Consider the following 168,800-nt stretch of genomic DNA (forward strand, 5'->3'; position numbering starts at 1 on the left):
AGCGCCTCCGCCGTGCAGGGCAGATACGGGGAACGACTGGGCAGCCGGCGGATGGTGATCGTCAGCACGGCGCTCATGCTGGCCGCGTTCCTCGGTCTCATCGCGGTCGCGACGACGAGGTCCCTGCCGTGGGCCGTGGTCGTGCTGTGGGGGCTGGCCGGCGGCGCGATGGGGCTGCTCTACCCGCGCCTCACGGTGCTCACGCTGGCCTACTCCACGCCGGCCGACGAGGGCTTCAACTCGTCCGGGCTGTCGATCTCCGATTCGTCGGGATCGGCCGTCACGGTCGCGATCGCCGGGCTGCTGTTCGTGAGCCGGCCGGTCGGCGGATCCGGTTTCGCCGCGGTGTTCGGGCTCGCGGTCGCGGTGCTGCTGATCGCCGCGATCCCCGGCTTCCGGATCGGCGACGGCCCCGGGTCCTCCGGCTCCGGGCAGGTCAGCGCGGAGTCAGCGCCACCCCGCGACTGAGCAGCGCGATCCCGGCCTCGAAGACCGCCGAGTCGTCGGCGGCGCCGAGCGAACCGGTCGTGCTCGCCGCCCCGTGGCTCTCGCCGTGCATGCGCTGCTGCACCAGCGACGTGTGCCCGAGGATGAACTGCAGCACCGCGGCGGCGGCGAGATCGGCATCGGCGAGACCCGCGGGAAGCGCGAGCCGGAGCGCGTCCTGCGCGCGCGAGGGGCCAGGACGGAGCGCGGCGGAGCTCATCACGACCTCGGCCCCGTCGCGGTGCGCGAGCAGGGCGTCGCGCACCGCCCGCGCCGCGCCGGGCAGCTCCGTGCCGGGGGAGAGGTCGGGGATGCGCGCGAGGATGCGATCCGAGACCGCGGCCAGGAGATCCTGCTTGCTGTCGAAGTGCCAGTACAGCGCGCTCGCCTGCACGTCGAGCTCCGTGGCCAGGCGCCGCATGGTGAGGTCGGGCAGGCCGTAGCGGTCCAGCAGCTCGAGAGCCACGCCGATGATGTGGGCGCGGTCGTGCCGTCCGGTGCGAGCGGGAGTCATGCCCTGAGTATACTGAACGACGTTCAGGTGAACAGTGTTCAGGGGCGGCAGCGCGTGCGCCGCGCCCTCCCGCATCCCGAGAGGAACCTCCATGACGACGACATCCCGCCCCTGGGGCGCCGACGCCGCCCGCATCGCCGTGTTCGCGGCCCTGATCATCGCGCTGGGGCTCGTGATCGTGCCGCTGCCCGGCGGGGTGCCCATCACCGGGCAGACCCTCGGCGTGATGCTCGCGGGGCTGATCCTCGGGCCCCGCCTCGCGTCCCTGTCGGTGCTGACCGTGCTCGGCCTCGCCGCGGTCGGGCTTCCCGTGCTCGCCGGCGGGAGGGGCGGCATCGGCGTCTTCTTCGGGCCCAGCGCGGGGTATCTGCTGGGCTGGCTCGCGGGCGTCGTGGTGATCGGGCTGATCGCCGGAACGCGGCGGATCGCCTGGTGGCGCGCGGCGACGGCTGCGCTGCTCGGCGGGATCGGGGTCGTGTACCTCTTCGGGATCCCCGTGCAGGCCCTGGTCACGGGCGTCCCGCTCGGCCCGACCGCGTTGTCCAGCCTGGCGTTCCTGCCGGGTGACCTCCTCAAGGCGGCGGCCGCGACCGCGCTCTGCGTCGCGCTGCAGCGCGCCTACCCGCGCGCGTTCCGACGGGCGGCCGTGCGTGTCGCCTGAGATCGAGCTGCAGTCGGTCACGCTGCGCGCCGAGGGCCGGACGATCCTCGAGGACGTCTCGCTGCGGCTGACCGCCCGGCGCACCGCGGTGATCGGCGCGAACGGATCCGGGAAGTCGAGCTTCGCGCGCCTGCTGAACGGCCTGCACGTCGCGACGACCGGTTCGGTCCGGGTCGCGGGCCTGGATCCGGCCCGGGACGTCAGGGTGGTGCGACGCAGGGTCGGGTTCGTGTTCGCGGATCCCGAGGCGCAGATCCTCATGCCGACGCCGGCCGAGGATCTCGCGCTGTCCCTGCGGGGCGTCGCGAAGGACGAGCGCGACGCCCGGGTGGATGCGGCCCTCGCGCTGTGCGGGTTCGAGGCGCTGCGCGACGCACCGGCGTCCGAACTCTCGGGCGGGCAGAAGCAGCTGCTGGCCCTCGCGTCGGTGCTGATCGGGCGTCCCGAACTGGTGGTCGCCGACGAACCCACCACGCGACTGGACCTGCGCAACAGCCGGCGCATCGGCGACGCCCTGCTGGACGACCTGGAGGTTCCGCTCGTGCTCGTCACCCACGATCTCGACCTGGCGAGGCGCTGCGACGAGGCGGTGCTCATCGAGCACGGCCGGGTGCGTGCGCACGGCGCGCCCGACGACGTGATCGCCGACTATCTGCAGCTGTGCGGCTGAGGGCGTCTCGATGATCTCGCTGTACCGACCGGGCACGGGCCTGTCGCATCGTGCTTCCGCCGGCGCCAAGCTCGCGCTGCTGGCGCTGATCGCGCTCATGCTCTCGATCGTCCCGGCGGTCGTCGCCGCAGAGGCGCCCGTGCTCGCCGCCGTCGTGGGGGTGAGCCTGCTGTTCCCGCTGGCCGGGCTGGGGCTCGCCGCGCTGGGCGCGGCCTGGTGGCGCCTGCGCTGGCTGGTGCTCATCCTCGGCACGGCGCTGGTCGTCTTCGTGAGCGTGCCGGCGGCGATCGTGAACACCGGCCGGCTCGTGGTGCTCCTGCTGCTCGCAGAGCTGTTCACGCGCACCACGTCGATGAGCGCCCTGATGTCGGTGATCGGTCGGCTGCTGCGCCCGTTCCGGCGCCTCGGAGTCGATCCGGACGCGGTGGCGCTCGTGCTCTCGCTGACGCTCACCATGGTCCCGGTCGTCGGCGGTTTCGTGCGGGCGATCCGCGAGGCGCAGGACGCGCGCGGCGTGCGCCTCGGTCTGCGCTCCGCGCTCCCGCTCCTGGTGCGCACGATGCGCCACGCCGATGCGGTGGGAGAGTCGCTGGCCGCACGCGGTCTCGCGCCCTGACCGCATCGGCGCCGTCAGGGCGCTCCCGGGCGTGCCGCCTATACTGGGAGGCTGGCCATCCGGCCGCTCACCCCCTTTCTGAAGAACGGACGTCCGCTGTGCTCGCCGTGCACGACCTCGAGATCCGCGTGGGAGCGCGCCTCCTCATGGAGAACGTCTCCTTCCGCGTCGCCGATGGCGACAAGATCGGTCTCGTCGGCCGCAACGGCGCCGGCAAGACCACACTGACGAAGGTGCTCGCGGGAGACCTGATCTCCGCCGGCGGCAAGGTCGAGCGCAGCGGCGAGCTGGGCTACCTGCCGCAGGATCCGCGCTCCGGCGACCCGGAGATGCTCGCGCGCACCCGGATCCTGGACGCCCGCGGCCTCGGCTCCCTCACCCTGCGGATCCGCGAGGCCTCCGAGGCGATGGGCTCGGACGATCCCGCCGTCGCGGAGAAGGCCATGCGTCAGTTCGGCAACCTCACGGAGCGCTTCGAGGCGCTGGGCGGGTACGCCGCGGAGGCCGAAGCGGCGTCGATCGCGAACAACCTGTCGCTTCCGGACCGGATCCTCGACCAGCCTCTGAAGACGCTCTCCGGCGGTCAGCGCCGTCGCATCGAGCTCGCCCGGATCCTCTTCTCCGACGCCGAGACCATGATCCTCGACGAGCCCACCAACCACCTCGACGCGGACAGCGTGGTGTGGCTGCGCGAGTTCCTGAAGGGGTACAAGGGCGGGCTGATCGTGATCAGCCACGACGTCGAGCTGGTCGGCGAGACCGTGAACCGGGTGTTCTACCTGGACGCGAACCGCCAGGTCATCGACATCTACAACATGAACTGGAAGAACTACCTGCGCCAGCGCGTGGCGGACGAGGAGCGCCGCAAGAAGGAGCGCGCGAACGCGGAGAAGAAGGCGACCACGCTGCAGCAGCAGGCCGCCCGCTTCGGTGCCAAGGCCAGCAAGGCCGCGGCGGCGCACCAGATGGTGGCCCGCGCCGAGAAGCTGCTCTCCGGCCTCGAGGAGGTCCGTCAGGTCGAGCGGGTCGCGAAGCTGCGGTTCCCGAAGCCCGCGCCCTGCGGCAAGACGCCGCTGATGGCCTCCGGGCTGTCGAAGTCGTACGGCTCGCTGGAGATCTTCACCGACGTCGACCTCGCGATCGATCGCGGCTCCAAGGTGGTCGTGCTCGGGCTGAACGGTGCCGGGAAGACGACCCTCCTGCGCATCCTCGCGGGCGTGGACCAGCCCGACACCGGCCAGCTGGAGCCGGGACACGGCCTGAAGGTCGGCTACTACGCGCAGGAGCACGAGAACCTCGACGTCTCGCGCTCGGTGCTCGAGAACATGATGTCGTCGGCACCCGATCTGAACGAGACCGAGGCCCGCAAGGTGCTCGGATCCTTCCTGTTCACCGGCGAGGACGTGCACAAGCCTGCCGGCGTGCTCTCCGGCGGTGAGAAGACCCGTCTCTCGCTCGCGACGCTGGTCGTCTCCGCGGCGAACATGCTGCTGCTCGACGAGCCGACGAACAACCTCGATCCGGCCTCCCGCGAGGAGATCCTGGGGGCGCTGGCGCATTACGAGGGCGCCGTCGTGCTCGTCTCGCACGATCCCGGTGCGGTCGCCTCGCTCAATCCCGAGCGGGTGCTGATCCTGCCCGACGGCGTCGAGGACATCTGGTCGAAGGACTACCAGGACCTCATCGAGCTGGCCTGACCGCACTCGGCCTGGCGTCCTCTGCGACGGGGACGGCCTCGGTCAGCGGCTCTCGACGGCGTCGAGCAGCGCGTCCTCGTCGTCCATGTCGCGATCGCGTCGGCGGCGCGGGCCGCGCGGGGGCCGGCCGGCCGCCTCATCGCGGTGCTTGAGGATCTCGGTGCGGATCACGTAGCCGATGAAGATGAAGCCCATGATCGCGAACAGGATCCACTGGATCGCGTACGACAGGAACGGTCCCGGGTCGTCCGACGGGGCATCGAAGGCGGCCGGACGGGAGGGGGGTGCGGGCGACTCGGAGACCAGCTCGCCGTACGCACCGGTGTCGACCGGGACGGATCCTCCGATGTCGTCCGCGACCAGAGGCAGGTTGATGCTCGGCACCTGTCCTTCCGGCGCGCCTCGACCGGACGGGGGGAGAGGCTCGCCCGGGCGCAGCCGTGCGGTCACGGTCACCTCGCCCTTCGGCGGAGCAGGCACGGAGGAGGGAACATCCTTCTCTCCCGGCACCACCCATCCCCGGTTGACGATCAACACGCGTCCGTCATCCGTGCGGAGCGGCACGAGCACCTCGAAGGCGCTGGTGCCGCCGTGCGGGCGGTTGCGCACGAGCAGCTGGTCACCGGTCTCGTACCGACCGCGCGCCGTGACCGGATGCCACTCGTCGGACGCGCGCATCTTCGCGCCGGGAGCGAGGAGCCGGTCGAGCGGGACCGGCTTGGCGTCGTAGTTCTGCTGCACGAGCTCGAGCTGGGTCTGGCGACCGTCATTCCGGGAGAACTGCCAGTGGGAGAGGTAGGCGCACACGAGCGCGAACACGATCGCCACCGCGAGGTAGGCGCTCCAGCGGAGCAGACGCTGTCGCATCATCCGATCTCGCCCTCGCCGATGCGCGTGTCGACGCGCACGGGGAAGTCCCTGGCACGGAGGTAGTCGCGCAGGAACGCGAGGTGCTCGTCGCAGGCCAGCCAGACCTTCTCGCGCTCCGGGCCGTGGATCCGTGGATTCCGCCACACGATGCGGTGCGTCGCCCGCGCCCGGCAGCCGGCGCGCGAGCACTTCGCCTCGGCCTTCTTCGCGTTCACGGCCGGGGCTCCGAGCCGCGCGCGGGCGTCGTCTCGGAGAGCGTGATCACGTCGGGGGAGGGACCCGCCGCCGGTGGCGCGCTCGGGGCAGCCCCGATCCCGATCTGCGGGGACTCCACGGACGTCTCGACCGAGTCGTCGCCGGCGTTCGCGAAAACGACGGCGATGTACGGCAGCACCGCCGCGGCGATCCCGAGGACCCAGGTCCACCACCCGAGCGGCTGCATCACGAGCATCAGCACGAAGCACGCCATCCGGATCGACATCGTGATGACGTACTGACGCACACGTCCGTGCGCCTCGTCGCGCGGTGCGCGCGGCAGGGAGGTCACGGCGGCGTCTGGAGTCCTTCTCACGATGACTCCAGCCTACGCCGCCGTGACCGGCGGGGGCGCTCAGTAGCCGGAGCCGCCCAGGGACGCCGCGTACGCGAGACCGATGAAGAACAGCGCCGCGATGATCAGGTTCAGGAGAACGCCGACGTAGCCCATCACGAGGCCGGCGATCGCCATGCCCTTGCCGCCGAGCTGGGGGTCGCGCTTGATCCTGCCGAGGGCCATGTGCCCCGTGATGATCGCCGCCACGGAGGCGAGGATCGGCAGGATCAGGTAGGCGATCCAGAAGAACACCAGGCCGGCGATGCCGCAGATGAGCGAGGTCAGGGCGAGGCCGTTGGACTTCTTCGGCGTCGCGTAGGGCTGGGCGTACGGCTGGGCGTAGGCGGGAGCGCCGGGCTGGGCGTAGCCGGGCGCAGTCGGTGCGGCCCCGGGGTAGCCGCCGGGTACGGCCTGCGGCGGGTGCGGTTGCTGCGGGGCGGTCTGCTGGGGAGCGGCCCCGGGGTACGCCGGAGCGGGCGGCACCGGCGCCTGCGGTGCGGGAGCGGCACCCGGGTAGGGCTGCTGCTGCTGCGGGGGCACTGGAGCGCCCGGGTAGGCGGGCGGCTGCTGCCCGGGGTTCTGCGGGTATCCGCCCTGGTCGTTGCTCATGGGAATGTCCTCCTGGTTCATGACAAAGATTTCCGTGCCGCTGGGGCCGTGTCAATTCCGGAGCGGGAATCCGCTCGATAGGCTGGCGTGCCGTACACCACACCCCTTGGGAGACCTGCATGAGCACTGACCGCGTCGTCCTCGTCACCGGCGGCAATCGGGGCATCGGCCGCGCGATCGCCGAGCGCTTCGTCCGGGACGGATACCGCGTCGCGGTCACCGCGCGCAGCGGCGAAGGCCCGGAGGGCACGCTGACCGTGCGCGCCGATGTGACCGACGCTGCGGCCGTCGACGCGGCGTTCACCGAGGTGGAGCAGAAGCTCGGCCCGGTCGAGATCGTGGTCGCGAACGCCGGCATCACGAAGGACACGCTGCTGCTGCGCATGTCGGAGGACGACTTCGACAGCGTCGTCTCGACGAACCTGGGCGGATCCTTCCGCGTCGTCAAGCGCGCGTCCAAGGGGATGCTGCGTGCCCGGTTCGGCCGCGTGATCCTGATCTCCAGCGTGGTCGGACTGTACGGCTCCGCCGGGCAGATCAACTACTCCGCGTCGAAGAGCGCGCTGGTCGGCTTCGCCCGTTCGCTCACCCGCGAGCTCGGAGCCCGCGGCATCACGGCGAACGTGGTGGCTCCCGGCTTCATCGAGACCGACATGACGGCCGAGCTCCCGGAGGAGACGCAGAAGCAGTACAAGGCGAGCATCCCGGCCGGGCGTTTCGCGTCCGCCGACGAGGTCGCCGGCGTCGTCACCTGGCTCGCCTCGGACGACTCGGCATACATCTCGGGCGCGGTCATCCCCGTCGACGGCGGCCTCGGCATGGGCCACTGAGCACGGAGCGCCGCCCCGGAGGCTTCGAGGCGACGCGCGGGCACCGGTCGCGAGCGGCGGGTGCCCGTGCGGCCCGTCAGCGCATGGATGCCACCAGAAGTTCGGCGAGCCGTTCGGGAACCGAGAACTGCGGCCAGTGCCCCGAGCCGATCGTGACGACTTCCGCGTCGCGGATCCGCCGGTATTCGTCCCGATAGGCGCCCCACTGCGCGAGCATGTCGTCGAAGTCCTCCGGCGACACGGCGCCCATCAGCAGGGTCACCGGCACGTCGTAGCGTCGCTCGTCTGTGAGCGTGATCGGATCCGTCGGCACCCGGGCGGGGACGCTCAGGGCCTTCTGCGCGGCTTCCGCGCGAGTCCGCTCGTCGAGGTCGTCCACCTCCTCGTCGGGGAAGTGCTCCCACCCCGGGAAGGGGATCACGCCGTCGACGATCTCGAACTCGCTGATCCCTGCGCCGTCCGGCGGCGGCGCGGAGTCCACGAAGACGGCGCGTGCGACGCGATCCGGGCGCGCGTCCACCGCGCCCCAGATGACGTTCCCGCCGCCGGAGTGGCCGACCACCACGACATCGCCGTCGGCGGCGTCGATCGCGGCGACCACGGCGCCGACCCAGTCGGTCAGGCGGATGCCCGAGGAGGCCGGCGCCGGGACGCCGACGCCCGGCATGGTCAAGGGACGCGGGGTGTGCCCAGCGTCGCGGAGGGGACCGATGATCGGACCCCAGGAGTCGGCGTCGAGCCAGAGCCCGGGTACGAGGATGATGTCCATGACCCGACGCTACGACGGGCCACCGACACCCCGCTACGGGAGCAGCGGGATGACCTCGGAGAGGTCCTGCGGCCCGATCACGAGCGCCGCCGCCGCGCGCACTGCGGGCTTGGCGTTGAAGGCGAGCCCGAGACCGGCGACCGACATCATGCGCAGATCGTTCGCCCCGTCTCCGATCGCGATCGTCCCGTGTGGCGGCACCCCGAGCTCTGCGGCCCAGGCCTGCAGCGAGGCGGCCTTGGCGTCCGCGTCGACGATCTCGCCGTCGACCCGCCCCGACAGCATGCCGTCAGCCACCTCGAGACGATTCGCCCTCCAGCGGTCGACGCCGAGATCGGCCGCGACCGTGTCGAGGATCTCGTGGAAGCCGCCCGAGACCACACCCACGACGCCGCCGCGGTCGTGCACGGCGGCGATCAGCTCGCGGACCCCTGGAGTCGGTTCGATGCGCGACAGCACCCGGCCGAACGCGTCCACGGGCACGCCCTCCAGCGCGGCGACGCGTGAGCGCAAGCTCGCCGCGAAGTCGATCTCGCCCCGCATCGCCGCCTCGGTCGCCGCCTGCACCTCGTCACGGCGGCCTGCCTCGTCGGCGAGCAGCTCGATCACTTCGTTGCGGATGAGGGTGGAGTCGGCGTCGAGCACGACGAGGAAGCGCGCGGAGGTCACCCGATGAGCGTAGCCGCCGCGCCGGGAGCCCTCGAACGCTGTGTCAGCGCTCGATCCTGACGCCCTTCCCGACCACGGTGAGGCCCGTCTCGGTGATGGTGAAACCGCGTTCCAGGTCGCGCTCGCGATCCACGCCGACGGTCGCGCCGTCGAGCAGGACCACGTTCTTGTCCAGGATCGCGCGATGCACGCGGGCGCCCTGGCCGACGCGCACCCCGTCGAACAGCACCGAGTCGGTGATCGTGGATCCGCCCGCGGCGAGCGTCCACGGACCCACGACGCTGCGCTCGAGATGGGTGCCGGAGAGCACCGATCCCAGCGACACGATCGAGTCGATCGCGTTGCCGATCCGGCCGACCGAGTCGCGCACGAACTTCGCCGGCGGCGAGTTCACCGCCTGGGAGTGGATCGGCCACTCCATGTTGTACAGGTTGAAGATCGGCAGCGTGGAGATCAGGTCCATGTGCGCGTCGAAGAACGACTCGATCGTGCCCACGTCCCGCCAGTACGAGCGGTCGCGCGGAGAGGATCCCGGCACGTCGTTCTGCTTCATGTCGTAGAACCCGGCCTCGCCGCGCTCCACGAAGTAGGGGATGATGTCGCCGCCCATGTCATGGTTGGACGTCGCGAGCTCGCCGTCCGCCTCGACCGCCTCGATCAGCGCGTCGGCGTCGAAGATGTAGTTGCCCATCGAGGCGAGCACCTCGTGCGGCGAGTCCGGCAGGCCGGACGGGTCGGACGGCTTCTCCAGGAACTGGTGGATCCGCCCCGATCCGTCCGCGGCCACGTCGATGACCCCGAACTGGGAGGCGAGGGCGAGCGGCTGCCGGATGCCGGCGACCGTGGCACGCGCGCCGGACGCGATGTGCGCCTGGATCATCTGCTCGAAGTCCATCCGGTACACGTGGTCGGCGCCGATCACGGCGACGATGTCCGGCTTCTCGTCCAGGATCAGGTTCAGGCTCTGCAGGATCGCGTCCGCGGACCCGGAGAACCAGCGCTTGCCCAGGCGCTGCTGGGCGGGCACCGAGGCGACGTACGAGTCGAGCAGAGCCGACATCCGCCACGTCTGCGAGATGTGCCGGTCCAGACTGTGGGACTTGTACTGGGTCAGCACCACGATCTGTCTCAGCCCGGAGTTGATCAGATTCGAGATCGCGAAGTCGATGAGACGATACTGCCCGCCGAACGGGACAGCGGGCTTGGCTCGATCCGCCGTGAGGGGCATGAGGCGCTTGCCCTCGCCCCCGGCGAGGATGATCCCGAAAACCTTCTTTGGTGCCGACATGCGTCCACCATAGAGCCACGTCGTTGCATGTACTAGCGTTCACGACATGCGCGTCGACATCATCACCAAGGAGTACCCGCCCGAGATCTACGGAGGGGCGGGGGTGCATGTCGAAGAGCTCGTGAAAGCCCTGCGATCCGGCACCGAGGTGCGGGTGAGGGCGTTCGGCGCGGACCGGGATGAACAGGGGACGACGTCTTATCGAACGCCCGCCGAACTGGCCGGGGCGAACGCGGCGCTGCAGACCCTGGGCACGGATCTGCTGATCGTCCCGGACGTCGCGGGTGCCGATGTGGTGCACAGCCACACCTGGTACGCGAACTTCGCCGGGCACATCGCCTCGCAGCTGCACGGGATCCCGCACGTGCTCACCGCGCACAGCCTCGAGCCGCTGCGACCGTGGAAGGCCGAGCAGCTCGGCGGCGGATACGCGGTCTCCAGCGGCATCGAGCGCCTGGCCTATGAGAACGCCGCCGCGATCATCGCGGTGAGCGCGGGCATGCGCACGGACATCCTGCGCAGCTACCCCCAGGTCGACCCGACCAAGGTGCGGGTGATCCACAACGGCATCGATGTCGAATCCTGGCACCCGGTCGACGACCCCGACTTCGTGCGCGCGCAGGGCATCGATCCGGATCGTCCCTCGGTCATCTTCGTGGGCAGGATCACGCGCCAGAAGGGGCTGCCGTACCTGCTCAGGGCCGCCGCTCAGCTGCCGCCAGAGGTGCAGCTCGTGCTGTGCGCGGGTGCGCCGGACACGCCGGAGATCATGGCGGAGGTGCAGGAACTCGTGCGCGGCCTGCAGAGCACGCGACAGGGGGTCGTCTGGATCGAGCGGATGCTGCCGCGCCACGAGCTCTCCGCGATCCTCACGGCCGCCACCACGTTCGTCTGCCCATCGGTCTACGAGCCGCTCGGGATCGTGAACCTCGAGGCGATGGCGTGCGGCGCCGCGGTCGTGGGCACGGCCACGGGCGGGATCCCCGAGGTCGTGGACGACGGCGTCACCGGCCGTCTCGTGCCGATCGAGCAGCTGCAGGACGGCACCGGCACGCCGGTCGACCCCGAGCGGTACGTCGCCGATCTGGCCGCTGTCCTGGCCGAGGTCGTCGCCGACCCTGCGCGCGCGAAGGCCTACGGCGAGGCCGGCCGGATCCGCGCGGCGCAGGAGTTCAGCTGGGCGGCGATCGCCGACACGACGCGGGCGCTCTACGCGGAGGTCACGGCCTGACCGATAGGCTGGGCGCATGCCTGCCGTCCTCGAATTCTCGGATGTCGTGGTCCGCCGCGACGGCCGCAACATCGTCGATCAGCTGACCTGGACCGTCGAGGACGATCAGCGCTGGGTGATCCTGGGGCCCAACGGCGCGGGCAAGACCACGCTGCTTCAGCTGGCCGACACGCTGATGCACCCGACGTCGGGTCGCGTCGAGATCCTGGGGGAGACCCTGGGCCGTGCGGACGTGTTCGAGATCCGACCGCGGATCGGCTTCGCCTCCTCGGCGATGGCCAGGCGGATCCCCGGCGACGAGACCGTGCTGAACACCGTGATGACGGCTGCGTACTCGGTCATGGGCCGCTGGAACGAGTCCTACGAGGCGATCGACGAGCGGCGCGCGATGCGCGTGCTGGAGCAGTGGCACCTCGAGCACCTCGCCGAACGCTACTTCGGCACCCTCAGCGACGGCGAGCAGAAGAGGGTTCAGATCGCCCGGGCGGTCATGACCGACCCTGAGCTGCTGCTGCTGGACGAGCCGTCGGCGAGCCTCGACCTCGGCTCCCGGGAAGAGCTGCTCGGGCTGCTCAGCGGCTTCGCGCAGTCGCCGACGACGCCGGCGATGATCATGGTGACGCACCACGTCGAGGAGATCCCGGTCGGCTTCACGCACGTGCTCCTGCTCCGCGAGGGCAAGGTCGTGGCCGCCGGCCCGATCGCCGAGACGCTCACCGCCGAGACGCTGGGCGAGGCCTTCGGCATGCCGATCGCGCTCGACCGTGCCGAGGGCCGCTACGCCGCCCGCGCCGCGTCCTGACCCGGCCATCCCTGAGCCTTCGCACCGGTTCCTGCGCCGCCGCCCCGGTTCCTGAGCCTGTCGAAGGACTGCTAAGATCGATCCTTGGTGTTCTCCGCACCGCAGACTTCCCTCGCCCCTGGCACAATCCAGGGCACCACGTAAGGAATCCCATGAAGACTGACATCCACCCCGAATACCAGGCCGTCGTGTTCCGCGACCTCGGCTCGGGAGACACGTTCCTCACCCGTTCGACCGTCACCAGCGACAAGACGATCGAGCTGGACGGCGTGGAGTACCCCGTCATCGACGTGGAGATCTCCTCCGCCTCGCACCCGTTCTACACGGGCAAGCAGCGCATCATGGACTCGGCCGGCCGCGTCGAGAAGTTCAACCAGCGCTTCAAGAACTTCGGCGGTTCCTCCAAGTAATCGCCTCGCGCGAAGGCTCCGCTTCGGCGGGGCCTTCGTCGTCTCCGGGATCGAGTCCGGGGCGCCCCTCTCCCCGGCGCCGACCCGCGGCCCGCGCACGGGCTCAGGCGTCGACTCGGCCTTCGCGCATGAGATCGACCTCGCGCACGGGATCGGCCTCTCGCACGGGCCAGCGGCCGTCGAGACGCGCCTCCGGTTCGATCCGGCCGATCCGGATGAAGTAGTCGGTGAGGCTCGCGGCCTGCGCGCGCGCCCAGCTGATCTGCCGGGTGTGCAGCTCGGCCGCGCTGGGCGGCAGCGGGAAGCGCTGGGCCAGGGCCTGGGCGACGCGACCTGCGGCGACCGCATCGGCGGATGCGTCGTGCGCTCCGGTCAGGTCGACTCCGTAGTGCGCGGCGACGATCTCCAGCGTCCGCTTGCCGGGACGATACCGGTCGTAGGTCTTGTCGATGACGAGCGGATCGATCACGGGCGACGGCGAGTCCAGCGGCGCGATGCCATGTCTGCGTGCCTCGTGCGCGAGCAGCGAGAAGTCGAACGCGGCGTTGTAGGCGACGATCGGGACGCCCTGGTCGAGCAGCGACCTCAGCGCGGCGACGACGCCTGCGACCACCTGCGGCGCGGGGGAGCCGTTGCGACGGGCCCGCTCGGACGTGATGCCGTGGATCGCCGTCGCGGCCTCGGGGATCGGTACGCCCGGATCCGCCAGCCAGGTGCGCGCCGCGATCTCGGCGCCGTGGTGGTCCAGCACGCCGACGTGAGCGGTGACGATCCGGTCGCGCGTGACGTCGACTCCGGTGGTCTCGAGATCGAACACTCCGACGCGGGTGAGCCACGACGGAAGGGCCGGGGAGGAGGTCATGCCGCCACGGTAGAGGGCTCCTCCGACATCCCGTCCTCGGCGCGCGGCGCAAGCGCAGAGTGGGCCAGCACCCCGCCCGTAGACTCGGGGGATGCCCGTGCCATCGCCCTATGCCGCACGCCTGGATCGCATTCCCGTGCAGAGGCACGAGGCGGAGATCCTGGGCGGTCGCACGGCATACTGGGTGTACGGGCCGGAGGACGCGGCCATCACGGTGCTCGCCGTGCACGGGTTCCGCGGCGAGCACCACGGGCTGGAGCCCGTCGTCGCGTACCTGCCAGGGGTGCGCTTCATCATGCCCGACCTGCCCGGCTTCGGGGAGACGGCGCCGCTGCCGGATCGCACGCACGACCTCGGCGCCTACGCCGAATGGCTCACGGCCTTCTCCGCCGCCGTGGCACCGGGTGCGGTCGTCCTCGGCCACTCGTTCGGGTCGATCGTCGCGTCCGCCGCGGTCGCCCGCGGCCTGCCGACCCCGCGGCTGATCCTGGTCAACCCCATCGGCGCCCCGGCGCTCGAGGGCCCGAAGGCCGTGCTCACCCGCCTCGCGATCCTCTACTACGGGCTGGGCGCCCGGCTGCCGGAGTCCGCCGGCACCGAGCTGCTGCGCAACCGGATCATCGTGCGGGCGATGAGCATCGCGATGGCCAAGACCGCCGATCCCGCGCTCCGCCGCTTCGTGCACGACCAGCACGACACCTACTTCTCACGCTTCGCCGACCGCGGGATGCTGCGGGAGGCGTTCGTGACCAGCGTGTCGCACGACGTCCGCGAGTTCGCCCCGGTCATCTCCGTGCCGACGCTGCTCGTCGCGGCCCAGCGCGACGACATCACGCCGATCGAGGCCGAGCGCGCGCTCGCGACGCTTTTCCCGGACGCGACCCTCGTCGAGATCGCGCACGTCGGCCACTTGATCCACTACGAGGCCCCCGCGGAGGCCGCCGCCGCGATCAGGCGCTTCCTCCAGCCTCTCGGCGCGCCAACCCCATGAGTCCGCCGACCCGGAACGGGATCACCTCGCCCATCGCGAGGGAGGTCTCGGTCCGTTCGACCCCTTCGATCGACAGGATCCGGGCGTCCGTGTCGAACAGGTGACGGGCATCGCGGCAGGCCACCCGCGCCAGGATGTCGATCGACCCGCTCAGGCCGTGCGCCTGCACCACCTCGGGCACCCGGGAGAGCTCGGTGATGATGCGGGGCAGCTCCGTCTGCCGCAGCTCGATGCTGATGAACGCCTGCAGCGGGAAGCCGAGCACGGCGGGGGAGAAGGACCGTTCGTACGCGAGGAACACCCCGGACTGATCGAGCCGGGCCATGCGCGCCTGGATCGTGTTCCGGGACAGCCGGAGCTTCTCCGCGAGGGCGACGACGGTGGTGCGCGGATCCGCGGACAGGATCTCGAGGATGTCGAGGTCGGTGCGGTCGAGAGCTGACATGTTGCCAAAGGCTAGCATCCGCCGAAGCGGTGAATCTTGGCAACATGCTCAAGCTGCCAGGGAATGCTTGAGCGAGGTGTTCAGCAGACGTACGCTCAGGCTCAAGCGAAGATGCCATGGATCCGCCCCACGAAGGCGGAACCCCTGAGGAGGACGACGATGTCTACCCACCTTGATCCGATCACGGTCCCGGCCGTCGGTCTCGACCAGCCGTTGAGCCTGATCGACCCGCGCGGCCGGCGGGTGCACGAGCCCCGGCTCGAGCCCTACGCCGCGGACGTCACCTCCGCGCAACTGCTCGACCTGCTGCGCGACATGATCGTGCTGCGGCGCATCGACGCCGAGGGCATCGCGCTGCAGCGCCAGGGCCAGGTCGGCCTCTGGGCGCCCTGCAACGGCCAGGAGGCGGCGCAGATCGGCTCCGCGCGCGCCTTCCGCGCCGACGACATCGTGTTCCCCAGCTACCGCGAGACCGGGGTCCTGCTGGTACGCGGCGCTCAGCCCGGCGACTACGTGCGCGCCTGGCGCGGCGAGGAGGGCGCGGCGTTCGACCCGTGGGTGATGCACATGGCGCCCCTGCAGATCATCATCGGCGCGCAGACGCTGCACGCCGTCGGCTACGCGCTCGGCATCATGCACGACCGCTCCGACCAGGTCGCGATCACCTACTTCGGCGACGGCGCGTCGAGCCAGGGCGATGTGAACGAGGCGATGGTGTTCGCCGCGTCGTACCACGCGCCCGTCGTGTTCATCTGCCAGAACAACCATTGGGCGATCTCCGAGCCCGTCGCCGTGCAGTCGCAGCACCCGATCGCCGGACGCGCGCCCGGCTTCGGCATCCCGAGCATGCGCGTGGACGGCAACGACGTGCTCGCCGTGCACGCCGCGACGCGCTGGGCCCTCGAGCAGGCGCGCAACGGCTCCCCGGTGTTCCTGGAGCTGGTGACGTACCGGATGGGACCGCACACCACGGCCGACGACCCCACCCGCTACCGCGATCCTGCCGAGCTGGAGTACTGGCGCGGCAAGGATCCGATCGCCCGGGTGGAGGCGCTGCTGCGCGCCGAGGGCGTGCTCAGCGACGAGATCTCGGCCGAGTTCGCCGCAGCCGCCGACGAGGCGGCGATGCAGCTGCGCGCGGCCTGCCTGGCCATGGTGACGCGGGAGCCGCTCGCCGTCTTCGACGGCGTGTACGCGGAGCCGCACACCGGACTCGCCGAGGAGCGCGCGGACTACGCGCGTTACCTCTCGACCTTCGCGGAGGCGTGAGATGGTGCAGCTGACGATGGGCAAGGCGCTCGGCGCCGCCCTGCAGCAGTCCCTGCGGGACGACGACAAGGTCGTGCTGCTCGGAGAGGACATCGGCCGGCTCGGCGGCGTCTTCCGGATCACGGACGGGCTGCTCGACGAATTCGGGGCGGAACGGGTGATCGACACCCCGCTCGCGGAGTCCGGGATCGTCGGCACCGCGGTGGGCCTCGCGATGCGCGGCTACCGCCCTGTCGTGGAGATCCAGTTCGACGGATTCGTCTATCCGGCGTTCGACCAGATCGTGTCGCAGGTCGCGAAGCTGCACTACCGCACGCAGGGCACCGTGCCGATGCCGATCACGATCCGGATCCCGTGGGGAGGCGGGATCGGCGCGGCCGAGCACCACTCCGAGTCGCCCGAGGCCTACTTCGTGCACACCGCGGGACTCCGTGTCGTCGCCGTGTCGAACCCGCAGGACGCGTACACCTGCCTGCGTCAGGCGATCGCCTGCGATGACCCGGTGATCTTCCTGGAGCCCAAGCGGCTGTACCACGCCAAGGGCGAGGTCGACTTGGAGACCCCTCTGGCCGACACGGCGCCGATGGGACTGGCGAAAGTGGTCCGCGAGGGGCGGGACGCCACGATCATCACGTACGGGGCAATGGTGCGCACCGCGCTGGACGCCGCCGAGGCCGCGGAGGCCGAGGGGCACGCACTCGAGGTGATCGATCTGCGCTCACTCTCGCCGGTCGACTACGGCACCGTCTGCGCCTCCGTGCGCCGCACCGGCCGCGTCGTCGTGGTGCACGAGGCCGCGCGCGAGGCCGGCGTGGCCGCGGAGGTCATCGCGAGCATCACCGAGAAGTGCTTCCCCTGGCTGGAGGCCGCTCCGTTGCGCGTGACCGGCCACGACATCCCCTACCCGCCGGCGAAGCTGGAGAAGTTCCACCTGCCGGATCTGGATCGGATCCTCGACGCCGTCGATCGCGTGCTCGACGACGAGCAGCTGCTCATCTCGCAGCCGATGGAAGGGGTGGACCGGTGACCCAGGAGTTCCGCCTTCCGGACCTCGGCGAGGGCCTCACCGAGGCGGAGATCGTGCAGTGGCTGGTCGCCGAGGGCGACACGGTCACCCTGAACCAGACCCTCGCCGAGGTCGAGACCGCCAAGGCGATCGTCGAGCTGCCGTCGCCGTACGCCGGCGTGATCACGTCGCTGCACGCGGCGGCGGGGGACGTGGTGGCCGTGGGCGCGCCGCTCGTGGGCTTCGAACTGGCGGGCGATGCCGCCGAGAAGAACACCGCGGAGAAGGGCGCAGCGGAGGCAGCCGCCCCCTCGAAAGCCGCCGTCGAGGAGGGTTCCGGACCCAACCTGGTCGGCTACGGGGCCGCGCCGAACTCAGGACGACCGATGCGCCGGGCCAGGCGCGCCGGTGCCGGATCCTCGATCGCCACTGCGGACCACGACGTCCGAGCCGCGGCTCCGCACGACGCGATCGACGAGGTGCCGCCGACCCGCGAGCAGCACGAACGCCCGCGCTCGACGCCCCCGGTGCGCGCCTACGCGAAGCAGCACGGCGTCGATCTGGTCCTGGTCGCGGCGGAGCTCGGCGACCGCGTGATCACGCGCTCCGACGTCGACGCGTACCGCGAGCGGATCGCGCAGCGCAGCGTCGGGACGAGGACGGCGCCGCAGCCGATGCCCGCCGGTGCGGCGGAGCCCGCCGCCTCCGAAGTGACGCGATCCGCACCCCCGCGCGCGCGGGCCGGGGAGCGGGGCACCACCCGGATCCCGATCCGCGGCGTCCGCAAGCACACCGCCGAGGCGATGGTGCAGAGCGCCTTCACGGCTCCGCACGTGACCACGTTCCACACCGTGGACGTCACGGCGACGAGCGAGCTGATCGCGTCGTTGCGCGCGACCGCGGCGCCGGACGCGCCTCGGATCGGGGTGCTCACGGTGGTCGCGAAGGCGGTCTGCCTGGCCCTCGCGCACTATCCGGGACTGAACTCGCGCTGGGACGGCGAGGCCGGTGAGATCGTGCAGCAGCACTTCGTCGACCTCGGCATCGCGGCGGCGACCGACCGCGGGCTGATCGTGCCGATCGTCCGGGACGCCGAGCGGATGACGCTCGGCGAGCTCGCGGGCGCGATCGCCGATCTCACCCGCACGGCGCGGAGCGGCAAGACGCCGCCCGCGGACCTCGCCGGCGGCACGTTCTCGCTGACCAACGTGGGCGTCTTCGGCGTCGACGCGGGAACCCCGATCCTGCCGCCGGGACAGACCGGGATCCTGGCGCTCGGCGCGGTGCGCCGCCTGCCCTGGGAGCACCGGGGCGAGATCGCGCTGCGCGACGTGATGACGCTCAGTCTGTCGTTCGACCACCGGGTCGTGGACGGCGCCGAGGGCTCGCAGTTCCTCAAGGCCGTCGCCGACGTGCTGCAGGAGCCCGGGCGGGCGATGCTGCTCGGCTGATCAGTCGTTCCGGGAGCGGCGATCCAGGCCCAGCACGCGGCGGGTCAGGCGCCGCTCCCGCACGATGAAGGCCGTGCCGATCAGCCAGAGCGGGACCTGCGTCAGGAACGCCCAGCGGAACGCGTCCAGCGTGTAGGTGTCGGGCGTGCCCGCGCCCTGCAGGTCGAGGGCGAGGCCGATCAGGAAGATCGCGATGAGCGCGGCGAGGAAACCGCCGCCGTTGACCACCCCGGTCGCGGTGCTCAGCCGGTGCTGGGGGTTGTGCGTGCGGGCGTGGTCGAACGCGACCATGGAGGCCGGGCCGCCGGTGGCCAGCGCGATCGCGAGCAGGATCAGCAGCCAGAGCGGTGCCGTGCCGGGCCAGACGATCACCGCGAGCCACACGATCACCTGCAGGACGATCGTCGGCAGCACGAGCATGAGCGACCGGCTGGTCGGGTGACGGGAGGAGAGGGTGCCCAGCACCGGGCCGAACAGGATCCCGAACAGCACGTAGATCGTGGTCACCAGCGACGCCGCGGCCACGGACTGGTGCTCGCCGTTGGTGAGGAACGGGATGCCCCACAGCATCATGAACGCGGTGCCGGCGAACGGCGTGGTGAAGTGGGTCCAGAAGCCGAGGCGGGTTCCCGGGTGCGCGAGCGCCTCGCGCAGCGAGACGCGCAGATCGACCTGCGAGGTGACGACCCGGATCGCGCCCGTGTCGGTGTTCACCGAGACGTCCTCGGTCACCTCCGGCGGGCGGTTGCGGATCAGCGCGAACACGAGCACGGAGAACAGCACACCGAGCCCGGCCAGGCTGCCGAACGCGACCGACCAGGCCGTGGAGTGCAGCAGCAGCGGAAGCGGGATCACTGCCACCAGCTGCCCGAGCTGCCCGACGATGCCGGTGAGCTGGGCCATCAGCGGCCCGCGCTGCGAGGGGAACCAGATCGCCACGAGACGCAGCACGCCGGGGAAGATCGCGGCGTCCCCGGCGCCCAGGATCATGCGTGCGACGATCGCGATGCCGACGTTCGGCGCGAACGCCATCACGATCTGTCCCACCGCCATGAGCAGCATGCCGGCGACCATGATCGGCCGGGATCCGAACCGGTCCAGCAGCAGCCCGACCGGGATCTGCATGAAGCCGTACACCGCGAGCTGCAGCACCGCGAAGAGCGACAGCGTGGAGGCGTCGGCGTGGAACAGGTGCGCGGCGTCGACTCCCACCGCGGACAGCGAGGTGCGGTTGGTGATCGACAGCACGTACGCCGTGACCCCCACCGTCCAGATCAGCCACATCCGCCAGGTCGGTGCGGGGGCGGGATTCACGGTTCTCCTCACGGTCGGCGGCCCTTCGATCCTACGCCCGGGCACTCCCGTGACCCGTCACGCGGTGACGGCGTCGAGCAGGCGGATCCCGCCGCCGTCCATCGCGAAACGGTGCACCGAGCCGTTGCCGAGCCGCTCGCCCGGAGCGGGCAGCGTCCCTCCCGACGCGTGCTCGAGCAGGGCGCGGATGACCCCGCCGTGCGTCGCGACGAGCACCGACTCGATGCGCGGCGCGGACCGGCGACGGGCCGCGACGTCGATCCGCTCGAGGGAGGCGAGGGCCCGCTCGGTGAGCTGCCCGATCGTCTCCGCGCCCGGGATCTCGTCGCGCCCCGTGCCGAACCGCCCGCGGTACTGCTCCCAGAGCAGTCCCTCCGCCGCCCCGAACTCGTGTTCGCGCATCCCGACGGTGACCACGGGTGCCGGCAGCCCGAGTTCTCCGGCGATGATCTCGGCCGTCTCCCGCGCCCGCGCCAGCGGGCTGGTGTACACGACATCGAAAGGCGTGCCGGCGAGACGGCGCGCGGCGTCCCGTGCCTGCGCACGGCCGGTGTCGTTCAGCGGGATGTCGGTGGTGCCCTGGATCCGGCCCTCCGCATTCCAGTCCGTCTGGCCGTGGCGGATGAGGGTGAGAAGGGTCATGCGAGCAGCTCCTGGAGGGTGGGCAGGACGACGCTCGTGGAGGCGGCGACCGTGGCCGACGCCCACGCGTCGGCGCGGGTGGGTTCGAGGTTGACGATGACGATGGGCAGGTCCCTGCGGCGCGCGCGCTCGATGATGCGGATGCCGGAGTTCACGACGAGCGAGGACCCCGCCACGACGAGCGCGTCCCCCGAGCGCAGCAGCGCCTCCGCGCTCGCGAAGCGCTCCGCGGGCACGTACTCGCCGAAGAACACCACGTCCGGCTTCAGCGCCCCGCCGCACACGGTGCAGACCGGGAGGACGAAGCCGTCCGTGGTCTCCGGCCGGACGTCGCCGTCCGGTCCGAGCAGCACCTCGTCCGGCACGTCCAGCCACGGATTCCCGGCGTCGATCTGTGCCGCGACCGCATCGCGGGAGAAGGTCTGGCCGCACCGCAGGCAGAAGACGGTGCGCATGGTCCCGTGCAGCTCGACGACCCGCTCGGATCCGGCCGCGAGATGCAGCCCGTCCACGTTCTGCGTGACGACACCCGCTGAGCGACCGGCGCGTTCGAGCTCCGCGATCGCCCGGTGACCGGCGTTCGGGGTCGCGGTGCCGAAGGACCGCCAGCCGAGATGCCCGCCGAGCCAGTAACGCCGCTGGGCCGCTGTCGAGCCGAGGAACGTCTGCACGGTCATCGGCGTCCGTCGCGGGGCGGATCCGGCGCCGCGGTACGCGGGGATCCCGGAGTCCGTGGACAGCCCGGCGCCGGTGAGGAAGACGATGCGCCGGCCGGCCAGCACGTCCGCCGCGGCCTCGATCTGGACGCGCAGCGGCGACGTGATGCTGTTCAAGGGACCTCCCCTCATCGAGTCTACGGGGCGCTCGGAGAACCGGCGCGGGCCGCGGCTGTGCACGCCGGAATGGCGGCAGGCGCCTCGACGAGTCGGCCTGGAAGAGTGGGGGCATGCACGAGTTCCGCATCCACGAGCCCGCCGATCCCCGTCTGGACGACTACCGCGGCCTGACCGATCTCGCGCTGCGCGCCCGCGCCGAGGCGAGGGGCGGGCTGTACATCGCCGAGTCGTTCAAGGTGATCGACCGGGCGATCGGGGCCGGCCATCGGCCGCGATCGGTGCTCACCCAGGAGCGCTGGCTGCCCGGCATCCGCACGCTCCTCGCCGGGACCGACACCCCGGTGTACGTCGCGGATGATGCCGTGGTCGAGGCGGTCGCGGGCTTCCGGGTGCACCGCGGCGCCCTGGCCGCGATGCACCGCCCGGCGCTGCCGGATCCCGCCGAGCTGCTCGCCGGGCTCCCCGCCCGCGCACGGGTCGCGGTCCTGGAGGACCTCGTCGAACACGCGAACGTGGGAGCGCTGATCCGCTCCGCCGCCGCGCTCGGCGTCGATGCGGTCCTCGTGACGCCGCGATGCGCCGATCCGCTGTACCGGCGGGCGATCAAAGTCTCGATGGGCACCGTCTTCCAGGTGCCGTGGACGCGGATCGACCCCTGGCCGGCGGGTGTCGAGCTGCTGCACCGGGCCGGCTTCGTCGTGGCGGGCATGTCGCTCGGGGAGGGCGCGATCCCGCTCGACGACCTGGTCGCCCGGGATCACGACCGGCTCGCGCTGGTCTTCGGCAGCGAGGGGCCGGGACTCGCCCCGGACACCGAGCGGCTCCTCGACGCGCGCGTCACGATCCCGATGGCGCCGGGGATCGATTCGCTCAACGTGGCGGCAGCCTCGGCCGTGGCCTTCTACGCCACGCGGTAGCGCAGCGACGCCTCAGTCCTGTCGGGCGCGGTCCTCCGCGCGCAGGAGCACCGGCAGCGGCTCGGGGCGCTTGGCCTCGACGTCGTCGCCGGAGGACTGATGCCGGAGCCTTCGCAGCACCCACGGCACGAGATGCGCGCGCGCCCACACCAGGTCCTCGCTGCGGGCCTCCCGCCAGCTGCGCCGCGGCAGCGTGTCGGGCTGCATCGGCTGCAGCTCGTTCGGCACGTTCAGGGCGCGCAGCACCATGCGGGCGACCTCGTGGTGTCCGAACGGGTTCATGTGCAGGCGGTCGTCGGCGAAGAAGCGCGCGTCCTGGATCGCCTTGAGGCCCCACTGGTCGGCGACGATGCAGTCATGCCGCTCCGCGATCGCCCTCACGTTCTCGTTGTAGATCGCCACCTTGCCGCGGAACGGGCGGAAGACGGGGGTGAAGTTCGTGTCGATTCCGGTGATCAGGACGATCGCCGCGCCGGTGCGGTCCAGGCGGGTGACCATGTCGTCGAGCAGCACCGCGATCTCGTCCGGATCCGTCCCGGGGCGGATGACGTCGTTGCCGCCCGCGCAGAGGGTGACCAGGTCGGGGTTCAGCGCGATGGCCGGGTCGACCTGGTCGTCGCTGATCTGCGCGATGAGCTTGCCGCGCACGGCCAGGTTCGCATAGGCGAAGTCCGTGCTCTGCGCGGCCAGCACCTCCGCGACGCGGTCCGCCCAGCCCCGATGCCCGCCGGGTGCGTTCGGCTCCGGATCGCCGATGCCCTCGGTGAACGAGTCGCCGAGCGCCACGTAGCGATGCCACGGATGCGGTGTGTCGTTGGGGACATACGGGGTGCGCGGTTCGTGACCGGACATAGTGCTCCTCCTTGCGACCGCGCGATCCGCGCGGCACCGGATCCGAGATTACCCGCGGAGCACCGCGTCAGCCGCTGGTGTCGCCGTTGCTGCAGGTCTGCTGGGCCGCCGTGCTGCCGCGCACGTTCTGCGCGAGCGGCACCGCCGTCGAGGTCGGCGCGGGCGTCGCCGAGGTCGCCGGGCCCGTGGACGGCGCGGGGGAGGCGGAGGGATCCGGCGTCGCCGGTGCAGCGGACGGCTCGACGGTCACGCCGTCGTCGATCGTGTTCTGGTGCGTGATCAGGACCGGCTGATTGGCGGCGACGGCCGCCCACAGCGTCTGCGCTGCGGAGTCGTCCTCGACTACGCGGTTCGGGTTGTCCGGATCGGTCACGGTCGGATACTGCACGAACGTGATGTCGGCGGGCTTCACGTCCTTCACCGCGAGTGCGAGCTGCACGATGGTCATCGGGTTGGTGAGCGTCGTGCTGGCCTCGATGTTGCTGAGCGCGATGTTCGCGATGTTCAGCACGGTCGGGACGTCGGAGAGCACCTTTCCGCTGGTCAGCTTCCGGGCGAGGCTGCCGAGGTACTGCTGCTGGTTGCCGATCCTGGCGAGGTCGCTGCCGCTCACCAGGCCGTGACGGGTGCGCAGGAACTGCAGCGCCTGCAGCCCCTGGACCGTGTGCTCGCCGGCGCTCAGGTTCAGGCCGGTGTAGGCGTCGTCCATGGGGGTCGCAAGGCACACCTGCACGCCGCCGATCGCGTTGGTGATGTCGATCACGGTGCCGAAGTTCACGGCGGCGGCGAAGTCGACCTGCTGCCCCGACAGGGCGGAGACGGTCTTCGCGACGCAGGACAGTCCGCCCTCCTCGTACGTGGTGTTGATCTGCGCGGCGCTCTGCGCCGACGTCTCGGTCCCGTCCTTCGCCGTGCACGACGGGACCGCCGTGATGAGATCCCGAGGGAAGCTCACGACGGTGATCCGCCGGGGCGTGTTCGAGACGTGCACGAGGACCGTCACGTCGTTGTTGACGCTGGACGCGTCCGGTCCGTCGCAGCGGCCGGGGAACAGGTCCGCGTACTTGGCCTCGCACGCGTCGATGCCGACGACGAGCAGGTTGAAGCCGCTCTTGTACGCGGCGATGTCCGGCGCGACCGCCGGGCCCCCCTCGAGTTGCACGCTGTTGTGCGCCACGGCGGCGGTGAGGTCGGTCAGCACGTACCCGGCCACGCCGATGCCGCTCACCAGGACGACGGCGAGACCGAGCCCGACCGTGCGGAGCAGGCGGCTCCACGCACGCGGTCCTCGTGCGGAGCTGTGCTGCGCGATCGGGCGCGCCGCAGAGGGTCGGGTCACGGGCTGTCCTTCGAGGCTGCATCCGGTGGTACTGGGCGCTCCGAGCGGATTGCCGTGCAGTCAAGATATCCAGGGCATCCTTGGATCCGCTGTGCCGATCCCTTGCGACGGCTGGGATCCCCGGGCACGCTGCCGAGCGCGGCCCTGGGCGCGCCAGGGAATGTCCGCCGCCTCGTCTATCGTGGATCCCGATGCTCTCCCCGTCCTTCCCCCAGCGCGCCCCGTGGGGTACCGCGGACCGGCTGAGGGCCTGGCAGCGCGAGGCCCTGGAGGAGTACTTCCGGGTCGAGCATCGCCGAGACTTCCTGGTCGCGGCGACGCCGGGCGCCGGCAAGACGACCTTCGCCCTCACGCTCGCGGTCGAGCTGCTGCGCACGAACGAGGTCGACCGCATCATCGTCGTCGCCCCCACCGAGCACCTAAAGACCCAGTGGGCCGACGCCGCGGCACGCGTGCACATCCGGCTCGACCCGCGGTTCCGCAACATCCACTGGGCGCCCTCGAAGCAGTATCACGGCGTGGTCGTGACGTACGCGCAGGTCGCGGCGAAGTCGTCGGTGCACCGCCACCTCACCGAGGGCGCCCGCACCCTCGTCGTCCTCGACGAGGTCCACCACGGCGGCGACGCGCTGAGCTGGGGCGACGCGATCCGCGACGCCTACGGTCCCGCGAAGCGACGCCTGCTCCTCAGCGGCACCCCGTTCCGCAGCGACACCGCGCCCATCCCGTTCGTCGAGTACATCCCCGACGAGAGCGGCGGGCGCGTGTCCAGCACGGACTACGCGTACGGCTACGGCCGGGCGCTGCAGGACGGCGTCGTGCGGCCGGTGCTGTTCCACATGTACGCCGGCAAGATGCGCTGGCGCACGAGCGCCGGCGACGAGCTCGAGGCCCACCTCGGCCAGGACAACACCAAGGACGTGACCTCGCAGGCGTGGCGCACGGCGCTGGATCCGGAGGGGGAGTGGATGCCGGCGGTGCTGTCCGCGGCCGACCGCCGGCTCACCGAGATCCGCCACCACGTGCCGGACGCCGGCGGCCTCGTGCTCGCGACCGACCAGACCGTCGCCCGCGCCTACGCCAAGATCCTGCACTCGCTGACCGGTCAGCGGCCGACCGTCGTGCTCTCGGACGATGCCACGGCCTCGGAGCGGATCGAGAAGTTCAGCGCCTCGAACGACCGCTGGATGGTCGCGGTGCGGATGGTGTCCGAGGGGGTGGACGTGCCGCGGCTCGCGGTGGGCGTCTACGCGACGTCGTCGTCGACGCCGCTGTTCTTCGCGCAGGCGATCGGCCGCTTCGTGCGCGCCCGCCGCCGGGGCGAGGCGGCCAGCGTTTTCCTGCCCAACGTGCCCGTGCTGATGAAGCTCGCGAACGAGCTGGAGCGGCAACGCGACCACGCGCTCGACCGGAAGTCCAAGGACGACGACGGCCTCGAGGACTCGCTGCTGGAGAGCGCGAACCGCGAGGACGAGGCGTCCGACGCCCTCACCCAGGAGTTCAGCTACCAGGCCATCTCGTCGCTCGCGCACTTCGATCGCGTCGTGTTCGACGGCAAGGAGTTCGGCCAGCTCGCCGAGCCGGGGACGCCCGAGGAGGAGGAGTTCATCGGGATCCCTGGCCTGCTCGAGCCCGAGCACGTGCACGAGCTGCTCATGCAGCGGCAGTCCCGGCAGTCCCGGCTCCGGGAGGCGCGCGAGGCCGCCGTGCCGGCGCAGACCACGACCCTGCCCGAGCCCCTGCACCGCACCCTGCGCGAGCAGCGGCAGCTGCTGAACAGCCTGGTCGGCGTGTACGCGCGGCAGACCGGCGAGCCGCACGGTGCGGTGCACGCCGAACTGCGGCGGGTGTGCGGAGGCCCGGCGGTGGCGCAGGCCACGGTCGCGCAGCTGCAGTCCCGCATCGACCTGCTGCGGCGGCGCGTGCGGTCCTGACCCGATGCGCCCGGAGGCGGACACCGCGCACGCCGACGGGTTCGGATCCCCGAAATGCTGTCAATCGCCGTCCGGGCAGCGGTTCCCGGCCGCCGGATCGATAGCGTGGAACGGATCCCCCGACAGTGAAGGACGCTGATGCACGCCCTCGGAGCACCCCCTTCCGAACCCACCCCGGCGGACCGTCGCCGATGGACCCGCTACCTGGTCGAGGAGCGGGCGGAGGCCCACGTCTACCAGCAGCTCGCGCAGCGCCGCGACGGCGAGGAGCGCGAGATCCTGCTCGAGCTGGCCGCCGCGGAGGGGCGCCACGAGGCGCACTGGCTGGAGCTCTTGGGCGGTGAACCGGCACGGCTTCCGCGGCCGGGCCTGCGCACGCGCATGCTCGGCTGGATGGCCGGGCGGTTCGGATCCATCTTCGTGCTGGCGCTCGCGCAGAGCGCCGAGGCGCGGTCGCCGTACGACGCCGAGGTGTACGCGACCCCGGCGATGCGCGCCGACGAGAAGGTGCACTTCGAGGTGGTCCGCGGTCTCGCCGCCCGGGGGCGTCGGCGCCTGTCCGGATCCTTCCGAGCCGCCGTCTTCGGCGCCAACGACGGTCTGGTGAGCAACCTCGCGCTGGTGCTCGGCATCGGCGCGACCGGCGTGAGCAGCGCGTTCGTGCTGTTCAGCGGCCTGGCCGGGCTGCTCGCCGGGGCGCTCTCGATGGGCGCGGGCGAGTTCGTCTCCGTGCGCTCCCAGCGCGAGCTGCTGGAGGCGACCAGGGAGAACGGGCACGGGGACGCGAGCGCGAGCGACCTCGACCTGGACGAGAACGAGCTGGCCCTCGTGTACCGCGCCAGGGGCATGGATCCGGACGAGTCGCTCGACCGGGCCCGGCGCGTCGTGGGCGCCGCGAAGGCGGGCATGGCGATGCACACCGGCCCGCTGCGGACACCGGTCGCCGACGGCGACGACCACGAGATCGTCGGGAGCGCCTGGTCGGCGGCGATCTCGAGCTTCCTGCTGTTCGGCTCCGGAGCGATCGTCCCCGTGCTGCCGTGGATCTTCGGCCTGCAGGGCACTCCGGCCATCCTGCTGGCGCTCGCCCTCGTCGGCATCGCGCTGCTCAGCACCGGCGCCACGGTGGGCGTGCTCTCCGGCGGGCCGCCGCTGCGGCGCGGCCTGCGCCAGCTCGGGATCGGATTCGGTGCGGCCGCCGTCACGTACGTGCTCGGCCTGCTGTTCCACGTCAGCGCGAGCTGAACGCGCCCCGCGGTCCCGGCCGGCACCCGGCCGGCGACCACGAAGCGCCGCTCCGATCCGTCGGCGGGTGCCGCGGCGGAGGGAACGACGAAGGCCCGGATTCTTTCGAATCCGGGCCTTCGACCAGCGTGCGCGAGGGGGGACTTGAACCCCCACGCCCTATTCGGGCACTAGCACCTCAAGCTAGCGCGTCTACCTATTCCGCCACCCGCGCTGGTGTTTTCGGCTGTTCCCAACCGAGGAATGACACTATCACGTTCCACGGGCGCCCTCGAACCGGGGTCCGGGTCGGGCGCGTCGCAGGGGGTTCGATAGCCTGGGGGCATGCCCGAGCAGGATGCCGAACTTCCCGAGGTCGCGCGCATCGCCGCCGAGCTCATCCGCTTCGACACGTCGAACTTCGGCGGGGGAGACGCCAAGGGGGAGCGCGAGGCGGCCGAGTACGTCGGCGCGTATCTGGAGTCGCTCGGGCTCGAGCCCGAGTACTACGAGCCGATCCCGCGTCGCACCAATGTGATGGCGCGCGTGCCCGGCCGCGACCGGGACCGGCCCGCGGTCGTGGTGCACGGGCATCTCGACGTCGTGCCGGCGATGGCGGGTGACTGGACGGTCGACCCGTTCGCGGGCGTCGTGCAGGACGGCATGCTCTGGGGCCGCGGCGCAGTGGACATGAAGAACATGGACGCGATGATCCTCACCTCGGTGGCCGAGATCCTGCGCGCGGGCGAGTTGCCGGAGCGCGACCTGATCCTGGCGTTCTTCGCCGACGAGGAGAACGGCGGCGTGGAGGGCTCCGGGCTCGTCGTGCAGAACCGCCCGGACTGGTTCGCGGGCGCGACCGAGGCGATCAGCGAGGTCGGCGGTTACTCCGTCCCGGTCGGCGATCAGCGCGCCTACCTGCTGCAGGTGGGGGAGAAGGCGCTGATGTGGATCCGCCTGGTCGCCCGTGGACGCGCCGGTCACGGCAGCCGGTTCCACCCCGACAACGCCGTCACGAAGCTCGCCGAGGTCGTCGCGAAGATCGGCCGCACCCGGTGGCCGATCCAGCTCACCGACACGACGCGCGAGTTCCTGGACCGGATGAGCGCGATCACCGGTCTCCCCGCCGACGACCCCGACACCCTCGTCGCGACCGCGGGACCTGCGGAGGCGTTCCTGCGTTCGACCCTGCGCACGACGACCAACCCGACGGTCCTCCAGGCCGGCTACAAGCACAACGTGATCCCGGAGCGCGCCGAGGCGCTCATCGACGTGCGCGTCATCCCCGGCCACGAGGACGAGGTGCTCGCGCAGCTGCGCGCCCTGGTCGGCGACGACGTGGAGATCGAGATGGTGGTGCAGGACATCGGCATGGAGGTGCCGTTCGCGGGGTCCCTGGTCGATGCGATGGTGGCCGCCCTGGGACGGCACGACCCCGGCGTGCCGGTGATCCCGTACCTGCTCGGGGCCGGCACGGACAACAAGGCGCTCGCATCCCTGGGCATCACCGGCTACGGCTTCGCGCCGCTGAAGCTGCCCGCGGATCTGGACTTCACCGGCATGTTCCACGGCGTGGACGAACGCGTTCCGGTGGAATCGCTGGTGTTCGGCCAGCGTGTGCTCACCGACCTGCTGCGCACCTGCTGACCGCTTCGAGACGACCGAGACCTCCGATCCGCGCGATCCGCGCACGACGCGAAAGCGACCCATGCACCTTCTCCAAGCGATCTTCCTGGGCATCGTGCAGGGACTCACCGAGTTCCTGCCCGTCTCGTCCAGCGCGCACCTGCGCATCGTCGGCGCGTTCCTGCCCGAGGTGAGGGACCCCGGAGCCGAGTTCACCGCGATCACCCAGATCGGCACCGAGGCCGCGGTGGTCGTGTTCTTCTGGCGCGACATCGTGCGCATCGTGCGGAGCTGGTGGCTGTCGCTCACCCGGCGGATCCCGCGGGACGCCCCGGACGCGAAGATGGGCTGGCTGATCATCATCGGCAGCATCCCGATCGTCGTGCTCGGGCTGGTGTTCAAGGACCAGATCGAGACGGTGTTCCGCTCGCTCTGGCTCGTCGCGATCATGCTGATCGTGTTCGGCGTGCTGCTCGGCGTCGCAGACGCGATCGGCGCACGGAGGCGCTCCCTCAAGGATCTGACGCTCGGCCACGGCGTGGTCTTCGGCCTGGCGCAGTCGCTCGCGCTGATCCCCGGGGTCTCCCGCTCCGGCGGCACCATCACCGCGGGTCTGCTGCTGGGCTACGAGCGCGCGGCGGCGGCGCGCTACGCGTTCCTGCTGGCGATCCCTGCGGTGTTCGGATCCGGCTTCTACGAGATGTTCAAGGGGATCGGCAAGCCCAGCGTGTTCTCACCGGGCGAGACGCTCGCCGCCACCGGGATCGCGTTCGTCGTCGGCCTCGGCGTGATCGCGTTCTTCATGCGCTGGATCTCGCAGCGCAGCTTCCTGCCGTTCGTGCTGTACCGGATCCTGCTCGGCTTCGCGCTGATCGTCCTGCTCGCGACGGGCGTCCTCGCCGCCTGATCGCTCGTCGGCGACCCGTGCCCACGCAGGGTGCGGCTCAGCGCTTGTGGTCGCCCGGCCTGTGATCGCCCGGCCCCTCGCCGTTGCGGCGGAAGAAGCGCTCGAACGCCTGCGCGATCGCCTCACCGGACGCGTCCGGTGCGTCCCAGGTGTCGCGCTTGGCCTCGAGCTGCTCGATGTAGGCGGCCATCTCCTCGTCCTCGGCGGCCGCGGCGTCGATCGTCGCCTCCCAGACGGCGGCCTCGGTGGCGAGCTCGCTGCGGGGCACGTCGACGCCCGTGACCTCGTGCAGGCGGTCGAGCAGCGCGAGCGTCGCCTTGGGCGAGGACCCGCCCGTCTGCACGTAGTGCGGCACGTTGGCCCAGAGCGACAGGGCCGGGATCCCGGCCCCCTCCGCGGCATGCTCGAGCGCGGAGAGGATGCCGATCGGGCCCTCGTAGGTCGAGCGCTCGATGCCGAGGGCGTCGCGCACCTCGGAGTTCTCGCTGGACGCGAAGATCGAGATCGGCCGGGTGTGCGGCACGTCGGAGAGCATCGCGCCCAGCGTCACGAACCCGGTGACATCCTCGCGCAGAGCGGCGTCGATGAACTCGGCGCTGAACGACTGCCAGGCGCGCGCGGGCTCCGTTCCGGTGAGCAGCCAGAGCCGCGGCTCCTCGGCGGATCCGGCCGGACGCAGCATCCTGGCGCGGGGCCAGCGCAGGCTGCGCGTGCCGTCAGGGGCCCGCTCGAGCGTGGGCCTGGCCCACTGGTAGTCGAAGTACAGCTCGGGGTCGACCGCGTGCACGAGGTCGTACTGCCCGGTGTCGCCGATCTGCTCGACAGCGCCGGACGCGGCCTCTCCCGCGTCGTTCCAGCCGTCGAAGGCCGCGACGACGATCCGGGATCCGAGTACCTGCACCTGCATTCCTCTCGACCCGCGGCGGTCGCTGCGGGTTCCATCCAGGCTAGTCCCCGCGCGCGCAGGAGGCGTCCGGACGGCGCGTGTCCGCCCTCCCGTACCATGGAGCAGTGATACAGCACCCGCGCGCGGTCCTCTGGGACATGGATGGAACCCTCGTCGACACAGAGCCGTACTGGATGGATGCCGAGACCGAGCTGATCGCGAGCTACGGCGGGACCTGGTCCCACGAGCAGGCGCTGCAGCTGGTCGGCAACAGCCTCATCGGCAGCGCGATGATCCTGCAGGACGCCGGCGTGCGGATGGGCGCAGAGGAGATCGTCGACGATCTCACCGAGCGCGTCCGGGTGCGGCTGCAGCGGGACGGCGTGCCGTTCCGTCCCGGTGCGAGGGAGATGCTGCGCAGCCTCCGCGAAGCGGGCGTGCGCACTGCGCTCGTCACGATGTCGCTGCGCCGGATGGCGGAGGACATCGTCGCCCTGATCGGCTTCGACGCGTTCGACGTGGTCGTGGGCGGCGACGACGTGGAGCGTCCCAAGCCCTTCCCCGACCCCTATCTCCAGGCCGCCGACGCGCTCGGCGTCGACATCCTGGACACCGTGGCGCTCGAGGACTCCCGCACCGGCCTGCAGGCCGCGGTGTCGTCCCGCGCGGTGTCGATCGGCGTGCCGCACTTCGTGCCGCTGCACGACCTCGGCGCCGACGCCATCTGGGACACGCTGGACGGGCGCGGCGCGGACGACGTCGCGGCGGAGTTCCACCGCGCCCGCGCCGCACGTGCCGAGGTGTCGCTGTGAACCCCGGCGCGGCGACGCAGCGCCCCAGCGGACCGTTCCGCGAGGGCGACCGGGTGCAGCTCACCGGCCCGAAGGGGCGCATGCACACGATCACGCTGCGCGTCGAGGGAGAGCTGCACACGCACCATGGCGTGCTCCGGCACCGGGATCTGATCGGGCTGCCGGACGGATCCGTGGTCGCGAACAGCTCGGGCAGCGAGTACCTCGCGCTGCGCCCGCTGCTGCGCGATTTCGTCATGTCGATGCCGCGCGGCGCCGCCATCGTCTACCCCAAGGACGCGGCGCAGATCGTCACGCAGGCCGACATCTTCCCAGGCGCGACCGTGGTCGAGGCGGGCGTCGGATCGGGCGCGCTGTCGCTCTCGCTGCTCCGGGCGATCGGGCCCTCCGGGCGTCTCGTCTCATTCGAGCGCCGGGAGGACTTCGCCGAGGTGGCGACGGCCAACGTCGAGACGTTCCTCGGTGCGCTTCCGGACTCCTGGCGGGTCGTGGTGGGGGACCTGACCGAGGCACTGCCCGGGGAGTTCGAGGCGGGGACCGTGGACCGGGTCGTGCTGGACATGCTCGCCCCCTGGGAGTGCGTCGACGCGGTCGCCGAGGCGCTCGCCCCCGGCGGCGTGGTGCTCTGCTATGTCGCCACGGCCACGCAGCTGTCCCGTGTCGCGGAGTACGTCCGCGGCACCGGCCTGTTCACCGAGCCCGAGGCCTCGGAGACCATGGTGCGCGGCTGGCATGTCGAAGGGCTCGCGGTGCGGCCGGACCACCGCATGGTCGCGCACACCGGCTTCCTGATCACCGCACGCCGGCTCGCGCCCGGCGCGATCCCGCCGGACGTGAAGCGCCGGGCCGCGAAGAAGCCCAGCTACGGCGACGAGGACGTCGAGCTGTGGACGCCCGGAGCGGTCGGCGACCGCGAGATCACCGACAAGAACCTGCGCAAGCGCGTGCGCGAGGCGCAGCGGGCGGCCGGGGGCGCACGCCTGGCGGCGTCCGGCGACGCGGGGGCGCATTCGGTCGGCGGCGAGGATCCGTCCGCATAGACTGGAGCGCGTGCGTAAGACTGCCGCTGCCCTGATCACCCTCGGCCTCGCCGCCCTCGCCCTGGCGGGTTGCGCGAGCGCCCCCGCTTTCGACGGGCAGCCGTGCCCCACCCGGTCGGATTCGCCGGCCCTCAGCGACTCCGTGTCGGTGAAGGGCGACCTCGGCTCCGAGCCGAGAGTCACCGTGCGCACGCCGATGAAGGTGCAGAAGACCACGGTCGACGTGCTGACCCACGGATCCGGCACTGCCGTGACCGAGAAGAACCAGCCGCTCAGCATCGACTTCACGCTCTACGACGGCGGGACCGGCAAGCAGCTCGGCAGCACCGGCTTCGACGGGCAGGGCGCGCAGACCCTCGACCTGAGCACGCTCGCATCGCAGTCCAAGGAGTTCAGCGAGGCGCTGCAGTGCGCGACCGCCGGATCGCGCCTGCTGATCGGCTTTCCCGCGGGCGCCGCGGCCAAGGACGCCTCGGTCGCGGTCGTCGACGTCCGCAAGGTCTACCTGCCGCACGCGGAGGGCTCGCTGCAGTACAACGACGCGCTCGGCCTGCCCACGGTCGTGCGCGCGCCGGACGGCCGGCCCGGCATCATCGTCCCGGACGCGGCGAAGCCGACGAAGCTCGTGAGCCAGACCCTGATCAAGGGCACCGGCCCCAAGGTCAAGCCGACCGACACCGTGCGCGTGCAGTACACGGGCGTGGACTGGGACTCCAAGACCGTCTTCGACAGCTCCTGGGACAAGCAGTCCGCGAGCTTCCCGCTCGACCAGGTCATCCCCGGCTTCGGCAAGGGACTGGCCGGTCAGACCGTCGGCTCTCAGGTCCTCCTCGTGGTGCCGCCCAAAGACGGCTACGGCGCCCAGGGCGGCGGGGCTGTGAAGCCCAACGCCACTCTCGTGTTCGTCGTCGACATCCTCGGCATCGACCCGCCCGCAGCGGCGACCTCAGGTCAGTAGATGGCGGCGCAGATCCCTGCGGAGGAGCGTCTGACGAATCTCGTCGTGGCGCTCATGGCCACGGAGATCGGCCTGACGAAGCAGCAGATCCTCGCCTCCGTGTCCGGCTACCGCCAGCGCGCCGACGGCAAGCAGGACGCGCTGGAGAAGATGTTCGAGCGCGACAAAGAGGACCTGCGCGCCCTCGGCATCCCGATCGAGACGCTCGGGGATCACGCCGATCCCAACGATCTGCGCGAGGCCCGCTATCGCATTCCGAAGGCGGAATACGACCTGCCGGTGGACATCGAGTTCACGTCGGCGGAGCTCGCGGTGCTGCGCCTGGCCGGCAGCGTGTGGAGCGAGGAGTCGCTCTCCCGCGACGCCCAGGCCGGTGTCCGCAAGATCCGCGCCCTCGGGATCGACGTCGACGAGCCGATCATCGGCTTCGCGCCGCGGATCACCGCCCGCGACGCCGCCTTCGCGCCCCTCCAGGGCGCCATCGAGCGCAGCCTCGTGGTGACCTTCGACTATCTGAAGCCGGGGGAGGAGGCGCCCCGCCGGCGCCGCGTGCAGCCGCTCGCACTGGTCGAGTACGAGGCGCGCTGGCACGTGTTCGGACACGATGTGGATGCCGACGGGGACCGCATGTTCCTGCTCACCCGCATCGTCGGCGACGTGGTCGTGACCTCGGACGCGTTCCCCGCCGAGCTGCGCGAGGGCGCGGGGGAACGCGCGCTCGCGAGCCTCGAGGCGGTCGCCTCCGCCCATTCCGCGCTGCTCGAGGTGACGCCGGGCACCGAGGCCGCGCTGCGTCTCGGCCGCCGGGCGAAGCCCGCGGTGCAGGGGATCCGCCTGCCCTACGTCGACCTGCACATCCTCGCCGACGAGCTCGCCTCGTATGGACCGGAGGTGCGCGTGGTGGAGCCGCTGACGCTGCGTGAAGCCGTGATCGCGCGGCTTCGCGCCGTCGCCGAGGTGCACGGCCCGGCCGAGGCGCACGGTCCCGCCGAAGAGAAGGGCGGGTCGTGATGGCCGATCGCAAGCCGCTGCTGTCCTCGGATCGCGTGCGCGCCTACCTCACCCTCGTCCCGTATCTGCTGGAGCGCGGCGAGGTGTCCCTCGCCGAGGCCGCTGCCGAGTTCGACATGACCGTGCCGCAGATGCGCGCCATGGTGGAGAAGCTCACGGTCATCGGCCTCCCCGGGGACGAGGGCTACTGGCAGGCGCCGCAGGAGCTCTTCGACATCAACTGGGACCTGCTCGACGAGCAAGGGATCATCGAGATCACCAACGACGTGGGACTGCGCCGGGTGCCGAAACTCACCGCGCGCGAGGCCGCCGCGCTCGTCGCCGGGCTGCAGCTCGCCTCGGCCGTGCCCGGCGTCGCCGAATCCGGAGTCGTGCAGGGGCTGATCGCGAAGTTGTCCCGCGGTGCGGCCGGGCTGCCGGCGGACGTGATCGTCGCGCCCGGTCCGGTGGACGAGGTGCGCACGGTGGTCGCCACCGCACTGCAGGAGCACGTCGCGGTCTCGTTCACCTATCGCGCGCCGGACGCCGAGCCGACCACGCGCACCGTGGACCCGGTCACCGTGCTGATCACGAACGGGCAGTGGTACCTGCAGGGCTGGTGCCATCTGCGCCGGGCGATGCGCACCTTCCACCTCGACCGCGTCAGCGAGCCGCGGCTCACCGACATCCCGATCGAGCACGGCGACGAGCCCGTGCCCGAGCTGTTCGCCGGTGACTCCGAGAGCGACGAGGCCGTGCTGCGCTTCCCGGAGCGCCTCGCCCCGCTGCTGCGCGACTACCTCAGCAGAGCCCAGGCCCGCGTCGTGGGCGGCACCGTGACGGCGACCCTCCGGGTCGGGGATCCGCTGAGCCTGAAGCGGCTCGCGGCGCGTTTCGGCGGCGCCGTGGAGATCCTGGAGCCGTCGGCGGCGCGCCGCGCCGCGCGGGAATGGGCCGCCGCCGGTCTTGCGCTGTACGGCGAACAAACTCCGGGCAGCACGGTAGACTGACACCAACACCCGGATCATCAAGGGAGATCATCATGCTCGGAGGATTGAACGGATGGCATCTCGTCATCATCCTCGCCGTCATCCTTCTGCTGTTCGGCGCGGCCAAGCTCCCCGCGCTCGCCAAGAGCATGGGCCAGTCCGCGCGCGTCTTCAAGGGTGAGATGAAGGCGATGAAGGAAGAGGACGCGGCCCGCGAGAACGCGGCGTCGTCCTCCGCGCCGGCACCGGTCGAGAACACGACCACCCAGAACACGGCCGCGGACAACACCAACGCCGCCACCCCGCCGCACGACGCCGGCTCATCGCGCTGACGGGCGTGACCGAGGCGTCCCCCGCGACGGACGGGCGCAAGCCGCGTCGCGATCGCACCATGCCCCTGGCGGGGCATCTCATCGAGTTGAGGAAGCGGCTCGTCATCGCCGCGGGTGCGCTCCTCCTCGGCATGATCGTCGCCTTCCTCGTCACCGATCCGATCATCGCGTTCGTCACGCAGCCCATCGTCGAGGTGGCGAAGGCACGCGGCCACGCGGCGTTGAACTTCGGCACGGTGACGGCGGCGTTCGACATGCGGATGCGGATCGCGTTCTCGATCGGCATCTTCTTCTCCGCGCCGATCTGGCTGTGGCAGATCTGGGCGTTCATCATGCCAGGTCTCACGAAGAAGGAGATCCGGTACACGGTCGGCTTCGTCGCGGCCGCGGTGCCGCTGTTCTTCGCCGGCTGCTATGTCGGAGTGCTGGTGATGCCGCACATCGTCGAGCTGATGTGGAGCTTCACTCCCACGAGCGGCGTGAACTTCTACAACGCGCAGGACTACTACGACTTCGTCTTCAAGCTGATGCTCGTGATCGGCATCTCGTTCATCATCCCGGTGTTCCTCGTGGCGCTGAACTTCGCGGGCATCATGTCCGGCAAGGCGATCCTGAAGGCGTGGCGCATCGCGATCCTGATCGCCTGCCTGTTCGCAGCCCTCGCGACGCCGGCCGCTGACATCGTGAGCATGCTGATGCTCGCCGGGATCCTGATCGTGCTGTTCTTCGCGGCGGCACTGCTCTCCATGCTCTTCGACCGGCGCAAGCACAAGCGTCAACAGGCTTTCCTCGAGGAGCCCGCGGTATGACGTCCCCGGCGGACCGTTACGCCGCCGCCCGCGCCGCACAGGAACATCCCGCGACCGCCGCCTTCGCGGCCATGCAGCGCTTTCAGCTCGATCCGTTCCAGATCGAGGGGTGCCACGCGCTGGAGCGGGGGAACAGCGTGCTCGTCGCCGCGCCCACGGGCGCCGGGAAGACGATCGTGGGAGAGTTCGCGATCCACCTGGCGATGAGCACGCCGGGCGACAAGGCGTTCTACACGACGCCGATGAAGGCCCTGTCGAACCAGAAGTTCCGCGAGCTGGTCGAGGTCTACGGAGCCGACCAGGTGGGTCTGCTCACCGGCGACGTGAACATCAACGGTTCCGCGCGCATCGTGGTGATGACCACCGAGGTGCTGCGCAACATGATCTACGCCGGATCCCGGGCGCTGGACGGCCTGCGCTTCGTGATCATGGACGAGGTGCACTACCTCGCCGACCGGTTCCGCGGCGCGGTGTGGGAGGAAGTCATCATCCACCTGCCGCAGAGCGTGCGCCTGGTCTCGCTGAGCGCGACGGTCTCGAACGCCGAGGAGTTCGGCGACTGGCTGGACACCGTCCGCGGCGGGACCGAGGTGATCGTCTCGGAGACCCGGCCCGTGCCGCTCGAGCAGCACGTCCTCGTCCGCGACGATCTGCTCCCGCTGTTCGATGACCGCGCCGGGATCGCGACCGCACAGGTGAATCAGGAGCTGCTCCGGATCCGGTCCTTCGGCGGAGCCAACTACGAGCGCAACCGCAGCGCCCAGCAGTACGTCAGCGGGCGGCACGCCGGAGCTCAGGCGAAGCGCCCGCACCGTGGCGGCAAGCGTCCCGTCCGCTCGGCGAACGTGCGGCGGATCGAGCGGCTGGACCGGCCGCAGGTCGTCGATCTGCTCGAGCGGGCGAATCTGCTGCCCGCGATCTTCTTCATCTTCAGCCGCGTCGGCTGCGACTCCGCGGTGACGCAGGTGCGCCGCTCCGGCCTGCGGCTGACCACGGTCGAGGAGCGGCGGGAGATCCGCGCGATCGTGGAGGACCGGGTGCGCACCCTCCGCGACGAGGACCTCGCGGTGCTCGGCTACTGGGAATGGCTCGACAACCTCGAGCGCGGCGTCGCGGCGCACCACGCCGGCCTGCTTCCGGCGTTCAAGGAGGTCGTCGAGGAGCTCTTCCGGCTGCGGCTGCTCAAGGTCGTGTTCGCGACCGAGACGCTCGCCCTCGGCATCAACATGCCCGCGCGCACCGTCGTCCTCGAGCGCATGGAGAAGTTCAACGGCGAGGCCAGGGTCGCGATCACTTCGGGGGAGTACACCCAGCTCACCGGGCGCGCCGGCCGCCGCGGCATCGACGTCGAGGGCCACGCCGTGGTGCAGTGGACCGAGGGAATGGACCCGCAGGCCGTCGCGGCGCTCGCGTCCCGGCGCACCTACCCGCTGAACTCGAGCTTCCGGCCGACGTACAACATGGCCGTGAACCTGCTGGACCGCTTCGGGCGCAATCGCTCCCGGGAGATCCTGGAGTCCTCGTTCGCGCAGTTCCAGGCGGACCGGGCCGTGGTGGGGCTCGCCCGCAGCGTGCGCGAGGCCGAGACGTCCCTCGAGGGCTACCTCGCCTCGATGACCTGCGACCGCGGCGACTTCACGGAGTACTCCGGCATCCGCCGCGAGCTCAGCGACCTGGAGAAGAAGAACCGCGCCGATCAGCAGGCACCGCGGGCGGTGCGCGACAAGCGGCTGCAGAAGATCGAAGGCCTGCGCCGGGCCATGCAGCGCCATGCCTGCCATCGCTGCCCCGACCGGGAGACGCACGCGCGGTGGGCGGAGCGGTACTGGAAGCTCAAGCGCGAGACCGACCGCACCCGCCGCCAGATCGAGAACCGCACCGGCACGGTCGCCCGCGTGTTCGACCGCGTGCTCGACGTGCTCGCCGAGGTCGGCTACGTCCAGGGCGAGGGGGCGGAGCTCTCCCTCACCGACGCGGGTCGCACGATGCAGCGCATCTACGGCGAGCGGGACCTGCTCGTGGTCGAGTCGCTGCGCCGGGGCCTGTGGGACGGCCTGGACGGCCCCTCCCTCGCGGCGATGGCGTGCGCGCTCGTGTTCGAGCCGCGCCGGGACGAAGGATCCGTGGATCCGCGCGATCTGCCGCGGGGCCGGTTCCGCATCGCCTGGGAGCGCACGCAGGAACTGTGGGCCGAGCTCGACGACCTCGAGCACGACAACCGGCTGCCCGGCTCGGAGCGCCCGTCTGCAGGCCTCGCCGGCGCGATGCACGCCTGGGCGCGCGGCTCCTCCCTCGACGCCGTGCTGGAGGATGCGGACATGGCCGCGGGTGACTTCGTGCGCTGGGCCAAGCAGACCATCGACCTGCTGGATCAGCTGTCCATCGTCGCGCTCGACGCGGAGACCGCGCGCACGGCCCGCGTCGCGCTCGACGGCGTGCGCCGCGGCATCGTCGCGTACTCCTCGATGTGACGTGGCCGGACCAGTGATGACCAGCCGCACCACCGCGCGCCTCGAAGCGCCGGCGGTCGCGGCCGTCCGCCCGCTGCTGCCGCTCTGGGCCGCCGTGGTCGTCGCGGCCGTCGCGGCCGGCCTGCAGACGCTCGCGTTTCCGGCCGTGTCGCTGTGGATCGCCTCGTTCCCCGCGGTCGGCCTGCTTCTGCTCTCGCTGGTCGGGCGCCGGACGTGGGCGGCGCTCCTGGTCGGGTTCGCGTACGGCGCCGTGTTCTATCTGATCCTGGTGTCGTGGACGGCGAGGTATCTCGGGCCCGTGCCGTGGCTGGCGCTCGGGCTGCTCGAGGGGGCGTTGACGGCCGTGGCGCTGATCCCGGTGACGCTCGCGTACCGGTGGATCCCCGCCCTGATCCGCCCGGGTGCCGCACGGGCCGTCGTGACAGCGGTGGTGCTGGCGGCGCTCTGGATCGGCCGGGAGCTGTTCCTCGGGAACTGGCCGTACGGCGGGTTCCCGTGGGCGCGCATCGCGCTCACGCTGTCGGACACGGCGGCGGCGCGGGTGACCAGCTGGGTCGGGATCAGCGGGCTCGGGTTCCTGATGGTGCTGCTCGTCGCGCTCGTGCTGGAACTCACGCGGGAGGCGGTGCGCGGCCGGCGGCGGCCGCGGGCCCTCGCCATCCTCGGCCCCGTCGTGCTGGTGGCGCTGCTCGTGCTCCTTCCCGCTTTCCCGACCACCGCGAACGGCACGATGCGGATCGGGGCGGTGCAGGGGAACGGGCCGACCGGCTACTTCGACAAGCGCGAGGATCTGGCGGTGCTGCACGCGCAGACCGCCGCGTCGGAGCCCTTGTACGGCAGGCGGATGGATCTGCTGGTCTGGCCCGAAGGAGGCCTCGACGGCGATCCGTTCCAGTACGACGTGCTCGCGAACGGGCTCGACGAGGTCGCGGCCGGAGTGCACGCACCGCTCCTCGCCAACGCCGCCACGCAGAAGGGCGAGCAGTTCTTCAACACGTCGTTCCTGTGGCCCGATCGGCCGCACGCCTCCCTGGCACGCTCCGACGTGCCGACGCACTCCAAGCGGCACCCGGTGCCGTTCGGCGAGTACGTGCCCGATCGCGACTTCTTCTACGCGCTCGCGCCGGATCTCATCGGACTGATCGGCCGCGGGTACACCCCGGGCTCGGACGCCCCCGTGATCCGCGTCGGCAAGACCCCGGTGGGGCTCGCGATCTGCTTCGACGTGATCTACGACGAGCTCATCGCGGAGGGCATCCACGGCGGCGCACAGGTGCTGGTCTTCCAGACGAACAACGCCGATTTCCGCGGCACGGTGGAGAACCTGCAGCAGCTCGCGATCGCGCGGATGCGCGCGGTGGAGACCGGGCGCGCGGTCGTCAACATCTCCACCGTCGGCACCAGCCAGGTGATCCGCCCGGACGGTTCGACCCAGGCCGCGCTGCACGAGAATCGCCCCGGTGCGCTTCTCGAGGACGTCGAGCTGCGCACCGGGGCGACGGCGGGTGTGGTCGTGGGGCCGTGGATCGAACAGGTCCTGCTGTGGGGCGGCCTGCTCGCGGTCGTCGCGGCCGGTCTGCTCGGCCGGTCGCGACGACGCGGATCCGGGGTCTAGGCGCCGATCCGCTCGCGGGTCGGGTCCTCACCGGCGCCACGGCGGGCGCGGATGAAGGCGAGGCGCTCCTCCAGGAGCTCCTCCAGCTCGGCACGGCTCCGGCGCTCCAGGAGCATGTCCCAGTGCGTGCGTGCCGTCTTGTCGCTGTTCTCCTCGATCTCGACCGACTTGCCGTCGACCTGCAACCGGGCCTCGGCGCCGCAGGAGCGGCACTCCCAGGTGGCCGGCGGCTCGGCGTCCGCGGCGAACATCAGCGTGGTCACATGGCCGCAGGTGTCGCAGGTGTACGCGGTCTGCTGCCGTTCCATGAACACGACGCCCTCTTCGCTCTGAAGGCTCTGGGCGCCGAGTCGGATTCCTCGAAGGCTGCGATCTGCCATTGTGTGGTCCTCTCGTCGCCCTCAGGTATACCGGTCCGGGCTGTGCAGAAGGTGCGAGGGGAGCAAACCATGAAGGCTTTCACAGTCGATGCTCAGGGCTTTCGCGGCCGCCGGGCCACCGGGCCGCCGTGCCGGTCAGGGCCGCCGCAGGGTGCTGATCGCGAGGTCGGCGCGGTCCGTCACGATGCCGTCGGCGCCGGCGTCGACCAGTTCGCGCATCCGGACCGGATCGTTGATCGTCCACACATGCACCTCGGCGCCCGCGGAGTGCGCCGCGCGGATCAGGCCAGGCGTGAACACCCTGAGCATCCCGAAGCGCTCCGGGATCTGCACCGCGTCCAGCCCGCGCAGGATCCGGCGTGCCCAGCCGGAGAGGCGCAGCCTCGACGCGACCAGCAGCAGGGCGATGCTGCGCCGCCCGCCCGAGGAGGCCGGCAGCGTCTCGGCTCCCGCGGCTCGCGCCGCGGCGAGGGCCGCACGGCGGTTGCGGTCGCGGAAGCTCGTGAGCAGCACCCGCCGGCCGTGTGCGGCGACGGCGCGGCCGACGCTTGCAGCCGCGTCCCGAGCCTTGACGTCGACGTTGAAGCGCAGCTCGGGGAACGCGTCCAGCGCCTCCGCGAGGGTCAGCAGTCCGCCGTGCGCGGCGAACAGCTCGGCGAGCTCCTGCGTGGAGACGTCGGCCACCTTGCGCGGATCCCCGAACAGCCGCTGCAGGGTCTCGTCGTGGAACAGCACCGCATCGCCGTCCGCCGTCGCGCGGCAGTCGGTCTCGACGTACTCCGCGCCCGCGGCATCCGCGGCGGCCAGCGCAAGGGCGGAGTTGTCGAACACGACGGAGTCCTCACCCGCCGCGGTCAGCAAACCGCGGTGAGCGAGGACTCGCGGCGACGAGGCGCCCTGGAAGTACGGGTGCGTCACGCGTCGCCGGCGGCGGCCGGAGGCGCGGCGGGAGCGGCGGCCGCCGCAGCGGCGGCGCGCGTCGTCGGCGCGGGCGGAGCGACCGGGGCCTTCGGCGTGAACGGCGTGGAGCCGCCGGAGCCCGGGGTGAACGCGCCGCCGAAGTTCTTCAGCGCCTCGGTGAACTCGCTCGGGATGATCCACAGCTTGCTCGACGCGCTTTCGCTGATCTTCGGCAGCATCTGCAGGTACTGGTAGGCGAGCAGCTTGTCGTCCGGCTGGCCCTGGTGGATGGCGTTGAAGACGTTCTGGATCGCCTCCGCCTCGCCCTCGGCGCGCAGCACCGCCGCCTGCTTCTCGCCCTCGGCGCGGAGGATGTCCGCCTGACGCTGACCCTCCGCCTCGAGGATCTGCGACTGCTTGGTGCCCTCTGCGGTGAGGATCGCCGCGCGGCGATCGCGCTCCGCACGCATCTGCTTCTCCATCGAGTCCTGGATGGACACGGGCGGGTCGATGGCCTTCAGCTCGACGCGGCCGACGCGGATGCCCCACTTGCCGGTCGCCTCGTCGAGCACGATGCGCAGCTGGCCGTTGATGTTGTCCCGGCTGGTCAGCGCCTCCTCGAGGTTCAGCCCGCCGACCACGTTGCGCAGCGTGGTCGTCGTGAGCTGCTCGACGGCGCCGAGGTAGTTCGCGATCTCGTACGTCGCGGCGCGGGCGTCGGTCACCTGGAAGTAGACGACCGTGTCGATCGACACCACGAGGTTGTCTTCGGTGATCACCGGCTGCGGCGGGAAGGAGACCACCTGCTCGCGCATGTCGATCAGCGGCCGCAGCCGGTCGACGAACGGCACCAGCAGGTTCAGGCCCGGCATGAGCGTCTTGTGATAGCGCCCGAGGCGTTCGACGACGCCGGCGGTCGCCTGCGGGATGATCCTGATCGAGCGCGCGAGAGTCACCAGCACGAAGATGATGACGGCGATCGCGAGGATCCACCCGATGGCGGCGGGGATGAAGGATGCGCTGTCCATGAAGGGCTGCTCCTGTTTTCCTAGTCGTGGACGGATTGGACGTATGCGGTGGCGCCCTCGATCCGGACGACGCGGATGGGCGCGCCGGGGGAGAGGGGCGAGAGGACGGGGGCGTTCGACGCGAGCCGGGCAGTCCAGGTCTCGCCGTTGCTGAGCTTGACCTGACCGCTGATCGAGGTCACCTCGAACAGCACGACGCCGTGCAGCCCGATCAGCGCCGCCACGTTCGACCTGGTGTCGTCTTCGCCGCGATGCAGACGACGCAGCAGCGGAGGACGCAGGACGAAGATGAACAGCGCCGCGGCGACGGCGGCGATGATGGCCTGCGCCCACACCGGCCAGCCGGTCAGGACCGAGAGCAGGCCGACGGCCGAGCCGAGCCCGAGCATGAGGAAGGTCAGATCGAGCGTGAAGATTTCGATCACGAAGAACAGCACCATGAGCACGAGCCAGCCGATCCACGCCCAGTCCGTGAACACTTGCATGAACGTGTCCATCGCGCCCCCTCTTCCCGTCAACCTATCACGCGACTGAGAGCCGCCCGAGGAGTCACGCACCGCGGAAACACGCGGGTTGATAGGGTGATCGGGTCCCTTCCCCGCGCCTGCGCGCACCCTCCCGAGGAGCCCATCGTGTCCCAGCCTCTTCCCGCCGCATCGCCCGGTGCCGGTCAGTCAGCTGGCAGCGGCCAGCTGACCGGCAAGGTCGCCCTGGTCACCGGATCCTCCCGCGGCATCGGCGCCGACACGATCCGCTACTTCGCGCAGGCGGGCGCCGACGTGGTGATCAACTTCCGGAACAAGGCTCCGCGCGCGGAGAAGCTCGCCGCGGAGGTGCGCGAGCTCGGGCGCCGCGCACTCGTGGTCGGCGCCGACCTAACGGATCCCGCCTCCGTCGCCGAGATGATCGAGGCTGTGCGGGCCGAGTTCGGCGGGCTCGACATCCTCGTACTGAACGCCTCGGGCGGCATGGAATCGAACATGGGTGAGGACTACGCGCTGCGCCTCAACCGCGACGCCCAGGTGAACGTGCTGCAGACCGCTCTGCCGCTGCTGCGCGAAGGCGGACGCATCGTGTTCGTCACGAGCCACCAGGCGCACTTCATCCGCACCACGCCGACCATGCCGGAATACGAGCCGGTCGCGCTCTCCAAGCGCGCCGGCGAGGACGCGCTGCGCGAGCTGATCCCGGCGATCGAGGCGCGTGGTGTCGAGTTCGTCGTCGTCTCGGGCGACATGATCGAAGGCACCATCACCGCGACCCTGCTCGAGCGCGCCAACCCGGGAGCGATCTCGCAGCGCCGCGAGTCGGCCGGCCGTCTCTACAACGTGTCCGAGTTCGCCGCAGAGGTCGCTCTCGCGGCCATCGAGCCGATCCCTGCGGACCACACCCGCCTCATCGGCGACGTGAGCGGGTTCGAGGCCGAGTAGCAGCAACGGAAGAAGGGTCCGGACGCGTCGCGTCCGGACCCTTCTTCTGTGCGGGTCAGGCGTTGAAGGCGCCCGCGACGGCCTTGGCGTCCCTGGCGATGGTGATCGCGCGCACGATCTGCACGACCCCGAGGACGATGAGGGAGATCGCGAGGAACAGCCAGAAGAACGCGACGGCTGCGAGCCCGAGGCTGATCACGGCGATGCCGGCGACGATGCTGAGCAGCGCGTACAGCAGCGTCCAGGTCCTGGATCCGTCGTGACCCATCAGGGACAGGGAGACGACGCCGTCGAGGATCCAGCTGACGCCGATGAAGATCACCGTGACGAGGGCGAACGCGACCGTGGCGGCCTGGCTGTTCGCGAAGGCGATGATGCCCGCGACGAGGTAGAGGACACCGAGGAGGATGTGGCCGAGACGGGCCCAGCCCGACTTTCCGGCCCCGAAGATGCCGAGCCCGACGTACACGACACCGGCGACGATCAGATACGCGGCGACGATCCCGGTGAGGACGAACGCGGTCTTGACCGGCCAGATCAGCATGACCAGCCCCGCGATGAGGGCGATGACCCCGGACACGGCGAGGAACACGCGAAGCGACTTCACGAGGCTGCTCGCTCCGGCAACTGCTTCAGACATGAGGCGGACCCTTTCTGAGAGATCCCTATGAGAGATTTGCCCTCAGCGTACCGCCGGCCCTGGAACAGCGGGAGCGCACGATCCGCGTGGCGTACGACGTGCGAGGATCGGAGGATGACGCCGTCCGCCTCCGACGCCGATCGCCTCCGCGACCTCGCGGCCCTGCGGACGGTGCGCGATCGCATCGACAGGGAGTACGCGCGGCCGCTCGACGTCGAGGCCCTCGCGGCGGGCGTGCACATGTCGGCGGGGCATCTCAGCCGTCAGTTCAAGCTCGTCTACGGCGAGCCGCCGTACTCGTATCTGATGACCCGGCGCATCGAGCGGGCGATGGCGCTGCTGCGCCGCGGCGATGTGTCGGTCACCGAGGCGTGCTTCGCGGTCGGGTTCCAGTCGCTCGGCACGTTCAGCACCCGCTTCTCCGAGCTGGTCGGAGTCTCGCCGAGCCGCTATCGCGCGGATCCGGGCCTCGGACCGGGGATCCCGTCCTGGATCGAGAAACAGGCCACCAGACCGATCAGGAATCGAGAAGCCTCGGACGAGCCCCGCGCGTAGCGTGAGCGGCATGGACATCACGATCAACGCCAGCTTCCTTCCGCACACCGACGCCGAGGAGTCGCTCCGCTTCTACCGGGACGTGCTCGGCTGGGAGCTCAGGAAGGACGTCGGCTACCAGCAGATGCGCTGGCTCACCGTCGGGCCGGCGAACCAGCCCGACACGGCCGTCGTGCTCACCCCGCCCGCGGTGGACCCGGGCATCTCCGAAGACGAGCGGCGCACGATCTTCGAGCTGATGGCGAAGGGCAGCTACGGCGGGATCGTGCTCGCGACGGCGAACGTGGACGCCGCGTTCGCCGAGCTGGAGTCCCGCGGAGCGGACGTCGTGCAGGAGCCGATCGACCAGCCGTACGGGATCCGCGACTGCGCGTTCCGGGACCCGGCGGGCAACATGATCCGTCTGCAGCAGGTCGCCTGAGGGCGCGCAGCGGNGGGCACCGCTAGTCTGTGACCGCACCCGCCCGCGCCTTCCGATGGCCCCGACCGCACGATACGGAGCACCTGCCGATGACCGAGCCGCATGTCGCCGACACCCATGACGCGATCCGCGTGCAGGGCGCCCGAGAGAACAACCTGAAGGACGTGTCGATCGAGCTGCCGAAGCGCCGGTTGACGGTGTTCACAGGCGTGTCCGGATCCGGCAAGAGCTCGCTCGTCTTCGACACGATCGCCGCGGAGTCCCGGCGGATGATCGACGAGACGTACAGCGCGTTCCTGCAGGGCTTCATGCCGTCGATTCCGCGCCCGGACGTCGACGTGCTCGAGGGGCTCACGACCGCGATCATCGTCGACCAGGAGCGGCTCGGCGCCAACCCGCGCTCCACGGTGGGCACGGTGACCGACGCGAACGCGATGCTGCGGATCCTGTTCTCGAAGCTCGGCACGCCGTACATCGGCGGTCCGACCGCGTTCTCCTTCAACATCCCGACGCAGCGCGCCAGCGGCGTGATGACCGGTCCCGGGGGAGAGAAGAAGATCGTCAAGGACGCGATCTACCTCGGCGGCATGTGCCCGCGCTGCGAGGGCAGGGGAGCGGTGTCGGATCTGGATCTCGCGCAGGTCGTCGACGAGACGAAGTCGCTCAACGACGGCGCGATCATGGTGCCCGGCTACACACCGGACGGCTGGATGGTGCGTCAGTTCGCCGAGTCCGGCTTCTATCCGGCGGACAAGCCGGTCTCAGCGTTCACCGACAAGCAGCGGCAGCTCTTCCTGTACGGCGAGGTCACCAAGGTCAGGATCAACGGGATCAACATCACCTATGAGGGGCTGATCCCGAAGATCACCAAGTCCATGCTGTCGAAGGACGTCGACGCGCTGCAGCCGCACATCCGCGCCTTCGTCGAGCGGGTCGCGACGTTCGCGGTCTGCCCGGAGTGCGACGGAACCCGGCTCACCGAGGGCGCGCGCTCGTCGAAGATCGACGGGATCAGCATCGCGGACGCCTGCCGGATGCAGGTGACGGATCTCGCGGCCTGGGTCCGCGACCGGGACCTGCCGGGCGCGGGGCCGCTGCTGAACGCCCTGCGCGCCAACCTCGAGGCGTTCGTGACGCTCGGGCTCGGCTACCTCTCGCTGGAGCGACCGTCGGGCACGCTGTCCGGGGGAGAGGCGCAGCGGATCAAGATGCTCCGCCACCTCGGATCCTCGCTCACTGACGTCACGTACGTGTTCGACGAGCCGACGATCGGCCTGCACCCGCACGACATCCAGCGCATGAACCGGCTTCTCGAGCAGCTGCGCGACAAGGGCAACACGGTGCTGGTGGTCGAGCACAAGCCCGAGACCATCGCGATCGCCGACCACGTGGTCGACCTGGGGCCCGGTGCCGGCAGCGCCGGGGGAGTGATCTGCTTCGAGGGAACCGTGGAGGGGCTGCGCGCCAGCGACACCCTGACCGGGCGCCATCTCGACGACCGTGCCTCCCTCAAGCCCGCCGTCCGCGAACGGACGGGAGCGATCGAGGTGCGCGGCGCGACCACCAACAACCTGCACGACGTCGACGTCGATGTGCCGCTCGGCGTGCTCACGGTCGTCACCGGAGTCGCCGGATCCGGCAAGAGCTCGCTGATCCACGGGTCCGTGACGAAGCAGGAAGGTGTCGTCTCGATCGACCAGACCGCGATCAGGGGATCCCGGCGCAGCAACCCCGCCACCTACACGGGAATGCTGGAGCCGATCCGCAAGGCGTTCGCGAAGGCGAACGGCGTGAAGCCCGCACTGTTCAGCGCGAACTCCGAGGGCGCCTGCCCGACCTGCAAGGGATCGGGCGTGATCGTCACCGAACTCGGCTTCATGGACACCGTGGAGAGTCCCTGTGAGGACTGCGGCGGAAAGCGCTTCCAGGCGGCCGTCCTGGACTACAAGCTCGCGGGGCTCGACATCACCGAGGTGCTCGACATGCCCGTGGCCCAGGCGCGCGAGTTCTTCGGCGGGGGAGAGGCGAGGATCCCGGCCGCCGCCGCGATCCTCGGCCGACTCGAAGACGTGGGTCTCGGATACCTGTCGCTCGGCCAGCCGCTGTCGACGCTGTCGGCCGGCGAGCGTCAGCGGATCAAGCTGGCCACGCAGATGGCGGACGGCGCGGCGATCTACGTGCTGGACGAGCCGACCACCGGCCTGCACCTCGCCGACGTGCAGAACCTGCTCGGCCTGCTCGACCGGCTCGTCGACTCTGGCAGGTCTGTGATCGTCATCGAGCACCACCAGGCGGTCATGGCGCATGCGGACTGGATCATCGACGTCGGTCCGGGCGCGGGACACGACGGCGGGCGCATCGTCTTCGAGGGCACGCCGGCCGATCTCGTCGCTGCGAAGTCGACCGTGACGGGGGAGCACCTCGCCGCCTACGTCGGCGCGTGAGAGGCTGTCCAGGATGGCCGATCTGAAGATCTCTACGCGCAATTCGCGGTTCCAACTGCTCGAGGCGCTGACCCGCAACCGCACCCACCGCACCCGGGAGCATCGTTTCATCGTTCAGGGCGTGCGGCCGATCTCGCAGGCCATCGAGCACGGCTGGCCCGTGCTCACGGCGATCTACGACGCGCAGCGATCGCTCACGCCCTGGGCCCGCGACGTCGTCACGGAGGCGCACGAGACGATCGCGATGAGCCCTGCGCTGCTCGCCGAGCTCGCGGAGAAGGAGGAGGGCGCCACCGAGGTCATCGCGGTCGTCGAGATGCCGCCTGACGATCTGTCTCGGATCGCGGTCCCGCAGGACTTCCTCGGCATGGTCTTCGACCGGCCCACCCAGCCCGGCAACATCGGTTCGATCCTGCGCTCGATGGATGCGCTCGGCGGGCACGGCCTGATCGTCTCCGGGCACGCGGCGGATCCCTACGACCCGAAGTCGGTGCGCGCGTCGACCGGATCCCTCTTCGCCACGCCTGTCGTGCGTGCTGCGTCGCCGGGGATCGTGGTCGACTGGGTGCGCGATGTCCACGCGCAGGGCACGCCGCTCACGCTGGTCGCGACGGACGAGCACGGTGACGTGGACGTGTGGGACCACGACTTCACGAAGCCGTCGCTCGTGCTGATCGGCAATGAGACGACCGGGCTCGCGCGTGGGTGGCGCGACGCTGCAGACGTGATGGTGCGCGTGCCGATGAGCGGATCCGCGAGCTCTCTGAACGCCTCGAACGCGGCGACGCTGATGCTCTACGAGGCGGCGCGCCAGCGGGCTGGTAGCCGTTGACCACTAGGCTCGCGATCATGCGAGGTGTCAGAGGAGCAGCCGCGACCGTGGCAGTTGTCATGTTCGGGGCGCTCACGGGATGCGCGGGGAGCGTCGGCGGGGGTGCGGCGCCGTCTGTCGTGCCCGAACCTTCTCCGCCGGCGTCTACGACGCCCGCGGTCAGCCCGGGAACGGCCGACGCGGAGAAGCGGGCGGACCAGTGGCTCGCCACTGCTTCCGTGCCGGCTGGCGCTGTCCAGGTCGATCGTGCGCCTATCGCATTCCAGTCATACACGGGGTGGCCGTGCCCGGCGACGGTCGCGGAAGAGCGCTACTGGACGATTCCGGACCTGTCGCTCTCTGACGCCATGACTTGGATGGTCGAGAATCCGACACCGGGACTGATCCCCAATCGCACGCAGGCGCCGGATCCCGCGCACGAGGGGACCGAGACCGGTTTTGGAGAGTTGCCGCACCGCGGTGCGCTGGAGGGAATCGTCTTCACCATCGACACGCCGCCGAGCGGCGGCGTGGCGATCCGTGCAGAGGTCGGCGCGACTCCGGCGGATGTGCCGTGTCCGCCTCCGCGAGGCGGCGGACAATGGGGCGAGCCGGGGATGGGTTGATCGGTCATCAGCGAGAGTTATGTCAGCTTTGTGAGCCGCACGACGTCCTCGGCCCGATTGCCGAACAGCGGACCAGGGCTCCCGGCGACTCGATCCCGTCGTTCGTCACACCTATGACCAGTACGGCGTCCATCGCGCTCAGGACGCACGAGAGCAGCTCCGCGCGCTGAGAGAAATGCACGGCTGGTCCTGGCTTGCCGATGACACGTCGCCGGCGACGTGGACGGTTGCCGGCGACAGCCTGCGTCTGCGCGGACGCAGGCAGATGACGGGCCTGCAGCTGGTCAACGTCGCTGCGGACAAATGCGCTCGCAAGAGGATCATCTGGTCGAAGTTTGGAGCTGACCTTCCGACAGGCATCGATTCACCGATAATGCACATTATGTCAATCCGAAACGACACGATGTGCGCTTCTCGCAATCGTGAAGACTCGGGTAACGCCTCCCCGCTTCGCGAAGCGCAGTAGTTCATCCATGGAATAGCATGCGCTCATGGGCGCACCTCTGATGCCAGTTCGCGGCTCGCGATTGAAAGTCACGTTGCCGTCAACGATCGCCGCCATTCTCGGCTGCTGCTACGCGCTGGTGCTACTCGGGGTGGTGGTCTTCCTCCTCACGGCGATGATCACGCACCAGGGAACGATCGGGCACCTGACGGGTACCGCCCGCCGCGGGCCACTTGTCGTGTCCGCACTGCTCCTGCTCGGCGCCGTTGACCTGGCGATCGGCGCAGTCTTGGTATGGCGGGGCCGACGCGGGTTCCTCATTATGGTGCCGATGGGAATTCTCTTCGTTGTCGGGTCTATCGGTGAGGTTCTAGACATCGCCAACGGGAGCAGCCTGGCCGGCAATCTGATCGGCGGTGGCATCCTTCTGCTTGCCGTCATTCCCGTCATCTTGCTGCTGCTGCCACGCACGACCCAACCACCCCGGATTCTGCCTCGCAGCGGCCGTCCACCGGTTCACCAGTGACGTTGAGCAACACGCTCCAGGCGCGTCGGATACATCCGGTGAGCGCGTCTGAACATCCCGCACGCCAGCGCCACTTCGAATGGAACTGATCTTTATCCCCGCGAAAGAGATTCGACACGGCCATTTAAGAATCAACGACACGCGACACGTGGAGCGATCCAATGGGCCCCGCTCCCCCGGCGATGGCGATTCCGGTAAGGCGAACTACCGGAAGGGACCTGCTTGCATGCAATAAACGCGACTCCGCCTACGATGAGCGCATGACGGCTGAGCGAACCAGGGTCCATTCACGACGAATTCTGCTCACTGTCGGAGCGACCCTTGTGTTTGTGGCGATTTCGGGGTGCGCGGCGGGCCCTGTCAAGGCGGATGCAACGTCTTCTGCTCAGCCGTCCGCTATGGCCACGACCGCCGGCCCCGATCGGACAGCCTCCCCTGCTGCGATCGACAAGGTGACCTGCGAGACGTACTCGGACATGCTGACGATCCTGCAGAACACTGACTCTTCCTTCTACCGCGGTGCGATCGTCCCTCAGGAGCGGACAGGCTGGTACGATCTCGCTTTTCGCGTCATAGGACGAGCACCGTCCGCCGGTGAAGGATCGGTCGCTGCGGCCCTGGCAGCACTGAAGCAATTCCGGCCACCGATGAACACTGCCTCGTCGACGCCGGATGCCACGAGCAGCAAGTGGAACAACGCTTCGCAGGCCCTGGCCGATGCGTGCAAAGCCGAAGGACTTCCATACTCGGGCGAGGCGTTCGTCGGAGGCTGACCCCGACGAAACTCTCTGCCCGGTACACCCCGCGACCCGGCTGGGGATAGCGGTCGCCGCGACCATCCGACGAAACGGATCCGGCTCGATGGACAGTCCGGTCGAATCAGGCGGGCCACCTCCCCCACTGGTCTTCCGACGTTCCCATTCCGTAGACAGGTCGAGGTCGGGACCCGCCCCGCGTAGTCTGAGCCCGTGGCTGGGGACTGGTGGTTGACGGGACAGGAATACCGGCCGGCCGATCTCCCGAAGAGTCCTACGTTCGATCGCGCACAGCTCGGGCGGGGCGACTCGTGAATCCGGACTGGCTGTACACGTTCGCCCGCTATCGTGCGCGCCTCGCAGATCGTCGCGCGCTCGTCGCCCCGTCCTGGTCGTGGTTCGCCAGCGCGACCGATGCGGACAGCGAACTGCTGCTGCAACTCATCGACCTCGCCGAAGACAAGGCCGCCCGGCAAACGGACATCGAATCGACCGTCGAATGCCTGCTCGACGCGCGCGGACTCGACGCGCCCGATGACCAGGACGCCAAGTGGATCGTGGTCTACGGCCTTGCCACTGAGGCGATCCGCCTGGATCCCCGTCGCACGGCCCACTTCCTGGGCAGGATGCTCCCGCCTTCCGACCCCGACTTCCGCCTCATCGGCGGCTTCCTGGCCACGATCGACGACATCGACGACGGCGTTATCGATGCCCGTGAGGCCGAACTGGAAATCGTGCGGGACTTCGCCTCAGCACGTCCGGCCCTGGCGGCCATGGCGTGGGAGCGCCTCGACACAAACCCGCGGACACGCTGGGTGCTCGAGATTCTCGGCCGCGATGGCGACCCGAGCGCGAGGATCGCGTGACATCGCAATCAGGAGTGATCAGGAGGATCGATGCACCCTCCCCTGATGCCTTCCGGCTGGCACTGGATTCCCGAAGCACGTCCGCGACTTCTCCGAGAACGGCGCGGGCCTTTCGTGGGGATGGAGCTCGCGCCGCCTGAGTCCGCGGCGATCACGCTGCGGTGCCGTTCGTCTGTTCACGAAAGTAGTCGGCGATGTGGTGCGTGCCGGTCGGAGGGGCCACGGCGTCGGTGACGAGCCCTTCGCTGAAGAATCGCGTCAGGTTGCCGATGCGCGGACTCACGCGGTCCGCGATCCAGCCTGCGGGGCCCAGCAACGACGGCGCGATGCCGATGCTCCGCGCCTTCTTGCCGACTGCGGAGAACGCCAGGTTCTCGAGTTGACGATAGGTGAGAGTGTCGGGTCCCCCGACGTCCCATTCGCCTGGTGCGTCGGGGACGCGGTCGACGATGAATTGTGCGAGGTCGATGCCGTGGATGGGGCTGAGCCTGGTCGCGCCGGTGCCGATGTGCATCGACACGCCCACGCGAGCCATGGTCAGCAGGTCGGTCAGGTCGGAGAAGTATCCGCTGGGGTTGATGAGCTGGTGTGGGACGTGGCTTCGTCGCAGGGCCTCGGCGAAGGCCGTCTTGGCTCGCACGGTCAGCGAAGTGCCGGTTTCTGAGTGGAGGACGCTGACGTAGCAGAAGGAGCGGATGTCCGCGCGCTCTGCGTCGCGGAGGACCGCGAGGTTGGCTCGGAAGTCGATGTCCCAGGGGTCGGCCTTCTGCCGTGTGACGCCGAGTGCGGAGACGACGCGGTCTGCGCCGTCGCAGATGCCTTCGGTCGTCTCAGGGTCGGTCACGTCACCGACCGCCCAGTCGTCGACCAGGCCCGCGAGGGAAGGGGATCCGAAAGGTCCGGGGCCTTCGGCGCGTTCTCGGGATCGTGCGAGGGCGCGCACGTGGTATCCGCGCGCGTGCAGTTCGGCGACGAGGTGGCGCCCGAGGTATCCGGTGGCGCCGATGACGAGGATGCTCTCGTTCATGTCCCGGTTCCTTTCGATTCGTGCTGTCAGCCGGCGTCGGGAAGTGCCGGGTCGAGACTGTGCAGGAGGTAGTCGAGTTCTTCGGACGTAAGCAGGCCGGGGTGGCGTACCAGCACCTGTCCTGTCGGCGACAGGATGACCGTGTAGGGAAGTTCGCTCACCCGGAACCGAGCTGCCTGAGATCCGCCCTGGTCGTTGATGGTGGGGATCGTGACGTGATTGGCGGCCGCTGCTGCCCGTCCGATCGCCGGGGCGTCGTCGACATCGACACCGAGGAACGCGATCGCAGCGCCGAGCTTGCTTGCCTCTGCCTGGTCGTCGGGGAGTTGGACGCTGCAGGCGGTGCACGTCGAGGACCAGAAGTCGATGACGGTGAAGCGTCCCCGTGACACCGCGCTGCTGGTGGTGGATCCGATGAGAGCGGAACCCGTCACCGGTTTCGGAGTGTCGCCGATCTCCGCGCCGTCCGGGACGGGCTTGGTGAGGTCGGCACCACCGACGGCGGTCCGCTCAGATGCGGGCAGGGCGTCGTTCGCGAGGACGGCCAGGCCGTGACCGAAGGGATCGGTGTCTGCGGATTCGACGCCGAAGGCCGCCTGTTCGACGATCTGCCCTGCCGGGTCGACGACGAAGATCTGGCTCCCGTGAGCGACGGATCGGGCTGCGGGGTCGAGCCGGATGGGGACGCCATACGCCTTGGCTGCCTTGGCCAGTTGTGCGGGGGCGCCGGTGAGGAAGTACCAGTTGGGCAGGGCGCCGAGGCCGTGCTGGTCTGACCATTTCTTCACATCCGACGGCTTCGAATAGTAGGGGTTGGCGTTGATCGACACGAACGCGATCTTCGCCTGTGCGGACGCAGGCAAGTCGTGATCGGCGGCGATGAGGTCGGCGGCGAGCATCGCGCATTGGTCTGCGCACTGATCGTCGTTGAAGGTGAGTATCGTCACTCGGCCGCGCAGACTCCGCTCATCGAAGGTGTGTCCGTTCTGATCGGTGAGCCGGTACCCGGGCGCCGTCGTGGATTCCGTCGGCATCGGCGTGACCCCGAGGAGGTCCGCCGTCTCCTGGTTGAGTCCGACCGGCAACGCGCCTGGGGACGTGGGCCGGACCGTGGCCTGAGACCACCCCATACCAGCAGCCACCAGGAGGATCACCACCACCATGAGCGCTCCGGACAGCACCCAGAGCACCACCCCGCTGCGCACCGCGCTCGGGCGTCCGCCCCTAGTCCGACTCGCCACTGCGATGACCTTCCTCCTGACCTACGACTGACGCAGCGACGGCCGCGGTCCGGCGCTCCCGGATCGCCATGACGACGAGCACGCCCATGACGAGCACCACGAGCCCGACCCCGATGGGCAGCCAAGCCGCCTCGATCGCCGACGCGACCGCGCCCTGAAGACGATCCAGCGCAACGGTGACAGGTTGTGTGAGCTGCCTTCCGCTCACCTGACCTGTCCAGAACACGGTCACGTAGAACCCGATGACCACGCAGAGCGCGCCGGCCGCCCGTGGCAGCACGGCCGCGAATGGACGTACTGCGTGAAAGATCGCGACGTCTGCCCAGGAGGCGAGGAGCGCGATGACGGTGGCGAAGAGTCCCATGCCCAGTCCATAGGCGAGCACCGTCGCCAAGACCGCGAGCGGCGATCCCGTCGCTAGTGCGCCACCGATCGCGGCGGCGAAGACCGGCAGGGAGCAGCTCAAAGACCCGACGGCGTAAGCGATCCCGAAGCCCGTCATCGCCAGCACACTGCGTCCGGACCGGAACTGCGGCGCGCGCAGGACCGATACCGTGCGGCCACCCAGCGCGAGAGAACCGAGCACGACGATTCCGATGCCGACGATGACCATGATCCAGGGCGCAACGGCGCCGATCAGACCGCGGACAGCGCCGACGAGTGTTCCCGCTGCGGCGAAGACGGCGAGGAATCCGACCGTGACGAGGAGCCCGGCGCGCATCGCGCCCAGCGATCGCCTGGCCCACCCGCCCCGCCCGTCGTCGACGAACGTCGAGAGGTAGACCGGCAGCAGCGGGAATCCGCAGGGGTTCAGCAGTCCGATCATCCCGAGCACGAAGGCGTAGCCCACCACTCCCCCGGTCATCAGCGCTGCCCCCTGTCCTGTCGGGTCAGATCCTGAAGCCGCAGGTTGTATGCCGTCAACTCGGCGTCACCATCCCGTTCGGCCCGTCGCTCTGCCGCCGCAGCCTGCCGGGCATCGCTGCGCTGCCACTGCACGAACAGGACGAAAAGGACGAGCAGGGTGGGGAGCTCGGTGAATCCCCAAGCGATGCCGCCGGCCGTCTGCTGGTCCCCGATCGCAGTGACGCCCAGCGATCGCCTCGGAGCGCTGTAGAACGAGACCACGACGGTGCTGGCCATCATCAGCACGACGCCGAAGAACGCGTGGAACGGGACCGGGATCGCCATTTCAGCGATCCGCGCGACCGGACTGCCGGCCCGGCCCATGAGGGTGTTCCCGCGTCGCGGTGAGGGGTCGACACCCAGCACGCCCCAGAAGTACAGCATGCCGATCAGGAGGAAGTGGACGAGCATCAGGTTGTGCCCCCACATGGTCCCCATCAGCGCGTCGAAGACCGGAGTGAAGTAGAGCCCGTACAAGCTGAAAAGGAACAGAAGGCCGATCACGATCGGGTTCGCGATGACGGCAGCCAGGCGCGAGTGGAGAACACGGAGAAGCAGCGCGCGGATCTTCCGACGACGGATCCCTCCGGCGCTGAGCGCTCGAAGCAGGAGAGTCGCCGGCGCGCCAAGGGCGAGGAAGATCGGGGTGACCATGCTGAGCGTCATGTGCTGGATCATGTGGACGCCGAACAGCTCCATCCCATAACCGTCGAACCCCGTCGCCGTCATCAGCAGCATCGAGAGCACCCCGGCGACCCAGCTCGTGGTGCGCATCACGGGCCAGGCATCACCCCGACGGCGCAGCACCGTGACACCCACCACGTAGAGGACGAGCAGACCCAGCCCGGCAATCGGCAGCACCGGAATCGGCTGGGGGTGGATCGCGAACAGCCGCGGCACAGTCAGGGGCAGCGACGGCATCCACATCGGCCCCGTCATCGGCGCGGTGCCAGGAGGCATCGGGCTCAGGAAAATGCCCACGATCAGAGCCCGAGAACGAGCAGATCGGCCCCCGACGGCTCGCCCGCGGCGTCCGCGAACGCCCGCAGAGAGCTGCCGAGCTGCTCCCGGTCTGTCGGTGACATCCGATCGATCACGTCCTCGATCAGCCCTCGCCGATGATCGGTGACAGAACTGACCAGGTCCCGACCCTGCGTCGTCAGGGAGAGAAGAACCTCCCGCCGGTTCGCGGGGTTCGCCTCACGCTGCGCCCAGCCGCCCGCGACCAGTCGGTCCGCGGTCCGGGTGAACGTCGAGATCGTGATGCCCAGCTTCTCCGCGAGCACCCCCATGCGCTGCGCCCCGGACGAGGACAGCACGACCAGCGCGCGGAACTGAGGAAGCGACACGCTCTCCAACGCGGGGACCATCGACCGCGCGATGATCCCCAGGAGCGCCCGCGACGCGATCACCGTCGCATCGATGTCCGTGCGCCCGTCACCGCTCGCGGCCCCATGCGCCCGTCCCGTCGTCACAATCTCACCTCACGATGCTTGCATGCTTACAATGCTTGTGTGACAGCAAGTGTAGCGCGGATGACCAACTGGGTGCGAAAGAGCCGATACGGCCTCCTCACCCTCGCCCTGATCATCGGAGTGGGAGCGGGCCTCGGTGCCCTGGCCTTCAGAGCCCTCGTCTTCGGCATCACCTGGGCGACGACCGGCAGCCCCGAGTTCGGGCAGGACGGTCGGGTACCGAGCAGCCACCTCCCCTGGCTCGGTCTCGGCTTCTACGTGCTCATCCCGGTGATCGGCGGGCTCGTCTACGGCCCGCTCGTGTACCGCTGGGCACGGGAAGCCCGCGGTCATGGCGTACCCGAGGTCATGATCGCGGTCGCCGAAGATGGCGGCCGGATCCGCCCTCGCGTCGCGATCGTGAAGGCGCTCGCGTCGGCCCTCACCATCGGTACGGGCGGGTCGGTCGGCCGGGAGGGACCCATCGTGCAGATCGGCGCCGCACTGGCCTCCGCGCTCGGGCAGGGCACGCGACAGCCGGTCGGGCGGCTGCGCATCCTCGTCGCATGTGGCGCCGCAGGCGGCATCTCTGCCACCTTCAACGCGCCGATCACGGGGGTGTTCTTCGGCGCGGAGATCATCCTGCGGGAGATCTCGGCCGGGTCTCTTTTCGCGATCATGCTCTCCGCCATGGTGGCGGACGCCGTCGTTCGACCGCTGCTCGGGACGGAGGCGTTCCTGAGCGGGTTCCCGCACGATGCGGCACTCGGCCATTCCGTCGACTACCTCCTCGTCGCCGTGCTCGCCGTGATCGCCGCACTCATCGGACAGCTGTTCCGATACGTCCTCTACGCCGTCGAGGATCTCTGCGACAAGCTCTGGAGCGGGCGCGCCGAGTGGGCGCGGCCTGCTGTCGGCGGGGTTCTCCTCGGCCTGCTCCTGCTCGCGGTTCCTCAGATGTTCGGGGTCGGGTACCCCGTGATGTTCCAGGCGCTGCACGGAGACTACGGTCTCTGGATGCTGCTGTTCTTCGCGTTCGCCAAGATCCTCGCCACTTCGCTGAGCCTGGGCATCGGCGGTTCCGGCGGAGTGTTCGCTCCATCCCTCTTCATCGGCTTGATGCTCGGCACCGCATACGGGCTCTTCGTCCACCAGCTCTTCGGGGACGCCGCGGGCGACCCCGCCGTGTACGCCGCGATCGGGATGGGAGGCGTCTTCGCCTCGGGCACGCGGGCGCCGTTGACCGCCTTCGCGTCCGTGGTCGAGATGACCGGAGATGTGTCGCTCGTCCTTCCCGTGATGCTGACCACCGCGATCGCCACCGTCGTGTCCCGATCCGTCTCCTACGGGACGATCTACACCACCAAACTCCTGCGACGCGGCCATGACATCGAAAAGCAGCAGGACCGCGAATACCGGCGCATGCTCGGCGGCGGGAACGATCCCTCCGCGGCCTGACACCTTGCGCCTGCCCAGCATGCATCGACGCCGGCACATCAGCCGGCGTCGCGTTCATGGCTGGATGGCGCGGCGGAGAATGCCGACGACGGCATGGACGGCAGGTGCATGATCGACGGGATCGGGTGCTTCTGCGATCACCCATGAGTCGATCACGCGGCCGAGTGCGGTGCCGACAGCCAGGAGCAGCGCGTCCGGGAGATCTGTGCGTATCGCTCCGATCGACTGGCCGGCCGCAAGAGTCTGGTTCATCCAGGGCAGCGCGGCCTGCTCGGCGTCTCGTTGTGCGTTCTGCATGGTCGGTGAACCGGTGCCGGTCAGCCAATCGCGCAGGACGCTCGCGAGTACCGGTGATGCGTCGAAGGCGGCGACGAGTCGCTGGAAGATGTCCTCAACCGTCGACCAGAAGGCGTCGGGCTCGGTCGCTGCCGGCACGGGGAACGGCCCGGCGTGAGCGATCAGCTTTTCCACCTGCCGGCGGAGCACATAGGCGTACAGGTCCTCCTTTCCTTCGAAGTAGTAGTACATCGAGCCCTTGGAGGTACCCGCCCGGATGATGATCTGGTTCAGCGACGCTGCGGCGAAGCCGCGGGTGGCGAACTCGTCGAGCGCCGCGTCGACGATGGCTTCCTGTCGTTCGCGGGTGAGCGCGTGGAATCGGGGACGCGGCATGAGTGTCAATCGGCCGGGACCGGAGGCAGGCGAATGGGATCGATCAGGCTCCGTCCCATCGCCAGGTTCGCGATCGGCGGGATCGCCATGAGACCGACGATGCCGTTTCTCAGCAGCAACTGCAGGCGGTTGCGCGGGGCGAAGGCGGCGCCCAACCTGGTTGCGGCGTCCTGCTTGCCGCGCACGAGCGGGGCCAGACTCTGCTCGTATTCTGCGAAGGCAGCCCGGTGGTCACCCTGTGCGTGCTGCAACGCACAGGCCAAGACGTAGGCCCCGATCATGGCCAACGCTGACCCTTGCCCGGCCAGCAGCGAGGGTGCCGCTGCGGCGTCGCCGATCAGAGCGATGCGACCGCGGGACCACGATGGCAGGCGGATCTGGCTCGCCCGGTCCAGGTAGAAGGTGCGGGCCTGGGGCATCTGCTCCAGGATCGCCGGGACCTCCCAGCCCACACCGTTCATACGCCGCCGCAAGAGCTCCTGCTGGGCGGCCACGTCGTCCAGCGGCACCGCGCCGTCGTAGCGGAACATGAAGCAGAACATCGTCGCGTCATCGTGCAGCGCGAGGCGCAGCACCTGGTGGCCCACCTCGGTGTGCATGACAGCGACCAGCTCGTCGCGCGGGCGATATCCCGTCACATCGAAAGCGGCGACGGTGATGCCGAGATAGCGCTCGGACTCCCCATCCGACCCGAATGCCAGCGTGCGAACCCGAGAATGCAGGCCGTCCGCGCCGACGACGAGGTCGAAGTCCCGCGGCTCGGCGTGCTGGAACCCGACACGCACCCGCTCGCCGTCATCGTCCAGCGACGTCACGGTGTCGCCGAAGACCGTCTCCACGTCGCCGTGTGCCGCGTCATGAATGGCACGGGACAGATCGGAACGCCCGATCGTGACGAACCGGCCTCCGCTGATGCCGATCACATGCCGCGGGTCGAAGTGGGCGATGCGCCTGCCGCTGCGGGAGACCTCGCGAGCCTCGCGGACGACGTAGCCCTCATCCATCAACCGCGGCACGATCCCCATCCGGTCCGCGACATCGAATCCCGCACCCCAGAAGTCGACGACATAGCCGCCCTCTCGCAAATGCGGAGCGCGCTCCACGAGCGTGACCTCGTGCCCGAACCTCTGCAACCAGTACGCAAGCGTGGGACCGGCGATACCCGCGCCGACGATCAAGACTCGCATGGCGTACCTCCCGTGGGACGATTAGANTCGTCCCACGGCAGGCGCAGCGTGTGAAGAGGTCGGGCAGGCCGCAGCGTGCGCGCACTCCCGTGACACCCTCGTCAGGTGGATGGTGCGCTCGACGGGGGCGCAAGAACGCACACCGTGAGCAGGTTGCGGCCATGCACGGAAGCCGGGAGTTCCCTCCCGCTGTCGATGAAGCCGAGCTTCTCGAGCACCCGTCGGGAGGCGACATTCCACTCCCAGACGCCGGCCCAGACGCGGGGATAGCCGTTCTCGGCGGCCCAGTCCAGGACGGCGCGGGCCGCCTCGGTCGCGTAACCGCGGTTGTGCACCACCTGCAGCAGCTCGAACCCCAGTTCCGGCTCGTCGGCCGTGCCGTTGCCGCCGACGATCAGCCCGCAGTATCCGATCACCTCGCCGTTGTCGATCCGCTGGACGGTGAGCAGCGCCGGCCCGGTCGAGGAGCCGGCCTCGAGGATGTGCGCCGCGATGTCCTGCTCCGTCGGTCGGTCCTCGGCGTCGATCCTCCGATGCGGTGGCACGCGTTCGTCGCGCTCGGTCCACAGCCGACGGAAGACAGCCGCATCGCCCGCCTGCTGGCGCCGGAGCAGCAGCCGCGCCGTGCGCAGCGAGCTCATCTCCGGCGAGGAAGCCATGTCCGCATTCTCTCAGAGCGGCGACGGAGCCGATGGGACGTCATGACGCGCATGCGCGGCTCAGCGCCGCGGGGCCCACCTCGACGGCCGCGGACCGGCCGACAGCGCACGCTCCTCGTCTGCGGCGCGGGACCAGCCCTGCGCTTCGTCCACCGCATCGAACCCGCCGCGCGCGACCCGCACGCCGAGGTCGTCCTGAGTCGTGTGCGGATCCCCGCCCCGGCGCGTCGAGGCGCGCACGCTCCACGCGTCGTCTGCGAATCCACCCCCGCGGAACACTCGGTAGTCGCCGTACCGGGCAGGATCCAGGAGGTCCCAGCACCACTCCCACACGTTGCCGAGCGTGTCGAACAGCCCGTTCAGGTTCGGCATCCGCTCCCCCACCCTCTGCGGGTTCTGCACGCCGTCGGCTGCTGTCCAGGCGATCTCGGACAGCGGTCCGTAATGCGGCGCGCGGGAGCCGGCCCGGCAGGCGTACTCCCACTCCGCCTCCGTCGGCAGGCGGTACCCGTCGCCGGTCACGTCCCAGTGCACCTCTTCCCCGTCGAACCGATATACCGGTTCGAGACCCTCCCACTCCGAGGCGGCGTTGCAGAAGCGGACCGCCCGCTGCCAGGACAGCTCGACCGCGGGGCGGTCAGGGTGATCCGCCGTGATCCCGAGCAACTCGGACACCTGCTCCTCGGTGACCGCGAACACGCCGATCTCGAACGGCTCCAGCTCCACGTGCCAGCGCCGCTTCGTCCGTGCGTCGTGCAGCTCGACCGTGCCGGCCGGGAGGGGGCGCATCTCGATATCGCTCATCTCAGGGCAGTCTAAGAGCCCCGGTCCTAGCATCGGCGTATGAGCGCCGCATCCCACCGCACCCTGGACCGGGTCTTCGCCGTGAGCATCGTGCTCAAGGGGCTGGACGGGGCGGTCGAGCTGATCGGCGGCCTCATCCTGCTGTTCATCTCCCCCGCCAGACTGCGGGAGTGGCTGGGCGACGTGGTCTCATTCGTGCTGGTCGGGCACGAACGCTCCCCCGTCTTCCACTGGGCGATCCATCTCGGAGATTCCTGGGGCACGCGCACCACGCTCTTCGCCGCCGCGTACCTCCTGCTGCACGGCGTCATCAAGGTGGTGCTGGTGTGGGCGCTGCTGCGGCAGCAGCTCTGGGCCTACCCCTGGATGCTCGCGGCCCTCGGCGTGTTCATCGCCCTGCAGTGCTACGAGCTGATCACGCGATTCAGCTGGGCGATGCTCGCTCTCACGCTGTTCGATGTGTTCATCGTGATCCTCACCGCGCGCGAATGGCAGCTGCACCGCGCGCGCCGTGCGGAGGCGGGTGTCGGCGCCGGCAGGTAGGGTCGCGGTCATGACTCGCGCGATCTACTACACCGCCTCCACGCTGAACGGATTCCTCGCCGACGAGCATGACTCGCTCTCCTGGCTGCTGTCGATCCCGCAGGAGGGCGCAACGGCCGACATCGCCGCCTTCACCGCGCGCGTCGGCGTGCTGGTCGAGGGTTCGTCGACGTACGAGTGGGTCCTCCGCGAAGAGGATCTGCTCGCGCATCCCGAGCGCTGGCAGGCTTTCTACGGGGATCGCCCGACGTTCGTGTTCACTTCGCGCACGCTGCCGCGGGTTCCTGGAGCGGACATCCGGTTCGTGCGCGGATCCGCCGCCGATCACTGGCAGGACATCGTCGGGGCCGCGCAGAATCGGGACATCTGGATCGTGGGCGGCGGGGATCTCGCCGGACAGTTCGCCGATGCGGGCCTGCTCGATGAGATCGTGGTGACCTTCGCCCCCGCCACGCTGAGCTCGGGCAAGCCGCTGCTGCCCCGCGACCTGGACCACTCCCGACTGGAACTGGTCGGGGCGCGTCAGGCCGGTCCGTTCGCGGAACTCACCTATCGGGTGAACCGGAGCCCCGACCCGCAGCTGCAGGACGACCCGCAGGAGTAAGGCGCGAGTCGCCGCGGCCGTCAGGCCGCCGCCGCGTCGCGCGGCGCGATCTCGATCCAGTCCCCGTACTTCGGCTGCCGGCCGTCGCCGGAGGACCGGCCTGTGACGCGGCGCTTGATCCACGGACCCACGTGCCGGCGGTAGTAGGCGGCGGTCCCGAGGCGCTCGTCGGCAGGCAGAGTCGCGGCGTGCCACCACTCCTCGGGAGCGCCCGCCCCCACCGCGTCGAGCACGCGCGCCGCCACGCGGTGATGTCCGTTCGCGTTCATGTGCAGCCGGTCCTCCGACCAGTACGGCGGAGTGCTGAGCTCTCGATCCGGCCAGTTCAGCGCCTGCACGACGTCGGGGCGATCCGCGATCCGGCGCAGCACCGCCGCGGAGAGCTCGTCGCCGCGGCGCTGGATCAGAGACGCGAGCGGCAGTCCGGCCGAGGGATTCGCTCCGGAGAGGACGATGAGCGTGGTGCCGGTCTCGGCGCACCTTCGCAGCACCCGCGAGAACGCGTCGGCGATGTGCTCGATGTCGGCACGCGGACGCAGCATGTCGTTCCCGCCGGCGTTGAAGGACAGGTGGGTCGGATTCAGTGCGAGCGCCGGCTCGAGCTGCTCCTCGACGACCGGCCAGGCGAGACGCCCCCGGATCGCCAGGTTGGCGTAGGAGATCGACTCCCCCAGCGCGTCGGCCCAGCCCTGTGCGGCGATGTCGGCCCAGCCGCGCACCCGCCCATCCGGCAGCTCATCGCCGACCCCTTCGCTGAAGGAGTCTCCGATGGCGACGAAGCGAACCGCGGTCATCCTCTCAGCCTACGACGCTCCTGGGCCTCTCAGTCCTCGGCGAGCAGCGCCCGGACCCGCGGGATCACCTCGGTGCCGTACAGCTCGATGCTGCGCATCATCGTCTCGTGCGGGAGCGTCCCTGTGGCGTACTTGAGCTCGAACCGGCCGATGCCCAGCGTCCGCACGGTGTCCGCGATCTTGCGCGCGACGCGCTCCGGCGATCCGCTGTACACGGCGCCCTCGGGACCGACCTCGTTCTGGAACCGCGCCCGGCTGTACGCGGGCCAGCCGCGCTCGCGCCCGATCGTGTCGTTCATCGCGGCCATGCCCTCGTAGGCGGCCTCCCAGGCTTCGTCGTCCGTGTCGGCGATGTGGCCCGGGGAGTGCACCGAGATCGGGTGGACGGCGGTGCCGAACGCCGCGGTGGAGCGGTGATACAGATCCACGAAGGGCCGGAACCGGCCGGCCGCCCCGCCGATGATCGCCAGGGTGAGCCCGAGCCCGTACCGCGCCACCCGGACGACCGACTCCGGGGATCCGCCGACGCCCACCCAGGTCCGCAGGCCGTGCTCGGTCTTCGGGAACACCTCGGCATCTTCCAGAGGGGCGCGCACGGTCCCCTTCCAGGTGACCGGCGTCTCCTTCAGCAGCTCGACGAAGAGCTCGAGCTTCTCCTCGAACAGCCGGTCGTAGTCGCGCAGGTCGTAACCGAAGAGCGGGAACGACTCGGTGAAGGATCCGCGGCCGAGGACGACCTCCGCGCGGCCGTGCGACAGTGCGTCGAGCGTGGCGAAGCGCTCGTAGACGCGCACCGGGTCGTCCGAGGACAGCACGGTGACCGCGGTGCCGAGATGGATCCGCTCGGTGCGGGAGGCGATCGCCGCGAGCACCATCTCCGGGCTGGAGACGGCGAACTCGCGCCGATGGTGCTCCCCCACGCCGAAGTAGTCCACACCGACCTGGTCGGCCAGGACGGCCTGCGCCACGATGTTGCGGATCGTCTCCGCGCCGGTGAGCAGACCTCCGTCCGCACCGCGGCTGATGTCCCCGAACGTGCCCAGACCGAACTGCATCTCCATGCCGGCCCCTTTCGTATTCACGTGAATGAACCGGCAGGATGCCGAGGGCATTCCCGCGACAGGGGTCCGGTCAGCCCGCCTGGAACACCGAGCGCAGGGTGTCCAGCCCCACGCCGCCCAGGTCGAGGGCGCGCTTGTGGAACGCCTTGATGTCGAACGCGTCGCCCTCGCGAGCCTTCACGGTGTCGCGCACCTGCTCCCAGATCCGCTGACCGACCTTGTAGGACGGCGCCTGGCCCGGCCAGCCCAGGTAGCGGTTCACCTCGAACTGACGGAACTCGTCGGACATGTTCACGTTGCGGCGCATCATTTCGAGCGCGTAGTCGTGGTCCCAGACGCCCTCGCCGTCCAGTCGCGGCTTGCCGAGGTGCACGCCGATGTCGAGCACCACGCGAAGCGCGCGCATGCGCTGTCCGTCGAGCATGCCGAGCCGGTCGGCGGGGTCGTCGAGATAGCCGAGCTGTTCCATGAGCCGCTCGGCGTAGAGCGCCCAGCCCTCCGCGTGCCCGGAGGTGCCCGCGAGGACGCGCCGCCACGTGTTGAGCTCTGCGCGGTTGTACGTCGCCTGCGCGATCTGCAGATGATGCCCTGGCACGCCCTCGTGGTAAACCGTCGTGAGCTCGCGCCAGGTGTCGAACTCGGTCACGCCCTCCGGCACCGACCACCACATGCGGCCGGGGCGGGAGAAGTCGTCGGTGGGACCGGTGTAATAGATACCGCCCTCCTGCGTGGGCGCGATCATGCACTCGAGCGTGCGGATCTTCTCCGGGATGTCGAAGTGGGTGGCGCCGAGCTCGGCGATCGCCCGGTCGCTGGTCTCCTGCATCCAGCGCTGCAGGGCGTCGGTGCCGACGAGCTTGCGAGCAGGATCCGCCTCGAGATGCGCGACGGCCTCCTCGACCGAGGCGCCAGGGAGGATCTCGTTCGCGATCGCGGTCTGTTCGGCGACCATGCGGGCGAGCTCCTCGCGGCCCCACTCGTAGGTCTCGTCGAGATCGATCGTGGCGCCAAGGAACCGGCGAGATGCGAGCGCGTACAGCTCGCGTCCCACCGCGTCCTCCTCGGCGGCAGCGGGCGCAAGCTCAGCGCTCAGGAATGAGCGCAGCGAGTCGTAGGCGACGCGGGCGGCGGCGGAGCGGTCGGCGAGCTCACGGGCCAGGCTCGCCGGCAGGTGCCCCTCATCCGGGTCGGCCTCCGCGACGAAGGCGGCGAAGAAGCCCTCGTCGGCGGTGTACCGCCCGATCTGCGTGGCGACCTCGATCACCTGACGCCGGGCGGGCACCACGCCCTTCGCGATCCCCTCGCGGAGTGTGGCGACGTAGCCCTCGAGCGCGGCGGGGACCGCGCCGAGCCGTTCCGCGATCACAGCCCAGTCCTCGGCGGTCGAGGTGGGCATGAGGTCGAAGGCCTGGCGGACGTCCTGCGCGGCGGAGGCGATCACGTTCAGGTCACGCAGGTGCCACTGCGCGTCGTGTTGCTCGAGCCCGAGCCGCAGCTCGGCGGACAGGTCGGTCTTGGTGACGCGGTCGATCTCGTCGGCGGGCTCCTGCGCATCGAGCTCCGCCAGCACGCGCCGGGTCTCGGCGATCGCGTGGTCGTGTCCTTCCGGGCTGAAGTCGTCGAGCCGGGCGTTGACCTCGTTGCGGCCGATGTAGGTGCCGAGGATCGGGGAGATCTCCGTGAGGGTGTCGACCCAGCGTTCGGCGATCTGGTCGATGGCGGACGGCGTGCGCGTCGTGGGCTGCTCTGCGGTCATCCTCAGAGCCTATCCGCGGAACGCCTTCCGCTCCATGGAAAGATCGGTCCACAGGGTCCGTCGCGTGGTCAGTGCGCGGCCTCGTTCCAGTCGCCGCCGCGCCCCACCTGCACGTCCAGCGGCACGGACAGCTCGGCGGCGCCGGCCATCCGCTCGCGCACGATCCGCTCGGCGGCGTCCCACTCCCCCGGCGCGACCTCGACCACGAGCTCGTCGTGGATCTGCAGCAGCACGCGCGAGGACAGGCCCTCGGCGAGCAGGTCCGCATGGATCCGGAACAGCGCGATCTTCATGATGTCGGCCGCGCTGCCCTGGATCGGCGCGTTGAGCGCCGCTCGCTCGGCGTTCTCCCGGAGCACCCGGTTCGGGCTCGCGAGGTCGGGGAACGGGCGGCGGCGGCCGAAGATCGTCTCGGTGTAGCCGACCTCCTTCGCCGCGATCACGGAGGCACGCAGATAGTCGCGCACCGCGCCGAAGCGGGCGAAGTACTCCATCATGAGCTGCTTGGCCTCGGACTGCTCGATGCGCAGCTGCTTGGACAGCCCGAACGCGCTGAGCCCGTAGACGAGGCCGTAGGACATCGCCTTGACCTTGGTGCGCATCGCCGGGGTGACGTCCGCCGGTTCCACTCCGAACACGCGCGCGCCCACGAAGCGGTGCAGATCCTCGCCGGAGTTGAACGCCTCGATCAGGCCCGCGTCTCCGGAGAGGTGCGCCATGATCCGCATCTCGATCTGCGAGTAGTCCGCGGTGAGCAGGGTCTCGTAGCCGTCGCCCACCTGGAAGGCGCTGCGGATCCGGCGGGACTCCTCGGTGCGGACGGGGATGTTCTGCAGGTTGGGATCGGTGCTGGAGAGCCGGCCGGTCTGGCTGCCGGTCTGCACGTACGTGGTGTGGATGCGGTGGTCGTCGCGGATCGCCCCGCCTCTGCCGATGGCGCCGTCGAGCGACTCGATGATCTGGCGCAGCTTGGTGGCCTCGCGGTGCTGCAGCAGCAGGCCGAGGAACGGGTGCGGGTGGCTGTCCTGCAGATCGGCGAGCACGGCGGCGTCGGTGGAGTAGCCCGTCTTCGTCTTGCGGGTCTTCGGAAGCTCGAGCTGCTCGAACAGCACCTCCTGCAGCTGCTTCGGCGAGCCCAGGTTCACCTCGCGGCCGATGATCGCGAACGCATCCTCGGCGATGGCCGAGGCGCGCTCGCCCAGCTCACGCGAGAACCCCGAGAGGATCTCGTGCGACACGGCGACGCCGGCCAGCTCCATGTCGGCGAGGGCCATCAGGGTCGGCAGCTCGATCTCCGCGAGGACCCGGTCGACGCTCTCCGGCAGGTCCGCGCGCAGCGCGGCGGCGACCCGGGCGGCGAACCACGCCAGCTGCGCCGGCGTCGCACCCTCGGTCTCCGGCACGAGCTGGGTCGGATCCGCCTCGGGCAGCTTCTCGCCGAGGTAGCGGTCCACGAGGTCGGCGAGCGTCTTGTCCGGATAGCTGGGGCGCAGCAGCCAGCCGGCCAGGTTCGTGTCGTACGCGAGCCCGCCGAGGCGCACCCCGGCGGTCCGCAGGGCCTTCACCTGCGGCTTGGCGTCGTGCAGGATCTTGGGCGCGTCAGAGGCCAGCCAGTCGCCGAGCGCCGCCTGCACCGCCAGGCTCCAGGAGAGCTCGACGAGCTCGTCGCCGCGCGCGAGCCCGATCCGCTGCGGCAGGCCGCCGGACCTGGTCACCTCGACGGCGATCTCGTCCACACCGGTTCCCAGCCAGGTGGCAGCGTCATCGGCGGTGAGTTCGACCGGCGCGGGGACCGCGACCGTGACGGCGCTGCTCTCCGGCGGTGCGTCCTCGCCCACGGCCTCGAACACCCGGGGCAGGAGCGTGCGGAACTCGAGCCGGGCGAAGATGTCGCGCACGGCCTGCGCGTCGATCGGCGTGACCGCGAGATCCGCCGGCCCCACCTCGAGCTCGACGTCCTGCAGCAGCCGGTTCAGCCGGCGGTTGCGGCGCACGTCCTCGAGGTGATCGCGCAGGTTGCCGCCCACCACGCCCTTGATCTCGCCGGACCGCTCCAGCAGCTCGTCGAGCGACCCGAACTGGGTGAGCCACTTCACCGCGGTCTTCTCGCCGACCTTCGGCACACCGGGGAGGTTGTCGCTGGTCTCGCCGACCAGCGCGGCGATGTCGGGGTACTGCTCCGGCCGCACGCCGTACCGCTCCATCACGGTGGCCGGGTCGTAGCGCTTGAGCTGCGACACGCCCTGCACATTGGGGTAGAGCAGCGTGACCTCGTCATTCACGAGCTGGATGGTGTCGCGGTCTCCGGACACCACGAGGACGTCGTAGCCCAGGGCCGACCCCTGCGCCGCGAGGGTCGCGAGGATGTCGTCGGCCTCGATCCCCTCCTTCGTCAGGACCGGGACCGACATCGCGGCCAGGCAGTCCTGCAGCAGCGGGATCTGCCCGCGGAACTCGTTCGGCGTCTCCGAGCGGGTCGCCTTGTACTCCGGGTACACGTCGGTGCGGAACGAGTGCCGGGAGGTGTCGAAGGCGACCGCGAGGTGCGTGGGACGCTCCGCCTTGATGAGGTTCACGAACATCGACAGGAACCCGTAGATGGCGTTCGTGTGCTGGTTGTCCTTCGTGGTGAAGTTCTCGACGGGAAGGGCGAAGAACGCCCGGTACGCGAGCGAGTGGCCGTCGACGACCATGAGGGTAGGCTTTGCGGAGTCCGTCACGACTCCAGCCTAACGAGCGCCGGGGACATCGATTCGAGGAGGCCTGCGTGAGCGATCCGGTCGACACGAGCACCGAGCAGACCAGCTCCGGCATGGACTGGGCGACGGAACGCGGCATGGGCGCTCTCGCCGAGAAGATGGGCCTGCGCTGGGTCGAGTTCTCAGTGGACCGATGCGTCGCCACGATGCCTGTCGAGGGCAACACCCAGCCCGTCGGCCTGATGCACGGCGGCGCGTACGTGGTGCTCGGCGAGTCGCTCGGCTCGATGGCGGCGAACCTGCATGCGGGGCCCGGCCGGCTGGCGGTCGGGGTCGACATCAACGCGACCCACACCCGCTCCGCGACGAGCGGCGTGGTGACCGGCGTGTGCACTCCGGTGCATCTCGGGCGCAGCATCACGGTGCACGAGATCGCGGTGAGCGACGAGCAGGGACGCCGGTGCTCCACCATCCGGATCACGAACATGATCAAGGATCTGCCCGCCGGACGCTGAGTGCGCCGCCGGCTCAGGAGCCCGGGACGACCGGATCCTCCAGGATCCGCTGGAACAGCAGGTGGTCCTGCCACCGCCCCGCGATCCGCAGGTAGCGCGGGGCGCGACCGATCTCGGCGAAGCCGGTGGCGTGCAGCACCCGCTGCGAGGCCGCGTTGTGCACCAGGGTCGCCGCCTGCACGCGGTGCAGACCCAGGTCGTCCCGCGCGAGGCCGCACACTGCGGACACGGCACGGCGCATGATCCCCCGGCCTGCGAGAGCGCCATCGACCCAGTAGCCGAGGTGCGTGCTCCAGAAGGCTCCGCGCACGATGTCGCTGAGGTTCACCCGGCCGACGATGCGCCGCTCGCCGTGCGTCAGGACATAGGCGGCGCTGCGTCCATCCGCGACGGCCTGCAGGGTGCGCGCGACGAGCCGGTCCTGGTGGGCCGCCGTGAAGTAGTCCTCACGGCGCAACGGTTCCCAGGGCGCGAGATGATCGCGATTGCGCGTGTACGCCGCGGCGAGCTCCGCGCCGTCGCCGGGCAGGAGAGGGCGGAGCAGGATCCCGTCGCCGAGATCCACCCGCTACTTCTTGGGGGCGAGCTGCTCGATGATCGCCTTCGCGACGTCCTGCATGGTGAGGCGGCGGTCCATCGACGCCTTCTGGATCCAGCGGAACGCCTCCGGCTCGCTCAGGCCCATCTTCTCGTTCAGCAGACCCTTGGCCCGGTCCACGAGCTTGCGGGTCTCGAAGCGCTCGACCATGTCGGCGACCTCGGCCTCGAGCGTGATGATCTGCTCGTGGCGGGCGAGGGCGATCTCGATCGCGGGCAGCAGGTCGTTCGGGGTGAACGGCTTGACCACGTAGGCGAGGGCGCCGGCTTCGCTGGCGCGCTCGACGAGCTCCTTCTGGCTGAACGCGGTGAGCAGCACGACCGGGGCGATGTTGCCCTTGTGCAGCTTCTCCGCGGCGCTGATGCCGTCCAGCTGCGGCATCTTCACGTCCATGATGACCAGGTCGGGCCGGAGCTCGGTGGCCAGCTGCACCGCGGTCTCGCCGTCCCCGGCCTCGCCGACGACGTCGAAGCCGTTGTCGCGGAGGATCTCGACGATGTCGAGACGGATCAGGGACTCGTCCTCGGCGACGACGACGCGTCGCGGGGCGGACGAGGCGGGCTGCTCAGGCTGCTGCTCTTCGGTCACGGATCCATCCTATCGGTGCGAGCTTTTGTGATCGTGTGCCGGCGGTGGGACTCGAACCCACACGTCCTCTCGGACAAAGCATTTTGAGTGCTCCGCGTCTGCCATTCCGCCACGCCGGCCCGGATCGACTGTACCGCACGCCGCTCTCTCCCCCGGGCGCGGCGAAGGCCGGCCCCTGCGGGGAGCCGGCCTTCGGCGAGCACGTGCTATCGGTTGGCCTGATAGGCCGGAGCCGCACCGTGGATGGTGTCTCCGACCCGGTGGATGCGCACGTCGTTCGTGGATCCCACGATTCCGGGAGGGGATCCGGAGATGACGACCACCTTGTCCCCGACCTCGGCGAGGCCGGCGCCGAGCAGGTGCTCGTCGACCTGGTGGAACATCATGTCGGTGTGCGGCACGAAGTTGACGAGCGTGGTGCGCACGCCCCAGCTCACGGCCAGGCGACGGCGGATGCCGGGATCGGGCGTGTACGCGAGCATCGGGATGCTCGAGCGCAGCCGGGACAGGCGCCGCGCGGAGTCGCCGGACTGGGTGAACACGCAGAGGAACTTCGCCTCCACGAACTCGGCGACCTCGAGGGCCGCGAGCGTGATTGCCCCGCCCTGCGTGCGCGGCTTGCTGGTGAGCGGGTGGATCCGCTCCAGGCCGTGGTCTTCGGTGGACTCGATGATCCGGGCCATGGTCTCCACCACGATCACCGGGTAGTCGCCCACGCTGGTCTCGCCGGACAGCATGACCGCGTCCGCGCCGTCGAGGACGGCGTTGGCGACGTCGGAGGTCTCGGCGCGGGTCGGCACCGGGCTGGAGATCATCGACTCGAGCATCTGCGTCGCCACGATCACCGGCTTCGCCATGCGGCGGGCCAGTTCGACCGCCTGCTTCTGCACGATCGGCACAGCCTCGAGGGGCAGCTCCACGCCGAGGTCGCCGCGGGCGACCATGATGCCGTCGAACGCGTCGACGATCTCCTCGAGCGCGTCGACGGCCTGCGGCTTCTCGATCTTGGCGATGACGGGGACGCGCACGCCCTCCTCCGCCATGATCTCGTGCACGCGCTCGACATCGGAGGCGTTGCGCACGAAGGAGAGCGCGATCAGGTCGGCGCCCATGCGCAGGCCCCAGCGCAGATCCGCCTCGTCCTTCTCGCTCAGCGCGGGGACGCTGACCGCGACGCCGGGGAGGTTGATGCCCTTGTTGTTCGAGACCGTGCCGGCCACGATGACACGGGTGGTGACCACCGTGCCGTCGGTCTCCACGACCTGGACGCGGACCTTGCCGTCGTCGATGAGGAGGAAGTCGCCGGGCTTGACGTCCTGCGGGAGACCCTTGAAGGTGGTGCCGCAGATCTCCTTGGTGCCGAGGATGTCCTCGGTGGTGATCTTGAAGATGTCGCCCACCGCGAGGTCGTGCGGACCGTCCGCGAACTTGCCGAGGCGGATCTTCGGGCCCTGCAGGTCGACGAGGACGGCGACGGCGCGACCGGAGTCGTCCGCTGCGCGACGGACGTTCGCGTAGTTGTTCTCGTGCACGGAGTAGTCCCCGTGGCTCAGGTTCAGGCGGGCGACGTCGACGCCTGCGTCGATGATGGCCCGCACCGTCTCATACGTCGAGGTGGCGGGGCCAAGAGTGGCCACGATTTTGGCACGTCTCAATGCGTTCTCCGGGTTGTCAGGGGATGGATGTTCGGCCGCGTTGCCGGGTTCAGCCTACGCGGGCCGGGTGCCGATCGCGACATCGGACGGGCGGACCGGCGCGGGCAGCACCGTCTGGCCCATCAGGTGGCGGTCGACCGCGGCGGCGGCGGCACGACCCTCGGCGATCGCCCACACGATGAGCGACTGGCCGCGGCCGGCGTCGCCGGCGACGAACACGCCCGGCAGCGTCGAGGCGTAGTCCTCGTCACGGCGGAACGCGCCCCGCTCGGTGCGCTGCGGCGCCTCGGTGCCGAACGACTCGTGCTCGGGCCCGGTGAAGCCCATCGCGATGAGCACCAGGTCGGCCGGGATCTCGCGCTCGGTGCCGCTGCGGGGCACCCGGCGGCCGTCGACGAACTCGGTCTCAGCGACGCGCAGGGCGCGCACCTCCCCCGCCTCGTTGCCGAGGAACTCGACGGTGGAGGCGAGGTACATGCGCTCCCCGCCCTCTTCGTGCGCGGACTGCACCTCGAAGACCGTCGGCATCATCGGCCAGGGCTGGTGCTCCGGGCGCGACGGGGACGGCTGCTTGCCGATCGCGAGGTTGGTCACGCTGAGCGCGCCCTGGCGGTGCGCCGTGCCGATGCAGTCGGCGCCGGTGTCGCCGCCGCCGATCACGATGACGTGCTTGCCCTCCGCGGTGATCTGGTTCGCGATCGGGTCGCCGGCCAGCACCTTGTTCGACTCGACCAGGTACTCCATCGCGAAGTGCACGCCGTCGAGGTCACGGCCCGGGATCGCGAGCTCGCGCGGCAGCGTGGCGCCGGTCGCGATGAGCACCGCGTCGTACCGGGCGCGCAGGTCGTCCCAGCTGATGTCCGTGCCGATGTTCACGCCGGCGCGGAAGCGGGTGCCCTCCTCGGACATCTGACGCAGCCGGGCGTCCAGGTGCGTCTTCTCCATCTTGAAGTCCGGGATGCCGTAGCGCAGCAGGCCGCCGATGCGGTCGTCGCGCTCGAACACGGCCACCGTGTGGCCTGCCCGGGTGAGCTGCTGCGCGGCGGCGAGCCCGGCGGGACCGGATCCCACGACCGCGACGGTCTTGCCGGTCAGCCTCGCCGGGGGCTCCGCCTCGACCCAGCCGGACGCGAACGCCTCGTCGATGATCGAGACCTCGATCTGCTTGATCGTCACGGCCGGCTGGTTGATGCCGAGCACGCACGCGCTCTCGCACGGCGCGGGGCACAGCCGCCCGGTGAACTCCGGGAAGTTGTTCGTGGCGTGCAGGCGCTCGATCGCGGCGCGGCCCTCGCCGCGCCAAGTGAGGTCGTTCCACTCCGGGATGAGGTTGCCGAGCGGGCAGCCCTGGTGGCAGAACGGGACGCCGCAGTCCATGCAGCGGCCGGCCTGGCGGCGGAGCACGGCCGAATCCCCCGGCTCGTACACCTCCTTCCAGTCCATGATGCGGACCGGGACGGGCCGGCGTGCGGGGAGCTCGCGCTCCGTGACTTTCAGGAAGCCCTTGGGATCAGCCACCGGTCACCTCCAGGATGCGGTTCCAGACGATGGAGCCGTCGGGGTCGATCCCCTCGGCCTCTGCCTCGGCGCGGGTGCGCAGCACGGCTGCGTAGTCCCGCGGGAGGATCTTGGTGAAGGACGCGGCGAAGCCGTCGTCCGCGAGGATCTCGGACGCGAGTGCGGATCCGGTGCGCTCCACGTGCTGCAGCAGCAGCTCGCGCAGCTCCTGCGTGTCCACCTCGTCCAGCGGGAGCAGTTCCAGCTCCCCCGTGTCGAGGGCGAGCGGGTTGATCCGCTCCGGGCGCAGGTCGCGCACGTACGCGATGCCGCCGGACATCCCTGCACCGAGGTTGCGCCCGGTGCTGCCGAGGATCACGGCGACGCCGCCGGTCATGTACTCGAGCGCGTGGTCGCCCACGCCCTCGGCGACCGCGATCGCCCCGGAGTTGCGGACCAGGAAGCGCTCGCCGACGACGCCCGCGATGTGGATCGTGCCGCTCGTGGCGCCGTAGCCGATGACGTTGCCGGCGATCACGTTGCGGTGCGGCGCGAACGTCGCGTCACGGTGCGGGCGGATCGTGACCTCTCCGCCGGAGAGGCCCTTGCCGACGTAGTCGTTCGCGTCGCCCTCGAGGCGCAGCGAGATGCCGCGCGGCAGGAACGCGCCCAGCGACTGGCCGGCGGTGCCGTGCAGCGCGATGTCGATCGTGCCGTCGGGCAGGCCGTCCGCGCCGTGCCTGGTCGTCACCGCGTGCCCGAGCATCGTCCCGACCGCACGCTCGGTGTTGCGGATCGGCAGGTCGAACGAGATCGGCGTGCCGCGCTCGATCGCCTCGCGCGCCTGCTCCAGCAGCGGCGCGTCGAAGTGCTTGTCCAGTTCGTGGTCCTGGGTGCGGCGGCTCCGACGCGGTTCGTCGGCGGGGAACGCCGGGCCCTCGAGCATCGGGGTGAGGTCGAGGCCGTCGGCCTTCCAGTGCCGGATCGCGGCGTCGGTGCGCAGCAGATCCGCCCGTCCCACGATCTCCTCGAGACTGCGGAATCCCAGCGCGGCGAGGTGCTCGCGGACCTCCTCCGCGATGAACTCCATGAAGTTCACGACGAACTCGGGCTTGCCGGTGAAGCGCTCGCGCAGCACGGGGTTCTGCGTGGCGACGCCCACCGGGCAGGTGTCCAGGTGGCAGACGCGCATCATGATGCAGCCGCTGACCACGAGCGGGGCGGTGGCGAAGCCGAACTCCTCCGCGCCCAGGAGCGCGCCGACGATCACGTCGCGACCGGTCTTCAGCTGCCCGTCGACCTGCACGACGACACGGTCGCGCATGCCGTTGAGCATGAGCGTCTGCTGCGTCTCGGCGAGGCCCAGCTCCCACGGCGTGCCGGCGTGCTTGAGCGAGTTCAGCGGGCTCGCGCCGGTACCGCCGTCGTGCCCCGACACCAGGATGACGTCGCTGAGCGCCTTCGCGACGCCCGCCGCGACCGCGCCGATGCCGGACTGGCTGACCAGCTTGGTGTGGATCCTGGCGTCCGGGTTGGCGCGCTTGAGGTCGAAGATCAGCTGCTTGAGATCCTCGATCGAGTAGATGTCGTGGTGCGGCGGCGGCGAGATGAGGCCGACGCCGGGCGTCGCGTGCCGGGTGCGCGCGATCCACGGGTACACCTTCTGCGGCGGCAGCTGACCGCCCTCGCCGGGCTTGGCGCCCTGCGCGAGCTTGATCTGGATGTCGTCGGCCTGGGTGAGGTACTGGCTGGTGACGCCGAACCGGCCGGATGCGACCTGCTTGATGGCGCTGCGGCGCTCCGGGTCGACCAGGCGGTCCGGGTCCTCCCCGCCCTCGCCGGTGTTGGACTTCGCGCCGAGACGGTTCATCGCGATCGCGAGCGTCTCGTGCGCCTCCTTCGAGATCGAGCCGTAGCTCATCGCGCCGGTGGAGAAGCGCTTCACGATGGCGGACACCGGCTCGACCTCGTCAATCGGCACCGGGGGCCGCTCGCCCGTGCGCAGCTCGAACAGGCCGCGCAGGGTCTTCAGCTCCTTCGCCTGGTCGTCGACCAGCTGCGTGTACTCGCGGAAGATGTCGTAGCGGCGCGTGCGAGTCGAGTGCTGCAGCCGGAACACCGTGTCCGGGTTGAACAGGTGCGGGGATCCGTCGCGGCGCCACTGGTACTCGCCGCCGGTCCAGAGCCGCTCGTGCGCGCGGGCCGCCGCGTCCTCCGGGTAGGCGAAGTCGTGCCTGGCCTGGTTCTCCGCCGACACATCCTCGATGCCGATGCCGCCGAGCTTGGTCTCGGTGCCGGTGAAGTAGGCGTCGACGAACTCCTGGCTGAGGCCCACGGCCTCGAACACCTGGGCGCCCGCGTAGGAGCTGACGGTGGAGATGCCCATCTTGGACATGATCTTCAGGACGCCCTTGCCCAGGGCGTAGATCAGGTTGCGGACGGCCTTCTCCGGCGTGATGCCGGTGATGTAGCCGGTGCGCACGAGGTGCTCGACGGTCTCCATCGCGAGGTACGGGTTCACCGCGGAGGCGCCGTAGCCGATCAGGGTGGCCACGTGGTGCACCTCGCGCACGTCGCCCGCCTCGACGATCAGCCCGACCTTCATCCGGTCCTCACGGCGGATCAGGTGGTGGTGCACGGCGGACACCATCAGCAGGGACGGGATCGGCGCGAGGTCCTTGTTGGAGTCGCGGTCGCTGAGGATGATCAGCTCGGCGCCGGCCTCGATCGCCTCGTCGACCTCGGCGCACATCGCCGCGAGACGCTCCGCGAGCGCGTCGGGGCCGGCCTCGACGTGATACAGGCCCTTGATCGTGGCGCTGGAGCGGTCCGGCAGCACGCGATCGATGTGGCGGAGCTTCGCGAGCTCGTCGTTGTCGATGACCGGGAAGTCGAGCACGATCGTGCGCGCGTGGTCGGCGCCCCAGTCGAGCAGGTTGCGCTCAGGGCCGAGGCCCAGCGCGAGGTTCGTCACGACCTCTTCGCGGATCGCATCGAGCGGCGGGTTCGTGACCTGTGCGAACTGCTGCACGAAGTAGTCGAAGAGCAGCCGAGGGCGCTCAGCGAGCACCGCGATCGGCGCGTCGCTGCCCATGGCGCCGAGCGGCTCGGCGCCGGTCTGGCCCATCGGGGTGAGCAGGATCCGCACCTCCTCCTCGGTGTAGCCGAAGGTGCGCTGGCGGCGGGTGATCGAGGCGACCGGGTGCACGATGTGCTCGCGCTCGGGGAGGTCTGCGAGGCGCACGCGCCCCTCGTCCAGCCACTCCTGCCACGGGTGCAGGGCGGCGAGGTCGCGCTTGACCTCCTCGTCCTCGACGATGCGGCGCTGCGCGGTGTCGACGACGAACATGGTGCCCGGCTGCAGCCGGCCGCGGCGCTTGATCCGCTCCGGGGCGAACTCGAGCACGCCGGTCTCACTGCCGATCACGACGAGACCGTCGGTGGTCTCGGTCCAGCGGCCCGGACGCAGGCCGTTGCGGTCCAAGGTGGCGCCGACGACCGTGCCGTCGGTGAAGATGAGCGCTGCGGGGCCGTCCCACGGCTCCATCTGGTTCGCGTGGTACTCGTAGAACGCGCGCAGGTCGGGGTCGAGGTCGGTCTGACGCTCCCAGGCCGCCGGCACCATCATCATCACGGCGTGCGGCAGGCTGCGCCCGGTCAGCGTCAGCAGTTCGAGCACCTCGTCGAAGGACGCGGAGTCGCTCGCGCCGTCGGTGCAGATCGGCAGCAGCGGGCGGATGTCGCCGAGCAGCTCGGACTCGAGCTGGGACTGCCGCGCGCGCATCCAGTTGCGGTTGCCGCCGACGGTGTTGATCTCGCCGTTGTGCGCGAGCATGCGCAGCGGCTGGGCGAGCGGCCAGGACGGGAACGTGTTGGTCGAGTACCGGGAGTGCACGACCGCGAGCTCGGACGCGAAGCGCTCGTCCTGCAGGTCCGGGTAGAACGGCTCGAGCTGCAGGGTGGTGACCATGCCCTTGTACCCGAGCGTGCGGGCGGACAGGGAGACGAAGTAGGCGTCCAGCTCGTGCCCGGCGCGCTTGCGCAGCCGGTAGGCGATGCGGTCCAGCGCGATGCCGGACAGGGCATCGGTGCCGGCACCGGCGGGGCGCGAGACGAACAGCTGCTCGAACGCGGGGCGCGCCTCGTCCGCGAGCTTGCCCAGGTGCGCGTTGTCGGTCGGCACCTCGCGCCAGCCCAGGACGGTCAGTCCCTCCTGCGCGGCGATCCGCTCGATGCCGGCTTTCTGCGCGCGACGGGCGCCGGAGTCCCGGGGCAGGAACGCGAGGCCCGCGGCGTACTCGCCCACGGGCGGCAGGGCGAAGCCGACGACCTCGCGCAGGAACGCGTCCGGCATCTGGGTGAGGATGCCGGCGCCGTCACCGGTGCCCGCGTCGGATCCGATGGCGCCGCGGTGCTCGAGGTTGCGCAGCGCCTCGAGCGCGAGCGCGATGATGTCGTGACCGGGCTCCCCCCGGAGCGTCGCGACCATGGCCAGACCGCACGCGTCCTTCTCGAACGCGGGGTTGTACATGCCCTGACGGGCCGGGAAGCCCTGACCGGGGCCGGTGCGGGCGGGGTCGCTGAACGAATGGCTCGATGCCATGGCTACCGTCCTCAAGAGAACTGTTGCTCCATGGGACGTCGTCGGCCCGCGTAGCGTGATGGGGGATTTTCGCGGGAGCTCCGGTCGCGCCCTCGGAAGGAGCGACCTCAGCCCGCGGCGGCGGTGCTTGTGGCTGCCTCGGAGTCCGCATGGTCGGCCTCAGGCGCGCTGAGGTCGACGTACTCGGACTGGTCGTCCTGCGATTCTACAACAGCCTTCTTCGGCTGCCGTCCCGGCTGGTAGGCGGACGGCTCGAAGCCGGGGTGACGGCGGGTCTGCACGAACAGGATGACGATGCCGAGCACGACGGCGGCGAGGGCAGCCCACACGTTCGTGCGCAGGCCGAAGTAGATCTCGCTCGGGTCGATCCTGATCGACTCCCAGACCGCACGGCCCGCGCCGTACCAGATCAGGTAGACCGCGAACAGCTTGCCCCACTGCAGGCGCAGCTTGTGGCCGAGCCAGAGCAGCACGAGGCAGCCCAGGGTGTTCCAGATGACTTCGTAGAGGAAGGTCGGGTGGAACAGCGTCCCCGGGGCGAGGCCGGCCGGGAAGGCAGGATTGGTGGACTCGATCTCGAGGCCCCATGGCAGATCCGTGGGCAGGCCGAACAGCTCGTGGTTGAACCAGTTGCCGAAGCGGCCGAACGCCTGCGCGAGGATCAGCCCCGGTGCGAGCGCGTCCGCGAAGGTCGAGAAGCGCACGCCCGTCCACTTGCACCCCAGCCAGGCGCCGATGCCGCCGCCGATGAGGGCGCCGAAGATCGCGATGCCGCCCTCCCAGATCGCCCACACGGAACCGGGCTGGAACGGGTTCCAGGTGTTCGCGCCGGGGCCGAAGTAGAAGCCGGGGTGGGTGAGCACGTGGAAGATGCGCGCGGCGATGATCGCGAGCGGCACGGCGATGATGCAGATGTCCACGACGACCCAGGACTCCGCACCGCGCTTCGTGAGCCGGTGGTTCGTCATGAAGGTCGCCACGATGATCCCTGCGATGATGCAGAGCGCGTAGAAGTGGATCGTGAACGGGCCGACCTGGAACGAGCTGATCGAGGGGCTCGGGATGCTGGCGTGCACGCCGAGGCCGGCGTTCAGGAGCGCGAGGGACATGCGTACGAGTCTACGTCGTCAGCCGATGCTCACCGTGCGCGCGACGTGCCCGTGGCGAGCTCGCGGGTGACCTCGGCGAGACCGTCCACTCCCCCGTCCCTGAGCGCGCGGACCAGCGCGGTGCCGACGATCGCGCCGTCGGCGTACTCGAGCACCCCGGCGATCTGCGCGGCCGTGGAGATCCCGATCCCGACGCAGGCGCGGCCGGCGCCGTGGGCGCGGAGCCGGCCCACCAGGGTCCGTGCCGCCTTGTCCAGTTCGGCCCGCTCACCCGTGATCCCCATCGTGGAGACCGTGTACACGAAGCCCGTCGAGGACGAGCTCACCAACTCGAGCCGGACGTCGGTCGAGGTGGGAGCGGCGAGGAAGATGCGGTCCAGGCCCGTGCGCTCGCTCGCGGCGAGCCACTCGGGCGCGGCCTCCGGCGTGATGTCCGGGGTGATCAACCCCGCGCCGCCGGCGGCGAGCAGATCGTCGGCGTACCGGTCGACGCCGTACTGCAGCACCGGATTCCAGTAGGTCATCACGACGACGGGTGCGTCCACCGCCTCGGTGATCGCCTTCACAGCCGTGAACAGGTCGCGCATCCGGAAGCCGTTCGCGAGGGCGGCCTGGGTGGCCTCCTGGATGATCGCGCCGTCCATCACCGGGTCGCTGTACGGCGGGCCGAGCTCGATGATGTCGACGCCGTTGCGGGCCAGGGCGATGGCCGCGTCGATGCTGGTCTGCAGATCCGGGTAGCCGACCGGGAGGTAGCCGATGAAGGCGCCCCGCCCGTCGTCGTGGGCGCGCTGGATGGCCTCTTCGACCCGGCTCATGCACCGGCTCCGTTCTCGCCGGCGGCTTCGTCGTACAGGCCGAAGTACCGGGCGGCGGTGTCCATGTCCTTGTCGCCGCGGCCGGAGAGGCACACCGCGAGGATCGCGTCGGGACCGAGTTCCTTGCCGATCCGGATCGCGCCGGCCAGGGCGTGCGCGGACTCGATCGCGGGGATGATGCCTTCGGTGCGGCTCAGCAGCCGCAGCGCCTGCATGGCCTCGTCGTCCGTGGCCGGGATGTACTCGGCGCGGCCGATCGCGGCGAGCCAGGAGTGCTCGGGGCCCACGCCGGGGTAGTCCAGGCCCGCGGAGATCGAGTGCGACTCGACCGTCTGCCCGTCCTCGTCCTGCAGCACGTAGGTGCGTGCGCCGTGCAGCACGCCGGGACGGCCGCGCTCGATCGACGCGGCGTGCTTCGGGGTGTCGACGCCGTCGCCGGCCGCCTCCACGCCGTACAGCCGCACGCCCTCGTCGTCCAGGAACGCGTCGAACATGCCGATCGCGTTGGATCCGCCGCCGACACAGGCCAGGACCGCGTCGGGCAGGCGGCCTGCCTCGTCGAGGAGCTGCTGACGCGCCTCCTCGCTGATGATCTTCTGGAAGTCGCGGACCATCGCGGGGAACGGGTGCGGACCTGCGGCGGTGCCGAAGATGTAGTTCGTGGTCTCGACGCTCGCGACCCAGTCGCGGTAGGCGTCGTTGATCGCGTCCTTGAGCGTCCGGGATCCCGTCGTGACGGGCACGACCTCGGCGCCGAGCAGCCGCATGCGGGCGACGTTCAGGGCCTGCCGCTCGGTGTCGACCTCGCCCATGTAGATCGTGCAGTCCAGGCCGAACAGGGCTGCGGCGGTCGCGGTGGCGACGCCGTGCTGTCCGGCGCCCGTCTCGGCGATCACGCGGGTCTTGCCGAGGCGCTTGGTGAGCAGCGCCTGGCCGAGCACGTTGTTGATCTTGTGAGATCCGGTGTGGTTGAGGTCCTCGCGCTTGAGGAAGATCCGCGCGCCGCCGGCGTGCTCGGCGAACCGGGGCACCTCCGTGATCGGCGACGGCCGCCCCGCGTAGGAGTGCAGCAGCTGCGCGAGCTCCGCCTGGAACGCCGGGTCGACGATCGCGGCGTGGTACGCCTCCGTGAGCTCGTCGATCGCGGCGATGAGGGACTCGGGCATGTACCGCCCGCCGAAGTCGCCGAAGAACGGGCCCGGCTGGTCGCGCAGGCTCTGGGTCATGATCCGGCCTCCAGGAACGCGTGCAGGGTGGCGACCGGGTCGCCGGTGACGAGCGCCTCGCCGATCAGCACGGCGTCGGCTCCCGCGGAGCGGTAGTGCGCGACGTCCGCGGGGGTGAGCACGGCGGACTCGGCGATCTTCACGGACGTCGACGGGATCCGCTCCGCGAGCCGGCCGAACAGGTCCCGGTCCAGCTCGAGCGTCTTCAGGTCACGCGCGTTCACGCCGATGAGGTGCGCGCCCAGGTCGATCGCGACCTCGAGCTCCTCGGCGGAGTGCGTCTCGACGAGCGGCGTCATGCCCAGCTCGAGGATGAGCGCGTACAGCCGTTCGAGGTTCTTCCGCTCCAGGCCGGCGACGATGAGCAGCGCGAGGGACGCACCCGCGGCGCGCGCCTCGAACACCTGATACGGCGTGGCGATGAAGTCCTTGCGCAGCACGGGGACGGAGACCGCGGCGGTGACCGCCTCGAGGTCGGCGAGGCTGCCGTGGAAGCGGCGCTCCTCGGTGAGCACGCTGATCGCGGACGCCCCGCCCTGCTCATACAGGGACGCTTGCAGGGCCGGATCCGGGATCTCGGCGAGGGCTCCGCGGGACGGGCTCGCGCGCTTCACCTCGGCGATGATCCGCACGGTGTCGGCGGGCGCCAGCGCGGCGCGGGCGTCGAGGGCCGGGGCCCGGTCGAGTGCGGCGCGCTCCACGAGCGCGAGCGGACGCTCCCCCTCGCGACGGGCCGCGTCCTCGACTGCGCCGGCCGTGAGGTCGGCGAGCACCATCAGTGCGCCTTCGGCTGGTACTTCGGACCCTTCGCGCCGTAACCGGCCTTGGACAGCACCCAGCCCACGATCGCGCCGATCACGATGATCGCGACGCCCACCCACACCACGACCGGGACGTCGAGGAAGAACGCGGTGGTGCCGACGGCGAAGCCGAGCAGCATGACCACCACGGCGGTCCAGGCAGCCGGCGAGTGTCCGTGGCCGGGGTCGGCGATGGGGTTGGTCATGTTCTCCTCCGAGCTGAGTGGGTCACGGCAAGTCTATCGGGATCGCTCCGTCCGCCGTGGCGACGGGCGGAGCGGGCGTCATCAGGTCGGATCGATTCCGCGGCTGAGCTCGTCCCAGCTCTCCACGGCGTCGACGGGGCCCTCCGCGGGCGCACTCGACGTGCGGTAGCGCCGCCCGCCGGACTTCCAGCGCCCGGCGGTGATCAGCGCGAGCGCCCCGCCGAGCAGCAGCAGGATCCAGCCCGCCAGGGCGAGCCAGGGCCAGGGGGTCGCCGAGATCGTCCGGACGACGCCGGCGACCGCGGAGTCCCCGGCGAGGCCGGTCGCCTTGGTGAGCGAGGAGGCCACGGCGTCCAGCGGATGCTGCAGCAGGATCCGCGCGGTCAGCACGGTCATGAGCACGCCGACCGCCAGGCCGATCGCCGCGAACACCCGGCGCATCACCGGGCCGACCAGCGCGAGCGCGGCGGCGAGGGCGAGCGCGGTGAGGCTGAGCGGGGCGAGCACGGGCAGCGCCGCATTGCCGGCCACGTCCAGCTGCTCGCCGCCGTCCGTGCGGGACACCGAGAGCCAGGTCTGGGTCGAGGACAGGATCCCGATCCCACCCGCGAGCAGGATCAGCAGCAGGCTGGTGGACTTGGCACGGCGGATCGGCAGCGCCATCAGCGCCCCGCCTGCTCGGCGTCCTGCTCCGGTGAGGACACGACGGGATCCAGGTCGGTCCCGTCGAAGCACGTGCGGGTGCCGGTGTGGCAGGCCACGCCGATCTGGTCGACGAGCAGCAGCACCGTGTCGCCGTCGCAGTCCAGCCGCGCGCCGTGCACGTGCTGGACGTGGCCGGAGGTGTCGCCCTTGCGCCAGTACTCCTGGCGGGAGCGGGACCAGTAGGTGGCCCGTCCCGTGGTGAGAGTGCGACGCAGCGCCTCCTCGTCGGCCCACGCCATCATGAGCACCTCGAGGGTGTCCCACTGCTGCACGATCACGGGCACCAGGCCCTGGTCGTTGAAGGCGACCTGCGCGAGCTGCGCTTCGAGATCCTGAGTCATCGCACCAGCACCCCCGCTTCGCGCAACGCCGATTTCACGTCGCCGACCGTCAGCTGTCCCGAGTGGAACACGCTCGCCGCGAGCACGGCGTCGGCGCCGGCGTGGATGGCCGGGGCGAAGTCCTCGGCCTTGCCCGCGCCGCCCGAGGCGATCACCGGCACGCTGGAGATCTCGCGCATCAGGCCGGTGAGCTCGAGGTCGAAGCCGTCCTTGGTGCCGTCCGCGTCGATCGAGTTGACCAGCAGCTCGCCGGCGCCGCGTTCGATGGCCTCGCGGGCCCAGTCCAGCGCGTCCAGGTCGGTCTCGGTGCGGCCGCCGTGGGTCGTGACGACGAATCCGGACGCCGTACGCGCGCTGCGCTTCACGTCCAGGGAGAGCACGAGCACCTGGGCGCCGAACCGGTCCGCGATCTCGCCGATCAGCGCGGGACGGGCGATCGCGGCGGAGTTGACCCCGACCTTGTCCGCGCCGACGCCCTGCAGCCTGGCCACGTCCTCGACCGAGCGCACGCCGCCGCCGACCGTGAGCGGCACGAACACCTCCTCCGCGGTGCGCTGCACCACGTCGTAGGTCGTCGACCGCGCATCCACGGTCGCCGTGACGTCGAGGAAGGTGATCTCATCCGCGCCCTGAGCGGCGTAGTGCCGCGCGAGCTCGACCGGATCGCCCATGTCGCGCAGGTTCTCGAAGTTGACGCCCTTCACCACGCGTCCGGCGGCTACGTCCAGGCACGGGATCACGCGGGCGGTGAGCGACATCAGAGCCTCGCCGCGTGGATCGCGGTGACGAGGATCGCCCGCGCGCCCAGCGCGTAGAGCTGGTCCATCACCTGGTTCATGCCGCGGCGCGGGATCATCACGCGCACGGCGACCCAGGCCGGATCGCGCAGCGGCGAGACCGTCGGAGACTCGCGGCCCGGCGCGATCGCCGCTGCCTGCTCGACGAGGTCGGCGGGCAGGTCGTAGTCGAGCAGCACGAAGCGGTGCGCGACCATGACGCCGCGCAGGCGCCGCAGCAGGGTGTCGGTGCCCTCGACGTCGCCGGGACGGCTGATCAGCACGGCCTCGGACTCGATGATGACCGGCCCGAAGATCTCCAGCCCGGCCTGGCGCAGCGTGGTGCCGGTCTCCACGACGTCGGCGATGGCGTCCGCGACGCCCAGCCGCACGGCGGACTCGACCGCGCCGTCCAGCGGCACGAGCTCCGCGCGGACGCCGTGCTCGCGGAGGTAGTCGTCGACGAGCCCCGGATATGCGGAGGCGACCCGGACGCCGTTCAGGTCCTCCAGAGCGTGGAAGCGTCCGGGAGGCGCCGCGAAGCGGAACGTGGAGCGGGCGAAGCCGAGCTGCTCGATCTCGCGCGCGTCGGGGCGGCGCACGTCGCGCAGCAGGTCGCGGCCGGTGATGCCGACGTCCAGCGCGCCCGAGGCGACGTAGGTGGCGATGTCCCGCGGGCGCAGGAAGAAGAACTCGACGTCGTTCTCGGCGTCGACGACATGGAGCGTCTTGGTGTCTCGGCGGCCGGCATATCCGGCTTCGGCGAGCATCTCGGCGGCGGTCTCGGACAGCGATCCCTTGTTCGGGACGGCAATGCGCAGCATGAAAGGTCTTTCGTCAGAAGCGGTCGGGGACGGCTTCACAGATGTCGGTAGACGTTCTCCAGCGTCAGACCTTTGGCGAGCATGAGCACCTGCAGGTGGTACAGCAGCTGCGAGATCTCCTCGGCCGCGGCCTCGTCGCTCTCGTACTCGGCAGCCATCCAGACCTCGGCCGCCTCCTCCACGATCTTCTTGCCGATCGTGTGCACGCCCGCGTCGAGCTCGCGCACCGTCCCGGATCCCTCCGGGCGCTCGGCCGCCTTGCGGCTCAGCTCGGCGAACAGTTCGTCGAAGGTCTTCACCCCTCAAGGCTACCGGCTCGCGCCAGGCCCCGGAGCCGCGTGACGGCGGCCTCCACGTCGTCGGCCCCGTACACCGCGGATCCGGCGACGAAGGTGTCGGCCCCGGCCTGTGCGGCCTGCGCGATCGTCGCGTCGGAGATCCCGCCGTCGACCTGCAGCCACACCCCGGATCCGCGCCGCTTCGCCTCGTCGGCCAGCGCCCGCAGCTTCGGCATGGTCTCCGGCATGAAGCCCTGGCCGCCGAATCCGGGCTCGACGGTCATGACCAGGATCTGGTCGAACTCGTCGAGGATGTCGTACAGCGCTTCTCCCGCCGTCCCCGGTTTGATCGCGATACCGGCGCGCGATCCGATGCCGCGCAGCCGCCGCGCGAGCGCCACCGGATCGGCCGCCGCCTCGAGGTGGAACGTGACGCTCGCCGCGCCCAGCTCGGCGTAGCCCGGCGCCCAGCGGTCCGGGTCGGTGAGCATCAGATGCACGTCGAGCGGGATGGGGCTGGTCGCCTGGATCCGCTCGACCATCTGCGGTCCGAACGTGAGGTTCGGCACGAAATGGTTGTCCATCACGTCGACGTGCGCGAAGTCGGCCGTGGCGATGCGGGCGAGGTCCCGCTGCATGTTCACGAAGTCGGCGGCGAGGATGCTCGGGTTGATCCGGGGAGCACCGGCAAGGGTCTCGGGCAGTGCGGGCATGCGCCCATTATCCCGGTGTCAGCGAGTGCCTAAGCGCTGCCGGTATCGTCCTGGCGGACTCGCGGGTCGCCGAGCGGGATCCGAGCCGGTCCGACCGGCGCCGAGAACCGTTCGCGCAGGCGACGACAGGAGGCCGATGATCAGGCGGAACGACACGGAATCGAACGCGGTGCGCGTTCCCGATCCGACCGTCGGCTTCTGGGTGGCCAAGGCCGCGTCCACCGCCTTCGGCGAAGCGGCTTCCGACTTCTCGATCCGCGTCATGCCGCCGGTCGCCGCCGTGCTGCTGGGCTTCGCACTGTTCGCGATCGCCCTCGTCTGGCAGCTCAGCCGCCGGCGGTACGTGCCGGGCGTGTACTGGTTCACCGTGGCGATGGTCGGGGTGTTCGGGACCATGGCGGCCGACGTCGTGCACGTCGTGCTCGGCCTCCCCTACGCCGTGAGCAGCATCGGCTACGCGGTGGCGCTGGCGGCGGTGTTCCTGCTCTGGTGGCGCACGGAGCGCACGCTGTCGGTGCACGAGGTGCGCACCACGCGGCGCGAGCTGTTCTACTGGGCCGCGGTCGTCGCCACGTTCGCGCTCGGCACCGCCGCGGGCGACCTCGCCGCGGTCGGCCTGCACCTCGGCTACGTCCCGTCGATCCTGCTCTTCGGCGTACTGATCGTGGTGCCGGCGCTCGGCTACCGGTTCCTGCGCTGGAACGCGGTCCTCGCGTTCTGGGCGGCCTACGTCCTCACCCGGCCGCTGGGCGCCTCGGTCGCGGACTGGCTCGGCAAGCCCGTCGCCGAGGGCGGCGTCGGCACCGGATCCGGCTGGGTCGCGCTCGTTTTCGCGGTGGCGATGGCGGGCGTGGTGGCGGTCACGGCGCGGCGGCGCGCGGTCGAACCGACGGAGGCCGTCGCCGGGTAGCGACGGTCCGACGCTCCGGAGCGCGGCTCGGGTCGGCGGATCAGCGGTGCTGGCGGATCAGTGGTCCTGGCGGATCAGTCGCGCTTGCGGATCAGGGAGAGGAACATCGCGTCGGTGCCGTGGCGGTGCGGCCAGAGCTGGGCGTGGCAGGATCCGTTCGCGGGCTCCGGCAGGTCGATCGGGCTCTGCGAGACGGCGCGCAGGGCGTCGCGCGCGTCCAGCTCCTCGAGGTCGGACCTGTCGCGCAGCACCGTCTGCACGACCGCAGCGGTCTCGGCGAGGTGCGGGGAGCAGGTCACGTAGGCGAGGGTCCCGCCCGGGGCGAGCGCTTCGAGCGCGGCCTGCAGCAGCTGCTCCTGCAGGGCGGCGAGTTCGGGGACGTCGGCGGCGGTCTTGCGCCAGCGCGCCTCGGGACGCCGGCGCAGGGCGCCGAGACCGGTGCACGGAGCGTCGACGAGGATCCTGTCGTAGGCGCCGGGACGCTCCGCAGCGAGCTCGCGGCCGTCCCGCTCGGTCACGTCGACGTGCCCCGGCACAGGTGCCACGGCGCGGCGCACCAGTCCTGCCCGCGCGGGGACGACCTCGTTGGCGTCGAGCGTCGCGCCGTGCTGCAGCGCTTCGGCGGCGAGCAGCGCGGTCTTGCCGCCGGGGCCGGCGCACAGGTCGAGCCACCGCTCCCCCGCCCGCACCGGCTGCGCGGCGGCCAGCGCGAGCGCGACGAGCTGCGATCCCTCGTCCTGCACCCGGACCAGGCCGCCGTGTGCGCCCACGACGGATCCGGGGTCGCCGCCGGCGGAGCCGAACGCGGTCGCGGCGTAGCGGCGGCGCGGCTCCTGCGGCTCGGCGAGGCCGGGCAGCGCGATCAGGGTGACCTCCGGTGCGGCGTTGTCCGCGGCCAGCAGCGCCTCGAGCTCGTCCTCGCGCCCCTCCGCGGCGAGGGCCCGGCGGAAGGCGCGGATGATCCACACCGGGTGGGCGAAGCGGAGACCGAGCCGCTCGTCGTCGGAGCGGGCGGCGGCGGTGATCGCGTCGAGCCAGTCGTCGGCGGTGCGCGCGGCGACCTTCCGGAGCACGGCGTTCGCGAACCCGGACGCCCCGCGGCCGGCGGTCAGGGCCACGAGGTTCACGGTCTCGTTCACGGCCGCGTGCGTCGCCACTCGCGTGCCCAGCAGCTGATGCACGCCCAGCCGGAGGGCGTCGAGCACGGGCGGATCGATGCTCGCGAGGTCGCGCCCCGCCGCCTGCGCGATGATCGCGTCATACGTCCCGGACTGTCGTAGCGTGCCGTAGGCGAGCTCCGTGGCGAGGGCGGCATCCGGCCCGGACAGCCCGGCGTCGCGGATCGCCCCCGGCAGCAGCAGGTTGGCGTAGGCGTCGGAGGAGCTCACCGCGCGGATCACGTCGAAGGCGACGCGACGCGCGGGCTGCACGTCCCGGCGCGGCGCGGACCGTCGCCGGGCGGCATCGGAGCCCGCACCGTCGCCGTGCCTCCCGGTGCCGCGCTTCGTCGCGTCGTGTCCGCGCGCGCCGCCGTGCGCTCGGCGGTCCGGCTCGCTCACTTCGCCTCGCCCTGCGTGCGCGGCTCGTCGCCGGGGCCGAGCCTCACCGGCGCGTCCGCAGGAGCCCGCAGCCCGCGGAACCAGTCCGCGGCCGCCATCGCCGGCTTGCCGGCTGGCTGCACGCGGACGAGCAGCAGCGGGTCCGTCGCCGTCCCGACGAGCACGCCGGCCCTGACAGCGCGCAGCTCGCCCGGACGCAGCGGCTCCGCGTCGTGGGCGCGGGCCAGTTCGCGCACCTTCAGGGGCGCGCCATCGATCATGGTGTGCGCACCGGGTTCGGAGGTGACGCCGCGATAGCGGGCGAACACGACGTCCGCGGGTTCGGTCCACTCCAGCAGCCCGTCCGCGAGGCCGAGCTTGGCGGCGTGCGTGGGCTCGCCCTGCTGCGGCACGGGCCGGGCCGCGCCCGACGCGATCGCCGCGACCGCCTCGGCGGTCAGCTCCGCGCCGTCCTCGGCGAGCGAGGCGAGCGCCTCGTCGGCCGTGGCGTCCGCGGGCACGGGGAAGGCCCGCGCCGCGTGCACGTCGCCGGCGTCGAGGTCCTGGACGAGCTGGAACACGGTGGCGCCGAGCTGGGCGTCGCCCGCGATGAGCGCGCGCTGCACGGGCGCGGCCCCGCGCCACATCGGCAGCAGGGAGAAGTGCAGGTTGATCCAGCCGTGCGCCGGCGTGCCCAGCAGCGGCTCGCGCACGAGGCCGCCGTAAGCCACGATCACGCCCAGGTCCGGGCGGAGCGCCGCGATCCTGCCGGTCGCCTCCTCGTCCAGCCTGGCCGCTCGGATCACCGGGATCCCCAGCTCGTCCGCCGTCTGCGCGACCGGCGACGGCGTGAGGATCCGCTTGCGTCCGAGCGGGGCGTCCGGACGGGTCACGACGGCGGCGATCTCGTGATCGGCGGCGAGCCGGCGCAGGGTGGGGACGGCGGCCGCCGGGGTTCCGGCGAAGACGAGGCGCATGAAGGTCCTTCGGAGGGATACGGCACCTGTTCGGACGCGAACAGGCTGTTTCAGAGGTCGGGTTCGGTGACGTCGAGCCTCACCGAGAGCGTAGCCCGTGCGGTGCGGCCCTTGCCTCGGCGCCGGCCCATCGCCGCGGCCACGACGGACGCGCGGAGGGTCTCCGCGACGCGGGTGCCGTCGGCATAGGGGAACCGCACCAGGGCGCGCTCCCGGCCCGTGTCATCGCTCTCGATCGGCACGGGCCCGAGCACGGCGTCCGCGGGCAGCCCCAGCCCGGCGAGGTCGCCCAGGGCGCGTCGCACCGCGTCGCCGGTGCCCTCGAGCTGGGCGACGCGCACGGTCGGCGGCATGCGCAGCGGTGCGCGCTCGGCGAGCTCGGACCGGGCGTAGCCGGCCTGCGACCAGGTGGCCAGCGCCCGGGCGACGGCCCCGTCCACGCCGACCAGGTGGATCGGTGCGTCGGGGGCGGCGAGGGCTGCGGCGTTGGACCACCAGCGCAGGCACGACTCGCCGATCCGCAGCTCCGGCGCCTGCAGCATGCGAGATCCGTCCAGCAGCACCACGGCGCGGTAGCCTCCGTCGGCCTGGGGCTCGGCACCCCGGGTCGCGACGACGAGAGCCGGCCGCGCGTCGACGCGGTCCACCGGATGCGTGCCGTCGGCGACGATGACCCGGATGCCGGGGAAGGCGCGGCCGAGCTCCTCCGCGGTGCGCTCGCTGCCGGACGCGGCGAGGCGCACGCGGTCGCCGCCGCAGGACGGGCACGCCCATGCCCTGGCGCCGCGCCCGCACCAGGCGCAGACCGGGACCGCGCCGCGATGGGCGGCGCCGAGCGGACCGCCGCAGGCGCGGCAGCGCGCCGGGGCGCGGCACGAGGCGCACACCAGCGTCGGTGAGAACCCGGGCCGGGCGACCTGCAGCAGCACGGGCCCGGTGGCCGCAGCCTCCCTCGCGGTGAGGAAGGCGCGCGAGGGCAGCCGCTGTCCGCGGCGGTCGATGTCATCCGGGGAGTCCAGCACTACGCGCGGCAGCACGCGGCGCTCGGCGGTGATCGACCGGATCCAGCCGCCCTCGACGAGGCGCTCGACGTCGGTGGTGCGGGTGTGCCCGGCGAAGAGCAGGGCTGATCCCTCCCGCTCCTGCCGCAGCAGCGCGACGTCGCGCACGTGCACCGCGGGCGCGAGCGGCTCGGAGAGCAGCGAGTCGCCGTCGTCCCACACGGCGATCAGGCCGGCCCGCACGGGGGCGTACCCGGCGGAGCGGTTGCCGACCACGATGCACGGCGCGTCCTCCAGAGTGCGCAGGTAGGCGCGGTAGCGGGCCGGTCCGGGCTGCCGCGAATCCAGCCGCACGATCGACGCTCCCGGAGCGAACAGGTCGAGGGCCGCAATGAGCACGTCCAGGTCGCGGTAGTCGGGCACGATGAGGATCGCAGAAGATCCGTCCGCGAGGGTCTGCGCGGCGGCGGCCGCGAGGAGCCGGGTCCACTCCGGGTGTCCGTCCGGGCCGGGCCGCGGGATCGCCTCGATCGCCGCCCGTTCCCGCTCGGCGATGGTCTCGGCCAGCCCGGCGTAGAGGCCGAGCGTCGCCGCAGTCCCTGGCGCGGGTGCGAACGCCGCGACGCTCCCCTGCGCCTCCGCCCCCGCGGCCAGCCACGCCTTCTCGACCCGCACCTGCCGCTTCGGCACGATCAGCCGCAGCACGTCGGAGGCGCTGCCGGCGGCCCGATCGGCGACCCGGCGCGCGAGCGCGTACAGGCGCTCCGGCAGCACCCGAGCGGCGGACACCACGGTCTCGAGCTCCGCCAGGGTGCGCGTGTCGTCGTGCTCGTCGCCGACATCCACCACGTACGCGTCGATCATCCGGCCGGCGGAGCGCAGCGGGACGCGCACGCGCACACCCGGCACCGCGTCGGCGACGAGCTCGGCCGGTATCGCGTAGTCGAACAGCCGGTCCAGCTGCGGCACCGGCGAGTCCAGCAGGACGCGGGCGATCGGCCGGGGCACGACGACTGCCAGCGGGTCAGAGACCGGCGACGCGGCGCAGGTCCTCGGCGCGGGTGGTCTGCTCCCAGGTGAAGGTCGGCAGCTCGCGGCCGAAGTGGCCGTAGGCCGCGGTCTCGGCGTAGATCGGGCGGAGCAGGTCGAGCTCCTCGATGATGGCCTGCGGGCGCAGATCGAACACCTCGCGGATCGCGCGCGTGATCGTCTCGTCGTCGACCGCGCCGGTGCCGAAGGTCTCGACGTACAGTCCGACGGGCTGGGCGACGCCGATCGCGTAGGCGACCTGCACCTCGAGTCGCTCGGCGAGTCCGGCGGCCACGGCGTTCTTCGCGACCCAGCGCATCGCGTACGCGCCGGAGCGATCGACCTTGGAGGGGTCCTTGCCGCTGAACGCCCCGCCGCCGTGCCGCGCGGCGCCGCCGTAGGTGTCGATGATGATCTTGCGGCCGGTGAGGCCTGCGTCGCCCTTCGGGCCGCCGGTCACGAACGGTCCCGCCGGGTTGATGTAGTGGGTCACCCCGTCCAGGTCGAGCCCGGTCGTTGCGAGCACGGGATCGATCACGTGCTCGCGGATGAGGGCCTTGAGCTCGTCCTGCGAGATCTCGGGGTTGTGCTGGGTGGACAGCACAACCGCGTCGACGGTCTTCGGGGTGTACCCCTCGTAGCCGAGGGTGACCTGGGTCTTGCCGTCCGGGCGCAGGAACGGCAGCGTGCCGTCGCGGCGCACGCGGCTGAGCTGCTCCGCGAGGCGGTGCGCGGTCCATGCCGCCATCGGCATGAGCTGCGGCGTCTCGGTGGTCGCGAAGCCGAACATGATGCCCTGGTCGCCCGCGCCGAGCAGGTCGCGCGGATCCGAGGAGCCGCCCTCCCTGTGCTCGTGCGCCTGGTCCACGCCGCTCGCGATGTCGGCGGACTGCTCCCCCACCGAGACGCTCACGCCGCAGGAGGATCCGTCGAATCCGGTGTCGCTGGACGTGTAGCCGATGCCGTTCACGACCTCGCGCACGATGGTCGGGATGTCGACGTAGCCGGAGGTGCGGATCTCGCCCGCGACGTGCACGAGCCCTGTGGTCACCAGGGTCTCGACGGCGACGCGTGCGCCGGTGTCCACCGCGAGCAGCCCGTCGAGGATCGAGTCGGAGATCTGGTCGCAGATCTTGTCCGGATGTCCTTCGGTGACGGACTCGGACGTGAACAGACGCAGCGCGCTCATCGTGCTCCCTCGGTGTGCGGGGCGGGTGGCCGGGACGGGCGCGTCCCGGACGCGGGCCGGCGGGTGCGCCCCGGCCCAGTATGGACGGAGCCGCCGACATCCGGACGGATGGCGGCGGCTCCGGGAGTCAGCTCACTCCGCGTGGCGGATGCGGAGCTTGTCCTCGTTGATCTCGTGCAGGGCGATGGTGAGCGGCTTGTCCTCGACCGAGGAGTCGACCAGCGGGCCCACGTTGTCGAAGAGGTTGCCCTCGTGCAGGTCGGAGTAGTAGTCGTTGATCTGGCGGGCGCGCTTGGACGCGTAGATCACGAGCTCGTACTTCGACTCGACGCGGTCGAGCAGGTTGTCGATCGGCGGGTCGATGATGCCGTTGTTGTGTCCGGCCATGGAGGACCTCCTGTTTCGGGCGACGCGTTGTCGCGGAGAAGAGCGTGGGCGCTGGATTCGATCGGCTGCTGAGCTCGTCGAAGCTCGCCAGAACGATCAGCGCGCAGAGTCTGAGGTCAATTCTACGACCTCTCGGGCGGCGGTGGCGACGTCCTGGTTCACCACGCGGTAATCGAACTCCCCCTGGGAGGCGAGTTCCACCTTCGCGGTGCGCAGGCGGCGGGCCCGCTCCTCGGCGTCCTCGGTGCCGCGGCCCACCAGCCGCTGCACGAGCTCGTCCCAGGACGGCGGCAGCAGGAACACCAGCGTGGCGGACGGATCCGCGGCGCGCACCTGGCGCGCTCCCTGCAGGTCGATCTCCAGCAGCACCGTCCTGCCCTCGGCCAGCGCGCGCTCGATCGGCCTCCGCGGCGTCCCGTACCGGAACTTGTTGTGCACGGTGGCGTGCTCGAGCAGCTCGTCCTCGGCGATCATGCGGTCGAACTCGGCGTCGTCGACGAAGAAGTAGTGCACGCCGTCCTGCTCCCCCGGGCGCGGCGCGCGAGTGGTCGCGGACACGGACAGGTGGATCTGCGGGTGATGCGCGCGGATGTGCGCGGCGACCGTGCCCTTGCCGACCGCCGTGGGACCGGCGAGGACGAGCAGCCTGCTGCGACCCGCCCGCGGCGCGGGGAGCGGGAAGCGCGCGTCCAGCCACGTGCGCAGTGCCTGGCTCTGCCGCACGCCGAGGCCGCCCAGACGCTTGACCGGGGAGATCTGCAGCTCGGCGAGGATCCGGTCCCGCTTGCCCGCGCCGATCGCGGGAAGTGCGGTCAGGAAGTCCGGCACGCGCAGGGAGCCGGCCGTGGAGTCGGCATCGGCCAGCGCCGCCTCGAGCACGTCCTGCGGGGCGACCACGCGCATGCTCAGGTCGCGTTTGAGCGAGGCCCTCGCACGGCGGCGTTCGACCGCACGGCGCGCCGCGGCGGCACGATCGACCTCGGGGACCGCGCGCTTCGCCGGTTCAACCACCCATGACCTCCTGGTAGCGCGCGGCGCGCTCGTCGATCGTCGCTGCGATCCGGTCCGGACCCGCGGACAGGATGCTCCGGCTCTCGGAAGCCAGGACGTTACCTGCCAGCGTACCGAATCTGGTGCGCAGATCCTCCGGAGTCGCGCCCTGCGCCCCGAATCCGGGCGCGAGCAGCGGCACCGTCCGCAGCGTGTCGTCGTCGAGGGCGAATCCGGCGCGGTCGATCGTCGCGCCGACGACCAGCCCGACCGAGCCCAGTGCCCCGGCGTTCGCATCCAGCGCGGTCACGTCGCGGGTCACGCGCAGCGCGACCGTCTCCCCTGCCTCCGCGGCGCCGGCCCGCTGCACGAGATCCTGTTGCACGAGGGCCTGCTGCAGTGACGCACCCTCGGGGTTGCTCGTCGCCGCGAGCACGAACACGCCCTTGCCCGCGGGCAGCGCGCGGGTGATCGCCTCGGCGAGCGACCCGCCGCCGAGGTAGGGGCTGACGGTCAGCGCGTCCGACTCGAGCGGCGCGCCCGGTTCCAGCCAGGCCTGCGCGTAGCCGGTCATCGTGGTGCCGATGTCGCCGCGCTTGGCGTCAGCGACCACGAGCAGCCCGGCCGCGCGGGCCGCCGCGATCACGTCCTCGAGCGCCGCGAACCCGCGGGATCCGAAGCGCTCGAAGAACGACACCTGGGGCTTCACGATCCCGGCCCGCCCCGCAGCCGCGTCGACGACCGTCAGGCCGAACGAGCGCACGCCGTCCGCGGTCTGCGGCAGACCCCAGGCGTCCAGCAGCGCCTGGTGCGGATCGATGCCCACGCACAGCGGTCCGCGCGCATCCAGCGCCGCGCGGAGCCGCTCCCCGAACGAGGCGGTCACACCCGTTCCGCCCTGTCCTGCGCGTACTCCTGCAGGCTTCGCACGGCGAAGCCCCTGTCCGCCGCGTCCATCCCGCTCACCGCGGCGCCGAGCGTCGCGATCGTGGTGAACAGGGCCTTGTCCGCGGCGACCGCGGCGGCCCGGATCTCGTAACCGTCGGCGCGCGCCGCACCGCCCGAGGGCGTGTTCACGATGATGTCGATCTCGCCGCGGTCGATCAGGTCGACGATGTTCGTCTCGCCGTTGTCCTGCGTCTCGCTGTACTTCTCCACGACCGTCACCGGGATGCCGTTGCGGGAGAGGATCTCGGCCGTGCCGACGGTCGCGACGACCGTGAAGCCGAGCTGGTGCAGCCGGTGCGCGGGCAGGATCACGGCGCGCTTGTCGGCGTCCGCGACCGAGATGAACACGGTGCCGGACGTCGGCGTGCCGCCGTAGGCCGCGGCCTGGCTCTTCGCGAACGCGGTCGGGAAGTCGCGGTCGATGCCCATGACCTCGCCGGTGGAGCGCATCTCCGGCCCGAGCACGGAGTCGACGATCCGGCCGTCGGCGGTGCGGAACCGCTTGAAGGGCAGCACGGCCTCCTTGACCGAGACCGGCGAGTCGAGCGGCACGCGGGATCCGTCCACGGGCGGGAGCAGGCCCTCGTCCTTGAGCTGGGCGATGGTCGACCCGGACAGGATCCGGCTCGCGGCCTTCGCCAGCGGGATGCCGAGCGCCTTCGACACGAACGGCACCGTGCGGCTCGCCCGGGGGTTCGCCTCGATCACGTAGAGCACGCCGGCGCTGATCGCGAACTGCACGTTCAACAGGCCACGCACGCCCACGCCCTCGGCGATCGCGAGGGTCGCCTCGCGCACCCGATCGATGTCGGTGCGCCCGAGCGACACCGGGGGCAGGGTGCAGCTCGAGTCGCCGGAGTGGATGCCGGCCTCCTCGAGGTGCTCCATGACGCCGCCGACGTACAGCTCCTCGCCGTCGTACAGCGCGTCCACGTCGATCTCGATCGCGTCGTCGAGGAAGCGGTCCACGAGCAGCGGCTTGCCCTCCTCGATGATCACCTCGCCCGCGGTGCGCACGAAGTAGTCCCGCAGCGCCGGGGTGTCGTAGACGATCTCCATGCCGCGGCCGCCGAGCACGAAGCTCGGGCGCACGAGCACCGGGTAGCCGATCTCCTCCGCGATCGCGACCGCGCCGTCCACGTCGATCGCCGTGCCGTTGCGCGGCGCGACCAGGCCGGCGGCATCGAGCAGCCGGGAGAACAGCTCGCGCTCCTCGGCCAGGTCGATCGCCTCGGGGCTCGTGCCGAGCACCGTGTAGCCGGCGGCCTCGATGCCCTTGGCGAGGCCCAGCGGCGTCTGCCCGCCGAGCTGGCAGACGACGCCGAGGATCTCGCCGGACTGCGCCTCGGCGTGCAGCACCTCGAGCACGTCCTCGAGCGTGAGCGGCTCGAAGTACAGCCGGTCGCTCGTGTCGTAGTCGGTGGACACCGTCTCCGGGTTGCAATTGACCATGACGGTCTCGAAGCCCGCGTCCGAGAGCGCGAACGACGCGTGCACGCAGGAGTAGTCGAACTCGACGCCCTGCCCGATGCGGTTCGGGCCGGATCCGATGATCACGACCTTGGTCCGGTCGCTGGGCTGCACCTCGGTCTCGCTGTCGTAGCTCGAGTAGTGGTACGGCGTGAGCGCCGGGAACTCGCCTGCGCAGGTGTCCACGGTCTTGTAGACCGGGCGGATCCCGAGCCCGTGCCGGACTCCGCGCACCTCGGCCTCGGTGAATCCGCGCAGCTCGGCGAACTGGGCGTCGGAGAACCCGTGGTCCTTGCCGAGCCGGATCGTGTCGGCGTCGAGCTCGGCCGCGGTGCGGATCTGCTCCGCCACCTCGTTGATGAGCACCATCTGGTCGAGGAACCACGGGTCGATCGCGGTCGCGTCGAAGGCCTGCTCGACCGTGGCGCCCTTGCGGAGCGCCTGCTGCACGGTCACGATGCGCCCGTCGGTCGGAGTCTTCGAGATCGCCAGCAGCTCCTCCACGGTGCGCGGCTCGTCGCCCCAGTGGAACGAGGATCCGCGCTTCTCGAGCGAACGGAGCGCCTTCTGCAGCGCCGTCGTGTAGTTGCGGCCGATCGCCATCGCCTCGCCGACCGACTTCATGGTCGTGGTGAGCGTCGCGTCGGCGGCGGGGAACTTCTCGAACGCGAACCGCGGCGCCTTGACCACGACGTAGTCGAGCGTGGGCTCGAAGCTCGCCGGGGTGACTCCGGTGATGTCGTTCGGGATCTCGTCCAGGCGGTAGCCGAGGGCGAGCTTCGCGGCGAGCTTGGCGATCGGGAAGCCGGTCGCCTTCGACGCCAGCGCCGACGAGCGCGAGACGCGCGGGTTCATCTCGATGACGATGATCCGGCCGTTCTCGGGGTCCACCGCGAACTGGATGTTGCAGCCGCCGGTGTCCACGCCGACCGCGCGGATGATGTCGATCCCGATGTCGCGCAGCTTCTGGTATTCGCGGTCGGTGAGGGTGAGCGCCGGGGCGACCGTGATCGAGTCGCCGGTGTGCACGCCGACCGGGTCGACGTTCTCGATCGAGCAGACCACGACCGTGTTGTCGGCGGTGTCGCGCATGAGCTCGAGCTCGTACTCCTTCCAGCCGAGGATCGACTCCTCCAGGAGCACCTCGGTGGTGGGCGAGTCGTGCAGGCCTGCCCCGCCGATGCGGCGCAGATCCGCCTCGTCGTACGCGAAGCCGGATCCGAGCCCGCCCATCGTGAAGGAGGGGCGGACGACCAGGGGGTAGCCGAGCTTCTCGGCGCCGGCCAGCAGTTCGTCCATCGTGTGGCAGATCACCGACGCGGCGACGTCGGCGCCCGCGTCGAGCACGAGCTGCTTGAAGATCTGCCGGTCCTCGCCCTTGCGGATGGCTTCGACCTTGGCGCCGATGAGCTCGACGCCGTACTTGTCCAGGATGCCGCGCTCGTGCAGCGCCATGGCGGCGTTCAGCGCCGTCTGGCCGCCCAGGGTCGGCAGGATCGCGTCCGGCTTCTCCTTGGCGATGATCGTCTCGATGACCTCGGGGGTGATCGGCTCGATGTACGTCGCGTCCGCGAAGTCGGGGTCGGTCATGATCGTGGCCGGGTTGGAGTTCACCAGGATGACCCGGACGCCCTCCTCGCGGAGCACGCGGCAGGCCTGGGTGCCGGAATAATCGAACTCGCAGGCCTGACCGATGACGATCGGGCCGGATCCGATGACGAGGACGGAGTTGATGTCGTCGCGCTTGGGCATTACTTCTGGTTCTCCTGAGTCGGTCCCTGAGCTTGTCGAAGGGCGAGGTGGGCGACGACGACGTCGCGGAAACGGTCGAAGAGGTAGTTGGCGTCGTGCGGACCGGCGGCGGCCTCGGGGTGGTACTGCACCGAGAACGCCGGGATGTCGAGCGCGCGCAGGCCCTCGACCACCTGGTCGTTGAGACCGACGTGGCTGACCTCGACCTGGCCGTATCCGTTGGGGCTGTCGAAGGATCCCTCGATCGGCGCCTCGACCGCGAAGCCGTGGTTGTGCGCGGTGATCTCGACCCGGCCGGTGGCCTTGTCCAGCACCGGCTGGTTGATGCCGCGGTGACCGAAGGTGAGCTTGTAGGTGCCGAGGCCGAGTGCGCGGCCGAACAGCTGGTTTCCGAAGCAGATGCCGAAGTAGGGCAGGCCGGCGTCGAGCACCTCGCGGAGCACGGCGACCTGCGCGTCCGACGCGGAGGGGTCGCCGGGGCCGTTCGAGTAGAACACGGCGACCGGGTCGATCGCGGCGATGTCGGTGAACGTGGAGGACTGCGGCAGCACGTGCACGTCGAACCCGCGGGCGGCGAGGTTGTCGAGTGTCGACTGCTTGACCCCGAGGTCGAGCACGGCCAGGTTGCCAATCCGCTCCCCCGTCGCGGGCGTGACCTCGGCGGCGGCGACCGAGACCTGCGCGGACAGGTTCTGCCCGGCCATCTCGGGGGCCTCGGTGACGCGGCGCAGCTGCTCCTCGGCGTCCAGCGCGGCGTCGGCCCCGGAGAAGATGCCGCCGCGCATGGATCCTCCCGAGCGGATGTGCCGGGTGATCGCGCGGGTGTCGATCCCGCTGATCCCGACGATGCCGTCGCGCACGAGCGTGTCGTCGAGCGAGCTGGTCGCGCGCCAGTTCGACACGACGCGCGAGGGGTCGCGCACGATGTAGCCGGCGACCCAGATGCGGCGGGACTCCGGGTCCTCGTCGTTCATGCCGGTGTTGCCGATGTGCGGCGCGGTCTGCAGCACGATCTGGCCGGCGTAGGACGGATCGGTGAGGGTCTCCTGGTAACCGGACATGCCGGTGGCGAAGACGACCTCGCCGAGAGTGGTGCCGCGGGCGCCGTACGCCCGTCCGGTGTGGCGGGTGCCGTCCTCGAGGACGAGCACGGCGGGTTCGTGGGCGGAGGAGGTCATGCGGATGCTCCAGTCTCGGAATCAGCGCAGAGGCGCTGCAGGTCGGTGAGCGCGGCGCCTGCGGCATCGGTGTTGCCCAGGTCGCCGGTGATGCGGAGGTAGCTGTCCACGACGGTGCCGTCGTCGGTGCGCCAGGCCAGGCGGATGAGGCCGCCGGGCTCGACGACGCGGTCGATCGTGACGGTGGCGCGGTCCGCCGCGATCAGGCGCGAGGAGGCCAGGAACACCGTCGGCGAGCCGTCCAGGCTGAGCGCGGCGCCGCGGTCCGTGATGGTCAGCTCGCCTCGGGCGCGGTACACGAGCGGCCGGACGGCGAGACGCTCCAGGGAATGGTCGTGCTTCGTCGTCGCGACGTACAGGGTGTCGTAGCGGGTGAGGACCTCGGCGTGCTCCGGCACGCCGAGCGGGGCGACGAGGCCGGAGTCCCGGCGCAGCCGTGCGCGCCAGGCGAGCACGCCGGCGAGGATCAGGAACACCGCCACGACGAGGACGATGGCTCCGGCGATCTGCTGGCTCATGCGCTGAGCTCCGCGAGCTCGCCGTCTTCGAGCGTGACGTAGCCGCGGTGCACGGTCCAGAGGACCTTGCCGGGCAGCTCCCGCCCGAGGTACGGCGAGTTGGCGCTCTGCCCGTGCAGGTCGGCCTCGGCGAACACGCCCTGCGCGTCGGCGTCGTACAGGGTGAACTCCGCCGGCTGCCCCGCGGCGATCGGCGTGCCGTGTCCGGCGAGGGATCCGATCCGTGCGGGGTTGGCGCTCATGACGCGGGCGACGTCGTCCCAGCCGAGCAGCCCGGTCTGCACCATGCTCTGGTGAACGACGCGCAGCGCGCTCTCCAGGCCGACCATGCCGTTCGCGGCGGCCTGCCACTCGCAGGCCTTCGCCTCGCTGGGATGCGGCGCGTGGTCGGTCGCGACGATGTCGATCGTGCCGTCGGCGAGGCCCTCGCGCACCGCGAGGACGTCCTCCTGGGTGCGCAGCGGGGGGTTGACCTTGAACCGCGCGTCGTAGCCGCGGGCGAGCTCGTCGGTCAGCAGCAGGTGGTGCGGCGTGACCTCGGCGGTCACCCGCACACCGCGCTTCTTGGCCCAGCGGATCAGCTCGACCGAGCCCGCGGTGGACAGGTGGCAGACGTGCAGGCGGGATCCGACGTGCTCGGCGAGCAGGATGTCGCGCGCGATGATCGACTCCTCGGCGACCGCGGGCCAGCCCGTGAGTCCGAGTTCGGCCGAGACCGAGCCCTCGTTCAGCTGGGCGCCCTCGGTGAGGCGCGGATCCTGTGCGTGCTGCGCGATGACGCCGTCGAACGCCTTCACGTACTCGAGCGCGCGGCGCATGATGAGCGGGTCCCACACGCAGAAGCCGTCGTCGCTGAAGACGCGCACCTGCGCCCGGGAGGAGGCCATGGCGCCGAGCTCGGCGAGCCGCTCGCCCTTCTGCCCGACCGTGACCGCGCCGATGGGCTGGACCGTGGCGTAGCCGGCGGCCTCGCCGAGCGCGAGCTCCTGCTCGACCACGCCGGCGGAGTCCGCGACGGGCGAGGTGTTCGGCATCGCGAACACGGCCGTGAACCCGCCTGCGGCCGCGGCGCGGGTGCCGGACAGCACGGTCTCGCTGGCCTCGTATCCGGGTTCGCGCAGGTGCGTGTGCAGGTCGACGAGGCCGGGCAGCGCGACCAGGCCGTCCGCGTCGATGACGCGAGCGCCGGTGCGGCCGATGCCGGATCCGACCTCGGCGATGACGCCGTCGCGGACCAGGATGTCCGCGGAATCGGCGCCGAGGACCCTGGCGCCTCGGATGAGCAGGCTCTCGGTCATCGGTCTCCTCGATTCATGTCGTCGTCCGTCCGGTCCCCGGTCAGCAGCAGGTACAGCGCCGCCATGCGCACCGAGACGCCGTTCGCGACCTGCTCGAGCACGGTGGAGCGGGCGGAGTCGGCGGCCTCGGAGGAGATCTCCAGGCCGCGGTTCATGGGGCCGGGGTGCATCACGATCGTATCGTCGGGCAGGCGCCGCAACCGCGCCGCGTCCAGCCCCCAGCGCCGGGTGTACTCGCGCTCGCTCGGGAAGAACGCGGCGTGCATGCGCTCCAGCTGGATGCGCAGCATCATCACGGCGTCCGGCTCCTCCGCGAGGGCGTCGTCGAGGTCGTACAGCACGCGCACCGGCCACGCGCTCACGTCCTGCGGGATCAGGGTCGGCGGCGTGACCAGGATCACGTCCGCGCCGAGGGAGGCCAGCAGCCATACGTTGGAGCGGGCGACCCGGGAGTGCAGCACGTCGCCGACGATCACGACGCGGAGCCCGGTGAGGTCGCGCCCGCGGCTGTCGCCGCCGAAGCGGCGCTTGCGGATCGTGTAGGCGTCGAGCAGCGCCTGGGTGGGGTGCTCGTGCGTGCCGTCGCCGGCGTTCACGACGCCGGCGGAGATCCAGCCGCTGGTCGCCAGGGTGCGCGGGGCGCCCGAGGCCGGATGGCGGACGACGACCGCGTCGGCGCCGATCGCCTCGAGCGTCTGCGCGGTGTCCTTCAGGCTCTCGCCCTTCGAGACGCTCGATCCCTTGGCCGCGAAGTTGATGACGTCGGCAGAGAGCCGCTTGGCGGCGGCCTCGAACGAGATCCTGGTGCGGGTGGAGTCCTCGAAGAACAGGTTCACCACGGTCTTGCCGCGCAGCGTCGGCAGCTTCTTGACCTCGCGGGACTGGGTGTCCGCCATGTCCTCGGCGACGTCGAGGATCCGCAGCGCGTCCTCCCGGGCGAGGGTGCGGGTGTCGAGCAGGTGCCTCATGCGCCGCCCCCTTCGACCGCGACGCCGCCTTCGATCGAGACGACGTCCTCGCCGTCGTCCTCGCGCAGGTGCACGTTCACGCGCTCCTGGCGGGAGGAGGGGATGTTCTTGCCGACGAAGTCGGGGCGGATCGGCAGCTCGCGGTGACCGCGGTCGACGAGGATCGCGAGCCGCACCGCGGACGGGCGCCCGATGGACTGCAGCGCGTCGAGTGCGGCCCGGATGCTGCGGCCGGAGAACAGCACGTCGTCGACGAGGACGACGGTCTTGCCGTCGATGCCCGCCGCCGGGATGTCGGTGCGATGCGGGGACCGGGTCGGGTGCTTGGCCAGATCGTCGCGGAACAGCGTCACGTCGAGGGATCCGACCGGGACCGCGGTCTGCGCGATCTCGCTGATCAGCAGGCCCAGGCGCTGCGCGAGCGGGACGCCGCGGGTGGGGATGCCCAGGAGGACCAGATCCTCTGCGCCTCGGTTGGATTCGAGGATCTCGTGGGCGATGCGCGTCAAAGCGCGCCTGATGTCGGCTTCCTGCAGCACGATGCGTGCGCTCATCCGCCGGCTCCCTTCTCCGCCTCACGGGACGGTGTTAAAGGTTGCTTCTGAGGTATCGCTTCAGTCTACCGGGTGTGCTCAGGCGCCGACGACGGCGACGCCGTATTCGCGGGCGGCGTCGGCCAGGCGCCGGTCGAATGTCGCCAAGGTTGCGCCGCGCTCGATCGCGGTCGACAGGACATAGGCATCGGGGAGCTTCAACCGTGTCTCGGCGCAAAGCCTCGCCACACGCACGGGCTCATCAAGAAGCGACAAGTGTCGTTCCACACCCAACCGGGCGACGTCCCGCATCGCCTCATCCTCGCGGCCCTCGCGCACGGGCCACACCAGCGTCTCCGCCAACGTCACCGAGTGCAAGACCAGATCCTCTTCGGTGTCGAGGATGTCCAACGACTGATCCGCGTGAGCGTGGTCGGGGGTCCAGAACGCGATGATCACAGTCGCATCGAGGACGATCACTCCGGCCAGTCCCTCCGGAGTTCTTCAAGGTAGCCAGGCGGGTAGGCGTATTTCCCACGGGTCTCTTCCAGTACCTTCCGACGTTCGGCGCGCCTTGCAGCGCGCTTCGCCGCAAGTGTTTCGCTCCCCGCCTCCGCGAGCCGCGCGACGAGTTCGGACCGAGACGCACCCGGCCATTCCTTGGCCGCCAATTCGAGCCCCGCGGCGAGCTCGGGCGTCTGCGTCACCTGGATCCGCGGCAGTGTCGTCGCCATGGAACGAGTGTACCGCTTATCGTTCACGTGGTACAGCAGGGAATCGGCCGCGGACCACGACGCGCGCGCTCCTCCGGAGCTCGCATCCCCGCCCCACGCGTCCGAGGCAAAGCTCGCTTCGTCCGGTCCGGCGGAAGTGCGACCATGTCGGGATGCGACATGGATACACCAATCGAACCGATCGCGAACCGGTCGGCGTCCGGAAGATCTATGAGGGCCCGGGCGCTGCGCGTCGGCAAGCCGCGGAGCTCCGCGCGTTGGTGGGCCTCGTCGGCTACTTCCCCGTGCCGCAACTCATCACCGAGGATGCGACCTCTCTCACCACGGCGTTCGTCGACGGAGAGCACGGTCAGGACCTGATCGAGGCCGGAAACGCCGCTGACGTGCTGACGGAGTGCGGCAGGGTGCTGCACCGACTTCACACGCTGGACCCGCGCCTGATCGACGCATCCGCGGCGACGAACCAGACGATACGACATGGTGATTTCGGGCCGAACAACATCCTCTTCGATTCGGGCGGGCTCACCGCCGTCGCGGTCCTCGACTGGGAGTTCAGCGGGATCGGCGACCCGATCGCCGATATCGCATGGTGCGAGTGGATCGTGCGCATGCATCACCCCGACGCCGTGCACCACCTGGACCGGTTCTTCGATGCCTACGGGCGCCGGCCGCCGTGGGCGGACCGACAGCAGGAGATGCTGCGCCGATGTCATTGGCTCGAGCAGTTCGCCCGCTCCGCGCTCCCCGATGGCGGCGGCGCGAGGGAATGGCGACGCCGCCGTCGGATCGTCAGCGCCTGGACCGAATAGCGCCGTCCCGCCTAGTTGCCTGGGTCAGGAGGCTTCGCTGAGGGCTGCCTCTGTGACCGGGTCGAGCTGCTTCGCACGGATCGGGTGACCGCTCGTGGACAGGCAGCGACCGGTGTTCAGATCCCACTTCCAGTCGTGCATGCTACACGTGAGCACGCCGTCCTCGTCGACCTTGCCGGTCTTGGTGAGGTCGGCCCGGAGGTGCGGGCAGCGACGCTGCACGACCCAGTCGCCGACGACCGCGTCCTCGGTCTGGTCGGTCTGCTCCTGGTACCAGTTCTCGACGTACTCGATGCGGTCGGTCGAGAGGCACTTCAGGAACGTCGTGAGGAACTCGTTGAACTTGCCGCTGCGGCCCACGCTGAACTGCATGGACAGGAAGATCGAGTTCGACCAGTCGATCTCGTGGTCGCGGATGTTCGTGGAGACCAGGTCGGCGGGGATCGTGTACCAGTAGATGCACTCCTCCCCCGCGTACTCGCGGACCTTCGCGCGCGGGAAGTCGACCACCATGTCGAGCTCGCCGATCCGGAAGCGCACGTTGCCGCCGACGCCGAGCCGGATCGTGCGGGACTTCTTCAGCAGCGGCTCCCACCACTCCTTGAGCGCCTGCAGGATCTCGTCGGCGGGCAGTACAGGGGCGCGGCGGGCCTCCTCGTCGCGCAGCTCCTGCTGCCGGCTCGCGCGCTGCTCCTCGAGGTACTCCCACTTCTCGTCGAAGATGTGGTCGATCTCGGCCTGGGTGTAGAGCGACTGGCTCACCAGCAGTTCGCCGTGGTTCACCTGGACGACCGTGCCGGGGATGAACAGCTGCCCGTCGTACTGCGGCGCCTCCTGCTTCAGCCGGGCGAGGAACTGCCTCTGGTCGGTGAAGATCGCGTCGCCCTCGCGGCCCTCGCCGTTGTAGCGGAACAGCTCGTCGCGCAGGAACATCGGCGGACCGGCCATCGGGAAGACGTGCGGAGCGTCGACCTTCTCGATGTAGTACATCGCGCGCTTGTGCTGCGCCTCGCGCTTGAGCTGGGCGAAGTTCTGCTTGGCGTCCTGCGGCAGGTCGTAGACCATGGGCCACCAGATCGCGCCGGACACCTGGGTGAAGTAGACGTCGGGCTTGCCGAACGCGAGCAGCTTCTCGAGGTCGAGCGGGTGCGAGTCGTTCTGGTTCAGCACCGAGGCGGTGCCGTCGTCCACGCTCAGCGAGGAGTCGCCGACCGGACCGTCGCTGGGCGCTCGGAGCGGCGTGATCATGATCTTGAGCTCGCCGCGCTCGATCACCTGCCCGGCGGGGGCATAGGTGATGTTCTCGTAGCCGAGCGCGCGGAGATCCTGCTCGAGTTCGTCCGTGACGTACTCCGGCAGCAGCACCTCGATCGTCTTCGGGATGTACCTCTCCAGCAGGCGCGCATCGAAGTGGTCGCGGTGCCGATGCGAGATGTAGAGGAAGTCGGCTTCGCGTCCGAAACGCTCCCAGTCCAGGCCGCGGTTGTCGGGGAACGGGAACCAGGATCCGAAGAACGACGGTCCGAGAACCGGGTCGCAGATGATCGAGCCGCCCTTCGTCTCGATGAACATCCCGGCGTGACCGAGTCCCGTGATCCGCATGCGTCTTCCTCCCGTGTGGACCCGTCGATTCTACCGGGGCCGCCCTGGACGGGCCCGGAGCGCGCCCGTGCATGCCCGGAACACCGTGCGTTCAGCCGAGCAGCTCGCGGATGTCGTCGGCCGTGAGCGACTGGGCGAACAGGTCCTCGTCGTCGAGCACGGCCGAGGCGAGCCTCGCCTTGCGCTGCTGCAGGGCGAGGACCTTCTCCTCGATCGTGTCGGCCGCGATCATCCGATACACGAACACGCGGTTCTGCTGCCCGATGCGGTGCGCGCGGTCCGCCGCCTGGGCCTCGGCGGCGGGGTTCCACCACGGGTCGAGCAGGAACACGTAGTCGGCCTCGGTGAGCGTGAGGCCCGTGCCGCCGGCCTTCAGGCTGAGCAGGAACGCGTCCTGGTCGCCGTCCCGGAAGCTCTGCACGACCTCGTCGCGCCGTCGGGTGGATCCGTCCAGGTAGGAGACGTTCAGGCCCGCGCGTTCCAGGCGTTCCGCGGCGAGGCCGAGGAACGACGTGAACTGGCTGAACACGAGCGCGCGGTGCCCCTCCGCGCGCAGCTCCACGATCCGCTCGACGAGCTCCTCGAGCTTGCGCGACGCGATGTCCGCGTCGTCCGGATCGATGAGCCCCGGCGACAGGCTGAGCATGCGCAGCATGGTCAGCGAGCGGAACACGATGAAGCGGTTGCGGTCCAGCTCCGGCAGCAGACCGAGGATCTTCTGCCGCTCACGCTGCAGCACCGTGTCGTAGCGCAGCCGATGCGTGGGGCCGAGCTCGATCCGAAGCACCTGCTCCTGCCGGTCCGGAAGCTCGGGCGCGACGAGCTCCTTGGTGCGGCGGATCAGGAACGGGCGGATCCGCCGGCGCAGCAGCTCGATCCGCCCCCGCCGGTACGGCGCCCCCTCGGCGTTCTCCGGGACCTTGCCCTGCTCGATCGGCTGGATGAAGTCCTCGCGGAACCGGCGGGCCGAGGGGAACAGCCCCGGTGAGGTGAGGCTGAGGATCGCCCAGAGCTCGGCGAGGCCGTTCTCCAGCGGCGTCCCGGTCGCCGCGTACACCGCCCCCGCGTCGAGCGCGGCGACCGCCTGATGCTGCCTGGTGGCCGGATTCTTCACCTGCTGGGCCTCGTCCAGGATCACCGCCGACCATGGGTGGGCTGCGAACTCGTCGGCGTCCAGCCGCAGCACCGTGTAGGAGGTGAGCACGACGTCAGCGCCGAGGCTGTGCGCGTCCAGCGCGACGCCGTGCGCGTCCCTGGTGCGGTCGGCGACGACGACCCGCAGGCCCGGCGCGAACCGCTCCGCCTCGCGCTGCCACACCGGCAGGACCGAGGTGGGCGCGACCACGAGCCAGGGCGGGCGGGCGTCCCCGGCGGTACCGTGCTGCGCCGGCTCGCCGTCCCGGGCGTGCACGATGAGCGCGAGCAGCTGGAGGGTCTTGCCGAGTCCCATGTCGTCCGCGAGGATCGCGCCGAGCCGGTGCCGCCAGAGGCGGGCGAGCCGGGTGAGTCCCTCGCGCTGATAGGGGCGCAGCTCGGCTGTGACCCCGGCGGGGACCGGAACCGGATCGGCCGCAGGATCCGCCCGCAGTTCCTCGACGGCGGCGCGCCAGGTCTGCGCCGGGACCGCCTCGTCGGCGAGATCCTCGAAGTCCTCCCAGAGCGTGAGGTGCGTGCGCGGGAGACGTGGCGCGGTGTCCCACTCCGCGAGGTCGGCGGCCTCGTCGAGCAGCTCCTTGAGCCGGTCGAACGCCGGGTGCTTCAGCGAGAACCAGGTGTCGTCGACGAGCTTGAGCTTGCCCTGCCGCAGAGCCAGCGCGCGGAAGAGCGGCTCGAACGGGATGCTACGCCCCTCGATCCGGACGATCACCCCGAGGTCGAACCAGTCCGGGTCCGTGCTCTCCACCAGGTTCACCGTGATCTGCGGCTCTCCAGTGAGCTCCTGATAGCTGCGCGGCGTGCCGGTGACCTCGATCGCGATCCCGTGCTCTTCCAGCGTCGGGACCCGGTGCGACACGAACTCCGCGGCGTCCGCGTCGCGGAACTCGCCGGTGAGCGCGATCGGCAGCCCGGTGACCTCGGTCCACGCCGCGAGCACGGCGGGACGGCGCTCTGCCTCCACGGCGGCGTCGCGCATCACGGCGGCGGCCGGCTGATCGTCCAGGGGGAAGCGCGCGTAGCCCGGATAGTCCCAGAGCAGCCGATAGCCGACCACGTCCGCCGGCCGGTACTCCACGACCAGGAGCGGACGCGGCTGCGGCGGATCAGGGAGCCGGACGCCGTCGCCGGCGCGGACCTCCGCCCCGCGCAGCAGCAGCGGATATCCCTCGCGGAAGAAGGCGTCGCGGTCGACCGGCGCGACCGGCAGCCCCGCAGGCGCGGCGAGCAGCGCGCGCACCGCGTCGGACAGCACGGCCGGGCCGAGCACCAGATCGATCCGTGGCCCGATCACCCGGTGCGCGTAGAGGCCTCCGCGGCCGATCGGGTGCACCTCGGCCGCCGGGAAGGACTCGGCCAGGGCCTCGGCCTCCGCGGTGAGCAGCAGGCCGCCGCCGTCCGTGACGGCGACGCCGACGACGGCGCGGATCTGCTCCGCCCAGCGCAGCCGCGTGCTGCGCTCGGTGGCGACGAGCGGGATGCCGTGCTCGGTGGCGCTGCGGAGGTGCGGCCACAGCAGCGGCGACGCGACCGGATCCAGCAGCAGCCAGTCCCCCGCGGTGCCGGACAGCAGCGACTCTCGCGAGATGCTCAGCAGATCGGCGAACCAGCGCGAGTGCGCCGCGGCGAAACGAGGTCCGGGCCGGCGCACCGCGTCCCAGCTCGCATCGCCCTGGATCCAGCTGCTGGCCGCCTCGTTGCGCATGAGCGGCCGGACGGCCAGGAACAGCTCGCCCGGATCCTTGACGAGATCCCTCGCACTCGCCGTGCGCAGCGGCCGATTCGCCCAATGCCGCGCATCGGCCCGATCGCGCCGCCGGAGCTCCACGCCGAGCGCGAGCGGAGCCCCGCTCGACGTCGTGCCCGGCAGCAGTACCCGCCAGTCATCGGTGTCCGCAGAGCTCATGATCCCCCATCCTCCCGCAGGCCGCCGACACCCGCCCTGCCCTGGAGGCGGCGCGCGTCCGGCCGTTGCCTTCGCCGAGCTCAGGGGCCGGGCCGCGCCGGGATGGCGGCTCAGGCCGTGCGGGCCACCCGCGCCAGGACGCCGTGCACGAACGCACCGGAGTCGTCGGTCGAGAACTCCTTCGCGAGCTCCACGGCCTCGTCGATCGCGACGGCGGTGGGCACCTCGTCGTTGTGCAGGATCTCCCACACGCCGATGCGCAGCAGCGCACGGTCGACGGCCGGCATCCGGTCGAGCTTCCAGTCCCGGCTGTGCGTGGTGATCTGCTCGTCGATGTCCTCGCGATGATCGAGGATGCCGTCGACGATCTCGCGCGCGTACAGCCAGGATCCCTCGCGAGCGGGCTCGGAGGCCGCGCGCTTGGCCTCGGCCGCGAGCGTCACGGCGAGGTCGTCGCCGCGCACGTCCGCGGAGAACAGGATGTCGAGGGCGCGCTTGCGCGCCTTGGTCCGGGCGCCCACGCGTCAGTCGTTGATGCGGCCGAGGTAGCCGCCCGTGCGGGTGTCGACCTTGACCTTGGTGCCGGTCTCCAGGAACAGCGGCACCTGGATCTCGTAGCCGGTCTCGAGGGTGGCGGGCTTGGTGCCGGCCGAGGAGCGGTCGCCCTGCAGGCCGGGCTCGGTGTAGGTCACCTCGAGGACCACGGAGGCGGGGAGCTCGATGTACAGCGGGTTGCCGTTGTTCAGCGCGATCTGCACCTGCTGGTTCTCGAGCATGAAGTTCTTCGCGTCGCCCACGGTCGCGGCGGGGACGTTGATCTGGTCGTAGTCCTCCTGGTCCATGAAGACGAAGTTGTCGCCGTCGGTGTACAGGTAGGTGAAGTCGCGGCGGTCGACGTTCTCGATGTCGATCTTGGCGCCGGCGTTGTAGGTGCGGTCCACGACCTTGCCGCTGACGACGTTCTTCAGCTTCGTGCGGACGAACGCTCCGCCCTTGCCGGGCTTGACGTGCTGGAACTCGATGACGTTCCAGAGCTGTCCGTCGATCGAGAGGACGACGCCGTTCTTGATGTCTGCAGTGGATGCCATGGGTCTGAGAAGTCCGTTCCTGAAGAGTCGCGGCCGATCGGCCGACATGCAAGTCTACCGGTTCGCCCCGATCGGCCCTGTGACGCCCTGCACGGAGCGCTTCAGCCGTCCGCCTGGCCCTGCAGCACGGCGATAAGGCGCCGCGTCGCGGTCGCGTAGCCCTGGACGCCCTCGCCGACGACGTGCACAGCGGCGACATCCGTCAGGTACGAGTGATGCCGGAACGCCTCCCTGGCGTAGACGTCCGAGATGTGCACCTCGGCGAACGGCAGCGCGACGCCGGTGAGCGCATCGCGCAGCGCCACCGACGTGTGCGTGTACGCGCCGGCGTTGATCACGATCCCGCCGCAGTCCTCACGGGCGTCGTGGATCGCGTCGAGGAGCACGCCCTCGTGGTTGCTCTGCACCGCGCGGACCTCGTAGCCGTACGCGGCGGCGGCATCGGCCGTGATCCGCTCGACATCGGCGAGCGTGGCCGATCCGTAGATCCCCGGCTCGCGCTTCCCGAGCAGGTTGAGGTTCGGCCCGTTGACGAGCAGGAGCCGGCGCGGGGTGGTCATGTCGCTCACGGTATCAGCGCCCTTCTTCGTCGGCGGCGGGGACGAGGTCGTCGACGGCGGGCACGAGCGGACGCAGCATGACGTACTCGCGGCCGTTCTCGAGCTCGGTGATCTGCCCGGTGCGCACGAACCCGCACCGCTCGTACGCGGCCTGCGCACGGAGGTTGTCGACGTGCACCTCGAGGGTGAGCTCCGTGAAGCCCAGGTCCGCCGACCAGGCGGCGCATTCGTCGAGGAGCTGCTCGATCGCGCCCGCCCCGCGATGCCCGTCCGCCACGTACACGCCGACGACGAGCGCGGAGTCGGAGGCGTCCCTGTGCCCGAGCACCGTCGCCGATCCGAACCACTCGCCGTCCTCGGCGATCGCCACGAACTGGGCGTTCTGACCGCCGTGGGCCCCGCGCGCCGTGCGGTCCTGCCAGAACTCGTCCGGCTGGGCGGACGCGCTCTCGAACGTGTCGAGGAACGCGATGGCGGAGACGGGATCCCGCAGGGCGCGCAGCCGCAGATCGCGCACCTGGGTCCATTCGTCGGGGCGGATCCGGCGGACCTGGAAGGAAGAGCGGGGCATCTCAGAACCCTAACCCGGTGTGCCCACGCGGACGGCCTCGTGGGAGTCTTGGACGCCCTGGGCCGTGAGCCGGACCGGAGCGTTGCCGGCGCCGTAACCGTCGTAGCCGCCGCAGCGCTCGACGAACTCGAAGAACACCTGCCCGATCGTGGACGTGTAGAACTGCAGGTACTCCGCGTCCCCCGCTCGGTCGTACACGATCCCGAGGGAGCGGAACAGGGCGATCCGCTCCTCCGGAAGGTCCGTGCGCGCGGCGAGATCCGCGTAGTAGTTGTCCGGGATCCGGAGCAGCACGAGCCCGCGCGTCCTCGCCTGCTGCGCCACGGCGACGACGTCGGTGCAGGCGAACGCGACGTGCTGCGGCAGTCCGGACTGCGCGCCGCGCTGGGCGATGATCGGGGGCGCGACGTTCAACGGGATCCTGATCCGGCCGTCCGGCGAGGCCATCACGCGGCTCCGCACAAGCCCCGACGGGCTCGCCACCTCCGTCGAGCTCTCCTCGTGCAGCCCGAACATCGACGTGTAGAACAGCGTGGCCTCGTCGAACACCTGCCACGGCTGCGTGAGCGACACGTGATCGACGCCGACGATCGGACCGGTGACGGGCTCCTCGCCGTGTTCGAACTCGGCGACCCAGTCAGGTTCGCCGGCGTCCGGCGCCTGGGACCAGAACACCTCCGTGCCGTCCGGCGCGACGGCACCGTCGAGGCGCTGCTCGGCGGCGTAGGTGCGCCGGTGCACGCGCGGGGCGAGCAGCTCGTCCGCTCGCCGGGTCATCGCGTCGGCGTCGTCGACCTCGAACCCCACCGCCGCCAGATGCGGAGCCAGGCCTCTGGCGTGCTGCTCGTTGACGACCACCCGCGCGGAGCCGGCGGTCCACAGCGCGACGGGCTTGGTGCGGTGGTGTCCCCGGGCGGTGAAGCCCGCCGCGACGAGAACCGCCTCGACGGCCGAGGCGTCCTCGGCCTTGAGCTCGACGAAGTCGACTCCGGAGGGTGCTGCGCTGTCCGAGAGCATCGCGACGGACGCGGACTCCCCGAGGTCGTCGGCCCGGGCGACGCCGTCCTCGAGCCAGCGCAGCGAGCGGCGCGCATGACGCGCGGTGGCTTCGACGTCGGTCTGCCGGAACGTGTCGTTGAACACCTCGAGGGAGAGCGGGCCCCGATACCCCGCGCGCAGGACGTGGCCGGTGAAGCCCACCAGATCGAAGCCGCCCTCACCGGGGAAGAGCCGGTGGTGGCGGCTCCAGGACAGCACGTCCAGGGACAGCAGCGGCGCGTCGGCGAGCTGGACGAAGAAGATCCGATCCCCGGGGATCCGCTCGATGCCGACCGGATCGTACCCGCGGGACAGGATGTGGAAGGAATCGAGGCACATGCCCACAGCGGGATGACCGGCGCGGCGGACGATCTCCCAGGCCCGCCGGTAGTCGCTCACGAACCTCCCCCACGCCAGCGCCTCGTATGCGATGCGCACGCCGTAGCGCTGTGCCAGCTCGCCGAGACGGCGCAGCTGGGCCGCGCTCACGTCGTCGTCGTCGATCGTCGCCGTGGAGACGTTGCTGCAGCACAGCACGAGATCCATCCCGAGCCGTCGCATCAGGGCGAACTTCGCCTCGGCCCTGCGCAGCACCGCCGCGAACTGCTCCTCGTCGACGCCCTCGACGTCGCGCAGCGGCTGATACAGATCCAGGGTGAGCCCGAGCCGGCCGGCGAGCGCCCGGATCTCCTCCGGGCTCTCCGGCGCCGCGACCAGGTCCGGCTCGAAGATCTCCACGCCGTCGAAGCCGGCCGACGCGCACGCGTGCAGCTTCGAGGCCAGGGTTCCACTCAGGCACACAGTCGCGATCGAGGTCCGCATGGCGTCAATGTACCAGTTGGTTCATTATTCGGACAGGCCCGACCTTCCGTCGCGATCGCCTCGGCGCGACTGCCAGGCCGTGCCGGCGGGCTCCGATATCCTGACCGCATGCCCCCGCAGCAGCGCGATGCCGAGCGCACCCGTGCCGAGCTCCTCGCCGTCGCGACCGAGGTGTTCGCCGAGCAGGGCTATTCCGGCGCGCGGGTGGACGAGATCGCGCAGCGCACCCGCACCACCAAGCGGATGATCTACTACTACTTCGAGAGCAAGGAAGGGCTGTACCTCGCCGTCCTCGAGCAGGCCTACCTCGGCATCCGCGCGGCGGAACGCGCGATCGACGTCGACAGCACCGACCCCGTCAACGCCGTGCGACGGCTCGCCGAGCTCACCTTCGACCACCACGTCACCCACCAGGCGTTCATCCGGATCGTCACGATCGAGAACATCCACCGCGGCGAGTTCATCCGGCGCATCGACTCCCTGCGCAGCGTCGCCCAGCCCGCCAAGACCCTCCTCGACGACATCCTGGAGCGCGGCCGTGCGGCCGGCTCCTTCCGGACGGACGTCGACGCGCTCGACGTGCACCTGGTGATCAGCGCCTACTGCGTCTTCCCGATCGCGAACCGGCACACCTTCGGCTACCTCTTCGACGTCGACTTCGACGACCCCGCCACCCGCGCGCATCAGCGCGCGGTGATCGGCGATCTGGTCGTCTCCTGGCTCACCGCACCGGCCCACTGAGGCGATCCCCCCGGCGGCCGGCCCGCCAGCCTCGCTCGGGCGGCGCTGAGCGGCGACCCGACGTTGACAACCCGGCACGCCCGTGGTTCACTCTGAACGTACCAGTTAGTACATACGGATCGAAGGAGACCAGATGCGTGAGCGGCCGTTCCTCGTGGGCCTCGTCGGCACCGGCGTGACGCCGTCGCTGACCCCCCCGATGCACATGGCAGAGGCCGCTCGACTGGGACTGCCGTACGTGTACCGCCCGATCGACATGACCGTCCTCGGCCTCGGCGTGGACGACATCGGCGACATCCTGTGCTGGGCCGAACGGTTCGGCTTCGACGCGCTGAACATCACCCACCCGTGCAAGCAGGCCGTGCTCGCCCATCTCGACCGCGTGGATCCCACCGCGGCAGCCGTGGGCGCGGTGAACACGGTGCTGCTCACCGCAGACGGCCGTATCGGGTACAACACCGACACCACCGGCTTCGAACGAGCCTTCCGCGACGGCATGCCCGGCGCGCCCCTCACCAGGGTCGTGCAGCTGGGCGCGGGAGGCGCGGGATCCGCGGTCTCGGACGCGCTGCTCCGGCTCGGCGCACAGGAGCTCACGATCCTCGACCTCGACGCCGCCCGTGCCCGCTCGCTCGCCGAGGACCTGGCCGTCCGGCACGGGGTCCCGGTGTCCGGATCCTCCGTCGCAGAGCTTCCCGCCCGTCTCGGCGAGGCGGACGGGATCGTGCACTGCACACCGACCGGGATGGCCGAGCACCCCGGCCTGCCCTTCCCCGCCGCCCTGCTCCGCCCCGAGCTGTGGGTCGCGGACATCGTCTACCGCCCGTACATCACCCAGCTCCTCGCGACCGCGAGGCGCATCGGAGCTCGCACGCTCGACGGCGGCAGGATGGCGGTCCACCAGGCCGTCGACGCCTTCGAGCTCATCACCGGGATCCACCCCGATCCCGTCCGCATGACCGATCATCTCCACCGGCTCGTGGCCGCCCACGACGCCGCCGACTGAAACGGAGCATCACCCGAATGACCACTCCCGCAACGGCGCGGAAGACGCCCGTCAAGGCCGCGATCGCGAGCTTCATGGGCAGCGCCGTCGAATACTACGACTTCTTCCTGTTCGGCTCGGCCGCCGCGTTGATCTTCCCGAAGATCTTCTTCCCCACCGGCGATCAGGCGGCGCTCGTGATGTCGTTCGCGACCTTCGGGTTCGCGTACATCGCACGTCCGGTCGGCGCCTTCTTCGTCGGCCACTTCGGCGACAGGATCGGCCGGCAGAAGGTGCTGCTGTTCACCCTGCTGCTGATGGGCCTGTCCACCTTCGTGATCGGGTGCCTGCCCGGTTTCGCGCAGATCGGCTGGGCGGCACCGGTGCTTCTGGTGCTGTGCCGGCTGCTGCAGGGCCTCTCCGCGGCGGGCGAGCAGGCCGGGGCCTCGTCGCTGACCCTCGAGCACTCCCCCGACGACCGGCGCGCGTACTTCACGTCCTGGACGCTCACCGGCACCCAGGGCGGCCAGATCCTCGCCGCGCTCGTGTTCATCCCGGTGACGGCGGCGCCGGACGCGTTCAAGCTCACCTGGGGCTGGCGGATCCCGTTCTGGCTGAGCGCGGTCGTCGTCATGGTCGCGTTCTTCATCCGGCGCAGCCTGCACGAGACTCCCGCGTTCGAGGAGGCGAAGGCCCAGGGCGAGATCGCCCGCGTGCCGCTGGTCCCGCTGCTGCGCGACCACTGGCGCGATGTCGTCCGCGTCATCCTGTGCGCGACGATCGCCGCGGTCTCCACCGTGTTCGGCAACCTCGCGCTCGCCTACGGCAAGGAGGTCGGCCTGGCCGAGAGCCTGACCCTGTGGCTGGTCGTGGTCGCGAACCTGGTCGCCATCGGCACGCAGCCGGTGTTCGGCCGACTCGCGGACAGGATCGGCCGCAAGCCGGTCTTCATCTACGGCGCGCTGTCGTCGGCGGTGTTCATGCCCTTCTACATGCTGTCCATGAGCAGCGGGAACACGATCCTGATCTTCGCGCTCGCCGTGCTGACGTTCTCCTGCGGCTATGCGGCGGCCAACGCCGTCTGGCCGTCGTTCTACGCCGAGATGTTCAGCGCCCGCGTGCGGTTCTCCGGTATGGCGATCGGCACGCAGCTCGGCTTCCTCGCCGCGGGCTTCGCGCCCAGCATCGTGACGGCCCTCGGCGGCGTCGCCCCGGGCGGCTGGATCGTGATCAGCATCTTCACCGCGGTGGTCTCGGTGATCGCGGCGCTGAGTGCGCTGACCGCACGCGAGACCCGTGCCGTGCCGACCTCGGAGCTGGGCACGACCGCACTGCTGCGCACCGTCGCCGCCGTCTGAGCCCCGACCGATCGATCGCCCTCTCTCCCCCGCTGTCCGGCGGCGGGAGAGGGGGCGCGCTCACTGCTCGGCGACCTCCTGGTACGCGGCGAACAGCAGCGACTCGTCCGGCGCCTGCAGCACGGTGGGCTTGGCGATGTCGTCGAGCACGATGAAGCGCAGCATGCCGGCGCGCGACTTCTTGTCGCGTTGCATGGTCGCGAGCAGCTGCGGCCAGGCACCGGCCCGGTACGTCATCGGCAGCCCGAGGGACCCGAGGATGTCGCGATGCCGCTGGACCGCCGCATCGCTCAGCCGGCCCGCGAGGCGCGAGAGCTCGGCGGCGAAGATCATGCCGATCGAGATCGCGGCGCCGTGCCGCCACTGGTAGCGCTCGGCGTGCTCGATCGCGTGACCGAGGGTGTGCCCGTAGTTCAGGATCTCGCGCTGCCCGGCCTCGCGCAGATCCTCGCCCACGACGCGCGCCTTCATGTCGATCGCGAGCTCGATGGCGCGGCGGAATCCCGGGGTGCTCGGATCGACGGCGGCCTCAGGGTCGGCCTCGACGATCTCGAGGATCTCCGGCGCCCAGATGAAGCCGGCCTTCACGACCTCCGCGAACCCGGCGACGCGCTCGTTCCGGCTGAGGCTGTCCAGCTGCTCCAGGTCGCAGAGCACGGCGTGCGGGGGCCAGAACGCGCCGACGAGGTTCTTGCCCTCTGCGGTGTTCACTCCGGTCTTGCCGCCGACGGCCGCGTCGACCATGCCGAGAACGGTGGTCGGCACCTGGACGATCGCCACGCCGCGCAGCCAGCTCGCCGCGACGAAGCCGGCGAGATCGGTCACCGCTCCCCCGCCGAAGCCGACGATGGCGTCCGTGCGGGTGAAATCGGCCTGTCCGAGGATCTGCCAGCAGAATGCGGCGACCTCGATGCGCTTGCCGGACTCCGCGTCCGGGATCTCGGCGAGCAGGACGTCGAGCGCGTCCGACATCAGCTCGGCGCGCAGCGCCTCCGCGCGGTCGCGGAGCGTGGGCGGATGGACGATCAGCACCTTCCGGGCTGCGGCGGGGATGAGCTCGGCGAGCTGGCCGAGGATGCCGCGTCCGATGCGGATGTCGTAGGGGCGCTCCCCCGCGACGGTGATCGTGGTCGTGTCGGTCAACGGTCCTCCTCGGTGATGTTCTCGCCTCGCGCCCACTCCGCGATGCGGGTGACGATGTCGGACAGATGGCCGGACGACGTGTCGAGCGTGAGATCGGCGACCTCCCGGTAGACCGGGAGTCGCTCGGAATAGATGCGCTTCCATTCGGCGATCGGGTCCTCGCCGGCCAGCAGCGGCCGCTGGGTGCCGAGCACGCGCGACGCGACAACGCGGGGCGACACGGTCAGCAGGACGACACGGTGCGCGGCCAGCCGTTCCCTGGTGACCTCGTCCATCACGGCCCCGCCGCCGAGCGCGACGACGCCGCCGCGCTCCAGCGCCTCGGCCACCGCCTCGCGCTCGATCAGCCGGAAGCGCGGCTCGCCGTCGCGGCGGAACAGCTCCGGGATCGGACCGTGATCGCGCACGATGAGCTTGTCGGTGTCGCTGAACGTCGTGCCGAGGGCGCGCGCCACCCGCCGACCGATGCTGGTCTTGCCCGCCCCCATCGGACCGACCAGGACGATCGCGGGCTCAGCCGAGCTCATCGTGCAGGATCAGTGCCGCCTCGGAGGCCGGCGCGGTGCGCAGCTCCTCCGGGATCGCGGCGAGGTACGCCTCGAGGTTGCGCCGGGTCTCGGCGACGTTGTCGCCGCCGAACTTCTCCAGCACGGAGTTCGCGAGCTCGATCGCCACCATCGCCTCGGCGACGACGCCCGCGGCGGGCACCGCGCACACGTCCGAGCGCTGGTGGTGGGCGGTCGCCTGCTCTCCCGAGGTCACGTCGATCGTGCGCAGCGCATGCGGGATCGTGGCGATCGGCTTCATGCCGGCGCGGACGCGCAGCACGGTGCCCGTGGACATGCCGCCCTCCGTGCCGCCGGCGCGGTCGGACCCGCGGGCGATGCCGTCGGCGGTGGCGAACAGCTCGTCGTGCGCGGCGGATCCGCGGCGCCGCGTGGTCTCGAAGCCGTCGCCGACCTCGACGCCCTTGATGGCCTGAATCCCCATGAGCGCGTACGCGAGGCGGGCGTCGAGGCGCCGGTCCCAGTGCACGTGCGAGCCGAGCCCGGGCGGCAGGCCGTAGGCGAGCACCTCGACGATGCCGCCGAGGGTGTCGCCGTCCTTGCGCGCCGCGTCGACCTCGGCGACCATGCGCTCCGAGGTCTCCTGGTCGAAGCAGCGCAGCGGATCCGCGTCCAGCGCGTCCACGTCGTCGGGGGTCGGCAGGGCGGATCCCTCCGGCACCTGGACCGGTCCGATCGAGAGGGTGTGGCTGACCAGGCGGATCCCGAGCTCGCCGAGGAAGGCGCGGGCGACGGCGCCCAGGGCGACGCGCGCGGCGGTCTCGCGGGCGCTCGCGCGCTCGAGGATCGGCCGTGCCTCGTCGAAACCGTACTTCTGCATGCCGACGAGGTCGGCGTGGCCCGGGCGCGGACGGGTGAGCGCGGCGCTGCGTCCGCGGGACTTCTCAGTGAGCTCGACCGGCTCGGCGCTCATCACCTCGACCCACTTGGGCCACTCGGTGTTGCCGATGCGCATCGCGATCGGGCTGCCCAGGGAGAATCCGTGCCGGACCCCGCCCGAGATCGTCAGCTCGTCCTGCTCGAACTTCATCCGCGATCCGCGTCCATAGCCGAGCTTGCGGCGCTGCAGATCGGACTGGATCGCCTCGCGGGACAGCGGGACGCCGGCGGGCAGACCCTCCATGACGGCAATGAGTTCGGGGCCGTGCGATTCGCCGGCCGTGAGCACGCGGAGCATTCCTCTAGTCTCCCACGCGTTCACGCGGCGCTCCGCCGCGTGTCGATGCTGCGGCGTCTCAGCGGTCCGCGATCGCGGCGCGCATCGCGGTCAGCACCGACGCTTCATCGGGCAGCGCCCGGTCCGGTGCACCGTACAGGAAGATCCGGATCTGCAGCACCGCCTGATGCAGCAGCATCTCCAGCCCGTTGAGCACGGGCACGTCGGTCCACGACTGCACGAGCGGAGTCGGCCAGGGGGCGTAGGCCGCCGAGAACAGCGCCCCGCCCTGACCGGCCAGCCGCTCCGACACGGCGGGGTCCAGCTCCACGGTCCCCGGCAGCGTCGACACGGTCAGGTCCACGGCCGCGGACGCCGGATCGTCGAGCAGCGCGGACGTGACCGGCATCCCGATCCGCTCGCCGAACCCGACCAGCTCCTCGGCCTNGTGACCACCTCGATCCGCTCGACGCCGAGCCGCAGCAGGGAGACCATTGCGGAACGGGCGGTCGCACCGCCGCCGAGCACGCGCGCGGTGCGGGAGGATCCGAGCCCCGCCTCGACGAGCGCCGCCGCGAGCCCGCCGACGTCGGTGTTGAAGCCGTGCGCCGTCTCGCCGAGCAGCAGGGTGTTCGCGGCGCCGGTGAGCCGCGCGTCGTCGTCCGCGACGTCCGCGCGGGCGAAGGCGCGCTCCTTGAGCGGCATGGTCAGCGAGAGCCCGCGCCAGGTGCGATCGAGCCCGGCGATGGCGGCGTCGAACCCGGCCGCGTCCACCCGGCGCCGGCCGTACTCCCAGTCCAGGCCGAGCACGCGATAGGCGGCGTCGTGCAACGCGGGAGACCGGCTGTGCTCGATGGGGTCGCCCCACACCGCCAGCCGGAAGGGCGCCCCGTCCCGCTCGGCCGTCATCGGGTCAGCATCCCGAGTCCGGGTTCGCCTTGCACCAGTCCTGCCACTGCTTGACCGCCGCCTCGTGCTCCGCGTACGTGCTGGAGAACACGGTCTCGCCGGTGTCCAGGTTCACGGTCACGAAGTACAGCCACGGGCCCGGCGTGGGGTGCATCGCTGCGTCGATGGCCTTGTCGCCGGGGTTGGCGATCGGGGTCTTCGGCAGCCCGTCGATCACATACGTGTTCCACGGGTTGTCGTCGTTCTGCGCGGCGTCCGAGGTGCTCGCGCTGCCGCTGTGCAGTTCGCCGTAGCCGTACTGCGCGGTCGAGTCCATCTGCAGCTTCATGCCCTGGTCCAGGCGGTTCGAGATGACCCGGGACACCTTGTAGAAGTCGGCCTCGGCCCGCGCCTCGCGCTGGACGATCGAGGCGATCGTGAGCACGCGCTCCTCGTCCGCGGCCGGCACGCCCGCCGTGGCCAACGAGTCCCTGGTGCGCTTGACGAGCGTGGACACGACGTCCTTCGCGGTCGCGCCGGGCGGGAACTCGTACAGCGCCGGGAACAGCCAGCCCTCGAGCGACGGCGCGGACACGCCGTAGTCGGCGGGGTTCTTCACCGCGGCCTGCAGATCGGCGAGAGGCACGTCGACGCTCTTGGCGATCTTCTCGATCGTCTGCGCGACCGTGTACCCCTCCGGGATCACCGCCGAGTTCTGCAGCTTGTTCTTCGGGTCGTTCAGCGCCTTGAGCGCCGCGGCCGCGGTCATCTTGGTCTGCAGCCGGTACACGCCGGGGTAGAACGTGTCCGCCGAGCCGCTCTTGACGAGCATGTCGTAGAACACGTCCTTCGTCTTCGTCACGCCCGACTGGTAGAGGGCGTTCGAGATCTGCTCGCCGCCGTCGCCCTTGGCGATCGTGACGAGCGTCTGGCCGGTGGCCTGCCCGGCCTCGTAGTCCTTCGACGGGCCCCAGCCCATCGTCTCGCTGATCTGGGCGCCGTAGGTGTTCCACACCCAGAGGCCACCGGCGGCCAGGCCGCCGATCAGCACGAACACGATGATCAGCGCCACCAGGCAGCCGCGCCTCCTGCGCTTCGGCTTCGCCGGGGCGTTGTGGTCGTGCCCGTGGCGGAACAGCGCCTCCAGCGTGGAGTGGGCCTCGTCGTGGTGCTCGGGTTCCGGAGCGGGCTCCGCCACGACGGACGGGATGGCCGGGACGTCTTCCCGTGATGCCACTCGGCCGTCCGCGTCCGCGGCACGCTTGGCGGCGTCCGCCGGTTCGACGTCCGCGGGCCGGGAGGCTTCCGCTGCCGCCGCCTCGGGAGCCGCCGCCTCGGGAGCCGCGGATTCGGGAGCGGAGGGCGTGCCGGCCCCGGACGAGCGCGCAGCCTTCCGCGCGGCTTCGCGCGCAGCCCGGCGGGATCCCGGCGCCGCGGTCGGCTCGGGCGCGCGCGGCACCTCGACCTGCGGGTCCGGCAGCGCCTGGAACAGGTCCGGCTGTTCCGGCCGGGACGAGGCCACGGGGACGGACGGCTCTTCGCGGTCGGACATGTCAGAGGTCCTCCTGGTCGAGAATCAGGGCGGACCCCGCAGGAGCGCCGGTGTTCTTCTCGGTGTCGATCGCATGCTGCAGCAGCACGACCGCGGCGGCCTGGTCCACCACGCCGCGGGAGTTCCGCTGGGTGCGTCCGGAGGCGCGCAGCGCCTGGTGCGCGGTCACCGTGCTCAGCCGCTCGTCGATCAGCCGGATCGGAACGGCGCACGCGACGCCGAGCGCCCGTGCGAAGCGGCGGGCGTCCGCCGTGGACGCGGTGTCCTCGCCGCGCATGTTGATCGGCAGTCCGACCAGGATCTCGACGGGTTCGTACTCGGCGGCGAGCTGGGCGATCCGGGGCACGGATCCCTCATCGCGCGGCACGGTCTCGACCGGGACGGCGAGCATGCCGTCCGGGTCGGACCGGGCGACGCCGATCCGCGCCCGGCCGACGTCGATGCCGAGCCGCACTCCCCGCCGGAAACCGGTCACGCGCGACGCAGCTCCTGCTCGATCGCCGTGAACGCCGCCGGGAGAGCCGCCACGTTCGACCCGCCGCCCTGGGCGACGTCATCGCGTCCGCCCCCTCCGCCGCCGAGCACGCCCGCGGCGATCTTCGCGAGCGCGCCGGCCTTCACCCCTGCCGCGCGCGCGGCGTCGTTGGTCGCGATGACCACCATCGGGCGGCCGTTCGCGACGCCGGCGACCGCGGAGACGGCGGGGGTGCCGCCGAACGTGTCGCGCACGCCGGTGGCGATCTCGCGCACCTCGTCGGCCCCGCCGACCGCGCCCAGGTCGTGCGCGACGAACTGGAGGGCCCCCAGGGAGGTCGCGGTCTGCGCGATCGCCGGGACCCGGCCGGCACGCTTGGCCGCCTCGAACTGGGCGATGCGCTTCTCGGCGGCCTTGAGCTGCGCGGCGAGGTCCGCGACGCGCTCGGCGAGCTGCTCGCGCGGAGCCTTCAGCGACGAGGTGAGCTGCGACACGAGGGCGCGCTCGGCCGCGAACTCGCGGAACGCGTCCTGGCCGACGAGCGCCTCCACGCGCCGGTTCGATGCGCCCACCGACGACTCGCCGACGAGATTGATGAGGCCGATCTCGGCGCTCGAGGACACGTGCGTGCCCGCGCAGAGTTCGCGCGACCAGGGTCCGCCGATGTCGACCATGCGCACGGTCGAGCCGTACTTCTCGCCGAACAGGGCCATCGCCCCGGCCGCCTTCGCGTCGTCCAGCGACATGATCCGGGTGGTGACCTCGAGGCCGTCCTGCACGGCGCGGTTCGCGATCTCCTCGATCTCGGTGCGGGTGTCGGCCGAGAGCGCCTGGCCCCAGGAGAAGTCGAAGCGCAGGTAGCCGGCCCGGTTCAAGGATCCGGCCTGGGTGGCCGTCTTGCCGAGGGTGTCCCGGAGCGCCGCATGCACGAGGTGGGTCGCGGAGTGCGCCTGGCGGGCGGCGCGGCGGTTGGCCGCGTCCACGGTCGTCGTGGCCGGCGCGTCCACCGAGACGGCGCCGGCGGTGACCTCGACGGTGTGGCTGATCAGCCCGGGAACGGGACGCTGCACGTCCAGCACCTCGAGCGAATAGCCGGGTCCGGTGATGACGCCCTTGTCGGCGACCTGGCCGCCGGATTCGGCGTACAGCGTGGTCTCGGCGAGCACGACCTCGGCGACCTGTCCCTCGGCGGCGCTGGCGGCGGGCTGGCCGTCGACCAGGATCCCGAGGACCTTCGAGGACGTCTCCAGCTCGTCGTAGCCGAGGAATGCGGTCTCGCCGAGCGCGCGCAGTCGGCTGTAGACCGAGACGTCCGCGAGCTGGCGCTTGCGGCTCTTGGCGTCGGCCTTGGCGCGGGAGCGCTGCTCCTGCATGAGCGTGTCGAACGCGGCACGGTCGACGCTGAGGCCGGCCTCCTCGGCGATCTCCAGGGTGAGGTCGATCGGGAACCCGTAGGTGTCGTGCAGCAGGAACGCCTCCGACCCGTTCAGCGTCGCGGATCCGGTCTTCTTGGTCTGGTCCAGCGCGAGGTCGAGGATCGTGGATCCGGCGTCGAGCGTGCGGCGGAAGGTCTCCTCCTCCGCGAAGGCGGCGGCGGACAGCTGGCCCCAGTCCTGCTCGAGGACGGGGTAGGCCGCTTTCATGGCGTCCTTGGAGGCTTGGAACAGCTCGGGGAACACCGGCTCGTCGACGCCCAGCAGGCGCATCGAGCGGACGGTACGGCGCATCAGGCGGCGCAGGATGTAACCGCGGCCCTCGTTGGACGGCCGCACGCCGTCGGAGAGCAGCATGAGCGAGGAGCGCACGTGGTCGGCGACGACGCGGAAGCGCACGTCGTCGGCGTGCTCGGCACCGTAGGTGCGGCCGGACAGTTCCACGGCCCGGTCGAGCACCGGGCGGACCTGGTCGGTCTCGTACATGTTCTCGACGCCCTGCTTGAGGAAGGCGACGCGCTCCAGACCCATGCCGGTGTCGATGTTCTTCATCGGCAGCTCGCCGACGATGTCGAAGTCGACCTTGCCCTGCACGTTGTCGATGAAGTCCTGCATGAACACGAGGTTCCAGATCTCCAGGAACCGGGAGTCGTCGACGGCCGGACCGCCGTCCTTGCCGTAGGCAGGGCCGCGGTCGAAGAAGATCTCGGAGTCGGGGCCGCCGGGGCCGGGCTGGCCGGTGTTCCAGTAGTTGTCCGCGCGTCCCAGACGCTGGATCCGCTCCGGCTTCAGGCCGATGACGTCGCGCCAGATCGCCTCGGCCTCATCGTCGGTCTCGTAGACGGTGACCCACAGGTCCTTCTCGTCGAAGCCGAGCCCGCCGTCGCCCTCGGAGCCGGTGAGCAGCTCCCAGGCGTAGCGGATCGCGCCCTCCTTGAAGTAGTCGCCGAACGACCAGTTGCCGAGCATCTGGAAGAACGTGCCGTGCCGGGCGGTCTTGCCGACCTCTTCGATGTCGTTCGTGCGGATGCACTTCTGCACGTCCGCGATGCGCGGATGCGGCGCGGGGACGACGCCGGTCAGGTACGGGATGAACGGCACCATGCCGGCCACGGTGAACAGCAGCGAGGGGTCGTCGCTGACCAGCGACGCCGAGGGGACGATCACGTGATCGTTCTTCTCGAAGTAGCTCAGGTAGCGCTGCGCGATCTCCGCGGTCTTCATGCTCGTCGAGGGGTCCTTGCTGTGGGGCGCGCGCGAAGGCGCGAGATTCGGGTTCGTGGGACGGAGAGCCGCGTCAGTCGGCGGCGCTGTCCCGCGTGAGACGGGCCTCCTGCGCGCGGAACGCGTCGCCGAGGATGCCGGTGAACTCGTCGATCCGGTTGTCCACCTCGGCGAGGAGGTCGTGCCCGCGGGGGTCCTTGTCCATGAAGTGCGCGGCGACGAACCCGCCGATCACGCCGATCAGGAACCATGCCAGGCTCTTCACGCCACCACCTCCGCCTCGGGCCGCAGGACGCGGCGAGTTCCATCGTATGCGCAAACGCCGAGGAGGCGCCGGGGAACCCCCGACGCCTCCTTGTCGTGTCCGCTCGGAGAGCGGACCACGCAGCGCTGACTCAGCGAGCCGCGTAGTACTCGACGACCAGCTGCACGTCGCAGGTCACGGGGACCTCGGCGCGCTTCGGGCGGCGGACCAGGCGGGCCTGGAGCTTGTCGAGCTCGACCTCGAGGTAGCCGGGAACGTTCGGCAGGACCTCGGCGTGACCGCCGGCGGCCGCCACCTGGAAGGGCTCGAGGCCCTCGCTCTTGGGCTTGACGTGGATGAGCTGACCCGGCTTCACGCGGAAGGACGGGCGGTCGACGAGCTGGCCGTCGACGAGGATGTGACGGTGCACGACGAGCTGACGGGCCTGCGCGGTGGTCCGCGCGAAACCGGCGCGGACGACGAGCGCGTCCAGGCGCATCTCGAGCTGCTCGACGAGGTTCTCACCGGTCAGGCCGTCCTTGCGACGGGCCTCGTTGAACTGGATGACCAGCTGCTTCTCGCGGATGCCGTACTGCTCGCGCAGACGCTGCTTCTCGCGCAGGCGGACGGCGTAGTCGCTGTCCTGCTTGCGCTTGGTGCGGCCGTGCTCGCCCGGAGCGTAGGGACGCTTCTCGAGGTACTTGGCAGCCTTCGGGGTGAGGGCGATGCCGAGGGCACGGGACAGACGGACCTTGCGGCGGTCCTGGGACTTCGTGACCACGAAGTGTTCCTTTCGATACGCGGCCGTGTCGGTCACGGCTCGCGGACGTATCGTCTCGATTCCGCCCCTCACGAACGCACGCCGGGGCGGACGGGAGGGTGATTCAGGAGTGGAGAGATGCCCGAAAACACGGTTTCGAGCCGGTCCATGCTAACAGATCCCGCCTGAGATCCCGGCGCGGTCGCGGGCGGGCGCCGTTCGCTAGGGTCGGCTCCATGCAGGTCACCGGAGAAGACGTCGAGCGGACACGCGACCACTGGTGGTGGCGACCCGGCTGGGCCCCCGGGGCGCGGTATCTCACGTTCCACCTCACGTTCGAGGACGCCGACGTACTCCACGACGCGGCCGGCGCGCTCGCACCGTCGTTGCGCGTGTTGCCCGCGGTCGATCCCGTCCCCGTCGAATGGCTGCACCTGACCATGACCGGGGTCGGGTTCACGACCGACGTCGCCGCGGACGCGCTCGAGGCGTGCGCGGACGGGGTGTTCGCCCGGGCGTCGCAGCTCGCCCCGGAGCCGTTGCGGTTCCCGCGGGCCTTCGTATACCCGCAGGGCGTCGGCATCGCGACCGCGCCGGCCGCGTGGCTCGACGACCTCCGCGCGATCCAGCTGGACGAGGTCGGCCGCATCAGGGAGGTCGGCGGCGACTCGCCGTTCCAGCCGCACGTGACCCTGGCCTACTTCTCCGGCGAGACGGATCCGCACGCCGTGGCGGCGACGGTGCGGCAGTGGCACGCGGAGGAGGTCGTGGTGGCGCATCCGCGGCTCTCCCTGATCGAACTGGGACGGGATGACCGCGTGTACACCTGGCGCGTGGTGCGCCAGGTGAGCCTCGGCTGAGGCGCTACCCCTCCCCCAGGATCCGCCGGATCCGCTCCAGTCGCGCCTGCACTTCGCGCTCCCCGCCCAGCGCCTTGGGCTGGTAGTAGCGGCGTCCGCGCAGCTCGTCGGGGAGGTACTGCTGCGGCACGATCCCGGCGTCGTTGTCATGCGGATAGCGGTAGCCCTTGCCGTGGCCGAGACGCTTCGCCCCCGGGTAGTGCGCGTCGCGCAGGTGCACCGGCACGCGCCCGAAACCGCCCGAGCGCACGTCGGCGATGGCCGCGTCGATGGCCAGGTACGCGGCGTTGGACTTCGCGGTCGTCGCGAGGTAGACGGTCGCCTCGGCGAGCGGGATCCGCCCCTCCGGCATGCCGATGAACGCGACGGCGTCGGCGGCCGCGACGGCGATCACGAGCGCCTGCGGATCGGCGAGACCGATGTCTTCGGATGCCGAGATCACCAGCCGGCGCGCGATGAAGCGCGGGTCCTCCCCCGCCTCGATCATCCGGGCGAGGTAGTGCACGGCGGCATCCACGTCGGAACCGCGGATCGACTTGATGAAGGCGCTGATGACGTCGTAGTGCTCGTCGCCCTGGCGGTCATAGCGGAGCAGGGCGCGGTCGACCGCCTGCGCGACGTCGTCGTCGGTGACGACGGGGGTCGCCCCCTCGGCCGCGCGCTCGGGGGCGCCGGCCACCGCCGCAGCCGCCTCCAGCCCCGTGAGCGCACGGCGGGCATCGCCCGAGGCGAGCCGGATCAGCGCCGCTCGCGCCGCGTCCTCGAGGGTCACCCCGCCGTTCAGCCCGCGCGGGTCGGCGACAGCCCGATCGATGAGCATCCCGATGTCGTCGTCGGTGAGCGGCTGGAGCGTGAGCAGCAGGGAACGGGACAGCAGCGGCGAGATCACCGAGAACGACGGGTTCTCGGTGGTCGCCGCGATCAGGATCACCCAGCCGTTCTCCACCCCGGGCAGGAGTGCGTCCTGCTGCGCCTTCGTGAAGCGGTGGATCTCGTCGAGGAACAGGATCGTCGACTGGCCGTACAGATCCCGCTGGGTCAGCGCCTCCTGCATGACCTCGCGGACGTCCTTGACGCCGGCGGTGACCGCGGAGAGCTCGACGAAGCGACGACCAGAGGACCGTGCGATCGCCTGCGCCAGCGTGGTCTTGCCCGTCCCCGGCGGCCCCCAGAGGATCATCGACACGCTCGCCGCGATCTTCGTCGCCGGATCCGCCAGGCTCACGATGGGCGATCCCGGGCGCAGCAGATGCTGCTGTCCCGCGACCTCGTCGAGCGCGATCGGCCGCATCCGCACGGCGAGCGGCGTCTGGCCGGACATCAGCGGCGCGGCGGGAGTCATGCGAACCAGGCTATCTGCGAGCGCCGACATCGGGCCGCCCGCGAGACGCGTCGATACAGGTCGATCGGGGCGCTGATGCCGCGGATCGCCCGTCCGCTCACGGTAGGCTCGTTCCCCGACTCCAGGAGGATCCATGGCCGGTCGCCGCCCGACGAACACTCGTGAACAGCGTGCTCGCCTCGAGCAGGAGCGCGCCCGTCTGCACCAGGCGCGCCGGGACTGGCACCACGGCACCGTGCGGCGGCGGGTGCGCGACAACACCATCGCGATCGTCGCAGGATCCGTGATCGTGATCGCCGCGATCGTGAGCCAGGTCGTGCACGCCCAGGTGACAGCGCCCGCGCCGAAGCCCTCCCCGAGCGGTTCGTCCGCACCCCAGGTGTCCCCGGCGCCGCAGCCGACCGCGACGACCCCGGCGGGCTGAGCACCGCTCCCTCTCCTCTCGCTCTCCGGCCTGTCGTACTAGGCTGAGCCCTGTCCTTTCCGCCTCCCGCGGCCCGTCCGCGCAAGGAGTTCACCGTGTCTGCCTCAGAGCCGAACAACACCGAGTCCACGAACACCCCCGAGCCCGCGAACGGCGTGGAGCCCGCCACCGGCTCCGAACCGACGGCCGCCGCGGAGTCTGCTGGGGTCGACTCGGAACCCACAGCGACCGCACCGGAGGAGTCCGCCGCGACGGACGAGGCGCCCACCGCGGACGCGCCGGAGTCCACGTCTGCGGACGAGCCCGCCCCCGCGGAGGAGCCCGCCCCCGCGGACGCACCGGAGTCCACGTCTGCGGACGAGCCCACCCCCGCGGACGAGCACGCCCCGACCGCTCAGGAGCCCGCGTCGAACGCACCGGACGAGCCCGCCCCGGCCGCCTCGGAGCCCGCGCCGGACGCACCGGACGAGCCCGCCCCGGCCGCCTCGGAGCCCGCGCCGGACGCACCGAAGCCGTCCCCCGCGCCAGCTCCTGCGGCGCCCGCGCCCCGGCCGCCGGCCATGCCGCGGCCGCCGGCATCGCCGATCCGCCCCGTCGTGCCGTCGGCCCCGGCCGCGCCGGCCCCGGTGAGCACAAGCGACGCCTCCGAGTGGGGCCGCGTCGAGGAGGACGGCACCGTGTCGGTGCGCGAGGGCGACGAATGGCGCGTCGTCGGCGAGTACCCGGACGGCACCCCCGCCGAGGCGCTCGCCTACTTCGCCCGCAAGTACGACGACCTCGCGTTCAAGGTGAACACGCTCGAGCAGCGCGCGCAGAGCGGCGGCGCCACCGCCGGCGACCTCGCCAAGCAGGCCGGGCACCTCGTCTCCGAGGTCACCGGAGCCGCCGCGGTGGGAGACCTCATCGGCCTCCGCGCCCGGCTCGACGCCCTCACCGCGTCGCTCGCCGACGCCTCCGCAGCAGAGGCCGCCGAGGCGAAGGCCGCCGTCGACGCCGCGATCGCCGAACGCACCGCCCTGGTGGAGCGCTCCGAGGCGATCGCCGCGCAGGACCTCTCCTCGGTGCAGTGGAAGAAGGTCACCGAGGAGATGAGCGCGCTGTTCGACGCGTGGCAGAGTCACCAGCAGAACGGCCCCCGTCTCCCCAAGGGCACGGCCAACCAGCTCTGGAAGCGGTTCCGCGATGCCCGTGCCACGGTGGACCGTCAGCGCCGCGCGTTCTACGCCGAGCTCGACGAGACGCACAAGGCCGCCCGCGACCGCAAGACCCGGCTGGTCGAGCGCGCCGAGGCGCTCGCGCCGAAGGGCGTGGACGGCATCCCCGCCTACCGCGGGCTGCTGGACGAGTGGAAGGCCGCCGGCCGCGCCGGACGCAAGGCCGACGACGCGCTCTGGGCCCGGTTCAAGGCGGCGGGAGACGCGCTGTACTCGGCCCGCGCCGAGCAGGCCGCGGCCACCGAGGCCGAGTCCGCGCCGCGCATCGAGGCCCGCACCGCCCTGCTCGAAGAGGCCAAGGCCGTCGCCGACGAGCCCAACCTCGCGAAGGCGCGTGCGCTGCTCACCCGGATCCAGCGGCAGTGGGACGACGTCGGCCGCATCTTCCCGCGCGAGAAGGAGCGGGCGCTCGACGACCGGCTGCGCGCGATCGAGCAGGAGCTGAAGTCGCGTGAGGACGTCGACTGGAAGCGCAACAACCCGGAGACCAAGGCCAGGGCCGGGGCGATGAGCGAGCAGCTGCTGCAGGCCATCGAGAAGCTCGAGGCCGAGCGCGACGCCGCCGAGAAGTCCGGCGACGCGAAGGCGCTGAAGCAGGCGACCGAGGCCCTTGAGGCCCGCCGCGCCTGGCTGAGCGCGCTCGAGGGCTGAGCCGAGCCGGAGTTGTCCACAGGGCGGGGATCCTCGGATCCCCGCCCTGTGCCGTGTCACGCAGACTGGGCGGATGCACCCCGCGTTCCTGCATCTGCCCGGCGACCGGCTCTCCCCGGCCGAGCTGAGCGCGGCGCGCATCGACGGTGACGTGGTCGAGCTGGGCGAGGCGTACGCTCCGGCCGACCTCGTCGAGACGGCCGCACTGCGCATCGCCTCACTCGCCCCGCTCCTGCACGGCCTCCCCGACGCCGCGTTCGCCGGGATGAGCGCCGCGTGGATCCACGGCGCCGGGGACGCTCCGCCCCGGCTGCACGAGCTGCAGAGCTCGACCGGGCGGCGGCTGCGCAGCTCTCCCACGCTGCGGCTGCTGGTGCACGATCCGGGTCTGGATCGCCAGGACGTGCGGCGCATCGCCGGACTCGCGGTCGTCACGCCGGAGCGGACCCTGATCGACCTCGTCCGGTGGCCGGCCACGGTGCCGGAGCGCGAAGTCTGGGCCCGCGCACTCGCCCGCACCGATCCCGCGCTCGTCGCGCGCGCGACCGCACGCCTGTCCGCGATCCCTCGCGGGCCCGGCCACCAGCGCGCCGAGCGGTTCCTGGCGCGACTGGCCGCGTACCCCGAGCCGACGAGAGATCAGGACGAGGTCACGCGGTAGACGTCGTAGACGGCGTCGATGCGGCGGACCGCGTTGAGCACCCGATCCAGGTGCACCGTGTCGCCCATCTCGAACACGAAGCGGCTGAGCGCCAGGCGGTCGGAGGTGGTCTGCACGGTCGCCGAGAGGATGTTCACGTGATGCTCGCTGAGCACGCGCGTCACGTCGGACAGCAGCCCGCCGCGATCCAGCGCCTCGACCTGGATCTGCACCAGGAACACGCTCCGCGCGGTCGGCGCCCACTCGACCTCGACCATGCGATCCTTCTCGGCCGAGAGCGCCTTCACGTTCACGCAGTCCGAACGGTGCACGGACACGCCGCTCCCCCGCGTCACGAAGCCGACGATCTCGTCGCCCGGGACCGGCGTGCAGCACTTCGCGAGCTTGACCAGGATGTCGGCCGCGCCACGGACCAGCACGCCGGAGTCGCCCTCGCGCGGGATCCGGCTGCGACCGTGCTGCGGGATGTCGATCGCGCCGGTCGTCGTGTCCTCTGCCGTGGAGATCAGCGCGCTGACCTTCTCCAGCACGGACTGCGTGGACACGTGTCCCTCGCCGACCGCCGCGTACAGCGCCGAGACGTCCTCGTAGCGCAGCTGGTGCGCGACCTCCGTGAACGACTCCTGATTCATCAGGCGCTGCAGCGGCAGGTTCTGCCGGCGCATCGCGCGGGCGATCGCCTCCTTGCCCTGCTCGATCGCCTCCTCGCGGCGCTCCTTCGTGAACCAGCCGCGGATCTTGTTCCGCGCCCGGGTGCTCTTCACGAACGTCAGCCAGTCCTGGCTGGGCCCGGCGTCGGGGTTCTTCGACGTGAACACCTCGACCACGTCGCCGCTGTTCAGCGTGGTCTCCAACGGCACCAGGCGCCCGTTCACCTTGGCGCCCATGGTGCGGTGGCCGATCTCGGTGTGCACCGCATACGCGAAGTCGACCGGCGTGGCGCCGAAGGGCAGCCCGATCACCCGGCCCTTCGGCGTGAAGACGTAGACCTCCTTGGCGCCGATCTCGAACCGCAGCGAGTCGAGGAACTCGCTCGGGTCCGCCGTCTCGGCCTGCCAGTCGGAGATGTGCGCGAGCCAGGTCATGTCGGCGTCCGTGGTGGACGCCTTCGCGCCGCCGTTCATCCGCTCCTTGTACATCCAGTGCGCGGCGACGCCGAACTCCGCCTGCTGATGCATCTCGTGCGTGCGGATCTGGATCTCGACGGTGCGGCCGCCGGGGCCGATCACGGTCGTGTGCAGCGACTGGTAGAGGTTGAACTTCGGGGTCGCGATGTAGTCCTTGAACCGGCCCGGCAGCGGCGTCCAGCGGGCGTGGATCGCGCCCAGCACCGCGTAGCAGTCGCGGACCGTCCCGACCAGCACGCGGATCCCGATCAGGTCGTAGATGTCGTCGAACTCGCGGCCGCGCACGACCATCTTCTGGTAGACGGAGTAGAGCTGCTTGGGACGACCGGCGACCTTGCCGCGCACGCGCAGGTCGCGCAGGTCGGTCTCGACGGCGTCGACGACCTCGCGGATGTACTTCTCGCGCTGCGGGGTGCGCTGCTTGATCAGGCTGTCGATCTCCGCGTAGATCTTCGGGTGCAGCACGGCGAAGGAGAGGTCCTCGAGCTCGGACTTGATCGCCTGGATTCCGAGCCGGTGCGCGAGCGGCGCGTAGATCTCGAGCGTCTCGGTCGCCTTCTTGGCCGCCTTCGCGGGAGGGACGAAGCCCCAGGTGCGGGCGTTGTGCAACCGGTCGGCGAGCTTGATGATGAGCACGCGGATGTCCTTCGACATCGCCACGATCATCTTGCGGACCGTCTCGGCCTGCGCGCTGTCGCCGTACTTGACCTTGTCGAGCTTGGTGACGCCGTCCACGAGCATCGCGACCTCGTCGCCGAACGTGGCGGTGAGGTCCGTGAGCGCGTAGCCGGTGTCCTCGACGGTGTCGTGCAGGAGGGCGGCGGCGATCGCCCGCGGTCCGAGTCCGAGATCGGCGAGGATCTGCGCCACCGCGAGCGGGTGCGTGATGTACGGCTCGCCGCTCTGCCGCTTCTGGCCCTGGTGCTTCTCGGCCGCGACCGCGTAGGCGCGCTCGATGATCGCGAGGTCGCCGCGCGGATGGTTCTGGCGGACGGTGCGGATCAGGTTGTCGAGGTCGTTGATCCTCGGCGCGCGCGAGAAGATCCGCGGCACGAGCCTGCGCAGACTCGAGCCTTGAGCCGTACCGGCCTCGCTCATCCGACCTCCCGGCTGATCATCCTACGCGCGGAGAGGACGCCGGGACGCATCGAGGGATCAGACCTCCACCGCGACGACCGTGGCACGGGAACGGGCCCCGAGCACGCGCTTGTCGTGATCTTTGATCGTCGCCTCGTTCTCGCGGAACAGCGAGTAGAGCGGCGCCGCCACGAACAGCGTCGAGTAGGTGGCCACGATGATCCCGACGAAGATCGACAGCGAGATGTCGGTCAGCGTCTGCGCACCGAGCCAGAACGCGCCGATGAACAGGATCGCGCCGACCGGCAGCGCCGCGATGATCGCGGTGTTGATCGAGCGCACCAGGGTCTGGTTGACCGCGAGGTTTACGGACTCGCCGAACGTCCGGGAGGACTTCGCGCCCTCCTCGGTGGTGTTCTCGCGGATCTTGTCGAACACGACCGTGGTGTCGTACAGCGAATACGCCAGGATCGTCAGGAAGCCGATCACGGCGGCCGGGGAGATCTCGAAGCCGGCCAGCGCGTACACGCCGATCGTGATGATCAGCACGTCCAGCAGGCCGAGGATGGCCGCGGCCGACATCTTCCAGGTGCGGAAGTAGAACGCCAGGATGAGGAACGTGAGGGCGAGGAAGATCGCGAGGCCCCACAGCGACTGGCGGGTGACGTTCTCGCCCCAGCTCGGGCCGATGAACGAGGTGTTCACCTTGTCGGTCGGGACGTCGTAGGCCTTCGCCAGCGCCGCGGCGACCTGCGTGGTCTGGTCGTTCGACATCTGCGCGGTCTGCACGCGGATGTCGCGATTGCTGACCGTGGTGACCTTGGTGGTGACGGAAGGAGTGACCGCGTGCACGGCCGTCGTCGCGATGCTCTGGTCGCGGTTCGCGGGCGACTCGACCGTGAACTGCGAGCCGCCGGTGAACTCGATCGAGAACTGCACGGGCCGCAGCAGCGGCACGAGCGCGGATCCGATGACGAGCAGGATCGCGATGACGAACCAGATCCGCCGCCTGCCGACGAACGGGAAGGAGGTCTTGCCGGAGTAGAGGTCGTTGCCGAACTCGTTCATGGAGCGCATCAGTCGTTCCCCTCGTTCCCGGAGCGCCCCGCGCCCGTGTCGGCGGCGGCGAGAGCCTCCGCCCGCTTGCGCTCGGCGATGGTCTGGCGGCGCTCCGCTTCGCCGCGGGAACGGCTCGCCCTGGCCGCCTTGCCCTGCGATGCCGGAGCGACCTCGCGGTACTCGGTGCGCGTGCGGTAGACCGCGCCGAGCGCCTCCGGGTCCATGCCGGACAGCGGGTGCCCGTCGCCGAAGAAGCGCGTGCGGGCGAGCAGCTGCATCACCGGGTGCGTGAAGATCACGAAGATCCCCACGTCGATGAGAGTGGTGAGACCGAGCGTGAACGCGAAGCCCTTCACCGTGGCGTCGGCCAGGATGTACAGCACCACGGCGGCGAGCACGTTGATGGACTTGGAGATGTAGATCGTGCGCTTGGCACGCGCCCAGCCGTCCTCGACCGCGCCGGTGATCGACTTGCCGTCGCGCAGCTCGTCCCTGATGCGTTCGAAATAGACGATGAACGAGTCCGCGGTGAAACCGATCGACACGATCAGGCCCGCGACGCCGGCGAGCGACAGGCGGAAGCCCATCCGCCAGCCGAGGATGCAGATGATCACGTAGGTGAGCACCGCCATCACTGCGATCGAGGCGACGATCACGAAGCCGAGCGCCCGGTAGCTGAGCAGAGAGTAGAGCGCGACGAGGCCCAGGCCGATGAGGCCGGCGATGAGGCCGATCTGCAGCTGCTGCGATCCGAGCGTGGCGGAGATGGTGTCCGAGCTCTGCACCGTGAAGCTGATCGGCAGGGCGCCGAACTTGAGCTGGTCGGCGAGGCTCTTCGAGCTCTCCTGGGTGAAGGATCCGCTGATCGACGGACGGCCGTCCAGGATGATGCCGTTCATCGACGGGGCGGAGATGACGGAGCCGTCGAGGACGAACGCGAACTGGTTGCGCGGCGTCTGGTTCTGCTGCGTGAAGGCGTAGAGGCGCTGGCTGACCTTGCCGAACGCGTCGGTGCCCTTCCCGTTGAAGGTCAGGTTGACCTCCCACTGGCCGTTCTGCTGGTTCATGCCGGCCTGCGCGTCGGTGATCGACGTGCCGTCCAGCTCGACGGGCCCGAGCAGGTACTTCGCCTGACCGCTGCTGTCGCACGCGATGAGCGGCTGGTCGGCGGGCAGCTTGGCGGCGTCGCGCTTGGTCTTGCAGTCGTAGGCGAGGAACTCCGCCTGCAGCTTCGGCGTGATCCAGGACAGGTCGCTGCCGTCCGTCGGCGACGCCGTGGGGGTGGAGGCGAGGTCGGGCGCAGGCGTCGGATACGGAGTGGACTTGCCGTCGCCGCCCACGAACGAGGTGGCCGGGTTGGTGGCTGCGAGCACCGCGCGCAGCTCCATCTTCGCGCTCGCCTGGATGCGCTCCCGGGTGGCCTGGTCGGCCTTGCCCGCGATCTGCACCACGATGTTGCGTCCGCCCTCGGTGGTGATGTCGGACTCGCCGACCCCGGAGGCGTCCACGCGCTGACGGATGATCTGCGCGGCCTGGTCGAGCTGGTCCGCGCTCGGGTCCTTGCCGTCGGCGGTCTGCGCGCTCAGGATGATCTGCGTGCCGCCCTGCAGGTCGAGGGCGAGCGAGGGCGTCCAGGAGCTCTTGCCGAAGCCGTAGACGCCGACGGCGTTCAGGCCGAAGAGCACCGCCACGATGACGAGCAGGCCGAGCAGGACCCGCCAGGCGTGCTTGACGGGGGAAGAAGATGCCACGAAGGTTCTTCGCTTTCTAGGAGAGCGGGCTTTCTACGTGCGCGGGAGCGCGTCAGTTCTTGTCGTCCGCCTCGCGCTCCAGGCGGGCGCGGGTCTCCTCGGCGGACTCGATGCGGACGTCGCCGTCCTTGGCGGGGCGCTCGTCGAGCGGGGTCTGGTCGTCGAGAGGCGTGTGCGCCTCGGCCGCTGCGGACTCCGCGGCCGTCGCGTCCTGGTCCTCGTTCACGACGCGCAGGATCGCCTGGGAGTGCACCTCGATGATCACGCCGGGCGCGATCTCCACGCGGGCCGGACGGTCGAGGTTGTCGGGGTCGAACTCGACGATCGTGCCGTACAGGCCGCCCTGCATGAGCACGCGGGCACCGGCGACGGTCTCGCGAGCCTTCTGCTCCTGCTCCTCCTTCATGCGCTTGTTGCGCCGACGGGTGCTGAACACCATGAAGACGAGGAGGATCGCGAGGACGAAGAAGAGCCCGTACTGCGAGAAGAAGGTCATGATGTTCATTCGGGAACAGGGCCTTTCGGGCGTGCGCGCCACCGATGGCGCGCGAAAAAAGGGGATGGTGGAAGTCTTCAGCGATTATAGGTCATCGAAGAGCGCCGACCCCTCGGGGTGCGACGCGCCGAGGTGGGCGTAGGCCTCCGGCATCGCGATCCGGCCGCGCGGGGTGCGCCCCAGGAAGCCGATGCGGACGAGATACGGTTCGACGACGCTCTCGATGGTGTCCGGCTCCTCGCCGACCGAGACGGCGAGCGTGCTGAGCCCGACCGGTCCGCCGCGGAACCGGCGCACGATCGCGTCCAGCACCGCCCTGTCCAGCCGGTCGAGTCCGATCCGGTCGACGTCGTAGAGCTCGAGCGCAGCGCGGACGTCCTCGACGGAGGCCGAGGATCCGCCGCCGTGCACGAGCGCATAGTCGCGCACGCGCCGCAGGAGGCGGTTCGCGATGCGGGGCGTGCCCCGGGAGCGCCGTGCGATCTCCGCCCGGGCGATCGCGGGGACGGTCACTCCGAGCACGATCGCGGAGCGCTCGACGACGCGCTCCAGCTCGTCGGGCTCGTAGTACTCCAGGTGCGCGGTGAACCCGAAACGGTCGCGCAGCGGATTGGGCAACAGGCCGGATCGCGTGGTGGCGCCGACGAGCGTGAACGGGGCGAGGTCGAGCGGGATGCTGGTCGCCCCGGCTCCCTTTCCGACCATGATGTCGATCCGGAAGTCCTCCATCGCGAGGTACAGCATCTCTTCCGCAGAGCGCGCCATCCGGTGGATCTCGTCGATGAAGAGGACCTCGCCGGACGTGAGGCTGGACAGCAGCGCGGCGAGGTCGCCGGCGTGCTGGATCGCCGGGCCGCTGGACATGCGCAGCGGCCGCTTGCTCTCGTGCGCGACGATCATCGCGAGCGTCGTCTTGCCGAGCCCGGGAGGCCCGGAGAGCAGGATGTGATCGGCCGGACGCTCCTGGATCCGGGCGGCCTCGAGCAGCAGCTTCATCTGCCCGCGCACCTTGTGCTGGCCGACGAACTCGTCCAGGCTCGTGGGGCGCAGGGCGCCCTCGATCGCGAGTTCGACCTCGTCGACGACCTCGCCGGAGTCCTGGAACTCAGCCACGGGCGCCTCCCTGCGCGGCCGCTGCGGGTCCGAGCGTGGCGAGGGTGCGCCGCAGCAGCAGCGCGACGGATCCGCGCTCGGTCTCGCTCGCGTCGGCGACGCTGCGCTCGGCGGCATCCGCGGCGACGCGCTCGGTCCAGCCAAGGCCGATGAGCGCGGCCACGAGCTGCGTGCTGATCTCGTCGGGGATCGATGTCGTCGCAGCGGTCGCGACCGGCGCCTGCAGCTTGCCGGCCAGCTGCACGACGATGAGCTTGGCGGTCTTCGGGCCGATCCCGGAGACACGGCGGAACGGCGCGTCGTCGTCGGCGGCCACCGCCGCGGCGATCTGATCGACCGAGAGATGCGAGAGCACCCCGAGTGCGGACTTCGGGCCCACGCCGGTCACCCCGAGCAGATGGCCGAACACCTCGAGCTCGGTGGCGTCCGCGAACCCGTAGAGCGACAGTGCGTCCTCCCGCACGATGAGCGACGTGTGCAGCCGCAGCTCGTGCCCGACCCTGGCCGTGTGCGCGACGTCGCCGGGCACGGCCACGAAGAATCCGACCCCGCCGACCTCGATGACGACGGAATCCGAGGTCGCGGACAGCACGATGCCGCGCAGAGAGGAGATCATGGCAGAAGTCTACGCACCGGCTCGTAGATATGTTCGAGCGACACGCTCGGCGTCCGCCCAGGCCTTCTGCGCCGGCGTGAGCGCGCCGTCGGCCGTCCCTGCGGACAGTCCTGGCCCGCGCCATGCGTGGCACAGCGCGATCGCGAGAGCGTCGGCCGCGTCGGCGGGCTGCGGGGGCGCGTCCAGTCGCAGGATCCGGGCGATCATCGCCTGCACCTGCTTCTTGTCCGCGGATCCGTAGCCGGTCACGGCGGCCTTCACCTCGCTCGGGGTGTGGGTCGCGGCCGGCAGGCCGTACTCGGCGGCGATGAGCAGCGCGACGCCGCTCGCCTGCGCCGTGCCCATCACCGTGTGGCTGTTCTGCTGCGCGAAGACCCGCTCGACGGCGACCGCGACGGGCGCGTGCTCGGCGATCACCGCGCGGATGCCGGCGGCCACGGCGGCGAGCCTCTCGCCGATCGGCGCGTCCACCGGGGTCCGGATGACACCCACGTGCACCAGGGTGCCGCGGCGCCTCGCGTCGACATCGACCACGCCCACGCCGCATCGCGTGAGGCCGGGGTCGATGCCCAGGATCCGCCGCACTCCTGTCATCGCTCCAGGCTAGGCGCCGACGTCGCTTCCGGCGCCGAGGCGCTCCGCTGTCGCGGATCCGTCCAATGTCCCGGTCCCGCTGAGTGCCGCAGCCCGGGTACGCAGCGCGTCGAGCACGCCCCGCACGGCCGCTCGGTGCAGCGTTTCGGGGCGGGCGAGCACGTCGATGCGGCGCCGCGGGGCGGCATCCGCCACGATGGGGCGCTGCACCAGCCCGGGACCGACGTACACTCCGCCGGTATGCCGCGGCAGGAGCGCGACCGCATCGGAGACCGCGAGCACCGCGGTGGTGACGGCGTAGTCGTTGACACGGTGGCGGATCACCGGCTCACGTCCGCCGAGCGCCCCGAGGAGGTCGACCGAATCAGCCAGCGGATTGTCCGCATGCACGTTGATCCACTCGATGTCCGCGAGCTCCCCCGGTGCCACCGGCCCGGGCACGTCGAGGCGGTGTCCGCGCCGGAACGTCACATCGAGCGGCTCCTCCAGCAGCGGAATGACGCGGACGCCGGGGGGCCAGGCCGCCCGCCCCGGCAGGCGATGCGCGATGACGAGGTCGATGTCGGCGGTGAGCGCGGCGTAGCGGTCGTGCGCGACATCCCGGTCGGTCAGGGCGAGCACCGGTCGGCCGGGCAGGGCGGTCGCCAGAAGCGTCGGGAAGAAGGTCTGCGCCACGGAGGAGAGCGCGGAGACGGAGACCGTCGCATCCTCGGACCGGTGAAAGCGGGCGATCGCCTCCCGTGCATCCGTCAACGCAGTCTCCACCCCAATGGCGGCGTCGGCGAGCGCGTGGCCGGCGTCTGTGAGCACGGTGCGTCGGCCCTCCAGCCGGGTCAGGGCGACGCCGGCGCTGCGTTGCAGCGCCGCGAGCTGCTGCGAGACGGCCGAGGGCGTGAGCCGGAATGCCGCTGTGACCCGCGCGATCGATCCACGGTCGCGCAGTTCACGAAGAGCACGCAGCTGAGTCGGATCCATAAGCACAACTTATGCTCAAGGACAGAGATCGGCATCTTGTCTGTCCTCTCTGCCAGCGCGAGGGTGGACGGGTGCCGCTCCCCTCCCCTCGTCGTCCTCGCCTCCGCCTCGGCGACATGATGCTGCTCTCAGGGGCGGCCTGCTGGGGTTCCACATACCTGGTCGTCAAGGAGCTGCTGCCGGAGGCGGATCTCGCGCCGGTGCTCATCGCGACGCGCATGCTCATCTCGGCGGCTGCGCTGACGCTGTTCGCCCTCGTCCTGCGGCGCGGCCGGCCGACATCGCAGGAATGGCGTGCCGGGATCCTGCTCGGTCTTCCGCTCAGTGCCGTGTTCGCGCTGGAGACCTACGGGGTCGCGCTGACGAGCGCCACCAACGCCGGAGTCCTCATCGCGCTGTGCATCGTGCTGGTCCCGTTCGCGGAGTCCGCCGTACGGCGCACCCGGCTGCACGCCGGGGTCGTCATGCTCTGCGCAGTTGCAGTCGCAGGTGCCTGGCTGATCTCGTCGGGGGACGGGCTCACGATGCCCGGCACGGGTGATCTGCTCATCCTGGGTGCCGCGCTCGCCCGCGTCGCGCACGTGACGTCGTCGAGCGCTCTTCAGGCAGGCAGGTCGATGGATCCGTATCGGCTCACTGCGATCCAGCTCAGCACCGTCGGCCTCGCCTTCGCGATCCTCTGTCCTGTGATCGACGCGCCGGTCGGCAGGTTCTTCGCCGCCATGACGCCGACGCGGATCGGTGCGCTGTTGTACCTCGGGGTCGTGGCGGGCGCTGCGGTGTTCGTGATCCAGACCTGGGGCATCGCGGCGACCTCGGCGACGCACGCGGGACTGCTGCTGGGCACCGAGCCCGTCTGGGCTGCCCTCTGCGGCGTGCTCGTCGCAGGCGACCGGCTCGGCCCTGTCAGCGTGCTCGGGATCGTCGTGATGCTCATCGCGGTGCTCTGCGCGCAGCGCGCCTCCGTGCGTGTACAGCGGGGCGCGAGCGGGGAGCCCCCCGGAGCGGCGATCAGCGAGAGGTCGGGGCGGCCGTCGCCCGCGGGGGGCGGGGCCATCCCATCCGCCGCTGCGCCTCGTCCATGAAGACGGACTTCGCCCGGGTGTAGTCGTCGTAGTCGTCCGCGCCGGCGAATTCCGCCGCCAAAGCCCGCTTGTGCGCCGCGTAGTCCGCGCGGGCGCTGCCATCGGAACGGAGCCAGTCGCGGAAGCACAGCACGAAGTCGGCGAATGAGGAGTCCATGCGGCGCACATGCAGGATCACTCCGGGGTTCTGCGGATGCGGCTCCTCCCGGAAGAACAGCAGCTTCTCGTGATGAGCGGGAGAGGTTCCCGGTCGCGGAACGTCCCGGTCGACACCGGGGGAATCGGGACGGGATCCGCGCGCACGCCGGAATCCGCACGACGCCAGAGCGGTGCTCATCTGCGCCTCGTCGGGCAGCTCGGCCATGAGCAGCTGCAGGTCGAGGAAGCCCTTGGCATCGAGTCCGGGCACAGCGGTGGAACCGATGTGATCGAGTCGCAGCGGCTCCGGCGTCACCGCCGCGACCGCCCGGCGGATGCGTTCCAGCCAAGCCTCAGCGAGCGATGGCCACGCCGGATCATACGGGACGATCTGCGGCGCGGCCATCGAAGAGATTCTCGGCTTACTCGTCGTTCTCGAGCTCGGCCTGCACCTCGGACGTGAGGTCGAAGTTCGCGTACACGTTCTGCACGTCGTCGCTGTCCTCGAGGGCGTCGATCAGACGGAAGATCTTGCGCGCGGCCTCGGCGTCGATCTCGACCTTGAGGTTCGGCACGAACTCGACGTCGGCCGACTCGTATTCGATGCCGGCCTCCTGCAGGGCCGTGCGGACCGCGACGAGGTCGGAGGCGTCGGTGATGACCTCGAAGCCCTGCGCGTGCGGCTCGATCTCCTCGGCGCCCGCCTCGAGCGCCGCCATCATGACGTCGTCCTCGGTGGTGCCCTCGCCGTCGACCACGATCACGCCCTTGCGGGTGAAGTTGTAGGCGACGCTGCCGGGGTCGGCGAGCGTGCCGCCGTTGCGGGTGAGCGCGGTGCGCACCTCCGCCGCGGCGCGGTTCTTGTTGTCGGTGAGGCACTCGATCATGAGCGCGACGCCGTTGGTGCCGTAGCCCTCGTACATGATCGAGGAGTACTCGACCGACTCGCCGCCGATGCCGGCGCCGCGCTTGATCGCGCGATCGATGTTGTCCTTCGGGACGGACGTCTTCTTGGCCTTGAGCACGGCGTCGAACAGCGTCGGGTTGCCCGAGAGATCAGGGCCGCCGAGCTTGGCGGCGACCTCGATGTTCTTGATGAGCTTGGCCCACGACTTCGCACGCCGCGAGTCGATGACGGCCTTCTTGTGCTTGGTCGTGGCCCACTTGGAATGCCCGGACATATCTCTCCCGCTCGTGTCTCCCCGCGGAACGTCCCGCAGGGCATCGTCCATTCTAGAAGATCGCGGCGCGGCCGACCGCAGATCGGCATCGAGCGCGGGTCCTCAGGCCGCCGCGGCGCCTCGCCGTCGCCGGGCGGTGTCGAGCAGCCGCGCATGGAAACGGGACTCGCCGTTCATCTCCGGGTGGAAGCTCGTGCCGAGCAGGTTGCCCTGCTCGACGGCCACCACACCGCCGTCCGGCAGCGTCGCGATCGCCCGCGCCTGCGGACCGACCCGGGTGATCAGCGGAGCACGGATGAACGTGGCCGCGACCTCCCCGTCGATGCCGTCGACGGTCAGCTCCGTCTCGAACGACTCGACCTGGCCGCCGAACGCGTTCCGGGCGACCGTGACGTCGAGGCCGCCGAACGTCAGCTGCCCGTCGATCGCGCCCTCGATCTCGTCCGCGAGCAGGATCAGCCCCGCGCACGTGCCGTAGACCGGGAGACCGTCGCCGATCGCGACGCGCAGCGGATCCCGCAGCCCGAAGATCCGGGAGAGCTTGTCGATCACGCTCGACTCGCCGCCGGGGATCACCAGGCCGTCCAGGCCGTCCAGCTGCTCGGGGCGGCGGACGGAGACCGTCTCCGCCCCGAGCGAGGTCAGGATCGCGGCATGCTCGCGCACATCTCCCTGCAGCGCCAGCACGCCGATCCGGAGAGCGGATGTCACCAGCCGCGCTCCGCGAGCCGGTGCGGGGCGGGCAGGTCGGACACGTTGATGCCGACCATCGCCTCACCGAGTCCCCGGGAGACCTGGGCGATCACGGCGGGGTCGTCGTACGCGGCCGTCGCCTTGACGATGGCCGCGGCGCGGGCCTCGGGGTTGCCGGACTTGAAGATGCCGGATCCGACGAAGACCCCGTCGGCGCCGAGCTGCATCATCATGGCGGCGTCGGCGGGAGTCGCCACTCCCCCGGCCACGAACATGACGACCGGCAGCGCGCCCTTCTCAGCGATCTCGGAGACCAGCTCGTACGGGGCCTGCAGCTCCTTCGCCGCGACGTACAGCTCGTCCTTCGAGAGCGACGTCAGGCGCGCGATCTCGCCGCGGATGGTGCGGATGTGCTTCATCGCCTCGGACACGTCGCCGGTGCCGGCCTCGCCCTTGGAGCGGATCATGGCCGCGCCCTCGGTGATGCGCCGGAGCGCCTCGCCGAGGTTGGTCGCACCGCAGACGAAGGGCACGGTGAAGCCCCACTTGTCGATGTGGTTCACGTAGTCGGCCGGGGAGAGCACCTCGGACTCGTCGATGTAGTCGACGCCGAGCTCCTGCAGCACCTGCGCCTCGACGAAGTGGCCGATGCGCGCCTTCGCCATCACCGGGATCGACACGGCCGAGATGATGCCGTCGATCATGTCGGGGTCGCTCATGCGCGACACGCCGCCCTGGGCGCGGATGTCGGCGGGCACGCGCTCGAGCGCCATGACGGCGACGGCGCCGGCGTCCTCGGCGATCTTCGCCTGCTCGGGAGTGACGACGTCCATGATGACGCCGCCCTTGAGCATCTCCGCGAGGCCGCGCTTGACGCGACCGGTACCGGTGGTGGCTTCGGGTGCAAGTTCTGTCATAGGACAGATCATACGCTGTCTGAATCGATGCTCTCTGCGCGAGGACTGCGCGACGACGGCGCGGGAATGGCGCGGGGGTGGCGCAGGGAGGACGTGCTCGGGATGGGAGGATCGAGGGATGAAGATCCTCTCGATCCAGTCCGCCGTCGCGTACGGCCACGTGGGCAACTCCGCCGCGGTCTTCCCGCTCCAGCGCATCGGCGTGGAGGTCCTGCCGGTCTACACGGTGAACTTCTCCAACCACACCGGCTACGGCACCTGGCGCGGTCCGCTCATCGCGCCCGAGGACGTGCGCGAGGTCATCACGGGCATCGCGGAGCGCGGCGTGCTGGGCGAGGTCGACGCCGTGCTGAGCGGCTACCAGGGCGGCGAGGGCATCGCCGAGGTCATCGTCGATGCGGTCGCGCGGGTCAAGGCCGCCAACCCGAACGCGGTGTACGCGTGCGACCCGGTCATGGGCAACGCGAAGTCGGGCTGCTTCGTCGCCCCGGCCATCCCCGAGCTGCTCCGCGACCGGGTGGTGCCGGTGGCCGACATCATCACCCCGAACCAGTTCGAGCTCGGCTATCTGACCGGCACGTCGCCCGACTCGCTGGAGTCCACGCTCGCCTCGATCGACGCGGCGAGGGCGATGGGTCCGCGCACGGTGCTCGTCACGAGCGTGGAGCGCCCCGACCGCCCCGAGGGGACCGTGGAGATGCTCGCCGTCGACGATCAGGGCGCGTGGATCGTGCAGACCCCGCAGCTGCCGATGAAGGCGAACGGATCCGGCGATGTGACCGCAGCGCTGTTCACGGCGCACTACGTCCGCTCGGGATCCGCGGCCGAGGCGCTCCGGAAGACGGTGTCGAGCGTGTTCGACCTGCTCGCGCTCACGCTCGAGTCGGGCGATCGCGAGCTCCGGCTGATCGAGGCGCAGGAGTTCTACGCGCACCCGCGCGAGCAGTTCGAGGTCACGCGAGTCCGCTGAGGTCCGCCGGGGAACCCGACGGCCCCTGCCGCTTGGGTCCCGGTTCAGGCAGGCCAGGCCGCGGCGACCGTGTTGCGCACGTCGCCGAGCAGCTGCGGCAGCGCCTTGGTCTTCGCGATGATCGGGAAGAAGTTCGCGTCGCTGCTCCACCGCGGGACGACGTGCTGGTGCAGATGGGCGTCCACGCCCGCGCCTGCCACGGCGCCCTGGTTCATGCCGATGTTGAAGCCGTCGCAGCGCGAGGTCTCCGCGAGCACTCGCATCGCCGTCTGGGTGAGGTCGCCGATCTCCGCCACCTCCTCCGCCGTCGCCTGGTCGTACGTCGCGATGTGGCGGTACGGGCAGACCAGCAGATGGCCGGAGTTGTACGGGAACAGGTTCAGCAGCACGTAAGCGGTGCGTCCGCGAGCGACGATCAGCCGCTCCTCGTCCGAGTGCTTGGGCGCGTCGCAGAACGGGCACTCCTCGCGCAGCGGCTCGGGCCCGGCCTGGATGTAGGTCATCCGGTGCGGCACCCAGAGGCGCTGGAACTCGTCGGGGACGCCGGCGAGGTGCGCGGCATCCTCGAGCACGGACTCCTCGCCGGTTCCTGCGCCGCCGGCGACCGTCACGCGAGCTCGCCCGCCGTCTGCAGGTCGCCCGCGGACGAGACCAGCGCGTGGTCCTCGACCGCGCGGCGCACCCGTTCGACCGCCTCGGCGAGCGGCACGCCGTTCTCCTGGGATCCGTCCCGGAACCGGAACGAGACCGTGCCGGCGGCGCGGTCCTGCTCCCCTGCGATGAGGATCAGCGGGATCTTGCCCGTGGTGTGGTTGCGGATCTTCTTCTGCATCCGCTCGTCGGAGTGATCGACCTCGGCGCGCACGCCCACCGCCCGGAGCGCCGCGACCGCGTCGTCCAGGTAGTCGGCGAACTCCTCTGCCACGGGGACGCCCATGACCTGCACGGGCGACAGCCACAGCGGGAAGTCGCCGGCGTAGTGCTCCAGCAGGATCGCGAAGAATCGCTCGATCGAGCCGAACAGCGCACGATGGATCATGATCGGGCGCTTCTTCTGCCCGTCCTTGTCGGTGAACTCCAGCCCGAACCGTTCGGGCAGGTTCGGGTCCACCTGGACCGTGGACAGCTGCCACACGCGCCCGATCGCGTCGGTGGTCTTCAGGTCGATCTTCGGGCCGTAGAACGCGGCCTCGCCCGGCACCTCGGTGAGCTTGAGGCCGGAGGCGAGGGCGACGTTGCGCAGCGCGTTCGTGGAGTAGTCCCAGAACTCCTCGGTCCCGATCCACTTCTCCTTCTCGTCGTCGCGCATCGACAGCTCGAGCTCGAAGTCGCTGAGCCCGAAGTCGCGGAGCATGGACAGGATGAACTCGAGCACCTTGGTGACCTCGGACTCGAGCTGGTCGGGGGTCACGAACAGGTGCGAGTCGTCCTGCGTGAAGCCGCGCACGCGGGTGAGGCCGTGCAGGGCCCCGGACAGCTCGTTGCGGTAGACGGTGCCGTTCTCGGCGAAGCGCAGGGGCAGGTCGCGGTAGCTGCGCGCGCGCTCCTTGTAGATCAGGATGTGCATCGGGCAGTTCATCGGCTTCAGGTAGTAGTCCTGGCCCTGCTTGGTGACATGCCCGTCGGCGTCGCGCTCCTCGTCCATCCGGATCGGCGGGAACATTCCGTCCCTGTAGGTGACGAGGTGGTTCGAGGTGAGGAACAGATCCTCCTTCGAGATGTGCGGCGTGTACACGTAGTTGTAGCCGGCCTCGATGTGCCGGCGGCGGGCGTGCTGCTCCATCTCGCCGCGGATGATGCCGCCGCGGGGGTGCCAGACCGACAGGCCGGATCCGATCTCGTCCGGGAAGGAGAACAGGTCGAGCTCCTTGCCCAGGCGCCGGTGGTCGCGCTTCGCGGCCTCCTCGAGACGCTGCTGGTAGGCGCGCAGCTCGTCCTTGCTCGGCCAGGCGGTGCCGTAGATGCGCTGCAGCTGCGGGTTCTTCTCGGATCCGCGCCAGTACGCGGCCGCGATGCGGGTGAGGTCCCAGCCGTTCCCGATCAGACGGGTGCTCGGCAGGTGCGGTCCGCGGCAGAGATCCTTCCAGACGACCTCGCCGTCCTTGCTGACGTTGTCGTAGATGGTGAGTTCGCCCTCGCCCACCTCGACCGAGGCGCCTTCCACCTTGTGCGCGGCGCTGGTCGCTGCCGCGGTCCCCGAGCCCGTCGAAGGGCCCTTGAGGCCGATGAGCTCGAGCTTGAACGGCTCGTCGGCCAGTTCGACCCGCGCCTCGTCGTCGGTGACCACGCGACGCACGAAGCGCTGCCCCTCGCGCTGGATCCGCTGCATCTCCTTCGAGATCGCCTTCACGTCCTCAGGGGTGAACGGGGTGTCCACGCCGAAGTCGTAGTAGAAGCCGTCGGTGATGGGCGGGCCGATGCCGAGGTTGGCCTGCGGCTTGATCCGCTGCACCGCCTGGGCGAGCACGTGCGCGGTGGAGTGACGCAGGATCGCGAGGCCCTCCGGGCTGTCGATCGTGATGGGCTCGACGACGTCGCTCTCGGTCACCAGCGCGGCGAGGTCCTTCTGCTGGCCATTGACGAGCATCGCGACAACAGAGCGGTCGCTGAACGGGCCGTCCGGGCCGTACAGGGCGAAGCCGTCGCAGGGGTAGGACGGCGCCGAAGAGGGGGACACAGGGTTCTCAGACAAGGGGAGTTCTCCAGATAAGGCGATGATCTCGGCTGCTCAGCTTCGGGCGCAGAAGCGCCCTGCCCGCTCAGGCCTTGAGCGTTCGCGTGCCGGCGAGCACGACCGCCGTCGTGTGCGTCTTCCGGGCGAAGTCCATGGCAGAATCCTACGCCGGTCCGTCCGACGCCCCATCCAGGGCGCCGTGACGCGCCTCGCCGAGCGCCTCGTCCAGGTGGCGCTGCGCGAGGCGCCAGCCGCCGGCCTCGTACGCCACGACGACGAAGACCGGACCGGCGAGCACGACGAGCAGGCACGCCCACAGCGGCGCCCCGGTGAACGCGATCACGAGTCCGAGCGCGGGCAGCAGCATCGCGACCGCGTGCAGCGGCAGGCCCTTCATGAACCGGTGCACGAGGTAGGAATGCAGCATCGAGACCGACACCATGAAGACGAGGACCGGGACCGCGATCATCAGGATCACCGTCGGCGTCGCGAGCGGATCCTCATGGCGGTAGGCGTACCCGATGGTGTGCAGGCCCGCGCCCACGGCCGCGACGCTCGCGAAGATGAGAGCGTGCCCGTACCCCCACACGAACGACCGTTCGCGCCGCACCGCGAGGATCGCCCCGGACGGCATCATCGTGTACGACCACCAGAGCGCGAAGGTCATGGCCACGCCCGCGCCGATCACGACGACCGCATCGCCGGTCCAGCCCTGGGTCTCGGAGACCTCCTGCGCCGCCGCGAGGGTGCCGATCACCGTCTCGCCGAGCGCGATGATCGTCAGCAGCGAATAGCGCTCGGCGATGTGGTGCGGATGCCACGGCGTGCCGCGCCGATCGCCGTCGCCCTTGCGCTCGGCGACGAGCGGACCGCCGAGCTCGATCAGCCAGCAGACGGCCGCTGCGGCGAAGCCCGCGCCGATCGGGAGCGGCGCCCAGGCCACGACCACCCAGCCCAGCTGCGCGACCGCGATGAAGACGACGTAGGTGAGCGCGTGCCGGCGGTACGCCGGGTCGCGGGAGGCCCGCAGCCACTGCGCGAGCAGCCCGACGCGCATGACGATGTAGCCCGCGACCATGATCCGGTTGTCGAAGACGCCGTGGTCCTCGAGCGACTCGAACATCCGCGGCAACCCGATCGCGAGCACGATGACTCCCGCCATCTGCACCATCGTGAAGAGCCGGAAGAGCCAGTCGTCGGTGTCGAAGGCGGACGCGAACCAGGAGAAGTTGATCCACGCCCAGATGATCGCGGCGACCGCGAACGCGAAGGCTCCTACCGCCGCTCCCCCGTGTCCGGCGGCGACGCCCGAGGCGAACTGCGCGCCGGCGACGCCGAACGCCGCCGCGAAGACCAGGTCGTACAGCGCCTCCAGCGGGGTCGCCGCGCGGTGCGACTCATGCCGTGTCCGTCCGCGCATCGGGCGGAGCCCATGCCGGTATCGTTCGCCGTCGTCGGGCATGCCTGTCCCCCATCTGTCCGGAATCGCGCAGCGTCCAACCTAGCGCGGGGCTCGGCAGGCGGGTCCGCCGGGGTTGCGGCGACGCTCCAGGAGCGCCAGCGCCGCGGCCACCGCCTTGATCACGGGGATCTCGCCGAAACGCTGCTCCTCCGCCCGGATCAGCCGGGCGCCGAGGTCGGGCCGCTGGCCGCGCAGATACCCGCGGGCCTTCTCGGCGTGCAGCGCGTTGGACACGATCGCGATCTCCTCCGTTTCCTCCAGGAGCGGGATCGAGTTGCGGATGTTCTCCGCGGTGGATCGGCTCTCGGTCTCGAGCAGGATCGGGCCCGAGTATCCGCGCCTCCGGACGTAGCGCGCCAGGATCCTCGCCTCCGGCTCCGCGGCGCGCACGGCTCCCCCGGAGAGGATCAGGCGGTCGTCCGGCCCGCTCAGGGTGCGCAGTCCGGCGCGGACCCGGTAGCGGTTGACCGCGTTCGCGCGGTCGCCGCGGTTGCCGAAGCCGAGCACGAGCACCGTCCGGCGTGCACCCGTCCGGCCCGGCCCGACGCCGCGCGCACTCGCCCTGGCCGAGACCACCTCGCCCCAGAACAGGAAGCCGACACCGACGACGACCGGAACCGACGCCACGACCAGCGACTTGATCCGCATGGGACCAGGTTAGGAGTCCCTGCGGCCCCTTCGCGGCGACGCGGCACCGCCCCAGGATCCGGATACGGCGGACTCCCGCGTCAGAGGTGCGGCGGCTTGGGCGGGTGCGGCCGGACGACGCCGTCGGTCGGTGCGGGAAGGGCGCTCCCGTCGCGGGTGACGAGCGCCGGCATGGGCGTTCCGAGCGGTCCCTGCCACGGCTGCGGCGCGACCGGTGCCGGCGCGGGCTGCGGCGGTGTCGGCTGCACGATCGCCGAGCCGGGCGCCGGCGGCACCGGCCGGGTGAGCGTCGGGTCGATCAGATGAGCGAGGGACGGAGCCGCGTCGACCCGCGGCACGCCCATCGCGGGCAGCCCGAGCAGGTCCATGATCGTCTTCGGGATCGACGCATGCGAGTGCCATTCCGGGTCGATCCGCTGCGGCACCATCCCGCCGAACATCAGCAGCGGGATCCGCGAACCGCCGATCGCCTGGAACCCGTCCGGATGCAGCGCGTCGGGCACCGTCTCGATGTCCGGCGTCTGGACGGAGTCCGCGTAGCCGCCCCAGTCGTCCCAGGTGAGGATGAAGGTCGTCTGCTCCCAGCCGCCGCCGTCGATCACGGCCTGCACGCGGTCCCAGACCAGGTTCTGGCCGTCGGTCACGTAGCTGGGGTTGCTCACCATCGGCGGATGCTCGTCGTAGCCCGCGGGACTCCACACGTAGCAGATCTGGGGCAGTTCGCCGCCCTTCGCCATCGGGATGAAGTCCTTCGGCGGGTGCACGTGCGCGGAGCCCGGCGTCTCGTTCAGGGTCTTGTAGAACTTGGTCGGGTAGCCGCCCTGGTCGGGGAAGGCGCCCCAGGACACGCCGGCCTGCTCCGCCACCGAGAAGATCGACGGGATGTCCCAGACCGGATGCGCACCGATGAACGGCGGGTTCTTCAGGGTCGGCATCTGACCGCCGATCGCCAGCATGTGCCCCGGTGTCGAGTTCGATCCGGAGCCGAAGTGGTGGTCGCTGAACACGAACTGCTTGGCCAGCCAGCTGTAGTACGGGATCACGGCATCGTTGTCGATCTGCGCCGCCAGCGCCGGGTAGTCGCCCATCGCGAAGTGCACCCAGGCGTTGCGGTCGTGCGGCTGGTCGAAGTTCGGCGGAGCGGCGAGGAGGTCGCCGTGGTTCGCCACGGCCGCACCCCACGCCGCCATCGTCGCGAAGTAGAAGTCGGTGGTCTTGTTCTCCTGGATGAACACGACCACTCGGTGCCCTGCCGTCGCCTGTGCCATCATCGTCCGCTCTCCGGCTCGATCCCCCACGCTCACACAACCACGGCGTGACATCGAGCACCAGGGGCGGGCCGGATCTCTCAGGCGCGTCATCAGGAACCGGGCGGGACGGATCGAACGCGATCACCACACGCGAACCACGGAAGCAGCGTTCGGCGCGATCAGCTCAGGGTCGGCGCGGTGAGATCCGGGTAGTCGCGTCGCCACCCGCGCAGCGTGCCGTCATCCATGACCTGGTGCACCGTGCCGCCGCGCCCCGCCATGCGGACCGCGAGGCTCATCGGCGTCGCAGGGCGGCCCCCTTCCAGCAGGGCGTCCGCGACGTGCTGGAGAGCGACCGCATACGTGAAGTCGTCGCCGACGCTCCACACGCCCTCAACGGGCGCATCGGGCGCGTCCGCGATGACCGTCACGAGATCAGTGACCGCGTCCGTGCGGTCCGGCCCCATGGTTCCGATGCTCCACAACATGACGCGCTCCCAGGTGTTCGTTCCAGCCCCTATCGCCGGGGATCCGGAATCTACCGCCCACCACCGACACCGGACCGGCGCTGGGTGTGGCCCCCGAAGCGATGGAGAAGCCGGCAAGGCCGGACACTCCGCCATCAACGACAAAACCCCCGGCTGACCGGGGGTTTCTGTTGTGCGCGATACTGGGATCGAACCAGTGACCTCTTCCGTGTCAGGGAAGCGCGCTACCGCTGCGCCAATCGCGCCTGTTCAGGCTATTCAGTTGAAGAGCGAGGTGGCGACGGGATTCGAACCCGTGTAAACGGCTTTGCAGGCCGGTGCCTAGCCTCTCGGCCACGCCACCATGTGGATTCGAACCCACATGCCGAAGCCCCCGAAGGGGCTCCTGCACTGGAGCGGATGACGAGACTCGAACTCGCGACCCCAACCTTGGCAAGGTTGTGCGCTACCAACTGCGCTACATCCGCGTTTTGTGTTTCCCCGGTGTCCCGGGCACTTGAAATACATTAGCCGAGGTTCTGCGCATCGCCAAACCGACGCCCGTTCTCGGGCGTGTCCACGGGATACCGCCGCGAGACCCTTCACCCGCCCCCGCTCGAGCGACAGAAACCGCGCCACGCCCGGGCTGCGGTCGCGGTCGGCGGCGCCCTCGGGGATCCGGTATGCTCTTCATCTGTGCCCAGCGCACGACAACTTCACAGGGGCGATTGGCGCAGTTGGTAGCGCGCTTCCTTCACACGGAAGAGGTCGTCGGTTCGAGTCCGGCATCGCCCACCACACTCGGTGTCTGCACCACCCTTCGCGCTCGGAGCCGGCGACTTGACCTGGACCATGGTCCAGGTCACACAATGTCGCGATGGACACTCTGCAGCTTCCCACGACCGACATCCGGGTCCCGCCGTTCGCTATCGGTGCGATGTTCTGGGGCACCACCGTCTCCAGCGATGTCGCGCATCGCATCCTCGACCGCGCCGTGGACCTCGGCGCGAACTTCATCGACACGGCCAACAACTACCCGGCATGGCTGACCGGTGGTTACGGCGACGAGTCCGAGCTCTGTCTCGCCGAGTGGATCGCCAGCCGCGGCGCCGGCGCCCGGGATCGCCTGGTCCTGGCCACCAAGGTCGGTGCCAGGCCGCGCCAGGCGGGCGACGGATCCGCCGAGGTGCGCGGTCTCGGTCGCGAGGCCGTGCTCGACCAGGTGGAGGGCAGTCTGCAGCGGCTCGGGGTCGACCATGTCGACCTGCTCTACGCGCACATCGACGACCAGTCGGTCGGCCTGGAAGAGACGGTGGGGGCGCTTCAGGAGGTCGTCCGTCGGGGCTGGGCCAGGGCGATCGCCGGGAGCAACCTGACCAGCGGACGGATCCGGCAGGCGGTGGCGGCCGCGGGCGACGGGCCGCGCTACACCGCCGTGCAGAATCGGTTCACGCTGCTGACACCCGGTGCGGCTGCGGACTTCGGGCGATGGCAGCGCGTCCTCGACGAGAGAGCGGAGGAGGCCTGCGTCGCCGAGGACATCGCGATGGTGGGCTATTCGACCCTGCTGCAGGGCGCCTACACCCGGCAGGACCGCCCGATCCCGGACGACTATCGGGGACCGGACGCCGAACCCGTCCTGCAGGCGCTGAACCGCATCGCGCACCGCCTCGGGATCGACGCCGGCCAGGCCGTGCTGTCCTGGCAGGCGCATCGCAGGGCCCGCGTCCTCCCCGTGGTGGGCGTGAGCAGCGTCGCCCAGCTGGAGAGCGCCCGCACCGGGATCATCACGCCGATGGGCATCTCCGACGCCGACGAACTGGACCGGCTGAGAGGAGCACGACGATGACGACGGAGTCCGCGCGGACCTACAGCATCGCCGAGGCCGCGGCGATGCTCGAGCTCGAGGCGGACACGCTGCGGTACTTCGAGCGCCGCGGGGTCATCCCGCGCCCGCACCGGGACGCGGGCGGACGGCGCGTGTATGCCGATCAGGACATTCATCTGCTCGAGGTGCTGCAGCACCTCCGCAAGACCGGCATGCCACTGGCCGACATCGCCGCCTTCACGCGACTGGTCGGGGCGGATCCGCAGGGTGTGCCCGAACGACTTGCGCTGCTCGAGGCTCACCGGGCGGCGGTGATCCGCCAGCAGGAGCAGCTCAGGAGATCGCTGCGGGTGATCGACCAGAAGATCCGCGACTATCGGTCCCGCATGGACGGCCTCGAGAACACTGCCCGCTGACGCCCGCAGCGGCCGGGCGGATCCGGGGGCCCGCCCCTCACGCACCTCACGGGACAGGGCTGAACGCGGCGAGCAGCCGATCGCGGAACGCGTCCATCCGCCAGATCGGGGCGTCGTCGCCCGGGCGCAGGCCCGGCGACCATCCCCAGCCGGCCGTCGCGGCGAAGACCGACGGATCCCGGGCGATCACGCTGACCGGCACGTCGTGCGAGGCGTCGGCGCCGCTGACGATCGCGGCCGGCTGGTGGTCGCCGAGCACGATGACCACCAGGTTCGGGTCGTCGACGTGACCGAGGAACGACAGCAGGGATCCGAGCGAGTACTGCACCGACTGGCCGTAGAACCGCTGCACGGTCTTCGGATCCTGCCACACCGTGCCGGCCGGCTCGCTCTGCGCGGGCTGCGGATCGTAGATCGAGCCGTCGCCGATCTTCTCCCACGGCACGAGCTGCGGCAGCGGCGCCCACGGCGTGTGCGAGGACACCAGGTCGATCTCGGCCATCACCGGGGCGTGCGGACCGGCGAGCTCGGTGTCCGCGAAGTGCTTGAGCGTGTACTGGTCGGGGATGCGGGCGTATCCGAAGATCGGACCCCGGTAGCCCACGTCCCGCGCGTCGACAAGGGTGCCGTAGCGGTAGAACGAGGTCCCGACGTCCCACGCGGCGGCGTCCGACGGCACGTCCGAGACCGTGCGCCAGCCGGCCCGGCCGAACGCGCGGGCCAGGGAGAGCCGGTCGCTCGCGACCACCTGGTCGTACGCGGACTGCGTGCCGGTCCAGACGCCGGTCTGCAGCGTCGCATGCGCGAGCCAGCTGCGACCGCCGAACGTGGGCGAGGTGAGCCAGGCGCTCCGCGACGTGTAGCCCTCAGCGGCGAGCATTCCGTCCCCGTCCCGCAGCACATCCGTCACGCCCGGCGCGATCCGCTCCCCCTCCAGCGCGACCCGGCCGTAGCTCTCCACGAAGGCGATCACGACGTCCTTGCCGCGCAGGCCTGAGAGCAGCCGGTCGGCCGGCACGCCCGCGAACGGATCATCGGCGACGTCACGGGCGACCGCGGCCCGGGCGGCGAAGACCTCGCCGGTCCGCGACACCGCGGTTCCGAGCGTGGTCAGCGAGGCGTCCGCCGCGAGGGAGACGTCCGGCCGGGGTGGCACGACGACGCCCGCGACCAGCCAGGCCGCGGTGACGGCGGCGAGGACGGTGCGTCCGCTCGCACGGGCGCGCACGAGAGCGGCTGTGTGCCGGGCGGCCCACGCGAGCCCTGCCGCGCAGGCGACCGCGGCGATCACGACCGCCGCCAGCGCGAGGTCCGTCAGGAACGGCCCGACCGCGTCCACGGCGACGCCGTACGCGTCGCCGAGTTGCGGCCAGTCCGTCGGGACGAACGGGATCCCGAGCGCCGCCCTGAACCCGCGGTCGATGGCGGCCAGCACGATCGCCGCCGTGACCAGCAGTCCGAAGGATCCGGCGAGCACGCGGGGCAGGATCCGGCCGGACACGATCACGAGCAGCAGCAGGATCAGCAGCGATTCGACCGGGACGCCGATCAGGCCGGCGGATCCTGCACTGCCTTCCGGGGAGGCGAGCAGCCTCGGCAGGAGCGGCACCACGATGAGCATCGCGATCGCCGCCGCGGTGACCGCGGGACGCGTCCGACGCGGGTCTACCTGCCCGGGAAGCGGCCGGGATCCGCGCCGGAGCAGCATGGTCAGGACGCTTCTGTGCGAGGGCCGGCCGCGTCGGGGCGGGAGGGGTCGCACCGGTCCGAGAGGGCGTAGCGCAGCAGCACGACGTCGCCGATCTGCTCGGTGCCGGCCAGGCGCGCGCGACGCGACGCCGTCCACGGGAAATGGCCGGTGCCGACCATGCGCGGCGCGGCGGACTCCCCCACGAAGAACGGCGCGACCACGAGCTGCAGCTCGTCCACGAGACCCGCTTCGAGGAACTGGGTGAGCACGCGCCCTCCCCCCTCCACCATGAGCCGGCGGACGCCCCGCTGCTCGCCGAGGTCGTCCAGGACGGCCGCCATCGTGACGCACTCACCGAGCCCGACGACCGTCGCGCGGTCGCCGAGGCGGCGGCGCAGGGCGGCGGCGCGGTCGGACGGGCTGTACACCAGCCGCGGAGCCTCGCCGAGCGTGAAGAACGAGGCGTCCGGGGACAGCTCGCCCGACGCCGTCACGGTGACCTTCGTCGGCGAATCCGTGCACCCGTGCGACTGCCGGCGTGCGCGGCGCGCGGCGTCCCGCACGAGCAGCCGCGGGTCATCGCGGCGGACGGTCGAGGCGCCGACCATGATCGCGTCGCTGCGCGCGCGCACCTCGTCCACGCGATCCAGGTCGTCCGCGTTGGACATCATGAGGCGGCGGGGCGCGGTGCCGTCGAGATAGCCGTCGATCGACATGGCGCAGCTGAGCGTGACGTAGGGACGTTCGTTCATGTCCTCCTCCGCCGGGCGGTGAGCAGCAGGAGAGCGCCGGGCAGCACTCCCACGAGTGCCAATACCCCGAACGTCGTCGAAACAGCAACGCCGGCCGCGGCCCCCAGCCCAGAGATCGCGAACGCCGCGCCGGCGGCCGCCTCCCGGGGCCCCCACCCGCCGAGGTTGACGGGGATCGCCGACGCCGCGAGCACGACGAGCGCGACCCCCGTGAGGCGCCCGCCGTCGAGAGGGACGCCGACCGCGACAGAGGCCACGAGGAACAGCGCAACGTGCGCCGACACGACCGCCACCGACGCGAGGATCATCGCGAGAAGCCGGCTGGGACGCGCCAGCACGGGGTGCAGCAGCCCGGCCTCGCGGCGCAGCAGCAGGTGAGCGCGTCGCAGCAGCGGGCGCGCGCGGGGCAGCAGCACGGCCACGGCGAACGCGAGAGCGACCAGGGCCGCGAGGGCCGCGGCGGCCCAGGCGAGGGGAACCAGCGGTGACCCGAACCCCCACGCCAGCAGGATCCCCAACGTCAGGACGATCTGCACGATCTGCCCGAAAAGACGCTCGACGGCGACGGCCCGTACCGCGTCGGCGGCACGCGTCTGCGCGCGGCCGTGCGTCCACGCCCGATGCACGTCGCCCAGCACTCCGGCGGGCAGCACCGCGTTGAGGAACTGCGACCGGTAGTAGGCCGCGAACGCCGCCGGCCGGCTCAGCGGCAGTCCGTAGCCGGCACAGACCACCTGCCAGCGCCACGCGGCCGCAGCGCTCGCGACCGCGGCGAGGACGAGTGCGGTCAGGACCGACGACGGCGAGACCGCGGCGAGCCCGCGCAGGAACGGGCCGGCGCCGACAGCCAGTGCTGTCGCGACGAGGATGGCGGCCGCGGCACCGATGCGGATCCCTGCGCGAAGCCGGGGTCGCTCCCGCCGCGTCGACGCGGTTGCGGCCACCCGCACCGGGGTTGTGCTCAGCGCGGCCATGCCAGCACATCCTGATGCGGCACGACGACGTGCAGCGCGCCATCCGCCAGCTGGGCGCGCCGGCGGGCCAGATACGCGTCGGCCTCTGCCTCGAGCTCCGGCCGCTGCTCGACCGCGGCGCCGACCCACCCCCGGAGCCACTCCTCGATCAGCGCACCGTCAGCGGGACCGAGCCGCCACGGCGTCGACGCCCGTTGCACGTGCCATCCGGCCTGGATGAAGAGGTCGCTGAGGAGCGGCACCGCGTCGGGACCCAGCATCCGCCGCCCGTCCGCCTCCCTGCGCTGATGGTCGTCGAAGGAGCGTCCGATCACCGCGTCGAGCGCGTCCGGGGGATCCAGGCGCACGCCGCCGGTCACCGACAGGCTGAGCAGTGCGGGGGAACCGGCGTGGACGCAGGCGTCCACGATGCGCGCGGCCTCCTCCCCCGTCACGACATCGAGCAGGGCCGACGCGATGACCGCCGAGGCCCCCGCGAACGCATCGGTCGGCAGGCCATCGAGATCCTCCACGATCACCGCGACCCGGATCGGCCGCCCGGATCCGTCCACGACGGCGCCGAGGTCGACGTGCTCCAGGATGTCCGCGTCGCCGTCGTGCAGCACCCAGTCCTGCGGGCCCGGCAGCAGCGGCGCGAGCCAGCGGGTCATCCCGCCGGTCCCCGCCCCGAGGTCGTGCAGCACGACAGGCCCGGGCGCCAGCCGGGCGACGAGCATCGCGGCCAGCTCGCGCGAACGTGCCGCGTCGTCCGCGGAGGCCCGCAGCGCGAGCCAGGGCGGGGAGGCCGTGGAGATGATGCTCATGATGCCTCCAGTGCTCCGGCCACCGCGCGCACCGTGTCGGCCCACGTCGGCAGCCCCGCTCGTGCGGAGCGCGCCTCGGCGCGGAGCCGCCTGCGCAGCGCAGGGTCGTCCAGCCAGGCGCTCAGCGCGGCGGCCAGCGCTGCAGGGTCGTCGGGCGGAACCAGCGCGGCGCCGCCGCCCGCCACGGTGTCGGGGATGCCGCCGGTCGCCGCGGCGACGACCGGGATCCCGCGGCCCAGCGCCTCGGCGATCGCCATGCCGGAGCTCTCGACCCGCGAGGGGGCGACCAGCAGCGCGCTGCGCCGGTACTCCCCCGCCAGCTCCGCTCCGCCGAGAACGCCGGCCAGCCGCACCCGGCCCTCGAACCGCTGGGCGTCGTGACGGATCGCATCCGCGAAGTCGCCGGACGCCGCGGATGCGCCGGCGATCGTGCACGTCCAGTCGCTGCGGGTCAGCCGGGCGAGGGCGTCCAGCAGGATGTCCTGTCCCTTGTGCGGAGCGACGACGCCGACGCAGAGCAGCCGCCCGTCGCGTGACGGATCCTCCGCCTCGGCCTCGTCGTGCTGCGCAGACTCGAGCGGCCCGACCTCCACGCCCGGAACGGCCACGGTCACGTGCTCGGGTCCCGCCAGCGCCCGCCGACCGAGTTCGGCGGCAGTCCATCTGCTCGTCACGATCACCCCGTGGGCCGTGGCGAACAGCTGTCGCTCGGCCGCCACGGTCCCCGCGCCGGCGTCCGGGAACGCGGCCGCGACCATGTGCGCGAGGACCAGGATCCGCAGCCGCGACGCCGCTTCGACGAGTGCCTCGACCGCGCACAGCCCCACGAGTCCGTCCACGAGCACGGTGGCGCCGCGCGGCAGTCCGCCGAGCGCCGCCGCCGTGTCGCCGGCACCCTTCACCGCCGCGGTCCGGACGCGCCAGCCGTGCGCGTCCAGGCCGTCGCGGACGTGCCGGTCGTACACGTTGCCGCCGCTCACCCGGACCGGGTCGTCGATCCCGTCGGGAACGAGGAAGACGATCTCGCGGACCGTCACATCGCCACCTCGTACGAGGCCCAGGCGATGTGCGACTCGTGCAGGGTGACGGCGATGCCGCTCAGCCGCGCGTCGCCGAGCCGGCCGTCGCGCACCGCAGTCACGAGACGGTCCGCGATGATCTGGCACAGGCGTTCCGTGGTCGTGTTCACGCCGCGCAGGTCCGGCTCGTCGTCCAGGTTGCGGTACGACAGGGCGCCGACGATCTCCCGCAGCACATCTGTCGCCCGCCCGATGTCGACGACGATGCCGTGCTCGTCCAGCGCGTCGGCGCGGAAGGCGGCGTCGACGACGAACGTCGCTCCGTGCAGCCTCTGCGCAGGCCCGAAGACCTCGCCGCGCAGGCTGTGCGCGATCATCAGGTGGTCACGGACGGTCACGGCGAAGGTCATGCGGCACTCCAGTCGATGGTCTCGCAGAGGGCGCCGGCGGTGCCGTCTGCGAGGGCGGCGGTGATCTCGGGCAGCCGTCGCCACGACGAGGTCGCGCCGAGCAGCAGGTCGAAGGCGGGATCCTCGAGGACCCGCAGCGCCAGCTCCAGGCGGTCCCGGGTGCTGCGCCGCGAGCGGCGGTTCGCGGCGACCGCGCCGACCTGGCTCGCGCGGATCGTCAGCCGGCGGGAATGGAAGTCGGCTCCGAGCTCGAGCGGCACGGCTCGCGCCCCGTACCAGCTGGCGACCACGACCTCCCCGTCCGTCGGAGCCGCGCGGAGGGCCGCCTGCAGTCCCGGCGCGGATCCGCTCGCCTCGATCACGACGTCCGCGACCGCGATCGTATCCCCGGCCTCGGCGAACCGCGCGCCCAGCGCCTCGACGACGGTCCGCTTGGCCGGATCGACGTCGACCACCGTGACCTCCGCGCCGGGGATCCCGCACGCGAGACGGGCGAGCGCGCCTCCGATCATCCCTGCCCCGATGACGACGACGCGGTCGCCCACGGCAGGGGCGGCGTCCCACAGCACGTTCACCGCCGTCTCGACCGCCCCCGCGAGCACCGCGCGTCGCGCGGGCACGCCGTCGGGAACCGGCACGAGTGCGGACGCGGGGACCACGAAGCGGGACTGGTGCGGGAACAGCGAGAACACGGTCCGCGCGCGCAACTCCGCCGGCCCCTCCTCGACCACGCCGACGTTGAGGTAGCCGTACTTGACCGGGAACGGGAAGGAGCCGGCCTGGAAGGGCGCGCGCATGCGCTCGCTCTCGGACTCCGGCACTGCTCCGCTCGCGACGAGCGACTCGGTCCCGCGGCTGATCCCCGTCCAGAGCGTCCGCACGAGAGCCTCGTCCGGGCCAGGAGCGGCCAGCGGTTCGGTGCGGAACTCGCCGAGACCAGCGTCGGTCGTCCACCATGCGGTCGCCGTCTTCCTGCGATCCGGGTGAACCTCAACGGCAGGCTGCGTCGTGTCACTCATGACTACCATGAACGTAACACGGAGGCCGGATGCGAAAGGTTCAGTTCCTGCCCTGGCTCTGGGCGGTCGCCGGGGTCGTGGCGCTGGGCGCGATCGGCACCGCGATCCCGCTGTCGATCCTCGGCTGGACGTCCGCGGCGGGCTACCTGCTGGTGTCATCGGCGCTGGTGTCGCGCGGGCTGCGCCGTCGCGGCAGCACCTGGTTCGGCGCGGCGAACGCGGTCACGGCCACACGCTCGATGCTGGTCGGGATCGCGACGGGCCTCGTCATGACGTCGTTCGGAGGTGCGGTGTCACCGGTTCCGCTCGTGCCGATCGTGGTCGTCGCCCTGGTCCTCGACGCGGTCGACGGCGCCGTCGCGCGACGCACCGGGAGCGTGAGCGAGCTCGGCGGGCGCTTCGACATGGAGGTGGACGCGTTCCTGCTGCTCGTTCTCGGCGTGCACGACGCGCGGTACGTGGGCTGGTGGGTGCTGGCGATCGGGCTCCTGCGGTACGCGTTCGTCGCTGCGGCCTGGGTGCTGCCGTTCCTGAGCCGCACGCTGCCGTACCGGTACTGGCGGAAGGTCGTCACTGCGGCCTGCGGCGTCGCCCTGGCTCTCGTCGCGGCGCAGGTGCTGCCGACGGCCGGGAACGTCCTCGTCGCCGCGGCGGCGCTCCTGCTGGTCGCCGAGTCGTTCGGCCGCGACGTGATCTGGCTCGTCCGGATGAACCTTTCGCGTCCCGCCCTCGTGTCACCCGATAAGGCGGAAGCCCGAGACGGAAGCAGGTAGCACCATGACGTCGACCACCCCTCCTGCGCTGCAGGTCATGCGGATCCTCAGCGTGCTCGCGCTGCTCGCGACGGGCGGCATCCATCTCTTCCTCGTCTTCGACGGGGTCGGCGGGGTGCTCGGCGTGATGTTCGTCCTCAACGCGGTCGCGGCGGTGGTGCTGGCGATCGGGATCCTGTTCCTCCGGGGACGGCTGCGGCAGGCGGCCACGGTGCTGTCGCTGCTGTTCCTGCTCGCGACGCTCGGCGCGCTGCTGCTCGCGCTCACCGTGGGGCTGTTCGGGATCACGGAGACCTGGACCTTCACGCTCGTGCCCCAGACCGTGGTCGTGGAATCGATCGGCATCGTGATCCTCGCGGTGACGACGGCCCTGGCCCTCCGGAAAGGCGCCGTGGCGCGCGTCTGATCGGACCCGGCCCCGATCACGCAGCCCCGATCAGGCCGCCGCGGTCCAGCCGAACCGGCGCTCGAGCACGCTCGCGACACGCGCGAACCGGCCGCGGTCGAGGGCGGCGGCCTCGCGCCGCACGCCGCCGACGTGCACGCTGTAAAGCTGGTCGATGTCCACCCAGCTCTCCCTGCCCTGCCCGTCCCATGGTCCGGATCCGAGGGAGAGGAAATCGCGGTCGCCGTCGTGCGACTTGCTGGTGAGCTTGACCGCGTAGACCCGATCCGCCGACTGCCTGGCGACGACGAGGACCGGGCGGTCCTTGCCCCTGCCGTCCCGCTCCGCGTACGGCACCCACGTCCAGACGATCTCCCCCGCGTCCGGCGCGCCGTCGCGATGCGGCGCGTAGGCCACGCGCAGGCCGCGGACGGATCGGGGGTCGAGCTCGACGGTCTCCGTGGACCCGTCGCGGCCCGGTGTCGGCCGGGACGGCACGACCACGGTCGCCGGGCCGGGCTTCCGAGCAGGCCGGAAGGTCTTCGCGATCGCGGTGGCGGCGGCAACGAGAGCGGACAGGATGCCGGTGCGATCGGAGGTCACACCCGACACCCTATCCGCGGCGGGTGGCGTCAGGAGGTGAGCGCGTAGCCCTCTTCGCCGTGGACGACCAGGTCGACGCCGGCGATCTCGTCCTCACTGGTGACGCGGAAGCCGATGGTCTTCTCGATCGCGAAGCCGATGACCAGCGCGACGAGGAAGGAGTAGACGAGCACGCCACCCGAGGCGAGCACCTGCACGATCAGGAGCCGGGCGTCGCCGCCGACGAACAGTCCCTGGCCGGTCGCGAAGAAGCCCAGGTAGATCGTGCCGAGGAAGCCGCCCACCAGGTGCAGGCCGACGACGTCGAGCGAGTCATCGAAACCGAGCCGGAACTTGAGTTCCACGGCGAGGGCGCAGACGCTGCCGGAGAGCGCTCCGAGCAGCAGCGACCAGCCGGGCGTCAGGTTCGCGCAGGCCGGGGTGATCGCGACCAGCCCGGCGACGGCGCCGGACGCGGCGCCGATCGAGGTCGCCTTGCCGCCGCGGATCCGCTCGACCAGGATCCAGCCGAGGATGCCCGCCGCCGCCGCGCCGAACGTGTTGATGATGATGAGGCCGACGCCGTCCATGCCCTTGGTCGTCCACTGCGCGCCGGCGTTGAAGCCGAACCAGCCGAACCACAGCAGGGAGGCGCCGAGGAGCGTCAGCGGCACGTTGTGCGGCTTCTGGATGCCCTTCTGAAAGCCGATCCGCTTGCCGAGCACCAGTGCGAGCGCCAGAGCGGCCGCGCCCGCGTTGATGTGCACGGCCGTGCCGCCGGCGTAGTCGATGAACTCGATGCCGCTCTTCTCGCCGAACAGCACGCCGCCGAGATGCATGATCCAGCCGCCGCCCCAGACCCAGGCGGCGATCGGGAAGTAGCCGACGGTGGCGAACACGCCGACGAAGATCAGCCACGGTCCGAACTTGGCCCGATCGGCGATCGCGCCGGAGATCAGGGCGACGGTGATCACGGCGAAGGTCGCGCCGTAGCCGACGGTCAGCAGCGCGACGTTGGAGCCCTTGCCGCTCGCCATCGAGGCGAGGCCGAAGTCTGCGAAGGGATCGCCCGCGAACTGCCCCGGGGAGGAGACGCTCGCCATCGACGAGCCGTACAGGATCCACAGCACGGCGACCAGGCCGATGGCGCCGAAGCTCATCATCATCATGCTGACGACGCTCTTCGCCTTGACCAGCCCGCCGTAGAAGAACGCGACGCCGGGCGTCATCAGCAGCACCAGGGCCGTCGCCGTGACTCCCCAGGAGATGTTGCCCGTTGCGTCCATGTTTCCTCGCTCCCACTGATCGCGCTGTGCGTTTCAGTGTGGCGAAGGCGTGTTTCGGGAGCGGGCGGTGTGTGTTGCGGGGGTGTTACGGGAACGAGCGGTTTGTGAACAGCGTGTTACGCGTTCGACTCCTGGACCGGCGTCTGCGCCTCGCCCGGAGCGCCGGCCGCCCGCAGCTCGGGATCCGAGGCGTGCGAGAGCGCGTTCAGCCGGGAGATCGCCCGCAGGTACTTCTTGCGGTAGCCGCCCCCGAGCATCTCCTCGCTGAACACCTGGTCGAGCGGACGGCCGCTGGCGAGGATCGGGATCTGCGCGTCGTAGGTGCGGTCGACGAAGGCGACGAAGCGCAGCGCCTCGGACTGGTCCGTGAGCTCGCGGACGTCGCGGATGCCGAGCGCGTCGAGACCCTCGATCAGCCGGATGTAGCGCGAGGGGTGCACCTGCGCGAGGTGCCGGATGAGGTCGTCGAACGCGTCGTCCGACACGGTCTGCGCCGGCTCCCGCTCGGAGAGGGCGCGGGCGTACTCCTCGGCGTCCAGGGTGACCGCGTGCCCGTCGAGGGCGCGCTGCCGGAAGTCGACGCCGTCGATCCTGATCGTCTCGAAGCTGTCCGACATCTGGTGGATCTCCCGCAGGAAGTCCTGCGCGGCGAACCGGCCCTCGCCCAGCGCGTTCGGCGGAGTGTTCGAGGTCGCGGCGAGACGTGTCCCTGATCCGACCAGCTCGCCGAGCAGCCGGGTCATCACCATCGTGTCGCCGGGATCGTCGAGCTCGAACTCGTCGATGCACAGCAGGTCGGATCCGCGCAGCAGGTCGACGGTGTTGCGGTAGCCGACCGCTCCCACGAGAGCGGTGTACTCGATGAAGGATCCGAAGTACTTCCGGCGAGCCGGCATGGCGTGGTAGATCGACGCGAGGAGGTGGGTCTTGCCGACGCCGAAGCCGCCGTCGAGGTACACGCCCGGCTTGGTCTCGGGCTGCTTCGGCGCACGGCGGAAGAGCCCCGCCTTCTTGACGGGCTGCGCCCCCTCGGCGAAGGCCAGCAGCCGCTGCTTGGCGTCTTGCTGAGACGGATACGCCGGGTCGGACCGGTAGCTGTCGAACGTGGCCTCGTCGAACTGCGGCGGGGGCACCAGTCCGGTCAGGAGTTCGGTGCCGGTCATCTGCGGCTGGCGGTCGACGAGGTGGACGACGCCGGAGTGGGCGGCCTGATCGGTCATGCGGATCCTGTGTCGAAGTCTTACCCCTCGGATGCGTGCGCGCTCCCGGGGTTCTAGTGTCGAGAAGACGGATCAACACTACGCCGTCGCCACCCCCGCATCCTGCGCACATCCTGCGTCGTCATCCTCCAGGGAGCCCACTGTGACCGTCGAGTTCGACACCTCCTCCGCTTCGTTCGCCGACTACGCCGAGCCTGGCCGCCTGGTCACCACGGACTGGCTCGCCGCACACCTGGGCGACGAAGGGCTCGTCGTCGTCGAGTCCGATGAGGACGTGCTGCTGTACGAGACCGGACACATCCCCGGCGCGGTGAAGGTCGACTGGCACACCGAGCTCAACGACCCGGTGGTCCGCGACTATGTGGACGGAGCCGGCTTCGCGGCGCTGCTGAGCCGCAAGGGCATCTCGCGCGACGACACGGTGGTCATCTACGGTGACAAGAACAACTGGTGGGCGGCGTACGCGCTCTGGGTGTTCTCGCTGTTCGGGCACGAGGACGTGCGCCTGCTCGACGGCGGACGGGATCGCTGGATCGCCGAGGGCCGGGAGATCACGACGGATCTCCCCGACCGCCCGGCCACGGACTATCCCGTCGTCGAGCGCGACGACTCGGTGCTGCGCGCATACAAGGAGGACGTGCTCGCGCACCTCGGCAACCCGCTCATCGACGTGCGCTCGCCGGAGGAGTACAACGGCTCGCGCACCTCGGCCCCGGCCTACCCGGAGGAGGGCGCGCTGCGCGCCGGCCACATCCCCACCGCGCAGAACGTGCCGTGGGCGAAGGCCGTCGCCGAGGACGGCGGCTTCAAGAACCGGGCCGAGCTCGAGGAGATCTACCTCGACGGCGCGGGGCTGACGCCGGGCGACGACGTCGTCGCGTACTGCCGCATCGGAGAGCGCTCGGCGCACACCTGGTTCGTGCTGAAGCACCTCCTCGGCTTCGAGAACGTGCGCAACTACGACGGTTCCTGGACCGAGTGGGGCAGCGCGGTGCGCGTCCCGATCGTCACCGGTGACGAGCCGGGGCGCCTCTGAGCATGTGAGAATGGCGGGGATGTCTGACTCCTCCGCCTTCGCACTTCCCGACTCGCTCGCAGAGATCCGCGACGAGTTCCTGGAGCTGCCCGAATCGGATCGCCTGCAGCTGCTGCTGGAGTTCTCGAACGAGCTGCCCGCGGTCTCCGACGAGGTCGCGGCGCACCCCGAGATGTGCGAGCGGGTCGCCGAGTGCCAGTCCCCGGTCTACATCTACGTCGAGCTGACCGACGGCGCCGTGACGATGCACGCGACGGCCCCTGCCGAAGCGCCGACGACGCGGGGCTTCGCGAGCATCCTGGCGCAGGGCATCGCCGGCCTCTCCCCCGAGGCGGTCCTGGCGATCCCGGAGGACTTCCCGCAGAGTATCGGCCTCACCCGCGTGGTCTCGCCGCTGCGCATCTCCGGCATGACCGGCATGCTGATGCGCGCCAAGCGCCAGGTGCGCGAGCGCCTCGCCGCCTGATCCCCTGCGCTAGTCGAGCGACACCGGAAGTCCGGTGAGGTTGTCGCGGAACTGCAGACCATCCTCACCGCGCACGAGTTCGAGGTCGCTGCCGACGGGAAGCCGCAGGATCGGAATGATCGCCGGCTCGATGTTCGCGACGGTGTTGAAACTCACCACGGTGAGGTTCGTCGCGTCGCTCAGATATCGCTCGTCGTCGATGGCCGAAAAGAACCGCCATCCGTTGTCGACGGCGCTGATCCCTGGTTCGCGCACAAGCCAGCGGAGCGGCGCGATCCCGTTCAGGACGTTCAAGGAGACGACGCTCGCCCCCGAATCCTGGACGAATTCAGGCGTTGTCATCAAGATACGACTCCATCCGTGCGATCAAGGGGGTGAACCCGATCTTCCTGGCCGAATCCAGCGCCGAGATCCCTGCCACGTTCGGTGACACGAGATCCAGGCCCGGTTGCGAGAACCAGAGGTCATAGAACTGATCGAGCGCGGACAACGGGAGTGCCAGCTGCGTCAGATACTCACTCGGCGTCCGCTTCCGATCGTCTGGACGGTTCGGATCCGCTCCCGCGCCGATCAGACGGCGAGTGAGTTCGATCGTCTGGGACGGATCCAGTGCCCGCCGGCTGAACAGCACGTGAAACACGTTCTCCTGCTCAAACCCGACGCCGTCCGCGGGCGCACCCTGATCGAGCAGAAAGGTGGTGATCTCGTAACGCGCTGCCGGATCCTCATTCGTCAGGGCGTGCAGCACCAGGGATTGTCCCCGGAAGAGCTTCTTCGCATCACCCCGCTTGTACGCCTTGCGGAACTCGGCGAATGATCCGGACCGCGCGGCCCCTTCAACGTCCACTCCGAGGTTCTCCTTCTCGATCATTCATTGCGATGGCTTCTGTTGCTCGACGGCAGCTCTGGTACGTAGTGGTTCGGGTTGTTGTACCAATCGAGGAACTCTTCCTTCGTCATCCCACCGCGCATGTAGAAGTCGTGCATGTACTCGTATTTCGCCCCGGGGATGTGTCCCATGTCCCAGACGTCCTTGCGGCTTTCCCCGGGCTTCCAGGTTATGACCTCGTTCGTCAAAGGGTCGCGAACCTTGCCGTCGTACGGCGGTGTTTCCCATGCGCGCTTCTCTGCGGCAGCCCAGACGTCTTCGACCACGCCCTTTCGGTAGCTCGGTCGCCCGCTCTGGTACGGCCGGGAGGTGTCCCACTTGGACTTGTCGACGACGTACGGCGCTGTGCCGTCAGGACGTTTGGGAACGTCCTTGCCTCCGTGGAGGAGGCGGTCCGCGGTGTCGCCGAACCGCTTGAACAACGCCTTCAGCTTCTCGACCAGCTCACCCAGCTTGCGGATCGCCGCCACCAGATCCGGGATCTTCTTCGAGAACTTCGCCGCCAACGCCGACACCCGCGTCGACGCCTGCTCGATCACCAACGGCGTCGCCAACCCCAGACTGAACACCAACTCCGCCGCATACGAGATCAGCGACCCCACCAACTGCGCCAAAGAATCCCGCACCAGATCATGCACCACCTGCACGATCGTCGACGCCATCTGCATCCCCGCCGCCATGCCATCCGCCCACGACGCCGCACCCTGCAGATGCTTCACCACATCCCGCTGAAACACCAGATACGCCCGCACCGCCGCACCATCCGCCGCGTCCAGATCCCCCAGCACCGTCGACAGATCCGACGCCGACCGCCGCAACTGCGCCCCCACATTCGTCCACGTCTGCGCGAACCCCGCCACCGCACCCGAATCCCCGGTCAGATCATTCAGCCAGCCCTTCAACGGCTGCAGATGCTCCATCAACCAGCCCAGACCCGCCGCGATCAACGACCCCAACGGATCCGAGACCGCCGCCACCGTGTCCATCACCGCACTGAACGCCGCGAACCCGCCCGCAACCCAGTCCCCCGACTTGATCGCCGAGACCAGCGCCTCCCCATCCTCCAACAAGAACGTCCCCTGCAACGGACTCGTCGTATCCACCGGCCCCGCCACCAACGGATTCGGCGGCGTCAC

At 70.7% G+C, this 168,800-nt stretch carries 170 protein-coding genes and 6 tRNA genes (1 of these 176 cut by a window edge); 57 read left to right on the top strand and 119 right to left on the bottom strand.

What is annotated here, in order from left to right:
- Positions 1–468 carry the end of an MFS transporter gene (locus tag ACTJJZ_RS05740; protein ID WP_440720220.1) on the top strand. It extends 966 nt beyond the left edge of the window, so the window shows 468 of its 1,434 coding nt (coding positions 967–1,434); the start codon falls outside the window, past its left edge; the stop codon is at positions 466–468.
- Here ACTJJZ_RS05740 and ACTJJZ_RS05745 read toward each other — a convergent pair.
- Positions 437–1,000: a TetR family transcriptional regulator gene (locus ACTJJZ_RS05745; RefSeq protein ID WP_440720221.1), complete on the bottom strand. Its 564-nt coding sequence runs from the start codon at positions 998–1,000 to the stop codon at positions 437–439. The genes ACTJJZ_RS05740 and ACTJJZ_RS05745 overlap by 32 nt on opposite strands.
- Before the next feature lie 91 nt (positions 1,001–1,091).
- Between ACTJJZ_RS05745 and ACTJJZ_RS05750 the strand changes: the two genes are divergently transcribed.
- The 4 genes from ACTJJZ_RS05750 to ACTJJZ_RS05765 all read left to right on the top strand — a co-directional run bounded on the left by ACTJJZ_RS05750 (position 1,092) and on the right by ACTJJZ_RS05765 (position 4,644).
- Complete coding sequence (locus ACTJJZ_RS05750; RefSeq protein WP_440720222.1) at positions 1,092–1,661, top strand: biotin transporter BioY; 570 nt, start codon at positions 1,092–1,094, stop codon at positions 1,659–1,661.
- Positions 1,651–2,331, top strand: coding sequence for an energy-coupling factor ABC transporter ATP-binding protein (locus ACTJJZ_RS05755; RefSeq protein WP_440720223.1), 681 nt, complete (start codon positions 1,651–1,653; stop codon positions 2,329–2,331). Before ACTJJZ_RS05750 ends, ACTJJZ_RS05755 begins: the two co-directional genes overlap by 11 nt.
- A 10-nt stretch (positions 2,332–2,341) precedes the next feature.
- Complete coding sequence (locus ACTJJZ_RS05760) at positions 2,342–2,947, top strand: energy-coupling factor transporter transmembrane component T (protein ID WP_440720224.1); 606 nt, start codon at positions 2,342–2,344, stop codon at positions 2,945–2,947.
- Between the two features lie 98 nt (positions 2,948–3,045).
- Positions 3,046–4,644, top strand: coding sequence for an ABC-F family ATP-binding cassette domain-containing protein (locus tag ACTJJZ_RS05765; RefSeq protein WP_440720225.1), 1,599 nt, complete (start codon positions 3,046–3,048; stop codon positions 4,642–4,644).
- 42 nt (positions 4,645–4,686) lie between these two features.
- Here the strand turns inward: ACTJJZ_RS05765 and ACTJJZ_RS05770 are convergent, their stop codons facing one another.
- From ACTJJZ_RS05770 to ACTJJZ_RS05785, 4 genes are read right to left on the bottom strand one after another with little or no spacing between them, the layout of a single operon-like run.
- Positions 4,687–5,514, bottom strand: coding sequence for an SURF1 family cytochrome oxidase biogenesis protein (locus ACTJJZ_RS05770; protein WP_440720226.1), 828 nt, complete (start codon positions 5,512–5,514; stop codon positions 4,687–4,689).
- On the bottom strand, positions 5,511–5,729 hold the full coding sequence (locus ACTJJZ_RS05775; RefSeq protein WP_440720227.1) for a hypothetical protein: 219 nt from the start codon (positions 5,727–5,729) through the stop codon (positions 5,511–5,513). The genes ACTJJZ_RS05770 and ACTJJZ_RS05775 overlap by 4 nt, the downstream gene beginning before the upstream one ends.
- A complete protein-coding gene (locus ACTJJZ_RS05780; RefSeq protein WP_440720228.1) occupies positions 5,726–6,085 on the bottom strand; it encodes a DUF3099 domain-containing protein in 360 nt (119 codons plus the stop codon). The genes ACTJJZ_RS05775 and ACTJJZ_RS05780 overlap by 4 nt, the downstream gene beginning before the upstream one ends.
- A gap of 39 nt (positions 6,086–6,124) precedes the next feature.
- Positions 6,125–6,715, bottom strand: a complete 591-nt coding sequence (locus tag ACTJJZ_RS05785) for a DUF4190 domain-containing protein (protein ID WP_440720229.1) — start codon at positions 6,713–6,715, stop codon at positions 6,125–6,127.
- Positions 6,716–6,834: 119 nt separating this feature from the next.
- Between ACTJJZ_RS05785 and fabG the strand changes: the two genes are divergently transcribed.
- Positions 6,835–7,545 carry a 3-oxoacyl-ACP reductase FabG gene (fabG, locus tag ACTJJZ_RS05790; RefSeq protein ID WP_440720230.1) on the top strand — a complete coding sequence of 237 codons (711 nt, stop codon included), beginning with the start codon at positions 6,835–6,837 and terminating at the stop codon, positions 7,543–7,545.
- A gap of 76 nt (positions 7,546–7,621) precedes the next feature.
- On the opposite strand, the gene ACTJJZ_RS05795 is transcribed toward fabG, so the two are convergent.
- Genes ACTJJZ_RS05795 through ACTJJZ_RS05805 form a run of 3 tightly spaced genes read right to left on the bottom strand, consistent with a single transcriptional unit; the run spans position 7,622 to position 10,271 of the window.
- Entirely contained in the window at positions 7,622–8,314 is a 693-nt protein-coding gene (locus ACTJJZ_RS05795; RefSeq protein WP_440720231.1) for an alpha/beta fold hydrolase, read from the bottom strand.
- Positions 8,315–8,347: 33 nt separating this feature from the next.
- Positions 8,348–8,983 (bottom strand): phosphoserine phosphatase SerB, encoded by a 636-nt coding sequence (gene serB, locus ACTJJZ_RS05800; protein ID WP_440720232.1) that lies wholly within the window; start codon positions 8,981–8,983, stop codon positions 8,348–8,350.
- Positions 8,984–9,026: 43 nt separating this feature from the next.
- The gene (locus tag ACTJJZ_RS05805; protein WP_440720233.1) at positions 9,027–10,271 is read right to left on the bottom strand and encodes a glucose-1-phosphate adenylyltransferase; all 1,245 of its coding nucleotides are present in this window, start codon (positions 10,269–10,271) and stop codon (positions 9,027–9,029) included.
- Between the two features lie 46 nt (positions 10,272–10,317).
- On the opposite strand from ACTJJZ_RS05805, the gene glgA reads away from it, so the two are divergent.
- The 3 genes from glgA (at position 10,318) to ACTJJZ_RS05820 (ending at position 12,714) form a co-directional block, all read left to right on the top strand.
- Positions 10,318–11,502: a glycogen synthase gene (glgA, locus tag ACTJJZ_RS05810; RefSeq protein WP_440720234.1), complete on the top strand. Its 1,185-nt coding sequence runs from the start codon at positions 10,318–10,320 to the stop codon at positions 11,500–11,502.
- Between the two features lie 16 nt (positions 11,503–11,518).
- Complete coding sequence (locus ACTJJZ_RS05815; RefSeq protein WP_440720235.1) at positions 11,519–12,304, top strand: ABC transporter ATP-binding protein; 786 nt, start codon at positions 11,519–11,521, stop codon at positions 12,302–12,304.
- A 152-nt stretch (positions 12,305–12,456) separates the two neighbouring features.
- On the top strand, positions 12,457–12,714 hold the full coding sequence (locus ACTJJZ_RS05820; protein WP_440720236.1) for a type B 50S ribosomal protein L31: 258 nt from the start codon (positions 12,457–12,459) through the stop codon (positions 12,712–12,714).
- Positions 12,715–12,817: 103 nt separating this feature from the next.
- On the opposite strand, the gene ACTJJZ_RS05825 is transcribed toward ACTJJZ_RS05820, so the two are convergent.
- Positions 12,818–13,576: a 3'-5' exonuclease gene (locus ACTJJZ_RS05825; RefSeq protein ID WP_440720237.1), complete on the bottom strand. Its 759-nt coding sequence runs from the start codon at positions 13,574–13,576 to the stop codon at positions 12,818–12,820.
- Positions 13,577–13,667: 91 nt separating this feature from the next.
- Between ACTJJZ_RS05825 and ACTJJZ_RS05830 the strand changes: the two genes are divergently transcribed.
- On the top strand, positions 13,668–14,567 hold the full coding sequence (locus ACTJJZ_RS05830) for an alpha/beta fold hydrolase (protein WP_440720238.1): 900 nt from the start codon (positions 13,668–13,670) through the stop codon (positions 14,565–14,567).
- Here ACTJJZ_RS05830 and ACTJJZ_RS05835 read toward each other — a convergent pair.
- Positions 14,527–15,012 carry an Lrp/AsnC family transcriptional regulator gene (locus ACTJJZ_RS05835; protein WP_440720239.1) on the bottom strand — a complete coding sequence of 162 codons (486 nt, stop codon included), beginning with the start codon at positions 15,010–15,012 and terminating at the stop codon, positions 14,527–14,529. The two genes, ACTJJZ_RS05830 and ACTJJZ_RS05835, sit on opposite strands and share 41 nt — an antisense overlap.
- A gap of 159 nt (positions 15,013–15,171) precedes the next feature.
- Between ACTJJZ_RS05835 and ACTJJZ_RS05840 the strand changes: the two genes are divergently transcribed.
- From ACTJJZ_RS05840 to ACTJJZ_RS05850, 3 genes are read left to right on the top strand one after another with little or no spacing between them, the layout of a single operon-like run.
- Entirely contained in the window at positions 15,172–16,281 is a 1,110-nt protein-coding gene (locus tag ACTJJZ_RS05840) for a thiamine pyrophosphate-dependent enzyme (protein ID WP_440720240.1), read from the top strand.
- A 1-nt stretch (position 16,282) separates the two neighbouring features.
- Positions 16,283–17,308: an alpha-ketoacid dehydrogenase subunit beta gene (locus ACTJJZ_RS05845; protein WP_440720241.1), complete on the top strand. Its 1,026-nt coding sequence runs from the start codon at positions 16,283–16,285 to the stop codon at positions 17,306–17,308.
- Positions 17,305–18,738 carry a dihydrolipoamide acetyltransferase family protein gene (locus ACTJJZ_RS05850; RefSeq protein WP_440720242.1) on the top strand — a complete coding sequence of 478 codons (1,434 nt, stop codon included), beginning with the start codon at positions 17,305–17,307 and terminating at the stop codon, positions 18,736–18,738. The genes ACTJJZ_RS05845 and ACTJJZ_RS05850 overlap by 4 nt, the downstream gene beginning before the upstream one ends.
- Here ACTJJZ_RS05850 and ACTJJZ_RS05855 read toward each other — a convergent pair whose 3' ends face one another.
- The 3 genes from ACTJJZ_RS05855 to ACTJJZ_RS05865 all read right to left on the bottom strand — a co-directional run bounded on the left by ACTJJZ_RS05855 (position 18,739) and on the right by ACTJJZ_RS05865 (position 21,527).
- The gene (locus ACTJJZ_RS05855; protein WP_440720386.1) at positions 18,739–20,022 is read right to left on the bottom strand and encodes an MFS transporter; all 1,284 of its coding nucleotides are present in this window, start codon (positions 20,020–20,022) and stop codon (positions 18,739–18,741) included.
- Positions 20,023–20,109: 87 nt separating this feature from the next.
- Positions 20,110–20,694, bottom strand: coding sequence for a histidine phosphatase family protein (locus ACTJJZ_RS05860; RefSeq protein WP_440720243.1), 585 nt, complete (start codon positions 20,692–20,694; stop codon positions 20,110–20,112).
- Positions 20,691–21,527: a Sir2 family NAD-dependent protein deacetylase gene (locus ACTJJZ_RS05865; RefSeq protein WP_440720244.1), complete on the bottom strand. Its 837-nt coding sequence runs from the start codon at positions 21,525–21,527 to the stop codon at positions 20,691–20,693. The genes ACTJJZ_RS05860 and ACTJJZ_RS05865 overlap by 4 nt, the downstream gene beginning before the upstream one ends.
- Positions 21,528–21,640: 113 nt before the next feature.
- On the opposite strand from ACTJJZ_RS05865, the gene ACTJJZ_RS05870 reads away from it, so the two are divergent.
- Positions 21,641–22,447, top strand: coding sequence for a TrmH family RNA methyltransferase (locus ACTJJZ_RS05870; protein ID WP_440720245.1), 807 nt, complete (start codon positions 21,641–21,643; stop codon positions 22,445–22,447).
- Positions 22,448–22,459: 12 nt separating this feature from the next.
- Here ACTJJZ_RS05870 and ACTJJZ_RS05875 read toward each other — a convergent pair whose 3' ends face one another.
- On the bottom strand, positions 22,460–23,299 hold the full coding sequence (locus ACTJJZ_RS05875) for an SGNH/GDSL hydrolase family protein (RefSeq protein ID WP_440720246.1): 840 nt from the start codon (positions 23,297–23,299) through the stop codon (positions 22,460–22,462).
- Positions 23,300–23,366: 67 nt separating this feature from the next.
- Entirely contained in the window at positions 23,367–24,638 is a 1,272-nt protein-coding gene (locus ACTJJZ_RS05880) for an LCP family glycopolymer transferase (RefSeq protein ID WP_440720247.1), read from the bottom strand.
- A 191-nt stretch (positions 24,639–24,829) separates the two neighbouring features.
- Between ACTJJZ_RS05880 and ACTJJZ_RS05885 the strand changes: the two genes are divergently transcribed.
- Positions 24,830–26,572, top strand: a complete 1,743-nt coding sequence (locus tag ACTJJZ_RS05885) for a DEAD/DEAH box helicase (protein WP_440720248.1) — start codon at positions 24,830–24,832, stop codon at positions 26,570–26,572.
- Between the two features lie 138 nt (positions 26,573–26,710).
- A complete protein-coding gene (locus tag ACTJJZ_RS05890) occupies positions 26,711–27,817 on the top strand; it encodes a VIT1/CCC1 transporter family protein (RefSeq protein ID WP_440720249.1) in 1,107 nt (368 codons plus the stop codon).
- 129 nt (positions 27,818–27,946) lie between these two features.
- Here the strand turns inward: ACTJJZ_RS05890 and ACTJJZ_RS05895 are convergent.
- Positions 27,947–28,031 (bottom strand) — tRNA-Leu (locus ACTJJZ_RS05895).
- Between the two features lie 110 nt (positions 28,032–28,141).
- Between ACTJJZ_RS05895 and ACTJJZ_RS05900 the strand changes: the two genes are divergently transcribed.
- Complete coding sequence (locus tag ACTJJZ_RS05900; protein WP_440720250.1) at positions 28,142–29,443, top strand: M20/M25/M40 family metallo-hydrolase; 1,302 nt, start codon at positions 28,142–28,144, stop codon at positions 29,441–29,443.
- 61 nt (positions 29,444–29,504) lie between these two features.
- On the top strand, positions 29,505–30,329 hold the full coding sequence (locus ACTJJZ_RS05905) for an undecaprenyl-diphosphate phosphatase (RefSeq protein ID WP_440720251.1): 825 nt from the start codon (positions 29,505–29,507) through the stop codon (positions 30,327–30,329).
- Between the two features lie 37 nt (positions 30,330–30,366).
- On the opposite strand, the gene ACTJJZ_RS05910 is transcribed toward ACTJJZ_RS05905, so the two are convergent.
- A complete protein-coding gene (locus ACTJJZ_RS05910; RefSeq protein WP_440720252.1) occupies positions 30,367–31,230 on the bottom strand; it encodes a PAC2 family protein in 864 nt (287 codons plus the stop codon).
- A 113-nt stretch (positions 31,231–31,343) separates the two neighbouring features.
- Here ACTJJZ_RS05910 and ACTJJZ_RS05915 point away from each other — a divergent pair, with 113 nt between their 5' ends.
- From ACTJJZ_RS05915 to lnt, 9 genes are read left to right on the top strand one after another with little or no spacing between them, the layout of a single operon-like run.
- The gene (locus ACTJJZ_RS05915) at positions 31,344–32,027 is read left to right on the top strand and encodes an HAD family hydrolase (protein WP_440720387.1); all 684 of its coding nucleotides are present in this window, start codon (positions 31,344–31,346) and stop codon (positions 32,025–32,027) included.
- Complete coding sequence (locus ACTJJZ_RS05920; RefSeq protein ID WP_440720253.1) at positions 32,024–33,067, top strand: tRNA (adenine-N1)-methyltransferase; 1,044 nt, start codon at positions 32,024–32,026, stop codon at positions 33,065–33,067. Before ACTJJZ_RS05915 ends, ACTJJZ_RS05920 begins: the two co-directional genes overlap by 4 nt.
- A gap of 10 nt (positions 33,068–33,077) precedes the next feature.
- Positions 33,078–34,025: an FKBP-type peptidyl-prolyl cis-trans isomerase gene (locus ACTJJZ_RS05925; protein WP_440720254.1), complete on the top strand. Its 948-nt coding sequence runs from the start codon at positions 33,078–33,080 to the stop codon at positions 34,023–34,025.
- Entirely contained in the window at positions 34,026–35,036 is a 1,011-nt protein-coding gene (locus ACTJJZ_RS05930; protein ID WP_440720255.1) for a helix-turn-helix transcriptional regulator, read from the top strand.
- Positions 35,036–36,025 carry a helix-turn-helix transcriptional regulator gene (locus ACTJJZ_RS05935; RefSeq protein WP_440720256.1) on the top strand — a complete coding sequence of 330 codons (990 nt, stop codon included), beginning with the start codon at positions 35,036–35,038 and terminating at the stop codon, positions 36,023–36,025. Before ACTJJZ_RS05930 ends, ACTJJZ_RS05935 begins: the two co-directional genes overlap by 1 nt.
- Positions 36,026–36,057: 32 nt before the next feature.
- Positions 36,058–36,336: a Sec-independent protein translocase subunit TatA gene (gene tatA / locus ACTJJZ_RS05940; RefSeq protein ID WP_440720257.1), complete on the top strand. Its 279-nt coding sequence runs from the start codon at positions 36,058–36,060 to the stop codon at positions 36,334–36,336.
- 59 nt (positions 36,337–36,395) lie between these two features.
- Positions 36,396–37,145, top strand: a complete 750-nt coding sequence (tatC, locus tag ACTJJZ_RS05945) for a twin-arginine translocase subunit TatC (RefSeq protein ID WP_440720388.1) — start codon at positions 36,396–36,398, stop codon at positions 37,143–37,145.
- Positions 37,142–39,616, top strand: coding sequence for a DEAD/DEAH box helicase (locus ACTJJZ_RS05950; protein WP_440720258.1), 2,475 nt, complete (start codon positions 37,142–37,144; stop codon positions 39,614–39,616). The genes tatC and ACTJJZ_RS05950 overlap by 4 nt, the downstream gene beginning before the upstream one ends.
- A gap of 16 nt (positions 39,617–39,632) precedes the next feature.
- Positions 39,633–41,231 (top strand): apolipoprotein N-acyltransferase, encoded by a 1,599-nt coding sequence (lnt, locus tag ACTJJZ_RS05955; protein ID WP_440720259.1) that lies wholly within the window; start codon positions 39,633–39,635, stop codon positions 41,229–41,231.
- On the opposite strand, the gene ACTJJZ_RS05960 is transcribed toward lnt, so the two are convergent.
- The 4 genes from ACTJJZ_RS05960 to ACTJJZ_RS05975 all read right to left on the bottom strand — a co-directional run bounded on the left by ACTJJZ_RS05960 (position 41,228) and on the right by ACTJJZ_RS05975 (position 44,036).
- Positions 41,228–41,611, bottom strand: coding sequence for an RNA polymerase-binding protein RbpA (locus tag ACTJJZ_RS05960; RefSeq protein ID WP_440720260.1), 384 nt, complete (start codon positions 41,609–41,611; stop codon positions 41,228–41,230). The two genes, lnt and ACTJJZ_RS05960, sit on opposite strands and share 4 nt — an antisense overlap.
- 135 nt (positions 41,612–41,746) lie before the next feature.
- Positions 41,747–42,529: a glycerophosphodiester phosphodiesterase family protein gene (locus ACTJJZ_RS05965; RefSeq protein WP_440720261.1), complete on the bottom strand. Its 783-nt coding sequence runs from the start codon at positions 42,527–42,529 to the stop codon at positions 41,747–41,749.
- On the bottom strand, positions 42,526–43,539 hold the full coding sequence (locus tag ACTJJZ_RS05970; RefSeq protein WP_440720262.1) for an SPFH domain-containing protein: 1,014 nt from the start codon (positions 43,537–43,539) through the stop codon (positions 42,526–42,528). The genes ACTJJZ_RS05965 and ACTJJZ_RS05970 overlap by 4 nt, the downstream gene beginning before the upstream one ends.
- 20 nt (positions 43,540–43,559) lie before the next feature.
- Entirely contained in the window at positions 43,560–44,036 is a 477-nt protein-coding gene (locus ACTJJZ_RS05975) for an NfeD family protein (protein ID WP_440720263.1), read from the bottom strand.
- Between the two features lie 135 nt (positions 44,037–44,171).
- Here ACTJJZ_RS05975 and ACTJJZ_RS05980 point away from each other — a divergent pair, with 135 nt between their 5' ends.
- Positions 44,172–44,969 carry an SDR family oxidoreductase gene (locus ACTJJZ_RS05980; protein WP_440720264.1) on the top strand — a complete coding sequence of 266 codons (798 nt, stop codon included), beginning with the start codon at positions 44,172–44,174 and terminating at the stop codon, positions 44,967–44,969.
- A gap of 55 nt (positions 44,970–45,024) precedes the next feature.
- On the opposite strand, the gene ACTJJZ_RS05985 is transcribed toward ACTJJZ_RS05980, so the two are convergent.
- On the bottom strand, positions 45,025–45,609 hold the full coding sequence (locus ACTJJZ_RS05985) for an HdeD family acid-resistance protein (RefSeq protein ID WP_440720265.1): 585 nt from the start codon (positions 45,607–45,609) through the stop codon (positions 45,025–45,027).
- 114 nt (positions 45,610–45,723) lie between these two features.
- Here ACTJJZ_RS05985 and ACTJJZ_RS05990 point away from each other — a divergent pair, with 114 nt between their 5' ends.
- The 7 genes from ACTJJZ_RS05990 (at position 45,724) to ACTJJZ_RS06020 (ending at position 53,058) form a co-directional block, all read left to right on the top strand.
- Positions 45,724–46,164, top strand: coding sequence for a helix-turn-helix transcriptional regulator (locus ACTJJZ_RS05990; RefSeq protein ID WP_440720266.1), 441 nt, complete (start codon positions 45,724–45,726; stop codon positions 46,162–46,164).
- A 10-nt stretch (positions 46,165–46,174) separates the two neighbouring features.
- Positions 46,175–46,585 carry a VOC family protein gene (locus ACTJJZ_RS05995; RefSeq protein WP_440720267.1) on the top strand — a complete coding sequence of 137 codons (411 nt, stop codon included), beginning with the start codon at positions 46,175–46,177 and terminating at the stop codon, positions 46,583–46,585.
- Between the two features lie 89 nt (positions 46,586–46,674).
- Positions 46,675–49,029 (top strand): ATP-binding cassette domain-containing protein, encoded by a 2,355-nt coding sequence (locus tag ACTJJZ_RS06000; protein WP_440720268.1) that lies wholly within the window; start codon positions 46,675–46,677, stop codon positions 49,027–49,029.
- Between the two features lie 13 nt (positions 49,030–49,042).
- Entirely contained in the window at positions 49,043–49,861 is an 819-nt protein-coding gene (locus ACTJJZ_RS06005; protein ID WP_440720269.1) for a TrmH family RNA methyltransferase, read from the top strand.
- Positions 49,862–50,957: 1,096 nt separating this feature from the next.
- Positions 50,958–51,437, top strand: a complete 480-nt coding sequence (locus tag ACTJJZ_RS06010; protein ID WP_440720270.1) for a hypothetical protein — start codon at positions 50,958–50,960, stop codon at positions 51,435–51,437.
- 398 nt (positions 51,438–51,835) lie between these two features.
- Entirely contained in the window at positions 51,836–52,210 is a 375-nt protein-coding gene (locus ACTJJZ_RS06015) for a hypothetical protein (protein ID WP_440720271.1), read from the top strand.
- Between the two features lie 293 nt (positions 52,211–52,503).
- The gene (locus ACTJJZ_RS06020; RefSeq protein WP_440720272.1) at positions 52,504–53,058 is read left to right on the top strand and encodes a hypothetical protein; all 555 of its coding nucleotides are present in this window, start codon (positions 52,504–52,506) and stop codon (positions 53,056–53,058) included.
- A 151-nt stretch (positions 53,059–53,209) separates the two neighbouring features.
- Here the strand turns inward: ACTJJZ_RS06020 and ACTJJZ_RS06025 are convergent, their stop codons facing one another.
- The 5 genes from ACTJJZ_RS06025 to ACTJJZ_RS06045 form a co-directional block, all read right to left on the bottom strand.
- Positions 53,210–54,085 carry an SDR family oxidoreductase gene (locus ACTJJZ_RS06025; RefSeq protein WP_440720273.1) on the bottom strand — a complete coding sequence of 292 codons (876 nt, stop codon included), beginning with the start codon at positions 54,083–54,085 and terminating at the stop codon, positions 53,210–53,212.
- Between the two features lie 26 nt (positions 54,086–54,111).
- Positions 54,112–55,248: an SCO family protein gene (locus ACTJJZ_RS06030; RefSeq protein ID WP_440720274.1), complete on the bottom strand. Its 1,137-nt coding sequence runs from the start codon at positions 55,246–55,248 to the stop codon at positions 54,112–54,114.
- Positions 55,249–55,309: 61 nt separating this feature from the next.
- Entirely contained in the window at positions 55,310–56,191 is an 882-nt protein-coding gene (locus ACTJJZ_RS06035) for a cytochrome c biogenesis CcdA family protein (protein WP_440720275.1), read from the bottom strand.
- Positions 56,191–57,213 carry a cytochrome c oxidase assembly protein gene (locus ACTJJZ_RS06040; RefSeq protein ID WP_440720276.1) on the bottom strand — a complete coding sequence of 341 codons (1,023 nt, stop codon included), beginning with the start codon at positions 57,211–57,213 and terminating at the stop codon, positions 56,191–56,193. Before ACTJJZ_RS06040 ends, ACTJJZ_RS06035 begins: the two co-directional genes overlap by 1 nt.
- A gap of 2 nt (positions 57,214–57,215) precedes the next feature.
- Positions 57,216–57,707 (bottom strand): MarR family winged helix-turn-helix transcriptional regulator, encoded by a 492-nt coding sequence (locus ACTJJZ_RS06045; protein ID WP_440720277.1) that lies wholly within the window; start codon positions 57,705–57,707, stop codon positions 57,216–57,218.
- A 39-nt stretch (positions 57,708–57,746) separates the two neighbouring features.
- Here ACTJJZ_RS06045 and ACTJJZ_RS06050 point away from each other — a divergent pair, with 39 nt between their 5' ends.
- A complete protein-coding gene (locus tag ACTJJZ_RS06050; protein ID WP_440720278.1) occupies positions 57,747–59,144 on the top strand; it encodes a chloride channel protein in 1,398 nt (465 codons plus the stop codon).
- Between the two features lie 54 nt (positions 59,145–59,198).
- Here the strand turns inward: ACTJJZ_RS06050 and ACTJJZ_RS06055 are convergent, their stop codons facing one another.
- The 4 genes from ACTJJZ_RS06055 to ACTJJZ_RS06070 all read right to left on the bottom strand — a co-directional run bounded on the left by ACTJJZ_RS06055 (position 59,199) and on the right by ACTJJZ_RS06070 (position 62,466).
- Entirely contained in the window at positions 59,199–59,816 is a 618-nt protein-coding gene (locus tag ACTJJZ_RS06055; protein ID WP_440720279.1) for a TetR/AcrR family transcriptional regulator, read from the bottom strand.
- 5 nt (positions 59,817–59,821) lie between these two features.
- The gene (locus ACTJJZ_RS06060) at positions 59,822–61,003 is read right to left on the bottom strand and encodes an FAD-binding domain (protein ID WP_440720280.1); all 1,182 of its coding nucleotides are present in this window, start codon (positions 61,001–61,003) and stop codon (positions 59,822–59,824) included.
- A gap of 101 nt (positions 61,004–61,104) precedes the next feature.
- A complete protein-coding gene (locus ACTJJZ_RS06065) occupies positions 61,105–61,662 on the bottom strand; it encodes a GNAT family N-acetyltransferase (RefSeq protein ID WP_440720281.1) in 558 nt (185 codons plus the stop codon).
- 60 nt (positions 61,663–61,722) lie between these two features.
- Positions 61,723–62,466, bottom strand: coding sequence for a formylglycine-generating enzyme family protein (locus ACTJJZ_RS06070; RefSeq protein ID WP_440720282.1), 744 nt, complete (start codon positions 62,464–62,466; stop codon positions 61,723–61,725).
- 39 nt (positions 62,467–62,505) lie between these two features.
- On the opposite strand from ACTJJZ_RS06070, the gene ACTJJZ_RS06075 reads away from it, so the two are divergent.
- Complete coding sequence (locus ACTJJZ_RS06075; RefSeq protein WP_440720283.1) at positions 62,506–63,009, top strand: DUF2127 domain-containing protein; 504 nt, start codon at positions 62,506–62,508, stop codon at positions 63,007–63,009.
- 10 nt (positions 63,010–63,019) lie between these two features.
- Positions 63,020–63,613 (top strand): dihydrofolate reductase family protein, encoded by a 594-nt coding sequence (locus ACTJJZ_RS06080; protein ID WP_440720284.1) that lies wholly within the window; start codon positions 63,020–63,022, stop codon positions 63,611–63,613.
- Positions 63,614–63,633: 20 nt separating this feature from the next.
- Here the strand turns inward: ACTJJZ_RS06080 and ACTJJZ_RS06085 are convergent, their stop codons facing one another.
- The 4 genes from ACTJJZ_RS06085 to polA all read right to left on the bottom strand — a co-directional run bounded on the left by ACTJJZ_RS06085 (position 63,634) and on the right by polA (position 69,944).
- A complete protein-coding gene (locus ACTJJZ_RS06085) occupies positions 63,634–64,407 on the bottom strand; it encodes an SGNH/GDSL hydrolase family protein (RefSeq protein WP_440720285.1) in 774 nt (257 codons plus the stop codon).
- Between the two features lie 29 nt (positions 64,408–64,436).
- Entirely contained in the window at positions 64,437–65,468 is a 1,032-nt protein-coding gene (locus tag ACTJJZ_RS06090) for an LLM class flavin-dependent oxidoreductase (RefSeq protein ID WP_440720286.1), read from the bottom strand.
- 70 nt (positions 65,469–65,538) lie between these two features.
- Positions 65,539–67,224 (bottom strand): DUF885 domain-containing protein, encoded by a 1,686-nt coding sequence (locus tag ACTJJZ_RS06095; protein WP_440720287.1) that lies wholly within the window; start codon positions 67,222–67,224, stop codon positions 65,539–65,541.
- 68 nt (positions 67,225–67,292) lie between these two features.
- Positions 67,293–69,944, bottom strand: a complete 2,652-nt coding sequence (gene polA, locus ACTJJZ_RS06100) for a DNA polymerase I (RefSeq protein WP_440720288.1) — start codon at positions 69,942–69,944, stop codon at positions 67,293–67,295.
- A 92-nt stretch (positions 69,945–70,036) separates the two neighbouring features.
- Between polA and ACTJJZ_RS06105 the strand changes: the two genes are divergently transcribed.
- Complete coding sequence (locus ACTJJZ_RS06105; protein WP_440720389.1) at positions 70,037–70,438, top strand: hotdog fold thioesterase; 402 nt, start codon at positions 70,037–70,039, stop codon at positions 70,436–70,438.
- A gap of 13 nt (positions 70,439–70,451) precedes the next feature.
- Here the strand turns inward: ACTJJZ_RS06105 and ACTJJZ_RS06110 are convergent, their stop codons facing one another.
- The 17 genes from ACTJJZ_RS06110 to rpe form a co-directional block, all read right to left on the bottom strand.
- The gene (locus tag ACTJJZ_RS06110) at positions 70,452–71,003 is read right to left on the bottom strand and encodes a GNAT family N-acetyltransferase (RefSeq protein WP_440720289.1); all 552 of its coding nucleotides are present in this window, start codon (positions 71,001–71,003) and stop codon (positions 70,452–70,454) included.
- Between the two features lie 3 nt (positions 71,004–71,006).
- Positions 71,007–71,624: an ANTAR domain-containing response regulator gene (locus ACTJJZ_RS06115; RefSeq protein WP_045252013.1), complete on the bottom strand. Its 618-nt coding sequence runs from the start codon at positions 71,622–71,624 to the stop codon at positions 71,007–71,009.
- Positions 71,625–71,660: 36 nt separating this feature from the next.
- A tRNA-Leu gene (locus tag ACTJJZ_RS06120) sits at positions 71,661–71,743 on the bottom strand.
- Between the two features lie 87 nt (positions 71,744–71,830).
- On the bottom strand, positions 71,831–73,279 hold the full coding sequence (gene pyk, locus ACTJJZ_RS06125; RefSeq protein WP_440720290.1) for a pyruvate kinase: 1,449 nt from the start codon (positions 73,277–73,279) through the stop codon (positions 71,831–71,833).
- Between the two features lie 54 nt (positions 73,280–73,333).
- A complete protein-coding gene (locus ACTJJZ_RS06130; RefSeq protein ID WP_440720291.1) occupies positions 73,334–74,797 on the bottom strand; it encodes a glutamate synthase subunit beta in 1,464 nt (487 codons plus the stop codon).
- Positions 74,790–79,379: a glutamate synthase large subunit gene (gene gltB / locus ACTJJZ_RS06135; protein WP_440720292.1), complete on the bottom strand. Its 4,590-nt coding sequence runs from the start codon at positions 79,377–79,379 to the stop codon at positions 74,790–74,792. The genes ACTJJZ_RS06130 and gltB overlap by 8 nt, the downstream gene beginning before the upstream one ends.
- Positions 79,380–79,486: 107 nt before the next feature.
- Positions 79,487–80,488 (bottom strand): prolipoprotein diacylglyceryl transferase, encoded by a 1,002-nt coding sequence (lgt, locus tag ACTJJZ_RS06140; protein WP_440720293.1) that lies wholly within the window; start codon positions 80,486–80,488, stop codon positions 79,487–79,489.
- 29 nt (positions 80,489–80,517) lie between these two features.
- Positions 80,518–81,306 (bottom strand): tryptophan synthase subunit alpha, encoded by a 789-nt coding sequence (gene trpA, locus ACTJJZ_RS06145; RefSeq protein ID WP_440720294.1) that lies wholly within the window; start codon positions 81,304–81,306, stop codon positions 80,518–80,520.
- Positions 81,303–82,532, bottom strand: a complete 1,230-nt coding sequence (gene trpB, locus ACTJJZ_RS06150) for a tryptophan synthase subunit beta (RefSeq protein ID WP_440720295.1) — start codon at positions 82,530–82,532, stop codon at positions 81,303–81,305. Before trpB ends, trpA begins: the two co-directional genes overlap by 4 nt.
- A complete protein-coding gene (trpC, locus tag ACTJJZ_RS06155) occupies positions 82,529–83,305 on the bottom strand; it encodes an indole-3-glycerol phosphate synthase TrpC (protein WP_440720390.1) in 777 nt (258 codons plus the stop codon). The genes trpB and trpC overlap by 4 nt, the downstream gene beginning before the upstream one ends.
- A gap of 2 nt (positions 83,306–83,307) precedes the next feature.
- Complete coding sequence (locus tag ACTJJZ_RS06160; protein WP_440720296.1) at positions 83,308–83,538, bottom strand: DUF6704 family protein; 231 nt, start codon at positions 83,536–83,538, stop codon at positions 83,308–83,310.
- An 81-nt stretch (positions 83,539–83,619) separates the two neighbouring features.
- A complete protein-coding gene (locus ACTJJZ_RS06165) occupies positions 83,620–84,201 on the bottom strand; it encodes a Trp biosynthesis-associated membrane protein (RefSeq protein WP_440720297.1) in 582 nt (193 codons plus the stop codon).
- On the bottom strand, positions 84,201–84,584 hold the full coding sequence (gene hisI / locus ACTJJZ_RS06170) for a phosphoribosyl-AMP cyclohydrolase (protein WP_440720298.1): 384 nt from the start codon (positions 84,582–84,584) through the stop codon (positions 84,201–84,203). The genes ACTJJZ_RS06165 and hisI overlap by 1 nt, the downstream gene beginning before the upstream one ends.
- Positions 84,581–85,342, bottom strand: a complete 762-nt coding sequence (hisF, locus tag ACTJJZ_RS06175) for an imidazole glycerol phosphate synthase subunit HisF (RefSeq protein ID WP_440720299.1) — start codon at positions 85,340–85,342, stop codon at positions 84,581–84,583. Before hisF ends, hisI begins: the two co-directional genes overlap by 4 nt.
- Positions 85,342–86,184: an ATP phosphoribosyltransferase gene (gene hisG, locus ACTJJZ_RS06180; RefSeq protein WP_440720300.1), complete on the bottom strand. Its 843-nt coding sequence runs from the start codon at positions 86,182–86,184 to the stop codon at positions 85,342–85,344. The genes hisF and hisG overlap by 1 nt, the downstream gene beginning before the upstream one ends.
- Before the next feature lie 35 nt (positions 86,185–86,219).
- Positions 86,220–86,483 carry a phosphoribosyl-ATP diphosphatase gene (locus ACTJJZ_RS06185; protein WP_045252002.1) on the bottom strand — a complete coding sequence of 88 codons (264 nt, stop codon included), beginning with the start codon at positions 86,481–86,483 and terminating at the stop codon, positions 86,220–86,222.
- A complete protein-coding gene (gene rpe, locus ACTJJZ_RS06190) occupies positions 86,480–87,175 on the bottom strand; it encodes a ribulose-phosphate 3-epimerase (protein ID WP_440720301.1) in 696 nt (231 codons plus the stop codon). Before rpe ends, ACTJJZ_RS06185 begins: the two co-directional genes overlap by 4 nt.
- Positions 87,176–87,311: 136 nt before the next feature.
- On the opposite strand from rpe, the gene ACTJJZ_RS06195 reads away from it, so the two are divergent.
- Positions 87,312–88,085 (top strand): COG4705 family protein, encoded by a 774-nt coding sequence (locus ACTJJZ_RS06195; RefSeq protein WP_440720302.1) that lies wholly within the window; start codon positions 87,312–87,314, stop codon positions 88,083–88,085.
- Positions 88,086–88,159: 74 nt separating this feature from the next.
- Here the strand turns inward: ACTJJZ_RS06195 and ACTJJZ_RS06200 are convergent, their stop codons facing one another.
- The 15 genes from ACTJJZ_RS06200 to ACTJJZ_RS06270 all read right to left on the bottom strand — a co-directional run bounded on the left by ACTJJZ_RS06200 (position 88,160) and on the right by ACTJJZ_RS06270 (position 104,595).
- Complete coding sequence (locus ACTJJZ_RS06200) at positions 88,160–89,515, bottom strand: RsmB/NOP family class I SAM-dependent RNA methyltransferase (RefSeq protein WP_440720391.1); 1,356 nt, start codon at positions 89,513–89,515, stop codon at positions 88,160–88,162.
- 125 nt (positions 89,516–89,640) lie between these two features.
- The gene (gene fmt, locus ACTJJZ_RS06205; RefSeq protein WP_440720303.1) at positions 89,641–90,600 is read right to left on the bottom strand and encodes a methionyl-tRNA formyltransferase; all 960 of its coding nucleotides are present in this window, start codon (positions 90,598–90,600) and stop codon (positions 89,641–89,643) included.
- Positions 90,601–90,650: 50 nt separating this feature from the next.
- Positions 90,651–92,609, bottom strand: a complete 1,959-nt coding sequence (locus tag ACTJJZ_RS06210; protein WP_440720304.1) for a primosomal protein N' — start codon at positions 92,607–92,609, stop codon at positions 90,651–90,653.
- Between the two features lie 16 nt (positions 92,610–92,625).
- The gene (gene metK / locus ACTJJZ_RS06215) at positions 92,626–93,819 is read right to left on the bottom strand and encodes a methionine adenosyltransferase (RefSeq protein WP_440720305.1); all 1,194 of its coding nucleotides are present in this window, start codon (positions 93,817–93,819) and stop codon (positions 92,626–92,628) included.
- Positions 93,820–93,951: 132 nt separating this feature from the next.
- Entirely contained in the window at positions 93,952–94,206 is a 255-nt protein-coding gene (rpoZ, locus tag ACTJJZ_RS06220; protein WP_045273081.1) for a DNA-directed RNA polymerase subunit omega, read from the bottom strand.
- 96 nt (positions 94,207–94,302) lie between these two features.
- Positions 94,303–95,217, bottom strand: a complete 915-nt coding sequence (gene gmk / locus ACTJJZ_RS06225) for a guanylate kinase (RefSeq protein WP_440720306.1) — start codon at positions 95,215–95,217, stop codon at positions 94,303–94,305.
- Complete coding sequence (gene pyrF / locus ACTJJZ_RS06230; protein ID WP_440720307.1) at positions 95,210–96,082, bottom strand: orotidine-5'-phosphate decarboxylase; 873 nt, start codon at positions 96,080–96,082, stop codon at positions 95,210–95,212. The genes gmk and pyrF overlap by 8 nt, the downstream gene beginning before the upstream one ends.
- On the bottom strand, positions 96,079–99,366 hold the full coding sequence (gene carB, locus ACTJJZ_RS06235) for a carbamoyl-phosphate synthase large subunit (protein WP_440720308.1): 3,288 nt from the start codon (positions 99,364–99,366) through the stop codon (positions 96,079–96,081). Before carB ends, pyrF begins: the two co-directional genes overlap by 4 nt.
- The gene (carA, locus tag ACTJJZ_RS06240) at positions 99,366–100,544 is read right to left on the bottom strand and encodes a glutamine-hydrolyzing carbamoyl-phosphate synthase small subunit (protein ID WP_440720309.1); all 1,179 of its coding nucleotides are present in this window, start codon (positions 100,542–100,544) and stop codon (positions 99,366–99,368) included. Before carA ends, carB begins: the two co-directional genes overlap by 1 nt.
- Positions 100,541–101,062, bottom strand: a complete 522-nt coding sequence (locus ACTJJZ_RS06245) for a PH-like domain-containing protein (protein ID WP_440720310.1) — start codon at positions 101,060–101,062, stop codon at positions 100,541–100,543. The genes carA and ACTJJZ_RS06245 overlap by 4 nt, the downstream gene beginning before the upstream one ends.
- Positions 101,059–102,360, bottom strand: a complete 1,302-nt coding sequence (locus tag ACTJJZ_RS06250; protein WP_440720311.1) for a dihydroorotase — start codon at positions 102,358–102,360, stop codon at positions 101,059–101,061. The genes ACTJJZ_RS06245 and ACTJJZ_RS06250 overlap by 4 nt, the downstream gene beginning before the upstream one ends.
- On the bottom strand, positions 102,357–103,328 hold the full coding sequence (locus tag ACTJJZ_RS06255; RefSeq protein ID WP_440720312.1) for an aspartate carbamoyltransferase catalytic subunit: 972 nt from the start codon (positions 103,326–103,328) through the stop codon (positions 102,357–102,359). Before ACTJJZ_RS06255 ends, ACTJJZ_RS06250 begins: the two co-directional genes overlap by 4 nt.
- On the bottom strand, positions 103,325–103,882 hold the full coding sequence (pyrR, locus tag ACTJJZ_RS06260) for a bifunctional pyr operon transcriptional regulator/uracil phosphoribosyltransferase PyrR (protein WP_440720313.1): 558 nt from the start codon (positions 103,880–103,882) through the stop codon (positions 103,325–103,327). Before pyrR ends, ACTJJZ_RS06255 begins: the two co-directional genes overlap by 4 nt.
- A gap of 78 nt (positions 103,883–103,960) precedes the next feature.
- Positions 103,961–104,341: a type II toxin-antitoxin system VapC family toxin gene (locus ACTJJZ_RS06265; protein ID WP_440720314.1), complete on the bottom strand. Its 381-nt coding sequence runs from the start codon at positions 104,339–104,341 to the stop codon at positions 103,961–103,963.
- Positions 104,338–104,595, bottom strand: a complete 258-nt coding sequence (locus ACTJJZ_RS06270) for a hypothetical protein (protein WP_440720315.1) — start codon at positions 104,593–104,595, stop codon at positions 104,338–104,340. Before ACTJJZ_RS06270 ends, ACTJJZ_RS06265 begins: the two co-directional genes overlap by 4 nt.
- A gap of 284 nt (positions 104,596–104,879) precedes the next feature.
- Between ACTJJZ_RS06270 and ACTJJZ_RS06275 the strand changes: the two genes are divergently transcribed.
- Positions 104,880–105,404: a phosphotransferase family protein gene (locus ACTJJZ_RS06275; protein ID WP_440720316.1), complete on the top strand. Its 525-nt coding sequence runs from the start codon at positions 104,880–104,882 to the stop codon at positions 105,402–105,404.
- Between the two features lie 24 nt (positions 105,405–105,428).
- Here ACTJJZ_RS06275 and ACTJJZ_RS06280 read toward each other — a convergent pair whose 3' ends face one another.
- The 7 genes from ACTJJZ_RS06280 to ACTJJZ_RS06310 all read right to left on the bottom strand — a co-directional run bounded on the left by ACTJJZ_RS06280 (position 105,429) and on the right by ACTJJZ_RS06310 (position 114,146).
- Positions 105,429–107,006, bottom strand: coding sequence for a Rieske 2Fe-2S domain-containing protein (locus ACTJJZ_RS06280; protein WP_440720317.1), 1,578 nt, complete (start codon positions 107,004–107,006; stop codon positions 105,429–105,431).
- A gap of 91 nt (positions 107,007–107,097) precedes the next feature.
- Entirely contained in the window at positions 107,098–110,067 is a 2,970-nt protein-coding gene (locus ACTJJZ_RS06285) for a DEAD/DEAH box helicase (RefSeq protein WP_440720318.1), read from the bottom strand.
- A 110-nt stretch (positions 110,068–110,177) separates the two neighbouring features.
- Positions 110,178–110,588 (bottom strand): transcription antitermination factor NusB, encoded by a 411-nt coding sequence (gene nusB / locus ACTJJZ_RS06290; protein ID WP_440720319.1) that lies wholly within the window; start codon positions 110,586–110,588, stop codon positions 110,178–110,180.
- Positions 110,589–110,591: 3 nt separating this feature from the next.
- Positions 110,592–111,155 (bottom strand): elongation factor P, encoded by a 564-nt coding sequence (efp, locus tag ACTJJZ_RS06295; protein WP_440720320.1) that lies wholly within the window; start codon positions 111,153–111,155, stop codon positions 110,592–110,594.
- A gap of 101 nt (positions 111,156–111,256) precedes the next feature.
- Complete coding sequence (gene aroQ, locus ACTJJZ_RS06300) at positions 111,257–111,715, bottom strand: type II 3-dehydroquinate dehydratase (RefSeq protein WP_440720321.1); 459 nt, start codon at positions 111,713–111,715, stop codon at positions 111,257–111,259.
- A gap of 13 nt (positions 111,716–111,728) precedes the next feature.
- Positions 111,729–112,286, bottom strand: a complete 558-nt coding sequence (locus tag ACTJJZ_RS06305) for a GNAT family N-acetyltransferase (protein ID WP_440720322.1) — start codon at positions 112,284–112,286, stop codon at positions 111,729–111,731.
- A gap of 9 nt (positions 112,287–112,295) precedes the next feature.
- Positions 112,296–114,146, bottom strand: coding sequence for a bifunctional sugar phosphate isomerase/epimerase/4-hydroxyphenylpyruvate dioxygenase family protein (locus ACTJJZ_RS06310; RefSeq protein WP_440720323.1), 1,851 nt, complete (start codon positions 114,144–114,146; stop codon positions 112,296–112,298).
- A gap of 108 nt (positions 114,147–114,254) precedes the next feature.
- Between ACTJJZ_RS06310 and ACTJJZ_RS06315 the strand changes: the two genes are divergently transcribed.
- The 3 genes from ACTJJZ_RS06315 to ACTJJZ_RS06325 all read left to right on the top strand — a co-directional run bounded on the left by ACTJJZ_RS06315 (position 114,255) and on the right by ACTJJZ_RS06325 (position 117,230).
- Positions 114,255–114,887 (top strand): TetR/AcrR family transcriptional regulator, encoded by a 633-nt coding sequence (locus tag ACTJJZ_RS06315; RefSeq protein ID WP_440720324.1) that lies wholly within the window; start codon positions 114,255–114,257, stop codon positions 114,885–114,887.
- Positions 114,888–115,020: 133 nt separating this feature from the next.
- A complete protein-coding gene (locus ACTJJZ_RS06320; RefSeq protein ID WP_440720325.1) occupies positions 115,021–115,893 on the top strand; it encodes a shikimate dehydrogenase in 873 nt (290 codons plus the stop codon).
- Positions 115,894–115,910: 17 nt separating this feature from the next.
- Positions 115,911–117,230 carry an MFS transporter gene (locus ACTJJZ_RS06325; protein ID WP_440720326.1) on the top strand — a complete coding sequence of 440 codons (1,320 nt, stop codon included), beginning with the start codon at positions 115,911–115,913 and terminating at the stop codon, positions 117,228–117,230.
- A 60-nt stretch (positions 117,231–117,290) separates the two neighbouring features.
- On the opposite strand, the gene aroB is transcribed toward ACTJJZ_RS06325, so the two are convergent.
- From aroB to rpsD, 10 genes are all read right to left on the bottom strand, one after another.
- A complete protein-coding gene (gene aroB / locus ACTJJZ_RS06330; protein WP_440720327.1) occupies positions 117,291–118,373 on the bottom strand; it encodes a 3-dehydroquinate synthase in 1,083 nt (360 codons plus the stop codon).
- Positions 118,370–118,900, bottom strand: coding sequence for a shikimate kinase (locus ACTJJZ_RS06335; RefSeq protein WP_440720328.1), 531 nt, complete (start codon positions 118,898–118,900; stop codon positions 118,370–118,372). The genes aroB and ACTJJZ_RS06335 overlap by 4 nt, the downstream gene beginning before the upstream one ends.
- Positions 118,887–120,116, bottom strand: a complete 1,230-nt coding sequence (gene aroC, locus ACTJJZ_RS06340; protein WP_440720329.1) for a chorismate synthase — start codon at positions 120,114–120,116, stop codon at positions 118,887–118,889. Before aroC ends, ACTJJZ_RS06335 begins: the two co-directional genes overlap by 14 nt.
- Before the next feature lie 58 nt (positions 120,117–120,174).
- Positions 120,175–120,504 carry a hypothetical protein gene (locus ACTJJZ_RS06345; RefSeq protein ID WP_440720330.1) on the bottom strand — a complete coding sequence of 110 codons (330 nt, stop codon included), beginning with the start codon at positions 120,502–120,504 and terminating at the stop codon, positions 120,175–120,177.
- Entirely contained in the window at positions 120,450–121,004 is a 555-nt protein-coding gene (locus ACTJJZ_RS06350) for a hypothetical protein (RefSeq protein WP_440720331.1), read from the bottom strand. The genes ACTJJZ_RS06345 and ACTJJZ_RS06350 overlap by 55 nt, the downstream gene beginning before the upstream one ends.
- Positions 121,005–121,008: 4 nt before the next feature.
- Entirely contained in the window at positions 121,009–122,535 is a 1,527-nt protein-coding gene (gene mltG, locus ACTJJZ_RS06355; RefSeq protein WP_440720332.1) for an endolytic transglycosylase MltG, read from the bottom strand.
- A 1-nt stretch (position 122,536) separates the two neighbouring features.
- Positions 122,537–123,010, bottom strand: a complete 474-nt coding sequence (ruvX, locus tag ACTJJZ_RS06360; RefSeq protein WP_440720333.1) for a Holliday junction resolvase RuvX — start codon at positions 123,008–123,010, stop codon at positions 122,537–122,539.
- Positions 123,007–125,667, bottom strand: a complete 2,661-nt coding sequence (gene alaS, locus ACTJJZ_RS06365) for an alanine--tRNA ligase (RefSeq protein WP_440720334.1) — start codon at positions 125,665–125,667, stop codon at positions 123,007–123,009. The genes ruvX and alaS overlap by 4 nt, the downstream gene beginning before the upstream one ends.
- Positions 125,668–125,740: 73 nt before the next feature.
- Complete coding sequence (locus tag ACTJJZ_RS06370; protein ID WP_440720335.1) at positions 125,741–125,932, bottom strand: hypothetical protein; 192 nt, start codon at positions 125,930–125,932, stop codon at positions 125,741–125,743.
- Between the two features lie 130 nt (positions 125,933–126,062).
- A complete protein-coding gene (gene rpsD / locus ACTJJZ_RS06375; protein ID WP_440720336.1) occupies positions 126,063–126,692 on the bottom strand; it encodes a 30S ribosomal protein S4 in 630 nt (209 codons plus the stop codon).
- Positions 126,693–126,907: 215 nt separating this feature from the next.
- Here rpsD and ACTJJZ_RS06380 point away from each other — a divergent pair, with 215 nt between their 5' ends.
- A complete protein-coding gene (locus ACTJJZ_RS06380) occupies positions 126,908–127,531 on the top strand; it encodes a 2'-5' RNA ligase family protein (protein WP_440720337.1) in 624 nt (207 codons plus the stop codon).
- A gap of 4 nt (positions 127,532–127,535) precedes the next feature.
- Here ACTJJZ_RS06380 and ACTJJZ_RS06385 read toward each other — a convergent pair whose 3' ends face one another.
- Positions 127,536–128,873: a replication-associated recombination protein A gene (locus ACTJJZ_RS06385; RefSeq protein WP_440720338.1), complete on the bottom strand. Its 1,338-nt coding sequence runs from the start codon at positions 128,871–128,873 to the stop codon at positions 127,536–127,538.
- A 133-nt stretch (positions 128,874–129,006) separates the two neighbouring features.
- Here ACTJJZ_RS06385 and ACTJJZ_RS06390 point away from each other — a divergent pair, with 133 nt between their 5' ends.
- The 3 genes from ACTJJZ_RS06390 (at position 129,007) to ACTJJZ_RS06400 (ending at position 131,823) form a co-directional block, all read left to right on the top strand.
- Positions 129,007–129,297, top strand: coding sequence for a hypothetical protein (locus ACTJJZ_RS06390; RefSeq protein ID WP_440720339.1), 291 nt, complete (start codon positions 129,007–129,009; stop codon positions 129,295–129,297).
- Between the two features lie 95 nt (positions 129,298–129,392).
- The gene (locus ACTJJZ_RS06395; protein WP_440720340.1) at positions 129,393–131,162 is read left to right on the top strand and encodes a DUF349 domain-containing protein; all 1,770 of its coding nucleotides are present in this window, start codon (positions 129,393–129,395) and stop codon (positions 131,160–131,162) included.
- Positions 131,163–131,235: 73 nt separating this feature from the next.
- The gene (locus tag ACTJJZ_RS06400; protein ID WP_440720341.1) at positions 131,236–131,823 is read left to right on the top strand and encodes an SAM-dependent methyltransferase; all 588 of its coding nucleotides are present in this window, start codon (positions 131,236–131,238) and stop codon (positions 131,821–131,823) included.
- On the opposite strand, the gene ACTJJZ_RS06405 is transcribed toward ACTJJZ_RS06400, so the two are convergent.
- The 8 genes from ACTJJZ_RS06405 to ACTJJZ_RS06440 all read right to left on the bottom strand — a co-directional run bounded on the left by ACTJJZ_RS06405 (position 131,802) and on the right by ACTJJZ_RS06440 (position 140,631).
- Positions 131,802–134,048 carry a RelA/SpoT family protein gene (locus tag ACTJJZ_RS06405; protein ID WP_440720342.1) on the bottom strand — a complete coding sequence of 749 codons (2,247 nt, stop codon included), beginning with the start codon at positions 134,046–134,048 and terminating at the stop codon, positions 131,802–131,804. The two genes, ACTJJZ_RS06400 and ACTJJZ_RS06405, sit on opposite strands and share 22 nt — an antisense overlap.
- A gap of 57 nt (positions 134,049–134,105) precedes the next feature.
- Positions 134,106–135,104 (bottom strand): protein translocase subunit SecF, encoded by a 999-nt coding sequence (gene secF, locus ACTJJZ_RS06410; protein WP_440720343.1) that lies wholly within the window; start codon positions 135,102–135,104, stop codon positions 134,106–134,108.
- Positions 135,104–136,837, bottom strand: coding sequence for a protein translocase subunit SecD (gene secD / locus ACTJJZ_RS06415; RefSeq protein WP_440720344.1), 1,734 nt, complete (start codon positions 136,835–136,837; stop codon positions 135,104–135,106). The genes secF and secD overlap by 1 nt, the downstream gene beginning before the upstream one ends.
- Positions 136,838–136,889: 52 nt before the next feature.
- Positions 136,890–137,333 (bottom strand): preprotein translocase subunit YajC, encoded by a 444-nt coding sequence (locus ACTJJZ_RS06420; RefSeq protein WP_440720345.1) that lies wholly within the window; start codon positions 137,331–137,333, stop codon positions 136,890–136,892.
- A gap of 84 nt (positions 137,334–137,417) precedes the next feature.
- The gene (gene ruvB, locus ACTJJZ_RS06425) at positions 137,418–138,446 is read right to left on the bottom strand and encodes a Holliday junction branch migration DNA helicase RuvB (protein ID WP_440720346.1); all 1,029 of its coding nucleotides are present in this window, start codon (positions 138,444–138,446) and stop codon (positions 137,418–137,420) included.
- Positions 138,439–139,062: a Holliday junction branch migration protein RuvA gene (gene ruvA / locus ACTJJZ_RS06430; protein WP_440720347.1), complete on the bottom strand. Its 624-nt coding sequence runs from the start codon at positions 139,060–139,062 to the stop codon at positions 138,439–138,441. The genes ruvB and ruvA overlap by 8 nt, the downstream gene beginning before the upstream one ends.
- A gap of 9 nt (positions 139,063–139,071) precedes the next feature.
- Entirely contained in the window at positions 139,072–139,656 is a 585-nt protein-coding gene (gene ruvC / locus ACTJJZ_RS06435) for a crossover junction endodeoxyribonuclease RuvC (protein WP_440720348.1), read from the bottom strand.
- A 9-nt stretch (positions 139,657–139,665) separates the two neighbouring features.
- Positions 139,666–140,631, bottom strand: coding sequence for a LysR family transcriptional regulator (locus tag ACTJJZ_RS06440; protein WP_440720349.1), 966 nt, complete (start codon positions 140,629–140,631; stop codon positions 139,666–139,668).
- A gap of 71 nt (positions 140,632–140,702) precedes the next feature.
- Here ACTJJZ_RS06440 and ACTJJZ_RS06445 point away from each other — a divergent pair, with 71 nt between their 5' ends.
- Positions 140,703–141,716, top strand: coding sequence for a DMT family transporter (locus ACTJJZ_RS06445; RefSeq protein ID WP_440720350.1), 1,014 nt, complete (start codon positions 140,703–140,705; stop codon positions 141,714–141,716).
- Here the strand turns inward: ACTJJZ_RS06445 and ACTJJZ_RS06450 are convergent.
- The 4 genes from ACTJJZ_RS06450 to pdxS form a co-directional block, all read right to left on the bottom strand.
- Positions 141,643–142,260, bottom strand: a complete 618-nt coding sequence (locus tag ACTJJZ_RS06450; RefSeq protein WP_440720351.1) for a GrpB family protein — start codon at positions 142,258–142,260, stop codon at positions 141,643–141,645. The genes ACTJJZ_RS06445 and ACTJJZ_RS06450 overlap by 74 nt on opposite strands.
- Before the next feature lie 16 nt (positions 142,261–142,276).
- Complete coding sequence (locus ACTJJZ_RS06455; RefSeq protein ID WP_440720352.1) at positions 142,277–143,035, bottom strand: YebC/PmpR family DNA-binding transcriptional regulator; 759 nt, start codon at positions 143,033–143,035, stop codon at positions 142,277–142,279.
- Positions 143,036–143,137: 102 nt separating this feature from the next.
- Positions 143,138–143,749 (bottom strand): pyridoxal 5'-phosphate synthase glutaminase subunit PdxT, encoded by a 612-nt coding sequence (gene pdxT / locus ACTJJZ_RS06460; RefSeq protein WP_440720392.1) that lies wholly within the window; start codon positions 143,747–143,749, stop codon positions 143,138–143,140.
- Positions 143,743–144,645, bottom strand: coding sequence for a pyridoxal 5'-phosphate synthase lyase subunit PdxS (pdxS, locus tag ACTJJZ_RS06465; RefSeq protein WP_440720353.1), 903 nt, complete (start codon positions 144,643–144,645; stop codon positions 143,743–143,745). The genes pdxT and pdxS overlap by 7 nt, the downstream gene beginning before the upstream one ends.
- Positions 144,646–144,763: 118 nt before the next feature.
- On the opposite strand from pdxS, the gene pdxY reads away from it, so the two are divergent.
- Positions 144,764–145,615, top strand: coding sequence for a pyridoxal kinase PdxY (gene pdxY / locus ACTJJZ_RS06470; RefSeq protein ID WP_440720354.1), 852 nt, complete (start codon positions 144,764–144,766; stop codon positions 145,613–145,615).
- Positions 145,616–145,659: 44 nt separating this feature from the next.
- Here the strand turns inward: pdxY and ACTJJZ_RS06475 are convergent, their stop codons facing one another.
- From ACTJJZ_RS06475 to ACTJJZ_RS06515, 9 genes are all read right to left on the bottom strand, one after another.
- Positions 145,660–146,226: an HIT family protein gene (locus tag ACTJJZ_RS06475; RefSeq protein ID WP_440720355.1), complete on the bottom strand. Its 567-nt coding sequence runs from the start codon at positions 146,224–146,226 to the stop codon at positions 145,660–145,662.
- Positions 146,223–148,202, bottom strand: a complete 1,980-nt coding sequence (thrS, locus tag ACTJJZ_RS06480) for a threonine--tRNA ligase (protein WP_440720393.1) — start codon at positions 148,200–148,202, stop codon at positions 146,223–146,225. The genes ACTJJZ_RS06475 and thrS overlap by 4 nt, the downstream gene beginning before the upstream one ends.
- 250 nt (positions 148,203–148,452) lie before the next feature.
- Complete coding sequence (locus ACTJJZ_RS06485; protein WP_440720356.1) at positions 148,453–149,709, bottom strand: low temperature requirement protein A; 1,257 nt, start codon at positions 149,707–149,709, stop codon at positions 148,453–148,455.
- An 81-nt stretch (positions 149,710–149,790) separates the two neighbouring features.
- On the bottom strand, positions 149,791–150,399 hold the full coding sequence (locus tag ACTJJZ_RS06490; protein ID WP_440720357.1) for a YdcF family protein: 609 nt from the start codon (positions 150,397–150,399) through the stop codon (positions 149,791–149,793).
- An 80-nt stretch (positions 150,400–150,479) separates the two neighbouring features.
- On the bottom strand, positions 150,480–151,667 hold the full coding sequence (locus ACTJJZ_RS06495) for an alkaline phosphatase family protein (protein ID WP_440720358.1): 1,188 nt from the start codon (positions 151,665–151,667) through the stop codon (positions 150,480–150,482).
- A gap of 161 nt (positions 151,668–151,828) precedes the next feature.
- Positions 151,829–152,137, bottom strand: coding sequence for a hypothetical protein (locus ACTJJZ_RS06500; protein WP_440720359.1), 309 nt, complete (start codon positions 152,135–152,137; stop codon positions 151,829–151,831).
- Between the two features lie 173 nt (positions 152,138–152,310).
- A tRNA-Val gene (locus ACTJJZ_RS06505) sits at positions 152,311–152,382 on the bottom strand.
- A 27-nt stretch (positions 152,383–152,409) separates the two neighbouring features.
- Positions 152,410–152,480, bottom strand: a tRNA-Cys gene (locus ACTJJZ_RS06510).
- 48 nt (positions 152,481–152,528) lie between these two features.
- Positions 152,529–152,604 (bottom strand) — tRNA-Gly (locus ACTJJZ_RS06515).
- A gap of 234 nt (positions 152,605–152,838) precedes the next feature.
- Here ACTJJZ_RS06515 and ACTJJZ_RS06520 point away from each other — a divergent pair.
- The 3 genes from ACTJJZ_RS06520 (at position 152,839) to ACTJJZ_RS06530 (ending at position 154,360) form a co-directional block, all read left to right on the top strand.
- Positions 152,839–152,914, top strand: a tRNA-Val gene (locus tag ACTJJZ_RS06520).
- Between the two features lie 79 nt (positions 152,915–152,993).
- Entirely contained in the window at positions 152,994–153,965 is a 972-nt protein-coding gene (locus tag ACTJJZ_RS06525; RefSeq protein WP_440720360.1) for an aldo/keto reductase, read from the top strand.
- Complete coding sequence (locus ACTJJZ_RS06530) at positions 153,962–154,360, top strand: MerR family transcriptional regulator (RefSeq protein ID WP_440720361.1); 399 nt, start codon at positions 153,962–153,964, stop codon at positions 154,358–154,360. Before ACTJJZ_RS06525 ends, ACTJJZ_RS06530 begins: the two co-directional genes overlap by 4 nt.
- 46 nt (positions 154,361–154,406) lie before the next feature.
- On the opposite strand, the gene ACTJJZ_RS06535 is transcribed toward ACTJJZ_RS06530, so the two are convergent.
- From ACTJJZ_RS06535 to ACTJJZ_RS06565, 7 genes are read right to left on the bottom strand one after another with little or no spacing between them, the layout of a single operon-like run.
- Positions 154,407–156,068, bottom strand: coding sequence for a CDP-alcohol phosphatidyltransferase (locus ACTJJZ_RS06535; RefSeq protein ID WP_440720362.1), 1,662 nt, complete (start codon positions 156,066–156,068; stop codon positions 154,407–154,409).
- A gap of 2 nt (positions 156,069–156,070) precedes the next feature.
- The gene (locus ACTJJZ_RS06540) at positions 156,071–156,802 is read right to left on the bottom strand and encodes a RibD family protein (RefSeq protein ID WP_440720363.1); all 732 of its coding nucleotides are present in this window, start codon (positions 156,800–156,802) and stop codon (positions 156,071–156,073) included.
- Positions 156,799–157,776 (bottom strand): lysylphosphatidylglycerol synthase transmembrane domain-containing protein, encoded by a 978-nt coding sequence (locus tag ACTJJZ_RS06545; protein ID WP_440720364.1) that lies wholly within the window; start codon positions 157,774–157,776, stop codon positions 156,799–156,801. The genes ACTJJZ_RS06540 and ACTJJZ_RS06545 overlap by 4 nt, the downstream gene beginning before the upstream one ends.
- Positions 157,764–158,579 (bottom strand): SAM-dependent methyltransferase, encoded by an 816-nt coding sequence (locus ACTJJZ_RS06550; protein ID WP_440720365.1) that lies wholly within the window; start codon positions 158,577–158,579, stop codon positions 157,764–157,766. Before ACTJJZ_RS06550 ends, ACTJJZ_RS06545 begins: the two co-directional genes overlap by 13 nt.
- Complete coding sequence (locus tag ACTJJZ_RS06555; protein WP_440720366.1) at positions 158,576–159,616, bottom strand: glycosyltransferase family 4 protein; 1,041 nt, start codon at positions 159,614–159,616, stop codon at positions 158,576–158,578. Before ACTJJZ_RS06555 ends, ACTJJZ_RS06550 begins: the two co-directional genes overlap by 4 nt.
- Positions 159,613–160,008: a 6-pyruvoyl trahydropterin synthase family protein gene (locus tag ACTJJZ_RS06560; protein ID WP_440720367.1), complete on the bottom strand. Its 396-nt coding sequence runs from the start codon at positions 160,006–160,008 to the stop codon at positions 159,613–159,615. Before ACTJJZ_RS06560 ends, ACTJJZ_RS06555 begins: the two co-directional genes overlap by 4 nt.
- Positions 160,005–161,027: a zinc-dependent alcohol dehydrogenase gene (locus ACTJJZ_RS06565; protein WP_440720368.1), complete on the bottom strand. Its 1,023-nt coding sequence runs from the start codon at positions 161,025–161,027 to the stop codon at positions 160,005–160,007. Before ACTJJZ_RS06565 ends, ACTJJZ_RS06560 begins: the two co-directional genes overlap by 4 nt.
- A 29-nt stretch (positions 161,028–161,056) precedes the next feature.
- Between ACTJJZ_RS06565 and ACTJJZ_RS06570 the strand changes: the two genes are divergently transcribed.
- A complete protein-coding gene (locus ACTJJZ_RS06570; protein WP_440720369.1) occupies positions 161,057–161,800 on the top strand; it encodes a CDP-alcohol phosphatidyltransferase family protein in 744 nt (247 codons plus the stop codon).
- 4 nt (positions 161,801–161,804) lie between these two features.
- Positions 161,805–162,206 carry a hypothetical protein gene (locus ACTJJZ_RS06575; protein ID WP_440720370.1) on the top strand — a complete coding sequence of 134 codons (402 nt, stop codon included), beginning with the start codon at positions 161,805–161,807 and terminating at the stop codon, positions 162,204–162,206.
- A gap of 30 nt (positions 162,207–162,236) precedes the next feature.
- On the opposite strand, the gene ACTJJZ_RS06580 is transcribed toward ACTJJZ_RS06575, so the two are convergent.
- The 3 genes from ACTJJZ_RS06580 to zapE all read right to left on the bottom strand — a co-directional run bounded on the left by ACTJJZ_RS06580 (position 162,237) and on the right by zapE (position 165,273).
- Positions 162,237–162,788 carry a type II toxin-antitoxin system PemK/MazF family toxin gene (locus ACTJJZ_RS06580; protein ID WP_440720371.1) on the bottom strand — a complete coding sequence of 184 codons (552 nt, stop codon included), beginning with the start codon at positions 162,786–162,788 and terminating at the stop codon, positions 162,237–162,239.
- Positions 162,789–162,817: 29 nt separating this feature from the next.
- Complete coding sequence (locus ACTJJZ_RS06585; protein ID WP_440720372.1) at positions 162,818–164,053, bottom strand: ammonium transporter; 1,236 nt, start codon at positions 164,051–164,053, stop codon at positions 162,818–162,820.
- A 116-nt stretch (positions 164,054–164,169) separates the two neighbouring features.
- Positions 164,170–165,273 carry a cell division protein ZapE gene (gene zapE / locus ACTJJZ_RS06590; protein ID WP_440720373.1) on the bottom strand — a complete coding sequence of 368 codons (1,104 nt, stop codon included), beginning with the start codon at positions 165,271–165,273 and terminating at the stop codon, positions 164,170–164,172.
- 142 nt (positions 165,274–165,415) lie between these two features.
- On the opposite strand from zapE, the gene ACTJJZ_RS06595 reads away from it, so the two are divergent.
- Both ACTJJZ_RS06595 and ACTJJZ_RS06600 read left to right on the top strand, forming a co-directional pair.
- Entirely contained in the window at positions 165,416–166,309 is an 894-nt protein-coding gene (locus ACTJJZ_RS06595) for a sulfurtransferase (RefSeq protein ID WP_440720374.1), read from the top strand.
- A gap of 19 nt (positions 166,310–166,328) precedes the next feature.
- The gene (locus tag ACTJJZ_RS06600; protein ID WP_440720375.1) at positions 166,329–166,775 is read left to right on the top strand and encodes a SufE family protein; all 447 of its coding nucleotides are present in this window, start codon (positions 166,329–166,331) and stop codon (positions 166,773–166,775) included.
- A gap of 9 nt (positions 166,776–166,784) precedes the next feature.
- Here ACTJJZ_RS06600 and ACTJJZ_RS06605 read toward each other — a convergent pair whose 3' ends face one another.
- The 3 genes from ACTJJZ_RS06605 to ACTJJZ_RS06615 form a co-directional block, all read right to left on the bottom strand.
- Positions 166,785–167,069: an immunity protein Imm33 domain-containing protein gene (locus ACTJJZ_RS06605; RefSeq protein WP_440720376.1), complete on the bottom strand. Its 285-nt coding sequence runs from the start codon at positions 167,067–167,069 to the stop codon at positions 166,785–166,787.
- 34 nt (positions 167,070–167,103) lie between these two features.
- Positions 167,104–167,646 (bottom strand): hypothetical protein, encoded by a 543-nt coding sequence (locus tag ACTJJZ_RS06610; RefSeq protein ID WP_440720377.1) that lies wholly within the window; start codon positions 167,644–167,646, stop codon positions 167,104–167,106.
- A partial coding sequence (locus ACTJJZ_RS06615; RefSeq protein ID WP_440720378.1) for an HNH/ENDO VII family nuclease occupies positions 167,643–168,800 on the bottom strand: 1,158 nt, incomplete at its 5' end. The genes ACTJJZ_RS06610 and ACTJJZ_RS06615, both read right to left, overlap by 4 nt.

This window comes from Microbacterium sp. 22242, from assembly GCF_052045495.1.
Taxonomy (GTDB): domain Bacteria; phylum Actinomycetota; class Actinomycetes; order Actinomycetales; family Microbacteriaceae; genus Microbacterium.

Bases quoted from the DNA above. Each gene is read 5' to 3' on its own strand.
- ACTJJZ_RS06105 (WP_440720389.1), top strand. From the start codon at position 70,037: ATGGACTGGGCGACGGAACGCGGCATGGGCGCTCTCGCCGAGAAGATG.
- rpe (WP_440720301.1), bottom strand. From the start codon at position 87,175: ATGCCCGCACTGCCCGAGACCCTTGCCGGTGCTCCCCGGATCAACCCG.
- trpB (WP_440720295.1), bottom strand. From the start codon at position 82,532: ATGACCCAGAGCCTGCGCGACCAGCCGGGCCCGTTCTTCGGCGACTTC.
- ACTJJZ_RS06090 (WP_440720286.1), bottom strand. From the start codon at position 65,468: ATGGAGATGCAGTTCGGTCTGGGCACGTTCGGGGACATCAGCCGCGGT.
- ACTJJZ_RS05785 (WP_440720229.1), bottom strand. From the start codon at position 6,715: ATGAGCAACGACCAGGGCGGATACCCGCAGAACCCCGGGCAGCAGCCG.
- secF (WP_440720343.1), bottom strand. From the start codon at position 135,104: ATGCGCTCCATGAACGAGTTCGGCAACGACCTCTACTCCGGCAAGACC.
- ACTJJZ_RS06390 (WP_440720339.1), top strand. From the start codon at position 129,007: ATGGCCGGTCGCCGCCCGACGAACACTCGTGAACAGCGTGCTCGCCTC.
- ACTJJZ_RS06005 (WP_440720269.1), top strand. From the start codon at position 49,043: ATGGCCGATCTGAAGATCTCTACGCGCAATTCGCGGTTCCAACTGCTC.
- fmt (WP_440720303.1), bottom strand. From the start codon at position 90,600: ATGCGCCTCGTCTTCGCCGGAACCCCGGCGGCCGCCGTCCCCACCCTG.
- ACTJJZ_RS05750 (WP_440720222.1), top strand. From the start codon at position 1,092: ATGACGACGACATCCCGCCCCTGGGGCGCCGACGCCGCCCGCATCGCC.
- trpA (WP_440720294.1), bottom strand. From the start codon at position 81,306: ATGAGCCGGGTCGAAGAGGCCATCCAGCGCGCCCACGACGACGGGCGG.
- ACTJJZ_RS06075 (WP_440720283.1), top strand. From the start codon at position 62,506: ATGAGCGCCGCATCCCACCGCACCCTGGACCGGGTCTTCGCCGTGAGC.
- ACTJJZ_RS05975 (WP_440720263.1), bottom strand. From the start codon at position 44,036: ATGGACACGTTCATGCAAGTGTTCACGGACTGGGCGTGGATCGGCTGG.
- ACTJJZ_RS06270 (WP_440720315.1), bottom strand. From the start codon at position 104,595: ATGGCGACGACACTGCCGCGGATCCAGGTGACGCAGACGCCCGAGCTC.
- metK (WP_440720305.1), bottom strand. From the start codon at position 93,819: ATGAGCGCGCTGCGTCTGTTCACGTCCGAGTCCGTCACCGAAGGACAT.
- mltG (WP_440720332.1), bottom strand. From the start codon at position 122,535: ATGTCCGACCGCGAAGAGCCGTCCGTCCCCGTGGCCTCGTCCCGGCCG.
- glgA (WP_440720234.1), top strand. From the start codon at position 10,318: ATGCGCGTCGACATCATCACCAAGGAGTACCCGCCCGAGATCTACGGA.
- ACTJJZ_RS06095 (WP_440720287.1), bottom strand. From the start codon at position 67,224: ATGACCGCAGAGCAGCCCACGACGCGCACGCCGTCCGCCATCGACCAG.
- ACTJJZ_RS06535 (WP_440720362.1), bottom strand. From the start codon at position 156,068: ATGCTGCTCCGGCGCGGATCCCGGCCGCTTCCCGGGCAGGTAGACCCG.
- hisG (WP_440720300.1), bottom strand. From the start codon at position 86,184: ATGCTGCGCATTGCCGTCCCGAACAAGGGATCGCTGTCCGAGACCGCC.
- ACTJJZ_RS06565 (WP_440720368.1), bottom strand. From the start codon at position 161,027: ATGAGTGACACGACGCAGCCTGCCGTTGAGGTTCACCCGGATCGCAGG.
- alaS (WP_440720334.1), bottom strand. From the start codon at position 125,667: ATGAAGACCGCGGAGATCGCGCAGCGCTACCTGAGCTACTTCGAGAAG.
- ACTJJZ_RS06055 (WP_440720279.1), bottom strand. From the start codon at position 59,816: ATGCCGCGTCCCCGATTCCACGCGCTCACCCGCGAACGACAGGAAGCC.
- ACTJJZ_RS06455 (WP_440720352.1), bottom strand. From the start codon at position 143,035: ATGTCCGGGCATTCCAAGTGGGCCACGACCAAGCACAAGAAGGCCGTC.
- ACTJJZ_RS06495 (WP_440720358.1), bottom strand. From the start codon at position 151,667: ATGGCACAGGCGACGGCAGGGCACCGAGTGGTCGTGTTCATCCAGGAG.
- ACTJJZ_RS06335 (WP_440720328.1), bottom strand. From the start codon at position 118,900: ATGAGCTCGGCTGAGCCCGCGATCGTCCTGGTCGGTCCGATGGGGGCG.
- ACTJJZ_RS06610 (WP_440720377.1), bottom strand. From the start codon at position 167,646: ATGATCGAGAAGGAGAACCTCGGAGTGGACGTTGAAGGGGCCGCGCGG.
- ACTJJZ_RS06000 (WP_440720268.1), top strand. From the start codon at position 46,675: ATGACCGAGCCGCATGTCGCCGACACCCATGACGCGATCCGCGTGCAG.
- ACTJJZ_RS05860 (WP_440720243.1), bottom strand. From the start codon at position 20,694: ATGACCCTTCTCACCCTCATCCGCCACGGCCAGACGGACTGGAATGCG.
- ACTJJZ_RS06525 (WP_440720360.1), top strand. From the start codon at position 152,994: ATGGACACTCTGCAGCTTCCCACGACCGACATCCGGGTCCCGCCGTTC.
- ACTJJZ_RS05820 (WP_440720236.1), top strand. From the start codon at position 12,457: ATGAAGACTGACATCCACCCCGAATACCAGGCCGTCGTGTTCCGCGAC.
- ACTJJZ_RS06490 (WP_440720357.1), bottom strand. From the start codon at position 150,399: ATGCGGATCAAGTCGCTGGTCGTGGCGTCGGTTCCGGTCGTCGTCGGT.
- ACTJJZ_RS06250 (WP_440720311.1), bottom strand. From the start codon at position 102,360: ATGACCGAGAGCCTGCTCATCCGAGGCGCCAGGGTCCTCGGCGCCGAT.
- hisF (WP_440720299.1), bottom strand. From the start codon at position 85,342: ATGTCGCTCACCGCCCGCGTGATCCCGTGCCTGGACGTAGCCGCCGGA.
- ACTJJZ_RS06255 (WP_440720312.1), bottom strand. From the start codon at position 103,328: ATGAGGCACCTGCTCGACACCCGCACCCTCGCCCGGGAGGACGCGCTG.
- fabG (WP_440720230.1), top strand. From the start codon at position 6,835: ATGAGCACTGACCGCGTCGTCCTCGTCACCGGCGGCAATCGGGGCATC.
- ACTJJZ_RS06280 (WP_440720317.1), bottom strand. From the start codon at position 107,006: ATGCGGATCACGGGACTCGGTCACGCCGGGATGTTCATCGAGACGAAG.
- ACTJJZ_RS06030 (WP_440720274.1), bottom strand. From the start codon at position 55,248: ATGGTGGTGGTGATCCTCCTGGTGGCTGCTGGTATGGGGTGGTCTCAG.
- ACTJJZ_RS05970 (WP_440720262.1), bottom strand. From the start codon at position 43,539: ATGGACAGCGCATCCTTCATCCCCGCCGCCATCGGGTGGATCCTCGCG.
- ACTJJZ_RS06405 (WP_440720342.1), bottom strand. From the start codon at position 134,048: ATGAGCGAGGCCGGTACGGCTCAAGGCTCGAGTCTGCGCAGGCTCGTG.
- ACTJJZ_RS05885 (WP_440720248.1), top strand. From the start codon at position 24,830: ATGCTCTCCCCGTCCTTCCCCCAGCGCGCCCCGTGGGGTACCGCGGAC.
- aroC (WP_440720329.1), bottom strand. From the start codon at position 120,116: ATGCTCCGCGTGCTCACGGCCGGCGAATCGCACGGCCCCGAACTCATT.
- ACTJJZ_RS05745 (WP_440720221.1), bottom strand. From the start codon at position 1,000: ATGACTCCCGCTCGCACCGGACGGCACGACCGCGCCCACATCATCGGC.
- ACTJJZ_RS06065 (WP_440720281.1), bottom strand. From the start codon at position 61,662: ATGGCTTCCTCGCCGGAGATGAGCTCGCTGCGCACGGCGCGGCTGCTG.
- ruvC (WP_440720348.1), bottom strand. From the start codon at position 139,656: ATGACAGGAGTGCGGCGGATCCTGGGCATCGACCCCGGCCTCACGCGA.
- ACTJJZ_RS05985 (WP_440720265.1), bottom strand. From the start codon at position 45,609: ATGTCTGAAGCAGTTGCCGGAGCGAGCAGCCTCGTGAAGTCGCTTCGC.
- ACTJJZ_RS05760 (WP_440720224.1), top strand. From the start codon at position 2,342: ATGATCTCGCTGTACCGACCGGGCACGGGCCTGTCGCATCGTGCTTCC.
- carB (WP_440720308.1), bottom strand. From the start codon at position 99,366: ATGCCCAAGCGCGACGACATCAACTCCGTCCTCGTCATCGGATCCGGC.
- ACTJJZ_RS05900 (WP_440720250.1), top strand. From the start codon at position 28,142: ATGCCCGAGCAGGATGCCGAACTTCCCGAGGTCGCGCGCATCGCCGCC.
- ACTJJZ_RS06500 (WP_440720359.1), bottom strand. From the start codon at position 152,137: ATGTTGTGGAGCATCGGAACCATGGGGCCGGACCGCACGGACGCGGTC.
- ACTJJZ_RS06570 (WP_440720369.1), top strand. From the start codon at position 161,057: ATGCGAAAGGTTCAGTTCCTGCCCTGGCTCTGGGCGGTCGCCGGGGTC.
- ACTJJZ_RS06080 (WP_440720284.1), top strand. From the start codon at position 63,020: ATGACTCGCGCGATCTACTACACCGCCTCCACGCTGAACGGATTCCTC.
- ACTJJZ_RS06285 (WP_440720318.1), bottom strand. From the start codon at position 110,067: ATGAGCTCTGCGGACACCGATGACTGGCGGGTACTGCTGCCGGGCACG.
- ACTJJZ_RS06015 (WP_440720271.1), top strand. From the start codon at position 51,836: ATGGCCACGACCGCCGGCCCCGATCGGACAGCCTCCCCTGCTGCGATC.
- tatA (WP_440720257.1), top strand. From the start codon at position 36,058: ATGCTCGGAGGATTGAACGGATGGCATCTCGTCATCATCCTCGCCGTC.
- ACTJJZ_RS06060 (WP_440720280.1), bottom strand. From the start codon at position 61,003: ATGCGAGTCTTGATCGTCGGCGCGGGTATCGCCGGTCCCACGCTTGCG.
- ACTJJZ_RS05815 (WP_440720235.1), top strand. From the start codon at position 11,519: ATGCCTGCCGTCCTCGAATTCTCGGATGTCGTGGTCCGCCGCGACGGC.
- ACTJJZ_RS05950 (WP_440720258.1), top strand. From the start codon at position 37,142: ATGACGTCCCCGGCGGACCGTTACGCCGCCGCCCGCGCCGCACAGGAA.
- carA (WP_440720309.1), bottom strand. From the start codon at position 100,544: ATGACCTCCTCCGCCCACGAACCCGCCGTGCTCGTCCTCGAGGACGGC.
- ACTJJZ_RS05770 (WP_440720226.1), bottom strand. From the start codon at position 5,514: ATGATGCGACAGCGTCTGCTCCGCTGGAGCGCCTACCTCGCGGTGGCG.
- gltB (WP_440720292.1), bottom strand. From the start codon at position 79,379: ATGGCATCGAGCCATTCGTTCAGCGACCCCGCCCGCACCGGCCCCGGT.
- ACTJJZ_RS06600 (WP_440720375.1), top strand. From the start codon at position 166,329: ATGTCTGACTCCTCCGCCTTCGCACTTCCCGACTCGCTCGCAGAGATC.
- ACTJJZ_RS06450 (WP_440720351.1), bottom strand. From the start codon at position 142,260: ATGGCCGCGCCGCAGATCGTCCCGTATGATCCGGCGTGGCCATCGCTC.
- ACTJJZ_RS05795 (WP_440720231.1), bottom strand. From the start codon at position 8,314: ATGGACATCATCCTCGTACCCGGGCTCTGGCTCGACGCCGACTCCTGG.
- ACTJJZ_RS06585 (WP_440720372.1), bottom strand. From the start codon at position 164,053: ATGGACGCAACGGGCAACATCTCCTGGGGAGTCACGGCGACGGCCCTG.
- ACTJJZ_RS06400 (WP_440720341.1), top strand. From the start codon at position 131,236: ATGCACCCCGCGTTCCTGCATCTGCCCGGCGACCGGCTCTCCCCGGCC.
- ACTJJZ_RS06385 (WP_440720338.1), bottom strand. From the start codon at position 128,873: ATGACTCCCGCCGCGCCGCTGATGTCCGGCCAGACGCCGCTCGCCGTG.
- rpoZ (WP_045273081.1), bottom strand. From the start codon at position 94,206: ATGGCCGGACACAACAACGGCATCATCGACCCGCCGATCGACAACCTG.
- ACTJJZ_RS06035 (WP_440720275.1), bottom strand. From the start codon at position 56,191: ATGACCGGGGGAGTGGTGGGCTACGCCTTCGTGCTCGGGATGATCGGA.
- ACTJJZ_RS06530 (WP_440720361.1), top strand. From the start codon at position 153,962: ATGACGACGGAGTCCGCGCGGACCTACAGCATCGCCGAGGCCGCGGCG.
- ACTJJZ_RS05960 (WP_440720260.1), bottom strand. From the start codon at position 41,611: ATGGCAGATCGCAGCCTTCGAGGAATCCGACTCGGCGCCCAGAGCCTT.
- ACTJJZ_RS06305 (WP_440720322.1), bottom strand. From the start codon at position 112,286: ATGCCCCGCTCTTCCTTCCAGGTCCGCCGGATCCGCCCCGACGAATGG.
- ACTJJZ_RS06245 (WP_440720310.1), bottom strand. From the start codon at position 101,062: ATGAGCCAGCAGATCGCCGGAGCCATCGTCCTCGTCGTGGCGGTGTTC.
- ACTJJZ_RS05845 (WP_440720241.1), top strand. From the start codon at position 16,283: ATGGTGCAGCTGACGATGGGCAAGGCGCTCGGCGCCGCCCTGCAGCAG.
- ACTJJZ_RS05990 (WP_440720266.1), top strand. From the start codon at position 45,724: ATGACGCCGTCCGCCTCCGACGCCGATCGCCTCCGCGACCTCGCGGCC.
- ACTJJZ_RS05870 (WP_440720245.1), top strand. From the start codon at position 21,641: ATGCACGAGTTCCGCATCCACGAGCCCGCCGATCCCCGTCTGGACGAC.
- ACTJJZ_RS06325 (WP_440720326.1), top strand. From the start codon at position 115,911: ATGACCACTCCCGCAACGGCGCGGAAGACGCCCGTCAAGGCCGCGATC.
- ACTJJZ_RS05935 (WP_440720256.1), top strand. From the start codon at position 35,036: ATGGCCGATCGCAAGCCGCTGCTGTCCTCGGATCGCGTGCGCGCCTAC.
- ACTJJZ_RS05890 (WP_440720249.1), top strand. From the start codon at position 26,711: ATGCACGCCCTCGGAGCACCCCCTTCCGAACCCACCCCGGCGGACCGT.
- pdxS (WP_440720353.1), bottom strand. From the start codon at position 144,645: ATGACAGAACTTGCACCCGAAGCCACCACCGGTACCGGTCGCGTCAAG.
- ACTJJZ_RS06545 (WP_440720364.1), bottom strand. From the start codon at position 157,776: ATGGCCGCGCTGAGCACAACCCCGGTGCGGGTGGCCGCAACCGCGTCG.
- ACTJJZ_RS05930 (WP_440720255.1), top strand. From the start codon at position 34,026: ATGGCGGCGCAGATCCCTGCGGAGGAGCGTCTGACGAATCTCGTCGTG.
- ACTJJZ_RS06540 (WP_440720363.1), bottom strand. From the start codon at position 156,802: ATGAACGAACGTCCCTACGTCACGCTCAGCTGCGCCATGTCGATCGAC.
- ACTJJZ_RS05855 (WP_440720386.1), bottom strand. From the start codon at position 20,022: ATGTGGCTGATCTGGACGGTGGGGGTCACGGCGTACGTGCTGTCGATC.
- ACTJJZ_RS05905 (WP_440720251.1), top strand. From the start codon at position 29,505: ATGCACCTTCTCCAAGCGATCTTCCTGGGCATCGTGCAGGGACTCACC.
- pyrR (WP_440720313.1), bottom strand. From the start codon at position 103,882: ATGAGCGCACGCATCGTGCTGCAGGAAGCCGACATCAGGCGCGCTTTG.
- ACTJJZ_RS05835 (WP_440720239.1), bottom strand. From the start codon at position 15,012: ATGTCAGCTCTCGACCGCACCGACCTCGACATCCTCGAGATCCTGTCC.
- ACTJJZ_RS05805 (WP_440720233.1), bottom strand. From the start codon at position 10,271: ATGTCGGCACCAAAGAAGGTTTTCGGGATCATCCTCGCCGGGGGCGAG.
- ACTJJZ_RS05830 (WP_440720238.1), top strand. From the start codon at position 13,668: ATGCCCGTGCCATCGCCCTATGCCGCACGCCTGGATCGCATTCCCGTG.
- ACTJJZ_RS06070 (WP_440720282.1), bottom strand. From the start codon at position 62,466: ATGAGCGATATCGAGATGCGCCCCCTCCCGGCCGGCACGGTCGAGCTG.
- ACTJJZ_RS06310 (WP_440720323.1), bottom strand. From the start codon at position 114,146: ATGCGGACCTCGATCGCGACTGTGTGCCTGAGTGGAACCCTGGCCTCG.
- ACTJJZ_RS06025 (WP_440720273.1), bottom strand. From the start codon at position 54,085: ATGAACGAGAGCATCCTCGTCATCGGCGCCACCGGATACCTCGGGCGC.
- ACTJJZ_RS06380 (WP_440720337.1), top strand. From the start codon at position 126,908: ATGCAGGTCACCGGAGAAGACGTCGAGCGGACACGCGACCACTGGTGG.
- ACTJJZ_RS06010 (WP_440720270.1), top strand. From the start codon at position 50,958: ATGGGCGCACCTCTGATGCCAGTTCGCGGCTCGCGATTGAAAGTCACG.
- ACTJJZ_RS06345 (WP_440720330.1), bottom strand. From the start codon at position 120,504: ATGCCGGTCACGTCCGCGCTGCTCGACGATCCGGCGTCCGCGGCCGTG.
- ACTJJZ_RS06165 (WP_440720297.1), bottom strand. From the start codon at position 84,201: ATGGCGCTGCCGATCCGCCGTGCCAAGTCCACCAGCCTGCTGCTGATC.
- ACTJJZ_RS06550 (WP_440720365.1), bottom strand. From the start codon at position 158,579: ATGAGCATCATCTCCACGGCCTCCCCGCCCTGGCTCGCGCTGCGGGCC.
- ACTJJZ_RS05840 (WP_440720240.1), top strand. From the start codon at position 15,172: ATGTCTACCCACCTTGATCCGATCACGGTCCCGGCCGTCGGTCTCGAC.
- ACTJJZ_RS06440 (WP_440720349.1), bottom strand. From the start codon at position 140,631: ATGGATCCGACTCAGCTGCGTGCTCTTCGTGAACTGCGCGACCGTGGA.
- ACTJJZ_RS06160 (WP_440720296.1), bottom strand. From the start codon at position 83,538: ATGACCAACCCCATCGCCGACCCCGGCCACGGACACTCGCCGGCTGCC.
- thrS (WP_440720393.1), bottom strand. From the start codon at position 148,202: ATGCTCGTCAATGGCCAGCAGAAGGACCTCGCCGCGCTGGTGACCGAG.
- ACTJJZ_RS06485 (WP_440720356.1), bottom strand. From the start codon at position 149,709: ATGCGCGGACGGACACGGCATGAGTCGCACCGCGCGGCGACCCCGCTG.
- ACTJJZ_RS05825 (WP_440720237.1), bottom strand. From the start codon at position 13,576: ATGACCTCCTCCCCGGCCCTTCCGTCGTGGCTCACCCGCGTCGGAGTG.
- ACTJJZ_RS06195 (WP_440720302.1), top strand. From the start codon at position 87,312: ATGATCAGGCGGAACGACACGGAATCGAACGCGGTGCGCGTTCCCGAT.
- ACTJJZ_RS06420 (WP_440720345.1), bottom strand. From the start codon at position 137,333: ATGACCTTCTTCTCGCAGTACGGGCTCTTCTTCGTCCTCGCGATCCTC.
- ACTJJZ_RS05875 (WP_440720246.1), bottom strand. From the start codon at position 23,299: ATGTCCGGTCACGAACCGCGCACCCCGTATGTCCCCAACGACACACCG.
- pdxY (WP_440720354.1), top strand. From the start codon at position 144,764: ATGAAGATCCTCTCGATCCAGTCCGCCGTCGCGTACGGCCACGTGGGC.
- zapE (WP_440720373.1), bottom strand. From the start codon at position 165,273: ATGACCGATCAGGCCGCCCACTCCGGCGTCGTCCACCTCGTCGACCGC.
- ACTJJZ_RS06575 (WP_440720370.1), top strand. From the start codon at position 161,805: ATGACGTCGACCACCCCTCCTGCGCTGCAGGTCATGCGGATCCTCAGC.
- aroQ (WP_440720321.1), bottom strand. From the start codon at position 111,715: ATGACCACCCCGCGCCGGCTCCTGCTCGTCAACGGGCCGAACCTCAAC.
- tatC (WP_440720388.1), top strand. From the start codon at position 36,396: ATGCCCCTGGCGGGGCATCTCATCGAGTTGAGGAAGCGGCTCGTCATC.
- lgt (WP_440720293.1), bottom strand. From the start codon at position 80,488: ATGTCCCTCGCGCTCCTGAACGCCGGCCTCGGCGTGCACGCCAGCATC.
- hisI (WP_440720298.1), bottom strand. From the start codon at position 84,584: ATGACTCAGGATCTCGAAGCGCAGCTCGCGCAGGTCGCCTTCAACGAC.
- ACTJJZ_RS06560 (WP_440720367.1), bottom strand. From the start codon at position 160,008: ATGACCTTCGCCGTGACCGTCCGTGACCACCTGATGATCGCGCACAGC.
- ACTJJZ_RS05995 (WP_440720267.1), top strand. From the start codon at position 46,175: ATGGACATCACGATCAACGCCAGCTTCCTTCCGCACACCGACGCCGAG.
- ruvA (WP_440720347.1), bottom strand. From the start codon at position 139,062: ATGATCTCCTCTCTGCGCGGCATCGTGCTGTCCGCGACCTCGGATTCC.
- lnt (WP_440720259.1), top strand. From the start codon at position 39,633: ATGACCAGCCGCACCACCGCGCGCCTCGAAGCGCCGGCGGTCGCGGCC.
- ACTJJZ_RS06320 (WP_440720325.1), top strand. From the start codon at position 115,021: ATGCGTGAGCGGCCGTTCCTCGTGGGCCTCGTCGGCACCGGCGTGACG.
- efp (WP_440720320.1), bottom strand. From the start codon at position 111,155: ATGGCATCCACTGCAGACATCAAGAACGGCGTCGTCCTCTCGATCGAC.
- ACTJJZ_RS06085 (WP_440720285.1), bottom strand. From the start codon at position 64,407: ATGACCGCGGTTCGCTTCGTCGCCATCGGAGACTCCTTCAGCGAAGGG.
- ACTJJZ_RS06315 (WP_440720324.1), top strand. From the start codon at position 114,255: ATGCCCCCGCAGCAGCGCGATGCCGAGCGCACCCGTGCCGAGCTCCTC.